At 73.2% G+C, this 230,686-nt stretch carries 187 protein-coding genes, 1 tRNA gene, 3 pseudogenes and 1 riboswitch (1 of these 192 running past the window's edge); of the genes and pseudogenes, 84 read left to right on the forward strand and 107 right to left on the reverse strand.

What is annotated here, in order from left to right; translation table 11 throughout:
- Positions 1-127: 127 nt before the first annotated feature.
- Genes ACFQBR_RS00250 through ACFQBR_RS00265 form a run of 4 tightly spaced genes read right to left on the reverse strand, consistent with a single transcriptional unit; the run spans position 128 to position 4,856 of the window.
- Positions 128-1,801, reverse strand: coding sequence for a glycoside hydrolase family 43 protein (locus tag ACFQBR_RS00250; RefSeq protein WP_344183533.1), 1,674 nt, complete (start codon positions 1,799-1,801; stop codon positions 128-130).
- A 46-nt stretch (positions 1,802-1,847) separates the two neighbouring features.
- Positions 1,848-2,672, reverse strand: a complete 825-nt coding sequence (locus ACFQBR_RS00255; protein ID WP_344183535.1) for a carbohydrate ABC transporter permease — start codon at positions 2,670-2,672, stop codon at positions 1,848-1,850.
- 1 nt (position 2,673) lies between these two features.
- Positions 2,674-3,564, reverse strand: a complete 891-nt coding sequence (locus ACFQBR_RS00260) for a carbohydrate ABC transporter permease (RefSeq protein WP_267946124.1) — start codon at positions 3,562-3,564, stop codon at positions 2,674-2,676.
- Positions 3,561-4,856, reverse strand: coding sequence for an ABC transporter substrate-binding protein (locus ACFQBR_RS00265; protein WP_267946123.1), 1,296 nt, complete (start codon positions 4,854-4,856; stop codon positions 3,561-3,563). The genes ACFQBR_RS00260 and ACFQBR_RS00265 overlap by 4 nt, the downstream gene beginning before the upstream one ends.
- A 213-nt stretch (positions 4,857-5,069) precedes the next feature.
- Between ACFQBR_RS00265 and ACFQBR_RS00270 the strand changes: the two genes are divergently transcribed.
- A complete protein-coding gene (locus ACFQBR_RS00270; RefSeq protein ID WP_344183537.1) occupies positions 5,070-6,086 on the forward strand; it encodes a LacI family DNA-binding transcriptional regulator in 1,017 nt (338 codons plus the stop codon).
- A 108-nt stretch (positions 6,087-6,194) separates the two neighbouring features.
- Here the strand turns inward: ACFQBR_RS00270 and ACFQBR_RS00275 are convergent, their stop codons facing one another.
- Positions 6,195-6,650 carry a hypothetical protein gene (locus ACFQBR_RS00275; protein ID WP_344183539.1) on the reverse strand — a complete coding sequence of 152 codons (456 nt, stop codon included), beginning with the start codon at positions 6,648-6,650 and terminating at the stop codon, positions 6,195-6,197.
- A 135-nt stretch (positions 6,651-6,785) separates the two neighbouring features.
- On the reverse strand, positions 6,786-7,415 hold the full coding sequence (locus tag ACFQBR_RS00280) for a TetR/AcrR family transcriptional regulator (protein WP_344183541.1): 630 nt from the start codon (positions 7,413-7,415) through the stop codon (positions 6,786-6,788).
- Between the two features lie 54 nt (positions 7,416-7,469).
- Between ACFQBR_RS00280 and ACFQBR_RS00285 the strand changes: the two genes are divergently transcribed.
- A complete protein-coding gene (locus tag ACFQBR_RS00285) occupies positions 7,470-7,892 on the forward strand; it encodes a VOC family protein (protein WP_267946119.1) in 423 nt (140 codons plus the stop codon).
- A gap of 56 nt (positions 7,893-7,948) precedes the next feature.
- On the opposite strand, the gene ACFQBR_RS00290 is transcribed toward ACFQBR_RS00285, so the two are convergent.
- The 8 genes from ACFQBR_RS00290 to ACFQBR_RS00325 form a co-directional block, all read right to left on the reverse strand.
- The gene (locus tag ACFQBR_RS00290; protein WP_344183545.1) at positions 7,949-8,245 is read right to left on the reverse strand and encodes a YciI family protein; all 297 of its coding nucleotides are present in this window, start codon (positions 8,243-8,245) and stop codon (positions 7,949-7,951) included.
- Positions 8,246-8,371: 126 nt separating this feature from the next.
- On the reverse strand, positions 8,372-8,533 hold the full coding sequence (locus ACFQBR_RS00295; protein WP_267946117.1) for a hypothetical protein: 162 nt from the start codon (positions 8,531-8,533) through the stop codon (positions 8,372-8,374).
- Entirely contained in the window at positions 8,530-10,305 is a 1,776-nt protein-coding gene (locus ACFQBR_RS00300; RefSeq protein WP_378551677.1) for a TRAFAC clade GTPase domain-containing protein, read from the reverse strand. Before ACFQBR_RS00300 ends, ACFQBR_RS00295 begins: the two co-directional genes overlap by 4 nt.
- On the reverse strand, positions 10,302-12,977 hold the full coding sequence (locus ACFQBR_RS00305; protein WP_378551678.1) for a GTPase-associated protein 1-related protein: 2,676 nt from the start codon (positions 12,975-12,977) through the stop codon (positions 10,302-10,304). The genes ACFQBR_RS00300 and ACFQBR_RS00305 overlap by 4 nt, the downstream gene beginning before the upstream one ends.
- 93 nt (positions 12,978-13,070) lie before the next feature.
- Positions 13,071-14,282, reverse strand: coding sequence for a TRAFAC clade GTPase domain-containing protein (locus ACFQBR_RS00310; RefSeq protein WP_344179498.1), 1,212 nt, complete (start codon positions 14,280-14,282; stop codon positions 13,071-13,073).
- Positions 14,279-15,934, reverse strand: coding sequence for a fibronectin type III domain-containing protein (locus ACFQBR_RS00315; protein WP_344179496.1), 1,656 nt, complete (start codon positions 15,932-15,934; stop codon positions 14,279-14,281). Before ACFQBR_RS00315 ends, ACFQBR_RS00310 begins: the two co-directional genes overlap by 4 nt.
- Before the next feature lie 79 nt (positions 15,935-16,013).
- Positions 16,014-16,340 (reverse strand): hypothetical protein, encoded by a 327-nt coding sequence (locus tag ACFQBR_RS00320; RefSeq protein ID WP_344179494.1) that lies wholly within the window; start codon positions 16,338-16,340, stop codon positions 16,014-16,016.
- Positions 16,341-16,705: 365 nt separating this feature from the next.
- Positions 16,706-18,739, reverse strand: coding sequence for an acyltransferase family protein (locus ACFQBR_RS00325; protein ID WP_344179492.1), 2,034 nt, complete (start codon positions 18,737-18,739; stop codon positions 16,706-16,708).
- Positions 18,740-19,149: 410 nt separating this feature from the next.
- On the opposite strand from ACFQBR_RS00325, the gene ACFQBR_RS00330 reads away from it, so the two are divergent.
- Entirely contained in the window at positions 19,150-20,157 is a 1,008-nt protein-coding gene (locus ACFQBR_RS00330; RefSeq protein WP_378551682.1) for a hypothetical protein, read from the forward strand.
- A gap of 1,286 nt (positions 20,158-21,443) precedes the next feature.
- Here the strand turns inward: ACFQBR_RS00330 and ACFQBR_RS00335 are convergent.
- Positions 21,444-21,662 (reverse strand): hypothetical protein, encoded by a 219-nt coding sequence (locus ACFQBR_RS00335; RefSeq protein ID WP_267950482.1) that lies wholly within the window; start codon positions 21,660-21,662, stop codon positions 21,444-21,446.
- 249 nt (positions 21,663-21,911) lie between these two features.
- On the opposite strand from ACFQBR_RS00335, the gene ACFQBR_RS00340 reads away from it, so the two are divergent.
- From ACFQBR_RS00340 to ACFQBR_RS00370, 7 genes are all read left to right on the forward strand, one after another.
- Positions 21,912-22,604, forward strand: coding sequence for a GntR family transcriptional regulator (locus ACFQBR_RS00340; protein ID WP_267946109.1), 693 nt, complete (start codon positions 21,912-21,914; stop codon positions 22,602-22,604).
- Between the two features lie 138 nt (positions 22,605-22,742).
- Entirely contained in the window at positions 22,743-24,077 is a 1,335-nt protein-coding gene (locus ACFQBR_RS00345) for an MFS transporter (protein ID WP_267946108.1), read from the forward strand.
- Positions 24,074-25,006: an ornithine cyclodeaminase family protein gene (locus ACFQBR_RS00350; RefSeq protein WP_267946107.1), complete on the forward strand. Its 933-nt coding sequence runs from the start codon at positions 24,074-24,076 to the stop codon at positions 25,004-25,006. Before ACFQBR_RS00345 ends, ACFQBR_RS00350 begins: the two co-directional genes overlap by 4 nt.
- 116 nt (positions 25,007-25,122) lie before the next feature.
- Complete coding sequence (locus ACFQBR_RS00355) at positions 25,123-25,449, forward strand: hypothetical protein (RefSeq protein ID WP_378551685.1); 327 nt, start codon at positions 25,123-25,125, stop codon at positions 25,447-25,449.
- Positions 25,450-25,700: 251 nt separating this feature from the next.
- Entirely contained in the window at positions 25,701-26,672 is a 972-nt protein-coding gene (locus tag ACFQBR_RS00360; protein WP_344179485.1) for a hypothetical protein, read from the forward strand.
- 62 nt (positions 26,673-26,734) lie between these two features.
- Positions 26,735-27,001, forward strand: coding sequence for a hypothetical protein (locus ACFQBR_RS00365; RefSeq protein ID WP_344179483.1), 267 nt, complete (start codon positions 26,735-26,737; stop codon positions 26,999-27,001).
- Positions 27,002-27,672: 671 nt separating this feature from the next.
- Positions 27,673-28,845: a DNRLRE domain-containing protein gene (locus tag ACFQBR_RS00370; RefSeq protein WP_344179481.1), complete on the forward strand. Its 1,173-nt coding sequence runs from the start codon at positions 27,673-27,675 to the stop codon at positions 28,843-28,845.
- 425 nt (positions 28,846-29,270) lie between these two features.
- Here the strand turns inward: ACFQBR_RS00370 and ACFQBR_RS00375 are convergent, their stop codons facing one another.
- The 15 genes from ACFQBR_RS00375 to ACFQBR_RS00445 form a co-directional block, all read right to left on the reverse strand.
- Complete coding sequence (locus ACFQBR_RS00375; protein ID WP_344179479.1) at positions 29,271-29,669, reverse strand: hypothetical protein; 399 nt, start codon at positions 29,667-29,669, stop codon at positions 29,271-29,273.
- Between the two features lie 347 nt (positions 29,670-30,016).
- Positions 30,017-32,101: a hypothetical protein gene (locus tag ACFQBR_RS00380; RefSeq protein ID WP_344179477.1), complete on the reverse strand. Its 2,085-nt coding sequence runs from the start codon at positions 32,099-32,101 to the stop codon at positions 30,017-30,019.
- Positions 32,098-33,246 carry a 5'-methylthioadenosine/S-adenosylhomocysteine nucleosidase family protein gene (locus ACFQBR_RS00385; RefSeq protein ID WP_344179475.1) on the reverse strand — a complete coding sequence of 383 codons (1,149 nt, stop codon included), beginning with the start codon at positions 33,244-33,246 and terminating at the stop codon, positions 32,098-32,100. Before ACFQBR_RS00385 ends, ACFQBR_RS00380 begins: the two co-directional genes overlap by 4 nt.
- A complete protein-coding gene (locus tag ACFQBR_RS00390) occupies positions 33,243-33,974 on the reverse strand; it encodes an NUDIX hydrolase (protein ID WP_344179473.1) in 732 nt (243 codons plus the stop codon). Before ACFQBR_RS00390 ends, ACFQBR_RS00385 begins: the two co-directional genes overlap by 4 nt.
- A 222-nt stretch (positions 33,975-34,196) precedes the next feature.
- Positions 34,197-34,337: a hypothetical protein gene (locus tag ACFQBR_RS00395; RefSeq protein ID WP_344179471.1), complete on the reverse strand. Its 141-nt coding sequence runs from the start codon at positions 34,335-34,337 to the stop codon at positions 34,197-34,199.
- A gap of 490 nt (positions 34,338-34,827) precedes the next feature.
- Complete coding sequence (locus ACFQBR_RS00400) at positions 34,828-36,252, reverse strand: DUF6119 family protein (protein ID WP_344179469.1); 1,425 nt, start codon at positions 36,250-36,252, stop codon at positions 34,828-34,830.
- 28 nt (positions 36,253-36,280) lie between these two features.
- On the reverse strand, positions 36,281-36,829 hold the full coding sequence (locus tag ACFQBR_RS00405; RefSeq protein WP_344179467.1) for a histidine phosphatase family protein: 549 nt from the start codon (positions 36,827-36,829) through the stop codon (positions 36,281-36,283).
- Positions 36,822-37,583: an SDR family NAD(P)-dependent oxidoreductase gene (locus ACFQBR_RS00410; RefSeq protein WP_344179465.1), complete on the reverse strand. Its 762-nt coding sequence runs from the start codon at positions 37,581-37,583 to the stop codon at positions 36,822-36,824. Before ACFQBR_RS00410 ends, ACFQBR_RS00405 begins: the two co-directional genes overlap by 8 nt.
- Positions 37,568-38,698, reverse strand: a complete 1,131-nt coding sequence (locus ACFQBR_RS00415; protein ID WP_344179463.1) for a hypothetical protein — start codon at positions 38,696-38,698, stop codon at positions 37,568-37,570. Before ACFQBR_RS00415 ends, ACFQBR_RS00410 begins: the two co-directional genes overlap by 16 nt.
- Positions 38,695-39,795 (reverse strand): glycosyltransferase family 9 protein, encoded by a 1,101-nt coding sequence (locus tag ACFQBR_RS00420; RefSeq protein ID WP_378551692.1) that lies wholly within the window; start codon positions 39,793-39,795, stop codon positions 38,695-38,697. Before ACFQBR_RS00420 ends, ACFQBR_RS00415 begins: the two co-directional genes overlap by 4 nt.
- Before the next feature lie 8 nt (positions 39,796-39,803).
- Positions 39,804-40,376: a phosphoribosyltransferase gene (locus ACFQBR_RS00425; RefSeq protein WP_344179458.1), complete on the reverse strand. Its 573-nt coding sequence runs from the start codon at positions 40,374-40,376 to the stop codon at positions 39,804-39,806.
- A 24-nt stretch (positions 40,377-40,400) separates the two neighbouring features.
- Complete coding sequence (locus tag ACFQBR_RS00430; RefSeq protein ID WP_344179455.1) at positions 40,401-42,206, reverse strand: DUF4254 domain-containing protein; 1,806 nt, start codon at positions 42,204-42,206, stop codon at positions 40,401-40,403.
- Positions 42,194-42,862, reverse strand: a complete 669-nt coding sequence (locus ACFQBR_RS00435) for a hypothetical protein (protein ID WP_344179453.1) — start codon at positions 42,860-42,862, stop codon at positions 42,194-42,196. Before ACFQBR_RS00435 ends, ACFQBR_RS00430 begins: the two co-directional genes overlap by 13 nt.
- Entirely contained in the window at positions 42,859-43,329 is a 471-nt protein-coding gene (locus tag ACFQBR_RS00440) for an NUDIX hydrolase (protein WP_344179451.1), read from the reverse strand. Before ACFQBR_RS00440 ends, ACFQBR_RS00435 begins: the two co-directional genes overlap by 4 nt.
- A 36-nt stretch (positions 43,330-43,365) precedes the next feature.
- A complete protein-coding gene (locus tag ACFQBR_RS00445) occupies positions 43,366-44,142 on the reverse strand; it encodes a TauD/TfdA family dioxygenase (RefSeq protein ID WP_344179449.1) in 777 nt (258 codons plus the stop codon).
- 132 nt (positions 44,143-44,274) lie between these two features.
- Between ACFQBR_RS00445 and ACFQBR_RS00450 the strand changes: the two genes are divergently transcribed.
- The 4 genes from ACFQBR_RS00450 (at position 44,275) to ACFQBR_RS00465 (ending at position 46,980) form a co-directional block, all read left to right on the forward strand.
- Complete coding sequence (locus ACFQBR_RS00450; protein ID WP_344179447.1) at positions 44,275-44,691, forward strand: NUDIX hydrolase; 417 nt, start codon at positions 44,275-44,277, stop codon at positions 44,689-44,691.
- The gene (locus ACFQBR_RS00455; protein WP_344179445.1) at positions 44,688-45,854 is read left to right on the forward strand and encodes a helix-turn-helix domain-containing protein; all 1,167 of its coding nucleotides are present in this window, start codon (positions 44,688-44,690) and stop codon (positions 45,852-45,854) included. The genes ACFQBR_RS00450 and ACFQBR_RS00455 overlap by 4 nt, the downstream gene beginning before the upstream one ends.
- Before the next feature lie 45 nt (positions 45,855-45,899).
- Entirely contained in the window at positions 45,900-46,439 is a 540-nt protein-coding gene (locus ACFQBR_RS00460) for a class IV adenylate cyclase (RefSeq protein ID WP_344179443.1), read from the forward strand.
- A 70-nt stretch (positions 46,440-46,509) separates the two neighbouring features.
- Positions 46,510-46,980, forward strand: a complete 471-nt coding sequence (locus ACFQBR_RS00465; protein ID WP_344179441.1) for an NUDIX hydrolase — start codon at positions 46,510-46,512, stop codon at positions 46,978-46,980.
- Positions 46,981-46,984: 4 nt separating this feature from the next.
- On the opposite strand, the gene ACFQBR_RS00470 is transcribed toward ACFQBR_RS00465, so the two are convergent.
- The 9 genes from ACFQBR_RS00470 to ACFQBR_RS00510 form a co-directional block, all read right to left on the reverse strand.
- On the reverse strand, positions 46,985-47,161 hold the full coding sequence (locus ACFQBR_RS00470) for a DUF397 domain-containing protein (RefSeq protein ID WP_344179439.1): 177 nt from the start codon (positions 47,159-47,161) through the stop codon (positions 46,985-46,987).
- An 86-nt stretch (positions 47,162-47,247) separates the two neighbouring features.
- Positions 47,248-47,562 (reverse strand): hypothetical protein, encoded by a 315-nt coding sequence (locus ACFQBR_RS00475; protein WP_344179437.1) that lies wholly within the window; start codon positions 47,560-47,562, stop codon positions 47,248-47,250.
- A gap of 61 nt (positions 47,563-47,623) precedes the next feature.
- On the reverse strand, positions 47,624-48,982 hold the full coding sequence (locus ACFQBR_RS00480; RefSeq protein WP_344179434.1) for a tyrosine-type recombinase/integrase: 1,359 nt from the start codon (positions 48,980-48,982) through the stop codon (positions 47,624-47,626).
- 310 nt (positions 48,983-49,292) lie between these two features.
- A tRNA-His gene (locus ACFQBR_RS00485) sits at positions 49,293-49,368 on the reverse strand.
- A gap of 67 nt (positions 49,369-49,435) precedes the next feature.
- On the reverse strand, positions 49,436-50,086 hold the full coding sequence (orn, locus tag ACFQBR_RS00490) for an oligoribonuclease (protein WP_344179432.1): 651 nt from the start codon (positions 50,084-50,086) through the stop codon (positions 49,436-49,438).
- A gap of 84 nt (positions 50,087-50,170) precedes the next feature.
- Positions 50,171-52,048 carry a DUF2510 domain-containing protein gene (locus ACFQBR_RS00495; RefSeq protein WP_344179429.1) on the reverse strand — a complete coding sequence of 626 codons (1,878 nt, stop codon included), beginning with the start codon at positions 52,046-52,048 and terminating at the stop codon, positions 50,171-50,173.
- 75 nt (positions 52,049-52,123) lie between these two features.
- Positions 52,124-52,771 (reverse strand): hypothetical protein, encoded by a 648-nt coding sequence (locus ACFQBR_RS00500; protein WP_267946099.1) that lies wholly within the window; start codon positions 52,769-52,771, stop codon positions 52,124-52,126.
- 281 nt (positions 52,772-53,052) lie between these two features.
- Complete coding sequence (locus tag ACFQBR_RS00505) at positions 53,053-54,813, reverse strand: substrate-binding and VWA domain-containing protein (protein WP_344179427.1); 1,761 nt, start codon at positions 54,811-54,813, stop codon at positions 53,053-53,055.
- Between the two features lie 394 nt (positions 54,814-55,207).
- A complete protein-coding gene (locus tag ACFQBR_RS00510) occupies positions 55,208-56,950 on the reverse strand; it encodes a substrate-binding and VWA domain-containing protein (RefSeq protein ID WP_344179424.1) in 1,743 nt (580 codons plus the stop codon).
- 408 nt (positions 56,951-57,358) lie between these two features.
- Here ACFQBR_RS00510 and ACFQBR_RS00515 point away from each other — a divergent pair, with 408 nt between their 5' ends.
- The 5 genes from ACFQBR_RS00515 (at position 57,359) to ACFQBR_RS00535 (ending at position 63,249) form a co-directional block, all read left to right on the forward strand.
- Positions 57,359-57,979, forward strand: a complete 621-nt coding sequence (locus ACFQBR_RS00515; RefSeq protein WP_267946096.1) for a hypothetical protein — start codon at positions 57,359-57,361, stop codon at positions 57,977-57,979.
- A 173-nt stretch (positions 57,980-58,152) separates the two neighbouring features.
- Complete coding sequence (locus ACFQBR_RS00520; protein ID WP_267946095.1) at positions 58,153-58,974, forward strand: TrmH family RNA methyltransferase; 822 nt, start codon at positions 58,153-58,155, stop codon at positions 58,972-58,974.
- Positions 58,975-59,141: 167 nt separating this feature from the next.
- On the forward strand, positions 59,142-60,071 hold the full coding sequence (locus ACFQBR_RS00525; RefSeq protein ID WP_344179420.1) for a 2-hydroxyacid dehydrogenase: 930 nt from the start codon (positions 59,142-59,144) through the stop codon (positions 60,069-60,071).
- Positions 60,072-60,229: 158 nt separating this feature from the next.
- Positions 60,230-61,900: a bifunctional 3'-5' exonuclease/DNA polymerase gene (locus ACFQBR_RS00530; RefSeq protein WP_344179418.1), complete on the forward strand. Its 1,671-nt coding sequence runs from the start codon at positions 60,230-60,232 to the stop codon at positions 61,898-61,900.
- A gap of 173 nt (positions 61,901-62,073) precedes the next feature.
- Complete coding sequence (locus ACFQBR_RS00535; RefSeq protein WP_344179417.1) at positions 62,074-63,249, forward strand: C40 family peptidase; 1,176 nt, start codon at positions 62,074-62,076, stop codon at positions 63,247-63,249.
- Positions 63,250-63,677: 428 nt separating this feature from the next.
- On the opposite strand, the gene ACFQBR_RS00540 is transcribed toward ACFQBR_RS00535, so the two are convergent.
- Positions 63,678-65,480, reverse strand: coding sequence for a gamma-glutamyltransferase family protein (locus ACFQBR_RS00540; RefSeq protein WP_344179415.1), 1,803 nt, complete (start codon positions 65,478-65,480; stop codon positions 63,678-63,680).
- A gap of 410 nt (positions 65,481-65,890) precedes the next feature.
- A complete protein-coding gene (locus tag ACFQBR_RS00545) occupies positions 65,891-67,333 on the reverse strand; it encodes a hypothetical protein (RefSeq protein ID WP_344179413.1) in 1,443 nt (480 codons plus the stop codon).
- A gap of 255 nt (positions 67,334-67,588) precedes the next feature.
- Between ACFQBR_RS00545 and ACFQBR_RS00550 the strand changes: the two genes are divergently transcribed.
- Positions 67,589-68,557, forward strand: a complete 969-nt coding sequence (locus tag ACFQBR_RS00550) for a glycerophosphodiester phosphodiesterase (protein WP_267946089.1) — start codon at positions 67,589-67,591, stop codon at positions 68,555-68,557.
- A gap of 115 nt (positions 68,558-68,672) precedes the next feature.
- Positions 68,673-69,914 carry an alanine racemase gene (locus tag ACFQBR_RS00555; RefSeq protein WP_344179411.1) on the forward strand — a complete coding sequence of 414 codons (1,242 nt, stop codon included), beginning with the start codon at positions 68,673-68,675 and terminating at the stop codon, positions 69,912-69,914.
- 96 nt (positions 69,915-70,010) lie between these two features.
- Here the strand turns inward: ACFQBR_RS00555 and ACFQBR_RS00560 are convergent, their stop codons facing one another.
- A complete protein-coding gene (locus ACFQBR_RS00560) occupies positions 70,011-71,573 on the reverse strand; it encodes a beta-N-acetylhexosaminidase (RefSeq protein WP_378551904.1) in 1,563 nt (520 codons plus the stop codon).
- Positions 71,574-72,036: 463 nt separating this feature from the next.
- Here ACFQBR_RS00560 and ACFQBR_RS00565 point away from each other — a divergent pair, with 463 nt between their 5' ends.
- From ACFQBR_RS00565 to ACFQBR_RS00575, 3 genes are all read left to right on the forward strand, one after another.
- Entirely contained in the window at positions 72,037-72,933 is an 897-nt protein-coding gene (locus ACFQBR_RS00565; protein ID WP_344179407.1) for a DMT family transporter, read from the forward strand.
- 16 nt (positions 72,934-72,949) lie between these two features.
- Positions 72,950-74,194 carry a glycosyltransferase gene (locus tag ACFQBR_RS00570; protein WP_344179405.1) on the forward strand — a complete coding sequence of 415 codons (1,245 nt, stop codon included), beginning with the start codon at positions 72,950-72,952 and terminating at the stop codon, positions 74,192-74,194.
- Between the two features lie 109 nt (positions 74,195-74,303).
- Complete coding sequence (locus ACFQBR_RS00575; protein WP_267946085.1) at positions 74,304-74,633, forward strand: hypothetical protein; 330 nt, start codon at positions 74,304-74,306, stop codon at positions 74,631-74,633.
- A gap of 638 nt (positions 74,634-75,271) precedes the next feature.
- Here ACFQBR_RS00575 and ACFQBR_RS00585 read toward each other — a convergent pair.
- Positions 75,272-76,210 (reverse strand): LysR family transcriptional regulator, encoded by a 939-nt coding sequence (locus ACFQBR_RS00585; RefSeq protein WP_267946083.1) that lies wholly within the window; start codon positions 76,208-76,210, stop codon positions 75,272-75,274.
- Positions 76,211-76,342: 132 nt separating this feature from the next.
- Here ACFQBR_RS00585 and ACFQBR_RS00590 point away from each other — a divergent pair, with 132 nt between their 5' ends.
- Positions 76,343-77,668 carry a pyridoxal phosphate-dependent aminotransferase gene (locus tag ACFQBR_RS00590; RefSeq protein WP_267946082.1) on the forward strand — a complete coding sequence of 442 codons (1,326 nt, stop codon included), beginning with the start codon at positions 76,343-76,345 and terminating at the stop codon, positions 77,666-77,668.
- Positions 77,669-77,819: 151 nt separating this feature from the next.
- Here ACFQBR_RS00590 and ACFQBR_RS00595 read toward each other — a convergent pair whose 3' ends face one another.
- Positions 77,820-78,989: a glycosyltransferase family 4 protein gene (locus ACFQBR_RS00595; RefSeq protein ID WP_344179402.1), complete on the reverse strand. Its 1,170-nt coding sequence runs from the start codon at positions 78,987-78,989 to the stop codon at positions 77,820-77,822.
- A gap of 212 nt (positions 78,990-79,201) precedes the next feature.
- Here ACFQBR_RS00595 and ACFQBR_RS00600 point away from each other — a divergent pair, with 212 nt between their 5' ends.
- Both ACFQBR_RS00600 and ACFQBR_RS00605 read left to right on the forward strand, forming a co-directional pair.
- The gene (locus tag ACFQBR_RS00600) at positions 79,202-79,447 is read left to right on the forward strand and encodes a DUF6457 domain-containing protein (RefSeq protein ID WP_267946080.1); all 246 of its coding nucleotides are present in this window, start codon (positions 79,202-79,204) and stop codon (positions 79,445-79,447) included.
- A gap of 220 nt (positions 79,448-79,667) precedes the next feature.
- Positions 79,668-81,107: an alanine/glycine:cation symporter family protein gene (locus tag ACFQBR_RS00605; RefSeq protein ID WP_344179399.1), complete on the forward strand. Its 1,440-nt coding sequence runs from the start codon at positions 79,668-79,670 to the stop codon at positions 81,105-81,107.
- Positions 81,108-81,239: 132 nt separating this feature from the next.
- Here ACFQBR_RS00605 and thiD read toward each other — a convergent pair whose 3' ends face one another.
- From thiD to ACFQBR_RS00625, 4 genes are all read right to left on the reverse strand, one after another.
- Positions 81,240-82,046 (reverse strand): bifunctional hydroxymethylpyrimidine kinase/phosphomethylpyrimidine kinase, encoded by an 807-nt coding sequence (thiD, locus tag ACFQBR_RS00610; protein ID WP_344179397.1) that lies wholly within the window; start codon positions 82,044-82,046, stop codon positions 81,240-81,242.
- A riboswitch (TPP riboswitch) is annotated at positions 82,035-82,132 on the reverse strand. Its footprint overlaps the gene before it by 12 nt.
- Before the next feature lie 105 nt (positions 82,133-82,237).
- On the reverse strand, positions 82,238-82,936 hold the full coding sequence (locus tag ACFQBR_RS00615; protein WP_344179394.1) for a DedA family protein: 699 nt from the start codon (positions 82,934-82,936) through the stop codon (positions 82,238-82,240).
- Positions 82,933-83,883: a DUF368 domain-containing protein gene (locus ACFQBR_RS00620; protein WP_344179392.1), complete on the reverse strand. Its 951-nt coding sequence runs from the start codon at positions 83,881-83,883 to the stop codon at positions 82,933-82,935. The genes ACFQBR_RS00615 and ACFQBR_RS00620 overlap by 4 nt, the downstream gene beginning before the upstream one ends.
- A 411-nt stretch (positions 83,884-84,294) precedes the next feature.
- A complete protein-coding gene (locus ACFQBR_RS00625; protein ID WP_267946075.1) occupies positions 84,295-85,983 on the reverse strand; it encodes an acyl-CoA synthetase in 1,689 nt (562 codons plus the stop codon).
- A 358-nt stretch (positions 85,984-86,341) separates the two neighbouring features.
- On the opposite strand from ACFQBR_RS00625, the gene rocD reads away from it, so the two are divergent.
- Together rocD and ACFQBR_RS00635 are read left to right on the forward strand one after the other, a co-directional pair.
- Positions 86,342-87,616 (forward strand): ornithine--oxo-acid transaminase, encoded by a 1,275-nt coding sequence (gene rocD, locus ACFQBR_RS00630; RefSeq protein ID WP_344179390.1) that lies wholly within the window; start codon positions 86,342-86,344, stop codon positions 87,614-87,616.
- Positions 87,617-87,658: 42 nt separating this feature from the next.
- Positions 87,659-87,802: pseudogene (locus tag ACFQBR_RS00635) on the forward strand (IS481 family transposase); the annotation flags it as partial.
- Here the strand turns inward: ACFQBR_RS00635 and ACFQBR_RS00640 are convergent.
- Positions 87,799-89,136 carry an SGNH/GDSL hydrolase family protein gene (locus ACFQBR_RS00640; RefSeq protein WP_344179387.1) on the reverse strand — a complete coding sequence of 446 codons (1,338 nt, stop codon included), beginning with the start codon at positions 89,134-89,136 and terminating at the stop codon, positions 87,799-87,801. The pseudogene ACFQBR_RS00635 and the gene ACFQBR_RS00640 sit on opposite strands and share 4 nt — an antisense overlap.
- A 19-nt stretch (positions 89,137-89,155) precedes the next feature.
- Positions 89,156-90,466 carry an aminotransferase class I/II-fold pyridoxal phosphate-dependent enzyme gene (locus tag ACFQBR_RS00645; RefSeq protein ID WP_344179503.1) on the reverse strand — a complete coding sequence of 437 codons (1,311 nt, stop codon included), beginning with the start codon at positions 90,464-90,466 and terminating at the stop codon, positions 89,156-89,158.
- A gap of 361 nt (positions 90,467-90,827) precedes the next feature.
- On the opposite strand from ACFQBR_RS00645, the gene ACFQBR_RS00650 reads away from it, so the two are divergent.
- On the forward strand, positions 90,828-92,183 hold the full coding sequence (locus tag ACFQBR_RS00650; protein WP_378551709.1) for an adenosylmethionine--8-amino-7-oxononanoate transaminase: 1,356 nt from the start codon (positions 90,828-90,830) through the stop codon (positions 92,181-92,183).
- A gap of 156 nt (positions 92,184-92,339) precedes the next feature.
- Positions 92,340-93,041 (forward strand): dethiobiotin synthase, encoded by a 702-nt coding sequence (bioD, locus tag ACFQBR_RS00655; RefSeq protein WP_267946071.1) that lies wholly within the window; start codon positions 92,340-92,342, stop codon positions 93,039-93,041.
- A gap of 53 nt (positions 93,042-93,094) precedes the next feature.
- Here the strand turns inward: bioD and ACFQBR_RS00660 are convergent, their stop codons facing one another.
- A complete protein-coding gene (locus ACFQBR_RS00660; protein WP_344179379.1) occupies positions 93,095-93,613 on the reverse strand; it encodes a DUF3291 domain-containing protein in 519 nt (172 codons plus the stop codon).
- A gap of 80 nt (positions 93,614-93,693) precedes the next feature.
- On the opposite strand from ACFQBR_RS00660, the gene ACFQBR_RS00665 reads away from it, so the two are divergent.
- Positions 93,694-95,169 (forward strand): aminotransferase-like domain-containing protein, encoded by a 1,476-nt coding sequence (locus ACFQBR_RS00665; RefSeq protein ID WP_344179377.1) that lies wholly within the window; start codon positions 93,694-93,696, stop codon positions 95,167-95,169.
- 170 nt (positions 95,170-95,339) lie between these two features.
- Here ACFQBR_RS00665 and ACFQBR_RS00670 read toward each other — a convergent pair whose 3' ends face one another.
- Complete coding sequence (locus ACFQBR_RS00670) at positions 95,340-95,954, reverse strand: superoxide dismutase (RefSeq protein ID WP_267946068.1); 615 nt, start codon at positions 95,952-95,954, stop codon at positions 95,340-95,342.
- Between the two features lie 478 nt (positions 95,955-96,432).
- Between ACFQBR_RS00670 and ACFQBR_RS00675 the strand changes: the two genes are divergently transcribed.
- The 6 genes from ACFQBR_RS00675 (at position 96,433) to ACFQBR_RS00700 (ending at position 107,405) form a co-directional block, all read left to right on the forward strand.
- Positions 96,433-98,490 carry an acyltransferase family protein gene (locus tag ACFQBR_RS00675; RefSeq protein WP_344179375.1) on the forward strand — a complete coding sequence of 686 codons (2,058 nt, stop codon included), beginning with the start codon at positions 96,433-96,435 and terminating at the stop codon, positions 98,488-98,490.
- A 290-nt stretch (positions 98,491-98,780) separates the two neighbouring features.
- Entirely contained in the window at positions 98,781-99,821 is a 1,041-nt protein-coding gene (locus ACFQBR_RS00680) for a class I SAM-dependent methyltransferase (protein ID WP_267946066.1), read from the forward strand.
- A gap of 47 nt (positions 99,822-99,868) precedes the next feature.
- Positions 99,869-101,881, forward strand: coding sequence for a glycosyl transferase family 2 (locus tag ACFQBR_RS00685; RefSeq protein ID WP_344179372.1), 2,013 nt, complete (start codon positions 99,869-99,871; stop codon positions 101,879-101,881).
- Positions 101,878-103,539 (forward strand): glycosyltransferase family 2 protein, encoded by a 1,662-nt coding sequence (locus ACFQBR_RS00690; RefSeq protein ID WP_378551713.1) that lies wholly within the window; start codon positions 101,878-101,880, stop codon positions 103,537-103,539. The genes ACFQBR_RS00685 and ACFQBR_RS00690 overlap by 4 nt, the downstream gene beginning before the upstream one ends.
- Positions 103,540-103,692: 153 nt before the next feature.
- Positions 103,693-105,723 carry a glycosyltransferase gene (locus ACFQBR_RS00695; protein WP_344186777.1) on the forward strand — a complete coding sequence of 677 codons (2,031 nt, stop codon included), beginning with the start codon at positions 103,693-103,695 and terminating at the stop codon, positions 105,721-105,723.
- Positions 105,720-107,405, forward strand: coding sequence for a glycosyltransferase family 2 protein (locus ACFQBR_RS00700; RefSeq protein ID WP_352982850.1), 1,686 nt, complete (start codon positions 105,720-105,722; stop codon positions 107,403-107,405). Before ACFQBR_RS00695 ends, ACFQBR_RS00700 begins: the two co-directional genes overlap by 4 nt.
- Positions 107,406-107,498: 93 nt before the next feature.
- On the opposite strand, the gene ACFQBR_RS00705 is transcribed toward ACFQBR_RS00700, so the two are convergent.
- The 4 genes from ACFQBR_RS00705 to ACFQBR_RS00720 form a co-directional block, all read right to left on the reverse strand.
- Positions 107,499-107,954 (reverse strand): MaoC family dehydratase, encoded by a 456-nt coding sequence (locus ACFQBR_RS00705; protein WP_267946062.1) that lies wholly within the window; start codon positions 107,952-107,954, stop codon positions 107,499-107,501.
- Positions 107,955-108,113: 159 nt separating this feature from the next.
- Entirely contained in the window at positions 108,114-109,262 is a 1,149-nt protein-coding gene (locus tag ACFQBR_RS00710; protein ID WP_344184400.1) for an enolase C-terminal domain-like protein, read from the reverse strand.
- Positions 109,263-109,745: 483 nt separating this feature from the next.
- The gene (gene ald, locus ACFQBR_RS00715; protein ID WP_344184399.1) at positions 109,746-110,867 is read right to left on the reverse strand and encodes an alanine dehydrogenase; all 1,122 of its coding nucleotides are present in this window, start codon (positions 110,865-110,867) and stop codon (positions 109,746-109,748) included.
- Positions 110,868-111,049: 182 nt separating this feature from the next.
- A complete protein-coding gene (locus ACFQBR_RS00720) occupies positions 111,050-112,273 on the reverse strand; it encodes an amidohydrolase family protein (RefSeq protein WP_344184398.1) in 1,224 nt (407 codons plus the stop codon).
- A gap of 405 nt (positions 112,274-112,678) precedes the next feature.
- On the opposite strand from ACFQBR_RS00720, the gene ACFQBR_RS00725 reads away from it, so the two are divergent.
- Positions 112,679-114,898 (forward strand): bifunctional copper resistance protein CopD/cytochrome c oxidase assembly protein, encoded by a 2,220-nt coding sequence (locus tag ACFQBR_RS00725; RefSeq protein ID WP_344184397.1) that lies wholly within the window; start codon positions 112,679-112,681, stop codon positions 114,896-114,898.
- 169 nt (positions 114,899-115,067) lie between these two features.
- On the opposite strand, the gene ACFQBR_RS00730 is transcribed toward ACFQBR_RS00725, so the two are convergent.
- The 6 genes from ACFQBR_RS00730 to ACFQBR_RS00755 all read right to left on the reverse strand — a co-directional run bounded on the left by ACFQBR_RS00730 (position 115,068) and on the right by ACFQBR_RS00755 (position 122,174).
- On the reverse strand, positions 115,068-115,496 hold the full coding sequence (locus ACFQBR_RS00730) for a hypothetical protein (protein WP_267946057.1): 429 nt from the start codon (positions 115,494-115,496) through the stop codon (positions 115,068-115,070).
- A 211-nt stretch (positions 115,497-115,707) separates the two neighbouring features.
- On the reverse strand, positions 115,708-118,743 hold the full coding sequence (locus ACFQBR_RS00735; protein WP_378551719.1) for an AAA family ATPase: 3,036 nt from the start codon (positions 118,741-118,743) through the stop codon (positions 115,708-115,710).
- Positions 118,743-119,900: an exonuclease SbcCD subunit D gene (locus ACFQBR_RS00740; protein WP_344184395.1), complete on the reverse strand. Its 1,158-nt coding sequence runs from the start codon at positions 119,898-119,900 to the stop codon at positions 118,743-118,745. Before ACFQBR_RS00740 ends, ACFQBR_RS00735 begins: the two co-directional genes overlap by 1 nt.
- Positions 119,901-119,960: 60 nt before the next feature.
- Entirely contained in the window at positions 119,961-120,620 is a 660-nt protein-coding gene (locus tag ACFQBR_RS00745) for an O-methyltransferase (protein ID WP_344184394.1), read from the reverse strand.
- A gap of 162 nt (positions 120,621-120,782) precedes the next feature.
- Positions 120,783-121,283, reverse strand: coding sequence for a beta-class carbonic anhydrase (locus ACFQBR_RS00750; RefSeq protein ID WP_344184393.1), 501 nt, complete (start codon positions 121,281-121,283; stop codon positions 120,783-120,785).
- Positions 121,284-121,460: 177 nt separating this feature from the next.
- Complete coding sequence (locus ACFQBR_RS00755; RefSeq protein WP_267946053.1) at positions 121,461-122,174, reverse strand: metal-dependent hydrolase; 714 nt, start codon at positions 122,172-122,174, stop codon at positions 121,461-121,463.
- A gap of 263 nt (positions 122,175-122,437) precedes the next feature.
- On the opposite strand from ACFQBR_RS00755, the gene ACFQBR_RS00760 reads away from it, so the two are divergent.
- From ACFQBR_RS00760 to dapB, 11 genes are all read left to right on the forward strand, one after another.
- Positions 122,438-124,285, forward strand: coding sequence for an ABC transporter substrate-binding protein (locus tag ACFQBR_RS00760; protein WP_344184392.1), 1,848 nt, complete (start codon positions 122,438-122,440; stop codon positions 124,283-124,285).
- Positions 124,282-125,352, forward strand: coding sequence for an ABC transporter permease (locus ACFQBR_RS00765; protein WP_267946051.1), 1,071 nt, complete (start codon positions 124,282-124,284; stop codon positions 125,350-125,352). Before ACFQBR_RS00760 ends, ACFQBR_RS00765 begins: the two co-directional genes overlap by 4 nt.
- Complete coding sequence (locus tag ACFQBR_RS00770; RefSeq protein WP_344184391.1) at positions 125,349-126,341, forward strand: ABC transporter permease; 993 nt, start codon at positions 125,349-125,351, stop codon at positions 126,339-126,341. Before ACFQBR_RS00765 ends, ACFQBR_RS00770 begins: the two co-directional genes overlap by 4 nt.
- Positions 126,338-127,357, forward strand: coding sequence for an ABC transporter ATP-binding protein (locus tag ACFQBR_RS00775; protein WP_267946049.1), 1,020 nt, complete (start codon positions 126,338-126,340; stop codon positions 127,355-127,357). Before ACFQBR_RS00770 ends, ACFQBR_RS00775 begins: the two co-directional genes overlap by 4 nt.
- Before the next feature lie 34 nt (positions 127,358-127,391).
- Positions 127,392-128,480 (forward strand): ABC transporter ATP-binding protein, encoded by a 1,089-nt coding sequence (locus ACFQBR_RS00780; RefSeq protein ID WP_267946048.1) that lies wholly within the window; start codon positions 127,392-127,394, stop codon positions 128,478-128,480.
- Positions 128,481-128,726: 246 nt separating this feature from the next.
- Positions 128,727-129,641 carry an arylamine N-acetyltransferase family protein gene (locus ACFQBR_RS00785; protein WP_344185377.1) on the forward strand — a complete coding sequence of 305 codons (915 nt, stop codon included), beginning with the start codon at positions 128,727-128,729 and terminating at the stop codon, positions 129,639-129,641.
- A 210-nt stretch (positions 129,642-129,851) separates the two neighbouring features.
- Positions 129,852-131,147, forward strand: a complete 1,296-nt coding sequence (egtA, locus tag ACFQBR_RS00790; RefSeq protein WP_267946046.1) for an ergothioneine biosynthesis glutamate--cysteine ligase EgtA — start codon at positions 129,852-129,854, stop codon at positions 131,145-131,147.
- Positions 131,144-132,490, forward strand: a complete 1,347-nt coding sequence (egtB, locus tag ACFQBR_RS00795) for an ergothioneine biosynthesis protein EgtB (RefSeq protein WP_344185375.1) — start codon at positions 131,144-131,146, stop codon at positions 132,488-132,490. Before egtA ends, egtB begins: the two co-directional genes overlap by 4 nt.
- Complete coding sequence (locus ACFQBR_RS00800) at positions 132,490-133,299, forward strand: class II glutamine amidotransferase domain-containing protein (RefSeq protein WP_378551725.1); 810 nt, start codon at positions 132,490-132,492, stop codon at positions 133,297-133,299. The genes egtB and ACFQBR_RS00800 overlap by 1 nt, the downstream gene beginning before the upstream one ends.
- 68 nt (positions 133,300-133,367) lie before the next feature.
- Positions 133,368-134,342 carry an L-histidine N(alpha)-methyltransferase gene (egtD, locus tag ACFQBR_RS00805; protein ID WP_344185371.1) on the forward strand — a complete coding sequence of 325 codons (975 nt, stop codon included), beginning with the start codon at positions 133,368-133,370 and terminating at the stop codon, positions 134,340-134,342.
- 123 nt (positions 134,343-134,465) lie between these two features.
- On the forward strand, positions 134,466-135,209 hold the full coding sequence (gene dapB / locus ACFQBR_RS00810; protein ID WP_267946042.1) for a 4-hydroxy-tetrahydrodipicolinate reductase: 744 nt from the start codon (positions 134,466-134,468) through the stop codon (positions 135,207-135,209).
- Between the two features lie 78 nt (positions 135,210-135,287).
- On the opposite strand, the gene ACFQBR_RS00815 is transcribed toward dapB, so the two are convergent.
- The 3 genes from ACFQBR_RS00815 to ACFQBR_RS00825 all read right to left on the reverse strand — a co-directional run bounded on the left by ACFQBR_RS00815 (position 135,288) and on the right by ACFQBR_RS00825 (position 137,816).
- Complete coding sequence (locus ACFQBR_RS00815; RefSeq protein WP_267946041.1) at positions 135,288-135,977, reverse strand: class I SAM-dependent DNA methyltransferase; 690 nt, start codon at positions 135,975-135,977, stop codon at positions 135,288-135,290.
- Between the two features lie 282 nt (positions 135,978-136,259).
- On the reverse strand, positions 136,260-137,132 hold the full coding sequence (locus tag ACFQBR_RS00820; RefSeq protein ID WP_267946040.1) for a 1,4-dihydroxy-2-naphthoate polyprenyltransferase: 873 nt from the start codon (positions 137,130-137,132) through the stop codon (positions 136,260-136,262).
- Positions 137,133-137,261: 129 nt separating this feature from the next.
- The gene (locus tag ACFQBR_RS00825; protein WP_344185368.1) at positions 137,262-137,816 is read right to left on the reverse strand and encodes a GNAT family N-acetyltransferase; all 555 of its coding nucleotides are present in this window, start codon (positions 137,814-137,816) and stop codon (positions 137,262-137,264) included.
- Positions 137,817-137,903: 87 nt separating this feature from the next.
- Between ACFQBR_RS00825 and ACFQBR_RS00830 the strand changes: the two genes are divergently transcribed.
- The 9 genes from ACFQBR_RS00830 (at position 137,904) to ACFQBR_RS00870 (ending at position 148,628) form a co-directional block, all read left to right on the forward strand.
- Complete coding sequence (locus tag ACFQBR_RS00830) at positions 137,904-138,284, forward strand: phage holin family protein (protein ID WP_267946038.1); 381 nt, start codon at positions 137,904-137,906, stop codon at positions 138,282-138,284.
- 367 nt (positions 138,285-138,651) lie between these two features.
- Positions 138,652-139,623 (forward strand): 4-hydroxy-tetrahydrodipicolinate synthase, encoded by a 972-nt coding sequence (gene dapA / locus ACFQBR_RS00835; RefSeq protein ID WP_267946037.1) that lies wholly within the window; start codon positions 138,652-138,654, stop codon positions 139,621-139,623.
- The gene (locus ACFQBR_RS00840; protein ID WP_352982869.1) at positions 139,620-141,305 is read left to right on the forward strand and encodes a ribonuclease J; all 1,686 of its coding nucleotides are present in this window, start codon (positions 139,620-139,622) and stop codon (positions 141,303-141,305) included. Before dapA ends, ACFQBR_RS00840 begins: the two co-directional genes overlap by 4 nt.
- Positions 141,306-141,547: 242 nt before the next feature.
- Complete coding sequence (locus tag ACFQBR_RS00845; RefSeq protein WP_344184298.1) at positions 141,548-144,034, forward strand: DNA translocase FtsK; 2,487 nt, start codon at positions 141,548-141,550, stop codon at positions 144,032-144,034.
- Between the two features lie 193 nt (positions 144,035-144,227).
- The gene (locus ACFQBR_RS00850) at positions 144,228-145,337 is read left to right on the forward strand and encodes a helix-turn-helix domain-containing protein (protein ID WP_378551731.1); all 1,110 of its coding nucleotides are present in this window, start codon (positions 144,228-144,230) and stop codon (positions 145,335-145,337) included.
- Between the two features lie 173 nt (positions 145,338-145,510).
- The gene (gene rimO, locus ACFQBR_RS00855; RefSeq protein WP_344184295.1) at positions 145,511-146,959 is read left to right on the forward strand and encodes a 30S ribosomal protein S12 methylthiotransferase RimO; all 1,449 of its coding nucleotides are present in this window, start codon (positions 145,511-145,513) and stop codon (positions 146,957-146,959) included.
- Entirely contained in the window at positions 146,956-147,558 is a 603-nt protein-coding gene (pgsA, locus tag ACFQBR_RS00860; protein WP_267946032.1) for a CDP-diacylglycerol--glycerol-3-phosphate 3-phosphatidyltransferase, read from the forward strand. Before rimO ends, pgsA begins: the two co-directional genes overlap by 4 nt.
- A complete protein-coding gene (locus ACFQBR_RS00865) occupies positions 147,555-148,112 on the forward strand; it encodes a CinA family protein (protein ID WP_267946031.1) in 558 nt (185 codons plus the stop codon). The genes pgsA and ACFQBR_RS00865 overlap by 4 nt, the downstream gene beginning before the upstream one ends.
- Before the next feature lie 159 nt (positions 148,113-148,271).
- A complete protein-coding gene (locus tag ACFQBR_RS00870; protein WP_330160277.1) occupies positions 148,272-148,628 on the forward strand; it encodes a helix-turn-helix domain-containing protein in 357 nt (118 codons plus the stop codon).
- A gap of 120 nt (positions 148,629-148,748) precedes the next feature.
- Here the strand turns inward: ACFQBR_RS00870 and ACFQBR_RS00875 are convergent, their stop codons facing one another.
- From ACFQBR_RS00875 to ACFQBR_RS00895, 5 genes are all read right to left on the reverse strand, one after another.
- Positions 148,749-149,213: an RrF2 family transcriptional regulator gene (locus ACFQBR_RS00875; RefSeq protein WP_267946029.1), complete on the reverse strand. Its 465-nt coding sequence runs from the start codon at positions 149,211-149,213 to the stop codon at positions 148,749-148,751.
- Between the two features lie 259 nt (positions 149,214-149,472).
- On the reverse strand, positions 149,473-150,945 hold the full coding sequence (locus ACFQBR_RS00880; RefSeq protein WP_344184294.1) for a glycoside hydrolase family 3 protein: 1,473 nt from the start codon (positions 150,943-150,945) through the stop codon (positions 149,473-149,475).
- A gap of 190 nt (positions 150,946-151,135) precedes the next feature.
- Complete coding sequence (locus tag ACFQBR_RS00885; RefSeq protein ID WP_344184293.1) at positions 151,136-152,110, reverse strand: carbohydrate ABC transporter permease; 975 nt, start codon at positions 152,108-152,110, stop codon at positions 151,136-151,138.
- Entirely contained in the window at positions 152,107-153,099 is a 993-nt protein-coding gene (locus ACFQBR_RS00890) for a carbohydrate ABC transporter permease (RefSeq protein WP_267946026.1), read from the reverse strand. Before ACFQBR_RS00890 ends, ACFQBR_RS00885 begins: the two co-directional genes overlap by 4 nt.
- Before the next feature lie 93 nt (positions 153,100-153,192).
- The gene (locus ACFQBR_RS00895) at positions 153,193-154,470 is read right to left on the reverse strand and encodes an extracellular solute-binding protein (RefSeq protein WP_352982873.1); all 1,278 of its coding nucleotides are present in this window, start codon (positions 154,468-154,470) and stop codon (positions 153,193-153,195) included.
- Between the two features lie 259 nt (positions 154,471-154,729).
- Between ACFQBR_RS00895 and ACFQBR_RS00900 the strand changes: the two genes are divergently transcribed.
- Positions 154,730-155,944, forward strand: coding sequence for an ROK family transcriptional regulator (locus ACFQBR_RS00900; protein WP_344184291.1), 1,215 nt, complete (start codon positions 154,730-154,732; stop codon positions 155,942-155,944).
- 105 nt (positions 155,945-156,049) lie between these two features.
- Here the strand turns inward: ACFQBR_RS00900 and ACFQBR_RS00905 are convergent, their stop codons facing one another.
- From ACFQBR_RS00905 to ACFQBR_RS00915, 3 genes are all read right to left on the reverse strand, one after another.
- Positions 156,050-156,787, reverse strand: coding sequence for a hypothetical protein (locus tag ACFQBR_RS00905; protein ID WP_344184290.1), 738 nt, complete (start codon positions 156,785-156,787; stop codon positions 156,050-156,052).
- A gap of 143 nt (positions 156,788-156,930) precedes the next feature.
- Complete coding sequence (locus ACFQBR_RS00910) at positions 156,931-157,419, reverse strand: GNAT family N-acetyltransferase (RefSeq protein ID WP_344184300.1); 489 nt, start codon at positions 157,417-157,419, stop codon at positions 156,931-156,933.
- Between the two features lie 111 nt (positions 157,420-157,530).
- Positions 157,531-162,264: a DEAD/DEAH box helicase gene (locus ACFQBR_RS00915; protein WP_344184289.1), complete on the reverse strand. Its 4,734-nt coding sequence runs from the start codon at positions 162,262-162,264 to the stop codon at positions 157,531-157,533.
- Between the two features lie 78 nt (positions 162,265-162,342).
- Between ACFQBR_RS00915 and ACFQBR_RS00920 the strand changes: the two genes are divergently transcribed.
- The 4 genes and pseudogenes from ACFQBR_RS00920 to ACFQBR_RS00935 all read left to right on the forward strand — a co-directional run.
- A complete protein-coding gene (locus tag ACFQBR_RS00920) occupies positions 162,343-162,537 on the forward strand; it encodes a DUF3046 domain-containing protein (protein ID WP_267946021.1) in 195 nt (64 codons plus the stop codon).
- A 184-nt stretch (positions 162,538-162,721) separates the two neighbouring features.
- On the forward strand, positions 162,722-163,852 hold the full coding sequence (gene recA, locus ACFQBR_RS00925) for a recombinase RecA (RefSeq protein WP_267946020.1): 1,131 nt from the start codon (positions 162,722-162,724) through the stop codon (positions 163,850-163,852).
- Positions 163,845-164,444 (forward strand): recombination regulator RecX, encoded by a 600-nt coding sequence (gene recX, locus ACFQBR_RS00930; RefSeq protein WP_344180890.1) that lies wholly within the window; start codon positions 163,845-163,847, stop codon positions 164,442-164,444. The genes recA and recX overlap by 8 nt, the downstream gene beginning before the upstream one ends.
- 47 nt (positions 164,445-164,491) lie before the next feature.
- Positions 164,492-164,686: pseudogene (locus tag ACFQBR_RS00935) on the forward strand (glyoxalase superfamily protein); the annotation flags it as partial.
- A 212-nt stretch (positions 164,687-164,898) separates the two neighbouring features.
- On the opposite strand, the gene ACFQBR_RS00940 reads toward ACFQBR_RS00935, so the two are convergent.
- The 5 genes from ACFQBR_RS00940 to ACFQBR_RS00960 all read right to left on the reverse strand — a co-directional run bounded on the left by ACFQBR_RS00940 (position 164,899) and on the right by ACFQBR_RS00960 (position 170,688).
- Positions 164,899-167,043, reverse strand: a complete 2,145-nt coding sequence (locus tag ACFQBR_RS00940; protein WP_344180888.1) for a S9 family peptidase — start codon at positions 167,041-167,043, stop codon at positions 164,899-164,901.
- A 166-nt stretch (positions 167,044-167,209) separates the two neighbouring features.
- Positions 167,210-168,292 (reverse strand): amino acid ABC transporter permease, encoded by a 1,083-nt coding sequence (locus ACFQBR_RS00945; RefSeq protein WP_267946016.1) that lies wholly within the window; start codon positions 168,290-168,292, stop codon positions 167,210-167,212.
- Complete coding sequence (locus ACFQBR_RS00950) at positions 168,289-168,963, reverse strand: amino acid ABC transporter permease (protein WP_267946015.1); 675 nt, start codon at positions 168,961-168,963, stop codon at positions 168,289-168,291. The genes ACFQBR_RS00945 and ACFQBR_RS00950 overlap by 4 nt, the downstream gene beginning before the upstream one ends.
- Before the next feature lie 79 nt (positions 168,964-169,042).
- Positions 169,043-169,894, reverse strand: coding sequence for a glutamate ABC transporter substrate-binding protein (locus ACFQBR_RS00955; RefSeq protein ID WP_267946014.1), 852 nt, complete (start codon positions 169,892-169,894; stop codon positions 169,043-169,045).
- A 50-nt stretch (positions 169,895-169,944) separates the two neighbouring features.
- Positions 169,945-170,688, reverse strand: coding sequence for an amino acid ABC transporter ATP-binding protein (locus ACFQBR_RS00960; protein WP_267946013.1), 744 nt, complete (start codon positions 170,686-170,688; stop codon positions 169,945-169,947).
- A 347-nt stretch (positions 170,689-171,035) separates the two neighbouring features.
- On the opposite strand from ACFQBR_RS00960, the gene miaB reads away from it, so the two are divergent.
- Positions 171,036-172,502 carry a tRNA (N6-isopentenyl adenosine(37)-C2)-methylthiotransferase MiaB gene (gene miaB / locus ACFQBR_RS00965; protein WP_344180893.1) on the forward strand — a complete coding sequence of 489 codons (1,467 nt, stop codon included), beginning with the start codon at positions 171,036-171,038 and terminating at the stop codon, positions 172,500-172,502.
- Between the two features lie 135 nt (positions 172,503-172,637).
- Here miaB and ACFQBR_RS00970 read toward each other — a convergent pair whose 3' ends face one another.
- The 3 genes from ACFQBR_RS00970 to miaA form a co-directional block, all read right to left on the reverse strand.
- The gene (locus ACFQBR_RS00970) at positions 172,638-173,906 is read right to left on the reverse strand and encodes a cytochrome P450 family protein (protein ID WP_344180884.1); all 1,269 of its coding nucleotides are present in this window, start codon (positions 173,904-173,906) and stop codon (positions 172,638-172,640) included.
- 19 nt (positions 173,907-173,925) lie between these two features.
- Positions 173,926-174,708 (reverse strand): TetR/AcrR family transcriptional regulator, encoded by a 783-nt coding sequence (locus ACFQBR_RS00975; protein WP_344180882.1) that lies wholly within the window; start codon positions 174,706-174,708, stop codon positions 173,926-173,928.
- A 223-nt stretch (positions 174,709-174,931) separates the two neighbouring features.
- Positions 174,932-175,933 carry a tRNA (adenosine(37)-N6)-dimethylallyltransferase MiaA gene (gene miaA, locus ACFQBR_RS00980; RefSeq protein ID WP_344180880.1) on the reverse strand — a complete coding sequence of 334 codons (1,002 nt, stop codon included), beginning with the start codon at positions 175,931-175,933 and terminating at the stop codon, positions 174,932-174,934.
- Positions 175,934-176,053: 120 nt separating this feature from the next.
- On the opposite strand from miaA, the gene dapF reads away from it, so the two are divergent.
- Positions 176,054-176,881, forward strand: coding sequence for a diaminopimelate epimerase (gene dapF, locus ACFQBR_RS00985; protein WP_267950476.1), 828 nt, complete (start codon positions 176,054-176,056; stop codon positions 176,879-176,881).
- Between the two features lie 103 nt (positions 176,882-176,984).
- On the opposite strand, the gene ACFQBR_RS00990 is transcribed toward dapF, so the two are convergent.
- The 6 genes from ACFQBR_RS00990 to aceB form a co-directional block, all read right to left on the reverse strand.
- A complete protein-coding gene (locus ACFQBR_RS00990; protein ID WP_267946009.1) occupies positions 176,985-178,076 on the reverse strand; it encodes a CU044_5270 family protein in 1,092 nt (363 codons plus the stop codon).
- Positions 178,043-178,621, reverse strand: coding sequence for an RNA polymerase sigma factor (locus ACFQBR_RS00995; protein WP_344180878.1), 579 nt, complete (start codon positions 178,619-178,621; stop codon positions 178,043-178,045). The genes ACFQBR_RS00990 and ACFQBR_RS00995 overlap by 34 nt, the downstream gene beginning before the upstream one ends.
- Positions 178,622-178,958: 337 nt before the next feature.
- Entirely contained in the window at positions 178,959-180,284 is a 1,326-nt protein-coding gene (locus ACFQBR_RS01000; RefSeq protein ID WP_344180876.1) for a (Fe-S)-binding protein, read from the reverse strand.
- Between the two features lie 39 nt (positions 180,285-180,323).
- Positions 180,324-181,751, reverse strand: a complete 1,428-nt coding sequence (locus ACFQBR_RS01005; RefSeq protein WP_378551742.1) for an FAD-binding oxidoreductase — start codon at positions 181,749-181,751, stop codon at positions 180,324-180,326.
- A 29-nt stretch (positions 181,752-181,780) separates the two neighbouring features.
- Positions 181,781-183,271, reverse strand: coding sequence for an FAD-linked oxidase C-terminal domain-containing protein (locus tag ACFQBR_RS01010; protein ID WP_267946005.1), 1,491 nt, complete (start codon positions 183,269-183,271; stop codon positions 181,781-181,783).
- Positions 183,272-183,415: 144 nt separating this feature from the next.
- Complete coding sequence (aceB, locus tag ACFQBR_RS01015) at positions 183,416-185,020, reverse strand: malate synthase A (protein WP_344180872.1); 1,605 nt, start codon at positions 185,018-185,020, stop codon at positions 183,416-183,418.
- A 339-nt stretch (positions 185,021-185,359) separates the two neighbouring features.
- On the opposite strand from aceB, the gene hflX reads away from it, so the two are divergent.
- A complete protein-coding gene (gene hflX / locus ACFQBR_RS01020; RefSeq protein WP_344180870.1) occupies positions 185,360-186,904 on the forward strand; it encodes a GTPase HflX in 1,545 nt (514 codons plus the stop codon).
- Between the two features lie 470 nt (positions 186,905-187,374).
- Positions 187,375-188,583: an amidohydrolase family protein gene (locus ACFQBR_RS01025; RefSeq protein ID WP_267946002.1), complete on the forward strand. Its 1,209-nt coding sequence runs from the start codon at positions 187,375-187,377 to the stop codon at positions 188,581-188,583.
- 34 nt (positions 188,584-188,617) lie between these two features.
- Here the strand turns inward: ACFQBR_RS01025 and holA are convergent, their stop codons facing one another.
- The gene (gene holA, locus ACFQBR_RS01030) at positions 188,618-189,580 is read right to left on the reverse strand and encodes a DNA polymerase III subunit delta (RefSeq protein ID WP_267946001.1); all 963 of its coding nucleotides are present in this window, start codon (positions 189,578-189,580) and stop codon (positions 188,618-188,620) included.
- A gap of 758 nt (positions 189,581-190,338) precedes the next feature.
- On the opposite strand from holA, the gene ACFQBR_RS01035 reads away from it, so the two are divergent.
- Positions 190,339-191,001: a globin domain-containing protein gene (locus ACFQBR_RS01035; RefSeq protein WP_344180868.1), complete on the forward strand. Its 663-nt coding sequence runs from the start codon at positions 190,339-190,341 to the stop codon at positions 190,999-191,001.
- A 72-nt stretch (positions 191,002-191,073) separates the two neighbouring features.
- A complete protein-coding gene (locus ACFQBR_RS01040) occupies positions 191,074-191,730 on the forward strand; it encodes a pyridoxamine 5'-phosphate oxidase family protein (RefSeq protein ID WP_267945999.1) in 657 nt (218 codons plus the stop codon).
- An 82-nt stretch (positions 191,731-191,812) separates the two neighbouring features.
- Here the strand turns inward: ACFQBR_RS01040 and ACFQBR_RS01045 are convergent.
- The 4 genes and pseudogenes from ACFQBR_RS01045 to ACFQBR_RS01060 form a co-directional block, all read right to left on the reverse strand.
- A pseudogene (locus ACFQBR_RS01045) lies at positions 191,813-194,152 on the reverse strand (ComEC/Rec2 family competence protein); the annotation flags it as partial.
- A 55-nt stretch (positions 194,153-194,207) separates the two neighbouring features.
- The gene (locus ACFQBR_RS01050; RefSeq protein WP_344180865.1) at positions 194,208-195,467 is read right to left on the reverse strand and encodes a helix-hairpin-helix domain-containing protein; all 1,260 of its coding nucleotides are present in this window, start codon (positions 195,465-195,467) and stop codon (positions 194,208-194,210) included.
- A 605-nt stretch (positions 195,468-196,072) separates the two neighbouring features.
- Positions 196,073-196,342 carry a 30S ribosomal protein S20 gene (gene rpsT, locus ACFQBR_RS01055; RefSeq protein ID WP_267945997.1) on the reverse strand — a complete coding sequence of 90 codons (270 nt, stop codon included), beginning with the start codon at positions 196,340-196,342 and terminating at the stop codon, positions 196,073-196,075.
- Positions 196,343-196,579: 237 nt separating this feature from the next.
- Positions 196,580-197,554, reverse strand: coding sequence for a hypothetical protein (locus ACFQBR_RS01060; RefSeq protein WP_267945996.1), 975 nt, complete (start codon positions 197,552-197,554; stop codon positions 196,580-196,582).
- Positions 197,555-197,807: 253 nt separating this feature from the next.
- Here ACFQBR_RS01060 and lepA point away from each other — a divergent pair, with 253 nt between their 5' ends.
- On the forward strand, positions 197,808-199,649 hold the full coding sequence (gene lepA, locus ACFQBR_RS01065; RefSeq protein ID WP_267945995.1) for a translation elongation factor 4: 1,842 nt from the start codon (positions 197,808-197,810) through the stop codon (positions 199,647-199,649).
- Positions 199,650-199,809: 160 nt separating this feature from the next.
- Here lepA and ACFQBR_RS01070 read toward each other — a convergent pair whose 3' ends face one another.
- The 4 genes from ACFQBR_RS01070 to ACFQBR_RS01085 all read right to left on the reverse strand — a co-directional run bounded on the left by ACFQBR_RS01070 (position 199,810) and on the right by ACFQBR_RS01085 (position 205,656).
- Positions 199,810-200,715 (reverse strand): sugar ABC transporter permease, encoded by a 906-nt coding sequence (locus tag ACFQBR_RS01070; RefSeq protein WP_267945994.1) that lies wholly within the window; start codon positions 200,713-200,715, stop codon positions 199,810-199,812.
- Positions 200,715-202,328 carry an ABC transporter permease subunit gene (locus tag ACFQBR_RS01075; protein ID WP_344180862.1) on the reverse strand — a complete coding sequence of 538 codons (1,614 nt, stop codon included), beginning with the start codon at positions 202,326-202,328 and terminating at the stop codon, positions 200,715-200,717. Before ACFQBR_RS01075 ends, ACFQBR_RS01070 begins: the two co-directional genes overlap by 1 nt.
- A 2-nt stretch (positions 202,329-202,330) precedes the next feature.
- Positions 202,331-203,578, reverse strand: coding sequence for a sugar ABC transporter substrate-binding protein (locus ACFQBR_RS01080; RefSeq protein ID WP_344180860.1), 1,248 nt, complete (start codon positions 203,576-203,578; stop codon positions 202,331-202,333).
- A gap of 476 nt (positions 203,579-204,054) precedes the next feature.
- A complete protein-coding gene (locus ACFQBR_RS01085; RefSeq protein ID WP_344180858.1) occupies positions 204,055-205,656 on the reverse strand; it encodes a glycoside hydrolase family 13 protein in 1,602 nt (533 codons plus the stop codon).
- 96 nt (positions 205,657-205,752) lie between these two features.
- Between ACFQBR_RS01085 and ACFQBR_RS01090 the strand changes: the two genes are divergently transcribed.
- Both ACFQBR_RS01090 and hemW read left to right on the forward strand, forming a co-directional pair.
- Positions 205,753-206,844, forward strand: coding sequence for a LacI family DNA-binding transcriptional regulator (locus ACFQBR_RS01090; protein ID WP_330160037.1), 1,092 nt, complete (start codon positions 205,753-205,755; stop codon positions 206,842-206,844).
- Positions 206,845-207,088: 244 nt separating this feature from the next.
- A complete protein-coding gene (hemW, locus tag ACFQBR_RS01095; RefSeq protein WP_344180856.1) occupies positions 207,089-208,321 on the forward strand; it encodes a radical SAM family heme chaperone HemW in 1,233 nt (410 codons plus the stop codon).
- A gap of 77 nt (positions 208,322-208,398) precedes the next feature.
- On the opposite strand, the gene ACFQBR_RS01100 is transcribed toward hemW, so the two are convergent.
- The 3 genes from ACFQBR_RS01100 to ACFQBR_RS01110 form a co-directional block, all read right to left on the reverse strand.
- A complete protein-coding gene (locus ACFQBR_RS01100; protein WP_344180854.1) occupies positions 208,399-209,079 on the reverse strand; it encodes a DUF4870 domain-containing protein in 681 nt (226 codons plus the stop codon).
- A gap of 47 nt (positions 209,080-209,126) precedes the next feature.
- Entirely contained in the window at positions 209,127-209,456 is a 330-nt protein-coding gene (locus ACFQBR_RS01105) for a DUF4870 domain-containing protein (RefSeq protein WP_267950475.1), read from the reverse strand.
- Positions 209,457-210,556: 1,100 nt separating this feature from the next.
- Positions 210,557-211,429: a DUF3097 domain-containing protein gene (locus ACFQBR_RS01110; RefSeq protein WP_344180852.1), complete on the reverse strand. Its 873-nt coding sequence runs from the start codon at positions 211,427-211,429 to the stop codon at positions 210,557-210,559.
- Positions 211,430-211,604: 175 nt separating this feature from the next.
- Between ACFQBR_RS01110 and hrcA the strand changes: the two genes are divergently transcribed.
- Genes hrcA through ACFQBR_RS01125 form a run of 3 tightly spaced genes read left to right on the forward strand, consistent with a single transcriptional unit; the run spans position 211,605 to position 214,496 of the window.
- On the forward strand, positions 211,605-212,618 hold the full coding sequence (hrcA, locus tag ACFQBR_RS01115; protein ID WP_267950474.1) for a heat-inducible transcriptional repressor HrcA: 1,014 nt from the start codon (positions 211,605-211,607) through the stop codon (positions 212,616-212,618).
- 4 nt (positions 212,619-212,622) lie between these two features.
- A complete protein-coding gene (dnaJ, locus tag ACFQBR_RS01120; RefSeq protein WP_267945986.1) occupies positions 212,623-213,762 on the forward strand; it encodes a molecular chaperone DnaJ in 1,140 nt (379 codons plus the stop codon).
- Positions 213,759-214,496 carry a 16S rRNA (uracil(1498)-N(3))-methyltransferase gene (locus tag ACFQBR_RS01125; protein WP_344180850.1) on the forward strand — a complete coding sequence of 246 codons (738 nt, stop codon included), beginning with the start codon at positions 213,759-213,761 and terminating at the stop codon, positions 214,494-214,496. The genes dnaJ and ACFQBR_RS01125 overlap by 4 nt, the downstream gene beginning before the upstream one ends.
- A gap of 113 nt (positions 214,497-214,609) precedes the next feature.
- On the opposite strand, the gene ACFQBR_RS01130 is transcribed toward ACFQBR_RS01125, so the two are convergent.
- Both ACFQBR_RS01130 and ACFQBR_RS01135 read right to left on the reverse strand, forming a co-directional pair.
- On the reverse strand, positions 214,610-215,347 hold the full coding sequence (locus ACFQBR_RS01130) for a hypothetical protein (protein ID WP_344180848.1): 738 nt from the start codon (positions 215,345-215,347) through the stop codon (positions 214,610-214,612).
- Positions 215,344-215,874 carry a SigE family RNA polymerase sigma factor gene (locus ACFQBR_RS01135; protein WP_267950473.1) on the reverse strand — a complete coding sequence of 177 codons (531 nt, stop codon included), beginning with the start codon at positions 215,872-215,874 and terminating at the stop codon, positions 215,344-215,346. Before ACFQBR_RS01135 ends, ACFQBR_RS01130 begins: the two co-directional genes overlap by 4 nt.
- Before the next feature lie 322 nt (positions 215,875-216,196).
- Here ACFQBR_RS01135 and ACFQBR_RS01140 point away from each other — a divergent pair, with 322 nt between their 5' ends.
- The 6 genes from ACFQBR_RS01140 (at position 216,197) to era (ending at position 221,352) form a co-directional block, all read left to right on the forward strand.
- Entirely contained in the window at positions 216,197-216,547 is a 351-nt protein-coding gene (locus tag ACFQBR_RS01140; protein ID WP_267945983.1) for a histidine triad nucleotide-binding protein, read from the forward strand.
- A 323-nt stretch (positions 216,548-216,870) separates the two neighbouring features.
- The gene (locus ACFQBR_RS01145; RefSeq protein WP_344180846.1) at positions 216,871-217,998 is read left to right on the forward strand and encodes a PhoH family protein; all 1,128 of its coding nucleotides are present in this window, start codon (positions 216,871-216,873) and stop codon (positions 217,996-217,998) included.
- 143 nt (positions 217,999-218,141) lie between these two features.
- Positions 218,142-218,627, forward strand: coding sequence for an rRNA maturation RNase YbeY (ybeY, locus tag ACFQBR_RS01150; RefSeq protein WP_267945981.1), 486 nt, complete (start codon positions 218,142-218,144; stop codon positions 218,625-218,627).
- Positions 218,627-220,033: a hemolysin family protein gene (locus ACFQBR_RS01155; protein WP_344180844.1), complete on the forward strand. Its 1,407-nt coding sequence runs from the start codon at positions 218,627-218,629 to the stop codon at positions 220,031-220,033. The genes ybeY and ACFQBR_RS01155 overlap by 1 nt, the downstream gene beginning before the upstream one ends.
- A complete protein-coding gene (locus ACFQBR_RS01160) occupies positions 220,030-220,374 on the forward strand; it encodes a cytidine deaminase (protein WP_267945979.1) in 345 nt (114 codons plus the stop codon). Before ACFQBR_RS01155 ends, ACFQBR_RS01160 begins: the two co-directional genes overlap by 4 nt.
- 9 nt (positions 220,375-220,383) lie before the next feature.
- Positions 220,384-221,352, forward strand: a complete 969-nt coding sequence (gene era, locus ACFQBR_RS01165) for a GTPase Era (RefSeq protein ID WP_267945978.1) — start codon at positions 220,384-220,386, stop codon at positions 221,350-221,352.
- A 59-nt stretch (positions 221,353-221,411) separates the two neighbouring features.
- Here the strand turns inward: era and ACFQBR_RS01170 are convergent, their stop codons facing one another.
- Positions 221,412-222,146 carry an IclR family transcriptional regulator gene (locus ACFQBR_RS01170; RefSeq protein ID WP_267945977.1) on the reverse strand — a complete coding sequence of 245 codons (735 nt, stop codon included), beginning with the start codon at positions 222,144-222,146 and terminating at the stop codon, positions 221,412-221,414.
- A 294-nt stretch (positions 222,147-222,440) separates the two neighbouring features.
- On the opposite strand from ACFQBR_RS01170, the gene ACFQBR_RS01175 reads away from it, so the two are divergent.
- Positions 222,441-223,742 carry a DUF6986 family protein gene (locus ACFQBR_RS01175; RefSeq protein WP_344180842.1) on the forward strand — a complete coding sequence of 434 codons (1,302 nt, stop codon included), beginning with the start codon at positions 222,441-222,443 and terminating at the stop codon, positions 223,740-223,742.
- Positions 223,743-223,748: 6 nt separating this feature from the next.
- Entirely contained in the window at positions 223,749-225,098 is a 1,350-nt protein-coding gene (gene allB, locus ACFQBR_RS01180) for an allantoinase AllB (protein WP_344180840.1), read from the forward strand.
- Positions 225,099-225,356: 258 nt separating this feature from the next.
- Here the strand turns inward: allB and alc are convergent, their stop codons facing one another.
- The 5 genes from alc to uraH all read right to left on the reverse strand — a co-directional run.
- Positions 225,357-226,484 carry an allantoicase gene (alc, locus tag ACFQBR_RS01185; protein WP_344185167.1) on the reverse strand — a complete coding sequence of 376 codons (1,128 nt, stop codon included), beginning with the start codon at positions 226,482-226,484 and terminating at the stop codon, positions 225,357-225,359.
- Positions 226,485-226,572: 88 nt separating this feature from the next.
- A complete protein-coding gene (locus tag ACFQBR_RS01190; RefSeq protein WP_344185166.1) occupies positions 226,573-227,499 on the reverse strand; it encodes a LysR family transcriptional regulator in 927 nt (308 codons plus the stop codon).
- 230 nt (positions 227,500-227,729) lie between these two features.
- Positions 227,730-229,235, reverse strand: coding sequence for a nucleobase:cation symporter-2 family protein (locus tag ACFQBR_RS01195; protein WP_344185165.1), 1,506 nt, complete (start codon positions 229,233-229,235; stop codon positions 227,730-227,732).
- A gap of 219 nt (positions 229,236-229,454) precedes the next feature.
- Positions 229,455-230,351, reverse strand: a complete 897-nt coding sequence (pucL, locus tag ACFQBR_RS01200; protein WP_344185164.1) for a factor-independent urate hydroxylase — start codon at positions 230,349-230,351, stop codon at positions 229,455-229,457.
- A gap of 230 nt (positions 230,352-230,581) precedes the next feature.
- Positions 230,582-230,686: the end of a hydroxyisourate hydrolase gene (gene uraH / locus ACFQBR_RS01205; protein WP_344185163.1), read on the reverse strand. It continues 240 nt past the right edge of the window; the window shows 105 of its 345 coding nt (coding positions 241-345); its start codon lies off the right edge, out of view; it ends in the stop codon at positions 230,582-230,584.

Here is a 230,686-nt window from a genome sequence, read left to right on the forward strand (position 1 = left end):
AGCACGTCGTGGGCCACGGCGTCCGGCCGGGTGCCGCCGACGGCCCGCCGGGGCCCGCGGGCCCGCCCGCCGCTCCCACGACCCGCGGGGCCGAGGAGCGGTCCCCGTCCGCCGCTCCGGCGCGGGATCACCGGTCGGGGCGCGCCGTCCCCCGGTACGACGCGTGGTCGAAGTCGGCGTGGCACCCGGTCCCGGCGAGGTCGTGCACCCACAGGCCGAGGAAAGCGCCCGTGAAACCCCAGGCCCTCACCAGGCCGGCGTTGCCCTCCCGGTCCGGGTGGCCGCCCTCGCCGCCCTCGCGCTCGGCCGCGTGGTCGTCGGAGAGGATGCCCGCGTCCAGCACCACGCCCATGTCGGTCCACGAGCGCCCGTCCCGGGAGAGGCCGAACCGCAGTTCGGCGCCGTCGATCACGGCCCTCATGTGGCAGCGCTCCCAGTCCTCGACCACGACACGGTGCCCGACCTCCCGGTACCGGCCCCGGTCGCAGGTGAGGACCCTCGCGAACATCCCCTCCTCCTCGTCGAAACCGATCCGCAGGTAGTGCCAGTGCCGGGTGTTGTAGTACGCCGTGAGGCCGGCCATCTGCTGGAAGGTGCGGGTGCGGAACTCCATCACCGTCTCCATGGCGCACCGCTCGTGCTGGACGCGCCGCGCCACCAGGCTCGGCGAGCCGGTGCCCGCGGGGGACTGCCCGCCCCGGATCCGCAGGTGCCCCGGGCGCTCCTCCAGCGACAGCCAGTCCGCGGAGGCGTGGCGCCGCAGGGTGCTCCACTCGGGGCGGAGCTCGGCGGCGTCGAAGCCGTCCGTCTCCGGCGGCTCCGGCCACGGGTGGGGCTCCAGCGCGGGGCCGGGCACCTCCTCGCGGGGCGCGGCCCCCTCCACCCGCGGCCACCCCTCGGGCGACCAGGCCACGCGCTGGAGCGCAGTCTCCCGGCCGCGCACGCACCTTCCGCGCTCGGTGAGGGGGCGCGAGGCCAGGTGCGCCAGGAACCACTCGCCGCCCCGGGTCTCCACCAGGCTCCCGTGGCCGGCCTTCTGGAGGACCAGCGAGGGGTCGGGGCGCGAGGTGAGGGTCGGGCCGGCCGGGTCGGGCTCGTAGGGGCCCTCGATCCGGCGCGACCTCGCCACCGTGACCTGGTGGTCCCAGGTGGTCCCGCCCTCGGCGGTCATCAGGTAGTACCAGCCGTCCTTGCGGTACAGGTGCGCCCCCTCCGTCACACCCGCCTCGGTCCCGGCGAAGATGAGCCGCGCCTCGCCGACCAGCCGCATCGCTTCGGTGTCCAGTTCCTGGAGCACGATCCCCTTGAACGCGTTCCTGCCGGGACGCCAGTCGTTCAGGTTGGACAGCACCCAGCTGCGGCCGTCCGCGTCGTGGAAGACCGACGGGTCGAACCCCATGGAGTGCAGGGGCACCGGGTCCGACCAGGGGCCGGTGACCGCCGGTGCGGTGGTCACGAGGTTGGGGGTGTCCCAGAAGCCGCCCGCGTAGTTCTCCACGTTCGTGAAGATCAGGTAGAACAGCCCCTCCTTGTGGGAGAGGCAGGGGGCCCACACGCCGGCGGAGTCCCGGCGCCCCGTCAGGTCCAGGAGCCGCGCCTCGGTCAGCGCGCCGCCCAGGGGACGCCAGCGGACCAGGTCCCTGGAGTGGTGCAGCACCACCCCCGGGCACCATTCGAAGGTCGACGTGGCCAGGTAGTAGTCGTCCCCGACCCGCAGGATCGAGGGGTCGGGGTGGAACCCGGGGAGCACCGGGTTGGCGATGGTCCCGGAGAGCGCGGCGGTGGCGGGGAGGGTCGTCATCGTGGCCTTTCGTCAGTGCGGTTCGTGTGTGGTCGGGAGGGGTTTCCTACTTGCCGAACCCCGCGGCCAGCCCGCCCAGGAGGTGCCTGCGCCCGAACAGGTAGAGGGCGAAGATCGGCAGGGTGGAGAGGACGACGGCGGCCATCAGGCCGGGCACGTCGGTGCCGTACTGGGTCTGGAAGGACCACAGGCCCAGCGGGAGGACGCGGTTCTCCTCGCTCTGGGTGAGCACCAGGGGGAAGAGGAAGTTGTTCCAGGCGTTGAGTCCCACGAAGATGGCCACGGTGACCACGCCGGGGCGCGCCAGGGGGAGCACCAGGCGCAGGAACGCCTGGAGGTTGGTGGCGCCGTCCAGCGCCATCGCCTCGTAGAGCTCGCCGGGCACGTCGCGCAGCGAGCTGGTCAGCACCACGATGGAGATCGGCAGTGTGAACGCGGCGGTGGGCAGGATGATCGCCGTGAGGCTGTCGTACAGGCTGAGACGGGTGATGATCAGGTAGATCGGGATGATCACCGCCTGGGCGGGGACCGCCAGCCCCAGCAGGAACAGCAGGAACGCCACACGGAGGGCGCGGCTGCGGCCGCGCACGATCGCGAACGCCGCAGGCAGGGCCACGGCGAGGACCAGCGCCACGGAGCCGCACGCCACGACCAGGCTGTTGGCGAGGAAGCGCAGGAACCCCACCTCGAGGACGTTGAGGTAGTTGTCCAGGGTCAGGTCGTCCGGCAGGGCGAGCGGGCCGTCGGCCATGTAGTCGCCCGGCCCGCGCAGGCTGGTGGCGAGCAGGTAGTAGATCGGCACCGCGACGACGACGAGCCACAGCGCGGCCCCGATCCCGCCGCCGACCAAGGGCCTGGTTCGGGTGGCCATGTCACATTCCCTCTCTCTGGCTGGTCATACGGGCGTAGCCGGTCACGCGCACCACCAGCAGCGACAGCCCGGTGCCGATGACGACCAGCAGCACCGCGACGGCGCTCGCGTAGCCCATCTCGAAGGCGATGAAGCCCTGGTTGTACATGTGCAGCGGCAGGATGCGGGTCGCGTTGCCCGGACCGCCGTCGGTGAGCAGCAGGACGGTCTCGAAGTAGGTCATCGACCCGACCAGGATCAGCACGGACGAGGCGATGATCGTGTGCCGCAGCTGGGGGACGGTGATGTGCCAGAACCTCCGGAGGGGGGAGGCCCCGTCGAGTTCCGCGGCCTCGTAGAGGGAGCTCGGGATCTGCCGTGCCGCCGCCTGGTAGAGCAGCATGTGGAACGGCAGGAACTGCCACAGCAGGATGAGGACGATCGCGTACAGGGCCAGCGAGCGGTTGCCGAGCACGTTGCCGTCGGGCAGCCCGATCCAGGGGCCGATCTGGGAGGGCAGGCCGAAGTTCGGGTCGAGCAGCGCCTTCCAGATCAGGGCGATGGCGGCGGTGGACAGCAGGAGCGGGAGGAAGAACACGGCGCTCGCCACGGCCCGTGCGCGCTGGTGTCCCGCCGCCCATGTGCCGAACGCCAGGGCCAGGGGGGTCTGCGTCGCCCAGCACAGCGCGGTCAGGGCCAGGGTGACGCCCAGTCCGCGGGTGACGTCGTCGTCGCCTGGGAGCGCCCGCCAGTTGTCCAGGCCCACCCACTGCGGGGAGCCGAGCCCGTTCCACGCGGTGAGGCTGAGGTAGACGACCACCGCGACGGGAGCCAGGCCGAACAGGCCGAAGAACAGCAGGGCCGGAGCGGCCCAGGCGAACCCGGGCCGCTCCGCGGGGGTCGCGGTCCTCACAGGTGCTGCTCCATGTCCTGGGAGAACTCCTCGGGGGTGATGTCGCCGAGGAAGAGCAGCTGGAGGTTGGTCAGCAGGGCCTGCGAGGCGGACGGGGACAGCGCCTGGTCCCACGACTGGGTGAAGCTCGGCGCCTCGGAGACCAGCTGGTGGGTGAAGACGGCGAAGTCGGCGTGCTCGCTCTCCTGGAGCCGGTCCTCCACGCCCTCGATGGGGGGCACCTGGCCCGCCTCGATGAGCCCGTCGACGTACTCGTCGGAGGCGAAGGTCTCCACCAGGAAGTCCACGGCCGCGTCCGTGTGCCCGCTGTCGGCGTTGACGGAGAAGTAGTTGCTGGGGTTGCCGACGATCGCCCCGGGCTCGCCCTCGCCGCCCTCCACGGTCGGGAAGGCCGTGTACCCGAGGTCGCCGCTCGCCATGAACTCGGGGCTGTCCTGCTGCTGGCGGGCGATGTCCCAGGTCCCCATGAGGAACATGGCGGACTCCCCGGTGGCGAGCAGTGCCGAGGCGCTGCCGTTGTCGTAGTCGATGGAGCTGAAGTTGGTGCCGAACGCGCCCCTGTCCACCAGCTCCTGGCACATCTCCATGGCCCTGACGATCGCCGGGTCGCTCCACGCGCCCGCCTCGCCGTCGACGACGGCCTGGAAACTGTCGGGGCCGCCGATCCGCTCGACCAGGTACGAGAACCACATCAGCTGGGTCCACCCCTGGGCCCCGGGGAGGGTGACGGGGGTGACGCCCCGCTCCTGGAAGGTGTCGACGGCGTCGAGCAGTTCGTCGTAGGTCTCGGGGGGCTCGATGCCGGCCTCCTCGAAGACCGCCCTGTTGTGGAACAGCACGACGGGCTGCACGCCGAGGATGGGGACGCCGTAGTAGGCGTCGTCGATCCGGGCGACGTCGAGCACGCTGGGGAGGAAGGCGTCCCGGAACTCCGGCGCGTCCTCCAGCGCCCCGGTCAGGTCGACGGCCTGGCCGGCGTCGACGTACTGCGCCAGGTTGCCGCCGCCCCAGTTGAAGAACACGTCGGGGGCGTTGGGCGAGCCGAGGGCCACCTGGAGCCGCTGCTTGTAGGAGTCGTTGACGTAGGTGACGAGTTCGGCGGGGACATCGCTGTCGGCGTTGTAGGCCTCTATGCCCGCTTCGACCAGCTCGTTCACCGCGGCGTCCTCCAGGGCCCACACCTGGAAGGCGTCGCCGCCGCCGGGCCCGGTCGTCCCGCAGCCCGTGGCCAGGAGCATGGCCAGGGCCAGGGAGGTACCGCCGATCACACGTATCCGGTAGGTGCTTCTCATGGGGACACCGCTCTTCCGTCGGGGGGAGACGTGGGTCGAAATTCTCGAAATATTTCGATATGTTTCGGTTGGCATGACGCTAAGTTGTCCGAGGGGGTGCGTCAAGGCCCCCTCTGATTTCGGGTAGGTTACGGCGAATGCCCTCGAAAACTTTCGAGATAGAATCCTGAAGGGCCGCGAACCGCTCCCGGCCCGGATCCGACGAGGAGGCGCATGCCACAGCGACGACCCACCCTGGCGGAGATCGCCCAGGAGGCGGGGGTCTCCGTCCCGACCGTGTCCAAGGTGCTCAACGGTCGCCTCGACGTCGCCGCGGAGACCCGCCGCCAGGTGGAACGGCTCCTGGAACAGCACCGCTACCAGCCGCGCAGGCACCGCGACGACCGGACGGTGGGCCTCATCGACCTGGTCTTCCTCGACCTGGGCAGCCCCTGGTCGATGGCGATCCTGGACGGGGTCGAGGAGGTCACCCACGAGGCGGGGTTCGGCATCGTGGTCTCCGCCGTGCACGACCGCAGCCGCACCCGGCCGGGGCGCAAATGGCTGGACAACCTCCAGGCGCGCAACTCCGACGGCGTGGTCCTGGTGCTGTCCGAACTGTCCGCCGCGCAGCACGCCCAGCTGGACGCGCTGGGCATACCCGTGGTGGTGGTCGACCCCGTCGGAGACCTCGCCAAGGACGTCCCGGCGGTCGGCGCCACCAACTGGGCCGGGGGCGTCGCCGCGACCGAGCACCTCATCGGCCTCGGCCACCGGCGCATCGCCACGCTGAGCGGCCCGCCGGACGTGATGTGCAGCCGGGCGCGGGTGGACGGCTACCGGAGCGCGATGCGCGACGCGGGCCTCGCCGTCCCCGACGACTACGTCCGCTACGGCGACTTCCTGCTGGACACGGGCCGGACCGAGACGGCCGCCCTCCTGGAGCTGCCCGAGCCCCCCACCGCGATCTTCGCGGGGTCGGACCAGATGGCCCGGGGGGCCTACGGGGCCCTGTTCGACCGCGGGCTGCGGGTCCCGGACGACGTCAGTGTGATCGGCTTCGACGACCTGCCCGAGGCGCTGTGGGCGACTCCGCCGCTGACCACCGTCCGCCAGCCCCTGCGGGACATGGCGCAGATGGCCGCGCGCATGCTGCTCGACCTGGTCGGCGGAGACCGGCCCGAGACCACCCGCGTGGAGATGGCCACACGGCTGGTGGAGCGCAGCAGCACGGCCCCGCCCAAGGGCTGACCGGCCCGGGGGGCCGCGCCCGGCGGGGGCGCACGGAGGGGAGCGCCCGGTGGCGGGCGCTCACGTGCGGTGCGGGCCGACGCCCGCGGGCGCGGTTGCGGGGAGCGGTCAGGGACCGTCCCGGTCCTCGTCCCACCCCTCGTCCGCGTCCTCGCTGCCGGGCCCGATGCGGACGACCTCCAGGTCCAGGCCCGCGGCCGGGCGGCCCAGCGCGGAGGCGAGCGCGCGCAGGGCCTGGCCCTCGGCCGCCTCCCGGCTCAGCGCCACCGGCAGGTCCAGGGCCGCGGGAAGGTCCTCCTGGGCCGGGAACCGCGTGTGCCACCCGGCGCCGTCGCACAGGACGGCCGCCGCGTAGCAGGGGTCGTCGCCGTCGTGCCCGAAGAGGGTCACGTCGACCTCGTCGGGGGAGACGCCCAGGCGCCCGGCGACGACCTCGGACATCTCGTCCGCCAGCCCGGCCTCGTCGTCGCCGGTCACGACCGCGTCGGGCCGTCCCGGCAGTTCGACGACGGCGCGCCGGGTGCGGCCGTCGCCGGTGACGATGCCGAAGTGGTGTGTGTGCACAGGGCCTCCTCGCGAGAGTCTGGAGTCTTGCACGCCGGAGCCGCCCCCGGACAGGGGTTTTCCGGGACGGAACGGACGTCGCGGACTCTCCCTGGCGCGTGCCGACCGGCCGTCGCGGACCCGTGCGGGGGCGGGCTATGCCTGGTCGGGGCCGGGGACGATCAGGTCCACCATGCGGTCCACCAGGGGGCCGGCGGCGTCGTCGGCGAGTACCGCGGGCAGGGTCAGGTGCTCGATGAACAGGCCCGTCATCGCCAGGTAGAGCGTCACCACGGTGGTCCGGTCGCCGGGGAAGCCGCCCTCCAGGTGTGTGCGCACGTTCTCCTCCAGCGTCTCCTTGATGGTGCGGGTCAGCTCCTCGCGGATGCCCGGGTGGCGGTTGGCCTCCAGTCGGAGCTCCAGCAGCGCCAGGTAGCCGTTGCGGTTGTGCTCGATGCGCCGCAGCAGGTCCTGCATGCCCAGCCGGGTCTGCTCCCGGGACGGCAGGGCGTTCGTGAACCGGTCCATGAACTCGTCGGTGGGGGTCAGGCGCACATGGACGTGCGCGCCCGCCTGGAGCAGGAGCTCGGCGCGGTTGGCGAAGTAGTTCGACGCGGTGCCCTTCGGCACCTCCGCGCGTGCGTCCACCGCCCGGAAGGTGAGCCCCCGCGCCCCCTCCTCGGCCAGGACGTCGATGGCCGCGTCCAGGAGGGCGCGCCTGCGTTCGGGGTTCTGCCGCATGGTCTCGGTCTCCAGTCGTCGGGAAGGGCTGCTTGCTGCAACCACTTTAAGTGTAGTACTTTAAGTGAAGTGGTCAAGAACGACTCAGGGGAGAACACCGTGAATATCGACCTCATCGGCATGGCGGTGCTCTGCGACGACCCGCGCGCGAGCGCCGAGTGGTTCGCCGAGCACATCGGCTTCGAGATCGGCGCCGACATCGGCTGGTACGTCAACACCCAGCACGCCCAGCACAAGAACCTGTCGCTGGACTTCGTCCGGCGCGACCACGCGTCCCTCGCCGAGGGGATGCTCGGCAGGACGGTGGCGGGGACACTCGTCGCCTTCCTGGTGCAGGACGCGGACGCGGAGGAGAAGCGGCTGAGGGAGGCCGGCCTGGAGATCGTCCTGCCCCTGGTCAGCGAGCCCTGGGGGCAGCGCCGCTTCCAGGTCGCCGGCCCCGAGGGGCTCTTCGTGGAGATCCTCCAGCTGGTCGCCCCCGACCCGCGGTGGATGAGGGACAACGGCTTCGCGCCGGAGTAGCGCACGCGGGACCGGCCGGGGCGACCTGTCCCGCGGCGTGCGCACCGGGCGCCGGATCAGAAGTGCTCGGCGAGCGGCCCCAGCACCGGGACCCACTCCTGGGCGGAGACCTCCGCCACCAGGCCCTGGATCCGGAAGGGGTCCTTCTCGGTGTGGGCCACCGCCTCCTCGCGGGAGCCGGCCCGGAACAGCAGCAGTGCGCCGGGGGCCTCCTCGGGGCCGAACGGGCCCGAGCACAGGTTGACGCCCCGCTCGGAGAGCTCGCCCAGGTACTCCCGGTGGGCCGGGCGGTGCTCGTCGCGTGCGGCGGCGCTCCCGTCGGCGTAGGTGTAGGTGACGGCGAAGACGGCCATCGGTTTCCTCCCGTAAGGCGTGGTCAGGCGGTGGGCACCGCTTTCGCCGCCACTGTGCCACAGGCGGTCCCCGGGGCGCCGACCGGGTTCCGGCCGCCACCCGGACCCCGGCACGACGGGGCGCCGTCACATCCGGGCGAGGGCGTGCTCCCACACGAACTGGACGGCGGCGACGCCGAACCAGACGGCGGCGGTGACCGCGGCCGCCGTCAGTACCCCGGTGACCAGGTAGACGGTGACGGCGATCGTCCGGCGCGCGCCCCGGTGCCCGGGGGTGCGGCAGCTCATCGGCCGCCTCCCACGCGCTCGGGCCGGGGCGGGACGGAGCCGAGGGGCACGGGCGCGCCGCGCGGTGCGGTCCCCGTCCCGGAACCGGGCGCGGACCCGGCCAGCATCCCCGCGAACGCTGCGGACTCCCCGGCCAGCACCCACCGCAGCAGTGCGGAGAGGCTGGGGTGCGCGGTCCCGGAGCCGTCGGCGACCGACGCCGTCAGGAACACCCGCACCTCCCCGAAGTCGGCCGCCGCGTCCCGCAGAAGGTTCCCGAGCCCCAGGGTCCGTGCCGCCCACTCCTCCGGCGGCATCCCGCCGGGCGCCGCCGAGGTGCCGCGGACCAGGTCTCCGCGGGTGACCACCACCGCCAGGCGGGTCCGCGCTCGCCGGGGCCGCAGTCTGCGGCCGGACATGCGGTACTGGCGCCGGATCTCGTCGCGCACCGCCCCGTACGCCAGTTCGGGGTCGCGGACGCGCGAGCGGTGCCCGGACAGGCGCGACCGCTCCCCGGCGGTCATGGACCGCCACACCGCCTCGACGCCCAGGGGGTCCACCACCAGCACGAACGTCGACGCCTGCCCCAGATAGGTGAGTTCCTCGGTGGTCGCCGACCGGTTGAACCGCTCCCCGGCCGCGTCGTACACCTGGAGGAGGAGGGTCCGCCCCTCGGCCCCCACGCGTACCGTCAGCCCGCGGACCTCGCGCCCCGGGGGAGTGGGGCCGGTCCGGTGGGCCGCGGTCAGGAGCCGCTCGCTGTCGCGCAGCCGCCGGACGGTCTCCTCGCCGACGGGCTCCACGTACGCCTCCCGTGTGCCCCGCGCGGCCTGGGCCAGCGCCAGGTTCATCCCCGCCACCAGGCGGGTCTTGCCCGCGCCCGCGCTGCCGAACAGCGGCAGCACGAACTCCCGGGCCTCACCGGGCCGGTGCTCCAGGCCCCGGTCGCAGTGCGGGCACAGCGCGTCCAGGTCGGCCGAGCCCAGCAGGAGCAGCGTGGGGAGCCGGGCCCCGCACAGGCACCGGCGCCGCAGCAGCCCCCGGAGCCCCGGGCGGATCGCACCGTGCCTGCGTCCGCACCGTGTGCACAGGTACGCCGGGTAGCCGAGCCGCAGGAAGCAGCCCGGGCACACCATCCGCACCCGGCGGACCACCAGCAGGCCGGCGTCCACGACCCGCAGCACCCCCACGAACGTCCATGCCGCCGCCAGGTACGCGGCCACCACCAGGGTGTGGACCGCGAAGTGCGCGCCCAGGAGCACCCCCCACAGGGCCGACGCGGCCCAGGTCCGGCCCACGATCGTCCGCAGGTCCCACCAGGCGGGGCCCCCGTGGTAGGCGCGGTGGGCTGGGTCGTCCCCCTCGCCCGGGGGCGGATCCTCGGGGCGGCCGCCACCGAACATCACCTCGTGCGTCCGGCGGAAGTACAGGCCCGTCAGCACGGACCCGCCGACCACGGCGGCGGCGACGCCCAGGGCGACGACGGCGCTCACCAGGAACGCCAGCAGCCACCAGCGCAGGACGTAGACGACCACCAGCCCGAGCACCGCCACCGACGCCGCGGCCGCGCAGCCCGTCCCCAGGTCCGCCCGGCCCCCGTCCCGGCGCGGCCACAGCTCCCCCGCGAACCCCGCGGTCCGCGGCCGGCCGGTGCGGCCCCGCCGAGAGGGCGGCGCCGCGTGCCCGCCCGCCCGCCGCCCTCCGGCGCCTCCGCGCGTCCGGGCCGCCGCACCGCCCGGGGGCGCGGAGCCCTCGGCGCCCGCGGTCGCGCCTTCGCCCGTGGGACCGCTCACGTGTGCCGCCCGCCTGCCCGGCGACCCAGCCCGAACCGTCTCCGCTCCCGTTCCCCGCGCCGCCGCCGGACCCACTCGTCGAACGCCGCCGCCCCCTCCCGGGGCAGCTGTCTGCGCACCCCGGCGAGGTGGCGGCGGCGCCACGCCGCCACGGCGGGGGAGAGCACCGCCGAGTCCAGGCGCCCCCCGCGCTCGTGCCCCGCCAGGTCCTCGTGCCCCGCGGCCAGGTACACCGCGGCCGCCGTCGCCGTGTCGGGCCGGTCGTCGGCCAGCCGGGCGGCGACCACCCCGCAGAAGGCCCCGAACACGTCCTCCGGGCACCCCCGCAGAGCCGCGGCCAGCGTCCCGGGACTCCGCCATCCGGACAGCACGTCCACGACCGTCCGCCGGGCGACGGCGTCCACCGCCGGGTGGACCTCCACGAGCGCCCGGTACACGGAGGCGAGCCGCTCCGGCCCGTGCTCCTCCCCGGCCCGGTGGAGCCCGGCCAGGAGGGGGCGGACCTCCGACCACTCCACCGCCACGCGCTGCCCCGCCACCGGCAGCCGGTCGCGCAGCCAGTGCCGGGACACCTCGTCCACCAGGTCCCGCCACGCCCGCTCCCCGTCCGGCGCGGGCGCGGCCACCATCGCCTCGGCCACCCAGCCGCCCACGCCCGGGGACACCAGGACACCGGGGCGCATCGCCCGCAGGGCCAGCAGGGCGGAGTGCGGCCCGTGCCCGGGTCCCCACACCTCCGTCAGCAGGGCGTCGTCCAGATCGTGCTCGGCCAGGCCCGGAGCGTTCGACGCCCGCCCCTCCCGGCGCACCGACACCACGTACGCCAGCAGCCCCACGGGGTCGGAGCGGTCGTCGGTACCCAGGCGGCGCAGCTCGCGAAGGCGCGCGCTGGCCCCGTCGCGGTCGCCGGCGAACAGGGCGCCGGCCGGGCCGACCGCCACGTCCGCGAGCCGGTCGGGGGGCAGGGCCGCCAGCCGCTCCGCCGCGCCGCGCCGCACCTCGTGGTGGTGGGACAGCAGGACCGCCACGGCGGGATCGGGCCACGCCGCCCGCGGCGCCCCGCCCCGCCGCCCGGGGGCGGGGGCGGCTCCCGCGACGCCGGGCGCGGAGGGACGGCCGAAGCAGGGGTCCGCCAGCAGAGGGGCGACAACCTCGCGCCCGTACCTCTCCAGGCTCACCGCCGACGGCGCCAGCCCTCCCGCGCGCGCCCATCGCAGCAGCTCCAAGGCCCGGTCGGGGGCGACCCCGCCGTCCCCAACCCCGCCGCGCCGGGCTGCCGCGTTCACGCCGGGCGCCCGCGCCGGGGCAGCCTCCGCCCCGGGCCGCCCGCCCCCCGGCGCCCCGGCCTCCGGACCGGTCCCGTCCGGTTCCGTCCCGACCCGTGCGGACCGACCGGGCGAGGACTCCTCGGAAGGCCCGCCGGCCAGGAGCGCGGAGATGCGCTCCCGCGCCGCCGCGCGCACCGCGTCCGACCGCATCGGCGCGACCCGGGGAGCGGCCCCGCCCCCGGCGATGCCGTCCAGGGAGCGGTGCACCAGGACGCGCTCGATCCGCTCGGTGACCTCGTCCGCGCCCACCCGGTGGGCCAGCCGCTGCAACCCGGCCAGCGCCCCGTCGTCCAGCTCCCCGGCGCCGGAGTCCAGGACCCGGGCGACCAGCGACCCCGTGTCCCCGGGGGCGAGCCACTCCACAGCCTCCGACAGCCACTCGCGGACGGCCCGCAGGTCCTCCGGGCCCAGCGGGTCGCCGGCCAGGGCCGCCGCCGCGGCCAGCACCGGGCGCCAGTCCGCCAGGCGCCGCTCCCTCCCCGACGCGTAGGGGGCGGCCCCGCGCCACAGATCCACCGCTCCGCGGGACCCCGCGCCGACCAGCCGGGCGGCCGCCGCCCGCGACCGCTCGTCGGGTTCGGGCAGCCGCCCGGGGGAGTCCGACCCCGGGGCGTGCACGGTGAACCGGTCCTCCCACGGCGAGGTGTCCGACCCCGGCGGCACCCCGATGACGTGGACCGGCGTCCCGTCCGGGTCGGCGCCGTACGTCGCGAACGACAGCAGTCGCGCCCGCTCCGGCGGCATCAGGTGGGTCAGCGCCGCCACCCAGTGGGCGACGGAGGCGCTGTCGGCCACGAGCACGAGGGGCCGGGCGCCGTCCACGGCCCCGTCCGCGCAGACCAGTAGCCGCACGACCGCCTCCGGGGGCAGGCCGCGCGCCCAGGCCTCGGTCCGGCGCCGGTCCAAGGGGCCGCGCCGCACCTCCAGCACCGGGAGCCCGGCGTCGCGGACCGGTGCGTCCGCCCAGAAGCGGGCGCCCCACAGCTCGGCCGGCAGCGGGCCCCCGTCCCGGACACCGCCGGCCCCGTCGCCGTCCGCCGCGCCTCCGGCGGGGACCAGGCTGTGCGCGAAGTAGTTGCCCGGCCGCCCCGAGGGGTCGTCGCCGCTGGACACGACCCGGCTCACCACGGGGACCCCGCCCAGGTCCGGCGCGTAACAGAGGTTGACGGGGTGTGCGGCGACCCCGGCGGGGGAGGACCGGCGCGGCGGCTCGTAGACGGTGAACCGCTCGACCTCCCTCAGCACCCGGGGGTCCACCCCGGGCGTGGCCGCGTTGAACTGGTATCCCGCGTACCCCGACAGGCCGTGTTCGCACGAGGTGTAGTAGAGCTGAGCGAAACCCATCGGCGCGCCCTTCCGGTCGTTCTGGTCTTTCGCGGGGGATCCTGCGGCCGGCGGACCGGCCCTGCGGGTACGCCTCCCCGGGGCGGCCGCGGCTCAGGGGCCCTCTCGGGAGGGGACCACCCCGAACTCGCCCAGCATCCACAGGAACGGGTCCGCGACCCGGTAGGGGCGCACCCCTCCCCGGACCCGGTTCCCGTCGTCGGGGGCGCAGCCCAGCGCGGACACCCCGAAGTAGCGGGCGTTGCGGTAGTGGTTGCGCACGTGCCCGTCGATCCCGCCGCCGTCCCACCGGTGCAGGAGCTGCTGGACCTGGGCGTGCACGTCCTGGCTGTCGGAGTCGTCGAAGAACGGCTCCCCCGGCTGGGGCCGGTGCAGGGGGGACCCCGCGTCCAGCTGGCCGTGCAGCGCGTCGATCTTGGTCAGGCACACCGCCATGGGAACCCGGATGAGCCGGCCGGCCGCTCCGGGCCGCTTCAGGAGCAGGTCGGTGACCCTGCCCAGCATGTCCAGCGGCCGTCCCGCGTTGCGGCCGGGCGCGGGCATCCTCGTCCCCGCCGGGGCGAGCCTGCGCGCGCCCTCCATCTGGAGCGGGTCCAGCAGCAGGATGACCCCGTCGGCGTTGTTGAGGTACCGGAGGTTCGCCTCGACGCTCTCCTCCGACGTCAGGTCCTCCCCGGCGGTGTCGAAGAACGACAGCAGGGTGTGCCGGGGCCGCCGTCCGGTCAGCCCCCGCCGGGGCGCCGTGAACCGGAACACCAGCGGCTCACGCGTGGTCCCCGTGCGCCGGGTGGCGCCCAGGAGCCGATCCTCCTCGTACAGCGGGGTCTCGTAGTCGGCCCGGAACCGGTGGCGCGTGTGGTCGTCGGAGCCGCCCACCGAGGCGCCGAACCTGGCGCCCACCCGGTTCATCAGCTCGTGGATGAGCACCGTCATGAACACGGTCTTGCCCGCGTCGCGGGCGCCGACCAGGGCGATCAGCCGGCTGCGGGTGCGGCCGAAGTTCACCGGCAGCTGCGCGTGGCAGGTGGCGCACACCTGTTTGCCGGTGGTCGACGAGCACTCCGGGCAGACCGCGAGGGCCCGCCGCCCGTCGGCCCCGAACACCGGGGGGAGCAGTTCGCGGCGTCCCAGGTGGGTCCGGACCGCCGTGTCCTCGACGGGGGCGCAGACCCTCCCGCCGGGGCCGGGCCGCCCGGTGCACCGGAACCGGATCAGGCGCTCGGTGAAACCCGAGTAGCAGTAGGGGCACACGAGGCGTCGGCCGTCCAGGGGGTTCAGGGCGTGCAACGCGGTCGGGGCTCTCACAGGCGCAGCTCCTTCACCGAGGGCTGGCGCAGGCGCGCAGCGCGGTCGTCGTCGGCGGCGGGGAAGCACATCAGCCAGCCGGGGCCGGACCCCCGGGGAGGCCTCACGCGCACCGACACCCGCTCGCCCGCGTCCAGGCGCCGGGAGGGCAGGGTCGCCAGGACACGCCCCTGGGCCCCCGAGTGCGGCTGCACCTCCCCCTCGGCGTAGACCACGGACACCTCGGGCATGGCGCAGGCCCGGTCCGCGACCAGGTGGACGACGCGTTCGCGCCGCAGCAGGCCGGCCGTCTCCACGCGGTAGGAGATCACCGCCCGGCCCGGCACGGTGACGGACACGGGAGCGCCCACCGCCTCCTCGCCGCCCGTCACCACGACGGTGCGGACGCTCACCCGCACCGGGTCGGATCCCATGGCGGCCTCGAAGCCGCCGTCCGCCCCGTACTGGCGCCGGGTGCACCGCGCGCTCCCGGACCCGTCCGGTCCCCGCGTGTGCTCCGGCCCCCCAGGGGTCTCGGGCGTCCAGGAGACCAGGGCCGCGGCGGCCTCGTCCGGCCAGGTCCACCCCAGCCGGACCGAGGTGTCGAAGCGCTCCGCGCGCAGCCCCCCGACCGGCGGCGCGGTCGCGATCCGCACCGAGCGGCCCACCACGGCCCGGTCGCCGGCGACCGTCACCGCCAGCACGTGGCTGATCCCCGCGCCCAGGAGCAGCTCCGCCCGCTCGCGTCCGGGCCCGGGGTCCCCCTCCCGGACCGGTTCCGGTCCCGGTACAGGTTCCGGTTCCGGTTCCCAGACCGCCTCGGGGCCGTGCGCGGCCGCCTCGTCGGGACCGACCACCGCTCCCGGCTCCCACCTGGACGGCTCCGGGCCCACCCTCAGGACGACCCGGCCGCGGGGCGGCCGGGTCCAGTGGACCCGCACCCCCGTGCCGTCGTCCGCCGACACGGTCAGGTCGAGCACCGGAGGGGGCGGAGGCCCGGGGGTCGCCCGGAGGACGAGCCCCTCCGACGCACGGGCGTGCCCGTTCGAGGTCAGGTAGACCGCCCGCACCCGGTAGAAGTACTCCGCGTCCGGGCGCACGTCGCGGTCCCGGAACCCGGCGCCGTCCGTCTCCACCCTGACCCCGTCGCCCGGCCCCCTCGGCGCTGCCCCCTCGCGCCGCCACGCGTCCACGCGCACCGCCTCCGCCGGGGCCTGCCACGAGGCGGTCACCGACGCCTCGCCCGCTCGTACGCGCAGGTCGCAGACCTCCGGCGTGATCGTCACCGGGGAGGTCTCCACCGGCTCCGACACTGCGCGGCCGCCGTGCACCGCCACCACCGCGTAACGGGCGTCCGTGCCGACCGGGGCCTCGGTGTCGGTGATCTCGGTCCCCGACAGCTCGCCCACGGCGACCTCGCGCGCGGTCCCGGCCCGGCCGGTCCGCCGCACCACCCGGTAGGTGACCGGACCAGCCGGGCCCGGAACGGGCTGCCACGACACGACCACGTCGCGGCCGTCCACGCGGGCGCGGGCTCCGCGCGGCGGCATCGGCTCCACGTCTTCGAGTCCGTCGGCCGGGGCCTCGTCGTCGGCCGCCTCCACCGCCGCGGTGAGGGTGCGCGCGGCCTCCTCGCCCTCGTGGCGTCTGCGGTCCTGTGCGTTCCAGGGCATCGTGCCGTGCCGCTCCCCTCGCGCTCGTGGTGGTCGTCGGCGTCGTCCGGGGGCTCCGCGGAGCGGAACCCCCGCCGGGTCAGCCGGAGGCGCGGATCATGGCGACGGCCTCCTCGGCCCGCTCCGCTCCCGCCCTGCCCGTCCCGCCGATCCGTCCGTCGAAACCGGTCGCCCGCCCGCTCGCCGGGTCCCGGCCGCGCACGTGGAGCAGGCCGGTCCCGGTGAGGTGGAACCCGATCCGGAAGGGGGTCCCCGCCGGTCCGTGGGGAAGCCCCGGGAGCAGTGCGTCACCGATGCGGACGCGGTGGTCCGGGGAGGGGGCGGTGTCGCCGCCCACGGCGTTCCCGGCGATGGCGGCGCTCCCGGCGGCGACCTCCGCCGACCCTCCGCCGTCGTGCGACCCCATCCGATTCGCCTTTCGCCTCCGGAACGACCACGGCGCAGCGCTGTCACGGCGCGGCCGGTGTATTCCGCGATCATACTCGCGGAGGCCTTCGCCGACGGGGAGAACGCACGCGACACATTCCCGGGGTCGCGCATGCCCTCGGAGGGATTGTTCCGGCCTTCCACCTGCGCTTTCGTGTGCCATCCGAAAACGTCCGATTATGCACTGAAGAGCTTTATATGGTGCTCATGAGGCTCTGGAAATGTGTTTTTCGGCGATCGTGACAACGGTTTGCGAAGGGACGTGCGACGGACGACGTTCACGCGGTTCTCCCCCGGACCGGCAGCGGCCGCCGCCGGGGGCGCCGGGCCCGTCGGGCGGCGTGCTCAGGACAGGGCGCGGTCCAGGCGGCTGCCCAGGTCGTGGGCGAGCAGCCGGATGTAGGTCTCCGTGATGTGCCCGGCGTCCCGGTAGATCATCACGTTGCCGATCACCGCGGGGCACGCGCCGTCGACGCAGAACCGGTCGCTGAGGTCGAGCATGTGCGCCTCGTCCCCCAGCGCGAGGACGGCCTCCTCCTGCGGGTCGGCGTGCTCGAAGGCCTCACCCTCGGACACCTCGCAGCGCTCCGGCTGGTCGAGGTTGGCCGACACGCACTCCACCACGTCCCTCTGGTGGCGGGGGGTGTCCCGGATCGCGACGATCGGGCCCGAGACCTCGGCCACGTCCTGCCACAGGCGGTGCATGCCCTCGGCGATCGCGGTCTTGCCCTCCTCGATCGTCTCGGCGCCGAAGGGGCGGCTGGTCGTGGAGGAGCTGGTGAAGACCAGGTCCGGGGCCAGCTCCGCGAACTCCTCCACCACCCCCCGGTTCCACTCCCGGCACTCCTCGTAGGCGCCGCCCTCGGCGTCCGCGGTCATCGTGTCCGTGAACGCGCAGGACGACTTCGTGTAGAGGAACAGCCGCCAGTCCCTCTCCTCGGCCATCTCGTGGAGGGCGGGGAACCACTGGGCGCTGTGGGAGTCCCCGACCACCGCCACCGTCGTCCCGGCGTCCTCCGCCCCGTACACGCACTGGGCCGACCCGGGGTCGCTGTCCTCCTTCGACGCCTGGCAGTCGTCGTCGTACAGCAGGGGCAGGTCGTCCTCGGCCCTGACCGGGGAGGGGTACGTCCACTCCCCCTCGGAGTCGGCGGACCGGCCGATCGCGGCCGGACCGGTGTGCACCGACGGGTCGAACGTCACCGACCCCGACCGGTCGACCTGCAGGTACGCGGCTCCGCCCACCGCCGCCACCGACACCATGCCCGCGGTGGCCACGGCCAGCGCGGACCGCCCGCTCCGGACCAGGCCCCGGTCGCGCACCGGGTCCTCCACCCACACCTTCGTCGCCCACGCCAGCAGCACGGACAGGACCGCCACCACGACCGTGTCCAAGGGGCCGAGCCCGTCCCGGCCGGTGAGGACGAGCGCGAAGACGATGAGCGGCCAGTGCCACAGGTACAGGGAGTAGGACACGTCCCCCACCCACCGGGCCGGCGCGGTGCCCAGGAGGGCCGACGCGGTCAGGCGTCCGGACCCCTGCTCGGCGGCGATCACCGCAGCGGCGCCCAGGACCGGCAGGGCCGCCGCCCAACCGGGGAAGGGGGTGGCGTCGTCGTAGGCGACGGCGGAGGCGACGACGGCGGCCAGGCCCAGCCAGCCCAGGGGGGCGCGCACCCTCTCCGGCAGGCTGCCGTGGGCCAGGCCCACGGCGAGCAGTCCGCCCGCCGCGAGCTCCCAGGCGCGGGTCGTCGGCAGGAAGTACGCGGACGCCGACTCCTGCGAGGTCAGCACCACCGAGCAGGCGAAGGACAGCACCAGCACCGACCCCAGGAGCACCGTGAGGGCGCGGGCGGTGGTCCGCCAGCGCCGCCGCGTGAGCGCCCACACCGCGAACAGCAGCGGCCACACCACGTAGAACTGCTCCTCCACCGACAGCGACCAGAAGTGCTGGACGGGGCTGGGCGGCGTGTCGGAGGCCAGGTAGTCCACCGCCTGCCGGGCCAGGTAGAGGTTCTCGACGTAGAGCGCCGAGGCCGCCAGCTGCCAGGCCGTGTCGGTGAGCCTGGTGATCGGCAGCACGAAGAACGAGAGGACGCCCGTGCCCAGGAGCACGACCGTCGCGGCGGGCAGGAGCCTCCGGACGCGGCGCACGTAGAAGCCGCGGATCGACACGCGTCCGTGCGCCGTCGCCTCGCGGTACAGCAGCGAGGTGATGAGGAAGCCGGAGATGACGAAGAAGACGTCGACGCCGACGTAGCCGCCCGGAAGCAGGGCGGGGTTCAGGTGGTAGACGAGGACCAGGAGGACGGCGACGGCACGCAGTCCCTGGACCTCGGGGCGGAACCGGCGTTCGGCCCCGGGAGGTGTGGCAGGCATTCGGTGTGCTCCGCGAGCGGGTTCGGGGACGGGCGACCGGAAGGGCCGCGGAACTGGTGATCGCATTCTGTTATGTTCCGGCGACCTGTGTGGTGTTCCAAGGCAACACGAGGGGAGGTGTTCGCCCAACCTGGGCAGAGCGGACACCTTCCCGTGACCGGATGTTCCCCACACGGCCCCCGGGCTGGTGTGTTCCCGGCACGCGCGCTCCGGATCTCGGGCACACTGTCCTGTACGGACGCCGCCCCGCCGACGGCGCCGCGACCCCCCGTCGCGGCGTTCCCGGCCGCCGGGCCGCGTCCGCCCACCAGAGGGCACCGGTCGGGCACCGTCCGCCGCGGCCTCGCCGCGAGAGGAGGCGCACCGTCACCCCCGTCACCCGAGCACGCCTGATCGCCGCCGCCGCGGCGGTGGCCCTCGTCCCCGGTCTGCTGTACCCGCTCGTCGGCCCCTGGGCCCTGCTGTGGGCCCCGGTCGTCCTGCTGTGCCTGACGGCCTACCTGTCGCGTTCCGGCGGAGCGGAGGGGCGGTCCGGGGCGTCGGACCCGCCCGAGCCGGAGGCGGGGCCCGGGGCCGAGGGGCCCGTTGGCGCGCGGGGCACGCGGATCCGCCCCGTGGCGCTTCCGAGCGCCGTCGCCGACCACGACCTGTACTTCTCCGCGACGGTCCACTGGCGCTGGTCCGGCCACGTGGACCTGGGCCTGCGCAACCCGGTCGCCCCGGCGGTCCTCGCCGTCGTCACGCGGGCGTCGGACCTGGTCAGCGGGACCGACCCCGCCCGTGAGGGGACGGCCGAGTGCGAACTCGCCGCCCTGCTCGCGGTGGAGAAGGCCGTCCTGGGCAGCGGGATCGTGGTGTGGGCGGAGGACGTGAGCCTGCGGCTGGCGGACGAGGACGCGGAGCGGCTGCGACGCCTCTCCGCGCTGCGCAAGGACGCTGCGCTGCGCGACGCGATACGCGACGCCGAGGAGGAGTTGGAGGAGGCCGCCGCGGTGGTTCCCCCGACGCGCCCGGGCGTGTACCCGTTCGGGGAGGCCGACCCCCTGGACGCGCCGTTCGGCGAGGGGGGCGGCGTCGCCGATCCGGTCGGGGCGCCGGACGAGCACGCGCTCGGCGACGGGCCGCCGCAGCCCGCCGGGCCGGGCAACGACGTCGACAGCGAGGGCTTCGAGAGCTACTGGTGGCCCGCCGAGACCGAGGGCCACGAGGCGGCCGAACGCGACGTCCAGGTCGCGATCATCCGGAGCCTGGTCGACGCGGTCGAGGACGAGGACGCCCGGGCCGAGTTCGCGCGCGAGCAGGTGCGGGTCCTGGGGCTCGGCGGCTTCGACGACGTGGCGGTCCGCGTCCGCGAGGCGTTTCCCGGGCTCGACGGCGGCACGGGGCAGCGCACCGGCTCCTTCGACGCGCCCCACTGAGCGGGGTTCCCGCCCCGGACCCGCCGGGGGACGGGCCCCGGGCGCCGGCGCGGCAGAAAATCTCGTGAGGGCGCGGGAGCCGGCCACGGGGGCTCCGAGCTGCGGTGATCCCGCCCGGCTCCCCTCCTCCGGCGGATCCGGGTACGCCGCCGTACGAGCTTTCCTCAAAGAAACTGCATCATTACCACACGTTGGGGTAGCAAGGCAGATGAGCATGAAAAAAGTATCTTTTTCGTGATTATTTCTCCCTTCCGTACCGCACGTTCCCTGTGAGGACGGCGAGGAGGCGCAGGGCACCGCTCACGGAGCGCGGCCCGGCGTCCTCCGACCGGCGAGGGCCCGCGGGCCCCGCCGACGGTGGGAGCGCGGTCGGCGCACCGCGGGGGCCGAGGACCGGGGAGGGCTCCGGTGGGGAGCCCCCGGGAGAACGACCACGGCGCCCTTCGGCGCCGCGATGAGGTGACCGCGCCCGGGAGATCTGCGGTGACGACGCCGCCACGAACCGACCGAGACAGCGCGGTTCCGCGCTGACGAGGAGGAGAACCGTGATGAGGAACCCCCTGAGGAAGGCCAGGAGCCTGACCGCCAAGTGGGCTCCGTCGGCGCGACGGCGACCCGCCGCCCGCACACCCCTGGCACGCGGACGCAATCCGCTGGCGCCGGGGCGCAACCCGCTGGCCCGTGGAGGCGGCCCCCTGGGGCGGCCCGGCCGCCCCGTGCGGACGTCCGGCCCCGGGAACCCGCTGCGGTTCCCGGCCGGCAGGACCCCTCCGCGCGGCCGCCGGCCCCGCAGGAGCCCCCTCAGCTGGCTCAGCGGCCTCGCCCGGAGCCGAAGGATTCGGTGACCCCGGGGGCGACGCCGCACCGGACTTCCCGCGTTCGGGTGCCCGCCCGGCACACTGAGGCCGAACACAGCGGGAAGGCACGGCCCCGCACGGTACCCACCGTGCGGGGCCGTCCCGCGTCTCCGTCCCCGTCCCCGGGACCTCCCGACCGGGCGCCGGCCCGGCCCGGACGCACACGGGAACCCCGCCCTCCCCACGGATCCCCGCGGGAGCACACCGGCGCAGGCCCCGGCGACGACCGCGCGCACCCTCGCGGAGAGCACGGCGCCGCGGGCGGCGTCCAGGGGGTGGTCGTCGATCTCGCGGGCGGCGCGGCGCAGCACCGACTCCGCGGAGCGCAGGTCCCGGACCGCCGCGCCGGACACGCCGAAGCCCGGCCGGGAGACCGGCCGGGCTTGCCGTCCGCGAAGCTCGCGACGGGGCCCGCTCTGCTGTGCGGCCCTACTTCTTGGCCTCTTCGAGCCTGAGCGCCACCCCGAGCGCGAAAAAGGTCGGCGCCCACTCACCGACGAACAGGCCCTTGCGCTCGGCCGCGTCCTTGCCGGCGTCCTCCTTCTTCTTGGACGCCAGCCACGTCAGAATGGTCAGGCCGATGGACGCTGCGCCCGCGCAGTAGGCCATTTCGGAGGTGACGCCCAGTTCGGACAGCTTGCGGATCATGTCGTCTCCCTTGTGGTCGCGGACCTTGCTCGTGCCGCACTCGTGCCGCTGCCCGGGTCCGAGCCGGGACAAACCCAAGGGAGTGCGAGGAATGCCGTGGGTGACCTGGGCCGACCGCGCGCGGCGCCGCCTCCGGAGCCGGACGGAGCACCGCAGGGAAGGGCCCGGAACCCCCGCTCCGGCGGGCCCCGGCGGGGAGCGTGGCATCCTGGGAGCGACAGGAGCCCGCCCGAGGAGGAAACGCACCGCATGAGCATCGACGCGCGCCGGGCCCGGACGACTCCCGTCCTCGGGTCGCTCGCCGAGCCCACGAGCCTCCGCTCCCGGGTGACCCAGGTTCTGCGCGAGGCCATGGTCGCCGGGGAGCTCGCACCCGACACCATCTACTCGGCCCCGGCGCTGGCCGAACGCCTCGGCGTCTCCGCCACCCCGGTCCGGGAGGCCATGATGGAGCTGACCCGGGAGGGCCTCGTCGAGACGATCCGGCACCGCGGGTACCGGGTGGTCGAACTCGGCGACGTCGCGCTCGACGAGATCATCGAGCTGCGAGCCCTCATCGAGGTCCCGACCGTCGGCCGTGTCGCCGGGACGGCCACCGCCGAGCAGGTCGCCCGGCTGCGCCCGCTCGCGGACCGGCTCACGGAGACCGCCGAGTCGGGGGAGCTCCGGGAGTTCGTCGCCGCGGACACGGCCTTCCACCTCCAGCTGCTCGCCATCGCGGGCAACGCCCGGATCGTCGAGGAGGTGCGGCGCCTGCGCGGCATGTCGCGCCTGTCGGCGCTGCGCCGCCTCCACCAGGAGGGGCGCCTCACCGCCACGGCCCGGGAGCACCACGCCCTGCTGGACCGTGTCGAGGCCCGCGACGCCCCGGGCGCGGAGGCGCTCATGAGGCACCACCTCGGGCACGTGCGCGGGGTCTGGGCGGGCCTCCCCGAGTCCTGACACGGCCTCCGCGACGGCGGCGGTCCGGGAACCGGCCAGGTCACGAGGGTTTGCCTAAGTGCAATGTGAAATTGTACGTTGCACTAGTCCCCTTCATGAGGCCCACGTCACGTCGGCCCCCACCCCCAGGAGTTGTGCGTGTCACCGCAACAGTCCACGGTCGGAAAACCGGCCACCAACCGCCGGGTGCTCATCGGCAGCCTCAGCGGCAGCACCATCGAGTGGTTCGACTTCTTCCTCTACGCGACAGCCGCCGCGCTGATCTTCGACAAGCAGTTCTTCCCCAACGACGACCCCCTGATCTCGTTGATGCTGTCGTACCTGTCGCTGTCGCTGACCTTCTTCATCCGGCCGTTCGGCGGCATCGTCTTCTCCCACATCGGCGACCGCATCGGCCGCAAGAAGACCCTCGTCATCACCCTGTCGCTCATGGGCGGCGCCACCGTGGCGATCGGCCTGCTGCCCAACTACGACCAGGTCGGCGTCCTCGCCCCGGTCCTGCTGATCCTCTGCCGCGTGGTCCAGGGCCTGGCGATCGGCGGCGAGTGGGGCGGCGCCCTCCTCCTCGCCTACGAGTACGCGCCCGAGAACCGCCGGGGCTTCTTCGGCTCCGTGCCCCAGACCGGCATCACCATCGGCATGCTGATGTCCACGGTCGCCTTCGCGCTCGTGAGCCTCATGCCCGCGGCCGCGTTCGAGTCCTGGGGCTGGCGCATCCCGTTCGTCGCCAGCGTCGTCCTCGTCTTCGTCGGCCTGTGGATCCGCAAGGGCCTCGCCGAGACCCCGGCGTTCCGCGAGGCCAAGGAGAGCGGCGACGTCGCCAAGCTGCCGATCATCGACACGCTCCGCGACCACTGGCGTTCCGTGCTCGTGGCCGTCGGCGCCAAGGTCGTCGAGACCGCGCCGTTCTACATCTTCGCGACGTTCGTCGTCAGCTACGCCACGGGCACGCTCGACATGGAGCAGTCCGTCGTCCTCAACGCCGTGAGCGCCGGGGCCCTCGTCAGCACCTTCGGCATCCTGCTCATGGGCAGGCTCTCCGACCGGCTCGGCCGCCCCGCCGTGTTCCTCGGGGGCGCGGTGCTCATCGCCGCCTTCGCGGCCCCCTTCTTCATGCTGCTCGACCTCCGGATGGACTGGGCCGTGTACGCGGCCGTCGTGATCAGCCTCGGCCTCGTGTGGCCCCCGGTCACCGCGACCCTCGGCACCCTGACCTCGGAGATCTTCACGACGCGCGTCCGCTACACCGGTGTGACCCTCGGCTACCAGGTCGGCGCGGCCCTCGCCGGCGGCACCGCGCCGCTCCTGGCGACCTGGCTGCTCGCCCGGTTCGACGGCGCCTGGTGGCCCATCGCCGCGTACCTGGTGGTCCTGGCGGCCATCTCGATCTGCGCGGTCTCGCTCTCCGGACGGATCGTGCGCAAGGAGTCCGCGGCGATCGCCGCCAGAGAGAACGACAAGGTGACCCCATGAACCCCGCACCCGCCGGCCTGCCCCTCGTCGACGCGGAGGAGGTCCGCGCCCGGATCAGCCCCTCGCGCGCACGGGAACTGGTCGAGAGCGCTCTGCTCGACGGCTTCGACCCGGCCGGGGACCCGGCCCGCGCCCACGCCCCGGCAGGGGAGGGCCACCTGCTGCTCATGCCCTCGACGCTGGGGGAGTGGGTCGGCGTCAAGATCGCGTCCGTGTCCCCGGACAACCCCGGGCGCGGACTCCCGCGGATCCAGGCCGTCTACATGCTCATGGACGCGCGGACGCTGACACCGCGCCTGCTCGTCGACGGCGTCGCCCTCACCTCGCTGCGCACGCCGGCCACCTCCGCCGTGGCCGCCGACCGGCTCGCCGCGCCCGACGCCTCACGGCTCGTCGTGTTCGGGACCGGTCCGCAGGCCGTCTCGCATACCGTGGCGATCGCGGGGATCCGGGACCTCGCCGACGTCCGGCTGATCGGCCGTACCCCCGGCAAGGTCGCGTCCGCCCTCGCCGAGATCGCCGCGCACGGCATCACGGCGGAGGCCGGCACCGCCGCCGACGTCGCGGACGCCGACATCGTCGTGTGCGCGACGTCCGCCGCCGAGCCCCTGTTCGACGGCTCCCTCGTCCGCGACGGCGCCTGCGTGGTCGCCATCGGTTCCCACGAACCGGACCGCCGCGAACTCGACGCGGCACTGATGGGACGCTCCCACGTCGTCGTCGAGGAGCGCGGCGCCGCGCTGCGCGAGTGCGGCGACGTCGTGCTCGCGATCGGCGAGGGGACGCTCACCGCAGAGGACCTCGTCGGCCTCGCACCCCTCGTGCGCGGGGAGGCGCACCGCAGCACCGACCGCCCCAACGTGTTCAAGGGGTCCGGCATGTCCTGGCAGGACCTCGCCGTGGCGGTGGGAGTGGCCCCCGCCCGCTGAGCCGGTGGCGCCGGGGGCGTGCACGGCGCCGCCCCCGGCCCGCGGGGACGGGCGGAGGGCGCCCGGCCGGTCAGCGGCCGGTGTGGCCTCCCGCGCCACGGGGCAGGGTTCCCGACATGCGGGAACCCGAACGCACCGCCGACGGCCGCCACGTCGTGATCGGCGGTCGGCGGTGGCGGGCGAGCGACCCCGACCTGCCGGACGGGGTGCGCGAGGACCTGGTCGGCCACCTGATGTCGGCCCGCAGGGACGTGGCGGCGGCGCTGCGCTCGCGGGATCCCGGGGCGGAGCGGCTGGCACGGTCCCGGGTGGCCCTGGCCAAGGAGGGCCTGGGCGAACGCGGGACCCCCTGGTGGGAGCTCACCGGTGACGAGCGCCGGAGCCGTTGGGAGGAGGCGCTGCGCCGCCTCGGCGGACCGGGACCGGAGGGGGCGCCGCCCTGAGCCGCCCCGGGCGTGGGACGCACCGCCGGGGAGCACCGGGACGGAGTCGCAGGAGACGCCCTGAGCAGGGGGAACGGTTTTTCCGGCGGCAGTCGCGGGTACAGGGGGCGGACACACCCGCGCTTCCCGAGCGGTGGCGAACAGGGCGTTCGGTGCGGGTGTTCGCGCCATGGACGACGGGCAGACCGCATCCCCGGGAGGGCGCAGGGGCCGCCGGGTGTGCCCGGACCACGCAGAAGGGTGCCGACACGGTGAACCAGAGTTCCCAGGAGACCGGCAAGGGCAAGGAGCGGACCACGCGCGCCGGCGGCAGGAGAACGGGGAAGGGCGACGCACCGGACGAGGGGACCGCGAAGCCGGGGACCGCGCGGGCGAGGCGGTCCGACGGTGCGGAGGAGGAGTCGGAGCCCCTCCGGGAGGACGTCCACCGGGACCCAGGCAGAGAGGAGACGGACGTGCTCCTCGACGTGCCGGTCCTGAAGGTCGACGAGATCGAGCTCGAGGTCGAGAACCTCCTGGCCTCCGTATCGCTCCAGGCCGAGGTGCTGGACCTGCTCAAACTGAAGGTGGGGGCGGACGTCGAACTCGGCCGCGTCCACCTGAACATCAAGGGCGTCGAGGCCCAGGCCCTGCTCAAGGTCCGGCTCGACAACGTCCGGGACATCATCACCCGGGTGCTGCAGACCATCGACACGAACCCGCAGATCCTCGAGCAGGTGACCCGGGGCGTGGGGACCTCGCTCGAACAGGTCGCGGGCGGTGCGGGACAGGCCGTGGGGGCCCTGGGCCGGGGTGCCGGAGGCGCCGTGGAGGGCGTGGGCCGGGGCGCGGGGAAGGCCGTGGAGGACGTCGGCGCCGGTGCGGGGACCGCCGTCGAGGAGGTCGGCGCGGGAGCCGGCAGCGCGGTGCAGGACGTCGGCACGGGGGCGGGGAAGGCGACGGAGGGCGTCGGCGCGGGAGCCGGAAGCGCTGCGGAGGACGTCGGCAGGGGCGTGGGGGGCGCGGCCGAGGATGCCGGGGCCGCTGCGAAGGACGTCGGCAAGGGTGCGGGCAGCGCGGCGAAGAGTACCGGCCAGGGTGCCGGGGCCGCGGCCAAGGGCGCCGGGACCGCGGCGAAGGGCGCGGCGAAGAGTACAGGGAAGGGCGCCGGGACCGCGGCGAAGAGTACAGGGAAGGGCGCCGGGGGCACGGCCAAGGGCACCGGCGGCAGGGCCCGGAAGTAGGGCCCGGGGCCGCCTGGCCCGGTGGACGCGGACCCGCCCGGCGGCAGACGGGGGTGGAGACCATGGGTGACCGGAAACGAACCGAGTACGACGTGGAGATCAGCGCCTCCGCGACCGCGGACGAGCTGGTCTTCCACGAGGCCCCGGAGGTCGTGTCCCGGCCCTGGGGGGAGCCGAACCAGGAGGGGACCGCCGGCAGCGACCGCTCGGGGCTTCCCCGGCCCGTCATGACCGGGGTCGTCTACGAGGACATCCGCGCCGACTACCGGCTCGCCAGCCGCATCCGCCCACCCGGGGAACGGTCCGAGGACGACGCCGAAGAGGGGTGAGCCCCGGGAGGCCGTCCCGGCGGGAGCCGGAGGCGACCGGGCCCGCCCCACGGCGTCCGGCCGGGACGGGGCGGCGGGAAGAGCGCCCGACCATCGATAGCGACGTATATGCGTTTTCCGGATTTCCGAAAAGAGTCTGTGGATAAGGGGTTTCTGTCAAAGGCGGATCCCCGCCGGGCGTGGAGTGCTGTCCGGCCGGCCAGGTCCGTGTTCTGGACGGCGCGCTTCCACGACCCGCCGCCGCGCTGCCCGGGAATGACGGCGGGGAGGCGGAACGGAACAAGCACCCCGGTTCGCGGGGCGACCGCCGTGTCATGGCGGACCCGCCGGAGCGGCCGGGGGCGCGGACGCCCCTCCCTCGCGAGGCGCTGTCGCGGAGGGCGTGTGTCCCTGAACCCCGGGAAGCGGCCGATTTTCGGACCGACGTGAAGCGCAGTTCGATGGTTGCCGATTAAAGGTCGATCATGTGTTCGATTTCTTCTGTGCGGAGGTCGTTGCGGATGGCACCGTGTTTCCGGTGGTAGTAATTCTGTTTTTGGTCTGTATTTATGCCGCTGGGATTTGTGGGCCGCTGCGGGAATTTGATAACTTCCTGGTTGTCGGAGCGGGGCCCGCATGTCCCGCCCGTATTCTTTTTCGGTCATAGTCGGAATGTGTAGGCACCCCCCGTCATGCGTCGTTCCCTGCCCCGTGCGACGACGGCCTGTGCGATTTTCGCCCTGGTCCTCTCGCTGCTGGCCGCCGCCCCGGTCGCGGCCGACGATGAGGCCCCGGCCGCCGGCGGGCCGGTCGCCTCCGGGGAGCGCGGCGCCCGGGAGGAGCTGAGCGGCGCGCGGGGGACCGCCGACCCGGCCGACGGGGCCCCCGGGCCGACCGGCTCCGACGCGGACGGCCCTCACGAACAGGTGCGCTCCGGCGGAGGCCGGACCGAAGCCGGGAGTTCCGCGTGGACCTACGTCGACCGGGCCTTCCCCGACCGGTCCTACGGCGGCGCCGAGACCGCCAGCGTGGGCACGGGGCGCCTCGCCTGGGACCGCGTCTACACCCGCAGGGCCCTGTTCCGGTTCCCGGTCGCGCCCGGCTCCGGCGCCGTCGTCGACTCCGCGGTGCTCCGTACCGAGGTGGTGTGGTCCTACGACTGCGACAGCACCTCCTACGCGCAGGTGCACCGGGTCGACCCCTTCCACGGAGGGACCACCTGGAACGACCAGCCCGAGGCCCGCGCCCTGCTCGACACCCGGAGCATCACGGGAGGGCAGGCCGCCTGCCCCGTGGACGGGGGTGTCGAGTTCGACGTCACCGAGGCCTACCGGTGGGCCGTGGACAACGGGGAGTCCCACCTCCACCTCCGGCTCGGTGAACGCGACGAGTCCGGAACCGCGGCCTGGCTCCGCTTCGACGTCGGGAGCGCGCCGCCGGTGCTGGTGGTCGACCACGGCGCGCCGCGGTACCCGGGCAAGGCCGTCGGCCCGGCCGGGCTCACGGGCAGCCTCCCGCGCGGGGCCGCTGATGCCGGGCCGGCCGGGGACCGCGCCGCCGTCCACGACGAGAACTCCCCCGTCCCCTCACCGGACCGGTCCGCGGGAGGGCCCGGCCTTCCCGGAGGCACCGTCCCCGGGGTCGTGGGAAGCCATGCCGCACGTGTTCCCGGCCCCGGCGCCGCGGACCGGCTCCGGAGCGGGGGTGGACAGGTCCGTCCCCGGCGGGGGGAACGGGCCGTGCGCCCGGCCGCTCCGCGCAGCCGCCGACCGCAGGGCGGGGGGACGTCCACCCCGGCCCGGGGACCTCCGGTCCGCCCGGTCGGAAACCGCTCCCCGGTTCACCGGCCACGGAGAACCGGTTGACGGACGACGGCACCCGTCCCTCCCGGTGTGGAATCCGGTTGGGCGGAGGCACGCACCGGCGGCAGCCCGAGGGGTCGGGCAGGCCGCTCTCCGAGCGCCGCGGCGGGCGGGGCACGGAAGCGGTCGGAGAACCGTCGTCGCCGCACCGGCCACAAGACGCGGTGGCCGCCTGCGGTGACGGCACGGTCGCGCCGAGAGGAGAGGTGCTCGTCCCGAAGCCGGACGCATCTACGGCAGAGCCCGGCAGGGGGCTCTGCCGCCGGAAGCCGCGGTGGTCCGGAACCGCCTGTGCGCGTGGGCACCGCACAGGGGGACTCCGGGCCGCCACCGGCATGCGCGGAGATCGGGCGGGTGCCCCGCCCGGAGCCCGGAAAGGTCGCTCCGGAGGGCGAGGAGTCGAGCGCGGTCGCCGTGCGCGCGGATGATCAGCCCACGCCGATGAACAGCACGATGTTCGCCGCCACGTAGATCACGGTCGCCACCCCCAGGCCGAGCAGCATCACCCAGGCGGCGGGCCTCCTCCTGCTCAGGTGCACGATCGACCAGACGGTGACGATCAGCCAGACCACCCACGGCGAGAAGATCATCAGTGGGACGGCCGTGTCGACGGCGCCGCCGCAGTCGCTTCCACAGCTCGCGGTCGCCATGACCGAGAAAAAGCCCCAGGCACTCGTCCCGAGGCACACCAGTGGCGCGAGGCAGATGAGGACGATCGTGATCGCCTTGTCCGCGGGGGACCCCTGTCGGCGCTGCGGCGAGGCGCCCGGCCGGGAACCGGGCCGGGGGGAGTTCGGGGGGACCCCGAAGGGGGGTGCTTGGGACATGGGCGTCATCCTGCCACGTGCGGGGATCGACGACCAGGGCGGCCGGCTCCGGTTCCCCCGCTGTTCCGCCGCCGGACAGGGTGGCCGTCGCTTCCCCACGGACACGGGAGAGGCCCTGGCCTCTGCGCTTCCGCGCTGGTCAGGGCCTCTCTCCTCTGGGGTGGGTGACGGGACTTGAACTGTGGTGGGGGAGTGCCCTGACCTGCGGCGACATGAGAAGCCGCAGGTAGGGGCGGAGGTGGGTGCTCGGTTGCGTCGGGTTGCCCCCGCGTTTCACTGGGCGGCGTGCACCCTCCGGGTGCACGCCCTGGGCCCGTCTGGTGCACCCTCGCGGGTGCACCGGATACTCACGGTACGGGGGCCACCCGATCCGGAAGCGGTTGGGTTGATCGTTCGCGTCGGGCTGTGCCGTTCCGTACCGGTGAGGCAGCACCCGCATCCGAAGCAGCATCGGGCTCGGAAGCCTCAGACGCGAAAGCGGGTGGAGGATCCGTCGCGCGCTCGAACCACGGTTTTCCCTCGGCGGCCATGCCTTCGAGAATGCGGAGCGTGTGGGAGAATCCGGCGGCGTCGAGGTTGATCATTGAGGCCTCGTCCCGCGACTCCTCGTCCACCGCATCATGGGTGGGAGCCTCGGGCACGATGATGCTCTTGGTGGGGCCGTTGGTCAGCGTGATGTTCAAGGTATAGCTGCGTGCGCTCACTATCTCGATCTGGACCGAGGAGACCGCGTCGAAACGGTAGTTGATCCGTGAGTTGGTCCGCCATTGTGCCTGCTCGAAGTCGAGAACGGCTATGGCCTCGCGAACCCCCTCGTCAGTGACCAGGAAGACCCGGATCTCGTATTTCGAATGGCGCCAGGGGCCGCGCGGTACGTGGGCCGACTTGCAGGGGCGCTTGGCTGTCGTGAGGAAGGCGTGCGTGGTGACCTCGTGCCACGCCAGACGGTAGTGCTTCAGGGTCTCGTCGAGGAGCAGAGTCTTGTCCGCATCCAGCCAGGCCTCCATCTCCGTCTCCGTGGGGCGCAGGTCATCGAGTTTGCCCTTCCACCTCGCGTACTCGTCCTGCCGAGTACCGAGGATCTCCTTCCTCTCCTGAAGCTCTTCGTCGTAGCGTCGGTGTTCGCTGTAGATCTTCATCCACAGGGGAATCGCGAACCAGCCGGCGATCACCGTGAGCAAGGCGCTGCCTACCGCGGCCACAGGTGCCTGTTGGAAGGCGGTGGTTACGGTGCTCACTGTCGCCGCCGCCAGAAGCAGGCACAGGATCACGCACCGGATCTTGGTCGCCGTGTCCACCTTGTGTAGTTCGTGTGGTTCCAAGGGCTGGTCTGTGAGCCAGCGCCGACGCACATCACGCACCATGAACCGGATTAGCCAGCGCACCCGATCGGTCTCGATGCCGGTTTCCCGGTAGGTCCGGGCAACCTCGTCGCACAGGGAGCGCCGTACGCCCTTCGTCTGCTCCAGCCATGTGCTCCTGCTCTTCGTTGCAGGGGCGTACTTGGCGAAGTAGTGGTCGAAATCGTGGGTCACCTGGTCGGTGAAACCTCCCTTAGGAGGGGGCGGGGAGGAGAACAGGTAACCGTACTCGCGTTCCTTGGCCATCCTTCGCCGGTGTTGGTGGTTCCAGAGGGTGACGTGCCATCCCGCGACCGGTCCGAAGACGAACACGGCCAGGCAGGAGACCAGTGCCAGCAGGCTGCCCTGTGCGAGGGCGGATTTCATCATGGTCGCAACGGCGAACAGGAACACACCTGCCAGGACCAGTCCTCTGAGGGCATCCCAGCCAGAAGTGGACTTCGGTGCAGGATACCTGGCCCGAGCCTCGGCGGGTTTCGGCGCGAAATAGGCCCAGACGCGGTTAATCCGTTCACCGGCACCCTGTGCCTCTGCGGCGTTCTCCCGGAGTTGATGCCACACACCTTGCCTCATGCTGCCGGTGAGCACCAGCTCGAGGTGGCGCAGGACCAGACCGTGCTGCGGCTCGGGCAGGGAACGCAGTTGGTCCATCGCCGCGTCGGAGTCCCCACCGGACCCGTCCACGCAGGACAGCAGAGCGAAGACGACGTTCAGCCCCTTCCGCCACCCGTTGCGCCCTCCTGGTCCCGTTCGTGCGGACAGATCGGCCAGGAGTGCGCGCTCCTCTTTCGCGAGATCCCGGTAGGAGCGTTTACTGAGGATCGCCAAGACCCAGTGAAAGCGAACTTCAGAGTCGTCGACCCCCTGTGCTCGTGCACGCTCGATGTGTTTACGCGCCTTCCTCGGAATCCCATCGTTGAGATACTGACGTCCCACCATGTATTCGCGCTCGGGCGGGTCGTCGGGGTTCAACACGTACACATTGGAGTTGTGCATCTGCCCGACCTGGGCTCCGACGAAGGAACCAGGCTCGGCGGTGTTGGTGGTGGTGAAGGTGTCGTGCTCGTTCACGAGAGCCCCTTCACCGCGGTGATCAGCGTCGCGACCTGCGCGGCCAGCGACGCCAGGTCGCCGAGTAGCCCCCGCAGGCGCTTCAGGGCCAGGACCGAGGTCTTCCTGCTCTCAGGTGTTCCCTCCTCGATCCCCTTGCCGGCGATGTCGATCTCGGCCGACGCCGCCTCGTGGGTGTCCTCGTCGATGCGTCCCGCCGAGCGCTCCCGCGCCAGCTTCTCCCTGAGCGCGGCGAGTTCGTCCGTGATCCCGCTCCCGCCGGACCCGGGTGCAGCGAAGGACACATGGAACGTGCTGTCGCGCACGTGGCCCGCCTGGACGCCGACACTCCCGTAGGCGGTGTTGGTGACGTTGCCTCCGTCACCGGAGTTGCTGTCCTTGCGCATGCCGGGGGACTCCTCTTGTTTGATGAGTTCTTCCGCGAGGTCCAGGGCGAAGGCCGCGGCGTTCGCGGCGGCGACCGGCTGCCACTCACGGTCCGCCTCGGTGGCCTTCGTGCCGTCGGCGCGGTCACTGATGCCGCGCACGATCGCCACCGGTGCGCCGCTCAGGTGACCGGCCTGGGCGACGCCCGCACCCTCCATCTCGATGGCCAGTGCGTCGTTGTAGGTCTGCCTGATCCACTCGGCCTCGCGGGAGATACGCGAGTTCTGCACGATCTCTCCGGCAGCGATGGGGCCCAGGTGGGCCTGGGGGCGCGGCCTCTCCGGCGGTGTGTGCCTGGCCCACTCGCCGATCCTGGCCAGGTGCGCGACCGTCTGGGCGATGCCGTGCGGTGACTCCCACGCGCGGGGCCGGGCCTTGAGCCCGTCGTCCTCGCTGGTTCCGCCGTGGTAGGCGTACACGTGCGTCGCCACGACCACGTCACCCAGGGGAGGCGTGTCCCACAGGGCTCCGGCCACGCCCACGAAGAGCACCGCGGCCGGTGAGAACTCCTGGACGGCCCGCTCGACCAGCACCGCCGACGACTGGTTGCCCTTACCGGTGAGCCCGAGGACGACGCGTCCACGGCCGCCGGGCAGTGTTCCGATCTCGAACCGGGTACCCCGGGCGTGCAGGTGCGGTTCGGGGAAGTGGAGCCGCTCCCGCACGGCCTTGTACTCCAGGTTCAGGGCGGTCAGCACCACCACGAGGTCGTCGCTCATTCTTCGTCCTCACTCTGGGTCGGGGGTAGGGGGCGCATCATCGGCGGACGCAGTATCTGCTGGGGGCCGGTACGGAAGAGGCGGGCGGGGCGTCCCTTGGTGATGCGACGGTCCGGGACGACCGGGGCGAGGAAGTTCGGTACCGCCTGGACCTTGCGGTAGAAGTTGCGCGGGTCCAGCTCGAACCCCCACACCGCCTCGTAGACCCGTTGCAGTTCGGCGATGGTGAAGCTCTCGTCGCAGAAGGCCGCGGCCAGCGAGGTGTGCTCGATCTTCGAGCGGGCTCTTTCCAGCCCGTCGTCGAGGATCTGCCGGTGGTCGAAGGCGAGTTGTCTGCGGCCTTGGGAGAACTCCTCGACGGGAAGCCAGGAGGCAGCCGAGGCGTCGGTACCGGCCTCGGGTTCGGGCAGGCCAGGGGCGATGGCGAGATAGGCGACGGAGACGATGCGTCCGCGCGGGTCCCGTCCAGGGGTTCCGTAGGCACCCAACTGCTCCAGATGGAGTTCGGTCGCGTCGAGGTTGGCTTCCTCACGTAGCTCTCGGCAGGCGGCGTCGAAGACGTCCTCACCGGCATCGGCGATGAAGCCGCCGGGCAGGGCCAGTTCACCTTTGTAGGGGTCGATGCCCCGTTCGATGAGGAGGACGTGGAGGGCTGAGGACCGCAGGGTCAGGATGACGAGGTCAACGGTCAACAGCACGGAGGGTGGTTGCCACGTTTCGTTCTGCATGCGCTGAGCCTAGCTTCCTGTCAGAACGACAGGAAGCATTTTTCAAAAATTGGTGCTCGTGGCCATTTGTTTTGTTGGTGTGTGTCGAGAAGCCTGTGGTTTTGGTGTTTCTGGTGGTCTGTAAGTGCTTTTTGGGGAGTTCTTGCGGTCGACCGGCCGGCTCCCGGTTCCGGCCAGCCGTGGAGGGCGTCCTCGGGTTCTGCCAACGGTGGACGCTTCGTGTCACCGGCTGACGGCGATGACCTCCGGCTTCGCGCCCAGGATCCTGAGGAAGCTGGCCGTGTGCAGCAGAGAGTTCTGGACGAAGAAGAGCGGGTCCACAGTCACCGGCTCTCCCTCCTTGAGGAGGGTGCCGAGAAGCACGGTCGGTTCCCTGAACCCGGTTGGCCGGGTGGTCGAGGGCGAGTCCGTTGAGCTTCTCGGTGAACTTCTGCAGGGCCTCGGTGTCGTGCCTGAGGTCTCGACGCACCTCTTCGCCCAGGCGAAGAGGTGCGTCGAGCGGGCCGGTGCCGGAGGGGGCCTTCTGGCACCAGGCATATTCCTGTCCCCGTGCACCCCCACACACGCAAAAGCCCCTGACCCTTGCGCGTCTGCGCTGGTCAGGGGCTTGTGCCTCTGGGGTGAGTGACGGGACTTGAATGCTGGTGGGGGAGGGGGTTGACCTGCGGTGATGTGAGAATTCGCAGGTCATGGGAGAGGTGTTCACCTAGTTGTGCCGGGTTGCCCCGCGTTGCGCTGGGTGGTGTGCACCCGGAGGGTGCACACCGTTGGCCTGCCTGGTGCACCCGGGCGGGTGCACTACAGGCCGAGATGGACGGCACCCATGTTGAGTGGAGACCGCATTGGCTTGGGATCACCTGCTGATGGAGACGACCTCAAGTCGTGCATTCAGGCCCTTCAGCACGTTGTCCGTGTGCAGTAGGGAGATCTGGGCGAAGGAGAAGAGGGAGTCCACGGTCACCGGTTCCCCCTCCTTGAGAAGGATGCCGAGGACCACGGTTGGTTCCTTGAAACCTCGGTCGGCCGGATGACCGGGGGCGAGTTCGTCGAGCTTCTCGGCGAACTTTTGCCTGGCCTCGGTGTCGTACCTGAGCGTCTCGACGCACATCTTCGCCTGTGCGAAGAGGTGGTTGAGTGGGGCAGTGCCGGAGGGGGCCTTCTTGACGTGGATGAGCTGGCCTTCGGGACCGAGCACGTCGCAGACCTCCCAGCCGCCGCCGTTGAGCCGTGCGGTGTGCACGTTCTTCTTGTCCAGGTGGACGTAGCCCTTCTGCTTCGCGGCATTCTGCTTGTTGTAGGACCCCTCGTCTTTGTCCTTGGGCCAGGGCGGCAGGGTGATACTGCTGGGCCGGGCGAGCAGTTCGGTGACCCGTCGCTTGACGGTCTCCAGGTACTTGGTTCCCACCTCGTACCATTGGCTCTGCCACAGAAAGTAGTGGACGTTGTTCTCGGTGACCTCCGCCGTGAGCCACCGCAAGGCGGATACCTCGCCACTGAGCGTCTCCTTGGCCTCGGTGTCCGAAAACATCTGGACTTTGCCTTTGCGCAGCGTGCTCAGGCGCTCTCCCACAGGGCGTTCGCGGAGAGGGAACGTGAGAACGTCAGCGTCGAGTTCGGACAGGTTCCGCGTACGGCCGACCAGTTTGACCCGAAAGGTCTCGGTCGCGTCGAATCCTTCCCTGCACTCGGACGGCACGGCTAGGGCGACTCGGCTGAGATCGCCAGTCCCCAGCATCGCGTCGAGTCGTTCGTCCAGGTGCTGGGCCAGGTCCGACTTGTCCCGCAACGGCAGTACGTGGGTGATGAACTCAAACTCCGGCAGAGGGTCGGGCCGATCGCACACCTCCTCGATGGCATGCAGGTCGCGGATGAGATCTTTCGGGGCCCGCCCCAGACGGAGCTTGACCGAACGGTCGTTGCCGGTGATGTGGGCGGAGCGCTCGCCGTCGCTGGTGAAAGTCAGGTTGACCCCGCTGATCTTCCCCGCGATATGGCTGACGATCTCCCCGAACTCCTCGATGCCGAAACCGCGGATGTGCTCACCGGAGGCGACCGAGTTCTCGTCGCTACGCCCGCGCGCGTCCATGACCTGTCGGCGAACCCGGGTGACGCCGTCCTTGTCCAGACAGCGCACGGCGAGCGACAGCGCATTGTCATACAGAGCATGCGCGCTGCTGAGGTCCCCGCCGCCGACAGTGCGTCGGCAGAGGTGACCGCCTCGATGGCTGCCCACAGAGGCGCTGGAGTGGCTCAACGCCTGACGGCCGAAGCCAGCCATGAGGCCACCAACCACACGGGCATGACTTTTAGCGGTGACGGATCTCAAGGAACGACCATGGGCTGCGTGTGGCGTTGCTGAACGCGGTGGCGGCTGGTTCGGTGCTGATGAACATGGAGAGGAAGAGCGTGTGCGAGACCACCAACAGGGAACCTTCCTGTTCCACGAAGATGGACAGCCGGGTGCGGGCACACGCGGCCCGTTCACTCAACTCCTGTAGGGATTCTCCGTCCCTGTATCTGTTGGTGGGGTCAAGGGTTCGTCGCACGCGCCAGCGGGTGTAGTCCTCGGGGAACTCGTCAGGGGGGAGCCCTTGGACTGCGGTGGGGCTGCGCCACTCCCGGAGGTCGGGGACGGGCTCCAGCAAGGGGATCCCGGAATGTTTAGTCAGGAGTTTGGCGGTCTGGAGCGCGCGTGGCAGAGGGCTGGAGACAATCGCGGCCACGGGTGGCAGAACCTGTGCGGCGACGATCGCCTCTCTGCGGCCCCGGGGCGAGAGCTCCGCGTCGTCGGGTGCGTGGTAGCCCGGACGGTGCCCGACGTAGTGTCCGTGCCGCATGAGGTAGAGGTCAGCCAAGGACCCACCCTCCATCCACACGCAGTGTCTGACCGGTGATGAATCCAGCCTCATCACTGGCGAGAAACGCGACGGCGGAGGCCACGTCCTCGGGGTGTCCGCGACGCTGTACGCACTGGCGGGCGAGCTGTCGCTTCTCCATGGCGACGGGATCAGGGACGACGTTGCCCTCGGCAGGCACCCGGATAGAGCCAGGAGCCACGCAGTTTACGGTGATGCCGTGTTCGCCGAGCTCGCGTGCGAGTGCGCGGGTGAGCCCTTCGAGGCCGGCCTTCGCCGCGATGTAGTCGGCCAGTTCGCGGCGGCCCGTGTGGGTTAGGACGCTGCCGACTGTCACGATACGGCCGTGGCAGCGGGAGATCATCTGCGGTACGGCGGCCTGCGCCAGCAGGTGGTGGGCGGTCAGATTGAGGGACAGGCACTCGTCCCAGCGGCCCGAGGTGAGGTCTGCATGGGGTGTTCGGGGGTAGTCTCCGGCGGCGGTGACGAGGATGTCCGGTGCCCCCATCCAGTCGTGAACACGCTCGTAGAGGTCAGAGGCAGCGGTGGCCGAGCGCAGGTCCGCTGCAAAGGCTTCGGCTTCTCCGCTCATGCTCCTGATCTCCTGGGCGAGTTCGTGGACGTCATCGGGTGCGTCGAAGTGGGCCAGCGCCACACAGGCACCGGAGTGCGCAAGCGTGCGGGCGATGGCCGAACCTATGCCCCCGGTGGCCCCCGTCACCAGCGCCAGACGGCCGTTCAGTGTGTAGGGCACGAGGACTCCGTGAGGTTGAAGAAGCTCCAGGGTGAGAAGTCGGGAGCCATGCACTGTGCGAGCTTGGCGAGTAGGTACAGCCGCTGGTCCGGTGCCAGTTCGGCCAGGTTGAACACGCCGATGATTCGCATCGCGAGGTAGGGGCGGAGAGCATCGGAGAGGGCGTGCCCAGGGAAGTAACGAGCGGTGAGTGGGCGGACGAGCCGTTCCCAGTAGTGGGACAGCACCCGCCATCGTGCGAGGGCGAGCCGGTCGGTGAAGTGGACGTGGACGGTGCCCGCCTGGAGGCGGGTACTGACGTGTGGCGTGTTCACGGGAACACGGTCGAACGTGGCGGGATGCTGGGTGAACGCCTCCGGGTTGAGAGTGGGGACCAGCCATCCCCCGAGGACGGTCATGTAGAAGCTGAAGTTGGCGATCTCTCCCGCGATGGCGTTGCGCCCGGCGGTGTCGTAGTCGAGCCAGGCAAGGGGAACGGCGAGGTTGACGTCGGTCGGGTCGCCCTGGCTGATCACGCTCCAGACGGGAGAGTCGAACGCGGTGCGGAGCCAGCGGAGCGCTCCGGACCAGTCGAGCTGGTAGTGGCTCCCGTTGACGTACATGCCCGTCTGCGCCAGGTCACTGAATTCCGGCCCGTCCACGGTTCCGGTCAGCGGGAGGTCATGGTCGGCGTAGTAGTGATCGAGTCGCCCTCCGGGTATTGCCCGGTCTCGGTAGAGCTTGCCGGCCACGGCGGAGGGCGGGCACAGCTCAGCGGTCTCAGTGAAGACGCGCAGATAGGTGCTGGTCAGTTCCCGCATGTAGCCGTCCAGGGGCGCGTGGTCGGCGGTGTCGGGGGTGTTGAGCAGGTCCAGGAGCAGCCCGCGGTCGGTGTCCACGGGCAGCCGCTCGTACACCAGGACGGTACGGCCGAGGAGACGGGCGCGGTAGTGGAGAGCGGGCACCGGGTACCAGTCGCTCAGCAGACGGTGGCCGCGTACCTCGGCGCGGGCCTCGTCGTGGTCGGGCATGCGCTTGGCGATGAGGCGCCGTCGCGGGGTGTCGATCGGGTAGAGCCGGTTGCGGGTGAACCTCAGCGGGGCCCCGATGCGTGGGAGCAGATTCAGTGCCCTCATGCGCCACTCCGTTCCAGAGCGAGTAGAGCGGTGTCCGCGAGGAGGTCCGGGGAGATCGCGGACAGCGGGGCGCGTCCGTTGTTATCGGTGTCGTCCAATCCATCGCGTACCGGGCACATGTCCCGGAGGTGCATGCGTTCGGAGAAGGGCGTGGCGAGCGCGTGGTGATGGCCGAGCCCGGTTCGCCATTTGCTGTGGGAGTGCCGCCCGTACAGCCCGATGACATCGGCCCTGGCCGAGACGAGCGCGGCCAGGTGGGTCAGCCCGGTGTCATTGCCCAAGACCACGTCGCAGCGGGCGAACAGGTCCATCAGGGTCGCCAGGCCGGCGCCCGGGACCGATTCGGTCTGGACGCCAGCCGCATCCGTGGGCGGTCGGGGAGCCGACTTGTCGTGGCCGGACACGACGAGGAGCCGTACATGACGGCCGGACCGTTCCCCGATGATCTGGGCGGCGTCGGTGAACCGTTCGGCTCCGTAGTCCTTGCGGCCGGGCCAACTGGTCGCGGTGACGGCCGCGATCGTCAACGCCTCCCCGGCGGGTTCAGCGGCACTGCGGGCCAGGGGCGGCAGGAATGGCGGCTCACCCGGCAGCCGGAGGCCGATCCGCTCCTCCAACCCCAGGTAGTAGCGCGCGGGCAGGTGGGTGTGGGCGCGTTGGCCGTCGTCGCGGCAATGGGCCTGCTCCGGATAGCAGAGGAGGACGTGGTCATCCTCGGTCGGCCGGGCCAGCCGCACACCGGCGTCGTCGCCGATGATGAGCCGTGGAGAGCAGCCGCGCGAACAGGCTGTGCTCGTTGTCGGGTACAGGCACCCGTACCGGGCCAACGAGCTGATCGGGACGGTGCGTCCGAGCAAGGTGAGCGCGTCGGTGACCGCGGCAACCGCACCGAAGGCGAGAAGGGAGTCACCCAGTTTGCCGTCAAAGCCCACCACCACCCGAGCGCATCGGTCCAGGGCGCTTCGGAGCTCGGGGTCGGGTGCCTTGGGAAGGACGGCACCGACGGGCGTCACGGGCCGGTCATAACCGAGCGGGATGCTGAGCACCTGCTTCGGTGTGTAGGCGGTGTTCCCCCAATGCCGGGTCACCAGGTGCACGACCGGGCTCATCCGTCCCGTCCGATCCGGGTGAGGGAGACGAGGGGCAGACCGGCCTCTTCGAGGATGGACCTTGCCTGGTACCGGGTGTCCTCAGCCAGGCACACCGCAGCGACCGGGTGCGCCCCGTGACGGCGTAGGGCCTGAGCGAGGTTCACCAGGGTGATGCCGGTCGTCACCTCGTCGTCGACCAGGACGTAGCCGTGCCCGGGAGCGATTCCGTAGGCGAACACGTTGGGGCGGTTGGCGTGGCCCTCGACGAAGTGAACGGCGCCAGGCAGGGGAACGCGCACCTTCCACGCGAGCTTGTACGGGAGCCCCGAGGCCATGCTCACCGCGAGCGCCGGCACGATGCCGCCCGCGTCCAGACCGAGGACCGCGTCGGCGCCCGAGACGGCAGGAATCGTGTGGCGCAGGGCTTCCCACAACAGACGCCCTGCGCCGGAGAGTTGCTCCGGGGAGACCGCTGACCGGGCGCCGTCGAGATCGTGCACCACCCGTTCGGGTCGACTGCTCGGCCCCGCGTCCAGCCGCGCCACGACCTCGGCGTGAAAGCCCGTGCCCTGGGTGACCGCTTCCATGGTTGTCCTCTCGTCGGGCCACTCTCAGGCGGCACATTGTCGTTCGTGCCAGGTGAGCAGCCGGTCCACGGCCGTCTCGATCGCGCCGAGCACCCGGGCTTGGTCCGTGCCCTCCCGATGGGCGGAGATGACTGCGGTCAGGGAAGGGAGATCGAGAGGGCCGAGCCCGGGCAGCAGTCGAACGGCCTCGGGAACGATCTCGTCGCCGCGCACCCACACCGACTGCTCCCGCAGGAGAAGACGGCAGAGCAGGACCAGGTGCTTGTAGAGCGGGCGGACACGGCCGCGCCCGGGGTCGTGGCGCAGCCGCCGCGTGGTCGCGACCGCGTCGGCCAGGGCGGCAGGAGTACCGCGCTCCACCTCCCCACGGGAGACCACCGGCAGCCGCAGGCCGGGACTGGCCAGAAGCGCGGGGCTTCCTTTCTGGAGCATGACCAGGGCGGCGAGCACCCGATTGGGGAGGCGGCGCACCTGGGCCTCGGAGACGGGCAGGACCGTTGCGCCCAGGTGGATACCACCACAGGCCAGGAGCGTCGACCGGTACTCGTCGATGGCTCGCACGACCCGTTCGCTGTGCCCGCTCTCGGTGATGGCGAGCAAGTCGACGTCGGACCACCCCTCCTCCCAACCGCCGTTGACCGCGCTCCCGGTCAACGCGACGAGGCACCGCTCGTCAGACAAGGCGGACAAAGACTCCACGAGTCGGGAGGTCGCCCCCCGCACCGCTGCGGGCAGCCGGAGCTCCTGGGGCGGGATGGTCTTGACCCGTGCCGTGGTCGGAGGGCTGGCCAGGCGCCTAAGTCCGCCGTGCAGCCGGATCACGCTGCCGGAGTTGTCCAGGACCTCATCAGCCGGGATCCGGTCCGCGCCCCGGCGGGTCTTGATCCGGTCCTTCCCCTCCAGGGCCTGCCGGGTACCTCCCGAGCGCGCCAGTCGCACCGCGAAGGGGACGTCGACGTAGACCACCCGTAGCCGCTCACCCATCAAGGACTTCAGAGCCGCGATCGACTCGGCCCTGTGCACGGACTCGATGGTGATCAGCTCGACGTCCACGTGAGCGTCAGCGAACCGGTTGAGCTCGTCCAGGAGCAGTTCCGCCTGACGCATGGGCGACAGGGCATAGGGATCGGCCAGGCCTTGACGGGCGGCGGCCTGGGATAGCAGGAAGCCGATCTTGAACCGGACGGCGCTCTCGTCCCGGCTCAGGAAGACCCCCGAAGTGCTCTTGCCGCACTCACTCAGGCCGCCCAAGGCGATGACCGGGGGCAGGTTGGGATTCGGGGCGGGGCGGGTGTCCGCGCCCACCGCCGTGCCGTAGAGCTTGAACCGCGCCCCGTCGGGCAGCCGCCTCCGACCGGTAACGACGTCTTCGGACAGGGAGCCGAGCGCCTCGTGCAGGTCGTGGATCTGGGCTTGAACTCGGGCCACACGGGGCTGGACACCGGGGTCCTCGTCGGCCGCCAGCCGCGTGTGGTGCAGCCGCAGCACCGTCACCGACAGCCGGTCGACCGCGGAACTGAACGGCTCGGTGTGCATCGGCGCGGTCACGGCGGGGGACACCGGGCATCCGGCGGCGATCACCTCGTCCAGGCGCTCGGCGTAGCGAACACGGGCCATGTTGAGCTGGTCGATCACGCGCTTGCCGTCGGCCACCCGCACAGGGTCGGCCGCCTCGACGCGTACGCCGTCCTCGGCTCGCCACAGTCGGTGGTTGGTGCGGTGGAGTCCGCTGACAGCTTCGTCGAACCGGGCGCGTTCCTTGGCCGGGAGCAGGGCCAGTAAGGCGGCAAGGGGTTCGTTGAGGGGAAGAGGAGGGTTCACGGCGAACATCCGTTCTTCGCGGGGTGGTTGATCGAGGGGACGCTGACGTCGTGCGCGGTGAGGACTCTGCTGAGGAAGGCGTGCGTCGCGTCGATGCCGTGAGTCTGTCCGGAGACAACCTCGGCGAACACGCCTTGATGCGCCATGTGTAGGAGAACGCGGTGCAGGCGCCGTTGGTAGTCGAGGTAGACGCCGGCCCACGGACGTCCCTCCCGTTGTTGGGCGATGCCGATGCTCTGCTCAAGGTCGAGCGCGGGGAGCAGCAGGATGGAGAGCTCTGGTGGGCGCGGTTCGTCCGTGTCCACCAAGGCGAGAACTCGGGTCCAGGCGGCTTCGACGGTGAGCGACTCCTTGACCGTGCAGGTCGCGACGGCCGTGGCGAGGAGCATGTACCAGCCGCGGTCCAGGAGCCCGATCTTTCCGGGAGGGCGGGCTCTGGCTCGGGCAGCGTGGCTGGAGAACAACATGCGGGTCAGCTCCGCCGTGGTGGAGGTGGTGAACCACCAGGTGCCGTATCCCGGGCCCGAGACACGAGCCCAGGTGGCCGGATCGTGGCGGTGAACCGGACCCAGGTCGTGGAACCCGTGCCAGCTGTCCGCCAGCATGCGCACCTGCGTCGACTTGCCGCTGTTGTCGGGGCCGTTGAGGCTGATGAAGTCGGTCATGGTGCCTCGTCCGCTTCGTTCACCAGCGCCAGCAGGCCGTGGAGGTTCGCCTGCGCGAATTCGGTCAGCCGGGGCGGTAGGAGACGGAGTCCCGCGAGGGCGTCTCGCGTGGCGGTGACACGGGCCACTTCGTAGGTGCCGCGTCCGGGCTCGGTGAACTCGGCTCCGGTGCGGTTGGTGAGGTCCATGGAGGTCAACCGTGCGATGAAGACGTGCTGGATTCCGATACCGCCGGGGAGGTCGTCGGTGATGACGAGGACCTGGCGGACCCGGTCGATTCGACCACCGAGCTCCTCCAGGACCTCACGGTGCAAGGCCGCCTCGACGCTGCTGTCCTTCGCCTCGACCCCGCCTCCCACGGCGACCCAGTAGGGCTCCTGTTCGGGTTTGGTACGCCTGATGAGCACCAGCCGCTGCTCGCTGTCGAAGAGGATGGCGCGAGCGCTCTGCTTGACGATCTCGGTCATGTTCACTCGTTCCACGTCGTGTTCTGGAATAGGAGGTCAGGACAGGCGGAATCCGCGTTCCAGTGGGAGGTGGGTATGCCGCTCGCCCAGAGCGCGCAGCATCACTCGAGGACCGGTAAAGGAACGACGGCCGTGCAGCCAACGTGTGTTGTCGAGGATGAATCCCTCGCCCTTGCCCAGGCGCAAGACCATGGTGTGCCGGTTCATGACCTCCCGGAGGATCTCGACGTGGCGAACCGTGCGGGGAGCGAAGCGGATGAGTTCGTCAAGCCTTAGCCGGATGGTCCACGTTTCTGGTGCGGCAGGTTCGAAGACCGCGCCGACGTATCCGGAGGAGCCTCCGAAGTAGGCGGTCCGGGGCGCGGACAGCGCACTCCACGTCTCCGGGGAGGCCAGGAACAGCTCCTCGGCCACGGCCCGCCCGTCGATGAGGACGCTCTCGCCTCCGTGGTGCGCCGGGGTCAGGCACATGAGCATGAGGAGGTGCGGTGGTCTCGGTAGGCACGACCGCTCTGTGTGCGGGAGGAGCTCGGAGTCGGTGAATCCGAGTTGGCCGGCCCCGGGGCTCCCGTCCCGCGCGTGCAGCAGGGTGAGGCCGTCAGGGCCGCTGTCCGGGTGCGGGTAGAGGACGGCCAGATCACGCACCATGTCGGCGAAGGCGGGGCGGCTGGGCATCTCGCTGAACGTTGCCAGACCCCGATCACGTAGGGCGGACGCCAGGTGCGGGTGGAGGTCGGTTCTGCGCGGGTCGACTCGGTGCCGCTCGAAGGGAGCGTCGGTGTCGACGGGCAGGTGAGGTGTCGTCTTGTACACACCGCCCAGCTTCACGAATGCCGGGCGATGAGGCCAGTGACAATCTGTCAAGGCGCGAGCTGCCCGAGACCGGGTGCGCGCCTGCTAGCTTCACTACCGTCGAACCCCTACGCCGTCGAAAGCGAGCCCCCTGTGTCCGACGTCCCCTACGCACCGCGCACGTTCCCCGTCTCAGTCAAAGGCGTCGTCGTCCGTGAGGGGCGGGTGTTGCTGTTGCGCAACGAGCGTGACGAGTGGGAGCTCCCCGGCGGAAAGATCGAACTGGGGGAGACCCCGGAGGAGTGCTTGGCCCGGGAGATCGAGGAGGAGACGGGCTGGCCGGTCACGGTGGCGGAGATCCTCGATTCGTGGATGTACCACATCACCCAGGTCGACAAGCACGTCTTCATCGTCACCTACGGCTGTCATGTGGACTCGGACGCCCCGGTCGTGGTCTCCAGCGAGCACAAGGAAGCCGGGCTGTTCACCAAGGACGAGGTACCCGGTCTGAAGATGCCGGAGGGGTACAAGAGGTCGGTTCTCTCCTGGTTCGCCCAGCCGGACACGTGACCGCTTCGACTTCCACCCGCTGGCTGTGGCTGCTACCCGAAGCACGTCGCGCCCTGGAGACCCGGGAGCTGGCGGTGATCCTGCGTTGCTACCGCAAGTTCGCGGGACTCTCACAGGTGGCGATGGGAGAGCTTCTCGGATACGACCCCTCTTATGTTTCCCTGCTGGAGCGGCGCCAGCGCACCATCAATGACCGTCAGGGGTTGTCGCACATCAGCCGGGTCCTGGGCGTTCCGCCGCACGCCCTGGGAATCACCAGCGACGAAGACGCGGACTTCCTCGCCGCACTGCAGTTCGGGGAGTCGACGGTACGGCTCGCCGAGATCGCCCGGCAGGCGGGACGCGCGGCAGAGGCGGTCGAGGAACTGTGGCCGTTGGTGGTCCGGCTTGAGGCACGGCTGAGGGAGGGACGGGTCGACTACGGGACGGCCTCCCTGCTGGCACGGGCGCGGGCAACGCTCGGCACGTCGCTGGGACACGTCCTGCCGGAGGAACAGTTGTACCTGGCCGCGCGATGGACGGGCGGCGCCATGCGGCTCGCTCGGCATCTGGACGAGGGTGACTTCCTCGGGCACGTGCTGCGTATGCACGGCAACGAACTGAGGAAGGCGGGTCGCTCGGGAGCCGCTATCGCGCGTCTGGCTGAGGCAGCCGAGCTCTCCCATGACGAGGGGGAGCGAGGTCAGACCTTCGTTCTTCTTGCCCGTGCGGCCGGAGAACAGGGGGACGCAGCCAGGCACGACGAGGCCGTAGCCACCGCTGACCTTGTCATGGATGCTGCGGGGCCGAGCGGAATCCTCTTCACCCCCTTCTCCCTGCGTGAAGTGCGCGTGCGAGGGCTGCTGGGAACCGGGCGCGCATCTGCGGCAGCGGAACTGGCCCGGGCACGCCCAGGATCGGGAGAGGCACCGGCGCCTCAATGGGCGGCTATCGAAGCCGTCACCTCCGCCGACGCGCTGTCCGCAGTCGGGGACCTCACCAGTGCGCACACTTTGTACAGCGAGGCGTTGTCCCTTGCCGCACGTCTTCAATTGCCGCATCAGATTCAGCGCGTGGTGCGGAGCACCGCCAAACCCGGGCTGGAGGAAGTTCGTGCCGATGCCTTGGCACGCTTGCACGACCTCACCCAGCATCGAACAACGGCCGGTTCGCTCTCTCGCTGATGCAGTGCCGCAGATGGAATCAGAGGAAGCAAGAGAGAAGGCTCCATGAGCGTGATCGAATATGAGGCCAAGGTCTTGGGCATCGAACCCGAAAAGGTGGCTCGGCTCATTCTCGACAAGGGCGGTGCTGACCTGGGTGAGGTCCTTCAGCGACGCTACGTGTACGACATCGAGCCCGGGGACATGTCGCGGTGGGTGCGTCTGCGCGACACCGGGAGCCGGGTCACGCTCACGGTGAAGGAGATCGACTCCGACGCCATCGGCGGCACTCGGGAGACCGAGACGCAGGTCGGTGACTTCGAGACCGCCAACGCGTTGTTGGCCAAGCTCGGTTACACGCCCAAGGCCTACCAGGAGAACCGACGGCGCAGCTTCACGTTGGACGGCGCCCAGTTGGAGATCGACTCCTGGCCGCGGATCCCCGCGTATCTGGAGATCGAAGCGGACAGCCGCGCCGAGGTGGTGCGGGTGGCCGCGCTGCTCGGATTTGACGAGTCGTCCCTGACGGGTGAGAACACCACCAAGGTCTACGACCGCTACGGCATCGACCTGTCCGGCATCGCGGATCTGCGCTTCGATGCCTGAGGAGGGTTGATCGCTGCCCCGGCCTCCGTGCCGATGCTTGTCGGGCCGGGGCGGTGGTTAGTGTCTGGGCATGGTCTCTAATCCCACTGAATCCTTCGCCCGCCCCCGGGTGGCTGCCGGTGTGCTGTTCTTCGATGAGCTGGGGCGGGTGATGATGGTGGTTCCGACCTACAAGGACTACCTGGAGATCCCCGGCGGGTACATGGAGCACGGGGAGACCCCGACCCAGGCCGTGGCGCGTGAGGTGAAGGAAGAGTTGGGGATTACCCCGCCGATCGGGCGGTTGCTGGTCGTGGACTGGGCACCCACGCCATCGGAGGGTGACAAGCAGTTGTTCGTCTTCGACGGGGGAGTGCTCGACCAGCACTGGCTGGACCGGATCGTCCTCGACCAGGACGAGTTGGCCGGGTACGGGTTCCATGAGGTGGCCGAGGTCGGGACGGTGACGATCCCCCGGCTCACTCGAAGGATCGCTCAAGGGGACCGTGCACGCCGTAAGGGGACCACGCTCTACCTGGAGAGCGGCGAGGTCGTCGCGTAGGGGATTACCGGTGGCTGTGGAGAGTGGTCTCGACGAAGGCGTTCCACTCCGAGCGGGTGAAGGACAGATGGCCCAGTTCCCTGTTCTGGGTGTCCCGCACGTCGGCTCCGGCCTGGTGCTCCCGGGCTTCGACGCACTCGTTGGTTCCACCGCTGTAGCTGCTCTTGTGCCAGTCACTCATCGTCAATCGCCTTCATCTCACGGTAGCCCGAAGAGTGGAGGAGGGCGGGCCCGCACGGGCCCGCCCCTGTCTGTTTCTACGTGCGACTACACATGCTCTCTGAAGTCACTCAGGATGTGAGCGCGTGAGGCCACCATCACCTTCTCTCGCTCCTTCTTCGTGGCGCTGTCGCATCGTTGCTTGGGCCCGCGCGGCCTCCGCGCTTGGGCCCGCGCGGCCTCCGCCTCCAGTCTCGCCTGCCTCTGCAACTTCTCGGTGGGGGCCGCGGATGCGATCGCTTCCAAGGCTTCGGCGATCCTTTCTCGCCATTGCGAGAACTTGATGGAGTCGGCTTCGGACGGCCGCTCGGACTTCACAGCGCGGAGGTGGCGCAGAGCGCGTTTGAACGCTGGGTCGATCATGGTGCTCTTTTCGAGCTGTGCGAGATGGTCCCCACATGATGTAGCACCCCCGTAATGACGTTCAAGAGATCAGGCGCAGGCGCTGCTCACCGCCGGGGTCGGTGCGCGGTGTCGGGGGAGTGGGCGGGCCGTCGATGGCCTCGATCATGGTGTCGTCGATGTCGGTGACCAGGTGCCCGTAGCGGTCCATGGTCGTGGTGATGGAGGTGTGCCCCAATCGGCGCTGGATCTTGAACACGTGCACGTCTTTCTCGATCAGCCACGCAACGTGGGTGTGGCGCAGGTCGTGGATGCGCGGCTTCTTGCCGAGCCCGCGCCGTTGGGCCTCCTTGACGCCGGGTGCCCAGCGGCGGCCGTAGAAGGAGGAGTGCCGCCACCAGGACCCCTGGTCGGTGGTGAAGACGAACTCCTCCGGCCTCTTTCCTTCCAACCTGGGGCGTAGCAGGTCGATGGTGCGCGGTGAGAGCGGCAGGCGCCGTCGGGAACTGCGGGTCTTGGGCGCCCCCAGGTGGAAGGTGTTGTTGGGTCCGCGCTTCCAGGCCCGGCGCACGTCCAGGTGCCCGCGCACCTGCTGCTGTCCCTCGTGGTCGATGGTCGGGGTGAAGCTGACGTCGCGGACCTGCAGGGCGACCAGTTCGCTGTAGCGCATGCCGGTGCGCACGAACACCTCGACCATGTCGCGCACGTCCGGGTGCATCGAGTCCCGGAACAGGGTGAACTCCTCACGGGTCAAGAAGCACATCTCGGTGTCGGCCTCGTTGTCGGCGCGGGGTAGCCGGCTACGGGCGGCGGGGTTGGAGGGCCGAATGGGCGGGTCCTCGCGCACGGCGGCCTCGCAGATGGAGAAGAGCAGCCCGTGCAGGTTGTGGATGAACTTGGCCGCCAGGGGTTTGCGCAGCCACCCGGGTTCCTTCTGGCGGCCCCGGCTGGGGTTGGGGGTGCGGTAGGAGGCCTTGGGATCGGGGGTGCCGGTGCGTAGCTGGTTGACCCAGGCGCGGACGTCCTTGGGCTTGAGCTGGATGACGTCGCGCAGGTCCACCTGTCCGAAGTGCGGGATCAGGTGGAGTTCGAGTTCGCGGTGGTAGTCGGCGCGGGTGCGTTCCTCGACGCCGGTCATGGAGTCGATGAGCTCGCGGGCGAAGTCGGCGAAGATGACGGGTTCGGCCTCGGGCTGGTCCTCTTGCTCGACCTTGGTCCAGCCGTGGCCGGGGACCCACCCCTCGGCCCAGCCCTGGCGGGGTATCCAGTTCTCGGGCCAGTGGTGTCCGGCGGCCTCGACGTGGAGTTTGAAGGTGTGGGCGTCGGCGCGGGTGTCGAAGGGTTCGGACTGGGGTGCTCCGCCACGGGTGCCGCCGAGCCGCCATTTGACCCAGTAGCGGGTGCGTCCGTCGGCCAGGGTGCGCTGGTTGATGGTTGCCATGGGTGGACCATCGCTTGGGTGCGGGCTAAAGCGAAGGGAATCCGCGAAGGTCCTCGAAGATCTTTGCGCAGGCCAGGACGGGTGCCCGACGGATGTACCAATGCCCGTATGCGGCGGGCCTGTGCGGTTTCGGGGCGGGTCCGGCTCGGGAGTGCACGGCCGTGCACCCCCGCGACATCGGTGAGTGACGGGATGGGCGGTGCGCACTCACTGACCCGTGTTCTGGGCCCCGTGCACCCGCTGGTGCACCCCCGCACACGCGAAAGCCCCTGACCACTGCGCATCCGCGCTGGTCAGGGGCTTTCGCCTCTGGGGTGAGTGACGGGACTTGAACCCGCGACTTCTTGGACCACAACCAAGTGCTCTACCGGCTGAGCTACACCCACCACGTTCGCCTGGCCTCGCGGCCCTGCGTACGTATGAAATCTTAGCGGACTCCGGGGAGTGCTTCGATCAGTTTTCCGCCCCGGCGTCCCCGGAGGCCCCGTCGCGGGGCTTGAGTCCGTTGCCCCCGGCGATCACCTCGGTCGCGACGGCGCGTGCCTCGGCCGAGCTGGGGCCGGGTTCGGGCACGAACGCGGTGGCGCGGAAGTAGCGCAGCTCACGGATGCTCTCGGTGATGTCGGCGAGCGCCCGGTGCCCGCCGTTCTTGTCGGGGCTCGCGTAGTACACGCGCGGGTACCAGCGGCGCAGCAGTTCCTTGATGGAGGACACGTCCACCATCCGGTAGTGGAGGAACTCGTCGATGCGCTTCATGTCGCGGGCGAGGAAGGTGCGGTCCGTGGCGATCGAGTTGCCGCACAGCGGGGCCTTGCGGGGCTCGGTCACGTACCGGCGGATGTGTTCCAGGACCATGTCCTCGGCCTCGTGCAGGGTGACGCCCTTGTCCAGCACCTCCAGCAGGCCGGACTTGGTGTGCATGTCGCGGACGAAGTCGCCCATGGCGTCCAGTGCGGCCTGCGGCGGTCTGATCACGACGTCGACGCCCTCGTCGAGGACGTTGAGCTCACCGTCGGTGATCAGACAGGCCACCTCGATCAGCGCGTCGTTCTCGAAGTCGAGGCCCGTCATCTCGCAGTCGATCCACACCAAACTGTCATTCATACCGGTCAGCTTAGAGGTTGTGGGAAGTGCCGGGGATGACGAAGGGGCGGCCGGGCCCGTGGCCCGACCGCCCCTGGGGCCGGGTCAGTCCCAGACCAGGCCGCTGACGCCGAAGACGGCGTCCATCCAGTCGTAGACGCCCCAGAACTGGACGTAGGCCAGGCCGAGGACGACCACCAGGATCAGGAGGAAGAAGAAGCAGCCGCAGCCGCAGCCGCGTCCGCAGCCGCCCTTCTTCTTCCTCTGCGGCTGCGGAGGGGCCTGTGGGGGCTGCTGCGGGTACAGGCCGCCGCCGGGCGGCCGGCCCGGCCCCCGCTGCGGCTGCTGGTGGCCCCCGCCCATCGGCGGCTGCCCGCCGGACACGCCGGCACGGGGGTATCCGGGCGGCGGGCCCTGGGGAGGGCGGTTCATGTGCTGAGGGGGCGGCATGGGGGGACCCTGGTGGGGGTGTCCGCCCATGTTCGGGTTGCCCATCTGCTGCGGCGGGTACCCGGGCGGCGGGTAACCGCCCTGGTGGTGCGCCGGGGGGAAGCCGGGCTGGGGGCCCGACGGCGGGATCTGCGGTCCGGACCGCTGGTGCGGCGGGAAGCCGCTCGGATACGGGCCGGAGGGGGCGCCCGGCGGAACGGCGTGCCCCGGCTGCGGACCGGAGAGGGGCGGGACGCCGGGATACTGCTGCGCGGGTGCCTGCTGCGCCCCGGAGGACTGGCTTCCCGGGACCTGCTGTCCCGGCGGCTGCTGTCCGGGGGCGTACCCCTGGGCCTGCTGGTCCGGAGCCGGTGAGGGCCAGGGCTGCCCGGGCTGCGGTTCGCCGGGCACGGCCGCGGCGGCGCCCGGCGCCTGGCCGGGGGGCTGCGCCTGGGGGTTGCGGGCCTGCTCCTCCGCGCGGCGCGCCGCCTCCTCCCGGAGTTCGGCCTCCTTGCGGACGCGCTCCTCCTCGCGCTGCTTGGCGGCCTCCTCCTCGGCCTGGCGGCGCTGCTCCTTGCGCTCCTCGGACAGGTCCGCCCAGCCCTCCTTGAGGCTTCCCAGGAACTTGTTGAACTTGCCGCCCTTGCCCTCGGAGTCCTCGTTGTTCCCGGCGCCCGAGAACATCGGGTCGGAGGGGTCGAACACCGCGGTTCCGGACGGCTCCGGGGCGGACGGCGTGAACACGGCGGTGCCGGGGGCGTCGGAGGAGGGGGTGAACACCGCCGTCTGCGGGGCGGGGCGGATGTCGTCGTCGGTGAGGTTGGCCGTGGGGATGTCGTCGTCGCCGAGGTCCGCGGTGGGCGTCTCGTCCTGGTCCCGGCCGGAGACGTCGCCGGGGCCCACGCGCATGGTCGCGCCGACGCCGCTCAGGTCGGCGGTCGGCTCCTCGTCCGCGCCGGGGCCGCGCACGTCGGCGGTGGGGGTCTCGTCATCGGAGGCGCCGTGGACCCAGGAGGGGTCGATGCGCACGGTGCCGGGGTCCTCGCCGACCGGGGCCGGGGCCGCGGGGGCGGAGGCGCTCCGGGCCCAGGACGGGTCGATGCGCACGGTGCCGGGGTCCTCGCCGATCGGCGCGGGGGTGGGGGACGCCGGGGTCGGGTCGGACGGGCTGGAGGCGTCCTGGGCCCAGGAGGGGTTGATGCGCATGGTGCTGGGCTCGTCGTCCACCGGGGCGGGGGGCCCGGAGGCGCCCTGGACCCACGACGGGTCGATCCGCATGGTGCTGGGCTCGTCCTCGACCGGAGCGGGCGCCGCCGCCGCGGAGCCCAGCCGGACGGTCCCGGCCTCCTCCTCGTCCGGGGCGGCGGAACCCCCCTGGTCGGGAGCACCCAGGAACGCGGTGGCGGCCCCCTCGTCGTCCTGGCCGTCGGCACCGCCCTGGAGTTCGCTCAGGGAACGGGTATGCCGCGTCCACTCGTCGCCGTTCCACCATCTGAGCGTCTGCGCGTCGCCTCGCGGGTCCGCGTACCAACCCGGCTCGATAGATCCACCCATGGGCGACAGACTAAGGGGTGGCGGAGCGGCGCTCGACCAGTGGTACCCGGTCCCACGTGCCCGGTGGTGTGCGGATCACGAGCTCGTCGCCCTTCGTGCTCGGGGCGTCGCCGAGAGTTGCCCCGCGGTGTCTGTTCCCGGTGCAGGGCGGTCGGGGCGGGCCCCCGCCGACAGCAGGCAGGCGGTGTCCAGCTTTCCCGGCCCCTTGGCGGAGGAGCCCGGGACCTGGTCGTGGCCGAAGTGGCCGCCCCGGGCCCAAGCGCGGGCCGCGACCTCGGCCTTGGGGCCCTCGGACCCGGGACGGCCGGCGGGCCACGCACGGCGCACCCCCCAGGAGTCCAGCCACAGCAGCAGCGGGGCCAGGCCGACCATCGGCCCGTCCGTGAACGGGGTCTCCCGGAAGGCCACCACCGACACCACCAGGCACACCCGGCCCTCGTGTCCGTGGTCGAGGTGCTGCTCGTACAGGTCGGTGCCGCCCAGCTGCACACCGACGCGCCTGGTCGCCGCCAGCGTCTGTACGGTCTCGCCGGTCAGCGGGTTCCAGACGAGGTGCGTCGCGCGGCCCTCGTCCACCAGCCGTCGCGCCTCCTCGTGCGCGGACCACGAACCGGGGTCGGAGCCGGTCACCGTCCACACGGCGCGCGGGGCCCCGGTGCCGGGGGGTGTTCGGGTGGCCCCGCCGTCGAGTCTCGCGGCACCGGGCATCCACGCCTTCGCCATGGCACTCCCAATCGGGTCGTCGTGTGGCCGGGCCCGACGCCGGACGGGCCGGACGGCCCGGGCACGCCGGCCGCGGGGCACGCGCCCCGGGGGAGGGGCCGGGCGCCGGGGGCGTTCCCCGGCCCCTCCCTGAGTACGCCAACCCGGGGGAGAAGTCCATATCCCCTTCGCCCTAGGACAGGGTCTTGTCACCCCCAGTCACGCCGGGGGCCGTGCGCGGTGCGGCCCGGACGCGGTCCGCACCGGGGCCCGGCCGCCCCGGCCCCGCCGGGGCGGGGCCGCTACTCGGCCCCGGGGTCGTCCTCGGTGAGCCGCAGGGAGAACGCCTGGAGGAAGATGTCGCCGATCTCGGTGGGGTCCTCCGTCATGTACGCGGCGCCGCCCGTGGCGGCGGCGATCTCCTGGAGCGGCTCCAGGTTCTGCACGTCCGGCCCGAACGCGATCGTGATGATCGGGATGGGGCGCGAGGGGCTCGCCATGCCGTCGATCTGCGTCATCAGCTCGTCGAGCTCCATGCCGCCGGGGTTGTCGTTGTCCCCGTCGGTGAGCATGAGGATGACGTTGGTCCGGTCGGGCCGGTAGGTACGGGACATCTCCTGGTAGGCGGCCAGGTAGGTCTCGTACAGCGCGGTGTCGCCCTGAGGGCGGGGCCGGAGCCCGGCCAGCGCGCCGGCGATGGCGTCGCGGTGCTCGGTCCCGCCGTCCCCCGTGGCCTGGAGTTCGCGGACGGGCGCCAGCTCCTGGTAGTGCAGGTTGTTGTTGACGTCGGTGGAGAACTCCCACAGGCCCAGTTCCGAGGTGGGCGTGAACATCTGGAGGCCCTCCGTCGCTGCCGCGCCCGTCACCTGCATACGGGTCATCCCCGTCCCGGGCACCTCGGCGAGCATCGACCCGGAGACGTCCACGATCGCGAGCACCCGGGAGTCCATCTTGAGCTGGTTCCACGACCGGGTCAGATCGGTGACGGCCCCGTCGGAGGGGACGGGCAGCTCCTCCGGGGCGTCCTCGGTGAAGCCGACGTCCTCGGTGAGCACGGCGGGGTCCATCTGGTCGTCGGGGCCGCGGAACCCCTGCGCGAGCAGGTGGGGGAGGGCCTCGTCCGAGCGCACCGCCTCCCGGAACACCTCGGCGGCACGGGTGATGTCGCTGTCCTCGCTGCGCACGACGTACGGGTAGTCGAGGTAGTAGGTGCCGCCCTCCAGGTAGTTGGCGCGGGCGGAGGCCTCCTCGTGCGCCGCGTTGTAGCGCCACACGGCCTGCTCGGACATCACCATCGCGGGCGGCGAGTCGGCCTGGCCGCCGCTGAGGGCCAGGAACGCGGCGTCCTCGTCGGAGGAGGCCCCCTGGTGGAGTGCCTGGAGGGCGGCCGTCATGTGGGCGTTGAAGGTGTCGGCGTCGGGGCTCGACCGCTCCAGCGCGGACTGCAGCAGGGAGAGGGTGCTCAGGCCGGTGGAGCTGCGGGCGGGGTCGACGACGCGCACGCTGCGCTCGGACGCCTCCCCGGGGGCGGAGGTGGGGATGACGTCGGCCCAGGCGAGGGTGGCCTCCCCGTCGGCGAACTCGGCGAGTTCGGCCAGGACCAGCGGGGACCGGGCCACGGAGGTGCCGGTCTCGGTGATGACGGCGTCCCCGGCCTGGCTCTGGACCAGACGGGGCCACATGGAGGAGTCGGGGATCCACACGTCGGACTCGGTGTCGCCCATGGTGGCTCCCGAACCGGTGATCTGGTAGGCGACGTTGGCGGAGTCGACCTGGCGCACCTCGGCCCGGACGCAGCGCCCGTCCACCCGGTTCTCCCCGGCGTTGAAGTCCGAGGCGACCTGGTCGACTGCGGGGGCGAGTTCGGGACTGACGGCCACGTCGAGCGCGATGTCGGAGCCGCCGCATCCGTCGGACTCGCCGAACATGTACACGCCCGCGGCGGTGAGGCCGAGCACGATCACCAGGGCGGCGGCCAGGGCCACGAAGGCCCCGCCCCGGCCGCGCCGGCGTCTGGCCCGGTTGGAGGGCTCTTCTGCGTATCTTCCGCGGTGACGTCCCACAGCTTTCCTCACGGGGTGGTGTACGGACGGGGGTGCCGTACAGGGGGAGACATGTCGGCTCGGGGGCGACCGGCCCGGGACGGGCCGCGCGTACCGGTCCGCCTCGGGAGCGAACCGGCCACCGGTGTGTTACTGGTGGGAACGGTACTCAACCGCCCGGACCGGGTGGAGGCCGGGCGGGCCGGTGGCGGCGGGTCGACGCGGGGGTGTACCGGGGGTGAACCTGAGCTCAGCGCCGGTCGCCCCGGGATATCGGGCGGCCGTTCCGGAAACCGGGTTTTCGGGAGCGCTCGGGCCGAAACCCGATTCCGATATCCAATCGAGACCATCGGGCGCTCTCGTTGCCGACGCGGTCCGGGGAGCGCCCCGGACCGGCGCCGACACGGGCACGGCCTCAGTTGTCGCAGTCGGGAACGCACAGCCGGCGTGAGATCGAGCTGAGGAAGATGTCGCCGATCTCGTCCGGGTCGTCGGTCACGAACGCCGAGCCGCTCGTCGCGTCGGCGACCTGCCTCAGCTCCGCCTCCTCCGCCTGGGAACCGAAGGCGATGATGAACATGCTGACCGGCCGCTCGGGGTCGAACCGGTCCTGCAGCGCCGCCACGAGCTCCGCGTGCGAGATGTCGCTGGATCCCTCGTCCTGCCCGGCGGTGAGCAGGATGACGCTGTTGATCTTGTCCTCGTGGTAGGCGTCCTGGACCTCGTCGTAGGCGGCCAGGATGTTGTCGTACAGGCGCGAGCCGCCGCCGCGCACCTCGACGCCCTCCGCGACGGAGGTGAGCTCCTGGCGGCGGGTGGAGTCCCCGTCGCCGTCCGAGGCGCCCAGCCGGTGCATGTCGGCGGACTCCTCGCGGCCCTCCTCCCCGTACGCGTCCGACATCAGCCACAGGCCCATGTCGGTCTCGTCGGGGAACATCGCCAGGCCCAGCAGGGCCGCCTGGAGGGCGGCCTCCATCCGGGTCGGTCCGCCGGCGCCGTCGAGGTCGTCCGCCATGTTGGCCGAGACGTCGGCCAGGACCAGCGTGCGGCTGGGCATCGACAGACGGTTCCAGTCGGTGACCGAGGCCAGCAGGGCGTCCCCGGTCAGGTCCTCGTGGGTGGCGGGTTCCTCGGGGATCAGCCCGGGCCGGCCGGCGAGGGCGGACGAGGCCCTTCCGTCGGGGTCGCGGAACCCCAGGTCGCGCAGGCGCGAGCGGTAGGCGTCGTCGCGCAGCACCTCGTACAGGTCCGCCGCCGCGGACCGCAGCGCCTCCTCGTCGGTGGTGGTGACGTAGGGGTAGTCGAGGCTGACCGTCCCCTCGGCCGGGTAGTGGGCGGCCAGCTGGGGCGCCGACTCCGCGCGGTCCTGGTTGTAGGACACCACCGCCTGCTCGGGGACGACGATCACCGGGTCCGGGCGCTCCGCGGAGGCCTCCGACCCCGTGTAGAAGGTGGCGAGGTCGATCTCGCCGAACGCGCTGTCCGTCTGCACGTCGCGCACGAAGTCGGTCATGGCGGTGTCCGCCCCGTCCCCGGAGCCCAGGTGGCGGCGGACGGCGTGCATGACCGTCATCCCGTCGGCCCCGCGGTTGGGGTCGACCATGACCAGCGGGCGGTCGGGCTCGCGGCCGTCGGGCAGGACCGCGGTCCAGCTGGTGTCGTCGGGGTCGGGCATGCCCTCGGTCCGCTCGGGGGCGGCGAGGACCACCGGGGAGGACGCCAGGGACGGCGGATCGGTCCCGATGCCGGGGGTCCCGCCCCCCGACACGCGGGCCAGCTCGACCCAGGCCGACGACTCGGGCACCCACACGTGCGGGGCGATGGTGGAGTCGGCCGCCCGCCCGCCGGTCAGCGCGGTCATGATGCGGTGCGGAGCGATCTCGTCCACCTGCGCGTACACGCACGCGCCGCCGTATCCGGGACGGTCGGCGTTGAACTCGGTGGCGGCCTCCCGCAGCACGGGGGCGATGCTCTGGGTCGCCGACACGCGCAGGTAGCGGGTTTCGCCGCAACCGAGCGAGTTCAGGGCGACCGGAACCGCGATCGCGGCGACGGCGACGATCGCGACGACGGCGGCGGTGATCCCCAGCGGCGACCTGAACGCACCGCGGGCGGTCCGGCCGGTCGGGGAGGGATGGCGGTGGCGTCCACTGGACACGGGCACTCCGGGGGTGTGGCGGTGTCCGGCTTCCGACCGGCGGCCGCCCGGAAGCCGGGTGGGTGCGAGGGGAGGCCGCGGGGGTGGCGTCCCGCACCCGCGGTAGGGGAAGGGGGCGAACCATCGCGCGTCGGCCGGCGTCCCACAGGGTGGAGACGAACGACCGCGCCCTGGGGTGCGAACGATTCTTCACCTGGACCCTACTCGTTGGTAACGGTGAAGCGGAAGGGGCGGACCGGAGGCGCGGGAGCCCCGGAGACGCCGGATCGGGGTGATCGCTTTGTTACGGTGCTCTCGGAGGAGTGCTCCGCACCGCCCGCTAAGCTTGGGCCCCGCCCCTGGCGTCCACCCCGACTCACACTCCCCGGTGGACGACTCGTGACCAACCGACCCCCGAGGGTTTTTGGTATGTCCCCATCGCACCGTGACCACCGGAGCCGAGGCACCATCGGCACCGCCATGCTCGCCGGCGCCTGCTGCGTCGGCGCGATCGCCTACGGAGTGGTCGTCGGCCCGTCGATGATGCCGCCGCAGGACGTGCAGGCCACCACCGCGATGACCCCCGACGCCGGCCCGGCCGTCCCCGAGCCCGAGCCCGAGGAGGTGGCGGAGCCCGGGCCGGTCGGCTACCTCCAGATCCAGCTGAGCGACCGCGACCGCGCCTGGGTGCAGACGCTGCGCTGCACCGGCGTCGTCGAGGAGGACCCGGCCACCTGCGCCGACCTGGCCCTGGCCGCCGTCGAGTTCCAGGGCAGGACCGAGGGCGCGGAGGGTTCCGAGGAGGAGCCGGAGGAGGCCCTGGCCGGGGTCGAGGCCGAGCCCACCACCGCCGCGGACCCGGGCGGGGAGCAGTTGTTCACCGAGGTCGGCGAGGGCACCGTCTGCACCGACAAGGTGTACGGCCAGGAGGAGGCCACCGTCGTGGGCACCTGGGAGGGCCAGGAGGTCGAGACGACGCTCACCCGCAAGGGCTCCTGCGAGGAGGCGCGCTGGCAGCGGCTGCGCGCCCTCACCGACCAGATCGGCTGACCCCTCCCGCACCGCCCGGACCCCGGCCCGCCCGGTACCTCTTGCGCGCCGGCGGACGGTCCGGCCCGTGGCGCCCGGCGCCTCCGCGCGGCCGGGGCCGCAGACCCCTCCGGGGCGGGCGGCCCGCCGCCCGGGTCGGACCCGCGTCCCGGAGCAGGGGATAATCCCGTCCCATGGACGTCATCAAGGTCAGTGACCCCGGGGACCCGCGCCTGGCCGACTACACCCGCCTGCGGGACGTGAACCTGCGCCGCCACCTGGAGGCCGAGCACGGCCTCTTCATGGCCGAGGGCGACAAGGTGATCCGCAGGGCCGCCGCGGCCGGGTTCCGGCCCCGCAGCTTCCTGCTCACCGAGCGCCGGGCCGAGGCCCTCGACGACGTGGTCGCCGGCTCCGGCGCCCCCCTGTACGTCGTCACCGAGGAGACCGCGGAGCGCCTCGTGGGGTTCGACCTGCACCGGGGCGCGCTGGCGGCCTTCCACCGCAGGGCGCTGCCCCCGCTCGACGAGGTCCTGCGGGACGCCCGCAGCATCGTCGTGCTCGAGGACCTGGTGGACCACACCAACGTCGGCGCGATCTTCCGCAGCGCCGCTGGCCTGGGGGTGGACGCCGTCGTCCTCGCGCCCCGCTGCGCCGACCCCCTGTACCGGCGGTCGGTCAAGGTGTCCATGGGCGCGGTCTTCACCCTCCCCCACACCCGCATGGACGACTGGCACGGCGGCCTGGACACCCTGCGCGGGGCCGGGTTCCACCTCATGGCCCTCACCCCGGGGGAGGGGTCCCTGCCGATCCGGGACGCCATGGCCGCCCTCGCCCCCGGCGACAGGGTCGGCCTGCTGCTGGGGACCGAGGGCGACGGGCTGTCCGCGCGCTGGCTGGAGCGCGCCACCGCACGGGTGCACATCCCGATGGCCGACCGCGACGTCGACTCCCTCAACGTCACCGCGGCCGCGGCCATCGCCTGCTACGAACTGGCGCGCGGCGCACGCCCGTGAGCCCGGAGGGTCCGGCGTCCCCTCCGCCCGTTCGGCCCGCGCGCCGCCCCCCGTGACGGCGGGGGAGAGGGGTCGGTGGACGTGTGATTCGTCCCACCATCGGACTTCGGCCGACCCGGGACACTAGGGTGGCCGGTGACACGGACCGAGGGAGAGGATGCGGCGACATGGGCGGCCGAGCACTGGTGCAGTGGGAACAGAACAGGGAGGGTGCCCCGGCCTCCCTGACGGTGGACGTCTACGCCGGAGGACGCGTCCCCGAGGCCGGGCTCGACGGGGTCGCCTTCTACCAGGTGCCCTACACCCCCTCCTCCCAGGGCGTCGACGAGCGGCTCGACGTGATCTCGCGGATGCCCTCGCTGGAGGTGGTCCAGCTCCTCTCGGCGGGCTACGAGCACGTCCTGCCCCTGGTCCCCGACCACGTGACCCTGTGCAACGGGCGCGGCCTGCACGACGCCAGCACCGCCGAGCACACCCTCGCCCTGATCCTGGCCGCCCAGCGCGACCTGCCCAGGTGGGCGGTCGCGCAGAGGGACCACCGGTGGGAGTCCGTCCCGCTGCGCTCCCTCGCCGACTCGCGCGTGATGATCGTCGGCTACGGCAGCATCGGCAGGGCCGTCGAGCAGAGGCTCCTCCCCTTCGAGACCGAGGTCGTGCGCGTGGCCGGCCGGGCGCGCCCCGACGAGGGCGTGCACGGGGCCGGAGAGCTGCACGCCCTGCTGCCGGACGTCGACGTCGTCGTGCTGGTCACCCCGCTCACCGAGGCCACCCGCGGCCTGTTCGGCGCGGCCGAGTTCGCCCTGCTGCGCGACGACGCGCTCGTGGTCAACGTGGGGAGGGGCCCCGTCCTGGACACCCGTGCCCTGCTGGCGGAGAACGGCCGGGTGCGCGCCGCCCTCGACGTCACCGACCCCGAGCCCCTGCCGGTGGAACACCCCCTGTGGGACGCGCCGGGGGTGTTCGTCACCCCGCACGTCGCGGGCGGCTCCGCCGCGTTCTACCCCCGCGCCCGGACCTTCATGGACGCCCAGCTCTCCCGCTGGGCCGCGGGGGAGCCCCTGGCCAACGTCGTCCGGGCCGGGCACGGAGGCCGCTAGCGGTACGGCCGGGGCCGTACCGGTGCGGCACGGGCGGCCCCGGACCCGGCGGTCCCGTGCCGGAGGCGCGGCGGTGGCCCCTCCCCTGGGAGGGGAGGCCGACACGGCGTCCGTGCCGGAGGCGGCCGAATGTCGGCGGTCGCGGCCAGAATGGGAGCATGCGGATCGCAGTGGTCGCCGACGGCGAGGGCGGCGGCTGGCTCCAGGAACTGGACGCCGTCCCCGGACCCGTCCGGCGTGTGGCCGACCTCGCCGCCGCCGTCCGCGCCGCCGAGCACGCGGGGCCCGAGCCGCCCCGGTGGGTGTGGTCGGCCGGGGAGGACGTCTACCCCGACCTGGTCAGGGCGGGCGTCCGGGTCTCCCGCTGCCACGACGCGGCCCTGACCGAGGCACTCCTCCTCGGCCACCAGGTGCGCCACCGTGAGGCGCACTCCCTCGGCGCGGCGTGGGCCAGGCTGCACGGGCTGCCCGTCCCCGCCGATCCGGTCCGGCCGCTCGGCGAGGGCGCCGCGGCCCAGCCCGCGCTCTTCGAGGCCGACCGCTCCACCCTGCCCCCCGGCACCGACCGCCTCGCCGCCCTGGTCGAGGTGCACGGCGACCAGCTGCGCCGTATCGCCGACCTCCCCGACCCCGGGCGGATGCGCCTGCTCACGGCCGTGGAGTCCGCGGGAGGGCTCGCCGCCACGGAGATGAGCCACGACGGCCTGCCCTGGCGGCCCGACGTCCACGACCGGATCCTCACCGACATCCTCGGGCCCCGCCCTCCGGCCGGGCGGCGCCCGCCCGTACTGGCCGACCTCGCCGCCCGCATCGGCGACGCCGTCGGCCGCGAGGTCAACCCCGACTCGCCGGCCCAGGTCCTCAAGGCCATGGCGTGGATCGGCCACCCCGTGGAGTCCACCCGGTCCTGGGTGCTGGAGCAGGTCGACCACCCCGTCGTGCCCCTGCTGCTGCGCTACAAGGAGCTCTCCCGGCTGCACTCGGCCAACGGCTGGGCCTGGCTGGAGACCTGGGTCGGCGAACGCCCCGGCCCCCGGGGCGAACGGCTCGGCCGCTTCCGCCCCGACTACGTGGTCGGCGGCGTCGTGTCCGGCCGCTGGGCCACCCGGGGCGGCGGCGCCCTGCAGATCCCCAAGTCGGTGCGGGGGGCCGTCCGGTCCGACCCCGGCTGGGTGCTCGTCCGCGCCGACGCCGGGCAGCTCGAACCGCGCGTGCTCGCCGCCGTCTCCGGGGACGACGCGCTCGCCGCGGCCGCCGCGGAGGAGGACCTCTACGCCCGCCTCGCCGTGCACGTGGGCGGAGACCGCGAACGGGCCAAGATCGGCATGCTCTCCGCCATGTACGGCCAGACCTCCGGCGACGCCGCGCCCCTGCTGGCCACCATGCGCCGCCTCTACCCGCGCGCCCTCGACCACGTCGACTCCGCCGCGCGCACGGGGGAGGGCGGCGGAGTGGTCCGCTCCTGGCTGGGCCGGACCTCGCCCGCCCCGGACGACTGGGCCGCCGCCGTCTCGGGCCCCGGCGGCGACCGCCGCAGACGGGCCCACGGCCGCTTCACCCGCAACTTCGTCGTCCAGGCCACCGCGGCGGAATGGGCGCTGGTGCTGCTCGCCGCGCTGCGCCGGCGCCTGCCGGACATGCCGGAGGGCGGCGGCATCGTCTTCTTCGTCCACGACGAGGTCGTCCTGCACGTGCCCGCCGAACTGGCGGACGAGGCGGTGCGCGCGGTCGCCGACGCGGAGGCGCAGACCCGGACGACGCTCTTCGGGGAGACCCCCGTACGCTTTCCCCTCGCGACGGTCGTCACGGACAACTACGCGCACCTCTAGGATGCCCGCGAGGCCGGGACCTGGGCGTCCACCACCGGACGGCGTGGGCTTCTTGCAAACTCGTCCTGGTGCGCCCATTCTTGGACGCGGTAACCATCGGCAAGGAAAGACAGCCCGTGCGCCTCAGGGGTCCCCCACACCCCGGGTGGCTCACAGAAAGGTGAGATCTCCCCGTGCGGAGCCGTTTCAGAACGTGTACGGGTACCACGGTCGCGTTCGCGGTCGCCTTCACCGCCCTCGGAGCCAGCCCTGCCTGGGCGGACCCGGTGGTCGAGGACCGTCCCCCCGTCAGCGAGCAACTCTCCCTCAACGCCCCCAGCGGCACCGACCCCCGACAGGACCGCGGGGCCGACCCCCGGCCCCCCGACGTCGCCGACGTCGCCGATCTCGAACGCGACGCCTACGTGGCCCCCTTCCGCGAGGCGCGCAGCGTCGAGTACTTCGCCGTCTCCCCGCGCGAGCTGCCACGCGAGGCCGTCGCCGCCGTCCGCGCCGTCGAGGGCGTGGAGGCCGCCCTGTCGGTCGACGCGGCCCGCGTCGAGATCGACGGCGAGCCCACCTCGGTCCTCGGCGTCTCCCCCTCCAGCTTCCGCAACCACGCGCCCGAGCCCTCCGCCGAGTCCGACGAGGTCTGGCAGGGCGTGGCCGAGGGCCGTATAGCCCTCTCCAGGGACGTCGGCACCGAACGCGGACTGGAGGTCGGCAGCGAGGTCACCGTCGCGGGCGGGCGGGGCGAGATCCCCGTGGAGGTGTGGACGCACGCCACCTCCGGCATCGCGGGCATCGACGCGCTCGTGTCGCGGGAGCGCGCCGCCGAACTCGGCATGCCCGAGGGCAACGCCCTGGTGGTCTCGGCGCCCGAAGCCGACCTGTGGGACCTGCACGAAGCCCTGGGGGAGGCCCTCGGGGAGGACGCCTCGCTCCAGCTCGTCGCGGACGCCCCCGAACCCCTCGTCGACGGCGACGCCGTGCCCTCGACGGTGATCGAGCAGGTCATCGCGAACGCCGAGACCCAGCTCGGCGTCCCCTACGTCTGGGGCGGCACCACCCCCGACGTCGGGTTCGACTGCTCGGGGCTGCTCCAGTGGGCGTTCCGCGAGGCGGGGGTGAGCATCCCCCGGGTGACCCACGACCAGTGGAACGCCGGCGAGCGCGTGGAGTACGAGGACCTCCAGCGCGGCGACCTGCTGTTCTGGCGGTCCGACCCCACGGCGCCGGACTACATCTCGCACGTCGCCATCTACCTCGGCGAGGGCATGATGCTGGAGGCCCCGCGGACCGGCCTCGACGTGCGCGTCACGCCGGTGCGGACCCAGAACTACGCCGGCGCGGTGCGCGTCAACGCGTGATTCCCGGGATTTCCCCGTCCGGTATCGGCCCGGGCGGGGAAATCCCTCGGGTGCGAGGGAAATGCGGCACGCCGGGAAAAGCAGGAGTGGGCCGTGGTGCCACCGCGCCGGCGGCACCACGGCCCACTCTTTTCTCCTTGTCCGAAAAACCCAGCCGGGAGGGGAAGGCAGGCCTCGGTCAGGAGGGGGAACAGGGCCGTCGCTGAGGGAGGGGGAGACAGCGCGCGAACCCCGTATTCAATGGTTCCGAGTTGCGGCGGAGGGCACTCCGGGAGTTCCCGGGGATCCGCTGCACAGGTCTACATAAGCAGTGACCGGACGATTTGGCAAGAGGCCAGATCAAGGCAGGCAAGCGCTCTCAATCCGCACCCGGACCACATCGCGGCCGGCGCCGTCCCGTGGGCCGCCGCCCGGTGTCCCCCTCCGTGTCAGCGGCCCGCCGCGTACCCCTGCGACGCGCGGGCGTCGGCGGCCGCGCGCAGCTCGCCGGTGTCGGGGTCGCGTGCCACGGCCGCCAGCCGCCCCAGTGACCACGGCTGCGCGACCTGCACCCGGTGCCCGCGTGCCACCAGGTCCGCGATCGTGTCCTCGCCGACGCCGGGCTCCACGACCAGGTCCCCCGGGACCGTCTCGCGCGGGTGGAACGAGCTCGGGAAGGCGTTGGTGTGGAACATGGGAGTGTCCAGCGCCTCCTGGAGGTCGTCCACCCCGTTGAGGATGCGCAGCAGCGCGGTGAACGTCCACTGGTCCTGCTGGTCGCCGCCCGGCGTGCCGATCGCCAGCACGGCCTGCCCGTCCTCCCTGGTGACCAGGGTCGGGGACAGGGTGGTGCGGGGGCGCTTGCGCGGGGCCAGGGCGTTGGGGGAGTCGGGGTCGAGCCAGAACATCTGGGCCCTGCTGCCGAGCGGGAAGCCGAGGTCGGGGATGACGGGGGAGCTGCTGAGCCAGCCGCCGCTGGGGGTGGCCGAGACCATGTTGCCGAAGGAGTCCACGACGTCCACGTGGCAGGTGTCGCCGCGCAGGTCCGCGGGGTTGGAGAGGGCCGCGTCGCGTACGGTCGGCTCCCCGGTCGTGCGGTCGCCGGGGGTCCGGCCGGGCACGTACAGGGGAGGCTCGAACGGGGAGCGGGCGCCGACGCGGCCGGGCCGCTGCTCCATGCTGGCGCGGGCGTCGTCGACCAGGGCGGCGCGCCCGGCGGTGTAGTCGGAGCCGAGCAGCTCCTTGAGGGGGACGTCGGTGAAGTCCGGGTCGCCGTACCAGGCCTCGCGGTCGGCGAAGGCGAGCTTGGCCGCCTCGGCCACCCGGTGGACGAAGTCGGCGCTGATCCCGTCGCGGACGTCGTGGCCGGTGCCCAGGGCCTCCGCCAGCCGGAACTGCTGGAGCATGGTGGGGCCCTGGCCCCACGGGCCGGTCTTGTGCACGGTGTGGGCCCCGTAGGCGACGCCGACCGGATCCTCGTAGGAGGCGCTCCAGTCGGCCATGTCCTGGGCGGTGAGCAGGGCGCGCTGGGGCTCGCCCGTGCCGCTGGGGACGGGAGAGGCCAGGAACTCGCCGACCGCCCCGGCGACGAAGCCCTGCGACCAGGCCCTGCGCGCCGCCTCGATCTGCTCCTCGCGGTCGCCGCCGACCCCCTCGGCCTCGGCGACGATCCGGCGGTAGGTGGCCGCCAGTGCGGGGTTGCGCAGCCGGGAGCCGGGCGCGGGCGCCGTTCCGTGGGGGAGGTAGACGGCGGCCGAACCCGCCCAGTGCCGGGAGAAGACGGGGCGCAGGGCGGTGACGGCCGCGGCGATCCGGTCCAGGACGGGGTAGCCGCGCTCGGCCAGCCCGATGGCGTGGTCGAGGACGTCGCGGACGGTCATCGTGCCGTGGTCGCGCAGGAGCAGCATCCAGGCGTCGAAGGCGCCGGGCACGGTGGCGGCGAGCACGCCGCTGCCCGGGATGCGGTCCATGCCCCCGTAGGCCTCGATGGTCGCCGCGGCCGGCGCCACGCCCTGTCCGCACAGCACGCGGGGTTGCGCGCCCGCCGCCTGGAAGACGACGGGGACCTCGCCGCCGGGGCCGTTGAGGTGGGGCTCGACGACCTGGAGGGTGAAACCCGCGGCGACGACGGCGTCGAAGGCGTTGCCCCCGCGTTCGAGCAGGGACATGCCGGTGGCGCTGGCCAGCCAGTGGGTGGAGGCGACCATGCCGAAATCGCCGCGGAGCTGGGGACGTGTGGTGAAACCGGGCATCTGAGCGGGCCCTTCCTCGGGGGTGGGGGATGGCGGTCGCCATCGGTGTCCTGGGCCGGGGAGCCCCGGACGGGGGCGGTGACGGGGCGGTCGGCCGTGGTCGCCCGGCCGCCGACATGGAGGTGACGGTACATCATGGGATGTTCCCGCCCGAGGGGGTCGGGGAGGGACCGTCCACCGGTCCGCGGTCCTCCTCCCCGCGTCGTCCACAGAAGGAACCCGGGGCTCGTGCATCGCACCGGCCCCGGGTTGACTTGACGTAGGGGGTCCCCAGGGGGCGTCCGCACCGTGCTGCCCGGCACCCGTCCGGCGCCGGGCGCCGACCGCTCCGCCCCGCCCTGGCCCCGCTCATCCCGGGGCGGTCCCGGTCGGCCCTCCGGCCGGTCCGGGCCGCCCCGGGACGGCCGTGGTCAGGCGCTGCCGGCCTCGAACTTCCAGGGCAGCGAGGCCCACATCTCCTCCCACTCCTGGGCGTCGACGGGGTCGACGGGCTCGGCGCCCGTGTCCGCGGCGGCGCCCTCCTGGGCGCCGCCCCCGTCCGACACCTGCTCCACGGCCGGGGCCGCCTCCTGGGCGGGCTCCTGGAGGAGGTCGCCGACCCTCTCCACGACCGCGCCGATCACGCCCTCCACCTGGACGGGATCCAGGCGGAGCTCCCCGGCGCAGTGGTCGACGGCACCGGTCTTGGCGTCCTCCTCGCCGTGGTTCCAGACGGTGGCGAGCAGCCGGTCGCGGTCCTCCGCGGTGAGCTGGTCCTTGGTCAGGGCCTGTTCCACGAACTCCCCTTCGGCCAGGGGCAGCCGGGCGCCGGCCGGTTCGGTCGCGCCGGACCCGAAGTCCACGAACCGGTCGAGGACGCACTCCTCGACCCGGCGGGCCTCGGCGCCCTCGGGCAGTTCGGCCGCCACGGGAGTGTCGGCGGGCGTCTGCGCCGGGGGCTCATCCGGGGTCTCGTCCGAGCTCCCGGCGGGCTCCTGGCCGACAGCCTCCTGGGCTCCCCCGACCGGGGCCTCCTCGGACCCGGGCGCCTGCGGAGCGCCGGGGTTCGCGACCGGGGCGGCCTCCACCGCGTCGTCCGCCGGAGCCTCCTCGGCGGGGGCCACCGCCTCCCCGGAGTTCCCGGCTTCCGTCGCGGGCGCCTGTTCGGCGGGATCCCCTACCGCGGGTTCGACCTGCTGTGCGGCCTCCTCGGCGGGAGCCTCCTCCGCGGGGGCCTCTTCGGCGGGAGCCTCCGCCGCCGGCGCCTCCTGCGGCTGCTCCTCGGCGGGAGCCTCGGGGACCCCCGCCGTCGGCGCCTCCGGCGAACCGGACTCCTCGGTCACGGATCCGGCCATCTCGAGCAGTTCACCGCGGTCCCACCGCTCCGGCTGGAGGTGGGTGGTGACGGCGACGCCCGGCCGCTCCAGCCAGAACAGGTCGCCCGTGGACTCCGACAGGTAGGCCTCGCGCCCGAAGCCCTCGCCAGCCGCGAGCCGCTCCAGGCCCTTGTCGGCCAGGTGGGTGTAGCGGCTCTCGCGGAGGTCGTCGAGTTCCTGCACCCGCTCCGAGCGGATCACCGAGACCCGGCCGTACAGCTGGTCGGGTCCCTGGACCCAGGAGATCTGCGACTGGCGGACGCCCTGCCGGTCGGTGGTGGAGGACGCGTGGATCCCGTACCGCTCCAGCCCCGGGGGCAGGTAGGCGATCTCGAAGCCGTCGAGGCTGTACGAGGACGTCCCCTGTCTGACCAGCGGCCAGCTCAGGCCTCCTCCGTCCCTCGCGTCCGCGGACGCGGCGGGGACACCGACCAGCCCCGACGTCGCGATGGCGGCGGCGCCGAACAGCGCGACCCACCCCGTGTGGTGCTTGCGCATGAGAGTTCCTTCCAATCGACTACTGAAGGTGATGATCTCAGGACTCTGGGTAGTTATGGGGGGACCCTGTGGTCAAAAATGACACATGAAGTAATCAAAGGGATGCACTGGGTGAGACGTGGTGTTGGGTGCCACTTCACCACCAGATGATGGGCCGCGGATCACCGAATGCTCTGCACACGGTCACCGCCCCGTCACCATGCGCGCTCACCCTGAGGAAGCAGTCGGCCTGTTCACGCTCACCTGGGAGGTCCGGTGCACCGCATCGGGATCGTCGTCGGAGCCGTTTCACTCTTCGTTGCAGTCAGTGCCAGCGCCTCGCCCGCAGCACCGGCCCTCGACCCCGCGGGGACGGGCAGCCGGAGCGTCGTCGAGGTCCAGCACGCATCCCCCACACGTCCTCTGATCGCCGTCTCCCACAGGGGAGCCGCCGGTCACGCCCCGGAGAACACGCTCGCCGCACTCGACGCGGCCGACGAGCTGGGGGCGGAGACGGTCGAGATCGACATCCAGCGCACGGCGGACAACCACATCGTGCTCCTGCACGACACCACGCTGGCCCGGACCACCAACGTCGAGTCGGTCTTCCCGGACCGGAGCCCGTACCTCGTCGGCGACTTCACCCTGAGGGAGATCAAGAGGCTCGACGCGGGGTCGTGGTTCGCGCCCTCCTTCACCGGGGAGCGGATCCCGACCTTCGACGAGGCGCTCGACCGGCTGGAGCGGCTGGACCTCAACCTCTTCCTGGAGGTCAAGGAACCGGCGCTCTACCCCGGCATCGAGCGGGCGGTCGCCGAGGAGCTGGCCGGGCGCCGGACCTGGCTGGAGCACAACCCGGCCTGGGAACCCCGCAAGCTCATCGTGCAGAGCTTCGACTGGGACTCGGTCCGCCGCTCCAAGTCCCTGCTGCCGTCCGTCCCGCACGCGCTCCTGGGACGGGTGCCCGAGGCGCGCATCGGCGAGTTCACCTGGGCCCACATGATCAACCCCAACCACACCACCATCGACGCCGCCTACGTCCGGCGGGTCCAGGACGCGGGCCTGGAGATCATGCCCTACACCATCAACGACAGACAGCGCATGGACCACGTCCTCGGCCTCGGCGTCGACGGCTTCATCACCGACTTCCCCGACACGGGGCAGCGGGCGATCGCCGACTTCAACGGAGGGCGCGACGCCATCGACAGGGCCGCCACACCGGCGCCGGCACTCGTCCGCTACTGACCCTGGTGGCCGCGCCGCCGCCGATGGCATGATCGGTCCGGACCACACCGAACCCGCGCGCCGGGGGCGACCCGACGGGTCGCCCCCGGCGCGCGGCACTGGCGCAGGAGGCGACGTGAGCGACCGGCTGACCATCCCCCAGGAACACGTCGACTGGCGGACCAAGGGGCTGTGGTGGCCGGGCGGGCCCCTCACCCTGGAGGAGTTCGCGGCCCGCCGCGACAACCTGTTCACGGGTCCCTTCACCTGGCCGCTGATGGTCCTGAGAGCCTCCGCGCTGGACCGCAACATCACCGCGCTCGCCGACTTCACCCGCGAGGGCGGGCTGCTGTTCGCACCGCACGGCAAGACCTCCATGGCACCCGCCCTCATCCAGCGCCAGCTGGACGCGGGCGCGTGGGGCGTCACCGCCGCCACCGCCAACCAGGTCCTGGACCTCAGGCGGTTCGGGGTCCGCCGCATCCTGCTCGCCAACCAGCTGTTCGACGGGAAGGTCCTGCGCTGGGCGGCGGACGAGGCCGCGGCCGATCCCGGCTTCGAGTTCCTGTTCTACGCCGACTCGGCCGAGGGGGTCGCGGCAGCCGCCCGCTCCGTCGCCGGCCGGGAGGGCGGGCGCCCCCTCCGGATCCTGGTGGAGCGCGGGGTGCCGGGCGGCCGGACCGGCTGCCGCACCCGCGAGGAGGTCCTCGCCGTCGCGCGCGCGGTCGAGGAGGCGCCGGGGCTGGCCCTGGCGGGCGTCGCCGGCTACGAGGGGCCGCTGGGCGACGCGGACGCGGTCCGGGGGTTCCTCCGGGACCTCTCCGGCGACGCCGCCGCCCTCACGGACGCGCTCGGGGTGGGCCAGCCGATCGTCTCGGTGGGCGGCAGCGCGTGGTTCGACCTGGTCGCGGAGGAGATGGGAGGCCGGACCGAGTACATCCCCGTCCTCCGCAGCGGGGCCTACGTCGCCCACGACGACGGCCTGTACAGGAGGACGACCCCCTACAACCGCCTCCCAGAGGGGCCCGGGGCCCTCGCGGGCGCCCTGGAGCTGTGGGCCCAGGTGACCTCGACGCCGGAGAGGGGGCTGGCGATCGCCGCACTGGGGCGCCGGGAGGCCAACTACGACCAGGGGTTCCCCGTCCCGCGCCTGCTGCGCCGCGCGGACGGGGGAGCGGAGGCGGCGGAGGGCGTCGAGATCACCGACCTCAACGACCACCACGCCTACCTGCGGGTCCCGCCGGAACTGGGCGTCCGTCCCGGGGACCTGCTCTCGTTCGGCATCTCGCACCCGTGCACCGCGTTCGACCGCTGGCACGTCATCCCGGTGGTGGACGACGCCGACACCGTCGTGGACGCGGTCGCCACCTACTTCTGACCGGCACCCGGCCTCCGTCCGCCGTGTGGCGGACGGAGGCCGGGGCCGACGACCGCAGGGACGCGCGCGGCGTCGGCGGCCGGGCCCGGCGGGGAGCTACTCCCCCCAGCCGCGAACCCCGGGGCGGGTGTGCCAGGGCCGCGGCCCGTCCAGCGGCCGGTACTCCACCCCGACGGCGTCCAGCCGCTCCAGGTGCCGCTCCAGCCGGGGCTCGAACTCGGCGTAGTCGCGCTCACCCGCCGACCACACCTTCTCGGCGAAGGCCGACAGCCGGGGGAACACCATGTAGTCGAGCCTGCGCGGCGTGTCGATGTGCTCCACCCACACGTTCACCTGCGCGCCGAGCACATGGGCGGCCTCCTCCTCGGTGAGGCCGGGGGGGACCGTCCCGGCGGTGTAGACGTCCTCGATCCGCAGCAGCGTCCCCACCCGGATCGGCTCGTCCTCGGACTCGGACTGCTTGTAGTCGAGGTAGGAGGTGGCGGTGGGACTCATGATCACGTCGTGCCCGGCGCGGGCGGCGGCGATGCCGCCCTCCTCGCCCCGCCACGACATCACGGTCGCGCCCGGGGCCAGCCCGCCCTCCAGGATCTCGTCCCAGCCGAGCAGCCGCCGTCCGCGCGCCGTCAGGTGGTCGTCCAACTGGCGGATGAACCAGCTCTGCAACTCGTCCTCGTCGGCCAGCCCCTCGTCCTTGATCCGCTTCTGCGCGGACGCGCTGTTCTTCCACTGGGTCTTGGGGCACTCGTCGCCGCCCACGTGGATGTAGGTGCTCGGGAACAGTTCGAGGAGTTCGTCGAAGACGTTCTTGTAGAACTCCAGCACGTTGTCGGTCACCGCGAGGACCTCGTCGAAGACGCCCCACTGGGTACCGACCGGGATCAGGCCGCTCTCCCCCAGCTCCGGGTAGGCGTGGATGGCCGCCTGGGAGTGGCCGGGCACGTCGATCTCGGGGACGACCGCGACGTGGCGGGCGTCCGCGTAGGCGACGATCTCGCGGATGTCGTCCTGGGTCAGGAAGCCGCCGTGGGGGCGGCCGTCGAACTCGGGCGGCTTGCCCGCGCCCAGCTGGCTCTCGGTCCGCCAGGAGCCGGCCTCGGTGAGCCGCGGGTAGCGGCGGATCTCGATCCGCCAGCCCTGGTCGTCGGTCAGGTGCAGGTGCAGGACGTTGAGCTTGTGCATCGCCAGGAGGTCGATGAACCGCAGGATCTCCCGCTTGGGGGAGAAGTGGCGGGCGATGTCCAGCATCGCGCCGCGCCACCGGAAGCGCGGGGCGTCGGTGACGCTCACGGCCGGCAGGGTCCACACGGCGCCGCCCAGGGGGGCGCTGCGGAAGGCGTCGGGCGGAAGGAGCTGGCGCAGGGTCTGCGCTCCGTAGAACACCCCGGCGGGGTCGTTGCCGACGATGATGGCGCCCTCGTCGTCCACGATCAGCCGGTAGCCCTCCCTTCCCAGACCGGCCCGGGCGTCGACGCTGAGGCGGATCTGCGCGCTGTCCTCGTCGCCGGTGGCGAGGGGGAGGCCGGTGGCCGCGCCGAGTTCACGTTGGAGCCACGTGAGCGTGCCCCGGGCTTCGGCGTCGGCGGAGACCCTGGTCGCGGCGGTGAGGGTGAGGCCCCCCGGCCCACCGGACTCCGTCCGGGAGGGGCGGGGGATCACGGGGAGGGGGGTCGGGGATGAGGCTGGGGTGTCGGGCACGGCGAACTGCTCCTATCCGGTCTAGACCAATCACGGACATAGTGCCACGGGGCCTCTCCCGAACACACCCCCGGCGTCAATCGGTCCTCCTGGGAGGGCTGTTCGCGCCTGCCCCATACCCAGTCTTGACCCTGCATGGCTCTTAACACTCCGTGTTTTGCGGGAGACGTAGAAACAGGCGAGGCGGTACGAAGGCGCCGAAAACCGTCGCAGAAGAGGCACAGCGCGTGCAAGGACCCGTCGCGCAGTGGGGTGGGCACTACCGACGGAGGGGGGTTGGCTTTATCGCCAGGACACCCCTCCCGTTCGTACTGTTCTGGTCATGCCCGGTGTTCCACGATCCGGGCCGGGACCGAGCGTCAGGGGATGCGGCGATGACGGAGAGGCGGGGGACACCCGTTGAGCGCGGCGGGTGGTCCAGGTGATGTTCTGGCCCGTCCTCATCGCCGTCACGGGGGCGTTCAGCCTCGCGCTCGGCTCCGCCCTCCAGGAGCGCGACGCCGTCCGGGCCCCCGGCCGGCAGGTCGCCCGCGCCGGGTTCCTGCTGCACCTGCTCCGCCAGCCCCGCTGGCTGATCGGCAGCGCCGCCGCGGTCCTCGGGTCGAGCCTCCACCTCATCGCCCTCAGCGGGGCGCCGCTGACCGTCATCCAGCCGCTGGGCGTGATCGGCCTGCTGTTCGCGATCGTCCTGTCGGCGGTGTTCAACCGCCAGAGGGTCGGGATGTCCCAGGTCGTCGCCGGGGTCGCGGTGATGGTGGGCCTCACCGGGGTCCTCCTCCTCTTCCCGCACGGTTCCGACGTCCCCGTCCTGCCGACCTCCACGGCCCTCGTGCTCGCCGGGACCGCGGTCGGCGCGGGCCTCCTCGTCTACCTGACCGCGCACTGGATGAAAAGCGGTGTCAGGGCCCTGCTCCTCGCCCTCGCGGGCGGCGCGGCCCTGGGGACCACCTCCGGCCTGGCCCGGGTGGTCACCGCGAACGCGGTCGACGACTGGACCCGGCTCGTCAGCTGGCTGACCCTGCTCGCCGTGGTCACGGCGGTCTTCGGCGCCCTGCTGATGCAGAACGCCTACCGCACGGGACACTTCTCCGCCGCCTACGCGACCCTCCTGATCACCGACCCGGTCGTCGGCGTGGCGATAGGCGCCGTCCTCCTGGGGGAGGGCGCGCCGGAGACCCCCGTGGCCCGGATCGGAGCGCTGGCCTTCAGCGTGCTGGCGATCGCGGGCACCATCGCGCTGGCGCAGGCGCGCCACCGCAACCCCGAGGCCCCGGACGGCCGGAGGCACTCGGGGACGACGGTCCGTACCCGTACACGTTGAACGAAGGAGACCCACCATGGCCGAGCCCAGCCGCCCGCTGCGTGTCCTGATCGCCACCGACACGTACCCGCCCGACGTCAACGGCGCCGGGTACTTCGCCCACCGCCTCGCCGAGGGGCTCGCGGGCCGCGGGCACCGGGTCCACGTGGTGTGCCCCTCCGAGGTGGGCGACCCCTACGTGACGGTCGACGGGGCGGTCACCGAGCACCGCCTGCGCTCCGCGCGCCTGCCCTTCCAGCCCAGTATGCGGGCCGCGGTCCCCCTGGGCATGGGCGGGCACATCACCAGGCTCCTGCGGCGCTTCGACCCGGACGTCGTGCACGCGCAGAGCCACTTCACCCTCAGCCGGTCGGCGATGCACCGCGGCCGGGCCGAGGGCATCCCGGTGGTCCTGACCAACCACTTCATGCCGGACAACCTGTACGCGCACGCCCGGGTGCCCCGGTCGATGCAGTCGGCGGTGGGGGCGCTGGCGTGGAAGAACATGGTCCGGGCGGCGGGGGAGGCCGACCACGTGACGACGCCGACGCCCCGCGCGGCCGGACTCCTCAGGGAGAAGGGGTTCGCCCGGGAGGTCGAGGCCGTCTCGTGCGGGATCGACCTGGAGCGCTTCCACCCCCGGCCGCGGGACCGGTCGGCGGCGAGGGCCAGGTTCGGCCTTCCGGACCGGGACACGGTCGTGTTCGTGGGGCGGCTCGACGCGGAGAAGAGGATCGACGACACGATCCGGGCGCTGGCGCGGATCCTTCCGGAGAGGGACGCCCAGCTGGCGCTGGCGGGGATCGGGGCGCGCGAGCAGGAGCTGCGGGCCCTGGCGGCGGAGCTGGGGGTGGCGGACCGGGTGTTCTTCCTGGGGTTCGTCCCCGACGAGGACCTTCCGCTGGTGTACGCGGCGGGTGACGCGTTCGCGATAGCGGGCGTGGCCGAGCTCCAGAGCATCGCCACGCTGGAGGCGATGTCCACCGGCCTGCCGGTGGTCGCCGCCGACGCGATGGCGCTGCCGCACCTGGTGGAGGTGGGGCGCAACGGGTTCCTCTTCCCGCCGGGCGACCCGGAGAGCCTGGCGGACCGGCTGCTCTCGGTCCTCGGGAGCGAGCGGACCCGCCGCTCCCTGGGCGAGGCCAGCCGCGAGATCGCCCTGCGGCACGACCACCACCGGTCGCTGGAGCGCTTCGAGTCGGTCTACGTGCGTCTCCAGGGGGCCACCCCCGTACCGCTGAGGGCGGAGAGGGAGTTCTCCGCGCGCCCGGTCGCGGTGTGAGTCAATTGGGCGGTATGTCCAAAAAGGGAAACTTGAACCTTTTGCCACTTTCCGTATTCTTTGCGTGGCGAACGGTGATGTTGGGGCCCTTCGGGAAACACCAGACACTGTGTGGTTCCAAGGCATCAGTGGACAGGCCGGCCGCAGCCGGACCGCCCGCGGCGGGAACGCCGCCGAGGCCCTCTCCGCTCGGCTCGCCGACGCCGAGAGGGAGGCGGGGTTCCATGAGCGCGACATGTCGTCGTTCGAGCGCGAGCGGATCGACCTGGAGCACAGGGTGACCCGGATGGAGGCCGAACTGGAGGCGCTGAGACAACGCAGACTGGAAGCCTACGCGCGATGGTGGAACGCCCGGGACGACCGCGACCGCGCGCTCCACGTCTGCCGCAGACTGCGGCGCAGGATCGACAGGAGCCGCGGCAGGGACGGCGGCGAGTGAACCGGTGCGAGGCGTCGCAGCCCCGGGGGGGGTGCCGAACGCGATCCGACCGACGTGTGGTCCGGCCCGGGAGGGCCGGGCCACACGCCGTTGTGGAGCGCCCCGGGCCCTGGGCCGGCGCGGCCCGTGTCCCGTCCCCGTCCCCGTCCTGTCCGCGCGACGGCCCCGCCGAGGGGCCCGGAGGTCGAGAGCCCGCGTCGTTCACCGAAGCCGGGACCGACCACATCCGCTCCCGACCGCTCGCGCGCCTGGCGACCGTCGGTCCCGGAGGGCAGCCCGACGTCGTCCCGGCGGCGTTCGAGTTCGACGGCGCGCACGTCTGGATCGGGGGCGCGGCGTCCGTCACCCGGACCCGGAGGTTCCGCGACCTCGGCGACGGGCCGGGCAGGGCGGCGCCGGTCGTGGACGACCTGGTGTCCCCGAACCGTTCGTCGCGCGGGGCATCCGGCTCTACGGCCGCGCGGAGCAGCCGTTCGAGCGGACGGGCATGATCGGTCCCGGCGTGTTCCCGCGCGTCACCCCGGCCGTCTCCTGGAGCTGGAACCCGGAGGGGGATCCCGTGGGCGACGAGCGGTACCCCTCGCGGAGGACGGTCCACGGGCGGCCCGGCGCCGGCTGACGCGGTCCCGGGGAGCGGACTACAGGTCCGCGACCTCCGCGAGCTCCCGCTCGACCTGCCGGGCGGCCTCGCGCAGCGCCGCCAGCGTCACCTGCACCGCGGGCCTGCGCAGCGAGGCGGGGCGCACCACCGCGTACACGTGCCGCTCCGGAGCCGACGCGGGGAGCCGCCGGCAGACCAGTCCCGCGGGGGAGCCCACCATCGCCAGGGCCGGGACGGCGGCGATCCCGATGCCCCGGGACACCAGGCTCAGGATGGTCCCCAGGCCCTCGAACTCCCAGGTGGTGGCGGGAAGTCCGCCCACCTCGGCCAGGAGCCGGTCCGTTCCGTAGCGCGATCGCTCGGTCTGCGGAGCCACGATCCACGACTCGCCGAGCAGGCGGTCCAGTGTCGCCGGCTCGGCCGGGTCCGCCAGCCTGTGGTCCTCCGGCACCGCCAGCACCAGGGGGTCGCGCAGCAGGTGGATGTGGCGCAGCCCGCCGTCGGGGCCCCGGCCGGGGTGCTGCCCCGACCAGTCGTCGACCAGGGCGATGTCCACCTCCCGCGACCGCACCTTCTGGGGCCCGGTCGACAGCAGGGTCTGCCGGAGGACGAGCTGCATCCCCTCGTGCCGCCGCAGCGGCGGGGCGAGCAGGGGGGCGAACGCTACAGCGGCGGTCGGGAACGCCGTGACGGTCACCATGCCGAGGGCGACGTCCGCCTGCTCCGCGAGCACCGACTCGGTCGCCTCCACCAGGGCCAGGATCTCCTCCGCCTGGGTCACGAGCAGCCGTCCGGCGTCGGTCAGCTCGGCGCCCTTGGGGGAGCGGTCCAGGAGCGCGACACCCGTCTCCTGCTCCAGTCTGGCCAGCTGCTGGGAGACCGCGGAAGGCGTGTAGCCGAGGGCGCTCGCGGTGGCCGCGATGGTGCCCCGGACGCTGAACTCGCGGAGGACGTGCAGGCGTCGGAGATCGAGCATAAGGACATCTTACGCTCAGCATCGAAAAGACTCGCTTGTACTGATGACCGGAGCGGGGCAGGGTGAGGCATGACAGACCGCCGCACCGAGGCGCGGTCGAGCGCCGAACGATGAGCCGGAGATGAGTCGTCCATGACCGTCACTGTGTCCGCCACCCTTGCCGTCAACGAAGCCCTCGCCGAGAAGCGGCGCCAGGGGGTGCGCGTTCTGCCGCTCGGCTTCGGCGAGGCCGGGCTCCCGGTCCACCCGGTCATGCGCGACCGGCTCTCCGCCGGCAACGGCGCCAACGCCTACGGTCCCGTCGCAGGGTCGGCGGCCCTGCGGGAGGCCGCGGCGGGCTACTGGGAACGCCGCGGACTGCCCACCGACCCCGGCCTGGTCATCGCCGGCCCCGGCAGCAAGCCGCTCCTGTACAGCCTCCTGCTGGAGATCGGCGGCGACACCGCGATCGCCGCGCCCAGCTGGGTCAGCTACGCCGCGCAGAGCCGCCTGGTCGGCCAGCGGCCGATCCTGGTCCCCACGGCCACCGGCCAGGGCGGCGTGCCGCAGCCCGACCTCCTGCACGCCGCGGTGACCGCCGCCCGCGAGGAGGGGCGGACGGTCAACGCCGTCGTCGTCACCCTGCCGGACAACCCCACCGGGACCGTGGCCGACGCCGACACCGTCCGCAGGCTCTCCGAGGTGGCGCGCGAGCTCGACCTGCTGATCATCTCCGACGAGATCTACCGGGACCTGGTGCATCCGGCGGGCCCGGGCGAGGACCCCGTCGAGATCCACAGCCCCGCCGAGTACGCGCCCGAGCGCACCGTCATCTCCACCGGCCTGAGCAAGAACCTCGCCCTGGGCGGATGGCGGATCGGCGTGCTGCGCCTTCCCGACTCCGAGGCCGGCCACCGGCTGCGCGGCGGGCTGCTGGGCGTGGCCAGCGAGATCTGGTCCAGCCCCGCCGCCCCCGTCCAGGAGGCCGCCTCCCACGCCTTCACCGAGCCCGCCGAACTCGTCGACCACATCGACCGCAGCAGCCGCCTGCACGGCATCGTGGCCCGCGCGGTCGCCGGGGCCTTCGAACGCGCCGGCGCGACCGTCGCCGCCCCGCGCGCCGCGTTCTACCTCTACCCCGACTTCGAGCCGGTCCGCGGGAGACTGGCCGCCCTGCACGGCGTGACCACCGGACCGGCGCTGACCGGGCTGCTCCTGGACCGCTTCGGCATGGGCGTCCTGCCCGCCCTCGAATTCGGCGAGGGGGCCGGGGCCCTGCGCATGAGGGTCGCCACCAGCCTCCTCTACGGGGAGTCCGAGGAGCGCCGCTACACCGCGCTCGCGGCCACGGACCCGCTGGCCCTGCCCTGGATCCGCGCCCACCTGGACAGGCTCGACGAGGTCCTCGCCATGCTGCTCGACGCCGCTCCCGGCGCCGTCGTCACGCGGGCCCGGGCCACCGCCCAGACCGTCGGCTAGACCATCCCGGCGTCCGCCCCGTGGAAGGGGGCGGGGCGGGCGCACACTCTTCCGGCCTCCCCCGGACGCTCCTTCCGGGGGAGGCCGGAGCCCTGTCCGGCGACGGGCCGCTCCGACCCCCGCCCGCGGCCGTCCCGCCGACCGGAAGCGCTCAGGCGGACCGCGCGGTGTCGGTCCCCCGCGCCGCCAGCTCGCGGCTGGGCGCGATCACCGCACGGTAGTGGCCGATGAGCTGGTCGCCGACCGCCTCCCAGCTGCGGTGCTCCACCGAGGCGCGGGCCCGCCCGGCCATCCTCTCCCGCACGGCCCTGTTGTGGGCCAGGCGCCCGACCGCCACGCGCAGCTCGCGGACCGAGTCCGGCGCGAACAGGAGCCCGTTGTGCTCGGGGACGACCAGGTCCAGCGGCCCGCCCGCGGCGGGGGCGACCACCGGCACCCCCGAGGCCAGCGCCTCCTGGACGGCCTGGCAGAACGTCTCGTCGGCCCCCGTGTGGACGAACACGTCCATCGACGCGTACAGCCGGGACAGCTCGGAGCCCGTGCGCTGCCCGGTGAAGACGGCGTCGGGCAGGCGGCGGCGCAGGCGGGAGCGCTCGGGGCCGTCCCCGACCACGACCAGCCTGATGTTGCGCAGGCGGGCCACGTGGGCGAGCAGGTCGACCCGCTTGTCCCGGGCCAGCCTTCCCACGTAGCCCACGACGGTCTCGCCGTTCGGCGCGAGCCTGCGGCGCAGGCCGTCGTCGCGGTGGGCGGGGGAGAACCGGTGGGCGTCGACACCGCGCCGCCACAGGTCCAGCCGGGGGAACCCGCGCCCGGACAGCGCCTCCATGGCGGCCGAGGAGGGGACGAGCGTGCGGTCGACGGCGGAGTGCGTGCGCTTGAGCAGGGACCAGACGCCGTCGCCGCCGGGCAGGCCGTAGCGCGCCGCGAAGCCGGAGAGGTCGGTCTGGAACACCGCCACCGTCGGGAGGGCCCAGCGGCGGGCGGTCTCCACCGCCGCGGACCCGAGCAGGGCGGGCGAGGCCAGGTGCAGCACGTCGGGGGCGAAGGCGCGGACGGCCGCGGTCATCGTGCGCCGGGCGGGAAGGCCCACGGGGAAGTCCCGGTAGAAGGGGAGGGGGAGCGAGGGCATGCGGACCACGGGGAAGCCCGCGTAGGAGGACGGTCCGGGGCCGGGAGCCAGGACGAGGGCCCGGTGCCCGCGCGAGGCGAGCAGGTCGGCGACCCGGCACACGGAGTTGGTCACCCCGTTGACCTGGGGGAGGAAGGACTCCGTCACGATCGCCACGCGAAGCGGCTGAGAGGGCTCGGTCGGTGGCATGCGGGGGCTCCCAACGCCGGGGGAAGGCTGGTGCCGACACTAGGACCGCCGGATGAACCGCGGTCCGGCACGGGGGGAACCCCTCCCGAAGAGCAGGCGTGGGTCGGGCGATCGGACGGTGACCCGCCCGCGCGCGCCTGTGGCCGCCCGGTGACACCCGGGTGGCTATGATCGCCTGACGTGACCGCCATCCCTCTCCTAGGAGTCGCCCGGTGACCCTCGTCGAATGGGCGGAAGCCGTCCGCCGTGAACTGGAACTGACCGGTACGGAGCCCCTGGGCAAGGAGGACGTCGACCGCGTCCTCGACCTCGCCAAGGACGCCGCCCACTCGGTGGCCCGCCCCGCCGCCCCGCTCACCACCTACCTGCTCGGCATCGCCGTGGGCCGGGGCGCCGACCCGGTCCGGGCCGCCGAGGTGTTGAGCAGGCTCGCCCTCTCCCACAAGGACGACTCCTGACCGCTGCCCGCCCACACGCGCCTGCGGAGGGCGGGCGTCCCCCGGCCCCCGGTGAGGAGGCCCCGGGGAGCGGGGGACACGGCTCCGCCGCGTGTTGCCGCGATTTCCCGGCGACACCGCGCGGTGTCCACTACCGTCGGCACGACCCCCCGGACCGCCGGACCCCGCCTCGCCGTGCCGGTGGCGCCGGGCCGACGCGCGCACCGAGACGGAGACCCCCGTGGACCTGCTGCTCGACATGGCCGGAGTACTGAGCGGCATCGTCTGGGGTCCGCTCGTCCTCCTCCCGCTGCTGCTGGTCACCGGGGTCTACCTGACGATCCGGCTGCGGGCGCTCCAGTTCACCCGGCTCGCCCACGCCCTGTGGCTCGCCCTCGTCCGGCGGGAGGAGGTCGGCGAGGACCTCAGGGGCGACATCTCGCACTTCCAGGCCCTCAACACCGCCCTGGCCGCGACGACCGGCGTCGGCAACATCGCCGGGGTGGGCCTGGCCATCGGACTCGGCGGACCGGGAGCCCTCTTCTGGATGTGGGTCACCGGCGTCCTGGGCATGGCCACCAAGTACAGCGAGGCCCTGCTCGGGGTGAAGTACAGGGTCACGGACGAGAGGGGCGAGCAGGCCGGCGGCCCGATGTACTACCTGCGCCGGGGCCTCCCCGGAGGGCTCGGCGTCCTCCTCGGCTGCTCGTTCGCTGTCTTCGGGGCGGTGGCCGCCTTCGGCATCGGCAACGGCACCCAGACCAACGCCGTGGCCGAGGCGGTCAACGACGCCACCGGCGCCGACCAGCGGGCCGTCGGCGTGGTCCTGATGCTGCTGACCGCCGTGGTCGTCCTCGGCGGCATCAAGGGGATCGGCCGGGTCGCCTCCGCCGTGGTCCCGTTCATGATCATCGGCTTCGTCCTCATGAACCTGCTGGTCCTGGCGGTGCACCACGACCGGATCGGCCCCGCCTTCGCACTGGTCCTCGGCGACGCCTTCACCGGCACCTCCGCGGCGGGCGGGTTCGCGGGCGCCACCCTGATGTACGTCATCCGCCAGGGCGTCTCCCGCGGCATCTTCTCGAACGAGTCCGGCATGGGCACCGGCGCCATCGCCGCCGCCGCGGCCAGGACCGACCAGCCGGTCCGCCAGGCCCTCGTCGCGATGACGCAGACCTTCGTCGACACCGTGATCATGCTGACCCTGACCGCGATGATGATCATCACGACCGGGGTGTGGCAGGACCCCGACGCCGCGGGGGTGGAGGGCAGCGACAAGGGGGTCCTGCTCACCACCTCCGCGATGGAGGCCGGCCTCGGCCGGATCAGCCCGGACCTGGCGGGCCTGGGGCCCGTGTTCGTCGCCTGCGCGGTGGTGGTCTTCGCCTACACGACCATCCTCGGCTGGGCCTACTACGGCGAGAGGTGCGTCGTGTACCTGGCGGGGCGCTCGCTCGTCGTGCCCTACCGGCTGCTGTTCATCGCGGTCGTCTACGTCGGCGCCACGGCGCAGATCGACGCGGTGTGGCTGTTCAGCGACATCGCCAACGGCCTCATGGCCCTGCCCAACCTGATCGGGCTGCTCCTGCTGTCCCCGGTGGTCGTCGCGGAGACGAGGAAGTTCTTCGCCCACCCGGACTGGCGGGACCCGGACGCGGTCATGGAGCCCGTACGGGGGTAGCGGCACGACCGGCGGCCCGCCGCGCCCCCGGCCGCCGCGAACGCGGCCGGGCCCGGCGGAGGCGGACGCGCCGCTCCGCCGGGCCCGGTCCCGCGGGGGAGGGCGTCGGTGCCGCCCCCCGGTCGGCGGGCCCTACTTCCACCAGGCGTGGAAGTGGTGCACGGGCCCCTGCCCGCCTCCGGCGTCGATCTCGTCCGCCCGCCGGAGCGCCTCGGTCAGGTAGGCCTTGGCGTCGCCCACGGCGGAGGCCGTGTCCGGCCGCTGCGGAAGCAGGGCCGCGATCGAGGAGGACAGGGTGCACCCCGTGCCGTGCGTGTTGCGGGTGCGGACCCTCGGCGAGCGGAACTCGACCGGGGCGGAGCCCTTGGCCACGAGGATGTCGACGCAGTCCTCTCCGGCCAGGTGGCCTCCCTTGAGCAGGACCGCGCGCGGGCCGAACTCCAGCAGCCGGAGGGCCTGCTCGTGCATCGTCGCCAGGTCGGCCGCCTCCGGCTCGTCCAGCAGGTCGGCCGCCTCGGGCAGGTTCGGCGTGACCAGGTCCGCCCGGGGCAGCAGCCGGGTGCGCAGCGCGTCGACGGCGGAGGGCTCCAGCAGGCGGTCGCCGCTCTTGGCCACCATCACCGGGTCCACCACCACGTGGGGCAGTCCGTGGCGCCCGATCGCCTCGGCGACGGCCTCGGTGACCTCGGCCGTGCCGAGCATGCCGACCTTGACCGCGTGCACCGTGGCGTCGGAGAAGAGGGTGTCCATCTGGTGGGCGACGAAATCGGCGGGGATCGGGTGGACCCCGGTGACGCCGCGCGTGGACTGGGCGGTGAGGGCCGCGACCACGGTCATGCCGAAGGCGCCGTGTGCGGAGAAGGCCTTGAGGTCCGCCTGGATCCCGGCGCCCCCGCTGGGGTCGCTGCCGGCGATGGACACGATGTTGTACGCGCTCATGGGCGTTCCTTCGCTAGTACGAACTAGGGCAGGTTCGACGGGTGTGCTCTCAGCCGGTGGACTCACCGGCACCCCGCGCCGTCGGGGCCGCCGCGTGGGCGGCCCCGCTCAGTGTGCGGCCGACCCGAGGGGGCCGGCGTATGTGTTCCGGACGCGCGGGCCCGAGGGGCCCGTACGGCTGCCGGCGCCGTTCAGAGGGTGGGGGCGTTGTCCGCGGACCGGGCCTTGAGCAGCTTGCGGACGCGGGCGATGACGAACCACAGGAACAGCAGGGCGATGACGACCAGCACGATGTTGCTGATAAGGCCGCTCCACTGCACCAGGATCGGCTTGATGGCCGGGCCGAAGGCGTAGCCGAGTCCGATCCAGATCGAGTTCCAGACGGCGGAGCCGATCACGGTGTACACGGAGAACTTGAGGATGGGCATCCGCTCGATGCCGGCGGGGACCGAGATGAAGCTGCGCACCAGCGGCACGCACCGGCCCAGGAGCACGGCGAGGCCGCCGAAGCGGGCGAAGAAGCGCTCGGCCTTGTAGAAGTCCTCGACCTCGAGCAGGGGGGTCTTCTCCACCAGCCACTTGGTGCGGTCCCGGCCCAGCAGGGCGCCGATCGCGTAGAAGCCCCAGGCGCCGACCAGGCAGCCGATCGTGGCCCACAGGATGGCGAGCCAGACGTTCATGTGTCCGTCGTAGGCGAGGAAGCCCGCACCGGGCAGGACCGCCTCGCTCGGCATCGGGGGGAAGAAGGTCTCGATGAACAGGGCCACGCCGACGCCGGGCTCGCCCAGGGTCGTCATCAGGCTCAGCACCCAGCCGATGAAGCCCTCGTACTCGTGGACGACCTCGCCTTCCATCGCCAGGTTCGACGCCGTCCACAGATTCGCTGTCATGAGAAGTGGCTTTCCGTTCTTTCCGGTCGGACGCCGGCCGCGACGCGGGCGGCCTCGGCCCGGGAGCGCTTGCGGCGCTCCCAGACGATGGCCGCGGTCACGATCACGAAACCGGCGACGATGAAGACGACTGTCACAGGGACGTCGGTGGGGGTGACGACCTCGCGGGACTCGGTCTGCCACGGCCACAGGGCGCGCAGCGAACCGGCCATGAGGCCGGTGAGTACAACGAGGGTCATGTGGTGGAAGTTCTCCAGGAGGTGCTGGAGCAGCTTCACGAACAGGGACAGGCCGGTGAGCATGCCCAGGGCGAAGACGGCCAGGTAGGCGATGTCCAGGTCGCCGACCGCGCTGATCGTCGGCTCGTAGAGCCCGAGTGTGAGCAGGATGAAGGAGCCGGACAGTCCCGGCAGGACGAGCGCGCAGACGGCCACCGCGGCGGCGAGGAAGACGACCGCCGGGTGGGTCGGCAGGTTGGCGCCCGGCAGCCCGGTGAGCACGAAGGCGGCCACGGCGAACACCAGTGCCACGGCGTAGTGCCCGGCCCTCCAGGGGCGGCCCGCCCCGGAGTAGGGGATCCACAGGCACGCCAGGACGAGGCCGAAGAACAGGGCGTAGGCGTACCGGGTGTAGGCGTCGACGAGCGGCGCCAGGAGGAGGGCGGCCAGGACCAGGAACACGGCCATGCCGACCAGCGCGGGAACCAGGACGCTCCAGTCCACCTGTCGGAACTGCTCCTGCGCGCGGGCCCTGCCGCGCCCGCGCGGGACGTCCGTGACGTACCGCTTGATCCCGCTGACCATGTGGCCCGCGCCACCGATGAGCTTGTCGTAGAGGCCGACGATGAGGGCGACGGTCCCGCCGCTGATGCCCGGAAGGGCTTCGGAGGCGCCCACGGCGCCGCCGCGTATCGCGTCGAGGAGGTAGGAGCCTGCGGAATTGGCCATCTGGGTGGTTGGACGCTACCCGGGGAGTCCGGGAGAGGTGCGCCTTCCTCCGTCCTAAGGGTCTCGCCCGCGCACGCGAATGTGCGACGGGTGGGGATGAGGCGAAAAGGAGACTGTCCGAATCGGCCGGAGATCGCGGCCGTCGGGATCTAAGGTACAAGGGGCAGAGGCCGCTGTGGGCAGGCGCTGAGGAGAGTTGTGGACGACCGCACCCCGTCTGGAGCCGCCAAAGCGAGGCCTGGCAGAACCCTTACGTGGCCTTTGTCCTGAAATGACGTAATTTTCGGCCCTGTGGCAGGGCAGCTGGACAGCATCCGAAAACTGTGCTTCGTCTCAGTGACAGGGTGTGGTCCTCCACAGGCCGGCCGCCGCCCCCGCCCCCGCGCCGGGCGGTTCCGCGGACCGCGGCCGTCAGTACCGCAGCGGGCTCGGACGCGGGACCCCGCCCTCGTCCCGGGCCACCGACGCCGCCCACCGGTAGTCCTGTTTGCCGACGGCCGTGCGCCGCACCCGGTCCACGAAGTGGACGGTCCTCGGGACCTTGAACCCCGCCAGGCGCACGCGGCAGTGGTCCAGCAGGGCGGCCTCCTCCAGGCGGGCCCCCGCGGCGAGGGAGACCAGGGCCGTCACCCTCTGGCCGAGCCGCTCGTCCGAGGCGGGCACCACGATGGCGTCCTCCACCGAGGGGTGTGCCTTCAGGGCGGCCTCCACCTCCTCCGGGTACACCTTCTCCCCGGCGGTGTTGATGACGGCGCTCCCGCGCCCCAGGAGGACGATCGACCCGTCCCCGGCCCGCGTCCCGAAGTCGCCGGACAGGGCCCAGCGGCGCCCGTCGGCGTCGGTGGGGAAGGTGCGGGCCGTCGTGATGGGGTCGTTGTAGTAGCCGAGCGGGATCCGGCCGGTGCGCGCGATCCGGCCGACCTCGGGCGAGCCCGGCGGGAGCGGGCGCAGCGCCTGGTCCAGCACCGCGATGCTGCCGCCCATCGTGAAGCTGCGGGCGTCGGCGGCCCCCTCCAGGGACACGGAGCCGTCCGGCCCGCCGCTCCCCTCCGCGGCGGTCGCCGAACCGCACACGCCCGTCTCCGACCCCCCGTAGGAGTCGGCCAGGGCGACGTCCTCGCGCCAGGCGCGCCACAGGCCGCGCACCTGCGGGGTGAGCGGTGTGCCGCCGGAGCGGACGGCGGTCAGGTCCGGGCACAGGCCGGGTTCGGTGAGCAGGTGCCGGGCCAGCGGGCGGGCCATGGCGTCGCCCACCAGCTGGACCGTGTGCACGCCCTCCCGGTGCGCCGTCTCCAGCACCCGGTCGGGCCGGAAGCTGCGGTCGGTGGACAGCACCACCTGCTTGCCGCACAGCAGCATGCTCAGGGCGTTCCACTGCCCGGCGGCGTGCATGAGCGGGCCGAGCACCAGCATGCGCTGGGGGAAGCACCGGGCGGCGCGCCCGGCCACGTCGTCCAGGGTCCGGGCCCGGGGGGCGCCGGGGGAGCGCCGCTCCAGGGCGGCGCGGAAGATGTCGGCCTGCCGCCACAGCACCCCCTTGGGGTAGCCGGTGGTGCCCCCGGTGTAGAGCAGGTAGTGGTCCTCGCCGCTGGTCGGAGGAAGGGCCGCGCCCTCCGGCGCGGCGGCCAGCGCCTCCTCGTAGCCGACCCCCTCGGCGCCGCGCACGGAGCCGTCGGAGACGAGCACCACGTGGCGGAGCCGGGGGAGGTCCGGGAGCACGGCCTCGACCGTGGACGCCAGGGAGTCCTCCGCGATCAGCGCGACCGCGTGCGAGTCGGCCAGGACGTGCCGCAGCTCGCCCGCGACGTAGCGGTAGTTGACGTTGACCGGGACCGCTCCCGCGCGCAGAACGCCGAGGAAGGACTCCATCCACTCGGCGCGGTTGAAGGCCAGGATCGCGACGTGCTCGCCGCGGCCCACGCCCGCGCCGACCAGGTGGCGGGCGAGGCGGACGGAGCGGTCGTGCAGGGCCCGGTACGTGAGGCGCCGGGGCCCGGCGACCAGGGCCGTCCGGTCGGGGACGGCGTCGGTGACCGCGGCGAGCAGCGCCGCGAGGGAGAACGGGGCGTCCGCGGACACCGGGGGCACTGAGGTGGGCACGCCCGACCTCCCATCGGTCGACGGGCCGTCCACGGCGGAGGGGCTCGCGGCGGCACTGTGGCTCGTTGGTGCGACGGTACCCCTCGGGGGAGGAGCCGATCGCCGTCGGGGCTGTGGAGCGCGTCACCCAGGGTGTCGTACCAGGTCACCACGGATGAGAGGGGGGCCGCTCAGGGGGTCGGGAGGGGGTCTCCCGCACGGGTTCCGGGCCCCGGCTGCGATCTGTGATACGCCTCACCCCTTGTGGGCCCGCCGGATCATCTGCTCAACTCGTGGGGACCTCCGCCGGAGGGCTCTACAGGGCCGTCCGGTGGGTATCTACTGTCTGACATCGGTCAATGGTGATCGGAGCGGCTAGATGGACAACACCCAGAATCTGGGCCAGCAGGACTCCGCCGGAAACCCCGGCGGACAGGGATTCTCCAGCGCCGAGCACATCGCGCTGGCACAGGCGCGATCCGCGCACAACTACTCACCCCTTCCCGTCGTGATCGCCGAGGGCCGCGGAGCCTGGGTCACGGACGTCGAGGGAAGGAAGTACCTGGACTGCCTGGCCGGATACTCGGCCATGAACTTCGGCCACCACAACCCCGACCTGCTGGCGGCGGCGCACCGGCAGCTGGACCGGGTCACGCTCACCAGCCGCGCCTTCTACAACGACCAGTTCGGCCCCTGGGTGAGCGCCCTCGCCGACATGGTCGGCAAGGAGAAGGTCCTGCCGATGAACACCGGCGCCGAGGCGGTGGAGACCGGCATCAAGGTGGCCCGCAAGTGGGGCTACGAGGTCAAGGGCATCCCGGAGAACCGGGCGACCATCGTCGTGGCGGGGGCCAACTTCCACGGCCGCACCACCACGGTCATCTCGTTCTCGTCCGACCCGGAGGCCAGGACGGGCTTCGGCCCCTACACCCCGGGCTTCCGGTCGGTGCCGTACGGCGACGCCGCGGCCGTGGAGGAGGCCGTCGACGACACCACGGCGGCGGTCCTCATCGAGCCGGTCCAGGGCGAGGCGGGCGTGATCGTGCCCCCTGCGGACTACCTGCCCCGGGTGCGGGAGATCTGCGACGCCAACCGGGTGCTGTTCATCGCTGACGAGGTGCAGTCCGGTCTCGGCCGCACCGGCACCGTCCGCGCCTGCGAGCACAGCGGGGTGGTCCCCGACGCCTACCTGTTCGGCAAGGCGCTGGGCGGAGGCATCCTGCCCGTGTCGGCGATGGTCGCCGACGAGGACGTGCTCGGCGTGATCCGGCCGGGCCAGCACGGGAGCACGTTCGGCGGCAACCCGATGGCCGGCGCGGTGGGGTCCACGGTCGTCCGGATGCTCACCGAGGGGCCCTACCTGGACAACACGCGCCGCCTCGGCGAGGTGCTCAAGCGCCGCCTGAAGGAGTTCGTCGGCAACGGGGTGGTGTCCACGCGCAGCATCGGCCTGTGGGCGGGCATCGACGTCGACCCGCGACTCGCCTCCGGCAAGGAGCTGTGCAGGCGCCTCGCCGAGCACGGCGTCCTGGTCAAGGACACCCACGGTTCCACGGTGCGCATGTCGCCGCCCCTCGTGATCAGCGAGGAGGACCTCAACTGGGGTCTGGACCGGTTCGGCGAGGTCCTGGAGGAACTCAGGGCTGAGCGGTAGCGGACCGGCCGGAGGGGGCTCCGCTGTGACGGGGCCCCTCCGGCCGCCGCGCGGGCCTACGCCACCTGCCGGTCCGGGGCCGAGGGGAGGGAGGCGTTCACCGGATGGCTGCACCACCGGTCCCACCCCGCCGTCGGCGGGCCTCCCGCCACCCGCGTACCTAACCTCTCAGGTCAGTACATCTAGGGCGCGTCGGCCTCGTTGGCCGGCGACCCGGAGGGCTCCGGGACGCGGACCGGGTCCAGGGGGCCGCCCAGCTCCGACATCAGCTGTTCCGGGTCGACGTCCTCCAGGGTCTCCCGGGACACGTACAGGGTGCGTTCGGGCCCTTCCAGGATCTGGAGGCGCACGCGTTCGGCGATGGACATCTGGCCCTGGGCGGTGGGGTGGAAGCTGGCCCGGTCCACGCGCAGGCCCTCGCCCAGCTGGCCGAGCACGATGCCGTTCAACCAGGACTCCTCCGCGCTCACCTCGTACCCGTTGAGGGCGGAGAAGGTGTTCACGTACTCGACGCTGCCGGTGCGGCGACCGCCGTACACCTCGCCGTCCACCTCGTAGACGCCGTCGCGGATGCGCTCGTTGAAGCGCTGGGCCAGGGAGTTCAACCAGACCTGGTCGCTCACGGTCAGCGTGTAGTACATGCCCGGCGGCTCCTCGGGGAACAGCCGGGGGTACCCCAGCACGAGCACGCGGGCGTCGGGCGCGCGGTCGCGGATCTCGCCGAGCACCTCGGCGAGGGTCTCCTCGAACGCGTCCATCCGGCGCTCCAGGTCCTCCTCCTGCTCGACGCAGACGCTGCTCTCCAGCAGCGGCATCCGCACGATGCAGGTGCGCAGGACGGGGGTGAACCCCAGGTCGTTGCCGCCGATGCCGAGGGTGACCAGGGACGTGTTCTCGGTGACCCGCTCGATCTGGGACTCGGGCGTGCCGATCTGGCCGAGCATGTCCTCGCCCTTGTGGGTGCTGCACGCGTAGAAGGCCAGCGAGCCCGAGAAGTCGAACTCCTCACCGATGACCTTGGGGTAGGCGTTCTCGGAGCGCCAGCAGCCGCCCGGCTCGGCGGTGGCCGGGTCGTAGTCGCCCGCGCCGTCCCCCGAGGAGTAGGAGTCGCCCAGGGCCACGTAGTTGCCCCAGAGCGCGGCTTCCTCCGGTTCCATCCGGACCCGCCAGTCGGACTCCTCGTCCTCGGTGATCGGGGGGAGCTCCTCCCCGGGGCACACGCCGCCGGTGGCGTCGCACCAGAGCCCCATCAGCCCCTCGCGCGTGGCGGGCACGGTGAGGGTGACGACCAGGGCGAGGACGAGCACGAGGGAGACGGCGACCGCGGCGCGGGCCCCGCGCCGCCGTGCGCGCGGCCCCGAGGGGCCCCCGCCGCCCGCGCCCTGGGAAGCGTCGCCGGGTCCGCCGGAGGGGCCGCCGTCCCGGGGGACCGGGCTCTTCGGGGAGCCGGTCCCCTCGACGGCGGAGGGGTCCTCGGGCACAGGTTCCGGCGTCTGCGGGTCTTCACCACGTGCTGCCACTGCCGATACCGCCTCCCGCCTACCGGACGGCTCCTGATTCCCTCCGCAAGGGTACCGGGGGGCGGGTCGATCCGACGACGGCCAGCACACGGTCGAGGTCGCCGTCACCGAGTGTCGCGCGGGCGGTCAGCCGCAGTCTGGACCTGCCGTCGGGGACCGACGGCGGGCGGAAGCACCCCACCCGCACCCCCTCGGCGAGGCACGCGGCCCGCCACGCCACCGCGGCCTCGGGCGAGGGCGCCCCGACCGAGACCACGGCGGCGTCGGGACGGCTCGCGTCCAGGCCGCGCTCGCGCAGCCCCTCGGACAGCCGCCGGGCCCGGTCCCGGACCGCGGCGGCACGCCCCGGCTCCGCGACCAGCACGCGCAGGGCCGCCAGCGCCGCTCCCGCCGAGGCCGGGGCGAGACCGGTGTCGAAGACGAAGGTGCGGGCGGTCTCGACCAGGTGCCGGACCACGCGCCGCGGCCCGAGGACCGCACCGCCCTGCGCGCCGAGGGACTTGGACAGGGTCACCGACACCACCACGTCGTCCGCGCCCCGCAGGCCGGCGGCGGTCGGCGTCCCCCGGCCGCCCGGCCCCACCACGCCCAGTCCGTGCGCGTCGTCCAGCAGGAGTGCCGCGCCGTGCCGGCGCGCCGTCCGGGCGAGCGCCGCCGCGTCGGCGAGGTCGCCGTCCACCGAGAACACGGCGTCGCTCAGCACCAGCGCACGGCCCCGCGCCGGGGCGAGAGCCTCCGCCGCACGGTCCGGGTCGGCGTGGTCGAAGACGGCGACCCGCGCTCCGGAGGCCTTCGCCAGCCGCGTCGCGTCGATGAGGGAGGCGTGGTTGTGCCGGTCGCACACCAGCAGGGGCGCGTCACCGCCGTCGCGGGAGGTCAGAGCGGTGACCATCGCCAGGTTCGCCGCGTACCCGGAGGAGAACACGAGGGCGGACTCCGTGCCGTAGAAGGCGGCGAGCTCGCGCTCCAGCTCCTGGTGGAGGTCGGTGTCGCCGGAGACCAGGCGCGAGCCCCCGGCGCCCGCGCCCCACGCACGGGCCGCGTCGGCCGCCGCGCCGACCACGTCGGGGTGGCGGAGCAGGCCCAGGTAGTCGTTGCCCGCCAGGTCCAGGAGGCCGTCGTCGGCGGCCCTGGGGGCGGTGCGCCGGGACAGCCCGGCGGCCGCGCGGATCCGGGCGGCGCCGTCCAGCCAGCCGAAGGGGTGGCGGGGGGACGCGGCGGTGGAGGGTCCGGGGTCCGCGCGCACCGGGGTCCCCGCCGGGGAGGGCGGGCGCCTGGCGCGCAGGGTCCACGGGCGGCGGGGCGGTGCGGTGGCGGCGGTGCTCGGCATGAGCGCGGACTCCTCGGTGCGGTGGTCGGTGCGGGTCACACTCCGGTGGGGGCGGGGGAGGCGGACGAGCGGTCCCGGGTCGGATCGCGCGCTCCGGGGCCGTCCTGCGGGGCGGGGCGGCGGGGAGGCCGGACGGGCTGTCCCGGTCGGCCGGGACGGCGCGAGGGCCTCCCGGGGAGGGACCGGCCCAGCGGCGGCCAATTCCGCTGGGGCGGTCCGGTCCTGCGTGCCAGGGAGGCGTCTACGACTCTGCCCGCCCGCAGGTCCGGCCGTCACCGGCGGAAGCCCACAAAGTTCCGCGCGGATTCCTGGCGGGACGGCCCGGGGGTCCACGCCCGGCCCGGGTGAACAATGGGGCACCATGACGCGCACAGACACAGGAGCGGTCCGCCCGCGGGCCGGGTCCGGCCCCCGCCGGGTCAGGGACACCGACATGGCGCGCCTGTGGCACCCCTACTCCACGGTGCCCCCGGCCGAGCCGCCGTACGTGGTCACCGAGGCGGAGGGGACCCGGCTGACCCTGTGGGCGGAGGGGAGGTCCCACCGGGTGGTCGACGGGATGGCGTCCTGGTGGTCGGCGATCCACGGGTACCGCCACCCCGTGCTCGACGCGGCGGTGCGGCGGCAGGTGGACGCGTTCAGCCACGTCATGTTCGGGGGGCTGACGCACGGCCCGGCCGCCGAGCTCGCCGAGGTGCTCGTGGGGATCGCGCCGGAGCCCCTGGAGCACGTCTTCCTCGCCGACTCCGGGTCGGTGTCGGTGGAGGTCGCCATGAAGATGTGCCTCCAGTACCACCGCTCCTCGGGGAGCCCGGAGAGGCGGCGGTTCCTCACCTGGAGGGGCGGGTACCACGGGGACACGTTCCACGCGATGAGCGTCTGCGACCCGGACGGGGGCATGCACGCCCTGTGGGGCGGCCTCCTGCCCGCCCAGGTGTACGCGCCTGCTCCGCCCGGCGGGTTCGACGCCCCTCCCGACCCCGGCTACGTGGAGGAGTTCGAGCGGGTGGCCGCCGAGCACGCCCGTGAGCTGGCCGCGATCATCGTGGAACCCGTGGTGCAGGGCGCCGGGGGGATGCGTTTCCACCACCCGGGATATCTGCGGGAGCTGCGCAGGATCGCGGACGGGCACGGGCTGCTGCTGGTGTTCGACGAGATCGCCACGGGCTTCGGCCGCACGGGCGAGCTGTTCGCCGCGGACCACGCGGGGGTGGCCCCCGACGTGATGTGCCTGGGCAAGGCGCTGACGGGCGGGTACATGTCCCTCGCCGCCACCCTGTGCACGGGGCGCGTGGCCCGGGGCATCGCCGAGGGGGAGGAGCCGGTCCTCGCCCACGGCCCCACCTTCATGGGCAACCCGCTGGCCTGCGCGACGGCCGCGGCCTCGGTGGACCTGCTCGCCGGGGGCGGTTGGAGGGGCGACGTGGCACGGATCGGGGCCGGTCTGCGCGCGGGCCTCGCCCCGCTCGAGGGGGCGCCCGGGGTGCGGGAGGTGCGGGTGCTCGGCGCGATCGGGGTGGTGGAGCTGGAGGCCCCGGTGCGGGTGCGCGAGGCCACGCGCGCCGCGGTGGAGGCGGGGGTGTGGCTCCGGCCCTTCCGCGAGCTCGTGTACGCCATGCCCCCCTACACCTGTACCGCCGGGGACGTGGCCGTGGTCGCCGCGGGGATGGTCGCCGCCGCGGAGGCCTCCGCGGCCGCCGCCGACGGCGGGGCGTGAGCGGGGGCCGGGCCCGGGGCGCCCCTCGCCGGTGCGCGGGGCAGGGGCCGTGCTTGGGCTCCCCCTCTCGGGGAAGAGTGCGGGTTCAGGATGATCGGTGACGGGAGGACGGGTGAGGAGCCGCGTGGGCCGTGACGGGGAGAGAGTGTGGTGCCGGTGACCGTCCTGATGGTGACAGGAACCGGAACCGAGGTCGGCAAGACCGTGGTCACGGCCGCCGTGGCCGCTCTGGCGCGGGCCGCCGGGCGGCGGGTGGCGGTGCTCAAGCCCGCCCAGACCGGGGTGGGACCGGCCGAGCGGGGTGACGTGGACGTGGTCGCCGGGCTCGTGCCCGGAGTGACCGCCGTCGAGCTGGCCCGCTACCCCGACCCCCTGGCGCCCGCCACGGCCGCCGCGCGCTGCGGGGCGCCCGCGGTCCGGGCCGAACACGTGGCGGACGCGGTGTGGGAGCTGCTCGGAGACCACGAACTGGTGCTGGTGGAGGGGGCCGGCGGGCTCCTGGTCCGGTTGAACGCCGAGGGCCAGACCCTCGCCGACGCGGCCGTGCTGCTGTCCGCGCCCGTGCTCGTGGTCGCCCGGCCGGACCTGGGAACGCTGAACGAGACCGCGCTGACCGGCGAGGCGCTGCGCACACGGGGGCTGCATCCGGCGGGCGTCGTGGTGGGGTCCTGGCCGGAGCGGCCGGACCTGGCGATGCGCTGCAACCTCACCGATCTGCCCGGGATGGGGGCGGGGCCGCTGGAGGGGGCGGTGCCGGAGAGCACCGGCGGCCTGGACCCGGCCGGGTTCGCCGAGGTGGCGAGCCGCTCCCTGGCGCCCGGGCTGGGCGGGACCTGGACGGTGGAGGGGTTGCGCTGACCGCACGGGGCCGTCCCGCCGCCGGCCCCCGGTGGTCCGTGCGACGCGGGCACTCAGGCCGGGGCGGGGACCGGGGAGGCGAGCGTGAACGCGTGCGGACGCGGACCGTGCTCGCGCAGGTGCTCCGCGCGGGCCGCGGCCTCCTCCGGGGTCACCGCGGCGCCGTCCGCCGCCCACCACAGCACGCGTCCGACCCGGGGGAAGGCGCCGGTCAGCGCCCGGAAGTCCAGGAGGTCGCCGTGGGACGCCTCCACGAACTCCCGCAGGTCCGTCGGTGAGCGCCACAGCGCGATGACGTGTATGCGGTCCCCTCCGTCGGAGAAGTGGACCTCCTCGGGGGCTCCGTCTCCCCCGGCGGCCCGCTTCCGCAGCGCGGCGGCGAGCGGGGCGAGGTACCGGCGGTCGCCCAGGACCGTGCGCGACTCGGCCAGGAGCGGCCGTCCCTCCCGGGCGCCCTGCGCCGTCCGGGTTCGGTGCGGTGTGCGCGGGTGGTCGACGACGGTGCGGGGGTGCTGGGCGAGGAGGTTCACGACGACTCCGATCGAGAAGTGGACCTCGATGAAGCGGTCCACCTTGGCTCTGGTGGTGCTCTGTTCTCCAATGCCATTATGGAAGCCCCGGGGGCTTCCCCACAGATCCAATGGAGCGGTAAATGGACTCTTTGCGGAAGCCCGCCGACCTCGCCGACGTCCTCGGCACCTGGTCCCGGGGGGAGGGCCCCCTCTACCGGCGCCTCGCGGACTCCCTGCGCGATCTCGTGGCCCAGGGCACCCTGGCGCCGAACGAGCGCCTTCCCTCGGAGCGGGTCCTCGCCGCCGCGCTCAGGGTCAGCCGCACGACGGTGGTCTCCGCCTACGACTCCCTGCGCTCGGAGGGGCTGCTCGAGAGCAGGCAGGGCAGCGGCACCCGGATCAGCGGCAGGGTCGCGCCCGTGCGACCGGACGGCTGGAGCCGCACCGGCAGCGTCAACGCCATGTACCGCAACCTCTTCCAGAGCGACGAGGGGCTCATCTCGGCCGCCTGCCTCCACACCCCCGCCCTGGGCGGGGTGGAGGCGGCCATCCGCCGGGTCGTCGCCGAGGACCTGCCGTCGCTCATGGCCGAGAGCACGTACCACCCGCGCGGGCTGCCCGCGCTGCGCCGGGCCATCGCCGACCACTACTGCCGACTGGACCTGCCGACGACCCCGGACCAGATCGTGGTCACCACCGGCGCCCACCAGGCCGTCAACCTGGTCTCGCAGCTCTACCTCCGCGAGGGGTCGCCCGTGGTGGTGGAGGACCCCGGCTTCGCGGGCTGTCTGGACCTGATGGCGGACCGGGGCGCCGAGTTCCTGCCGGTGCCCCTGGACGACCAGGGCATCGACGGGGTGGGCGTGCGCCGGGCCGTGGCCGAGCACGCGCCCCACCTGATCTACGTCATGCCCTCGTACCACAACCCCACGGGCACGATGATGTCAGCGGCGCGCCGCCGGGAGCTGGGCGAACTGTCCGCCCGCCACGGGGTGCCGATCCTGGAGGACGCCGCCTACACCGGACTGCGCTCCCCCGACGAACCCGCCCCCCTGGCCGCGTACGCCCCGCGGGGGGCCGAGATCATCAGCGTCGACTCCCTGTCCAAGGTCTCCTGGGCGGGGCTCCGGGTGGGGTGGCTGCGCGCCCCGGCCGAGATGGCGCTGCGGCTCAGCCGCCGCAAGGTCCTCGCCGACCTGGCCGGCCCCCTCCTGGACCAGGCGGTGGCCGTGCGCCTGCTGGAGGACTACGCCGGCCTCGCCCACGAGCGCTCGGAGATGATGCGCGGGGCCCTCGACCACATGGAGGGGCTGCTCCGCGAGGCCCTGCCCGACTGGGAGTGGAGGCGCCCGGACGGGGGCGCCGCCCTGTGGGTGCGCCTGCCCGGCGCGGACTCCCGCGCCTACGCCCAGGTCGCGCTCTGCCACGACGTGGAGCTGGTGCCGGGCCCCACCATGTCGGCGTCCCCCGACGGCCGGCACGCGGAGTACTTCCGGCTGCCCGTGGCCTTCGACGCCAGTACCCGGGAGGAGCTGGTCTGGCGGCTCTCCCGGGCCTGGCGGGAGTTCCGCCGGCACGGCCCGGTGGCGAAGGACCCCGTGCGGCTCGTGGTCTGACCGCGGCGCGGCCCGGACGCACGCGGGGGCGGCACCACCGGTGTGGTGCCGCCCCCCGCACTGCCCGGGCCGCGCCGCGGAGGGCGGTCCGGGGCGTCTTCCGCGGATGCCCCCGGCGGGACCCGGCGCTCGCGCCGGTCGCCGGCCCGGAACGGTCCGCGGAGGACGGTCTAGCCCAGCCGGACCTTGCGGGCGGCGTCGAAGCGCTCCTGGACGTCGGCCCAGTTGACCACGTTCCAGAACGCCTTGACGTACTCCGCCTTCACGTTCTTGTACTGGAGGTAGAAGGCGTGCTCCCACATGTCCAGCATCAGCAGCGGCTGGGTGGTGACCGGGCTGTTCGCCTGCTGGTCGTACAGCTGCTCGACGATCAGCCGCTGGCCCAGGGTGTCCCAGGCCAGGATCGCCCAGCCCGAGCCCTGGAGGCCGGAGGCCGCGGCGCCGAAGTGCGCGCGGAAGGCGTCGAACGAACCGAACTGGTCGGCGATGGCCGCGCCCAGCTCGCCCTCGGGCTTGTCGCCGCCGTCGGCGGACAGGTTCTTCCAGAAGATGCTGTGGTTGACGTGGCCGCCCAGGTGGAACGCCAGGTTCTTCTCGTGCAGGTTCACGGTGGCGTAGTCACCGGACTCGCGAACCTCCGCCAGCTTCTCCAGAGCGGTGTTGGCACCGGTGACGTAGGCAGCGTGGTGCTTGTCGTGGTGCAGCTCCATGATCTGGCCGGAGATCCACGGCTCCAGGGCCGCGTAGTCGTAGGGCAGTTCGGGAAGCGTGTATGGCGCAGACATCTCTGACGCACCTTTCCAGGAACGGGGCTCGTCGTGTTCAGCAGCGATGGGATCGCCTAGGCAGCAAGCTATCAGCCGGACGGCAGGACACCGGGTGTCAGGCTCTTTACACCCCGGCCGGGGAATAAACCGCGCTCCGCGCCCCCGGTGCGAAGCCGCCGCACCGCGGCCCGCCGGCGCTGCCCGCGGCGGACCCCCCATCGCCCTTCCCCGCGCGGCTCGCCCGCAATCATCGCCTTCATGGTGAAAACGCCGACCCGGCCCGGTGCGGCCGACGGAGAGGGGTTTCTCCTAGAGTTCCGGGCATACGGCCGGGAGCCGCCACGAGTGTCGGTGGACCGTTGGCCGCGCGTTCTCCGGCCATTCACCGGAGGGGTGCTGAAATCGGCGATGATTCAGCGCCGAATTCGAGGGACCGAACCCGCTCCGCGCCTCGTTCGGTGAAAACCTTCCTATTCTTCGAGGCCTTTCACCACTCATGTCCGTCTCAGCGGCTGGGGCCCCCGCGCCCGCCACCACGAACCCACTCTCCCGAGAGCCGTCGGGCACGCGAAAGGGCGGCGGATTCCGCCCCGAGATCGAGGGACTGCGCGCCGTCGCGGTACTCCTCGTGGCCTTCTACCACGTCTGGTTCGGCCGGGTCTCCGGCGGTGTGGACGTGTTCCTGCTCCTCACGGGCTTCCTCGTCACGGGGTCGCTGGTCAGGGCGCTGGAACGCGACGGCCGCATCGGGCTCGCCGCCTTCTGGGCCAAACTGGCCCGCAGACTCACCCCGGCGGCGGCCGTCGTGCTCGCCGCGACCCTCGCCGCCACCTGGCTGTGGCTGCCGAGCTCGCGGTGGACCGACGTGATCGCGCAGGTCAGAGCCGCCGCGCTCTACCACGAGAACTGGGCCCTGGCCCGGGCCGCTGTGGACTACCTCGCCCGGGAGGCCGCGGCCAGCCCGGTCCAGCACTTCTGGTCGCTGTCGATCCAGGGCCAGTTCTACCTGCTCTGGCCGCTCCTGCTGGGACTGACCGCCCTGGTCGCGGCCCGGCTCCGCGTACGGTCGGACCTGGCCTTCCCCGCGGTCGTGGGCCTGGTGTTCGCCGTGTCCCTGGCCTACTCGGTGCGGATCACCGGGACCGACCAGGCCTGGGCGTACTTCGACACCGGCGCCCGCCTGTGGGAGCCCGCACTGGGCGGGCTGCTCGCCCTCGTCGTCCACCGGATCGACCTGCCCGTGCGCCTGCGGGTCGTCCTGGGGTGGGCGGGCCTGCTCGCGCTCGTCTCCTGCGGGGTCCTCCTCCAGGTCTCCACGCTCTTCCCCGGCTACGTCGCCCTGTGGCCGACCGGCGCCGCGGTCATGGTGGTCCTGGCCGGTTCCGGGACCCGGTTCGGCGCCGACCGGCTGCTCACCTGGAAGCCGCTCATGGCCCTGGGCGCGCTCTCCTACCCCTTCTACCTCTGGCACTGGCCGGTCCTGGTCTGCTACCTGGCCGTGACGGACCGCTCCCTGGCCTCCCCCCTCGGCGGGGTGTTCGTGCTCGCGCTGTCCCTGCTCCTGGCCCTGGTCACCTCCAAGGCCGTCGAGGGCGGGGTCGAACGCCTGACCAGGGCGCCCGGGCGGCGCTCCCCGGCCTGGTCGCTGGGGGTGGCCGCCGCCCTGCTCGCCCCCGTGCTGGCCGCGACGGCACTGTGGTCGGGCCGGATCGAGGAGGAGCAGCAGGCCCGCGCGGAGGAGGTGCGCACACCCGCCTACTACCCCGGGGCCCGGCTGGCGGTCGACCCGTCCCTGCTGCTCCAGGAGATGCCGGTGCGCCCCGACCCCGCGGACGCGAGCCAGGACCTGTCCCCCCACCACGCCCGGGGCTGCCACGTGCCGCTCACGCAGAGCGAGGTCACGGTGTGCGAAGCCGGACCGGCCGACGCCGAGCACACCCTGGCCCTGGTGGGCGCGTCCCGGGTCGCGCACTGGTACCCGTCGGTCCTGGAGGCGGCCGAGGACAACGGGTGGCGGCTGCTGTCCTTCACCAAGAGCGGCTGCCAGTTCGGCACGGGCCCCCACACCCGGGGCGGGGAGCCCTTTCCCGAGTGCGAGGCGTGGAACGCCGAGGCCATGGAGATCCTGGAACGGGAGCGGCCCGACGCCGTGTTCACCTCCTCCACCCGGGCCAGCCCGGCCGGGGAGCGGGTCCACGAGGGTTTCGTGGAGCGCTGGCGGCAGCTGGACGCGCTGGGCATCGACGTCATCGGCATGCGCGACCTGCCCCGGCGCGACACCGCGGGGGCCGAGTGCGTGGAGAGCCGTCCCCTGGAGGAGTGCGTGTCCCCGGCCGGCTACAGCCAGGCCGCCGCCGACCCGGCCGCGGCCGCGGACCTGCCCGGCAACGTCACCACCGTGGACCTCACCGAGTACGTGTGCCCGGAAGGGCGGTGCGAAGCCGTCATCGGGAACGTCCTGGTGTTCTGGGACCACTCCCACATGACCGCCACCTACTCCGCGACCCTCGCCCCGGTGATGGACGAGGCCCTGCGCGGCGCCACCGGATGGTGACCGCCCTTCCGGCGATAAGGGTACAGATACGCAGAAATGAGTAAATGGTGATGGAAGGGTGAACAGAAGGAGAATTGAGCGTCCTGCGGGTTTCGATTCGACTCACGCGCATCTCGCCGTCGACGTGAAGGGCTAGTCTCGAAAACGCTTGATCCGTTTGTCGCTCCTCCTCCCGGAACAGCGTTCGGAACCGGCCGTTCCGCGTGGAGAAAGCCGATCGTCCCCCTCTGTGTCCCCCTCGGTTCACCCTTGCGGTGCCGGGCCGCCAACTCCCGTGGAGGTACCCGCCCATGCGGTCGCTTCGCAGACGTCTCCGTCCGATCCTGGCCGTCGGCGCGGTCGGCGGTGCCGCCGTCCTCGCCGTCCCCGTGGTCCTGGGGTTCCTCGGCCTGATCCGGTGGGTGGACGCGGCCGTCCTCGTGCTCCTCGGCGCGCTCGGCGGCGCGGTCGCGCTCATGGCCCTGGTCCTCCTCCTGCTGCGCCGCACCGTCAAGGGCCTGTCCGGTTCCGTGTCCACGGCGATGGACACCCACAGCCGCAGGGTCGCGGAGGCGCTGGGCCGCGACCGCCTGGAGGCCGCGCACTCGATGGACGGGGTCAAGGAGCGGCTCACGCACCTGCGGGACCACTCCCTCCCCAAGCTGGCCCGCGAGGTCACCCACGCGGTCACCGTGCAGGGGCGCAACGACTACGAGCAGCAGGTCGCCTGGACCGAGCTGCGCGAACACCTCGACACCCCGACGTTCATGCCGCCCCTGCGCGGCTGGGCGGCCTCGCCCGACGTCATGCGACTGCTCGTCCGCGACATCGACCGGCGCCGTCCCGGACTCGTGGTCGAGTGCGGCAGCGGATCGTCCAGCGTGTGGATCGGGTACGCGCTGCGGCGCGCGGGCGCGGGCCGCCTCGTGGCCATCGAGCACGACGCCCGCTACGCGGAGCTCAGCCGCGCCCTCGTGGCCTCGCACGGCCTGGAGGACGTGGTGGAGATCCGCACCGCCCCGCTCACCGGGTTCGAGCCCGGCGACGGGGAGGCCGGAGAGGGCCCGGACGGCGGCGCCCGCCGGTGGTACGACACCTCCGTCCTCGCCGACCTGGAGGACATCGGCCTGCTGTTCGTCGACGGACCGCCGGAGGCCACGGGCTCCCAGGCCCGCTACCCGGCCGTTCCCGTCCTGCTGCCGCGCTGCGCCGAGGACGCCGTGATCGTCCTGGACGACGCCTCCCGCCCCGACGAGCGGGCGCTGGGCGACCGCTGGCTCGCCGAGAACCCCGGTCTGCGCCGCACCGAGGAGGCGGCGGAGAAGGGCGCCCACGTGTTCACCCGCGCCTGAGCCCCGCCCCGGCACCAGACCCACGTCCCCCGAACCGAGGTCGCCAGATGATCACCACCGCCCTCCGCGAGGCCCTGCGTGCCCGCGGGGACGAAACCGCCGTGCTGTGCCACACGGGCGCCGGCGCCCGGGCCGGACTGGCCGGCCTGCCCACGCGCCCCTCCGACCTCGTCCTCGACCTGGACGCCCACCCCCTGGGCGCGCCGTTGGACCTTCCGGGCGGGGAGCGGCCGGAGGCCGGCCTGGTCGCGGTCGTCGCGGCCACCACCACCGACCTGCGCCGCGCGCTGACCACGGCCGTGCACCTGCCCCGGGCCGCCCACGTCCTCGTGGCGCTCGTCGCGGTCCCCGGACACCAGGACCCGCCGCTGCCCGCCTCCCCGGGCATGGGGCAGTGGCGGGACCTGGAGGAGGTCCGGGTGCGCAGGGCCGACCGGCAGGGCTGGCTGTGCGAGCTGTTCTTCCCCAACGGGGTGGACACCGCCGAGGTCCTCGACGCGGTCCTGCACGGGACCCGGGGACGCCGCCGCGGCCCCGCGGTCGCCCCCCTGGCCGCGCTCTCCGGACCGGAGGGGGCCCTGTGGAGGCCGGGTGACACCGGCGCCACCGGGGTCCCCGCGACCGGGCCGGTCCCGCTGCGCCGCGTCACCCCCGTCGCCGACCTCGCCCTGCGGGTGACCGCCCGAGGCGGGCGCGCCGCCTGGGAGGACGCGGCCGTGCCCGCCCTGGACCGCGCCACCACCGGCGCGGACGCCTGGGCGGACCTGGCGGGCGAGGACGGCCACGCCCGCCTGCGCGAGGCGCGCTCGGCGGCCGGTCCGGACCCCGTGTCCGCGATCGCCCCCGTGGACGAGCTGTCCGTCAACCCCGTCGGCTTCACCAAGGCCGAGAAGGGACCCCTCGGGGACCTCACCGCCCACGGCGACCGCGCGGTCGTCCGCGCCGGGGACAAGGTCCTGGTCGACGTCGCGCCGGACGGCACCGTCACCGACGTCGACCTGGCCCGCCTGCGCCACCTGCGCGGGGTCCGGGTGGACTGGTCCGGGCACACCGGCCCCTCGGCGGCCGTGCGCGCCGTCGCCTCGCTGGCGGCCGGAGGGGTCCCCCTGCTCAGTGGGCCCGTGCCCGCGTGGGCGGCCGGGCTGGGCCGACCGCTCGGCGACCTCCTGGAGGGAGCCGCCGACGCCGACCTCACCGACCGGCTCCGGCGGGAGGAGCACAGCGTCCGGCTGCGCCGCGCCGCACTGCGCACCCACGGCCTGCGCACCCGCTGGAGGTCGCTGGCGGCCGAGGCGGGCGTGCCCGTCCCGCCCGCCCCCCGGATCTCGGTCATCCTGTGCACCCGCCGGCCCGAGATGGTCGGCTTCGCCCTCGCCCAGATCGCCCGGCAGCGCGGTGTGGACCTGGAGGTGGTCCTGACCCTGCACGGCTTCCCCGCCGACCTGCCGGGGGTGGCCGCCGCCGTCGCCGAGGCCGCCGCGACCGGCCTGCGGATCGTGGTGCACGAGGCCGACGCCGACCAGGTGTTCGGCTCTGTGCTCAACGACTCCGCCGCCCGCGCCTCGGGCGACCTGCTCGCCAAGTGGGACGACGACGACTGGTACGGACCCGACCACCTGGCCGACCTGGCCCTGGCCCGCGCCTACTCCGGCGCGGAGCTGGTCGGGACCGGCCAGGACTTCGTCTACCTCCAGGAGGTGGACGTCACCGTGTGGCGCAGCCGCGAGTCGGAGACGGCGACCAGGTTCATCGCCGGGGGCACCATCCTCACCGACCGGGTGGTGCTGGAGGAGACGGGCGGCTTCCGGCCGCTGCCCCGGGCGATCGACACCCAGCTCCTCCTCGCCGTCACCCGGGGCGGCGGCCGCATCCACCGCACCCACGGGCTGGGCTACGTGCTGCGCCGCACAGGCGGCGGACACACCTGGTCCGAGGACATGGCCTACTTCCTGCACAACTACGCCCGGCAGTGGGCCGGATGGCGGCCCAGCTCCCTTCTGGAGGGCGAGCCCGCGGAGTTCGGCCGGTCCATCACCGAGAACACAGGGGGACAGCGTTGACCACCACAGAGACCGGACACGAACCCGCCACCGCGGCCGCGGCCACCCGCGTGCCACCGCGGTGGGAGGCCGACTTCACACGGCAGCCCCGAGTCCTGCGCAACGACCACGGCGTCCTCGTGCCGCCGGTTCTGGGGGGGTGGGAGCCGACGCTGTCGGTGTCGGTGGTGGTTCCGGCGCACGGTCATCCGGAGAAGTTGGCGATGGTGCTGGCGTCGTTGTCGGCGCAGAGTTATCCGTCGCGTCTGATGGAGGTGGTCGTGGTGGACGACGGTTCTCCGGAGCCGTTGGAGCTGCCGCGGGTGCGTCCGGAGAACACGCGGCTGCTGGTGTCGGCTCCGGGCGGGTGGGGGTCGGGGCACGCCTTCAACACCGGTGTGGCCGCCTCGTCCGGCCAGGTGATCCTCAGACTCGACGCCGACATGCTGGTGTACCGGGAGCACGTCGAGTCGCAGATGCGGTGGCACCACCTCCTCGACTACGGGGTCGCGATGGGCCACAAGCTGTTCGTGGACTTCGACCCGGAGGCGCTGAGCCCGGAGTACGTGGCCGAGCAGGTGCGGGCGGGGCGGGCGGCCGACCTGTTCGACCGGGAGACCGCCGACACGCACTGGGTCGAGCGCCTGATCAACAAGCACGACCGGCTGCGCACCGCCGACCGCCTCTCGTACAAGGTGTTCATCGGGGCCACGGGTTCGCTGCACCGCACCCTGTTCGAGGCGGCGGGCGGGATGGACGCCGACCTGATCCTGGGCGGCGACAGCGAGTTCGCCTACCGGGTGTCGCAGCAGGGAGCCGTGTTCGTCCCCGACCTGGACACCAGCAGCTGGCATCTGGGCCGCTCCCAGATGCAGACCCGCCGCGACGCGGGCACCCGCTACCGCATGCCCTTCGTGGCCAACCGGGTCCCGGACTTCCACCTGCGTCGCAAGCGGCCGGACCGGCAGTGGGAGGTGCCCTTCGCGGACGTCCTCCTGGACGTCGGGGCGCACACGCTGGAGGACGTCGACACCACCGTCTCGGCCCTGCTCGACGGCACGACGCCGGACGTGCGGCTGTGGCTGCGCGGTCCGTGGGGCGTGTTGGACGAGGGACGCCGGTCCCCGCTGGACGACGAGCGGCTGGACCTGCGCCTGGTGAGGGAGACCTTCCGGGGCGATCCCCGGGTGCGCTTCACCGAGGGAGACCCGGAGGAGGACCCGCGGGTGCCCTTCCGCCTCCACGTCCCCGTGGGCGCCGCCCCCACGCCCACGATGGTGGCGGACCTGGTGCGGACCGTGAACGACAAGAAGGCCGGCCTGCTCTGCGCGCCCCTGCCGGGCGCCACGCGGGCGGGGGACGGGGTGCTGCGCCTGGAGCGCACGTCCGCGTTCGCCCGCGCCCGCCACCTGGAGCCCGGAGCGACCGGCGGCGACCTCGACCGGGTGGTCGAGGAGGTCCACACCACCCACTGGATGCCGGGGGAGCCGTTCGTCGTACGGGAGGCGGCGGAGGAGGCCGGGGCGTCCGACGCCGAGGCCGACGCGCTGCGCCGCAAGCTCGCGGAGGCCCGCGCCGAGGTCGAGCGCCAGACTGCCCGGGCCAAGCGCGCGGAGCGCAAGCTCCGCTGGTCCAAGCCGGGGACGGTGGAGAGGGTGCTGCGCAGGTTCGCGCGCTGACGCCGGGGCGGCCCGCGGGGCCGGGAGCCAATCGATCACGACACGCGGTCATGTTTGCACCCAGAGTGATCATATTGGTTAGTCTGGGACGCAGTGACCGACACGCGTCCGACGGGCTCCCGCCCCGCGCACCCAACTCACCGAGGTCGCCCGATGATCACCTCCGCCATCAGCCAGGCCCTGCGCACACGCGGTGACGAGCGCGCCGTACTGTGCCGGATCGGAGCCGGGGGCGGTGTCCTCGACGAACTCGCCTCCCTGCGGTTGCGGCCCGACGACCTCCTCCTCGACCTGGGGACCCACCCGGTGGGGGAGCCGGTGCTCCCCGGAGGAGGGACCGGCGGGGACGGGGGCCGGCCCGCGGTCGGCCTGGTCGCCGTCGTCGCCGCCAGCCTCACCGACCTGCGCAGGGCCGTGACCCTCGCCGCACACCTGCCCCGGGCCGTCCACCTCCTCGTGGCCGTGGCGAACATCCCCGGCCACCACGGGGGCCTGGCCCCCTCACCGCCCGGCATCGAGGAGTGGAACGACCTTCACGAGCTGCGGGTGCGCAGGGCGGAGAAGGGCGGATGGGTGTGCGAGCTCTTCTTCCCCAGCGGGACCGACGTCGCGCCGGCGCTCGCAGCGGTCTTCCACGGCGGGCGAGGACGCCGGAGGGGCCCCGGGAGCGGGATCCGGGCCGGGCTCCACGGACCGCAGGCGCACCTGTGGAGCCCGGGCGACCCGGAGGCCACGCCGGTCGGTCCGGTGGGGCCGGTTCCGCTGATCCGGGTCACACCCGCCGCCGACCTGGTCCTGCGCACGGAGGAGGGCGCCTCCCTGCCGCTGTGGGAGGACGTGGCCGTCCCCGCGCTGGACCGCTCCACCACCGGGGCTGACTCGTGGGAGTCCCGGGTCGACACCGACGGCCCGGCCGCGGCGCTCAGGGTCCGGGGCCCCGACCCGGTGAGCGCCGTCGCCCCGATCGACGAGCGCCTCGTCAACCCCATGGGTTTCAACAAGAGGACCAAGGGCCCCGTCGCGGACCTGACCGTCGACGGATCGCGCGCCGTCATCCGCACCGACGGAGACGTCCTGGTGACCGTGCCCGCCGACGGCGGCCTCACCGACGTCGACCTGGACCGGATCCGCGACCTGCGCGTCGTCCGGGTGGACTGGTCCGGGCACGCCGGGCCGGCGGCGGCGGTGAGGGCGGTCGCCTCCCTCGCCGCGGGCGGGGTCCCGCTGGTGAGCGGCCCCGTGCCCGCGTGGGCCGCCGGACTCGGACAGCCCCTCACCGACCTCCTCACCTCCGCCGAGGAGGAGGACATGCTCGACGGCCTGGCGCGGGAGGAGCACAGCATCCGGCTGCGCCGCGCCGCGCTGCGCGCCCACGGGCGGCGGACCAGGTGGCGCGCACTGGCCGAGGAGGCGGGCATCCCCGTCGTCCCGGACCCGCTGGTCTCCGTGGTCCTGTGCACCCGGCGCCCCGACCTGGTGGGGTTCGCCCTCGCCCAGGTGGCCCGGCAGCGCCACGTCAGGTTCGAGGTGGTCCTCGCCCTGCACGGGTTCTCCGCCTCCCTGCCCCCGGTGGAGGAGGCCGTACGCGGGTTCTCCGCCCTCGGCCACGCCATCACCGTGCACGAGGCGGACGGGGACAAGGTCTTCGGCGCGGTGATGAACGAGGCGGTGGACCGGGCCTCCGGCACGGTCGTCGCCAAGTGGGACGACGACGACTGGTACGGCCCCGAACACCTCTCCGACCTGATGCTGTCCAGGGCCTACTCCGGGGCCGACGTCGTGGGCATCAGCCAGAACTTCACCTACCTCCAGGAGCTCGACCTGACCGTGTGGCGCAGCTACCGGTCGGAGTTCCCCAACGCCCAGGTGGTCGGCAGCACCATCCTCACCGACCGCGTGGTGCTGGAGGACGTCGGGGGCTTCCGGCCGCTGCCCCGGGCGATCGACAGCCAGTTCCTGCTCGCCGTACGGCAGGCCGGCGGCCGCATCTACCGCACCCACGGTCTCGGATACCTCCTGCGCAGGGCGGGAGCCGGACACACGTGGGAGGTGGACCTGGGCTACTTCCTGCGCAACCACACCAAGCAGTGGTCGGGCTGGCGGCCCAACTCCCTCATGGAGGGGGAAGCGGAGCCGCTCGGCCGGGCCGCCCCGCACACCGAGCACTCGGGGGGACACAGTTGACCACCTCAGACAGCGCCTCCAGCAAGGAGGTACCCGCCGGGCGCGGCGCCGGCGGGCCGGAGGGCCAGGGGACGGCGCCGACCGACCCGGCGCCCGCGGTGCAGCCCAGGCTGTACCGCAACGACTACTCACCGCTCGTGCCGCCGGTTCTGGGGGGGTGGGAGCCGACGCTGTCGGTGTCGGTGGTGGTTCCGGCGCACGGTCATCCGGAGAAGTTGGCGATGGTGCTGGCGTCGTTGTCGGCGCAGAGTTATCCGTCGCGTCTGATGGAGGTGGTCGTGGTGGACGACGGTTCTCCGGAGCCGTTGGAGCTGCCGCGGGTGCGTCCGGAGAACACGCGGCTGCTGGTGTCGGCTCCGGGCGGGTGGGGGTCGGGGCACGCCTTCAACACCGGCGCCGCGGCGTCCGAGGGCGCGGTCGTGCTGCGCCTGGACTCGGACATGCTGGTGTACCGGGAGCACGTCGAGTCGCAGATGCGGTGGCACCACCTCCTCGACTACGCCGTGGTCCTGGGGCACAAGCTGTTCGTGGACTTCGACCCGGAGGCGCTGGACCCGGAGTACGTGGCCGAGCAGGTGCGGGCGGGGCGGGCGGCCGACCTGTTCGACCGGGAGACCGCCGACACGCACTGGATCGAGGAGGTCGTCGAGCGCACCGACGGCCTGCGCACGGCGCACCACGGGGCCTTCAAGGTGTTCGTCGGGGCCACGGGTTCGCTGCACCGCACCCTGTTCGAGGCGGCGGGCGGGATGGACGCCGACCTGATCCTGGGCGGCGACAGCGAGCTGGGGCACCGCCTGGCCCAGCGGGGCGCCGTGTTCGTCCCCGACCCGGACACCAGCAGCTGGCACCTGGGCCGCTCCCAGATGCAGCAGGAGAAGGAGAGGGGCACGCGGTACCGGGGGCCCTACGTCTCCAACCGGGTCCCGGACTTCCACCTGCGCAACAAGCGCCCCGACCGGCAGTGGGAGGTGCCCCGGGTCGACATCGTCCTCGACGTGGCCGAGGCCACCCTGGAGGAGGCGGACACCACCGCCTCCGGCCTGTTGCGGGGCACGACGCCGGACGTGCGGCTGTGGCTGCGCGGTCCGTGGGGCGTGTTGGACGAGGGGCGGCGCTCCCCGCTGGACGACGAGCGGCTGGACCTGCGCCTGGTGAGGGAGACCTTCCGGGGCGATCCCCGGGTGCGCTTCACCGAGGGCGACCCGGAGGAGGACCCGCGGGTGCCCTTCCGCCTCCACGTCCCCGCCGGGGCGGAACCGCGCGACAACGCCGTCGCGAACCTGGTGGCGCTGCTGGACCGGCGGGGCGACGGCCTGTTCTGCGCGCCCCTGCCGGGCGCCACGCGGGCGGGGGACGGGGTGCTGCGCCTGGAGCGCACGTCCGCGTTCGCCCGCGCCCGCCACCTGGAGCCCGAGGCGGAGCCGAAGGAGCTGGACCAGCTGGTCGAGGAGCTGTTCGGCGTCCAGTGGGCGTCCGCGCAGGCCTTCGTGGTGGCGGACGGGGCCGGTCCCGCGGACGAGGAGCGGGCGGAGGACTCCGCCGAGGCGCTCCGCCACCAGCTGAACCAGGCGCGTGCCGAGGCGCAGAGGCTCCGCAGGCGCGCGGAGCGGGCCGAGCGCAAACTGCGCTGGTTCACCCCCGGCCTGGGGCGCCGCATCCTGCGCAGGATCGCCCGCTGAGGGCGGGCCGCCGCGCACCGCGACGGACGCGCCCCGGGCACCGTGCCCCGGGGCGCGTCCGGTCCGGACCCCGGGAGCCCGGGGCCCGCGCGGTCAGGGCACCCAGAGGCCGAGGGACTCGGCGACGAGCGCGGGGCGCTCGGAGCCCTCGATCTCCACGGTGTGCCGGGTGCAGACCAGGTAGCCCTTGGGCGTCTCTTTGACGGAGACGATCTCCACGCCGTCGCGGACGCGGGAGCCGGACGCGACGGGCTGGAGGAACCGCACCTTGTTCAGCCCGTAGTTGACGGACATGCTCGGCTTCTCGGTGACCGAGATGATCGACTGGGAGAAGTGGGCCAGCAACGACAGGGTCAGGAACCCGTGCGCGATGGTGGTGCCGAAGGGGCCGTCGGCCGCCCTCTCCTGGTCGACGTGGATCCACTGGTGGTCCTCGGTCGCGTCGGCGAAGAGGGAGATCCGGTCCTGGCCGATGGTCACCCAGTCGGTGTGGCCCAGGTGCTCGCCCTCGGCTGAGAGCACCTCGTTGATGTCGGCGAATACGCGCACCGCGCCTCCACTGTCACGTCGGGTCCGGGGGTCGGGGCCGGACGGTGCCGCAACTCTACCTAACGGCGTTCGGTTATAGGTGCGCGCCCTCCGCCGCAGCGCCCCGCCGCGTGCGGAGCGGCGCTGCGGGGACCGCGGGCACGCCCGCCCGGCGCGGGGTCAGCGGCGTCGGCCGCGGGCCTCGCGCGCGGCGCGGACCTCGCGCGGCCCGTCCGCGTCCACCACCAGGGACCGCGCGGTCCGGTCGGCCACCGCGGCCCGGTCCACCCCGTGTCCCAGCCCGCTCTCCGCCAAGGGGATCGGCACCACACCGTCATGGGCGCGCACCGGCGGCACCACCAGGTCGCGGCTGCGGTTCCCGGCGCCGGGCATCTCCACGGGGAGGGCCGCCCCGGTCAGGGACGCCAGCGCGACCACGGCCGCACGGCCGATCCCGGTCGCCGCCGACGAGCCGCACCACACCTGCCAGCCCGCGTCCACGGCGCGGTCCACCGCGCGCCGGGCGGACGTCAGCCCGCCCAACCGGGTCGGGTCCACGTTGACGGCCCCGCCCGCCTCGGCGCGGATCGCGTCGTCCAGGTCCTCCACCGACGACAGCCCCCGGCCCAGGGCGACAGGGGTGCGCAGCTCCGAGGCCAGGCGCGCGTGGGCGGCCAGGTCGCCCGGAGCGAAGGGGTCCTCGACGGCCAGGAGGCCCAGCCCGTCCATGGCGCGCAGCGAGTCCAGGTCGGCGGGCGACTCCGTGTAGCGGCCTCCGCAGTCCACCTGGAGGACCAGGAACGGGAAACTGGTCTGCACGGCCCGGACCACGTCGGCGTCCCACCCCGGCTCCACCTCCAGCCTGATGCGCCGGAAACCCGAACCGACCTGCCGGTTCACCTCCGTGACCACCGACTCCAGGGTGACCTGGCGGGCCAGGGTCACCCCCGCGGTGAGCGCGGTGCGCTCACCGCCGAGGGCGTGCGACAGCGGAGTCCCGCGCTGTCGGCTCCACAGGTCCCAGCAGGCGGTGTCCAGGGCGTTCGCCACAGCGGGATCCCGCGGGAGGTCGGCCCAGGCGTCGCCCGCCTCGGTGGGGCGCCTCCACGTGTGCCGGAGCAGGGCCGGGGCGAACCCGGCGGTCAGGGCCTCCCACTGGGCCCCGGTGGCGGCGGGGAGCTCTCCCCAGCCGCCGACCCCCTCGCCGTCGGCCACTCTGACGAGGACGGGGCCGTCGGTGTCGGCGCTCCGCCCGCCGGGCGCGGGCCGCAGTCGGATCAGCTCGAGTTCGACGATCCGTGTCGCGGTCGCCGAGCCGGTGTGTGCCACGCTGTCCCCACCTCGGTGTTCGTCCTCCCGCAGGTCGTCCGTCCCAGGCGGGCGGACGCGGGCCTTCCTCCCGACCGTACCCGCGCCCGACCTGCCCGACCACCCCGAACCGCGTGGTCCTTCCCATCGGCCGGGCCCGGTCGGGGACCCGCCCCGGTCCCCGGAACGCGGTGCGCGCCCGCGCCGTCCACAGGCGGACGGACGGCCTGGCGCCGCGGCGGGTTCCCGGGTTTCCTTGGATACAGGGGGTCCCCGGGGGCCGCCGACACCGGTGTGCGCTCCCCGCGGCGGCGCCCCGGGGACGGGCGCCTGCCGTCCCCGCCCCGCGTACGGGTCCGCTCCCGTCTCCGCGCTCGCCCGCCGTCCCACATACGGGTCCGCCCCCGCTCCCGTTCCCGTCCCCGCGCACGGGTCCGGGCCGCCCCCGGCCGGACGGGCTCGGACGGGGACGGCCCGGAAGGGCGCGGGGAGGGGCGAGAGCGCTCAGCCGGCGGCGAGGACCTCGTCCAGCCTCCGGTGCTTGAGGCCGTGCGCCTCCGCGACCGGCGCGTACACCACCTCGCCGCCGAAGGTGTTGAGCCCCCCGGCGAGCGCGTCGTCCTCGCGCAGGGCCCGGCGCCAGCCCTTGTCCGCCAGCGCCGCCGCGTACCGCAGGGTGTCCTTGGTCAGCGCGTGGGTGGAGGTGTTGGGCACCGCGCCCGGCATGTTCGCCACGCAGTAGAACACCGTGTCGTGCACCCGGAACGTCGGGTCGTCGTGCGTGGTCGGCCGGGAGTCCTCGAAGCAGCCGCCCTGGTCGATCGCGATGTCCACCAGCACCGCCCCGGGCCGCATCCGCGACACCAGCTCGTTGGACACCAGCTTGGGCGCCCGGGCGCCCGGCACCAGCACCGCGCCGATCACCATGTCGGACTCCAGGACGGAGTGCTCCAGCTCGAACGCGTTAGAGACCACGGTCCTGATCCGGCCCCGGTACAGCGCGTCCACGTGGCGCAGCCTGTTCACGTTCAGGTCCAGCACGGTGACGTCGGCGCCCATGCCCACCGCGATCTGCGCCGCGTTGAGGCCGGAGACGCCCCCGCCGATCACGGTCACCCGCGCCGGTCGCACGCCCGGGACGCCGCCCATCAGGACCCCGCGGCCGCCGTTGGGCCGCTGGAGCGTCACCGCCCCCATCTGGGGTGCCAGCCGCCCCGCCACCTCGGACATCGGGGCCAGCAGCGGCAGGGTTCCGTCCGGCAGCTGCACGGTCTCGTACGCGATGCCCGTCACCCCCCGCTCCAGCAGGGCCTCGGTGCATTCCCGGGACGCGGCCAGGTGGAGGTAGGTGAAGAGGACCTGCCCCTCGCGCATCCGGTGGTACTCCTCCCGGACCGGCTCCTTGACCTTCAGGACGAGGTCGCCCGCCGCCCACACCTCGTCGGCGGTGTCCAGGATGCGGGCCCCCGCCGCGGAGTACTCCTCGTCGGAGATGGAGGAGCCCAGGCCGGCGCCGCGTTCGACGACCACCTCGTGGCCCCGGCCGGCCAGCTCGTGGACTCCCGCGGGAGTGATGGCCACCCGGTACTCGTGGTTCTTGATCTCACGGGGCACGCCGATGCGCACGGTTCCTCCACTGGTATCTCCGTTGATAGCCCCACTGTGAACTGCGAAGGCGTTCCGGCGCTATCGCCAACATGCATGTCTCTCGGCGTTCTTGTTGACACCGTGTAAGGGCGGTGTGTGGGGTGTGACACGAGGGTGCGCCGGTGCCGTCCAGGACCCGCGGCGGCCTCCCCGGGGGAGGGCTACCGGTCGTCCCCGGTCGCCGCCTCGCGTCCCGACACCCACACCCGCCCTACCCGGCCGGTCAGCTCCCTACCCGCGTACGGGCTCGGGTCGGCCGGGGGGACCGCCACCCCGCGGGCGTGGTCGAAGGCGACCAGGTCCGCGTCGAACCCCGCCGCGATCCGACCCTTGCCGTCCAGCCCCAGCAGTTCCGCCGGGGCCCGCGACGTCCAGCGGGCCAGGTCCGCCAGGCCCAGCCCGCGCCGGTGCGCCGCCGTCCACAGCGCCGACAGGCTCCACTCCAGCGTGTACAGGCCGTGGGAGGGCAGGTGCCCCGAACCGATCGTGGAGATCGCCGAGCCCTGCGAGAGCAGGGCGCTCCACAGCGCCCTGCGGTTGGCGTCGGAGCGCAGCGGTGGACGGCAGCCGTGCGCGGGCGAGGACGGGGCCAGCCCCTCCGCGGGCAGGCAGAGGTAGTGCGGGCAGGTGTGCGCCGTCATCGCCACGCCGATCGACTCCGCCGCCGCCAGCAGGGCCGCGCAGTCCGCCGCCGTGAACGGGCACACGTGCGTGCGCGCCCCCACCACGCGCGCCGCCGCGATCACCCGCTCCATCCCCCGGCGCTCCGCCCGGGGCGGCCGCTGCTCCGCGGACACCGGCGGGGACCCCAGCTCGCGGGCGTCCTCGGTGTGCACGAGCAGCACCGCGTCCGACGCGGTGAGCTCGGCCATCGTCTTGCGCAGCAGGGCGTCGCTCATCGCCGCCATGTCCGGGGACCCCCCGTCCGACAGGGAGCAGTGGAACGCCACCGCGCCCGCCGCCTGGAGGTCGGCCAGGTCCAGCGGACTGGTGCCGCTCGTCACCCCTCCCAGGAAGCGCACGGACACCGCGGAGCCCGCGGCCGCCAGCTGGTGGGCGTGCAGCGCCTCGGCGCACGTGATCGCCGGGCGCGCGGGCGCCGGGGCGGCGACCACACAGGTCACACCGCCCCTCAGCGCCGCCTGTCCCACCAGGCGGTAGGACTCGGCCAGCCCCCGGCCCGGCACGTGTACGCCGGTGCCGATGTCCACGGCCCCGGGCAGCAGGGCCACGTCACCGAGATCGGTCACCTGCCGCGCGCGCAGGCGCGCACCGTGGTCCGCGACGGCCTCGATGCGGCCGTCGCGGACGGCGACGGAGGCGGGCACGACCCCCTCGGGGGTGACCACCCGCCTGGAGCGGACCACACTGTCGAACTCGGTCATCGCCGTCTCCTTCGTACGCTCGCGACGAGAGAGTGCTGCTGGGACACGGGATCCGCGGGGGGATCGTGGGAGCGGGGGACGAACGCGAGGAGGAGTGAGACCGTCGTCACGACTGGTTCACGAGCGTAGCGCGAAGAGCCCGGCCGGAAGGGGAGAACCCGACAACAGGGGCCCGCGCGCAGCGGGGGCCGGCCCGGGGGCGGCGCCCCGCGGCGCGGGAGGGCCGCACGGTCGCGGGGGCCGTCCGGGCGAACCCCAGTCCGACGCCGTGTAGTAGACCGTTTAACCTTGGGCGAGGTGCTCCTCCGTGCACAGCCCCTGCCGGAGCCGACCGTGCGGCGGCGAGGCGGCCACAACCGAGGGCTCCGACCAGCCAACCGAACGACATCGACGACGGAGTGCCGCGTGGCTCCACTCGCACACAATGCGACATCCTCCTCCCCGGAGCACCATGACGACGCTCCGGGCACAGGGCGGGTGCCCCTGTTCGCCGTGGCCGCCGCGGTCCTGGGACTCACGGGGCTGAGCCTCACCCTGGTCCTCGGCGGCGCAGCCTTCCCCGAGGTCATCCCGGGCCTCCCCGACGCGGGCGAGGCCGTGCGGTGGGGCATGCCGCTGGCCAAGGTCGCCATGGACGGCTCGGCCGTGGTCGCGATCGGGCTCCTCCTGCTCGCCGCGGTCCTGCTGCCCTCGCGCCAGGGCAGGCTCACCCCGCAGGCGGCCTCCTACGTGCGCGGAGCCACCTGGGCGGCCCTCGTCTGGGCCGTCGCGGCCGTGGCCACCCTCTACTTCCAGGCCTCCGAGTTCCTGGCCAGGACCATCGGCCAGGTCAGCGTCGACGAGGTCACCGCGTACGCCGGGGCGGTCTCGGGCGGCATCGCGCTCATGTTCGTCATCCTGCTGACGACCGGCATCGCCCTCTTCGGCCGCACGGCGACCACGGCGACCGGGGGCCTGTGGCTCCTGGTCCTCGCCCTGGTCGCCACCACGCCGCCCGCCCTGACCGGCCACTCCGCCTCCTCCGGCGCCCATGAACTCGCCGTGACCGGGCTCGCCATGCACGTCGTCTCCATCAGCGTGTGGGTGGGCGGGCTGGCGGCCGTCACCTACCACGCGGTGCGCCGGGACGCCCAGGAGCCGGCGGTCGCCGCCCACCGGTTCAGCCGCCTGGCCCTGTGGGCCTACATCGGTGTCGCCGTCAGCGGCGCGGCCAGCGCCCTGGCCCGGCTCTCCTCACCGGCCGAGCTCGTCACCACCGAGTACGGGCTGATCATCCTGGTGAAGATCATCCTGTTCGGCGTCCTGGGGGCGTTCGGGTACATGCACCGCGAGTTCGCCCTCAAGGGGGCCGGCGGCCCGGAGTTCCGGCGCGGCTCGTTCCTGCGCATCGCCCTGGTCGAGGTGCTCGTCATGGCCACCGTCATCGGTGTCTCCGTCGGCCTGGGGCGCACCGCCCCGCCCCCGCCGCTGGAGGGCACCGTCGACCCCGCCGCCGCCATCCTCGGCTTCCCCGTCCCGCCGCCCATGAGCGTGCAGACGCTGCTCACCCTGTGGCGTCCGGACCTGTTCTTCATCATGCTCGTGGTCGTCGCCGGAGGACTGTACGCGGCGGGGGTGACCCGGCTGCTGCGCCGCGGCGACACCTGGCCCGTCGGGCGCACGGTCGCGTTCGGGGCGGGTCTGCTGTCGATCGTCGTCATCCAGCTCAGCGGTTTCGCGACCTACGCGATGGTGCTGTTCTCGACGCACATGATCCAGCACATGACCCTGTCGATGCTCACCCCGATCCTGCTGGTGCTGGGAGCGCCCGTCACGCTCGCGCTGCGCGCGCTCAAGCCCGCCCGGCAGCGCGGGGACCGGGGGCCGCGCGAGTGGCTGAACCTGTTCCTGAACAGCCGCTTCTCCAAGGTGGTGACACACCCCGCGGTGGCGGCGCCGCTGTTCGTGTTCAGCCCCTACGCCCTGTACTTCACCCCGCTCTTCCCGACCCTGATGAACGACCACCTCGGTCACCTGTTCATGGGCGCGCACTTCCTCGTCACCGGTTTCCTCTTCTACTGGGTCATCGTGGGCGTCGACCCGGCGCCGAGGAAGATGCCCTACCTGCTGCGCATCCTGCTCCTGCTGCTCGCGATGGGTTTCCACGCCTTCTTCGGCATCTCGATCATGATGCAGTCGGCCCCGATGGCCATGGACTTCTACAGCCAGTTCGACGTGCCGTGGCTGGACGGCCTGGCCGAGGACCAGTACGCGGGCGGCGGGGTCGCCTGGGCGCTCGGGGAGATCCCCACGCTCCTGGTGATGCTCACGCTCGTGGTCCAGTGGTCCCGCGACGACGAGAAGCAGGAGCGCCGCAGGGAGCGCCACAGCCGCCGCGGGGGCTCGGACGACGCCGACATGGACGACTACAACGCCTACCTGGCCGAACTGGACCGCCGCTCGCGCGGCCCGGCCTCCCCGGGGACCGCGACGGCGCACGCCGACGAGCCGGACGCCGCCGGTTCCGACCACCCCGCCGACCGGACGGAGCGGGACGGGCGGGACGGGAAGGACGAACGGGGGGCACAGGAGTCCGCCGGAGAAGGCGCCGCGGACGACGACCCGGCCGCCGCGAACGGCCGCTGACCCGATCGGAGGCGGGGGCGCACCACCCGGTGCGCCCCCGCCGTCGTGTCCGGGGGCGTGACGGGCGGGTCCGCGGTCGGCCAGGGGAGCCCCGTCGCGGGGCCGGGCCCGGACGACGGGTGCCCCGCGCCGACGGGCGCGGGGCACGGGGTGCGGGGAGGGGCGGGGCTCAGACGACGAGGGCGGCCACGGCCGCGCCCAGCAGTCCCAGCGCCAGGCAGATCAGGAGGCCCGCGGCCAGGACCGGCGGTGACGGCCGCAGCGACGCGAGGGCGGTCTCGCCCGTGGCGGCGGCCCGGCGGCGCGCCACCACCGGCAGCATCGCCACGTTCACCGCGTACACGACGGCCACCACACAGGTGGCCGTGGCGAACGCCACCCAGAAACCGGAGCCCGAGGACAGCGTGTTGGCGGCGGTGAGCGTCGGCAGCGCCACCAGCAGCACCACGGAGGCGGCCCCGAACGCCACCCGTACCCGGGGCGAGGCCCCGCGAGCGCTCCCCGAGACCACGAGGAGCAGACCGATGAGGGCCGCCATCATGATGGCGCCCACGATTCCGAACACAGCGATGTCCACCAGCGAATTCACGCTGGTCATTGTCGCACCGCCGCGCGGGTGCGCCGACCCGGGGTGGGTGCGGGGCCCGTCCCGCCGAGGGGTGCGCGTGGACGGAGCGCCCCGGGCGCGGCCGGGCGGCGTGCGCGCGGGGCTCGGCCCCCGCCCCGCACCCGGCCGCCGGAACGGGCGTCCTCCGCCAGGGGACGGAACCGGGTCCGCCCCCGTCCGGGAAGCGGCCCCGGACGCCCGGTCAGCCGGTGTGCTCCACCCGCGAGCCGGAGGGCCCCTTGACCACCTTCAACCGGGTGGTGACCCGGTGCTTGAGGTCGGCGACGTGGCTGACCACGCCCACGGCCCGCCCGCCGTCCCTCAGGCGGTCCAGCACGTCCAACACCTCCTCCAGGGTGTCCTCGTCGAGGGTGCCGAAGCCCTCGTCCACGAACAGGGTGTCGATGTCGGCGCCGCCCGCCTCGGCGGCGGCCACGTCGCCCAGCCCCAGCGCCAGGGCCAGTGAGCTGAAGAACGTCTCGCCGCCCGACAGGGTGGCCGGGTCGCGCTCCACCCCCGTCCACGCGTCGACCACCCGCATGCCCAGGCCGCCCGCCGACCGCGCACGGCCGTCCCCCGCGGCCTTGTCCACCGTGTAGCGGAGTTCGTACCGGCCGTCCGACATCGTCAGCAGCCTGCCGTTGGCCGCCGCCACCACCTGCTCCAGGCGGGCGGCCAGCACGTACGCGGACAGGCGGACGTTGTCGGTGTTGTCCCCGGAGGTGCCCGCGGCCAGGCCGCGGAGGCCCTCGGCCACCGCGTAGCGGCGCAGGACCGGTTCGCTGCCCTCCATCCGGCTCCGCAGCTCCCGGCGGAGGGCGGACAGGCGCCGGGCCCGCTCCTCCAGCATGCTCCGCCAGGCGACCGCGCGGTCGGCCGCGGCGGAGGCCCGCTCGGCCCCGGCGGTCAGCGCGGCGATGTCGGGGGCCGGGCCGTCGGCGGCGAGGAGCTCCGGATCGGCCAGCGCGGCCCGGGCCGCGGCCAGCTCGTCGTCGAAGGCGCGGGCGCGCTCGCGCAGGGCGCGCCGCTGCGGCTCGTCCACGGCCGCCTCCCACACCCCGGCCTCGTCGGCGAAGCGGGCCTCGGCCCGGTACCGCTCGGCCTCGGCGACGGCGGACCGGTACTCCTCGGCTGCGCCGTCGCGGGTGTTCGCGGCCTCGGCGGCGGCGCGCAGCAGGTCGGCCTCCCCGGACAGCCTGGTGATCCGCTCCTCCAGCCCCGGATCGCCCCCGCGCGCCGCGTCGAGCAGGGCTGTCAGCCTCCCGTGCTCCCGGGCCGCGCTCTCCAGCTCGGTCCCGGCCTCCGCCTCCAGCCGGGTCAGCTCCCCCTCCCGGGCGCGGATCCGCTCCACCTCGGCCTCGAGCTGTTCGAGCGCCTCCTCCACCCGGCGGACCTCGCCGGCGGCGGCGCGGGCGTCGGCCAGCTCCCTCGCGCGTTCCCCGACCTCGTCCCGGGCGGACTCCGGGGTGAGGCCCTCGGCGCGTTCGAGCGCCGCGGCCCGGCGCTCGCCCAACGCCACCACGTCGCTCTCGGCCGCGGTGCGGCGGGAGGCGGCGTCGTCCGCCGCGGCCTGCGCCACACGCTCCTCCTCCGCGGTGACCAGGTCCCCGTCCGAGGGGAGGGCGGGACGCGGGTGCTCCGCCGACCCGCACACCGGGCACGGGGCCCCCTCGGCCAGGCCCGACGCCAGCTCGGCGGCCATGTGGGTGATCCGCCGCTCACGCAGCGCGAGGGCCCGCTCGCGTGCGGCCTGCGCGGCGTCCACGGCGCGGCGGCACCGGGCCTCGGCCTCCTCCAGCTCGCGGCCGAGCCGTTCGTACGCGGCGGCCGCCTCCCGGCGGCGCTCAGCGGCGGCCAGGGCGGTTCCGGCGGACTCCACCTGCCCGGCCAGGTCGCGGACCCGGCGCAGTTCGCCCGTCAGGGACTCGACCCGGGGAGGCAGGGAGAGGGCCCGCTCGCGCAGGCGCGCCGACTCCTCGCGGGTGCGGTCCAGGCGCGCGGTGAGCTCGTCGACGGAGCGGCCCAGGGCGCGGCGCCGCCCGGCGTCCCCGCGGAGGTGCTCGAGGCGGGCCAGTTCGGCGCGGCGCTCCTGCTCGGCGGCGCGCAGCGCCTCCTGGGGCCGGAGCGGTTCCGTGCCGGGGGCGTCCGGGCCGGCGGCCTCCGGCACGGACGGCGGTGAGGACACGGCCCGGCCGATCCCGGGGAGCCCGGCGACCAGGGACAGGTGGTCGGCGACGGCCAGTTCGGCCTTGTCCAGGTCGGTGCGTCGGCTGTCGCGGGCGCGCAGGAAGGGCAGCACCGACTCGGCGCGCTCGGCGGCGTCGAGCCGGGCGTCGAGCCCGGCCCGCCGGTCGGCGTGCCCGGCGAGCCGGGCAGCCCGGTCCCGGGCGGCGGCCAACCGCTCCTGACGGGCGCGGAGCTCCCGCCCGTCGGCCAGGGCGCGCAGGGCGGCGTCGCGCGCGGCGGTGAACTCGGCGGCCACGGGGACGGCGTCCAGCGCGGTGGCGCCGGTGACGGCGGCCAGTTCGGCGGCCCACGCCGTCAGCTCCTCGGGCAGTTCGGGCGCGGTGGACCGGCCGACCTCGGCGATCCGCCCCGCGACCGAGCGCACCTCGTCGCCGGCGGACTCCACCTCGTGGCGCAGCTTGTTGGCGTGCCCCTTGAACCACTCCTCGACGTCGCGGAACACGCGGGTGTTGAAGATCCGCTCCAGGGAGTCGCGCCGCTCGTCCGACTTGGCGCGCAGGAACCGTGCGAAGTCGCCCTGGGGGAGCATGGCGACCTGGCAGAACTGGTCGAGGGTGAGCCCGACCAGGTCGCCGACGAACTGGCCAGCCTCGTCGGGACGGGTGGTGACGTCCGTCCAGCGGCCGCCGGAGTGCTCCAGGACCACGACCTTGGCGTTCTCGACCCTGGTGCCGGTGCCGCGCTTCTTGGGCCGTTCCCAGCGGGGGCTGCGCTCGATGCGGACGCGGCGCCCCCCGACGGTGAACTCCAGGGTGACCAGGGGGCGCCGGTCCGGCGGGGCGTGGTCGCTCCGGGGGGAGCGGTCCCTGCCCCGGGCGCCGGGGACGCTGCCGTACAGGGCGAAGCACACCGCGTCCAGCACGGAGGTCTTGCCCGCGCCGGTGGGGCCGTGGACGAGGAAGAGGCCGCCCGCGCCGAGCCGGTCGAAGTCCACCTCCTCGGTGCCCGCGAACGGGCCGAACGCCTGGAGGGTGAGGGTGTGCAGGCGCATCAGCGCATCCCCTCCTGGAGACGGACCTGCTCGACGGCGGTGTTCACGAGGGCCTGCTCCTCGGGGGTGGCGGGGGTGCCCCGGGCCCACTCCACGAAGTCGGCGACCACCTCGCGCTCACTGCGGTCGGCGACGGAGGCGGCGACCGGGCGCGTGTCGGGGGTGCCGCCCTCGGGGGCGAACTCCAGGACCAGGGTGTGGGGGAAGCGCTCGCGCAGCCGGTCCATCGGGTGGGCCGGGCGGCGCGGGTCGGTGAGGGTGACCTGGAGCCAGTGGCCGGTGTACCCCTCCCATTCGGGCCGGGTGAGCAGATCCTCGATCCTGCCCCGGATCCGGGCCAGCGGCCGGGGGACGGGCGCCTCCGCGAACTCGGCGCCCGCCAGGCCGCCGGCGTCCAGGTCCACCACCCAGTAGCCCTTGACGTGGTGCTCCTCGGAGAAGGAGTAGGCGAGGGGGCTGCCCGGGTAGCGCACCGAGGGGGTGATGGTCTGCCTCCCGTGCAGGTGGCCGAGCGCGACGTAGTCCACCCCCGAGTAGACCGACGCCGGGACGTTGGAGGCGCCCCCGACGGAGATGTCGCGCTCGCTGTCGGAGGGCTCGCCGCCGGTGACGAAGGCGTGCGAGAGCACCACCGAGCGGGTCCCGGGGCGCTCCGCGAGGTCGGCCCGGACGAGGTCCATGGCGTGGCCCACGGCCGCCGCGTGCCCGCGCTCGGGCAGGTCCCAGTGGTGGCGTGCGACCTCCGGCTCCAGGTAGGGGATGCCGTAGAAGGCGACGGGGCCGTGCTCGTCCTCGATCAGGACGGGGGTCCCCACGCCGTCCAGGGAACTGCGCAGGTGGACGCCGGAGGCGTCGATGAGACCGGTGGCGAACGACATCCGCGCGAGGGAGTCGTGGTTGCCGCTGATGAGGACGGCGCGGGCGCCGGTGGCGCGGATGCGGCCGAGCGCCCGGTCGAAGAGGCGGACGGCGTCGACCGGCGGCAGCGCGCGGTCGTAGAGGTCGCCGGCCACGACCACCACGTCGATCCCGCGTTCGCGGATGGTGCCGACGAGGTGGTCGAGGAAGGCGGACTGGGCGTCGATGAGGTTCTCCCGGTGGAAGGAGCGGCCCAGGTGCCAGTCCGATGTGTGCAGCAGGCGCATGGGACTGGACATTACCGAAGGTGCGCGCGATCCGCCGGGGCCCTGCCGCCCGCAGGGGCGGCGGGGGGCGTGTCAGTTCCTGCGCGCGAGCGTGAGCCCGTCCCCGACGGGCAGCAGCACCTGGGTGACGCGGTCGTCGGCGACCAGGCGGTCGTTGAAGTCGCGGATGCCCTGGACGTGGGCGGACGTGTTGTCGTGGTCCACGACGCGTCCGTGGGAGAGCGTGTTGTCGGCCAGGACCAGGCCGCCCGGACGCAGCCGGGGGACCAGCTCCTCCCAGTAGGCGACGTAGCCCTCCTTGTCGGCGTCCAGGAAGGCCAGGTCGAAGAGGGGCTCGCGGGGGAGGGCGCGCAGGGAGTCCAGCGCGGGTCCGAGCGTGAGCGTGATCCTGTCGGCGACCCCGGCGCGCTCCCAGTAGCGGCGGGCCACGGACGTCCACTCGTCGCTGATGTCGAGGGCCAGCAGGGTGCCGTCGTCGGGGAGGCCGCGGGCGAGGCAGATCGAGGAGTAGCCGGTGAAGGTGCCGACCTCCACGACGTCCCGAGCCCCGCAGATCCGGGTGAGGAGTGTGGTGAACGCCCCCTGCTCGGGGCCGATCTGCATGCCCTTGTGCGAGGGGAAGAGCTCCGCCGTCTCCTCGGCGAGGTCGGCGAGGACGTCGTCGACGGGCTCGCTGTGGGCGACGACGTAGGCGTGGAGTTCCGGGCCGAGACCCTCTGTGGTTCGTGTCACGGAGGCCAGCCTAGGCCAGGGGAGCCGCGCGGCCCAGTACCCGCCCGCGCCTGTGGACGCCGCCCCGCGTCCGGCGGGCGGGGCCGGGGGAGGGACGCGACCGTCCGGCGCGCGGCCCCGGCGGGCGGGGCCGCGCGTACCGGCCCCGCCCGCCAGCGGAGGTCACCCCGGTCGGCGGACCTCACGGAGCTCGCCGGTCACGACGTCGTACACGAAGCCCCGCACCCGGTCGGTGCAGGGGATGAACGGATCGACCTCGATGCGCCGGATCGACTGGAGCACGTCGGTGTCCAGGTCGGTGAAGGCCTCGGCGGCCCAGTCCGGCCTGATGCCCACCTCGTCCTGGATCTGCTGCTTGAAGTCGTCGTCGGTGAAGCCCGCCATGCCGCAGTCCGTGTGGTGGACGAGCACGATCTCCCGCGTGCCGAGGAGCCGTTGGCTGATCGCCAGGCTCCGACGCACGTCGGAGGTCACGGCCCCGCCCCCGTTGCGGATCACGTGGGCGTCCCCCTCGGACAGGCCGAGGACCCTGTAGACGTCGAGCCGGGCGTCCATGCAGGCGACGACGGCGAGGCCCAGTGCGGGGGGCGAGGCGTGGTCGCCCTGGGGGAGGCCCCGGGCGCGGGCGCGGGCGTTGGCGAGCAGCTGGTCGGTGGCGCTCATGGCAGACCTTCCGGGTCCGGGCACCGGCGCGGTGCCGAGGAGGACACGCAGCGTGTCGGCCAGGAGCATAATCCGTGAGCGGTCGCCGGGGCCGGAGAACGGGAAAACCCGTCCCGGGGGCGATCGCCCCCGGGACGGGTCCGGGCCCGGGCGGCCGGGACGGGCCCGGCGCCCTGTCTAGTACTCGGGGAGGATGGCGGGCCAGTCGAAGAGGTAGACCGAGCCCACGATGACGCCCACCGTCAGCAGCGGGGTCACCACCTTCTGCTCGACGGGGCCGTCGGTGACGAACCCCTTGCCCTGGCCGATGCGCTTCTTCCACAGGGGCCAGAAGATCGGCACGCCCATCTTGGTGACCATGTCGCCGAAGAAGTGCAGGATCACGCCGAACGCCACGGCCAGGCCCAGCCAGGTGTAGTTGACGCCCGCGGTGAACAGGGCCAGGGTGATCCCCGCCGTCGCCAGGGCGTTGATGACCCCGGACGCGACCCGGTTCTTGTCCAGGCCGAAACCCAGTCCCTGGAGCGCGATGCCGATGAGCAGGAACACGAAGACCTGGACGGCCATCTCGGACCACAGCGCCAGCAGCTGGACGATCACGCCCATGAGGATCGCGAAGAAGAACGAGTGCGTCCCCATGCGGTGACCGCCGAAGAGGAACCCGAGCATGCCGCCCAGGACCTCGGTGACCTTGCCGTAGGTCTTGGTCACCGTGGCGCTCTTGTGGTCGAGGTCGGGCAGCAGGGCCGCCCCCGCGCACACGAGAGAACCGGCGATGATCTCTCCCGGGCCGAGTTCGAAACTGAGCCCGAGGAATTCTGCGCCTTGGACCAGCGGAACGACCGCCATCCAGCCGACCACGCCACTCAGTGCGTGCGAGTGCCCCATCATGGCGGGAACCGTAGCGGAGTATCACAAGCACCGCGAATCAGGAGTAATTGCGGTCCGGCCCATTCTTCACCCGGCGCACCTGAAACCCCGCTGCGCCGGAGTCCGGCCGCGAATGTATTTCGATGTCACGGCGCTCCTCGGAGGTCATTGACGTTAATCCACGTCCGTTGGTAGACAACCAACAACCCCCGGGTGGCGTGACACCGACCCGGCACCGTCGACCTCCCCGCGCCACCGACCCCACGAACCCGACAGGGGCAGACATGTACTCCCATCGCCCTCCCCCCACCCCCTCCCCGCGCCTCCCGTTGCGAGTGACGACCACGGGTGCGGCACTGCTCCTCGTCGGGGCCGCCGCGGTCGCCCCGGCCGCCGCGGAGCCGGCCGACGAGGCGAACACGCTCACCGTCGCCATCTCCCAGCAGGTCGACTCCTTCAACCCCTTCACCGCCCAGCTGGCCGTCACCACCAACATCCTCGACCACGTCTACGACTCCCTGGTCACGGTCGACGCCGTGACCAACGAGCCTGCGCCGGCCCTGGCCGAGGAGTGGGAGACCAGTGAGGACGGCCTCACCTGGACCTTCCACCTGCGCGACGGCGTCACCTTCAGCGACGGCGAACCCCTCACCGCCGACGACGTCGCGTGGACCTTCACCACCATCATGGAGAACGAGTCCGCGGCGATCGCCAACGGCAACTACGTGTCGGGCTTCGACACGGTCACGGCCGAGGACGACCACACGGTGGTGATCGAGCTGGAGGAGCCCCAGGCGACGATGACATCCCTCAACGTGCCGATCGTGCCGCGCCACGTCTGGGAACCCGTCCTGGAGGAGCAGGGCGACGACTTCGCCGACTACACCGGTGAGGACCTGCCCGCCGTCGGCAGCGGCCCCTTCGTCCTCACCGAGCACCACCGCGGCGAGCACATCGCCCTGGAGGCCAACCCCGACCACTGGCGCGGGGCCCCGGGCTTCTCCGACCTGGTCTTCCGGTACTACTCCGAGAAGGACGCCGCCGTCGAGGCCCTGCGCAGCGGCGAGGTCTCCCTCGTCTACGAGCTGACCGAGGCCCAGGCCAACTCCCTGGACGGCGCCGACGACATCGCCGTCAACTTCGCCGCCGGCAAGCGGTTCCAGGCCTTCACCGTCAACCCCGGCGCCCGCACCCAGGACGGGGAGGAGTTCGGCGACGGGCACCCCGCGCTGGCCGACGCCACCCTGCGCCGGGCCATCGTCAGAGCCATCGACAACGAGGAGATCGTCGAGAAGGCGCACGGCGGCCGCGCCACCGCCGCCGGGGGCTACATCCCGGCCCGCTACAGCGACTACCACTGGTCGCCCGAGGGCGACGAGGCCACGCTCTCCTTCGACCCGGAGGCCGCCAACGCGATGCTCGACGAGGCGGGCTACGAGAGGGGCGAGGACGGCGTGCGGGTCTCGCCCGACGGCGACCGCCTCGAACTGCGCATGCACGTCCACCAGGACCGGCCGGACAACGTCAACGCCGGACTGGTCATCGTCGAGCGCCTCGCCGACATCGGCATCGAGGTCGAGAACCTCACGGTCGACCCGGGCGTCCTCAGCGACGCCCTCTTCGCGGCCGAGTACGACCTCATCTTCACCGGGTGGACGGTCAACCCCGACCCCGACTACGTGTTCAGCATCCACACCTGCGACGCGCTCCCCGAGGAGCCGGGCAGCATGCAGGGCGACGCCTACTTCTGCGACGAGGAGTACGACGAGCTCTACCGGGCCCAGCTCGCCGAGTACGACCGCACCGCCCGCGCGGAGATCATCCACGACCTCCAGCGGGTGCTCTACGAGGAGGCCGTCGTGAACGTGCTGGCCTACCCGGACATCCGGGAGGCGTACCGCACCGACCAGATCACCGACATGCAGATCCAGCCGGACCCCGGGGGCAACATCTGGGGCCAGGACGGCTACTGGGCCTTCTGGTCCGCCCAGCCGGTCGCCTCGGACGAGGACGGCCCCTCCGGGCCCTCGACCGGGGTCTGGATCGGCATCGGGGCGGCCGTGCTGGTGCTCCTGGCCGCGGGCGGGTTCGTCCTGTTCCGCCGACGCGCCACCGTGGAGGACCGCGAGTGACCAGCGACCCCGTCACCCCGGGAGCCCCGGCCGGGGCGGAGGCGCCCGGCGCCCCCGCCCCGGCGGGCCCCGCCGGGCCAGGCCGCGCGGGCAGGATCGCGCGCTACGTCGCCGGACGCCTGGCGACCGCAGCGTTCTCGCTCCTGGCCGTGGTCGTGGCCGGGTTCTTCCTCTTCCGCATCCTGCCCGGCGACCCGGTCCGCGCCATGACCGAGGGCCGCGAGGTCACGGCGGAGCAGCGCGAGGAGCTCCGCCGCCAGTTCGGGCTCGACCAGCCCCTCTGGCAGCAGTTCCTCGACTACCTGACGGGCCTGCTACGCCTCGACCTCGGCACGTCCTTCCAGTTCCGCGAGCCGGTCACCGAGCTCATCCTCGAACGCCTCGGGCCCACGGTCCTGCTCGCGGGGACCGGCACGGTCATCGCCGCGCTCCTCGGCCTCCTCCTCGGCGTCCGGGCCGGGTGGAGGCCCGGCGGCCGGTCCGACCGGGCCAACAGCGCCGTCGCCCTGTTCTTCTGGTCGGTGCCCACGTTCTGGCTCGGACTGCTGCTCATCGTGGCGCTCGCCTCGGGGCGCGGGTTCATGCCCGGCCTGTTCCCCACCGGCGGCATGGTGGACCCCGCGGCGACGGGCCCCGTGGAGACCGCTCTGAGCACGGCCTGGCACATGGTGCTGCCCATCACCACCATGGTCGCCGTGATCTACGCCCAGTACCTCATGATCATGCGCTCCTCCCTCATGGACGAGAGGGGCGCCGACTACCTCACCACGGCGCGGGCCAAGGGACTGCGGGACGCCCTCGTGCGCCGCAGGCACGCGGTCCCCAACGCCCTCCTGCCCACGGTGACCCTGATCTTCCTCAACCTCGGCCAGGTCGTGTCCGGAGTGATCCTCGTGGAGACGGTGTTCTCCTGGCCCGGACTCGGCCAGCTCTTCTACTCCGGCCTGCGCGTCCCCGACCTCGGCCTCGTCCAGGGCCTGTTCGTGGTCTTCGCGGCCTCGGTGATCCTCATGAACCTCCTCGCCGACCTGGTCTACCCGCTGCTCGACCCCAGGGTGCGCCCATGAGCGCGGACACCGAGGAACACGGCGCCGACGCACCGGGCGGAGACGCCGGCGGGGCGAACGGCGCGGGCGGCGCACCCGTGTCGCCCCGGGCCCTGGCACGCCGCCGCCGCGCGGAGGCCCTGCGCCGGTTCGCCCGCGAGTACACCCGCAACCGTGCCGGGCTGGTGGGCCTCCTCGCCCTCTCGGCCATCGTCCTCCTGGCGCTGTCCGCACCCCTGCTGGTGGACCAGGCCGAGCTGACGGTTACCGGCGCCCCCGGAGCCGCCTACGAACCTCCCAGCGCCGAGTTCCCCCTGGGCACCGACAACTTCGGCCGGTCCGTCCTCGACCTCATCATCTGGGGTTCCCGTGTCTCCCTCACGGTGGGCTTCCTGGCCACGGTCGTCTCCGTGGTCCTGGGCACGCTGGTCGGGGTGACCGCCGGGCACTTCGGCGCGTCCGGGGGCCCGGCCGGACGGGTCGTGTCGTCCGTGCTCATGCGGGTCACCGACTGGTTCCTGGTGCTGCCCACCCTGGTCCTGGCCGTGGCGCTGGCCGCGGTGCTGCCGCGCGGCACCGGCACCATCATCGTCGCCATCGGCCTCACCGTCTGGCCCGCGACGGCCCGCCTGGTGCGGGCGCAGACCCTGGCGGTGGAGGCGCGACCCTTCGTGGAGCGCGCCCGCGCCCTGGGCGGGGGGCACACCCACGTCATGGCCTGGCACGTGCTGCCCAACGTGATGCCGGTGGTGCTCGCCCAGACCACCCTCCTCGTGGCCACGTCGATCATCGCCGAGTCCACGCTGGCGTTCCTGGGGGTGGGGGACCCCACCACCATCTCCTGGGGCGGCATCCTGGAGGCCGCCCGCACCGCGGGGGCCATCAGCTCCGGGATCTGGTGGTACATGATCCCGCCGGGCCTGGCCATCGCGGCCGTCGCCCTCTCCTTCACCCTGTGCGGACGCGCTCTGGAGTCCGTCATCAACCCCCGACTCCGGGAGCAGCGTTGACCTCCCTCCTCGACGTCCGAGAACTGCACGTCACCTACCGAGCCGGGCACGGCGAGGTCCCGGCCGTCCGGGGCGTCGACCTGTCCCTCGACCCCGGGGGCACCCTGGGGCTGGCGGGGGAGTCGGGGAGCGGCAAGTCGACCGTCGCCCTGGCGCTGCTGCGCCTGCTGCCCGAGAGCGCCCGCATCGGGGGTCAGGTCCTGCTGGAGGGGGAGAACGTCCTCGACATGCGGTGGGGCCGACTGCGCGCGGTCCGCTGGGTGGGCGCGGCGATCGTCTTCCAGGGCGCCATGCACTCCCTCAACCCGGTCAAGCGGATCGGTGACCAGATCGCGGAGCCCATGGCGATCCACGGCACCGTGCCGGCGAACCGGATCCCCGGGCGCGTGGCCGAGCTCCTGGGACAGGTGGGCCTCCCGGCCTCCCGCACCCGCGACTACCCCCACCAGCTGTCCGGCGGACAGCGCCAGCGGGTCATGATCGCGATGGCCCTGGCCTGCGAGCCCCGCCTGGTCATCGCGGACGAGGCCACCACCGCCCTGGACGTGATGATCCAGGCGCAGATCCTCGCCCTGCTCAAGCGCCTGGTCGCCGAACAGGGCATCGGCATGCTGATGATCAGCCACGACCTGTCCGTCCTGGCGGCCACCTGCGACCGGGTCGCGGTGATGTACGCGGGCCGCGTCGTGGAGCAGGGCCCCGCCCGCGAGGTCGTGCACGAACCCGCCCACCCCTACGCGAGCGCCCTCAGCGCGGCCTTCCCCCGCATCGGCGACCCGGCCTCGCGCCTGGCGCCCCGGGGCCTGCCGGGGGACCCGCCGGATCCGGCCGACCCCCCTCCGGGCTGCGTCTTCCGACCCCGCTGCGCGGTGGCCGAGACGGTCTGCGCCACGGTCGACCCGCCCCTGTGGCCGGTGGACCCCGACCCCGCCGGGAACTCCGCGCGCCATGCGGCGTGCGTGCACGTGGGCCCCGCGAGACCCCTGACGACCGCCCGGGACGGGGGCACCCCGTGATCCCGACCGCCGCCCCCACCGAGGAGACGCGCCCTTGAGCACCACCGAGACCGACCCCCGCGACGCCCCCCGCGCCTCCGGGGGCGGGGAGGCGCCCGAGCCGATCCTGAGCGCCAGGGGAGTGGAGGTCGCCTTCGCCGCCGGGTTCGCCCCCGGCGGGGGCAAGGGCACGGCGCGCGCCGTCGACGGCGTCAACCTCGACGTGTCGGCGGGCGAGATCGTGGCGCTGGTGGGGGAGTCGGGCTGCGGCAAGACCACCCTGGCCCGGGTGCTGCTGGGCCTGGAGCGGCCCACGGGGGGCGTCGTGGTGTTCGAGGGCAGGCCGATGCGGTACGGCTCCCGGGACCTGCGCGCCTACCGGCGCCGGGTCCAGCTCGTGCAGCAGGACCCCACCGGCTCGCTCAACCCGCGCCGCACCGTCTACGAGTCCGTGGCCGAGGGGCTGCGCATCCACGAGGGCACCACGGCGGACGAGGCCGAACGGGTCGCCGGAGCGCTCTCCGGGGCCGGCCTGCGCCCGCCGGAGCGCTTCCTCGCCCGCTATCCGCACGAGCTGTCCGGCGGGCAGCGCCAGCGCGTGGTGATCGCCGGGGCCCTGGTCCTGGACCCCGAGGTGCTGGTGGCCGACGAGCCGGTCGCGTCCCTGGACGCGTCAGTGCGCGGCGAGATCCTCCGCCTGCTCCTGGACCTGCGGGACGAACTGGGTCTGTCCGCCCTGGTGGCCACGCACGACCTGGGACTGGCGTGGAACATCGCGGACCGCGTCGCCGTGATGTACCTCGGGCGCGTGGTGGAGCTGGGCACCGTGGAGGAGGTCCTGGCCGCACCCGCCCACCCGTACACACGCGCGCTGCTGTCGGTGCTGCCCGATGCGGGCGAGGGCGAGCCGGTGGTCCTGGCGGGCGAGCCGCCGGACCCCAAGCAGGTGCCGCCGGGGTGCCGGTTCCACCCGCGCTGCCCGGTGCTCGCCTCAGGAGAGGCCGAACGGGCGGGCGTCGCCGACCTGTGCCGCACCGTGGACCCCGCGGTCCTGGGGGGCGGGGCCGAACGCCGGGTGGCCTGCCACTGGGCGGCCGCCGACGGGACCGGCCGGGTCCGCGCGGAGGCGGGAGGCGCGGGCTGAGGGCGCCGTGCGCGGTGGCGGCGCCTCTCCCGCGGCGCGCTCCGGACCCGGGGCGCCCCGGGTCCTTCCGGCGGCCGTCGCCGCACCCCTGCGGGGGTGCGGCGGTGTCCGGGACCGGGCCGGCGCGCGGGCGGCCGACTCCTGCCGGGCACTCCCCGGGGCGGGTGGGCGGCGCCCGGCGGCTCGGGGACGTGTGCCGGCGTCCCGCCGCGGAATGGCCGCACCCGTCCGACGGTTGGCCGGGGCATGGCAGACGACACCTCCCGCGACCGCGCCGGGGTGCCCCCGGCGCCCCGCCCCGCGCGCCTCTTCACCGACCGGGACCTCTGGCACGGGGGCGAGGTCGACCTGGACGCCTACCGGGCCCGGGTGGGCCTGGAGGGCGCCCTGCCGCCCACCCGTGACACGCTGCGGGCCGTGCAGCGGGCCCACCTGGCCGCCATCCCCTTCGAGAACCTCCGGCCGCTCACGGGGGAGCCGGTACGGCTGGACGTGCCCGCCCTCGTGGACAGGATGGTCCGCGCCCGGCGGGGCGGCTACTGCTACGAGCAGAACCTGCTCCTGGCCGCCGTGCTGGACCGGCTCGGGTTCGCCGTCACCGGGCTCTCGGCCCGGGTGGTGTCCGGCCGGCCGGGGCGCCCCCGCCCGTCCACGCACTGCCTGCTGCGTGTGGACCTGGAGGGGCGCCCGTGGCTGGTGGACGCCGGCTTCGGCGGTGGCGGGCCGCTGGAGCCCCTGCCGCTGGCCGACGGCCACCAGGAGGTCCAGGGCGGCTGGGGCCTGCGCCTGGACCGGGTCTCGGAGCTCGGCGGCGACGAGTGGCTGCTGCGCTCGTTCGACGGCCGTGCCTGGCGTCCGCTGTACGTCCTCACGACCGCCGCGATGGCGCCCCAGGACTACGAGATCTTCAGCCACCACCTCTCCAGCCATCCCCGTTCGCCCTTCCTGACGCGGTTGACGGTGCAGCGGATCGGGCCGGGCGTCCAGCACGTGCTCACGGACACCACTCTCACCACTCTGGCCCCGGACGGAACGCGTGAGGAGCAGCAGGTGACTGTGAGGGAGGTGGGGCGTGTGTTGCACGAGGTGTTCGGTATCGAACTGCACGCGAGGGAGCGGGAGGCGGTCGAGGCCCGGGTCGAGGAGTTCACCGGAGTGTGACGGTGGTCACTTTTCTCGGGGGCGGTCCTCCTCCGTCCGCCCCCACCGTCGAATCCACCTGGCGTGTCGTCGGGGCGAACCTGGGCGAAGGGTGCTTGTGGCGACACGTCCTGTGATTTCTGGTCACCGCAGACGTTCGGCGCGCCGGGCCCCTGGGCAGGACCCTGGGGTGTCACACCCCGGAGGGGTGTCGTTCCGAGGGAGCCTCGCATGGCGCACCACATGACCACGGAAGACGTTCACGAGTACATCAACGGGGTCTGTTTCAAGACCGGCCCTCCAGGCAAGGTCGGGACCGAGACCGAGTGGCTGGTCGCGGACTCCGCGCACCCGACCGCACCCGTCGCCGTCGACCGCCTCGCGGCGCTGCTGGAGGCCGGCGGGCCCCCGCCCGCGGGAAGCGCGGTCACCTTCGAGCCCGGCGGGCAGATCGAGCTCAGCTCTCCCGTGCTGCCGGGCCCGGCCCGGGCGCACGAGGCCCTGGCCGCCGACCTGGACCACGTCTCCAAGGTCCTCGCGGGCGGCGGGCTCCACCTGGTCGAGACCGCGCTCGACCCGCTCCGACCGCCCGTACGCCAGCTGCGGCTGCCCCGCTACACGGCCATGGAGCGGTTCTTCGCCGGCCGCCGCCAGCCCAGCGGCCACACCATGATGTGCAGCACCGCCTCCCTCCAGGTGTGCCTGGACACGGGGGTCGACCGCGCCGACGGACGTGCCCGCTGGGAGCTCGTCCACCGGCTCGGGCCGGTCCTCGTCGCCGCGTTCGCCAACTCCGCCGTCTGGCGGGGCCGCCCCACCGGATGGAAGTCCACCCGGTGGGCGATCTGGGCGGCCACCGACGCCGGCCGCACGCGCCCCGTCCTGGACACCGGCAGCCACCCCGACCCGGCCACCGCGTGGACGGACTACGCCCTCGCCGCCGACGTCATGGCGGTCCCCGAGATCCCCGGCGGCGGCGGGACCTGGACCCCGGATCCCGGCATCACCCTGGCCGAGTGGGTCGGGGGCCGGGGCCCCCGACCCCTCACCCCCGCCGATGTGGAGTTCCACCTCAGCACCCTCTTCCCGCCCGTACGCCCGCGCGGCTGGTGGGAACTGCGCATGATCGACGCGGTCCCCCGCCGCTGGTGGCCCGTCCCCATGGCGCTCTGCGCCGCCCTCGTCGACGACCCCCGCGCCCGCGCCGTGGCCGAGGAGGCCACGGAGAAGCTCTGCCGCGGCCCCTTCCCCGACCGCCGCCTGTGGATGCGCTCCGCCCGGCTCGGCCCCGGCGACCCCGCCGTCGCCGAGTGCGCCCGCTCCTGCTTCGACGCGGCCGTCGAAGCCCTGCCCCGCATGGGCGCCGCCGGACTCTCCTCCCTCGTCGACGACTACGCCGACCGCCACGTCCGGCGCGGGCTGTGCCCCGCCGACGCGCGGCCGAGCGTTCCCGCCCCGCGCCCGGGGCGCGTCGGTACCCGGGCGGGACGGACAGGGACCCACCGACACAGCGGAGGAGCACGGTGAACCACGAACAGGAACGCGCCAAGGAGCGCATCGCCACCGAACTCGAACGGAGCCGGCGGCGCAGCAACGGGCTCACGATCGACGCCCTCGACGACGAGGGCCTGCTCGCCCAGCACTCGCCCCTCATGTCGCCGCTCGTCTGGGACCTGGCCCACATCGGCAACTACGAGGAGCAGTGGCTGCTGCGGGCCGCCGGGGGACGCGAGGCGCTGCGTCCCGACATCGACGGCCTCTACGACGCCTTCGAGAACCCGCGCGCCGACCGCGTCACCCTGCCGCTCCTGCGGCCCGAGGAGGCACGCGAGTACAACGACCGGGTCCGCAAGGAGGTGCTCGACGCCCTCGACTCCGCCGACCTCGGGATCCCGGAGCAGCGCGGGGAGCCCGACGGGCGGCGGTCGCTGCTCGGCGCCGGGTTCGTCTTCCACATGGTGATCCAGCACGAGCACCAGCACGACGAGACCATGCTCGCCACCCACCAGCTCCGCGAGGGCGTCCCCGTCCTGCTGGAGGACACCGGCGCCGTCGCGGCCCTGCGCCCGCCCGTGGAGGAGGAGGTGTACGTCCCCGGCGGCCCGTTCACGATGGGCGCCGACGACGACCCCTGGGCCTACGACAACGAGCGCCCCTCCCGCGAGGTCGTCCTCGACCCCTACTGGATCGACACCAGGCCCGTCACCAACGCCGCCTACCAGCGGTTCATGGAGGACGGCGGCTACCGGGACCACCGCTGGTGGACCCTGGAGGGCTGGGAGTGGCGGGAGAGGACCGGCGCGGCCGCCCCCGCCTTCTGGAGCCCCGAGGGCGACGGGTGGTCCCGCCGCAGGTTCGGCCGCCAGGAGATGGTGCCGTCCGAGGAACCCGTGCAGCACGTCAACTTCCACGAGGCCTCCGCGTACGCCGCGTGGGCGGGCAAGCGCCTGCCCAGCGAGGCGGAGTGGGAGAAGGCCGCCAGGTTCGACCCCGCGACCGGCCTGTCCCGCCGGTACCCGTGGGGCGACGAGGAGCCCCGGCCCCGGCACGCCAACCTGGGCCAGCGCAAGCTGGGGCCCTCCCCGGCGGGGCGCCACCCCGACGGCGCGTCGCCGCTGGGGGTGCAGCAGCTGATCGGCGACGTGTGGGAGTGGACCTCCACCACCTTCACGGGCTACCCGGGGTTCCGCGCCTTCCCGTACCGCGAGTACTCGGAGGTGTTCTTCGACCAGGGCTACAAGGTGCTGCGGGGCGGCTCCTGGGCCACCCACCCCACGGCCGTCCGCTCCACCTTCCGCAACTGGGACCACGCGATCCGCCGGCAGATCTTCAGCGGCTTCCGCTGCGCACGGGACGGGGAACCCGCCTGATGTGCCGTCACCTCGCCTACCTGGGGCCGCCGCGTACGCTGCACGAGCTGCTGTACGCGGCGCCCCACTCGCTGCACGTCCAGTCGTGGGCGCCGCGCATGCAGCGGCACGGCACCGTCAACGCCGACGGCTTCGGTGTCGGCTGGTACCCGCCGCACGGGGCGCCGGGGACCGCCGCGCCCGCGGACCCGTCGGCGCCCCCGGACCCGTCGGCGTCCGGCCTGCCGCAGGCCGGCCCCCCGGGGCCGCTGCGCTACCGCCGGGCCATGCCCATCTGGAGCGACTCGTCCTTCGCCGACGCGGCGCGCGCCATCACCTCCGGGTGCGTGGTGGCCGCGGTCCGCGACGCCACCGTCGGGTTCGGCTCCGAGGAGTCGGGCGCGCAGCCCTTCCGGGCCGACCGGCTGCTGTTCAGCCACAACGGCGCGGTCAAGGACGACGAGGCGCTCGCGGCGGCCTTCGTCCCACCCCCGGGCGTGCTGGACGCGCGCTCCCCGGTGGACTCCGCTCCCCTGTTCGCCCACACCGTGCGGCTGTGGCGGGCCTCCGGCGACCTCGCCGGGGCGCTGGCGGGCGTGGTCCGCCACGCCCGCGAGCACTCCGACGGCCGCTACAACCTGCTGGCCGCCGACGGGGAGAGCATCGTCGCCACCGCCGCCGGGGACACCCTCTTCACCCTCAGGGAGCCCGGGGGAGGGGTCTTCCTGGCCTCGGAGCCCTTCGACGACGCGCGCGGCTGGCGCGAGGTGCCCGAGGGCTCCGTCGCCGTCGCGACGCGGGAGCGCACCGGGATCCACCCGATCGCCTGACGGCCGGGGCGCCGCCCCCGCGGCACCGGCACGCCCACGGGCACCCACCAAGGGACACAGGAGGCACCATGTTCCGGATCGACCGAAACCTGACCGCCGACGACCTCGACAAGGCCCTGCGCAGCGACGTCGCCGCCGGGCTCACCGCAGTGCCCAAGCAGCTCCCGCCCAAGTGGTTCTACGACGAACGCGGCAGCGCCCTGTTCGAGGAGATCACCGGGCTGCCCGAGTACTACCCCACCCGCGCGGAGCGGAGCATCCTGGAGGTCCGGTCCGAAGAGATCGCCGCCGCGGCCGACGCGGAGACGCTGATCGAGCTCGGCTCCGGATCGGGGGTCAAGACCCGGCTCCTCCTCGACGCCATGCTCCGCCACGGCCGCCTCACCGGCTTCGTCCCCGTGGACGTCAGCGGCGACTTCCTCGCCGCCTCCGCGCGCGGCGTCGTCGACGACTACCCCGGGCTCGACGTCCACGGCGTCGTCGGCGACTTCGAGGAGCACCTCGGGCTCCTCCCGGTCGGCGAGAACGGCGGACGCCGGCTCCTGGCCGTCCTGGGCTCCACCATCGGCAACCAGGAGCCGGGGCCGCGCGCCGTCTTCCTCCGCGACATCCGCGCCGTGCTCGACGCCGGGGACTCGCTCCTGCTCGGCGTGGACCTGGTCAAGGACCCGGCCCGCCTGGTCGCGGCCTACGACGACGCCCAGGGGGTCACCGCCGAGTTCAACCGCAACGTCCTCGGCGTCCTCAACCGCAGGCTCGGCGCCGACTTCGACCCCGCGGCCTTCGACCACATCGCCCGCTGGAACGCCGGGGAGGAGTGGATCGAGATGCGCCTGCGCGCCCGTTCCGCCCAGCACGTGCGGGTCGCCGACCTGGACCTGGAGGTCGGCTTCGCCCCGGGGGAGGAGATGCGCACCGAGGTCTCCGCCAAGTTCCGCCGCGAAGGGCTGGCCGCCGAACTCGGCGCCGCCGGGTTCGAGCCCTCCCACTGGTGGACCGACCCCGCCGGGGACTTCGCGCTCACCCTCGCCGCCGCGCGCTGACCGCGCCCGCCCGAGGAGGCCGACCGCGCGCCCGCTCCGCCGACGGCGGATCACCGCACGTCGGCCGCCTCCGGGCGGGCGGCGCCACACCGGGGCCGTCCGTGACTCCGGTACGCTCGTGGCGTGTTCAAGGTAGGAGTTTTCGGCGCCGATGGGCGTATGGGGTCAGAGGTCGTCCGCGCGGTTCAGGCCGCCGACGGCATGGAACTCGTGGCGGGCGTGGACAGCGCCGACGACCGGAGCGCGGTGCTGGGCGCCGACTGCGTCGTCGACTTCACCCACCCCGACGCGGTGATGGACAACCTGGAGTGGCTCATCGGCCACGGGATCCACGCCGTCGTCGGGACCAGCGGCTTCGACGAGGCCAGGCTGGAGCGGGTGCGCGCCATGCAGGCCGCCGCGCCCGGGGCGAAGGTGCTGATCGCCCCGAACTTCGGCATCGCCGCCGTGCTGATGATGCACTTCGCGCGCAAGGCCGCGCCGTACTTCGAGTCCACCGAGATCATCGAGCTGCACCACCCCAACAAGGCCGACGCCCCCAGCGGCACCGCCTACCGGACCGCGGAGCTCGTCGCCGAGGCGCGCCGGGAGGCCGGGGCCGCGCCGATGCCCGACGCCACGACGTCGGAGATCCCCGGCGCCCGCGGCGCCGACGTGGACGGGGTCCGCGTGCACGCCCTGCGCATCACCGGGCTCATCGCCCACCAGGAGGTCGTGTTCGGCACCGACGGGGAGACCCTGAAGATCCGGCACGACTCGATGAACCGCACCTCGTTCATGCCCGGGGTGCTCCTGGGGGTCCGCGGTGTCGCCGGTCTCGCCGACCCGCTCACGGTGGGCCTGGACGCCCTCCTGGACCTCGACTAGACGCGCTCCGGCGAGGGGGAGGCGACCGACCGGGCGCCTCCCCCTCGCCGTGCCCGGGGTCCGGGAGGCGCCCGCCGCTCAGGCGCCCCGGCGGCAGGTGAGGAAGACCTGGGTCTCGGGGTGCGCGCCGGAGTCCTCCGGCTCGTAGGAGACGACCCGCTCGTCCTCGACGAGCAGCCCCGCCTCCCGCACCACCCGGCGCAGCTCCTCGCGCGGATAGCCGGACACGCGGACGTCCGAGCCGAGGAAGGGGATCGGCGCGTCGTCCATGTCGGCCTCCACCATGGCCAGGCACAGCAGGCCCTCCGGGACCAGCGACGCCCGGATCCGGCTGAGCGCCTCGGGGATGCGCGCCTTGGGCAGGCACAGCAGGGAGAAGAACGCCACGATGGCGTCGTAGGAGGACTCGACCGGCTTCAGGTCGAGGATGTCGGCCTGGACGAAGGTCGCCTGGGGCACGTTGCGGCGCGCGATCTCGATCATCCGCCCGGAGATCTCGTAGCCGGTGACACGGACGCCCGCGGAGGCGAACTGGCGGGCGGTCGGCAGCCCGGTGCCCGAGCCCAGGTCGAGCACGTGTGCTCCGGGCGGCAGCAGGTCCAGCAACCGCCGGACCCGCTCCTCCTGCCCCTCTTTACGCGGAAAGGCCTCGTCGTAGCGTTCTCCGATCGTGTCGAACGCGGCGGCCTGCTGGGCCGAGCGCTCCGCCCACGCTTCCGGGTCCGGAGCGAGGTCGAGGGGGTCGGGGGCGGTGTTCTCGCTGGGCACGGTGTCGTCTTCTCCCTACCGTGGCTGAACGCGTGTCTGGGGGACCGGCCCGCATACTAGTCCCACGGGGGCGCGCACCGGGGCCCGGACCGTGTCCTCGCAGGCCGGACGGAGTGTCCCGGCCACAGCCGGGCCCGGACGCCGGGGCCCCGCGCGGGCCGGACGGGGCCCCGCGAGGACCGCGTCCGGCCGCGGAACGGGCCGGGGCGGGCCGTCGACGGCGGGCACCGTCCGGAACGGCTCCCCCACACACCTCTCGGACGGGGACCGCGGCGCCGTTCCCTAGCCCAGGGCGAGGGCGGCCGAGAACAGGACGCCGAACGCCATCTGCAGCCTGCCCGTCTCGCCCAGGCCCAGGACCAGGTCGCGCCCCGCCTGTCCGCCCAGCACACGCCTCAGCGGCGGCACCGCCAGCGGCGCCGTCAGCAGCACGAGCGGGGTCCACCAGAACACCGGGGTCAGCACCAGCGCGACCGCGTAGGAGGCGCCGACCGCGCCCGCGAACAGCCGCCGCGTACCCGCGTCGCCGAGCCGGACCGCGAGGGTGACCTTCCCGGTCTCCCGGTCCGTCGGGATGTCCCGCAGGTTGTTGATGACCAGCACGGAGCAGGACAGCAGGCCGACCGGGACGGAGGCCACCCAGGCCTGCCACGGCGCCGAGCCCAGCTGCACGAACACCGTGCCCACCACGGCCACCACGCCGAAGAAGACGAACACCGACACCTCGCCCAGGCCCCGGTAGCCGTACGGCGCGCGGCCGCCGGTGTAGTACCAGGCCGCGGCGATCGCCAGGGCGCCCACCAGGAGCAGCCACCACGACGACGTCGCCACCAGCACCAGGCCGACGGCGCCCGCGAACGCGAAGCTCCCCAGGGCGGCGGCGAGCACGTGCCCCGGCTCCGCCAGGCCCGACGCCGTCAGACGGGTCGGACCGGTGCGCTCCTCGGTGTCGGTGCCCTTCACGCCGTCGCTGTAGTCGTTGGCGAAGTTCACCCCGACCTGGAGGGACATGGACACCACCAGGGCCAGCAGGGCCTTCCACCAGACGAACCCGTCCAGGGCGAGGGCCAGCGCCGTGCCGACCGCCACCGGGACGACCGAATTCGGAAGCGTACGGGGACGCAGCCCCGAGACCCATTCACTGACCGTGGCCACGCGGCGGTCCTCCACCCTCGACGACACTGCGCCGCACCTGGTGCGCAACGCAGACAACCACCCAACGGTAGTCCCTGTCCGCGGCTGTCCCCAACCGGCCGCGGCCCCGGACCGGAGGCGGGGGCGCCCCTACGCGGAGATCGCCGCGTGCAGGCGCACCATCGGCAGCGGCGAACCCAGGTCGATCTCCCGGCGGGCGCCGTCGGCGCGCCACCCCGACGCCTCGAAGAACGCGCGCAGCGCGTTGCCGGCCTCCGGCACCCACACGTGCACCGTGCCGAAGCCGTCGTCCACCAGGTGGTCCACGCAGGCGTTGACGAGGCGGCTGCCGTGCCCCTCCCGGGCCCGTTCCGGGTCCACGTGCAGAGCGAACACCTCCGCGTCCGTGGCCGGCCACAGGTCCGGGTCGCCCGCGGGGCCGAACGCGGCGAACCCCGTCACGGTCCGCACCCCCCCGACCTCGTCGGTGGCCACCACCAGCCGGTGCCGGGAGGTCGGCGGGGACTCCAGTGCGGCCGTCCACTGCTCGTGGAACTGCCTCCGGGCGTCGGCGCCGCCGATCTCGGCGACCACCGCGTCGGGCAGCAGAGCCCCGTACACCGCCCGCCACGAGGCCACCTGGACGTCCACGACGGTGTCCACGTCGGTGGCGCGGGCGGAGCGGACGAACTGGGCGCTGGACACGATGGGGCCTCCTGGGGAGCGTGCCGCGGCAAGATCACCTACGCCGGAGTTTCCGGACCTTGCCTCGGCATGGGAACATCTACAGTTGTGAGCCTCATTATCAGAGTTATCGTGAACGCGCTCGCCCTTTGGGCGGCTGTCTTCCTGATCGACGGGATCGACGTCACAGCCCAGACCACCGCTGGTCAGATCGGCGTCTACCTCGCCGTCGGCGCCATCTTCGGTGTGGTCAACGCGATCATCAAACCGATCGTCAAGGCCGTCGGGTGCCTGTTCTACGCGCTGACCCTCGGGCTGATCGGCCTGGTGGTGAACGCGCTGCTGCTCATGCTCACGAACTGGATCGCGAGCCTGTTCACCCTCCCGTTCCACATCGAGGGGTTCTGGCCCGCGTTCTGGGGTGCGATCGTCGTCACCATCGTCAGCTGGCTTCTGAGCATGTTCCTTCCGGACGGACAGGACGACTGAGACCGGGGCGGACACCGCCCGACCAACCCCCTTCCGCGACCCTGACCTGCGCGCGGATCCCGGGCCCGGCCGGATGGCACGGGTCCGGGACGGGTAGGTTCACATGAGCCGGTCCGTCAACCTCGACCCACGAGGACGGCGGCCGAGCAGGGCACGACCCCGCGCCCGACCCAAGACGGGGCACCACAGGAACTTTCCCGCGACCGGATCGCGTACCGCCGGTCGCGGTGGCGGACACGCAGCGCCGCACATCCGTGCACGCGTCATGTGCACGGGACACATCCAGCTGTCGACGCACACCGAGAGGAGGAGGGGCACCTTCGGACCCACCGCCCAGCGGCGGCGGTCCGGAGGCCTTTCACACACGATGACGGACACCAAGAACCGCCCGTTCGGCAAGATGCTGACCGCGATGGTCACGCCCATGCTCGACGACGGCGAACTCGACTACGAGGGCGCGGCCAGACTGGCCACGTACCTCGTCGACGAGCAGAACAACGACGGCCTCATCATCAGCGGCACCACGGGTGAGTCGCCGACCACCAGCGACGACGAGAAGGACCGCCTGCTCAGGGCGGTCCTGGAGGCGGTCGGCGACCGCGCCAGGGTCATCGCCGGGGTCGGGACCAACGACACCCGCCACAGCGTGAGGCTCGCCAAGGCCGCGGAGAAGGCGGGCGCGCACGGTCTGCTGACCGTGACGCCCTACTACAACAAGCCGCCTCAGGAAGGCCTGATCAGGCACTTCACCGAGATCGCGGACACCACCGAGCTGCCGGTCATGCTCTACGACATCCCGCACCGCACCGGCACGCCGATCGCGTCGGAGACCCTCGTCCGCCTGGCCGAGCACCCCCGCATCGTCGCGAACAAGGACGCCAAGGACAACATCGGCGCCAGCTCCTGGGTGATGGAGCGGACCGACCTGGCCTTCTACTGCGGCACCGACATCCTCAACCTGCCGCTGCTGTCCGTCGGCGCGGCCGGTTTCGTCAGCGTGGTCGGCCACATCGTCGGCTCCGACCTGCGCGAGATGATCGACGCCTTCGAGAAGGGCGAGGTCGGGCAGGCGCTGGCCATCCACCGCCGCCTCACCCCGGTCTACACCGGTATGTTCCGCACCCAGGGCGTCATCACGACCAAGGCCATCCTGAACCAGTTCGGGCTGCCCTCCGGTCCCGTGCGCACCCCGCTCACCGACGCGTCGGTCGAGCTCCAGGCCCTGCTGCGCGAAGACCTTGCCGCCGCCGGCGTCAAGGGCCCCATCGGACTGGCCCCGCACCAGGCCGTCCCCGCCAGCGCCGTGCGCGTCGAGCGCCTCACGGAGGGATCTGTATGAGCCACCCGCACCCCGAACTGACCTCGCCCCCGCCCCTGGGCAAGGGCGCGCTGCGCGTCGTCGCCCTGGGCGGCCTCGGCGAGATCGGCCGCAACATGACGGTCTTCGAGTACGACGGCCGCCTGCTCGTCGTCGACTGCGGCGTGCTCTTCCCCGAGGAGGAGCAGCCCGGCGTCGACCTGATCCTGCCGGACTTCGACTACATCCGGGACCGGCTCGACGACATCGAGGCGGTCGTGCTCACCCACGGGCACGAGGACCACATCGGCGGTATCCCGTTCCTGCTGCGCGAGCGGGCCGACATCCCGATCGTCGGCTCCCGCCTGACCCTGGCGCTGATCACCGCCAAGCTCGGCGAGCACCGCATCAAGCCGGTGACCCTCCAGGTGGAGGAGGGCGAGCGGCACGAGTTCGGCGCCTTCGACCTGGAGTTCTTCGCGGTCAACCACTCCATCCCGGACGCGCTGGCCGTCGGCATCCGCACCCCCGGCGGGTCGGTGCTGCACACCGGTGACTTCAAGATGGACCAGCTGCCGCTGGACGGCCGCCTCACCGACCTGGCCGGGTTCGCCCGGTTCGGCGACGAGGGCGTGGACCTGCTGCTGTCGGACTCCACCAACGCCGAGCAGCCCGGGTTCATCGTCAACGAGCGCAACCTGTCCGAGGCCATCGACAAGGTGTTCCGGCAGGCCGAGAAGCGCATCGTGGTGGCCTGCTTCGCCTCGCACGTGCACCGCGTCCAGCAGGTCATCGACGCCGCGTCCAAGCACGGCCGCAAGATCGCGTTCGTGGGCCGCTCGATGGTCCGCAACATGAACATCGCGCGCGACCTGGGCTACCTGAGCATCCCCGGCGACACGATCATCGACGTCAAGCAGCTCGACCAGATGCGGCCGGACGAGGCCGTTCTGATCTGCACGGGCTCGCAGGGCGAGCCCATGTCGGCGCTGAGCCGGATGGCCAACCGCGACCACCAGATCCGGATCGAGCAGGACGACACCGTCCTGCTCGCCTCCTCGCTGATCCCCGGCAACGAGAACTCCGTCAACCGGGTGATCAACGGCCTGACCCGCTGGGGCGCCAAGGTCGTGCACAAGGGCAACGCCCTCGTGCACGTGTCCGGGCACGCGTCCGCCGGTGAGCTGCTGTACGTGCTCAACATGGTGCGTCCGCGCAACTTCATGCCGGTGCACGGCGAGTGGCGGCACATGCGCGCCCACGCCGACCTGGCCAAGCTCACGGGCGTTCCCTCGGACCGGATCATCATCGCCGAGGACGGCGTGGTGGTGGACCTGTACAAGAACCGGGCCAAGATCGTGGGCGCGGTCCAGGCCGGGTACGTGTACGTGGACGGAGCCTCGGTCGGCGACGTCACCGACGCCTCGCTCAAGGACCGCCGCATCCTCGGCGAGGAGGGGTTCATCTCCGTCGTCGTCGCGGTGGACTCCGGGACCGGCAAGATCCTCGGGGAGCCCGAGATCCACACCCGGGGCGCGGGCATCGGCGCCGCAGCCTTCGACGACGTCATCGACAAGATCCAGGACTCCCTGGACAAGGCGGCCCGGGACGGGGTCAACGACCCGCACCAGCTGCGGCAGCTCATCCGCCGCAACACGGGCCGCTGGGTCAACGACACGTACCGTCGTCGTCCCATGATCATCCCTGTCCTGGTCGAGGTCTGACCGACCGGTCCGGGGGCGCCCCCGGACCTGGGCACGGGAACGGCCCGAGGCGCACGCCTCGGGCCGTTCCCGTGGGCCGGGCGGCCCCCGGGAGCGCCGCGGGCGGGGCGCCGCCGGCCGATTCGGGCGACACGCCGTCCCGGTACGGGCCAAGGGGGTGGACGCTTCAGTAGGCTGCCCGCCGTGACGGGCCGTTCTGCCCGGCCGTCCGACCGACCCCGTCCCCCGTGGAGGTGACCCCGATGGCCACACGTGCCTCCTCCGGTGGTTCCGGACGCAAGAAGCCCGCCGCCCGCAAGCCCGCGCCGAAGAAGCGCATGCCGGACGGGCCCATCGCCTTCGCCTTCACCATGTTCGGCCAGTTCCTGCTCGTGCTGTGGAAACTGGTCGCGCACACCGTGGGCGGCGCCGCGCGCGCCGTCGGCCGCAGCGCGCGCGACCTCGACCCCGACCTGCGCCGCGACGGCATCGGCCTGGTCCTGCTGGCCGCGGGCGTCCTCGTCGCCGCCGCCGTGTGGTGGCGGAGCGAGGGGCCGCTGCTGGAGTACACCCGCATGATCGTGGTCGGCGGCTTCGGCACGTTCTCGCCGATCCTGCCGCTGCTGTTCCTGCCGGTCTCGGTCAAGCTCATGCGCACCCCCGGCTCGGGCCGGGAGGGGGACGGCGGGCGGCTGTTCATCGGCACCGTCTCGATCATGCTGGGGCTGCTCGGGCTGATCCATATCGCCAACGGCCTCCCGGAGCCCTCCGACGGCCTGGAGGCTCTCCAGGAGTCGGGGGGGCTCATCGGCTTCGTCGCGGCGGGCCCCCTCAGCGCCGTCGTCACCCCGTGGCTGACCGGCGTCCTGCTCGCCCTCGTGCTGGTCTTCGGAGTCCTGGTGGTCACCGCCACCCCCATCCGGCGCGTCCCCGAACGCCTCCAGACGCTGTTCAACGCCCTCATGGAGCGGGACACCGGTCCCGACTCGGGCATCGGCATCCTCGGCGCGGACCCCGCGCCCAAGGCCGCTCGGCCCCGCAAGCGCAAGCCGAAGAAGGAGGCGGAGGCCGGGACGGTGGCGGGCGATCACGAGCGCCCCTACGACAGCCCGGTGGTGCCGGTGGAGCCCGTCGCCCCCGCCCTCACCGACGAGGAGGAGGCCGCAGCGGCGGCCGCGACCGCGGCCGGGAAGAAGAGGCCGGGCCGCAAGAAGGTCGACGTCCCCGACCCCACGCCGCCCCCCGCCGTGACCGAGCAGCTGACCATCCCGTCCCGGGTGGTCGAGGGCGACTACGAGCTGCCGGCGCCGGGGATGCTCAAGCCGGGCAGCCCGGTCAAGCCCCGCACCAAGGCCAACGACGACGTGGTCGCCGCGCTGTCGGGGGTGCTGACCCAGTTCGGCATCGACGCCGAGGTCACCGGGTTCACGCGCGGCCCCACCGTCACCCGCTACGAGATCGAGCTGGGCCCGGCCGTCAAGGTCGAGAAGGTCACCGCGCTGGCCAAGAACATCTCCCTGGCGGTCAAGAGCGCCGACGTGCGGATCCAGTCGCCCATCCCCGGCAAGTCCGCGATCGGCATCGAGATCCCCAACACCGACAAGGACCTCGTCAGCCTCGGCGACGTCCTGGGCTCGACGGCCGCGACCTCCGACGACCACCCCATGCTGGTGGGCCTGGGCAAGGACGTCGAGGGCTCCAACGTGGTGGCCAACCTGGCCAAGATGCCGCACGTGCTGGTGGCCGGCGCGACCGGCGCCGGCAAGTCCACCTGCATCAACGGGCTGATCACCTCGCTGATGATGCGGGCGACCCCCGACGAGGTGCGGATGATCCTGGTCGACCCCAAGCGGGTCGAGCTGACCATGTACGAGGGCATCCCGCACCTGATCACGCCCATCATCACCAACCCCAAGCGGGCCGCGGAGGCCCTGCAGTGGGTGGTGGGGGAGATGGACCGCCGCTACGACGACCTGGCGGCCTCGGGCTACCGGCACGTGGACGACTTCAACGCCGCCGTGCGCGCCGGGCAGCTGACCGCCCCTCCGGGCAGCGAGCGCGTGTACGAGGCCTACCCGTACCTGCTGGTGATCGTGGACGAGCTGGCCGACCTGATGATGGTCGCCCCGCGCGACGTCGAGGACGCGGTCGTGCGCATCACGCAGCTGGCCCGTGCCGCCGGGATCCACCTGGTGCTCGCGACCCAGCGGCCCAGCGTCGACGTCGTCACCGGGCTGATCAAGGCCAACGTGCCCTCCCGGCTCGCCTTCGCCACCTCCAGCCTCGCCGACAGCCGCGTCATCCTCGACCAGCCCGGCGCCGAGAAGCTGGTGGGCAAGGGCGACTCCCTCTTCCTGCCGATGGGCGCGGGCAAGTCCATCCGCCTCCAGAACGCCTGGGTCAGCGAGAAGGAGATCCGGGCGATCGTCGAGCACTGCAAGAAGCAGTCCGAGCCCAGCTACCGCGAGGACGTCGCGGCCCCCGAGGGCAAGAAGAAGGAGATCGACGAGGACATCGGCGACGACCTCGACCTCCTCCTCCAGGCCGTCGAACTGGTGGTCACCACCCAGTTCGGGTCGACGTCCATGCTCCAGCGCAAACTGCGCGTCGGCTTCGCGAAGGCGGGCCGCCTGATGGACCTGATGGAGAGCCGCGACGTCGTGGGCCCCAGCGAGGGCTCCAAGGCGCGCGACGTCCTCGTCACGCCGGACGAGCTCCCGGGCGTTCTGACGGAGATCCGCGGGGGCTGAGCCGGCCCGCGGGCGGGGGCGCGGGCCTTCGCCGGAGCACGCTCCTGCCGCACGGAGGCGGTGACATTCTGTGCGCCGGTGCCCTCTTTGGCGTGTTCTTGAGAGCTTCATGGGGCGTGGTGAACTGCGTCGGCGACCCCCGGACGGCAGAGTGGAGACCATTCAGTCACACACAGTCGCGGAAGGAGTGCGCATGGCGACGATCGGTCAGACCCTGTCCGGCGCCCGAATCGCGGCGGGGTACACGGTCGCGGACCTCAGCGCCCGTACGCGCATACGGCAGTCGGTCCTCAAGGGCATCGAGGAGGAGGACTTCGTCCCCTGCGGCGGGGACTTCTACGCACGCGGTCACATCCGCGGCCTCAGCAGGGCGCTCGGCCTGGACCCGGCGCCGCTGCTGGCCGAGTACGACCGCGAGCACGCGTCGTCGGACGCCCCGGCCTTCGTCCCCCCGCCGCGCCACCCGGCGGCCTCGCCCGCCGCGGTCAGGGCGGCGGTGGCCGCCGAGCGGGGCGAGGCGTACGCGGCCGACGACGAGGAGCCGATGGCGGGGCCGCTCCCGAGCTTCGGCGAGGACGACCCCGGTGCCGCCGCCGAGCGTTGGGGCCACTTCGAACGGGACCAGCGCCTGCGCCCCGGCGTGCGCGGGGGCCGTTCCCGCGGGGAGGCGGAGGACGCCGGCCCCGAAGTGCAGGAGGCCGGCTCCCGGCGGGGCACCCGGGGCGTCCCGAGGCCGAGGGAGGACGCCGGCACCCGGCCCGGGGACACGAGGCCCGCGCCGCGCCCCGCGGTCACGGCCGCGCGCAGGCGGCGGGGCGAGGCGGTCCGCCGCCACTGGCCCTGGGCCGTGGTCGGCGTCATCATCCTCCTGGGAGTCGTCGTCGGCGTCCGCACCTGGCAGGACTGGGACGGGGGCAACCCGCTGCGCACCGCGTTCGAGTCCAACGGGGGCGGCGAGACCGTGGACTCCGCGGTCCTCCCGGGGGAGGGGCGGGCGGGCGCGGACGACGCGGCCGTCGTGCCCGCGGCGGAACAGGCCGAGGAGCCCGCCGAGTTCACCCTCGGGCTGGAGTCCGCCGGACGCAGCTGGATCAAGGTCACCGCCCCCGACGGCAGCGACCTGTTCACCGGCTTCCTCCTGAAGGGCGAGCCGCAGGAGTACGCGACGGAGGAGGGCGTCAGCCTGTGGGTCGGCGACGCCGGCTCGGTCGAGGTCTCCGTCGACGGCGAGGTCCTCGGGCCCGCCGGGGAGATCGGTGAGGTCAAGGAGGTCGCCATCGGCCCCGACGGCTTCGACCGGTGACGTCACGGCCCGCTGCCTGGGGGAAGACGGGCCGGGGTACGGGCGGGTGAGCCGACCAAGGTAATGTGGGGGGCTGCGGGCGGCGCCCACCGGCGCCGCGCCGTGCGCGCGGTCCGAGCGGTCCGCCCCGGCCCCCGCATCACACTCGAAGCTCTCCCACACGCTTGGAAGCCATGTCATCGCGCCGTACTGTCTCTCTCGTCACCCTGGGGTGTGCGCGTAACGAGGTCGACTCCGAAGAGCTGGCCGGGCGTCTGTCCGCGGGCGGCTGGGACCTCGTCGACGGCGACACCAAGGCCGACGTCACCGTGGTCAACACCTGCGGGTTCATCGACGCGGCCAAACAGGACTCCATCGAGACCCTCCTCGAAGCGGCCGAGAACGGCGGCAAGGTCGTCGCCGCGGGGTGCATGGCAGAACGGTACGGCTCCGAGCTGGCCGACGCCCTCCCCGAGGCCCAGGTCATCGGGTTCGACGACTACTCCGCCATCACCGACCGGCTCGACGACGTCGTGGCCGGCCGCAAGCTCGTCCCGCACGACCCCCGCGACCGGCGCACGCTCCTGCCCATCAGCCCCGCCGACCGCGACGCCTCCCAGGTGCACGTCCCCGGCCACGCGGGCTTCGCCGAGGCGCCCGGGGCCGACGGCACCGAGCTGCCCTACCGCGCGGCGGTCCCGCGCCGCCGCCTCACCGGCGGGCCGGTCGCCAACCTCAAGATCGCCTCGGGCTGCGACCGCCGCTGCACCTTCTGCGCCATCCCGACCTTCCGCGGGGCCTACCTCTCCCGGCACCCCGACGAGATCGTGCGCGAGGCCGAGTGGCTGGCGGGGGAGGGCGTCCGCGAGGTCTTCCTGGTCAGCGAGAACTCCACGTCCTACGGCAAGGACCTGGGCGACGTGCGCGCCCTGGAGAAGCTGCTGCCCCGCCTCGCCGCCGTGGAGGGCCTGGAGCGCGTCCGCGTCAGCTACCTCCAGCCCGCCGAGGTCCGTCCCGGCCTGGTGGACGTCCTCACCGGCACCCCCGGCGTCGTCCCCTACTTCGACCTGTCCTTCCAGCACGCCAGCGGCACCCTGCTGCGCCGCATGCGCCGCTTCGGCGACCGCGAGCGCTTCCTGGAGCTCCTGGACACCGTGCGCAAGCGGACCCCCGAGGCCGGGGCGCGCTCGAACTTCATCGTGGGCTTCCCCGGTGAGACCGAGGCCGAGTTCGAGGACCTGGTCTCCTTCCTCTCCGAGGCCCGCCTCGACGCCATCGGCATCTTCGGCTACTCGGACGAGGACGGGACCGAGGCCCTCTCCCACGAGGGCAAGCTCCCGGCCGAGGTGGTCCAGGAGCGCGTGGACCGGCTCAACCGGCTCTCCGAGGAGCTGATGGTCCAGCGGGCCGAGGAGCGGATCGGCACCGAGGTGACCGTCCTGGTGGAGAGCGTGCTGGAGGACGGCGCCTACGAGGGCCGGGCCGACCACCAGGCCCCCGAGGTGGACGGCAGCACCATCCTGTACGGCGAGGGCCTCGCCGTCGGCGACCTGGTGCCCGCCACGGTCGTCCAGTCGGCCGGCGCCGACCTCGTCGCCGAGCAGGACGAGACCCGGCCGGGCGGGGAAGCCGGGGACAGATGAGCACCCACGACGCGGCGACGCCCGCCCCCCACGTTCCGCTGTGGAACATCGCGAACATCCTCACCATGAGCCGCCTGGTCATGGTCCCGGTCTTCGTGTGGTTCATGTTCCTGGACGGCTCATGGTGGCGGTTCGCCGCCTTCGCCGTCTTCGTGATCGCCGCCATCACCGACCGCATCGACGGCGAGCTCGCCCGCCGCCACAACCTGGTCACCGACTTCGGCAAGATCGTCGATCCGATCGCGGACAAGGCGCTCACCGGGTCCGCGCTCGTCGTGCTGTCCCTCCAGGGCGACCTGTGGTGGTGGGTGACCATCGCGATCCTGGTCCGCGAGTGGGGCGTCACCGCCCTGCGCTTCGCGGTCCTGCGCTACGTCGTCATGCCGGCGAGCAGGGGCGGCAAGCTCAAGACGGTCCTCCAGATCGTGGCCATCAGCGTCTACCTGTTCCCGCTCCAGGTCCTGCCGTTCAGCGACCTCTTCGTGTGGTTCGCGCACATCGTGATGGGCGCGGCCCTGTTCGTGACCCTGTGGACCGGCGGGGCCTACGTGCTGGACGCCGTGCGCGCCGTGCGCGCGAGGAGGGACACCGGGGGATGAACCAGCAGGAGGACCGGGTGGGTCTGGGCTCCGAGGTCAGGGAGTTCCCCGTCGAGTCGCTGACGGCTGCCGGGGCCGTCCACCGCGCCCTGCTGGAGAGCGGTGGGACCTGCGCCACCGCCGAGTCCCTGACGGGCGGCCTGATCGGCGCCCACCTGACCGCCGTCCCCGGTTCCTCCCGCACCTACCGCGGCGGCGTGGTGACCTACGCCACCGATGCCAAGGCGGCCGTCCTGGGGGTCCCCGAGGACCTCCTGGCCGAGCACGGAGCCGTGCACCCCGACGTGGCCGCCCACATGGCCCGCGGTGCCAGGCGCCTGTTCGGCGCCGACCACGGGGTCGCGGTGACCGGCGTCGCCGGACCCCAACCCCAGGACGGGCAGCCCGTCGGCACCGTCTATGCGGCCGTCGCCACCTGGGACGACCGGACGTTCGTCCGCCGGTTCAGTTTCACCGGGGATCGTGCGGGTATCCGATACCGCACGGTCGAGGGCGCGCTGTCGCTCCTGGACTCGGTTGTTCGCGGGAGCACGGCGGGAAACACCCGGACCTGAACCATTGGGGCAGTTCTCCCTCTCCCGGCACTCGGGAACAAAACCACCCCCGAGTGAGGTTCCCCCTCCAGCGAACAGGACGGCAAGAGGTGCCCGAATCGGGCGTGGGGCAGGTACGGTGTTGTATATGAAGGTCGCTACCGGTGGGAGGGAGCGCGAATGATGGTCCTGCTTCGTCACCTACTGGGTGACGTGCTCAGGCGGCTGCGGCAGCGCCAGGGCCGCACCCTCCGCGAGGTGTCGGCCGATGCGCGTGTATCCCTCGGATACCTGTCCGAGGTCGAGCGCGGGCAGAAGGAAGCCTCTTCCGAACTGCTCTCGTCGATCTGCGGGGCCCTGGGGGTCCCGCTTTCGCAGGTTCTGAGGGAGGTTTCCGACCAGCTCGCCCTCGCCGAGCTGCAGGAGGCCGCTCTGCTGGGTGACGCGGTCACGACCGACCCCGTCCCCGCCCAGGACCTCGGCATCGAGCCGGTACCGGATCGTGTTCCCCAGGTCGCCGACATGGTCGGGGTCTGACCCCGGCCGGGAACTGTCCGTACAGCCGCACCCTGACCACGTGAAGGAGCCGGCCACCCGAGGGTGGCCGGCTCCTTCACGTGCGGGACGGCGCGAGGACGCCCGCCGGCGCAGCCGCGGTCAGCGGTGGGTGTGGTTCACCCAGGCCTCGGGGTCCTCCGCCAGCGTACGCACCGCCTCGGGCAGCTCGTTCGTCACCAGGTGCTGGAGGTTGACCCCCTCCAGGATGGCGCGCTCGCTGGCGCGCAGCGCGATCCACACCTGTTGCAGGCTGCGGGCCGCGCCGTCGTAGTCCACGTGCTCGGGGCGTTCCCCGCGCACGTTGGCGAGCGGCCCGTCGACCGCTCGGATGATGTCGGCGAGAGAGATCTCCGCCGCTGGTCGGGCCAGCCAGTAACCGCCGACGGGGCCGCGTTGGCTGCGCACCAGCCCGGCACGGCGTAGCTGGGTGAGGATGTTCTCTAGGAATTTTCCGGGGATGGCCTGAGCGCGTGCTAGCTGCTCGGCCGTCACCGGCCCGTCGCCGGCGACAGCGAGTTCCGCTGCCGCGCGAAGCGCGTAATCGACCCGGGCTGAAAGGCGCATGCTGTGATTATGCCGTGGTTAGAAGGGCGAATGGGGCACCGGGCGCCGGCAGGTGTGCCGACGGACCGGGATGCTACAGGCCAAGGGTACTTCTCCTACCGGGTTTCGGGGACACCGGCGGTGTCCCTCCCCGGCGACCGCGCTCCGGGTTCCCGTGCGTCCGGCGGCGGGACGCGGCGGACCGAGTGAACGGAGCCGGCCCGGCCCCGCCGTGCGGCGGGACCGGGCCGGGAGCGCCGGACCCCGGGGGAGCGGGGCCTCAGCTCACGCCGGGGGCGGGCGCGCCCACGGCGCCCCCCAGCAGTTCGGCCGCGCTCAGGCCGTTCACGTGCGCGGCCCCGTAGGTGCTCACGTAGGCGCCGCAGTCGGGTCGCCAGATGGGAAGGCCCATCTCCACCACCACGGCCCCGGGACGGGCGTCGAGCAGGCGGCTCACGAGCGCCCGGGCCTCCGGGTAGCGGTGCGCGTCCCTCACGACGACCACCAGGTCGCGCCCCCGGGCGCCGGCGATGAGCCGGTCCGCCTGGGCGGCGTCGGGGGCGACGCGCTCCGAGCCGGGGAACCAGGGGGCCAGCCCCCAGGGGACCTCGCCCACGGCCATGCCGGCGGGGGCGTCCACCTCGACCACGAACGGGTCGCTCAGGGGCGGCAGGTCGCCGTCCACGCGCACGGCGCGGCGGGCCCCGGCCAGCCCGACGGGCTCGTCGGCGGGGGCGGCCGCCCTGCGCGCGGACGTCTCGCGGATCCAGGTGCGCAGGCGCGCGTTCCGCTCGGCGGCCTCCTCCAGGCGCTGCCCGGGGAGGCGGCCCTCGCGCACCGCGGTGACCAGCGCGGCGCGGATCAGCTCGATCTGGTCCTCGTAGACCCGGCGCCCCAGGCACAGCAGGTCGACACCGGCGGCCACGGCGAGCACGCTCGCCTCCGGGATGCCGATCCGGCCGCTGACGCCGTCCATGTCCATGGCGTCGCTGACCACGGTGCCCCGGAAGCCCAGCTCGTCGCGGAGGAGGTCGTTGAGGATGTGCGGCGCGAGCGTGGCCGGGCCCTCGCCGCCCAGGCCGGGCAGCTCGATGTGCGCGGTCAGGATCGACTGCACGCCGGCCTCCACGGCCGCGCGGAAGGGGAGCAGCTCGCGGCGGTGCAGGAGGTCGGCGTCGGCCTCCACGCGGGGCAGCGTGTGGTGGGAGTCCTGGGAGGTGGCGCCGTGGCCGGGGAAGTGCTTGGCGCAGGCGGCCACGCCGGCGGCCTGGAGGCCGATCACGGCGGCCGCCGCGTGGCGGGCCACCAGTTCGGCGTCGGAGCCGAAGGACCGGGTGCCGATCACGGGGTTGTCGTCGGCGACGTTGACGTCCACCGAGGGCGCCAGGTCCAGGTTGAAGCCCAGGGCGGCGAGGCGGTCGCCCATCGAGCGGTGGGTGTCGCGGGTCAGGTCCGGGTCGTCCACCGCGCCCAGGGCCGCGTTGCCCGGGTAGTCGCTGCCGCGCGCCTGGCCGATGCGGGTGACGTCGCCGCCCTCCTCGTCCAGCGAGATCAGCGGGGTGTCCGTGGCCTCGGACAGGGCCGCGTTCAGCGCGGTCACCTGTTCGGGTGTGTCCAGGTTGTTGTGGAACAGGCAGACGCCGGAGATGCCGTCCGCCAGACCCTCCAGGACCCAGCGAGGGGCGTGGTAGGACTCGAAGGGCACCAGCAGCGTGGCGTTGGCCAGACGCGCCAGGGTCGGGTCGTACGGCATGACGAGCTCCGTTCGGTGAGCATAGGGGTGCCCGGGAGGTCACCACTGGAGCCGGCGGCTCCCCATCGGGGTGGTGAGGGCGACATTCGGGCAGACGGGTGGCGGGAACACGGGTAGGGAAGCGGTGCGGCGGGCGTGCCCGGGCGGGGCCCGCGGCGCCGGCCGCGGTCCCGCCCGGGGTGGGGCCCGGTCAGCCCTTGACGGCTCCCATGGTCAGACCGGAGACCATGCGCCGCTGGACGAACAGGAAGAAGACCATCACGGGGATGGTCAGCAGGGTGGAGGCCGCCATGATCGGTCCCCACTCGGTGCCGAACCGGCCGAAGTAGTACGACAGGGTCAGGGGCAGCGTGTAGTGGTCCGTGCTGCGGCCCAGGAACGTCAGCGCGACGATGAACTCGTTCCAGGCGGTGATGAACGCGAAGATGCTCGCGGCGACCAGGCCCGGCGCGACCAGCGGCATCAGGATGCGCCAGAAGATGGTCCAGGCGCTGGCGCCGTCGATGGCCGCGGCCTCCTCCAGCTCCTTGGGCACCGCCGCGACGAACCCGCGCAGCATCATGATCGTGATCGGCAGGGAGACGGCCGTGTAGACGATGAGCAGGCCGGACAGGTTGCCGAGCAGCTGCACGCCGCTGGCGTCGGACAGCTGGCGGAAGTTGAGGAAGATCGAGATGATCATCGCTTCCATCGGCACCATCTGGATGATCATCAGCAGGATGATGAACGCGGTGCGCAGCTTGAACCGGAAGCGGGCGACGGCCACCGCCGCGAGCAGCGACAGGAACGCTCCCATGCCCACGGCGAAGAGCGTCACGACGAGGCTGTTGCCCAGGAACTGCCAGAAGTTCACACCCGGGATGAGCTGGCCGTTGACGACCCGGTCGAAGTGCTCCAGGGTCGGCGCGCTCGGGAACAGGGTCTGGTTCCGGGTGAAGATCTCGCCCACCGGCTTGAAGGCCGTGACGACCATCCAGTACACCGGGAAGACCGAGAAGAGGAACACCGCGATCCCGGCCAGGTACAGCGGCAGGGAGCGCAGGCGGCGCAGCGGGCTGCGGCGGTAGACGCGCTCGGCGCCCCGGCGGCGCCCGGCTCCGGATCCGCCGGTCGCGGTGGTGGCGGCCCGGGCGGAGGGGCCGGCGGTGTTGTCGATCGCGGTCATCGGGTCTCCCCCTGGCGGATCATGATGCGCAGGTAGTACGCGGTGACTCCGAGGATCATCACGGTCATGACCACCGCGATCGCCGAGCCCATGCCGTAGTTGGCCGGGCTGGCGCTGAACCCCTGCTGGTAGATGTAGTACGAGAGCAGGTAGACGTCCTGGTTCTGGAAGCTGTTCGCCAGGATGTACAGCTGGGTGAACACCCTCAGGTCCCAGATGATCTGGAGGACGAGCAGCAGGGCGAACAGCGGGCGCAGCATCGGGAACGTGACGTTCCAGAAGGCCTTCCAGGCGCTCGCGCCGTCCATCCGCGCGGCCTCGTACAGCTCGTTCGGGATGCTCTTGAGCCCGGCGAGGACGGAGACGGCCACGAACGGGAAGGACTGCCAGACGATCACCATGATCAGGACCGAGAACAGCGAGCCCGGTTCGAGGAACCAGTTGTACTCCAGCCATCCGCTGCCCACCAGCCAGTCCGGCATCCGGTCGAGGACGACGTTGACCAGGCCGCGCTCGGGCAGGAACAGCCAGCGGAAGACCAGCGACGCGCTCAGCGCGGGGGTGGCCCAGGCGAGCATCATGCCGATGGACACGAACCCGGCGAACCACTTGGGCATCTTGTGGAGCAGCAGGCCCACGAGGGTGCCCAGCACCATCGTGATGCCGACCATCAGCACGCAGACCACGACCGTGTTGCGCAGGATCGTCCAGAACGTGGGGTCGGTCAGCAGCTGCTGGTAGTGGGCGAAGCCGTTCCATTCCGGGCCGGGCTGGTTCGGAAGGAGGTTGCGTGTGGTGAAACTCGTGAGCGAGTACCACACCATCTGCACGATCGGCCAGAGCAGCACGACCGCGAGGAGGATCAGTGCCGGGGTGATGAGCAGGTACGGAGCGGGAGTTCTGCGGCGGCGCGGCGCGGTCTCGTCGGAGGCCGGTGCGACGGCCTCCTCGTCCCCGCGCGGTTTCGCCGGTTCGACGGTGTGTGCCATGGTCTTCTCAATCGAGGCGTGGGCCGACCGCGGCGGGCGGGGTCCGGGAGGGACCCCGCCCGCGCACGGCTCTGCACAGTGGGGTGGAGAGGACTACTCGACCGGCTCGTTGAGGATCGAGGCCAGTTCCTCGTTGGCGGCGCCCAGGACCTCCTCGGCGTCACCGCCGCGGACGATGTCCAGGACGGCGCCGGGCAGGATCTTGCTGTCCTGGTCGGCCGCGGTCCAGCGCGGGGTGGTCGGGAAGAAGCGGGTGTTCTGCATCTGCGTGGCGGCCGCCGCGCGCTCCGGGTCCTCCTGGTACTCGGGGGTCTCCAGGAGAGCCGGGTAGGCGGGGAAGAAGCCGGCGACGTCGGCGTAGCCCTTGCCGCCCTCCTCGTCACCGAGGACGGTGAGGAGGTCGAAGGCCTCGTCGGGGTGCTCGGTGGTGGTGAAGACCGTCAGGGCGGAACCGCCCGCGAAGACGGGGGCGATGCCGTCGGCGCCGGGGATCGGGGCGGAGGCGATGTTCTCCAGGACCGCCGGGTCCTCGGCCTGCTCCTCCATGGAGCCCAGGGCCCAGCCGCCGTCGATGTACATGCCCAGCTCGCTGTTGGCCATGTCGGCCAGGGCGACGAGCTCGTTCTCGCCGACGTAGCCCTGCGGGGAGATGCCGTCGGTGGTCAGGCTCGCGTAGAACTCGACGGCCTCGACGGTGGCGGGGTCGGTCAGGTTGCCCTCCCACGTGTCGCCGTTCTGGGTCGCGATCTCACCGCCGTTGCTCCAGATGAAGCTGGCGATGCCGTTGGTGAAGTCGGTCGGAGCGGCGAAGCCGGGGACGTCGTACTCCTCCTGGATGGCCTCGGAGACCTCGACGAGCTCGTCCCAGGTGGCGGGGGGCTCGTGCCCGAGCTCCCGCAGCCAGTCGGCGCGGTAGTAGAGGGTGCGGACGCCGGAGAACCACGGGACGCCGTACTGCACGCCCTCGTAGGTGCCGTACTCCAGGGCGTTCTCGTCGATGCCCGCGGCGGCGTCCCAGCCGCCGACCTGCTCGCTGATGTCGAGGAGGGCGCCCTGCGCGGCCCAGCCGGCCACCTGGTCGTTGCCGACCTCCAGGACGTCGGGGGCGTCACCGCCGGCGAGGGCGTTGGTGATGGACTCCTGCGCGTCGGGCCAGGGGATGAACTCGACGTCGACCTCGACACCGGGGTGGGTCTCCTGGAAGCGGGCCTCGGCGTTGTCGAAGTACTCGACGAGGGGGTCCTGCGAGGTGCCCATGACCCAGACGGTCAGGCTCTCGGCCTCACCGCCGCTGGAGTCGTCGGAACCGCCGCCGCAGGCGGCGGCGAGCAGGACTACGGCCGTGGCCGCTGCGATCTTGGGGAACCTCATGTGTACCTATTCTCCCTTCGCACCACGCGCCGGGGATTCGACGCCTGTGCTCAAGCCGGGCTGGGATGATGGAACGATCACCCACCGACTCGACGTCTCTGTGGGGGTTGTGCTGGGATAGCACGTTGGCCGCCCCGCCGGCGCGGGTACCGGAGGGCCCGAAATTAACGCGGACCTGCCAGGACGTGACCTCTTGTGAGGTTGTGAGCTAAATTAACAGGAAACTTTCCTAATAAAAACAGGGTGAGGTGTCACGGTTATGTCTCAACGTCCGGGGACTCCCCGGCTGCTACGCCAGCTCAACGACCGCGCGGCACTGGAGCTACTCCTGTCCGCGGGGCCCTTGACCAGGACGCAGCTGGGAACGCGGACCGGCCTGTCCAAGGTGACCGCCTCCCAGCTGCTCGCGCGGCTGGAGGAACGGGACCTGGTACGCGTCGTCGGCAGTCAGGCGGGGGGCCGGGGCCCCAACGCCGCCCTCTACGCGGTGGTTCCGGAGAGCGCCTACGTGGCGGCCCTCGACGTGAGCGCCCACTCGGTGACCGCGACGATCGCCGACATCACGGGGCGGGTGATGAGCGAGGTGACCGTCGACCCGAGCGCCTCCGACGACCCGGTGTCCCTCGTCCACACCGCCGTCATGCGGTTGGCGGACACGGCCGGGGTCCCCCTCGACAGGGTGCGCGCGTGCGTCATCGGCACACCGGGCGTCGTCGACCCGCGCACCGGCGACATCCGCTTCTCCTTCGACCTGATCTCCTGGCACGAGGGCATTCTGGAGGCGCTGCGGGCCGACCTCAAGCGCTCGGTCATGATCGAGAACGACGTCAACCTGGCTGCCCTGGCCGAGCACGCCGAGGGGGCCGCCGTGGGGGTCGACGAGTTCGTCCTCATCTGGCTCAGCGCGGCGGGCGGCGTGGGCATGTCCACCATGATCGACGGCCGCATCCACCGGGGCCGCTCCGGCGGAGCGGGGGAGATCGGCTACCTGCCGGTCCCCGGCGCGCCGATGCCGGTCGACGTCGGGCTGTCCGGCGGCTACGAGTCCCTGCGGGACGGTGCGACCAGGGAACTGCCCCACGGGTTCCAGGCACTGGTCAAGGCGGGACAGGTGGTGCAGCTCGCGGCGGAGTACGGGATCGACGGCGCCGACGTCGTGGACGTGGTGGAGAAGGCCTCGGCGGCCGGATCGCCCGAGGGCGACGCGTTCCTGGACGCCTTCGCCGAGCGCCTGGCGCGGGGGGTGGCGGCGGTCAGCGTCATCCTCGACCCCGGGCTCGTGGTCCTGGGCGGCGACGTCGCCCGGGCCGGAGGCGCCAAACTGGCCGAGAGGGTCCAGGCGGCCGCCGCCCGCATCGCCCCCAACGCCACCGAGGTCGGCCTGGGCCTGGTCGAGGGCAGCCCCGTGGTGCGCGGCGCCCTCCTGCACGCGCTCGAACGCGCCCGCGACGACGTGTTCTCCTCGACCGTCTGACCCGCGCTCCGCCGGCCGCCGTGTCCCCGACCCTCCTCACCCGTCGGGGCACGGCGGCCGACGCGTGTCCGGGGCCGGGGAACGGCACCGGCACGGGGCCCGGGATCAGAGCACGGGCTCGAACGAGTCCAGCACCGCGTCCACGAGGTCCCCGTACACGGGCAGGTCCGCCGCGGGGATGTCGGCCTGGACGAGGTACCCGCGGCCCTCCTCCTCGATGACGGTGTACTGCCAGACCGTCCACCGGTCGGGTTCGTCCCAGCCGATGTGGGTGTAGGTCAGCTCCAGGCGGGTCGTGTCCCACCCGGGCGGGGCCGACGCGTCCTCCTCCAGGGAGATCCTGCGCACGGTACTTCCTCCCGAGGCGAGGAAGTCCGCCTCCCACTCCTCCACCTGCTCCCGTGAGGTGGGCACGTCGGCGCCGTACCTGTGGACGTCGAAGCAGAACGTGTGTGCACCGCCCGGCGCCGTGATGGTCCGGAAGACGAGGGTCGGCGACCTCTCGTCCGTGGACTCGACGCGCGGTCCCTCGACCTCCCACCCCTCGGGGTACCGGAGGGTCGCGTACTCCCCGGCGAGCTCGACGAGGGCGGGGGCCTCGGCCGCGGCGGAGGGGGAGCCGGTCGCCGCCGGGGCCGCCGCCTGCGCGAGGGGAGCCCCCGGACCGAACGCGAGCAGGGAGCCCGCGACCGCCGTGACGGCCACCAGGCTCAGGCCGATCATCACCGCGCCCTGCGCCCGGCTGCCGGGGGGATGGGGAGGGCGGTCCCCTTCCGTCGCGGTCGTCGCGGGCTCCTTGGCCGGGGGCCGGTGGGGGGAGGGAACGGCGTCGGGACTCGGCACGGGGGCCTCCGGTGCGAGGGGGGACACGGGATCGTGAGTCTACGGCGTGTCGCGCGGACGCTCCCGGCCGGTACGGCGCCCGCGCCGTCCGGCCCGGGGTCCGCTGCGGTCCGCCGCGCGCGGGCCCGGGCCGGACGGGGCGTTCAGGGGCCGGAGGAGAGGGGGCGCTCCATCACCACGCGCGGCAGGACGCCGATCCCGGCCCGCTCCTCCGCCTCCCACACCTGTTCCAGCGCCGGACCCCAGTCGGCGCGGGGCACGACGGAGAACCCCCGCGCCGCGTACCAGGGGCCGTTCCACGGCAGGTCGCGGAACGTGGTGAGGGTGAGGCGCGCGTGTCCGGCGGACGCGGCCCCGCCGCACACCGCCTCCAGCAGCGCCGAGCCCGCGCCGCGCCGTCCGTGGGCGGGGTGGACGGCGAGCTGTTCCAGGTGGGGGCCCTCGCCGACGGTCACGGTCGCGGCCAGGCCGACGACCGGCCCGCCCCCCGGTGCGCACGCCACCAGGACCTCCTCCACGTGCGCGAGCATCTCCCGCGGGTCGTCCGGCGGGAGCACCACGCCGGCGTCGGCGAAGACCGTGTCCGCCGCCAGGGACACCTCCACCACGCGCGGCTCGTCCTCCGGCCGCATCGGCCGGACCTCCAGGTCCACGAACGCCTCCCCTCCGTGCCGGCCGGGCACCTGCCGGCCGAGGGCCATTGTGGACCCGCCCCCGCCGTGCGGCAACGGGTTTGCGCGCGGTCAGGGCCGCAGGCGCAGCCCCTTGGGGGTGACGTGGAACCCGGCCGACACCAGGGCGGCGTCCACAGAGGTCCCGAAGACCTCGGTCCCGTCCGAGCGCTCCACGGTCAGCGCGCCCAGGGCGCCCTCCCGCACCACCCCGGCCAGCGCCCGTGCGGCCCGTTCCAGCAGGTCCGGGGGCGAGCCGAACGTGAGGACGGAGCGCCCTCCCCTTCCCACGTAGAGGGTCGGGCGGCCGCCGTCGACCACCACCACCGCACCCGGGTTCCGGCCCGGACGCGACGCCGAGTCCTCGGGGCCCCTCGGCCACGGCAGGTCCGTGCCGAACGGGTTGGCCGGGTCGGTCGCCGCCAGCACCACCGGCGCGAGCGCCCCGCCGGGGGCGTCCCCGGACAGCGCGCGCAAGCGGTCCACCGCCCCCGCCAGCGCGAACTGGGCCCCGCCCAGCCCCTCCACGAAGTAGCCGCGGCGCGCCCGCCCGGACTCCTCCATGGACCGCAGCACCCGGTACTCCTCCTGGGAGACGTTGCGTCCCTGCCACCCCCTCACCAGCAGGCCCGCGCGCTCCAGCCGGGCCTCCACCCGGGCCAGCGCGCGCCGGGTGGGGTCGGGCTCCCGCTCGGGCAGCACCCACCAGCGGCCCGCAGCCGAGGGAGGCCCCGACCGGGTCGGCAGCACCGGCCGCCGCACACGCCCCGCGCGCGAGGGGGCCCTGCGCGGCGCCGTTCCCGCGCCCAGCCGGGCGCGCAGCGGGGCGAGCGTGTCGTTGGTGACCAGCCCGTCCCACACCAGCGCCCACAGCGCGTCCACCAGGTCCCTGTCGGTGACCGCCGCGGCGCCCAGAGCGCGGGCGGCCCGGTCGGCCACGTCCCGGAAGAACAGGGCCCCGCCCTCCCGCAGCGCCTCCAGCACGGTGTGCGGCAGGGTCCCCTCGTCGGGGAGCAGGGGGTCGGGCAGCAGCACCGCCGCCTCGTCCGCCGGGACCAGCGTCAGCCACCCGTCCTCGCCGGGCAGGGTTCCGACCCCGGCCCAGACCACCTCTCCCGCCTGGGTCAGCTCGTCCAGGCGGTTCGGGGCGTACCCCTCGACCCGGGCGGGCAGCACCAGCGACTCCAGGGACGAGGCCGCGACCGGAGCGCCCCGCAACGACTCCACCGCCTCGAACACGGCGTCCGGCCCGCGCCACCGCTCGGAGGGGGTCGCACGCTGCCACATCGGCGCGAACCTGGCGAGGACGGCCGGGTCCACGGGCTCCACCTCCCGGCGCAGGCGCGCGATCGAACCGCGCCTCAGCCTCCGGAGCACGTCGGCGTCGCACCACTCGGTGACAGCCCCTCCCGTCCGCGGGGCCCCGCCGCCGGCGGACGGCGGGGGAGCGCTTCCCTCCGGCCGGAACCCGCCCTGGGCCACCCTGCCCTCGCGCGCCAGGACGCGCAGCACCCCCAGGACCCCGTCCTCGGGCAGGCCGAGCCGCTCCGCGGCCTCGGCGGCGGTGAACGGACCGTGCGTGCGGGCGTACCGGGACACGAGGTCGCGCCGGGCGTCCGCCACCGGTTCGAGCAGGGCGGCGGGCACCCCCGGCGGGGGCTCGGCGCCCAGGGCGTCGCGCAGCCGCGCCACGTCCTCCACCGCGCACCAGCGCCCGGCCGCGCCGGGCCGGTCCCCCGGGCAGCGCATCCGCACGATCCGGCCCTCGGCCGCCAACCCCTCCAGCCACGCCTCCTCCACACCCCGCACGGCCGCCTCCCCCGTCGTCAGCGGTCCCACCTCGCGCAGCAGGTCCGCCGCGCCCTCGGCGTCCCGCACCGGGGCGGCGGTCCGCTGGAGCAGGGCGCCGACGTGCTCCACCACGTCGGGGTCGAGCAGGTCCCGCAGGTCGGCGTGGCCCAGGAGGTCGGCCAGCAGGGACGGGTCCAGGGTGAGGGCCTGCGCGCGCACCTCGGCGGCCGGGGCGTCGCCCTCGTACAGGAACGCCGCCGTGTACTCCATCAGCAGCGACTGCGCGAACGGCGACGCGCGCTCCGTGCGCACCTCCACCACCCGGGTCCGCCTCGCACGGAGGTCGCGGAGCACCTCCACCAGCGCGGGCACGTCGAACACGTCGCGAAGGCACTCGCGCACCGTCTCCAGCACGATCGGGAACGACCCGTACCGCCCCGCCACCGACAGCAGGTGCGAGGCCCGCAGCCTCTGCTGCCACAGCGGCATCCGCCGGTCCGGGCGCTGGCGGGGGAGCAGCAGGGCCCGCGCCGCGCACTCCCGGAACCGGGAGGCGAACAGGGCCGAACCGGTCAGCTCGTCGGTGACGACCCCCTCCACCGTCTCGGGGTCCAGCGCCACCAGGTCGGCCAGCCCGCCCGCCCGGTCGAGCGCCTCGGAGTCGGGCAGCCGCAGCACGATCCCGTCGTCGCCGTGCACCACCTGGGCGTCCGCCCCGAACCGCTCCCGCACCCGGGCCGCGATCGCCAGCGCCCACGGCGCGTGGACCCGGGCCCCGAGCGGCGAGTGGACCACCGCGCGCCAGTCGCCGACCTGGTCGCGGAAGCGCTCGACCACGACCGTCCGCTCGTCCGGCACCTGGCCGGTGGCCCACCGCTGGTCGGCGACGTAGGACACCAGGTTCCGGGCGGCCCAGCGGTCCAGTCCGGCTCCCTCGGCCAGGGCCAGCGCCTCCTCCGGGCCGGAGTCGGCGAGCTGCCTGGTCATGGCGCCGATCGCGCGGCCCAGCTCCACCGGGCGGCCCTGGGCGTCGGCCTTCCAGAACGGCATCCGGCCCGGTCTGCCCGGCGCCGGGGAGACCAGGACCCGGTCGGCGGTGATCGCCTCGATCCGCCACGACGTGGAGCCCAGCACGAACACGTCGCCGACGCGCGACTCGTAGACCATCTCCTCGTCCAGCTCGCCGACCCTGGTGGGCGCCCTGCCCCCCTCCTGCCCCGCGAGGTGCACGCCGTACAGGCCGCGGTCGGGGATGGTGCCGCCGCTGATCACGGCCAGCCGCTGCGCCCCCGGCCGCGCGCGCAGGACGTCCGCCTCCCGGTCCCACACGACGCGCGGGCGCAGCTCGGCGAACTCGTCCGAGGGGTAGCGGCCCGAGAGCATGTCCAGGACCGACTCCAGCACGGAGTCGGCCAGGTCGGCGAACGGGGCCGCCCGCCGCACCAGGGCGGCCAGCTCGGCCACCGGCCAGTCGTCCATGGCCACCATCGCCACGATGTGCTGGGACAGCACGTCCAGCGGGTTGAGCGGCATCTCCAGCCGTTCGATGCCGCCCGCGCGCATGCGTTCGGCGACCACGGTCGTCGCCAGCAGGTCCCCCCGGAACTGGGGGAGGAACACGCCCTGCGAGGTCTCGCCGACCCGGTGCCCGGCCCGCCCGACCCTCTGCAGCCCGCTGGCGACCGACGGCGGCGCGGCCACCTGGACCACGAGGTCGACCGCGCCCATGTCCACGCCCAGCTCCAGGCTGGAGGTGGCCACCACGCAGCGCAGGCGCCCCGCCTTGAGGTCGTCCTCGATCAGCGCCCGCTCGGCCTTGGACATCGAGCCGTGGTGGGCGCGCGCCACCACCGCCTCCCCGCCCCTGCTCTGGCCGGACTGGCCCATGACCTGCGCGGCCGGCCCCTCCGGCGGGAGCTCGGATCCGTGCCGCTCCGCGTACAGGTCGTTGACGCGGGCGCACAGCTTCTCGGCCGTGCGCCTGCCGTTGGTGAAGACGATCGTGGACCGGTGGGACTCGACGAGGTCCAGGACCCGGCGCTCGACGTGCGGCCAGATGGACCCTCCCCGACGGGTTCCGGTGCCGCGCGGGTCCGGCTCCGGGAGCTTCCCGGCGTCGTCGGCGCGGGGCCGGGGGGCGAGCGGCCCGGGGCGTCCGGGGGGAGCGTCCCCGCCGAGCCCCTCCGCGTCCGGGTCCCCGGGGAGCGGCGCGGGCTCCGCGCCCGTCTCCTCCGGGGCGCCGGGCGGCAGGGCCGCCGCCTCCGGGGCGTCGGGCTCCTCCATGTCGGGGACGGGCACCACCACGCGCAGGTCCAGGCCGGGGGAGTCGGGCGGGCAGACGATCGCGGCTCCGCCGAGGAACCCGGCGACGAGCTCGGGCGGGCGCACGGTCGCCGACAGGCCGATCCGCTGCGCGGGCCGCTCCAGCAGGGCCTCCAGCCGTTCCAGGCTCAGCGCCAGGTGGGCCCCGCGCTTGGTGCCCGCCAGGGCGTGCACCTCGTCCACGATCACCGTCTCCACCCCCGAGAGCCCTTCGCGGGCGCGCGAGGTGAGCACGAGGAACAGCGACTCGGGCGTCGTGATGAGGACGTCCGGAGGACGGGTGGCGAGCCTGCGCCGCTCGTCGGCGGGGGTGTCCCCGGTGCGCACGCCCACGGTGACCGGGGACAGTTCCCGGCCCGCGGCGCCGGCCGCGGCCGCGATCCCCGCGAGGGGGACGCGCAGGTTGCGCTCCACGTCCGCGGCCAGCGCCTTGAGCGGGGAGACGTAGAGCACGCGGCACCGCCTGGAGCGGTCCTCGGGAGGGGGAGAGGTGAGCAGGCGGTCCAGGGACCACAGGAACGCGGAGAGGGTCTTGCCCGACCCCGTCGGGGCCACCACGAGCGTGTTGCTCCCCCCGGCGACGGACTCCCAGGCGCCCGCCTGCGCCGGGGTCGGGCCGGCGGGGAAGGCCTGGTCGAACCAGGTCCGCGTGGCCGGTCCGAAGCGTTCGAGGGGATGCGACACACGACTCATCCCGCCAGTGTGCCCGCCGCGGGGGACAGAACGGCGGAAGGGCCGCGGCGGGCGCGCCGATCCCCGATACTGGGGCCGATGAGACTCACTGCTTTCTGGAACAACATGCACCAGCAGTTCGGCGAGGCGTACGCGCAGAGCCTGGCCAAGGACTACGTCATCGAGGGTCTCGGCTCCAGGACGGTCCAGCAGGCGCTCGCCGACGGGGCGAGCCCGAAGGAGGTGTGGCGGGCGGTGTGTGACGCGTTCGACCTCCCGTTCTCCGTGCGCTGACGGAGCGGGCCGCCGACGCGCCGCGACGACGGTTCCTCCACGGGTCGCCCACGAAATCGAACAGAGGTTCGGGTAGTGTGGGTTGTCCACAGGCGAACGTCGGACGTCGCGATTGTCGTATCGACCGCGTAGCGTCGTGCGCATCATGAAGAAGAAGGCACCCACCCAACAACAGGGGTATCCCGTGGCATCTGGAGACCGAGACAAAGCTCTCGACACAGCGCTCGCGCAGATCGAGCGGCAGTTCGGCAAGGGCTCCATCATGCGCCTGGGCGACGATGATCGCCCGCCGATCGAGTCGATCCCCACCGGGGCGATCGCCCTCGACGTGGCGCTCGGCATCGGCGGTCTGCCCCGGGGGCGGATCATCGAGATCTACGGCCCCGAGTCGAGCGGCAAGACCACCGTCGCCCTGCACGCGGTGGCCAGCGCGCAGAAGCTGGGCGGCATCGCCGCCTTCGTCGACGCCGAGCACGCGCTCGACCCCGAGTACGCCAAGAAGATCGGCGTCGACACCGACAACCTCCTGCTCTCCCAGCCCGACACCGGTGAGCAGGCCCTGGAGATCGTCGACATGCTGGTGCGCTCCGGCGCGGTCTCCATCGTCGTGATCGACTCGGTGGCCGCACTGGTCCCCCGGGCCGAGATCGAGGGCGAGATGGGCGACAGCCACGTCGGCCTGCAGGCCCGCCTGATGTCGCAGGCGCTGCGCAAGATGGCCGGTGTGCTGCACCAGACGGGCACCACCGCGATCTTCATCAACCAGCTGCGCGAGAAGATCGGCGTCATGTTCGGCTCCCCGGAGACGACCACCGGCGGCAAGGCGCTCAAGTTCTACGCGTCGGTCCGCCTGGACGTCCGCCGTATCGAGACCCTCAAGGACGGCACGGACGCGGTCGGCAACCGCACCCGGGTCAAGGTGGTCAAGAACAAGATCGCGCCGCCGTTCAAGCAGGCGGAGTTCGACATCATCTACGGCGTCGGCGTCTCCCGCGAGGGCAGCCTCATCGACCTGGGCGTGGAGCACGGCATCGTGCGCAAGTCCGGCGCCTGGTACACGTACGAGGGCACCCAGCTGGGCCAGGGCAAGGAGAACGCGCGCACGTTCATGCGCGAGAACGTCGACCTGGCCAACGAGATCGAGAAGAAGATCAAGGAGAAGCTGGGCGTGCCCGTCAAGGGCGACGACAGCGCCTCCGGCTCCGCGGCCGAGAGCGGCAAGGAGCCCGCCAAGGACTCGGCGGACACCGCGGCCAAGGCGTCCGCCAAGCGCGCCCCGGCCAAGACCGCCAAGGCGCCCGCGCCGGATGCGTGACCGGGGCCGGCCCGGGGGGCGGCGCCCCTCCGACGGCGCACGCTCCGAGGACACCTCCGAGCACACCTCCCCGGGCGGGTCCGGACCGCCCGGGGACGATCCCGAGGCGCAGGCCCGCGCCCTGTGCCTGCGGATGCTCACCCACTCCCCGCGCACCCGCGCCCAGCTCGAACGGGCGCTGCACCGCAGGGAGTTCCCTGAGGAGGTCGTCGACGCCGTCCTGGGGGCGTTCGGCGACGCAGGGCTGATCGACGACGCGGCCTTCTCCCGCGCCTGGGTCTCCTCCCGCCACCACGGCAGGCGGCTGTCCCGACGCGCCCTCGCCCAGGAGCTGCGCACCCGGGGCGTGGAGGAGGACACCGTCAAGGAGGCGGTCGCGGAACTGAGCGACCAGGACGAGGAGGAGGCCGCCCGCGACCTGGCCCGCCGCCGCCTCGCCACGACCCGGGGCAAGGACCGGGAGGTCCGCATCCGGCGCGCCCTGGGCGTCCTCGCCCGCAAGGGCTACTCCTCGGGCCTGTCCTACCGGATCGTCCGCGAGGAACTCGAACGCGAGGGCGTCGAAGCCGACCTGTACGACCCCGACCTCTGACCGGGACGCGCCTCCCGGGCCGGCCGCCCGCGCGGTCCGCGAGACCGATGACCACGGGAGGTCCCGTGCAGGGGGAAGCCGTCCCGATCCTTCGCGTCGCCGACGCCGAAGCGGCCTCGGCCCGGTACCGGCGCCCGGGCTCCACCCGCGAGTGGGAGCACCGGTTCGAGCCGGGCCTTCCCGCCTTCGTCGGGGTCGCCCGCGGGCAGGTCCGGCCGTTCCTGTCCGAGCACGAGGGCGACGCCCGCCCCGACACCCTGGTCCACCTGCGGGTACGCGACGTCGACGCGGTCGCCGCCGAGTTCGGGGTCCCGGTGGAGAACGCCCCCCCCGGGCCCGCGGGACCGAGCTGCGCGACCCCGGCGGCAACCGCCTGCGGGTGGGCACCCCGAAGGACTGACCCGCCCCGCGCCCCGGAGCGGGGGCCGGCGCCGCCCCGCTCACGCCGACCGCGTCACTCGGAGGCGGACGCCCCGGCCGTTCCGGCGGGGTGCGGCGCCTGTTCGCCGGACCCCCGGTCACCGGCGGAGGCCTCCGCGGGGGGATCGGCGCCCTCGTCGCCGGTCGCGGCGGTCCCCGGATCCGCCGCCGCGTCTGCCCCGGGCGGTCCGGCGGGCTCCGGCGCGGGGCGCGGCTCCGGCGGGTCGGTCACCAGCTCGAGGGGGGCGACGTCCGCCGTGAACCCGAACACCCTCGCGTAGAAGGCCAGTTCGGCCTCCAGCGCCCGGACGCGGACGTCCTCCGCGGTGAACCCGTGCGCCTCGCCCTCGAACTCCAGCAGGGCGTACGGGGTCCCGCCGTGCCCCAGCGCGGTCGCCATCGAGAAGGCCTGGTCCGGTGTGACGACGGGATCGTCCAGCCCCTGCAGCAGCAGCACCGGTGCATCGATATCCCCGGCCCGGTTGACCGGCGAGCGCTCGCGGTACCGCTCCACGAACCCAGGCAGCGTGCCCACGAGGGAGTCCAGGAACCGCGACTCGAAGTCGTGCGTGCTCTCCGCGAACCCCAGCAGGTCGGTCACGCCGAACAGCGACACCCCGCAGGCGAAGGTGTCACCGGTCAGTGCCATCAGCGCCGTGTACCCGCCGGCGCTCGGGCCGCGGATCGCCAGCCGCTCGGGGTCGGCCACCCCCTGCTCCACGAGGGCCCGCGCGGCGGCGGAGCAGTCCTCCACGTCCACCACGCCCCACTCCTTGTGCAGGCGCTTGCGGTACGAGCGGCCGTACCCGGTGGAACCCCCGTAGTTGACATCCACCACGCCGATCCCGCGGCTCGTGAAGTACGCCTTGGCCAGGTCGAACTCCAGCGTGCTGACCGACACCGGGCCCCCGTGCGCCCACACCACGTACGGCGCGGGCCCCCGGGCCCCGGCGCCGGGGTTGGTCGGCGGGTACACGTTGGCGTACACGGGCGCCCCGTAGCGCCCGGGGAGCCGTTCCTGCCGGGGGACGGGGAGGTAGGCGGGGTCGGGCAGCTCCTCGGCGGCCCGGCGCAGCACCTCCACCCGTCCCGAGACCGGGTCCAGCCGCACCAGGCACGGGGGCTCGGTCGGGGACGAGGCCACCGCCACCACGGAGCGGCCGTCCGTGTCCAGCATCCCCCACGTGGTCAGGTCGGTCGCCACGGGTGTCAGGTCGAGGGTGTCGGGGTCGTACACGCCCGGCGTCAGGTCGGCGTGCCCGTGCAGCGCCACGACCTTCCCCGACTCCAGCACGCAGAAGGACCGGTTGCCCAGCCGGCCCGGCGAGGCGTGGAACTCCTCCTCCGCGGGGTACAGGGCGATCGGCTGCCCGGTCGTCCCCGCCTGGTACAGGTTCCACCAGCCGGGCCAGTCCGAGGCCACGTACAGGGTCGCGTCGTCCACCCAGGCGGGGGACACCACCGACTCGTCCACGCCCCCCTTGATCGTGTACTCGGCGGACAGGCCCGTCTCGCCCAGCGCGCCCACGCGCAGCTCACTGCCGTCCCAGGGCATGCGCGGGTGGTTCCAGCGCACGTAGGCCAGGTGGCCGCCACCGGGCGAGGGGGTGGGCGAGGCGTAGAAGTCCGCCCCCGACACCAGCTCGCGCACCGCCGACGGGTCCTCGGCCCCCCGCCCGGAGAGCGGCACCGCCACGATCGACCGGCGCACCGCGCCCCGCGCGTGCTGCTCGCGCACGCACAGCACACTGCGCCCGTCCGGGCTCAGCGCGGGGTCGGCGTAGCGCAGCGCCGCGGGCTCCTCGGGTTCGGGTGTGAGGGGGACCGGCTCTCTCGTCCCGCGTTCCAGCAGGTAGAGGCGCTGGTCGGAGGAACGGCAGAACACGACGCCGACACGGGCGATGGCCTTGTCGTCACGGCGGGGGACGGGCAGGAAGGCCCGTCCCCCGTACTCGTGCACCCGCGTGCCCGCGCTCCAGGGCGCGGACAGCAGGTCGGTCACCGTCCCGTCGGCGTCCCGCCGCATGAGGGTGGTCCGTCCCTCCTCCGGTCGGCTCTCCTCCCACCAGACCTCGTCGCCCACGACGGAGGGGAACGCCATCCGGCGCACTCCTCGGGCGACGTCGCCGGCGCTGATGGGCGATGGCCAGGAGCCGTAGGGGCTCGACAGTTCAGACATGTCCCGCTCAGGATGGGTCGTGGGTTCGATCAGATGACATGTCGACCTTAGTCCTCACACGCGTCCCTGTGCAGTCCCGCGGGGACCCTGTGTCCGGGTGCGAACGGCGACGGCCCCGCGCACGCCGTCGTGGCGTGCGCGGGGCCGTTCCGGCCGGGGCGGGGGGTCAGTCCCGCCGGTTCTCCGGGCCTTCGTCGTCCTTGTCGGAGCCCTCGTCCGGCGCGGTCGCGCCGGACGGTCCGGCGGCGGTCGCGCCGCCCTCGGCGGGCTCCTGGGCGGTGGCGTCCGGGGCCGCCGGGCCGGGCTGGGCCTGCACCGCCACGGGGGCGCCGCCGGCGGCCGTCGGCTTGGTGGAGGGCCTGCCGCGGCGGGAGTTGCGGCGCTCAAGCCAGATCGCGAACCGGCTCAGGGACAGGTTGATGACGATGTAGATGATCGCGCAGATGATCGCCGCGGGGATGACGTTGCTCTCGCGGGTCGCCACCAGGGTGAAGCTGCGCAGCAGCTCCGGGAAGGCGACGATGTAGCCCAGCGCGGAGTCCTTGAGCAGGACCACCAGCTGGGCGACGATCGCGGGCATCATCGAGGTGATCGCCTGCGGGATGAGGATCAGCCACATGTTCTGGGTCTTCGTCATACCGATGGCCTGCGCCGCCTCGGACTGCCCCTTGGGCACGGCGAGCACACCGGCGCGGAACACCTCCGCCAGCACCGACCCGTTGTACAGGGTCAGACCCGTGACGACGGCGACCAGCGCCGTCACCTGGAACGTGCCGGTGGGGATGTCGAACACCTGGTACGCCACGATGGGCAGCGCCATCGTGAAGAAGATCAGCATCAGCAGCGGGATGCCGCGGAAGAACTCCACGACGGCCCCGGCCGGGACGCGGATCCACCAGTGGTCCGACATGCGGCCGATACCGAACACGAGGCCGAACGCGATGGCGAGCACCGCGGCGGTCAGGGCGGCCGTCAGGGTGTTCTGGAGGCCCGGGATGACGTAGTCGGTCCAGGTGTCGGGCCGCAGGAACGGCTCCCACTTCTCTGCCGTCCACTGCCCGGTCGGGTTGACCGCCCAGGTGGCGGGGTCGAACAACCCCGTCTCCCGCTCGGTCAGGGTGCGGTTGAAGCCCAGGTACAGGATCGCCAGGCCGATCGCGAAGAGGATCAGCGTGCCGACGGTGTAGACCGCGTTGCGGGCACGGGCCTTGGGGCCCGGCGCGTCGAAGAGGACGCTCTGCGCACTCATCGGACCACCGCCATGCGCTTGGAGAGCCAGCCGAAGAAGTAGCCCGTCGGCAGGGTCAGGATCAGGAAGCCGATCGCGAAGCCGACGAAGGTCGGCAGGACCGGCGCGATGCCCTGGTCGAACATGAGCTTCATCTCCCTGGACGCCTCCTGAACGCCCAGCCCCGCTACGGAGGCGACGGTCGTGTTCTTGGTCAGCGCGATGAGCACGCTGCCCAGCGGGCCGACGACGGTTCGCAGAGCCTGCGGGATGACGATCAGCCGCAGGTTCTGGGTGAAGGTCAGACCCAGGGAACGGGCCGCCTCCACCTGGCCGAGGGGGATGGTGTTGATGCCCGAGCGCAGCGACTCGGAGACGAAGCAGGCGGTGTAGGCGGAGAGGCCGATGACCGCCCACCAGAACACGTCCCACGCGACGGTGCCGGACAGGCTCAGCCCGAGGGCGCTGTTGAGGCCCAGCCCGCAGAACAGCAGGACCAGGGTCAGGGGGGTGTTCCTGACGCCCTCCACGTAGGCCGTGGAGATGGCGCGCAGCAGCGGGACGGGGGAGACCCGCATCGCGGTGAGCAGGATGCCCAGAACGAAGGAGAAGAGAGCGCTGAGGAGGGTGAGCCGGACGGTCCATGAGAAACCGTCGACAACCCTGTCGATATTGCTGAGAAAGGCTTCCATGGGTCCCAGCTGGTCAAGGGCCGCGCGGCGGAACGGGAGTCCGGTTCCGCCGCGGGCGCGCGGTCAGTACGGGGTGGACTCAGGCGCAGTCCTCGAGCGCGGGGACCTCCTCCTCGAAGGCGAAGTCGGTGGCGCCGAAGGCGTTCTCGAGGGCCTCGGTCGCGGCGCCCTCCTCCCACATCTGGGTGATGGCGGCGTTGACCTCCTCGCAGCGCTCGGTGGAGCCGGCGGGCAGGCCCACGCCGTACTTCTCCTCGCCGAACGGGTTGTTGACCATCCGGTAGGTGTCCGGGTTCTGCGCGGCGAAGCCCGCGAGGATGGTGTTGTCCGTGGTCACCGCGTCGACGGTGCCGTTGCCGAGGAGCTCCAGGCACTCGGAGTAGTTGCCGGCCTCGCGCAGCTCGGCGTCGATGCCCATGTCGTCGACGATGTTGTTGGCCGACCGCGAACCGGAGGCGGAGCACAGCACCTGGCCGGACAGGTCCTCCGGCCCCTCGATGTCGGTGTTGTCGGCGGCCACCAGGATGTCCTGCTGGGCGACGTAGTACGGGCCCGCGAAGTCGACGACCTGGCGGCGCTCGTCGGTGATCGAGTAGGTGGCGATCACCATGTCGACGGTGCCCTGCTGGAGGAAGGACTCGCGGTTCGCGGAGGCCGCCTCCTCCCAGTTGATCTGCTCCGGGGAGTAGCCGAGCTCGCCGGCGATGTAGGTGGCCACGTCGACGTCGAAGCCCACGGGGGTGTCCCCCTCCAGGAGGCCCAGACCCGGCTGGTCGTACTTGACGCCGATGGTGATGGTGTCGCCACCGCCCTCGCCGCCGTCGCCACCGCCCTCGCCGCCACCGCCGACGTCGGCGGTGCCACAGGCGGTGAGAGCGAAGGCCAGAGCCGCGGTGCCGCCCAGGATGCTGCTGATGCGTCCGACTCGCATGTCGGATACCTCTTCCTTGAGTTCGGGAGAAGGGGAAGGAAAGGGGAGACCTAGTGGGTCAGGATCTTGGAGAGGAAGTCCTGGGCCCGCTCGGACCGGGGGTTCGTGAAGAACTCGTCCGGAGTGTTCTCCTCGACGATCTGGCCGTCGGCCATGAAGACGACGCGGTTGGCGGCGCGACGGGCGAAGCCCATCTCATGGGTGACGACGACCATGGTCATGCCTTCGGTCGCCAGGTCGGTCATGACGTCCAGGACCTCCTGGACCATCTCCGGGTCGAGCGCAGAGGTGGGCTCGTCGAAGAGGAGCACCTTGGGGTTCATCGCCAGGGCCCGGGCGATGGCCACACGCTGCTGCTGCCCGCCGGAGAGCTGGGCCGGGTACTTGTTCGCCTGGTTGCCGATCCGGACCCGGTCCAGGAGCTCCATGCCGCGCTTCTCGGCATCGGCCTTGGACTGGCGAAGGACCTTGACGGGCCCCAGGGTCACGTTCTGCAGCACGGTCTTGTGCGCGAACAGGTTGAAGGACTGGAACACCATGCCGACATCGCTGCGGAGCTTGGCGAGACCGCGTCCCTCCGCCGGCAGGGGCTGGCCGTCCAGGGTGATGACCCCGGAGTCGATGGTCTCCAAGCGGTTGATCGCTCGGCACAGAGTCGACTTTCCGGACCCGGACGGTCCGATGACGACTACCACCTCGCCGGAGTTAACCGTCAGATTGATGTCTTGGAGCACGTGCAGGTCGCCGAAGTGCTTGTTGACGTTCTCCAGCACGACGAGAGGAGTTGATGTCATGTGGGGAACTTAGTGGGTTCGACGAGCACTGTCACCCTGAAAACGCCGCCCGAATTCACGGTGGCGCACTTGTTACAGACTCACGACTGGAAACGTTACCAGTGAACGTTGTTCGGTTTGATATCGCCACGCTGGGTGTTTGTCCGGTGGCGTTTCAGATTCGGCGTCTCGACTATCGGCCGCCCGGAAAACGTCGCGGAACCGGGTCGATAACGCGACGCGCCGACGCGCCCCGGAGGACGGGCCGCGTTGCGCGCCCGGACGGGGCGGCCGGGGACCGCGGCCGTCCCCGGGCGGTGCGCCGCACCGGATAGCCTGGTCCCGTGAGCCAGAGTCGTACCTACCAAGTGCGGACCTACGGCTGCCAGATGAACGTCCACGACTCCGAGCGCCTCTCCGGTCTGCTGGAGGACGCTGGGTACGCGCGCGCAGCCGAGGACACCACCGCAGACATCGTCGTGTTCAACACCTGTGCGGTCAGGGAGAACGCCGACAACCGCCTCTACGGCAACCTCGGGCACCTGCGCCCGGTCAAGGATGCCAACCCGGGGATGCAGATCGCCGTCGGCGGCTGCCTCGCCCAGAAGGACCGCGGCGAGATCGTGCGCCGCGCGCCCTGGGTCGACGTCGTCTTCGGCACCCACAACATCGGCTCCCTGCCCACGCTGCTGGAGCGCGCCCGCGTCCAGCGCGAGGCGCAGGTGGAGATCGCCGAGTCCCTGGAGCACTTCCCGTCCACGCTTCCCAGCCGCCGTGAGTCCGCGTACGCGGCGTGGGTGTCGATCTCCGTCGGCTGCAACAACACCTGCACCTTCTGCATCGTGCCCGCGCTGCGGGGCAAGGAGCAGGACCGCCGCCCCGGCGACGTGCTCGCCGAGGTGCGCGCCCTGGTCGCCGAGGGCGTCAGCGAGATCACCCTGCTCGGCCAGAACGTCAACGCCTACGGCAGCGGCTTCGGCGACCGGCAGGCCTTCTCCAAGCTGCTGCGCGCCTGCGGCGGGATCGAGGGGCTGGAGCGCGTGCGCTTCACCTCCCCGCACCCGAAGGACTTCACCGACGACGTCATCGAGGCCATGGCCGAGACGCCCAACGTCATGCCGCAGCTCCACATGCCGCTGCAGTCCGGGTCCAGCAAGGTCCTCAAGGACATGCGCCGCTCCTACCGCCAGGAGCGCTTCCTCGGCATCGTGGAGAAGGTGCGCGCCGCCATGCCGCACGCCGCGATCACCACGGACATCATCGTGGGCTTCCCCGGGGAGACGGAGGAGGACTTCCAGGAGACCCTCCACGTGGTCCGCGAGGCCCGCTTCTCCATGGCGTACACCTTCCAGTACTCCAAGCGCCCGGGAACCCCGGCGGCCACCATGGACGGCCAGGTGCCGCCGGACGTGGTCAAGGACCGCTACCAGCGGCTGGTGGAGCTCCAGGACGGGATCTCCTGGGAGGAGAACAAGAAGCTCGTCGGCCGGGAGGTCGACCTGCTGGTCTCCGAGGGCGAGGGCAAGAAGGACGGCGAGCACCGCCGCCTGTCCGGTCGCGCCCCGGACAACCGCCTGGTCCACTTCGCGGTGGGCGACGGCGAGGAGCCGCGCCCCGGCGACGTGGTGACCGTCGAGGTCACCTACGCCGCACCGCACCACCTGGTGTCCGACTCGGGGATCCGCGGACTGCGCCGCACCCGTTCGGGCGACGCCTGGGCGGCCCGCAACGGCCGCCCGGCCGCGGACGCCAAGCCGGACGTCCTGCTGGGCATGCCCGGGATCGGGGCCCCGGCCCAGCAGCCCGCCGCCGTCGGCGGGTGCTGCGACGCCTGAGTCGTCCGACCGGAAGGGCCCCGGACGTGCGAGCCCGGGACGAACACGCACGCCCCCCTGCGCCGTGGCGCAGGGGGGCGTCGCCGTTCCCGGGCCCCGGTCCCGCCGTCCCGTGGCGCGGGGCCGGGACCGGCCTCAGAGCCGGACCGGGAGGCTGTCCAGGCGCAGGGCGCCGGGGACGGCCCCCGGCCGGGGGCCGCGCCCGGGAACCAGGGACAGGTCCGGATGGGCGGAGACCAGCGCACCGACGCCGATCTCCCCCTCCTGGCGGGCCAGGGCGGCGCCCAGGCAGTAGTGGACGCCGTGCCCGAACCCGACGTGCGCCTCCCCCGGCCTGCCGTGGTGGCGTGTGATGTCGAACCTCTGGGGCTCCGGGTGGACCCGCGGGTCGCGGTTGGCGCCGCCGATGACCGCGATCGCCCGCGCCCCGGCGGCCACGCGGCCGGAGCGCAGTTCGACGTCCTCGACGGCGTACCTCGCCTTGGCGATCACCGCGGTGCCGCCGTAGCGGAGCATCTCGTGCACGGCCGAGGGCAGCAGCCCCGGGTCCTCGCGGAGCATCCCCCACTGGTCCGGGTGCCCGAGCAGGGCGCGGACGCCGTTGCCGAGCAGGTGCGCGGTCGTCTCGTGGCCGGCGATGACCAGAGTGAACACCAGTGTGATCAGCTCGCTCTCGCTGAGGCGTCCGCCGTCCTCGTCGCGTGCCCGGACCAGGGCGCCGAGCAGGTCGTCGGTCGGCTCGGCGCGCCGGGCGGCCAGCATCCCCCTGATGTGCTCGACCATCTCCCCGAGGGCGCTGTTCATGAGTTCGGGCCGGCCCGGGTCGAAGGCGGACAGCCGCTCGCTCCAGGACCGCCAGGCGGGGCGCTCCTCCACGGGGACCCCGACCAGGTCGCAGATGACCGCGATGGGCAGCGGGTAGGCGAAGTGCGGCATGAGGTCCACGACCCCGTCGCCGTCGGCGAGCTCCGGGAGCCGCGCGATCAGCTCGTCGGCGATCTCCTGGACGGCGGGGCGCATCGCGTTGACGCGCCGCACGGTGAACGTGCGCGAGACGAGCTTGCGCAGCCGGGTGTGGTCCTCGGCGTCCTTGTCGAGGAGGGACTCGGTCAGATAGGTGACCAGGTCGGGGCTGATGCCCAGCCCGGTGAGGGCGTCGGAGCGCCTGGCGGTGACCTCCCCGGCGACGTTGGCGGGGTCGAGGACGAACCGCCGGTCGCCCAGGATGGTGCGCACGTCCTCGTCGTCCACGAAGAGCGTGGCCTCCATCGTGTCGACGAACAGGGCCGGCGCCGACCCGCCCGCCGCTCGGACCCGCTCGATCACCGGGAAGGGGTCGGTGGCGAACCCGGGTGCGCGCAGGTCGATGAGGTCGTCTCGGGCGGACGGGGGGTTGGCTGTCATGGGCCCTCCTCGGGAGGTGTCAGGTGGTGCCTGGTGTCTGCTTCAGCCGTGCGATCTCCGCGTGCATGCTCCTGTCCAGGGCGGAGAAGATCTCCAGGGCCCTGACCTGGGCCTTGCGCGTGTTCTCCGGTGGTGCGTCCTGCTCCAGGAGCAGTCGGACGCTCTGTGCCATGAGGTCGGCGCGCGTGCCGTGGTCGGGCACGTGCATCCCCTGCTCCTCCAGGACGGGCGGGGTGACCAGGTGGCCGAGGACGAGCGCGTTGTAGGCGTACAGCTGGTCGTCCACGGGCGGGTCCGGGCGCAGGAGCCCGAGGTCGCGCAGCGCGTCCCAGTAGGCCCTCATGGCCCTCTGGCGCTCGCGGACCGTCCCCCCGACGAGGGCGGCCGCGTCCCGTGAGAGGGCCCCCAGGGACTCGGTGCCCCCGGTGAGGACGGCCCGCATCAGCGGTGAGTCGAGGTGGTTCAGGTACAGGGAGCGGGCGACCTCGCTGGGCCGCACGTTGTCCGGCGACCTGCCCACGACCTCCAGGACCTGCCGCATCAGGCCGAGCTGGGCCCGCATGACCACCGCGAGCAGCAGCGTCTCCTTGGTGGCGAAGTGGAGGTAGACGGTGCCCTTGCCGACCTTCGCCCTCCTGGCGACGTCCTCGACGGTGATCTTGCGGCGCCCCCAGGCCACCAGCAGCTCCTCCGCGGCGTCCAGGATGCGGTCGGCCCTCAGTTCCCGTTCGGCCGCGGCCGCGTCTGCGGCCGGGGAGGGGAGGGTGGAGGCGCCCGGGGGCGTGTCGGTCGACGGGCTCACGATGTGCTCCTGCGAGTCGGGGACGGACGGGATGCGGTTTGACCACGCGTGTTGACGCGACGACCATATCCCCACCCCTCCTCTCTGACTCTGTGACCAGATTTGAAAACTGGTCACATGGTCAAGATAGGCGAAGGAGTCCCCGGGGACAAGGGGTGCACGACACCGGGGGCCGGGCCCGGCCGGGCCCGGCCCCCGGAACGGCCGAAGGGAGCGGGAGGCGCTACCCGGGGGAGCGCTGCCCGTGCGGGACCAGCGTCGCCACGTCCACCAGGGCCTCACCGGGCTCCTCCGGAGAACCGGACAGGGCCGTCTCCACCTGGGACAGCGCACGCTCGACCAGGTCGGGGGCGTCGTGGGGCAGCCAGCGGACCCGGGGGTCGCGGCGGAACCACGACTCCTGGCGGCGGGCGAAGCGCCGGGTCGCCTGGGCGGTGGCCGCCTTCGCCTCCTCCTCGGACATCTCGCCGTCGAGCTGGGCCAGGGCCTGGGCGTACCCGAGGGCGCGGGACGCCGTACGTCCCTCGCGCAGTCCCAGCCCGTCCAGGACACGGACCTCGTCCAGCAGGCCCTGGTCCCACATGCGCTCCACACGGGCGTCGATGCGCTCGTCCAGCGAGGGGCGGGGGGAGGACAGGCCGATCTGCGTGCACGGGTAGAAGGACGTGTGGTCCGGCAGGTTCGCGGTGAACGGCCGCCCGGTCAGCTCGATGACCTCCAGGGCCCGCACGATCCGCCGCCCGTTCCCGGGCAGGATGGTGCGCGCCGCCGCCGGATCGGCCTCCGCCAGCCGGGCGTGGAGCACCCCCGGGCCCACGTCGCCGAGCTCCGCCTCCAGGCGGGCCCGCACGCCGGGGTCCGTGCCGGGGAACTCCAGGTGGTCCAGGACGGCGCGGACGTAGAGCCCGGACCCGCCCACGAGGACGGGGATGACGTCCCTGTCGGCGCAGTCCTCCACGCGCTCACGGGCCATGTCCTGGTAACTGGCCACGTCCGCGGGCTCGCTGACCTCCCACACGTCCAGCAGGTGGTGGGGGACCCCGCGTCTGTCGGCCTCGCCGAGCTTGGCGGTACCGATGTCCATGCCGCGGTAGAGCTGCATGGAGTCGGCGTTGATGACCTCGCCCCGGCGTCCCGTGCGCTCTTCGAGTCGCAGGGCCACCTCGACGGCGAGATCGGACTTGCCCACAGCGGTCGGGCCGACAACCGCGATCACCTTGATCATCCTTCCAGCGTAGTCAGTTCGCGGCCTGCCCCGGCCGGTCCCGGGCGCCGGGGCTCCCGCCGCCGCCCGGGCGCAGGGGCCCGGGCGGGCGGTCGGGGACAGGCCGTGACCACGCCTAGGATGGTCGGCATGCGATTCGCCAAGGGCCACGGAACAGAGAACGACTTCGTGATCCTCCCCGACCCCGACGGGGAGCTCGAACTCACGGAGGAGGCCGTCCGCCTGCTGTGCGACCGCCGCGCGGGCATCGGCGGCGACGGCATCCTGCGCGTGGTGCGCACACGCGCCCTGGGCGAGGCGCTCGCGCCGTCCGCGCGCACCGCGGAACGCGCCGAGTGGTTCATGGACTACCGCAACTCCGACGGGAGCGTCGCGGAGATGTGCGGCAACGGCGTGCGGGTGTTCGCCCGCTACCTGGTGCACGCCGGCCTGGTCGACGGCGACGTCTTCGAGGTGGGCACCAGGGACGGCGCCAAGGAGGTCCGGGTCGGCTCCGAGGGCGACGTCACCGTCGACATGGGCCGGGTCGAGAGGCAGGGCACGTCCTCGGCGAAGCTCGCCCGGCAGGTGGTGCACGGCGCCCAGATCTCGGTGGGCAACCCCCACCTGGCCTGTGAGGTGCCCGGCCCCGTCGCGGACGTGGACCTGACCGAGCCGCCCCTGCTGGACCGCGAGGCCTTCCCCGAGGGCGCCAACGTGGAGGTGTACACCGAGGTCGAGCCCGGTGTCCTCGACATGCGCGTCTTCGAGCGCGGCTCGGGCGAGACCCGCTCCTGCGGCACCGGGATCGTCGCCGCGGCCGCCGCCGCCACCCCTGCCGGCGAGGGCGCCACCTGGCGTGTGAGGGTCCTCGGCGGGGAGTGCACCGTGTTCCTGGACTCCGACGGCGCGAGGATGAGCGGCCCGGCCGCCATCGTGGCGGAGGGCGAGACCTCCCTCCTCTCCTGAGGACCGCGCCGCCCCGCGGCACGGCGGTGCCCGGTCCGCGCGCCGGACCGGGCACCGCCTGGTTCGCGGGCGACCCCTCAGGGAGCCCGTACCCCGCCCCGGGTCAGGGACGGTCCCCGATTCCGTTGACCCAGCCGGACCACACGAAGGTCCGGTAGGAGACGGTCACGGGGAGTTCGAGGCCGTGCTGCGCGAGGGAGGACTCGCCGGGCTCCTCCTCGAGCAGGGTGACGTCCCGGTAGAGGAGCGCACCGCTCTCGGAGTCGAAGACGTACCGGTACTCGTTGGTCTGCGAGCCCTCGTCGATCCTGATCTGGAACAGCTCGCCGTCGCGTGCGAGGGGGTCCTGGGTGCTGCCCGCGTACTCGACGCCGTCGAACCCGGAGAGCACGCGCAGGGCGGCGGCCCGCTCGTCGGCGTCCAGCGGGCGGTTCTCGTAGAGGTGGTTCAGGGCGTTGACGAGGGCTCCGTCCGCCTCGGGACTGTCGGCCGGGACGTCGTCATTCCCCCACTCCAGGAGGGTTTGCGCCAGGATGTCCGCGTCGGTGGGCAGGTCCCTCGGGAGGACGAGGCTCTCGTCCATGGTGCTCTCGAAGTCGTCCGACCGGTCGTCGAGGAACTCCCGGTGCTCCTCGACGTCCCCCCGGGTGTCCTCGGCCTCTCCGGCGGTGCTGATCTCGCGCATGTCGCCGCCGGGGCCCTGCCAGTACTGCCAGTCGTAGGGGATGAAGCCGACGCTGTGCAGGTCGTCCTCGCTGGGCTCCTCCCCGGCGAAGCTGGTGACGGTCAGCAGCTCCTGTCCGGTCGAGGAGACATGGGCGACATCGCCGTCGCCGGGTGCGTCGTCGCCCTCCGCGGCCGTGTCGGCGAGGTCGAGGAGCCGCTCCGCGCCGGGTTCGGGCGCGCCCCCGGTGACCTCGATCGGGTCCGGTGGCGCAGCGTACGCGGAGGGGATGCCCGCGGGGCCCCCGCCCGCGGCGCCGACCACCAGGGCGGCGGCGGTGGTGGCGGCGACCAGGGTCGCGGCTCCGGCGAGGACGGGGATCCGGCGCCACAGGGGGCGTCGGGCGGGTGCGGCGTCGAGCATGGCGATGGCCTTCGTGCGTGCGCGTTGGCGGTCGGGGAAGGAAGCGGTCGCCCCGGCACGGGGGTCGCTGTCGTTCAGGAGCGCGCGAAGCGCGGTGACGTCGTCCACGACGCCTCCTCTCTGTCAGGGGTGTCGGAAGCGGGTCGGGCGGTGTCGTCCATGAGGGCCTGGAGCCGTCGGCGGGCGCGGTGGAGGCGGCCCCGCGCGGTCACGGGGGCGCAGCCCACCACCCGGGCCGCCTCGCGGCTGCTCAGCCCCTCCCAGGTCACGAGCATCACGAGCTCGCGGTCGGTGTCGGAGAGCCCGGCCAGCGCGGTGAGCGCCGACTGGCGCCGGATGACTCGCTCCGTGTCGTCCGGTGAGTCCCGCCAGAGCTGTTCCGGGGGAGTGGGGACCTCGCCGCGCCCGCGGACCTCCCGCAGCGTGGCGAGGGTGATGCGGCGGGCACAGGCGTACAGCCAGGGGAGCTCCCTGTCCGCGGGTACCCTGTCGCGCCGCCGCCAGGCGACGACGAACGCCTCGGAGGCGACGTCGTCGGCCAGGTCGGGGCCGACCCTGCGGCGTGCGTAGTTGTACACCGCGTCGTAGTGCCTCTCGAACACCGCGTTGAACTCCGCGTGCCCGGGCGGGTCGCCGTCGTGGCTCGTCACCATCGGCAACTCCTCTCTGTCACCCTCTTGTGTCGCCCGGGCGGTCGTTGTTCGAGGGGGAGGGGGAGAAATCGCGCGAACGGGTGTGATGTGGGGCACATGGGGTGGGATGGTCGCCGGGGTGCGGCGGGGCGGAGGCCGGGAGCGGGCGGGCTCGGTGGGGCCGGTGCGGAGGTGTCGGGGCGGAGGCGGTAGGGCCGGGAGGGGCGGCCCCGGGGGTGGGGTGGGGCGCGGGCACGCCGGAGCCGCCGGGGGTGGGGTCCCCCTGATTCAAGGAAAGCACCTGTTCACCGGTCGGGGACAGCCCCGTCCCGGACCTGTGGACGGGGCACGCCCCGGGTCAGCGCCCCAGCAGCTGGTCGACGGTGAGACCGCGCAGCGACGCGTCGAGGACGCGCGCGGTGTGGGTCACCGCGACCCGCCTCCCCGCGCGCTCCATCGCCGACGCGATCTGGAGCGCGCACCCGGGGTTGCCCGACACCAGCGCGTCGGCGCCGGTGGAGGCCACGTCCCGGCCCTTGCGGTCGCCGAGTTCCCGTGCGGCGTCGGGCTTGAGCAGGTTGTAGACGCCCGCCGAACCGCAGCAGACCTCCTTGTCCGGCAGGTCGGACACGCGCAGCCCCGGAATGCCGGCGAGGAGGGCACGGGGCGCCTGTGTGATCCCCTGGCCGTGGGAGAGGTGGCACGCGTCGTGGTACGCCGTGTGCAGCGGGAGGGGATGGCGCTCGGCCCGCGGGCCCAGGTCCACCAGGAACTCGGTGAGGTCCACGACCTTCGCCGACATGTCGCGCGCGCGACGCACCCACGCGTCGTCCGCGCCCGCCTCGGCCAGGGTGCGGTCGAAGTGCTTCATGCTGGAGCCGCATCCGGCGGAGTTGACCACGACCCGGTCGACGCGCGCCCGCTCGAACACCTCGACGAGGCGCCGGGCGAAGGCAGCGGACTCCTCCGACCGCCCGGAGTGCCCGGACAGGGCGCCGCAGCATCCCTGGGAGCGGGGGACGACCACGTCGCAGCCCTCCATCGCCAGCACGCGCGCGGTCGCGGTGTTGACCTCGGGGAAGAACGCGCCCTGGACGCACCCCACGAGCATCCCCACCCTGGCCCGGGCCCTCCCCACGGCGGGCACCAGGGGCGGGAGCGGGGGAGGGGGCGACGACAGCGGCGGTGCGATGCGCTCCATGGCGGCCAGGGCCGGGGAGATCCGCTCCAGGAGGCCCGAGCGCCGGACGAGGGAGGACGCCCCGGTGGCCCCGTAGGCGCGCAGCGGTCCGCGCATGAGGCGCAACCTGCGCCGGTACGGGAACAGGGAGAAGATCGCGCCCCGCAGCACCCGCTCCCCCCGCGGCCGTTCGTGCTCCCTCTCCACCCTGTTCCGCGTGTGCTCGATGAGGGCGTCGTAGGCCACCCCCGACGGGCACGAGGAGACGCAGGCCAGACACCCCAGGCAGTTGTCGAAGTGGCCGACCGCCGTCTCCGTGAGGACGTCCTCGGTGTGCATCTGGGTCATCAGGTGGATACGTCCGCGCGGTGAGTCCATCTCCTGTCCCCACAGCACGTTCGTGGGGCAGGTGGGGAGGCAGAACCCGCAGTGGACGCAGTCGTTCAACAGGTCGCCGAACACCTGGTCCCGTTCGCGTGGAGCCTCCGGCGGCTGGTCGGTCACGTGCACTCCCTCAGGTCCTGGAAGGTTCGGACGCCCGGTTCAGGCGCCGTCGGCGAAGCGCCCCGGGGCCAGGCGGCGGCCGGGGTCGAAGGAGTCCCTGACGGCCCGCATCAGCGGCAGGCCGGGGATCTCGCCCCACGGGTCCACCCCGGCGGCGTGGACGTGCGGTTCCGCGCGCAGCAGGGTGGCCGACCAGCCGGGGCGGGAGCGGGCCCCCGCCACCGTGTCCGCCACGGCCCCCGCGGGCGCGCCCGGGGCGAACGAGACGAAGAGCGCGCCGCGCGGCACCGAACCGGTGACCACCGCGTCCGTCCCGTGCGCGCGGCCGGCCAGGGCGCCCAGCGCCTCGGCGGCCTCCGCCGACTCGGCGGGAGGCACGGACACCCGGACGACCGTGCCCTCGGAGGGGAGCAGCCCCCACCCCGCCGGCAGCTCCCGGTCCACCCGTGGCCCGGGCGGCGCGGCGCCCTCCCGCGGCTCGGCCCCGCGCAGGACCGAGAGCACGGTGGCGGTCCTGGCCTCCAGCCCCTCCGGCGTCCCCTCCAGCACGACGCGCAGACAGGGGCCGTGGTGAGGGACGGCCGGGGACGGTGGGGCCGGGGCGGTGCGGTCGGCGTCGGTCGGGGGTGGTGGGGGGAGACGGGTGGGTTGGGCTGCGCCGGAGGCGTCGGTTGAGGGTGGTGGGGGGAGACGGGTGGGTTGGGCTGCGCCGGAGGCGTCGGTTGAGGGTGGTGGAGGGAGACGGGTGGGCCAGTGGAGCTCCACCGCCGCAGGCACGACCGTGGTCGCGCGCAGGGCGGCCGTGATCCGCTCCGCGTGACCGCGGGAGGCCAGGGGGATGGTCACCACCCGCAGGGCGGGCGGCAGCGGGTGCAGGCGGAAGGCCACCGAAGCGATCACGCCGAGGGTGCCGAGGCCTCCCGTGTGCAGTTTCGCCAGGTCGTACCCTGCCACGTTCTTGACCACCCGGCCGCCGCTGCGGGCCACCACCCCGTCGGCCCGCACGACGGTCATGCCGATGACCAGGTCGCGCAGGGCGCCGGTGAGCAGGCGGCGCGGGCCGGACACTCCTGTGGCGACCATGCCGCCGACGGTTCCGCCCTCGCGCACGGGGTCGACGGACAGGCGCTGTCCGGCGGCCTCCAGCACGGCGAAGAGGTCGGCGACGGGGGTGCCGGCCCCGACCTCGACGACGAGGTCGCCCGCGATGTGGTCGATCCACGACAGGCCGCCGGTGTCGACGACCAGGTCGGCGGAGCGCGGGACCCCGCCCCAGTCCATGGCGGTACCGTGGCCGCGCGCGACGACGGTGAGTCCCCGCCTCCCGGACACGGCCATGATCCGGGCGAGGGCGTCGGCGTCTGCGGGCCGTGCCACGTACCCGGGGACGAGGGTCCCCACGGCGTCGTCGGCGGTCCCCCTCCTCAGGGCGCAGCCCTCGACCTGCAGCTTCTCCGCGGGTGTCACGTGTCCTCCCTCGTCGTCGGAGCCGTCGCTCAGAACTGGTCGGCCCGCCCGGACTCCACGAGCGGGTGCACGCCCCTGCGCACGCCGGGCCGTTCGCCGCACAGGCGCGGCGTGGGGAGCAGCTTGTCCGGATTGGCGATGCCGTCCGGGTCGAAGGACCGGCGGAACAGGTCGAACGTCGCCAGGTCGTCGGGACCGTACATGCGCGGCATCTTGCACGCCTTGTCCACGCCCACGCCGTGTTCCCCGGTGATGGAGCCGCCGTGTTCGATACACAGGTCGAGGATGGCCCCGGAGACCTCCTCGGCCCTGTCCGCCGCGCCGGGCTCGGTGTCGTCGAACAGCACCAGGGGGTGGAGGTTGCCGTCGCCGGCGTGGAAGACGTTGGCGACGCGGATGCCGCTGGACTCCGACAGCTCGGTGATGCGGCGCAGCACCTCGGGCAGGGCGGTGCGGGGGACGACGCCGTCCTGGACGATGTAGGCGGGGCTGATCCTCCCCACCGCGGCGAACGCCGACTTGCGCCCCTTCCAGATGCGGGCGCGCTCCTCGGGGCCGCTGGCGGTCCGGGTCTCGAAGGAGCCCGCCTCGCCGCACAGCCGGACGACCTCGGCGAGCTGGGCGTCGACCTCCGCGGCGGGGCCGTCCAGCTCCACGACCAGCACGGCCGCCGCACCCTGCGGGTAGTCGCAGGCGACGGCCTTCTCGGCGGCCTCGATGGCGAGCGCGTCCATCATCTCCATGGCGGAGGGCAGCACTCCGGCGGCGATCACCGAGCTGACCGCCCGCCCGCCCGCGTCCATCGACGTGAACGCGGACAGCAGGGTCACGGTCTTCTGCGGGGCGCGGGTCAGGTTGACGGTGATGCGTGTGGCGATGCCGAGCGTGCCCTCGGAGCCGACGAACGCGCCGATGAGGTCGTAGCCGGGGGCGTCGGGGCTCCGGCCGCCGAGGCTGACGAGTTCGCCGGAGGGGGTGACGATGTCGAGGCCGCGCACGTGGTTGACGGTGAACCCGTACTTGAGGCAGTGGGCGCCGCCGGAGTTCTCGGCGACGTTGCCGCCCACCGAGCACACCTGCTGGCTGGAGGGGTCGGGCGCGTAGTAGTACCCGTGGGGGGCCGCGGCGCGGGTGACGTCGAGGTTGGCCACCCCCGGCTCGACGACCGCGCACTCGTTATCGACGTCGATCTCGATGATGCGGCGCATGCGCGAGGTGACGACCAGGACGCCCTCGGCGTGGGGGAGCGCCCCCGCGGAGAGGCCCGTGCCCGCGCCCCGCGGCACGAAGGGGACACCGCGGTCGGAGCAGAGCCGGACGACGGCGGCGACCTGCTCGGCGGTGGTGGGGAGCACGACGACGCCGGGGACGGACCTGTGGTGGGTGAGCCCGTCGCTCTCGTAGGTGCGTCGCCGGGAGGCGTCGGTCAGGACGCCGTCCTCACCGCAGATGTCGCGCAGCACGGGGACGAGGGCGGCCAGGGCCGCCGGGGTCCGTGTGGCGGGTGCGGTCTCGGTCATGGCGCCTCCCGGGCCGGTCCGGAGAAGTGGGTCCGGGAGCCCTTCCCCGGCTGCGACCTCGCAAGGGGAACGTACGACCGCACCCCCTGCCGTAGCAAGGGGTGCGATGGAAAGTCTCTTCCGTTTTATGGAATCAAGCCCGAACTACGGCATGCGCTCGTAGGCCGGCAGCGTCAGGAAGTCCACGTACTCATCGGCGAGGGCCACCTCGGAGAACAGCTCCTTGGCCTGCTGGTACAGGTTCTCGTCGTACGCCTCCCCCAGGGACCCCCGGATGGCCGCCAGCTCCTCGTCGATGAGCTGCCTGACGAGCTCGGCGGTGACCTTCTCGCCGCCGTCGAGGGTGACGTCGTTGTGCAGCCACTGCCAGATCTGGGACCGGGAGATCTCGGCGGTGGCGGCGTCCTCCATGAGGTTGTGGATGGCCACCGCGCCGTTGCCGCCCATCCAGGCCGCCAGGTACTGGAGGGCGACGTTGATGTTGCCGCTCAGGCCGGCGAGGGTGACGCCGCCCGGGGTCCGGTCGACGGAGAGCAGGTCCGCGGCGGTCGCCTCGACCTCGGGACGCTGCTTGTCGATCTGGTGGGGGCGCTCGCCGAGGACGCCGTCGAAGACCTCCATGGCGACCGGGACCAGGTCGGGGTGGGCCACCCACGAACCGTCGAACCCGTCGCCGGACTCGCGGGACTTGTCGTCGCGGACCTTGGCGAAGGCGACCTCGTTCACCTCGGCGTCGCGGCGGGACGGGATGAACGCGGCCATGCCGCCGATGGCGTGGGCGCCGCGCTTGTGGCAGGTCTTGACCAGCAGTTCGGTGTAGGCGCGCATGAACGGGGCAGTCATCGTCACGGCGTTGCGCTCGGGCAGCAGGAACCTGCGGCCGCGGGTGCGGTGCGTCTTGATGATGCTGAACAGGTAGTCCCAGCGCCCCGCGTTGAGCCCCGCGGAGTGCTCCCGCAGCTCGTAGAGGATCTCCTCCATCTCGAAGGCGGCCGGGATGGTCTCGATCAGGCAGGTGGCGCGGATGGTGCCGCGCGGGATCCCCAGGCGCTCCTGGGCCAGGACGAAGATGTCGTTCCAGAGGCGGGCCTCGAGGTGGCTCTGCATCTTGGGCAGGTAGAAGTACGGCCCCTTGCCCTTGGCGATCTGCCGCCGGGCGCTGTGGAAGAGGTAGAGCGCGAAGTCGACGATGCCGCCGCTCGTCCGGCGGCCGTCGACGAGGATGTGCTTCTCGTCCAGGTGCCAGCCGCGCGGCCGGACGACGACGGTGGCGAGCTCGCCGTCCTCCTTCAGGGCGTAGGTCTTGCCCTGCGGGGAGGTGAAGTCGATCTGCCGGTCGAGGGCGTCGCGCAGGTTGAGCTGCCCGCCGATCATGTTCTCCCACAGCGGGGTGTTCGCGTCCTCGAAGTCGGCGAGCCACACCTTCGCGCCGGAGTTGAGCGCGTTGACGGTCATCTTGCGGTCTGTGGGGCCGGTGATCTCGACCCGGCGGTCGGTGATGCCGGGCGCGGGCGGGGCGACCTGCCAGCTGTCGTCCTCGCGGATGTGCTTGGTCTCGGGGAGGAAGTCGAGGTCGGTGCCCGCGGCGATCTGCTCCTCGCGGGTCCTGCGGGCGGCGAGGAGCTCCTGGCGGCGCCCCTCGAAGGTGCGGTGGAGTTCGGCGACGAGGGCCAGGGCCTCATCCGTGAGGATCTCGTCGAACCGGTCGTGGAGGGGGCCGGTGATCTCGACCCCGTGCGTGGCGCCCATGGAAACCTTCCGCAATACGAAAATAGCTTTTGGTATGTGGAAAACGACGCTACCGTCAGTGCCTCCGCGCGGTCAACGCCGCGGTCCGCGCACATGATCGTGAAGTTTCCCGGCGCGTGAAGGTCCGGAAAACTTCCGCCCGGAAGATCGGGACTTCTTCGGCCAGTATCGACCGGGGGGCACCGGGCGACTCCGCACGGCGCAATGTCGCGTGTCGCACGGCCTGCGATAATTCAGATGCCCCGGCGGCGGCGACCTGCCACCATCGACAGGGCGCCCGTCGCGGCCCGCCCACGGGAAGAATCAGGACGGCGGCCGCGTTGACCCACCTGGAGGGATATGAATACAGCTGACACCCGCGGAATCTCCGAGCCCGGCCACGAGGCCGCAGGCGAGGACGTCTTCCGCGAGGCGATCACCGTCGGGGACGGGGTCGACGGGAACGATGCGACCCGTGGGGCCGAGGCCGACGGCGGAGACCGCCGGAACGAGCCGAGGAACGCTCCCGACCAGGGTGAGATGGAACTCGCCGAACGCCACGCGCTCCGCCGCGTGCAGGGGCTTTCCACCGAACTCACCGACATCACCGAGGTCGAGTACCGGTCGCTGCGGCTGGAGCGCGTCGTCCTCATCGGCGTGTGGACCAGCGGCACCCAGACCGACGCCGACAACTCGCTCACCGAACTCGCGGCCCTGTCCGAGACCGCCGGGGCACTCGTCCTCGAAGGCCTCACCCAGCGCCGCTCCAAGCCGGACCCGGCCACCTACGTCGGCAAGGGCAAGGCGGCCGAACTCCGCGACATCGTCGAGGCGACCGGCGCCGACACCGTCATCTGCGACGGTGAGCTCACCCCCGGCCAGCTGCGGCAGCTGGAGGACGTCGTCAAGGTCAAGGTGGTGGACCGCACCGCCCTGATCCTGGACATCTTCGCCCAGCACGCCAGCAGCAGCGAGGGCAAGGCCCAGGTCGAACTCGCACAGCTCAGCTACCTGCTGCCGCGACTGCGCGGCTGGGGCGACTCCCTGTCCCGGCAGGCGGGCGGCTCCGGCGGCGGAGGCGCGGGCGGAGGCGTGGGCCTGCGCGGTCCCGGTGAGACCAAGATCGAGACCGACCGCCGGCGCATCAACGACAAGATGGCCAAGCTGCGCCGTCAGCTCGCCCACATGCGCACCGCGCGCGACGTCAAGCGCGACGTCCGGCGCACCCGCGAGGTGCCGTCCGTGGCCATCGCCGGGTACACCAACGCCGGCAAGTCGAGCCTGCTCAACCGGTTGACGGGGGCCGGCGTCCTGGTGGAGAACGCCCTGTTCGCCACCCTGGACCCGACCGTCCGCCAGGCGCGCACGCCCGACGGCCGGGGCTTCACCCTCAGCGACACCGTCGGATTCGTCCGGCACCTGCCGCACCAGCTGGTGGAGGCGTTCCGCTCCACCCTGGAGGAGGTCGCCGACTCCGACCTGATCCTGCACGTGATCGACGGGTCGCACCCCGACCCCGAGAGCCAGATCCGCGCAGTCCACGAGGTGTTCGCCGACATCGAGGCCGCTGAGGTGCCCGAGCTCATCGTGGTCAACAAGGTGGACGCCGCCGACCCGGACGTGCTCAAGGTGCTGCGGACCCGCTACCCGAACATGGTCGAGGTCTCGGCCCGTACCGGCGAGGGCGTTCCCGAGCTGGTCGCGGCGCTCGCCGACGCGCTCCCCGAGCTCGCGCACGAGGTCAACGCGCTCGTCCCGTACTCGCGGGGCGACCTCATCGCCAAGGTGCACCAGGAGGGACGCATCATCAGCGAGGAGCACACCGGAGACGGAACGGCGATCCACGCCTTCGTCCCCGAGCTGCTCGCGGCGAAGCTCAACGAGTACGCGCCCAGCAGGGCCTGAGTACCGCGCGGTCCCCCCCCGGGGGCCGCACCCGCCACCGGCTGCGACCGGGGCGCCCCGACCGGGGCGCCCCGGTCCTCGCATGTCGGGGGCCGCCGCAGGCCCGCGGGGCCGGACGGGGCCGAGGCGCACGGTCCGGGACCGGACCGGCGGCGCGGGGCGCCGGTGTCCTTCGTCACGCCGTCCACTCGCGAGTTCTGCCCCGCGACGCTCGCATTCGTCCCCCGGGAGAGGTGTACACGGAGTCCGCGGATGGACTACGGTTTTGGAGCACTGGCCGCCAGCGGCCCGCTGTCCCCCGACAGCCGACGCTCCTTCCCGCTGTCACGGCACCGCGGCGGCCCCACGGCCGCCTCCTGCCGACCCTGTCGGATCGTTCCAGATACGAGGTCGTTATGTCCGCCCGTGCATCCCGCGACCGTGTACCGCACTCGCGCCGGCGGATCTGACCGACGAGGGCGGAAAACCCCATGACGGTAGTACTCCTCAGCAACATCGGTCGGCTGTGGACCGGGAACGAGATGCTCACCAAGGCCGCGCTCCTCATGGACGGGGACCGCGTGGCCTGGGTCGGACCCGCCGCCGAGCTGCCCCAGCGCATCCCCGGCGTGGTGGACGACCTCACCGACGTCGACGACGTCGTCAACATCGGCGGCGGACTCATCACGCCCGGGCTGGTCGACGCCCACTGCCACCCGGTCTACGCGGGGGACCGCTACGCCGAGGTCAACATGTGGGCGAAGGGCGCCTCCAAGGGCGACATCTTCGCGGCGGGCGGCGGCGTCTCCACCACCGTCACCATCACCCGCGGGACCGACCCCTGGACCCTGTGCAACGCGGTCCGCGAACGCCTGCGGCACTGGGTCCTGACGGGCAGCACCACCGTCGAGGCCAAGACCGGCTACCACCTCACCAGGGACGGCGAACTGGCCGACGTGCGCCTGCTGCGCTCCCTGGAGGAGGAACCGGGGATGCCGCGCCTGCACGTGACCTTCTTCCCCGCGCACGGGGTGCCGCCCGAGTTCTTCGGACGGCCCAAGGACTACGTGGCCACGGCCGCCTCGTGGCTCGGCGACGCCGCCCTGGCCGGTGCTGACGGGGTGGACGTGTACTGCGACAACGAGCAGTTCACCACCGAGGACGCCCGCCTGCTGCTGGGCGTCGGCCAGTCGGTGGGGCTGCGCACCACCCTGCACGCCTGCTCCCGCCCCCGGCACGGCGCCGTGCGGATGGCCACCGAGCTCGGCTGCTCGTCGGTGGACCTCCTGCACGAGACCGACGACCGGGACATCCTGGCACTCGCCACCACGCGGACCCCCGTGGTGGCCTGTCCGACCACGTCCCTGCACGAGCGCCGCACCCCGCCGGTACGGTCCCTGCTCGACCACGGGGTACCGATCGGCCTGGGCACCGACCACAACCCGGGCCTGGCCGGGACCACGTCGATGCCGTTGGTGATCTCCCTCGCCGTCTCCATGTTCGAGATGACCGTCCACGAGGCGCTGCACGCCGCCACCGTGGGAAGCGCCCACTCCCTGGGGCTCCGCGACCGGGGCATGCTGACGCCGGGAAACCTGGCGGACCTGGTCCAGTGGGACGCCGACCACGAGGGCGCGTTCGCCTGGTCGATGGGACTGAACACCCTGCGCGTCTGGCAGGGCGGCAAGACCATCCGCTGACGCCCGCGCCCGTGACCGCTCGGGGCGGAACCGGTCAGCGGACCCCTCTGGCACGGGCGATCTCGATCACGGCGCGCTCCAGCGCGTACTCGGGGTCGCGGCCGGCGCCCTTGATGAGCGCGTCGGTCTCGGCGACCACCGCCATCGCCCGTGTGACGCCCGCGGCGCTCCATCCCCGGGCCTGCTGGCGCAGCGTGCGCAGCTTCCACGGCGGCACCTTGGCGCGCTTGGCGAGATCCGCCTCGGACATCCCGCGCGGGGGCTGCGCGGCCACGGCGATGCCGCGCACCGCGCCTGCCAGGGCGCTGTTGATCAGCACCGGGGCGGTGCCCACCGCCAGCGACCAGCGCAACTGCTCCAACGCCTCGGGCAGCCGGCCCTCGACCGCGCGGTCCGCGACGCTGAACCCGGAGGCCTCCGCCTTGCCGGAGTGGTAGCGGGCCACCGCCGCGCCGTCCACCCGGCCCTCGGTGTCGGCCACCAGCTGCGTGCACGCCGCGGCGATCTCCCTCAGGTCGGTGCCCACCGCGTCCACCAGGGCCTGGGCGGCGTCCGGGGTGATCTGGCGACCGGCGGCGGTGAACTCGCCCCTGACGAACGCCACCCTCTCGGGGCCCTTCGTCGGCCCCTTGCAGTCCACCCGTTCGGCGCCCGCCTTGACCGCGGCCTGCAGCAGTGCCTTGCCCTTGTTGCCGCCCGCGTGCGTGAGCACCAGGTGGACGTCGTCGGCCGGGTCCTTCAGGTAGTCGGTGACGGTCGCGGCCAGATCCTTGACGAGGTCCTGGGAGGAGCGCAGCACCACCACCCGCCGGTCGCCGAACAGGGAGGGGGAGGTGACCTCCACGACCGTGTTCACGGTCACCTGGGAGGGCGCCAGGTCGTGGACGTCCACGCCGGGGTCGTTCTCGCGGACCGCCGCGACGACGGCGGCGACGGCCCGGTCGACGAGGAGCTCCTCGTCGCCGACGATGATCGTGAGCGGGGCGGGTGCAGGCATACAACGAGGATGCCACGAGCCGGGGACGGTTCCCGCCCGGTTCCCGCCCGGTTCCCGCCCGGTTCCCGCGGCCGGTCGGCGGGGCGCCGGTGCGTTCCTCCGTCCTTCCCGTCTCCTCGGGTCACCACGTGCGGTGGGCCCGGTTCGGGACGGCTCGGAGCGGATATGTGGTCGGATGGCGACGGAAGGTACGCTTCGGTAACTGTGTGACCTCTGGGCACGTCTGTTACAGTGCACGACACATACCAGCACAGAGGGTGAGGTATGCGAATATTCGCCTTTTTGCCCCCCTCGACATATGGTCTCCGGGACTGTCCCGGCTCCCAGGGGAGACCTGAGACCGGAAATGGCAAGGCAGCGTTGAGGGATCCCGCAATCTCGATACTGTCGGACGCCCGTCGCGTCGGTTCCCCCCGCACCGGGGGCCACGCGCACGGGCGGCCCCCGGCGCCGGCGACGGACCGTCGCGGTGAGACCGGGGGCGGCGCGCGCGTCGACCGCTCCGGAGCACCACCCCCGTTCCGACGCCGGCGCTGAGGCGCCCCCGGCACACAGAGGCCCCCGCACCGCCGGATCCGTCCGAGCCCGGGGGCGCGCAACCCGCACAAGTGAGCACCGACCGGTCCGCGTTCGCCCGGAACCGTGGTCGGGCCGCAGCGGGGCATCCCAGAGGCCCGTGGGCCGCGCCGACCGCGCGGACCCCCTTCGTGGGCCACCGCCCTGCCGCGCCCCCGCCACCCGAACACCTGGAACCGCCCTTGCAACCCCGCCGTATCACCGAAGTCCCTCTGCCCAACGCCTCGGTCATCGAGGCGGTACGGGAGTCGTGCGCGTCCCTGCCCGCCGGCTCGACGCGGCTCTCCGAGAGCTTCTACGCGAACCTCTTCGTCATGGCGCCCGAGGTCCGCGCCATGTTCCCCGACGACATCCGGCCGCAGCAGAGACGCATGGCCGACGCCCTGGTGGAGGTCGTCCGCTATCTCGACGCGCCGGACCACGTGGCGCAGTTCCTCCGGGAACTGGGCGGCCGGCACTACCGGGAGCTCGGGGTCAGGCCCGAGCACTACCCCTTCGTGGGCCGCGCCCTCGTCCGCGCCGTCAGCGAGGTGTCACCGACCTGGTCGTCCTCCATGAGCTCGGCGTGGGTGCTGGTCTACGAGTGGATCACCGCCACCATGCTCGCGGGCGCGGAGGACGCCATCTCCAGGGAGGAGGGCGCCCGCCGCTCCCCCGGGGACGCCGCGTCCCGGGGCGACGACCGTCGTCCGCCCGGGGACCGGGACCGGTCCGGCGCGCGGTCCTCCGCGGGGGACCAGCGCCCCTCGGACGCCCGGCACGCCTACGACACACCGCGCCCGTCCGGCGCCCGGCACGCCTACGACACACCTGGTCCGTACGGCGTCTCCCAGCCGACCCGCTGACCGCGTCCGGCCGCCCGGGAACCCCCCATCCCCACCCCTGTCCCGTCCCCGTCCCCTCGAAAGTCCATTGTGATGAGTGAGACCGACCAGAGCCGAACGCCGGGTACCGAGGGCGAGCGCTACGTCCAGACGGTCACGGGCACGACCGAGCGGGCCGACCGCTTCTACCAGGACCAGATGCTGGACCGGCTCAACCCCCGGATGCGCGAGTTCATCGCCCGGCAGGAGATGCTGTTCATCGCCACCTCGGACAGCAAGGGCGAGTGCGACTCCAGCTTCCGGGCAGGGCCGCCCGGTTTCGTCCACGTCGTCGACGAGCAGACCCTGGTCTACCCCGAGTACCGGGGGAACGGGGTGTTCGCCAGCGCCGGGAACATCATGGAGAACCCGCACATCGGACTGATGTTCCTCGACTTCCAGCGCGAGAGGATCGGCCTGCACGTCAACGGCCGGGCCCGTCTCCTGGAGGACGAGAAGCTGCGGGGCCACGTCCGCGGGCTCCCCCACCCGGAGGTGCCGGGGCAGAAGGCGATGCTGTGGACCATGGTCCACATCGAGGAGGCCTACATCCACTGCCGCAAGCACATCCCCCACCTGCGCACCGTCGGCAGGGACGAGGTCTGGGGCACGGACGACGTCCAGCGCAAGGGCGGCGACTACTTCGCCGCCAAGCAGACCCCCTCGCCGTGGAGCACGCCCCGGGCCCCGGTCGCCGGCCGACACGCCTGAGCGGCCCACCGCAGCGGCGGGACGGGCGGGCGGACCGCGTCCGTGGCCCGGCCCCGCTCCCGGGCCGGGACGGCGGGACCCGGCGCCCGGGGCCGGGGCCCCGGGTCACGGCGATGCCCGAGCCGGACGCGCCGTCGCCCAGGACCGCCACGTCGCCGTCGCGGTCCGTGCGCAGGTTGACCTCCGCGACCCGTTCCAGGATGCCCCACGTGAACGGCGCCGGGTGCCCGTACGGGTTGTCCGCGCCCACCGAGGTCACCGACACCACCGGATCGGCCGCCTCCAGGAACGCCGGTTCCTGGGTCCCCGCACCGTGGTGCGGTGTGGCCAGGACGGTCACCGCGAGCAGCTCCGCGTCCGGCCCCGCCAGCAGCCGGCGCTGGGCCGCCTCCTCGACGTCGCCGGTCAGCAGAACGGAGGGCCCCGTGCCGTCCGCGCGCACCACCATCGAGGTGTCGTTGAGCGAACCGGCGAACGCCGGGTCGGGCCACAGCACCCGGAACAGCCACGGCCCGACCCGCAGGGCCCGTCCCGGCACCGCCTCCGCCAGTTCGACGCCGGACCCCCTCAGCAGCCGTCCGACGGGGGTGTCCCCGAACCCCGGCGGCGCCATGGCCGAGTGCACACTGCGGTGCCGCAGCACTCCGGGGGTCCCGTCCACGTGGTCGGCGTGGTCGTGGCTGAGGAGCAGCAGCGGGACCTCGCGCACGCCGAGGCGCCGCAGGCAGTCGTCCACCAGGTCCGGGTGCTCGCCGGTGTCGGCCACCACCGCGGAGCCGGAAGCCACGGACAGCACCAGCGCGGTGCCCTGCCCCACGTCGCACGCGACCAGCGCCCACCCCGGGGGCGGCCACCCGCCGGGCAGGCACCGCGCCGCCAGGGCGAGGAGCAGCGCGGCGGCCAGCGCCGCCGCGACCGCCCTCCGCACACGCCCGCGGGTCAGCACGACGGCCGCCAGGACGGCCGCCAGGAACAGCCCGCCCGCCAGGTCGGCCCGCCACGGCAGCGCCCCGTACGGGACGCGGGCACCGGCCCCGGCGACCGCCGCGATCCACGACACCCCCAGCGCGGGCAGGTGCACCGCCACGGAGGCCGCGCCCGGCCACACCGCGGCCAGGGCCGCCACCGCGGAACCCGCCACGGTGACCGCGGCGACCAGCGGCGCGGCCAGCACGTTCGCCGGGATCGCGACCCACGACAGCTCCCCCGAGAGCACCACCAGCACGGGGGCGACGGCGACGTGGGCGGCCACGGCCACGGCGAACGCCTCCGCCACCGGGGGCGGCATGTGCGCCGACCACGCCCGCGTCCAGACGGGCACCAGCAGCAGGATGCCCGCGGTGGCCAGGACGGAGAGGGCGAAGCCGTAGGAGGCCGCCAACCCGGGGGAGAAGAACAGGACCCCGACCACGGTGGCGCTCAGGGCGCCGAGCCCGGCGTGCGCACGCCCGGTCGCCAGCGCCAGCAGCCCCAGAGAACCCATGAAGGCGGCCCGCACCACGCTCGGCTCCGGGCGGCACACCAGCACGAAGAGCCAGATCATCACCGCGCCGCCGGCGACCGCGCACCAGGGCGGGGCCCGGAGCAGCCCGGCCGCCGCCAGGACGAAGCCGGTCAGGATCGCCAGGTTGGCGCCGGAGACGGTGAGGAGGTGCGTCATGCCGGTGGCCCGGAAGTCCTCCTCGGTATCGGGCAGGAGCAGGGAGGCGTCGCCGACGATCAGTGCCGGGAGCAGGCCGCGCTCCGGCTGGGGCAGGTCTGCCGAGGCCTCGCGCAGGCCCTCCCTCACCCGGCCGGCGAAGGCCTGGGCCCGCCCCGGGGCGGCGACCTCCTCCGGCGGCCCGCGCACCAGGACCAGGGCCGCGGTCAGGGGGTCGTCCTCCGCCTCCAGGAAGACGCCCCTCGCCCGGAAGGACTGGCCGGGCAGGAGGCCGCGCCACTCCGGGCCGGAGGCGAGGACCACCACCGGGGCCCGGGAGGCGCGGGGACCGTCCCCGAGCCGGACCCAGGCGGTACGGGAGCGCACCACCCACTCGGCCCGCCCCGGGCGGTGCGTGCCCGCCCGGGACACGGGATCGCCCGCCACCACCGCCCCGAACTCCACCGCCCGGCCGTGCAGGGCCGCCTCCGCCGCGGCGCTCCCGGCCACACGGTGCACGTGGACCCCGGCCACCGACGCCACGGTGGCCGCGCAGACCAGGGCCGCCGCCACGGTGAGCACGACGGTCTCCGACGGGGGCCGCGAGACGGCGAACAGCGCCAGCGCCGCACAGCCGGCGACGCCGCCGAACACCCACGCCGCCCACGCGGGAGCCGCGAGGGCGCCCAGGGCCGCGGTCCACGCCGCCACGGCGGGTGCGAGCAGCCGGAGGTCGGAGGGCCGGCCCAGGCCGTACGCGTCGCTTCCCAGCCACGTCACCATGCTCCCGGCTCCCCCGCTCCGGGGCCGGGCGCGCAGCGGCTGTCCGGCACGGCCCTCACCCCGCCGTCGCGTGGGGGGCGAGGTCGGCGAGCACCTTCTCGCCGATCCTGTCCACGTCGAGCAGTTCGTCGACGCTGGAGAACGGCCCGTTGGCCTCCCGGTGCTCGATGATGTTCCGCGCGATCACCGGCCCCACCCCGGGCAGGGTCTCCAACAGCGCGCCGTCGGCCCGGTTGACGTCGACGAGGGCCTCCGTGCCCGCCGCAGCCCCACCGCCCGCCGTTCCCGCCCCGGCGGCGACCGGAGGCTGGGGAACGCCCACGAGGACCTGTTCGCCGTCGACCAGGGCACGGGCCAGGTTGAGCAGGTCGAGGTCGGCGTCCGGCAGGGCGCCGCCCGCCTCCTCGACGGCGTCGGCGACGCGCGACCCGGCCGGCAGGGTGTACAGGCCCGGATCGGCCACCTCGCCGCCCACGTGCACGACCAGGTCGGCGTCCGTGCCGGCCTGTGCCGGCCCGTCCGGGGGAACGGCTCCTGAGGGCTCGCCCCCGCCCGCGTCCCCGCCTGCGGGGTCGCCCGCGGGGCCGCTCTCGGCGGGCGCGGAGGCGGCCTGGGCGACCATCTCCGGCGCCCGCACGGTCGCGGGCCGGTCGTGCAGCACCAGGACCGCGGTGACGGCCAGGGCCCCGACCGCGACCAGGGCGAGCACCGAGCGGCGGGACAGGGTCGCGTGGGGCGGCCAGCGCCGCGCCAGGCGCTCCAGGAACGCGCCCGGGGGCTCCGGGACGAACTCGGTGTACCCGGACGGGGGCCGTGACCCCCGCCGGTGCCGTCCGCGCTCCTCGTCCGGCTCCGACCACGGTCCCGCCGGGTCCAGGAGGCAGTCCGCCGGATCCGGTCCGGGTGCCCCGGCTCCGCGTTCCTCATGGTCGGCGGGGACGTCCCGGAGCGCGTCGCGCGACCGGCGGTCCGCCGGGGCCCCCGCCGGGCCGTCCGGTGTGCGCCGGAGGGGCCCGTCCGACGCGCGGGGCGCCGGTCCCCGGGACGTCCGTCCGGGCCCCGGGCCGTGCGAAGCGCTCCCGCCCTCCCGGCGCGTGCCCGCCCCGGGGGCCGGCTCCTCCCGGTACCGCTCGCGCACCACGGCCCTGCGGTGGGCGCCCGCCTCTTGGTCCGCCCCCTCCCCGAAGGGGACGGCAGCCCGGGGCCCGGGCCGGTCCGCGCCGTCGCCGCCCGGAGCGGGCCTGCCGCAGGCGGGCGGGACCGGCGGCGCCGGGGGCACGGCCACCGTGTCCTCGTGGTGCCTCTCCGGCCACACACGGGGGGCCGTATCCCGGCCCGGGGGAACCCGGCGCCCGGGCGGCGCCTCCCTCCCGGGGACCTGCGGACGGTACGGCACCTCCGAGCCGTCCCCGTCCACCGCGTAGGGGGCGCTCGGGACGGGCGGGCCGTCGGGTCGCGCGTCCCCGGCCGCGGGGGCGGCGTGCCGGGGAGCCCCCGGCCGACCGGGGGACGCCGGGAACGGGGACGCGTTCCGTGCCGGGGCGGTGAGGGCGTCCGCGGTGGGCCCGCGGTCGGTGCGGGCCCCGGGCGGGGCCGCACCGCCTCCCGGCCGCGCGGCGGGCGCCGGGGCCGGGAACCCGGACGGCAGGGGGTCGAGGGGAGGCCGGGGGATACGGGCCCGCAGCCTCCGGGCCGCGGGGGAGGAGTCCAGGGTGAGCGCCCGGAGCCGGGCCTGCTGGTCCGGCACGGAAGGGTGACGCCGGGGACGGCGCGGAGCGGTCATACGTCAACGGTAGGAAGCCGCGGACCCTCTGTCACCGCCCGGTTCCGCCCTGTGGACAACTCGCCGGGAGCTGCCGCCGCCGGGAACGACAAAACCGGCCCGGTGCGGACACCGGGCCGGTCAGCGCAGGTCGGCCCTTAGGCGGACTGAAGCTCGTGCAGGCGCTTGGCGATCGCGCTCTTGCGGTTCGCGGCCTGGTTCTTGTGGATGACGCCCTTGCTCTGGGCCTTGTCCAGCGCGCGCGCGGCGTCGCGCTGCGCGACGGTGGCCTTCTCGACGTCCCCGGCCTCGGAAGCCTCACGGAACTTGCGGACGGCGGTCTTCAGCGAGGAGCGCACCGCCTGGTTGCGGACACGGGCCTTCTCGTTCTGCCGAATGCGCTTCTTCTGCGACTTGATGTTCGCCATGCGAAAACGTGCTCCAGTTACTCTGATGATCGCGTCGGTCGAACAAGCGGCTCAACTCGCGGGCAGCCGTTCCGCGAGAGGCCAGGGTGGGCGCCGACGCCGGGTGTGTGAGTCCACGGGGCTCATATTGAAACGTGGAAGTCCGAGACACGGACTTCCAGTATGCAGCACACGGCCACCACTCGTGCACACCGGTCCCCGTGCGGGCGCCCCCCGGGTCCCGCGCGGGACGTACGGCTAGGACAGCAGCCATCCGGCGGTGTACGCGGCCACGTCCGCCTCACCCGTCTCGTCCCCGAGGTAGAACGCCACACCGAGCGTCCTTCCCTCCGGGGGCTCCGCCTGCGTGAGACCGAGCCTGATCCCGGCGAGCGCGGTCGCGGCCGACTCGTTCCCCACCCTCGGCCCCCACTCCCCGCCGCTGTGGGTCGGCAGGCCGAAGCGCACCGCGACGTCCTCGCGGGTGCTCAGGGCGGACAGGGACTCGGTCACCTGCCGCACCATGAAGCCCCCGTACATCGCCTCGGCGGGCATGTCCGCGCCTACGCCCGGGAGCACGACCTCGTCGGCGTGCTCGGCCATCCGGTCCAGGTAGCCCTTGGACCAGTACTTCTCCCCGCCGTCCGCGACGAACGAGGGGACCCGGCCGCCGGGCATCAGCTCCACGTGGTGCGCCTGCAGCGAGAGCACGGGGTCCTCGCCCAGCTCCCCGCGCACCAGCTCCATCAGCGCGGGCATGGACGGGTCGTTCACGGTCACCGGCCGGATGTCCAGGTGGACGCCGGCGAACCCGTCCGAGGCCACCTCGGCGACGGCCGGGGCCAGGGCCTCACGCGCCTCCTCCCCGAACCGGTCGCGGATCAGCGACGAGCCGTCCGCCCCGTGCCGGAGCCACGCCAGCGGCCGCACGTCCGGGTACTCCGAGCCGAGCCACGACAGCAGGGCCGCGGTGTCCTCCACCCGTTCCACGGAGCCCTCGGCGTCGATGTCGCCCGCGTACACGTACACCGTGTCCACCCCGCCGGTGTCGAGCACCCGCGCCAGGTTCCCGGTGTCCTCCCACGAGCCCACCCACGCGGCGTCGGCCCCCTGGGACACCGCCCACGGGGCCGGCTCGCCCGAGTACTGGTAGGCCAGCAGCGCGCCCGCGCCGACCAGGACCACCGCGATCGCGGCCAGCCCGGCGAACACCCGTGTCAACAGCCACTTCACCCGATCGCTCCTCGCACGCTCCGGCCGGGCCCGGGACCCGTGCGTGAACGGCGCGTTCCCGGCGCCGGGTCACATAATCTGGACACGAACCCCGCACCCGAACCCCATACTGCCGCACGGACGGCGGTCGTCACCGGGGAGGGCGACCCCGTCGCCATGGGATGATTGACGATGCCGTGGACCCACGCCGCGGCGGGGCGGTGACGCCGCAGGCGCACACGCGACCCGGACCCCAACCTGTGAACGGAGCACGGTGGCACAGCCGAACTGGACCGATCCCGCGCTGATCCGCAACTTCTGCATCATCGCGCACATCGACCATGGCAAGTCGACGCTGGCCGACCGGATGCTCCAGATCACCGGGGTCGTCGAGGACCGCCAGATGCGAGCCCAGTACCTGGACCGCATGGACATCGAGCGCGAGCGCGGCATCACCATCAAGTCGCAGGCCGTGCGCATCCCGTTCACGGCGCTCGACGACAAGACGTACACGCTGGACCTCATCGACACCCCCGGGCACGTCGACTTCACCTACGAGGTCTCGCGCTCGCTCGCCGCCTGCGAGGGCGCGGTCCTGCTGGTGGACGCCGCCCAGGGCATCGAGGCGCAGACCCTCGCCAACCTGTACATGGCGCTGGAGAACGACCTCACCGTCATCCCCGTGCTCAACAAGATCGACCTCCCGGCCGCCCAGCCGGAGAAGTACGCGGAGGAGATCGCCGGCATCATCGGCTGCGACCCCTCCGACGTGCTCAGGGTCAGCGCCAAGACGGGGCAGGGCGTCGAGGAGCTCCTCAACGAGATCGTCAACCAGATCCCCGCGCCCGTCGGCGACGCCGACGCGCCCGCCCGCGCGATGATCTTCGACTCGGTCTACGACACCTACCGGGGCGTCGTCACCTACGTCCGCGTGATCGACGGCAAGCTCAGCCCGCGCGAGCGCATCCAGATGATGTCGACCCGGGCCTCGCACGAGATCCTGGAGATCGGCGTCAGCTCGCCCGAGCCCACCAAGGCCGGGGGACTGGGCGTGGGCGAGGTGGGATACATCATCACCGGTGTCAAGGACGTGCGCCAGTCCAAGGTCGGCGACACCATCACCGCCCTGAACAGGCCGGCGACCGAGATGCTCGGCGGGTACCAGGAACCCAAGCCCATGGTGTTCTCGGGCCTGTACCCGATCGAGGGCACCGACTACCCGGTGCTGCGCGACGCCCTGGAGAAGCTCCAGCTCAACGACGCCGCCCTGGTGTTCGAGCCGGAGACCTCCGCGGCCCTGGGCTTCGGCTTCCGCTGCGGTTTCCTCGGCCTGCTGCACCTGGAGATCACCCGGGCCCGCCTGGAGCGCGAGTTCAACCTCGACCTCATCTCCACGGCGCCCAACGTGATCTACCGGGTGGACATGGAGGACGGCACCGAGCACGTCGTGACCAACCCCAGCGAGTTCCCGTCCGGCAAGATCGCCGCGATCTACGAGCCGATGGTCAAGGCGACGGTGCTCAGCCCCTCCGACCACATCGGCCAGATCATGGAGCTGTGCCAGGAGCGGCGCGGCGACCTCCAGGGCATGGACTACCTGTCCGAGGACCGCGTGGAGATGCGCTACACGCTGCCCATGGCCGAGATCGTCTTCGACTTCTTCGACCACCTCAAGTCGCGGACCAAGGGCTACGCGTCCCTGGACTACGAGCCCACCGGCGAGCAGCAGGCCGACCTGGTCAAGGTCGACATCCTGCTCCAGGGCGAGGCCGTCGACGCGTTCTCCGCGATCGTGCACAAGGACAAGGCCTACACGTACGGCGTGGACATGACCAAGAAGCTGCGCGAGCTGATCCCGAGGCAGCAGTTCGAGGTCCCCATCCAGGCGGCCATCGGCGCCCGGGTCATCGCGCGCGAGAACATCCGCGCCATCCGCAAGGACGTGCTCGCCAAGTGCTACGGCGGCGACATCAGCCGTAAGCGCAAGCTGCTGGAGAAGCAGAAGGAGGGCAAGAAGCGGATGAAGATGGTCGGCCGGGTCGAGGTGCCCCAGGAGGCCTTCATCTCCGCCCTGTCCACCGACGGCGGCGGTGGCGAGGACAAGAAGAAGAAGTAGTCCCCCGGGCCGGAGGACGACGGAGGAGGGGCGCCCCCGCGGGGGCGCCCCTCCTCCGTCGTCCGCGTACGCCCGGTCCCGGGGCACGGGAGCGGGGGCGGGGCGCCCGCTCTTCGGACGCCCCGCCCCCGGGACGGGCGGCGGGCCGGGACGCAGGTCCTCAGCCCTTGACGGCCCCCGAGGTCAGCCCCTCGGTGATGTAGCGCTGGAGGAACCAGAACACCGCGAGGGTGGGCAGGGACAGCATGATGGCGCCGACCGCGAACATCCCGAAGTTCGCGTTCCGCTGGGAGGACACCAGCTGGTAGAGCCCGAGTCCCAGGGTCTTGGCGTCGGTGTCGCGCAGGAACACGCTCGCCATCAGGAACTCGTTGATGGTGGAGATGAACACCAGCAGGCCCACGATCGCCAGCACGGGCGTGACCAGCGGCAGCATGATCCGGAAGAACACCTGGGCGTGCGAGGCCCCGTCGATCTGCGCGGACTCGTCCAGCTCCTTCGGCACGGTGTCGAAGAAGCCCTTCATCAGCCACGTGTTGATGCTGAGCGCGCCGCCCAGGTACACCAGCAGCAGCCCCCACCGGGTGTCGAAACCGATCCCCGGGTAGTACTCGCCCAGCGTGGTGAACATCAGGTAGATCGCCACGATCGCCAGGAACTGCGGGAACATCTGGATGACCAGGAGGCCGACCAGCCCCACCCTGCGCCCCCTGAACCGCATGCGGCTGAAGGCGTACGCGGCGAGCGCGGACAGCATCACCGTCGCGGCCGCGTTGGTGACCGCGAAGAACAGCGAGTTCGCGTACCAGGTGGTGAACGGCGTGTTCGTGAAGAGGTCCCGGGCATTGGCCAGACTGGCCCCGGTCGGCCACAGCTGCGCACTGGACAGGGTGCCCAGCGGGTTGAGGGCGGCCGAGACGACGAACAGGACCGGGAAGACCGCGAAGGCCACGACCGCCAGCATCACCAGGTGGCGCCAGCCGAGCCGGACGGCCCACAGGGAGAACCGGGTTCCCGCGCTGCGCCGGTAGGGCGTGCGCGCGGTACCGGTGGCGTGCACCGCCATCAGTCCACCTCCTCGAGGGCCTTGCTCCGGCTGAGGCTGATCACGGACATCCCGGCCACGATCAGGAAGATCATCACCGACAGCGCGGCCGCGTACCCGTACTCCGCGGTGGCCTCGTTGAAGGCGAGGCGGTAGGTGTAGGTGATGAGCAGGTCCGTGGCGCCGGCCGTCGGGTTGTCCGGGGAGAACGGGCCGCCCCGGCTGATCAGCCACACGGCGTTGAAGTTGTTGAAGTTGAACGCGAACGTCGCGATCAGGATCGGTGTCATCGCGACCATCAGCAGGGGCAGGGTGACGTTGCGGAACGCCTGCCAGGGGCCCGCTCCGTCGATCTGCGCCGCCTGCCCGAGTTCGCGGGGGATGGCCTGGAGCGCTCCGGTGGCCACCAGGAACATGTACGGGTAGCCCAGCCACACGTTGGCGAGGATCACCGCGGCCCGGGCGCTCCACCGGTCTCCCAGCCAGTCGACCTGCAGCCCCAGCATCCTGTTGAACAGCCCGAAGTCGGTGTTGAACATGTCCCGCCACAGCAGGAACATCGCCAGGGAGCTCATCGCGTACGGCAGGACCACCAGGATCCGGTACACGACCTTGCCGCGCAGTTTGGGGACGTGCAGGGTGAGGGCGACCGCCAGGCCCACCACGAACACCAGGAAGGTGACCGAGACGGCGAAGGCGATGTTCCACACCAGGATGCCGAAGAACGAGGACGCGAAGGTGGGGTTGAACAGGAACCGGGCGAAGTTGTCGAAGCCGACGCCGACCTGCCAGCCCTGCGCCAGGCGCTGCCCCTCCTCGTCGTAGAACGCGCCGCGCTCGTCGTCGGCGTGGTAGACCGCGCCGGTCTCGGAGTCGGTGACGCAGTCGCACCCCTCGTCGTAGACGCGGGTGGCCGTGCCCTCGAACGCGCTCGACAGGCCGCTGGAGCGGATGCCGGAGCCGTTGCCGGAGGGCACCGCGAACTCCGACAGCTCCTCGCTGCGGGCGTTGACCTCGGCGGGGGTCAGGATCGAGTACCCGAAGGCCTCGGTGACCTTGCCCGACGGCTCGACGGTCGCCCCGGTGAGCTCCGTGAGCCCCTCCGCGTCGCCGGCGTAGGCGGAGCCCTCGCCGTCGACCAGGAGGAAGACCAGGTCACCGGTCTCGGGGGAGCCGGTGACCGCCACGGTGAGCGTGTACTCCTGAGCGCCGTCGGGGCTGCTCACGGAGTACGCCTCGATGGCGGCGATCGCCTGCTGCTTGTCGCCGCGGTGGCCGTCGCTGAGGTTCGTGACGGACGTGCTCATCGTGTAGAGCACGGGCAGGATCTGGAAGGCGAGCAGGAACAGCACGCCCGGGACCAGGTACTTGACCGGGACGGCGCGCTTGGACAGGTAGACCGCGTAGACGAGTGCGACGACGCCGGCGACCAGGGCGATGCCCAGCCAGTTGCCCGCCACGTAGAGGGGGAGGGCCGCCCACACGCCGAGGGCGGTGAACAGGCCGAGGAGGGAGATCTTGACGAGCTGCCCGCCGAGCGAGCCGTTGCCGGCGAACCGGCCTCCGGGCAGGCCCTTGCGGGCGGGCGCCCCCTTGCCGGGGGCGCCCGCGGTGTCGGTTTTCCTGGACGCCACCGCTACTCGCCGATCTGGCCGGCGATCGTCTCGTGGGCGGCCTCCATGGCCTCACGGACGTCGGCCCCGCCGATGATGGCGGCCTGGGCGATGCCCAGCGGTTCCCAGGTCTCGCCCATCTCGGGGATGGAGGGCATCGGCATGCCCTCGGCGCCCGCCTCGGCGATCGCCGCGATGTTGGGGTCGTCGGCGGAGACCGTCTCGAGGGCGTCCAGCTGGACCGGGGTGCGCGGGTCGGCCTCGTAGAGGCTGAGGATGAAGTCGGTGTCCGTGACGTAGTTGGTCACGAACTCCTGGGCGAGGGCGCTGTTGGAGCTGCCCTCGGTGACGAAGAACGCCTGGTAGCCGATGTAGGGGGTGGCGGGACCCTCGCCCTCGAAACCGGGGATGGGGCTGATCGCGTAGTCGACCCCGGCCGCTTCGGCGTCGGCGATGTTCCACGGGCCGGCGACGAAGAAGGGGGCGTCGCCCTCGTAGAACAGCACGGCGTCGTTCTCCAGGTCGATGGAGCGCCGCAGCACCCCCTCGCCCCCCTCGCCGTACTCGGCGATCCGCTCCATGGCGGCGATGGACTCGTCCGAGCCCACGCCGAGGTCGGTCGGGTCCCAGTTGCCCTCGTCGTCCTGGCCGAAGAGGTAGCCGCCCGCGGAGCCGAACAGGGCGTTCATCCGGAAGGGGTCGCCCTCCTGGGTGACGGCCATGGAGAGGACCTCGCTGGTGTCACCGGCGTCCTTGAGCCCGGTCCCGACCTCGACCATCTCCTCGAAGGTCTCGGGGGCGTCGGGAACGAGTTCGGTGTTGCGCATCAGGAAGATGTTCTCCTGCGAGTACGGCACACCGAAGAGCTGTCCGTCGTAGTTGAGCGCCCGGACCGAGGTCTCGTCCAGGCCCGCGGCGCTGTCGCCGGTCAGCTCGATGGGCTGGACGGCGCCGTTGCGCACCAGGTTGCCCGTCCAGTCATGGGCGCCGATGAAGACGTCGGGCGCGTTCCCGGCCTGGTGGGCGTTGAGCAGGTCGCCCTGGATGTCGCCGAAGGTCAGGCTCTGGACGTCGACCTCGATGCCGTTGGCCTCGGCGAACTCCGCGGCGGCCCCCTGGATGGCGTCGGCGCGCTCGGGGTCGGACCAGATGACGAGGGCGCCCTCGGCCGACGCGTCGTCGCCCCCGCCCTCACCGCCGCCACCGCACGCGGTCGCCATCAGGGCGATCGCGGCGATGCCTGTCACCACTGGTGCGCTGCGGAATCTCATGGTGTGTTCCTTCCGGGAGGCCGTGCTGAGGAGGTCGCGCATGCGGTTCGCCGGTGGCCCCGGGTCCGTCGCGGGCATGCGTGGTGATGTGACGTTAGCAATAACTTGCAAGCTTTGAAAGGCTTTGCAGACCTGCTGCATAAAGATGTGGAAACACCGCGGAAACGGACGTGTGATCGCCTGCCGGGGGTAGTCGCGCGGTGACCGCCTGATGATGATATCTGTGATGAACGCTCATTTAGTCACACCATTGGGTGCGATGCGGCCGTGAGCCGTGTCGGCGGGCGGTCGGCGGCCCCGGGGCGCGGGGAACGCTCCGCGGGCTCCGTCGGGGCGGAAGCCGCTTCAGGAGGGGCGCGGTCGGCGGGTGCGGGGCCGCCGACGGGGCGCCCGCGTGCGGGGGAGGGGTACGGGGGCGCGGCGGGGGCCGCGGGCGGGGAAGGGCGGCGCCGGTGCCCGGCGCCGCCCGCACGGCGTCAGCCGCGCAGCCAGACCGCCGTCTCGGCCGGCAGGGCCAGGGAGCCGTCGGCCGGTGCGGCCACCGGACCGCTGGACACGAGCACCTCGCCGGACGCCGCGATCTCCGCGGTCTCCCCGCCGAGGTTCACCGCGACGCGCACGCCCGGCTCGCGCTCGAAGTACAGCACGCCCTCGGGGGCATCCAGCCAGGTCATCGCGCCGTCGCCCAGGGCGTCCAGCTCACGGCGCAGCCCGAGCGCCCTGGTGTACAGCTCCAGGGTCGAGCCCTCCACACCCCGCTGGGACGCGCGCGACAGGGCGCCCCAGCCCTCGGGGACGGGCAGCCACGGGGTGCTCCCCTCCGGGCCGAACCCGAACGGCGCGCTCCCGTCCTCCCAGGGCAGCGGCACCCGGCAGCCGTCCCGGCCGCGCTCGGTACGGCCCGAACGCTCCCAGGTCGGGTCCTGGAGCGAGTCGTCCGGCAGGTCGGTGACCTCCGGCAGGCCCAGCTCCTCGCCCTGGTACAGGTAGACCGAGCCGGGCAGGGCCAGCATGAGCAGCGTCGCGGCGCGCGCCCGGCGCAGCCCCTGCTCTCCGCCGCCGAACCGCGTCACGTGGCGGGTCACGTCGTGGTTGGACAGCACCCAGGTGGTGGTCGCGCCCACCGCGCCGTTGGCGGCCAGCGAACCGTCGATGACCTCCCGCAGGCGGGACGGGTCCCAGGGGGCGGTCAGGTACTCGAAGTTGAACGCCTGGTGCAGCTCGTCCGGGCGCAGGTACCGGGCCACCCGGTTCGCGTCCTCGACCCAGGCCTCGGCCACCAGCGCGCGCTCGCCCGGGTAGGAGGCGGCGATCGCCGACCAGCGCCGGTAGATGTCGTGCACGCCGTCCTGGTCGAAGTACGGCAGCGTGGTGCTGCCGTCGAGCAGGTCGGCCTTGGCGCCCTCGGCGATGTCGGGCAGGCCCGGGTCCTTGACCATGCCGTGCGCGACGTCGATGCGGAACCCGTCCACACCCCGGTCGAGCCAGAAGCGGAGCACGTCGTCGAACTCGTCGTGCACCTCCTGGTGGGTCCAGTCGAAGTCGGGCTGCTCCGGGTCGAACAGGTGCAGGTACCACTGCTCGGGGGTGCCGTCGGGGCGCTTGAGGCGCGTCCAGGCGGGGCCGCCGAAGATCGACTTCCAGTTGTTCGGGGGCTGCTCCCCGTCGGGGCCCCTGCCGTCCCGGAAGACGTACCGGGACCGTGCCGGGTCTCCCGGCTCGGCGGCGACGGCCTCGCGGAACCACGCGTGGGCGGAGGAGGAGTGGTTGGGCACCACGTCGATGATCAGGCGGATGCCCAGGTCGTGGGCTGCGCCGAGGAGGGCGTCGAAGTCCTCCAGCGTGCCGAAGCGGGGGTCGACGTCGCGGTAGTCGGCGACGTCGTAGCCCCCGTCGGCGAGGGGGGAGACGTAGAACGGGGTCAGCCAGATCGCGTCCACGCCGAGCTCCGCCAGGTGGGGGAGGCGCTCCCGGATACCGGTGAGGTCGCCCTCCCCGTCACCGTTGGAGTCGGCGAAGCTGCGCACGTAGATCTGGTAGATGGCCGCTTCACGCCACCAGCGAGACTGAGGCTCCATCTTCGAGGGTCCTTCCCTGTGGCGACTGCAAGTTCTTGCGCAAGATTACCCCGAACTTTCGGCCATGTGACGGCGATCTCGACTAGAGTTACGCCCATGGGTCCACGACTTGCCGACATCGCGCGGCACGCAGGCGTCAGCGAGGCCACCGTCTCGCGGGTGCTCAATGACAAGCCGGGGGTCGGCGCCGAAACCCGCAAGGCCGTCCTGACCGCCCTCGACGTCCTCGGCTACGAGCGTCCCGCCCGGCTGCGGCAGCGCTCGGCCGGGCTGGTCGGCATGGTCATCCCCGAACTGGAGAACCCGGTCTTCCCGATGTTCGCCCAGGCGGCCGAGGGAGCTCTGGCCCAGCGCGGGTACACGCCGGTGCTGTGCACCCAGACCCCGGGCGGAATAACCGAGGACGAGTACGTGGAGCTGCTCCTGGAGCGCAACGTCTCCGGCATCCTCTTCGTCTCCGGCAAGCACGCCGACACCACCGCACCGCACGAGCGGTACCACGCCCTGGTCTCACGAAGACTTCCGATCGTCCTGGTCAACGGGTTCGCCGAGGCCATCCCCTCGGCGTTCGTCTCCGCGGACGACCGGGAGGCCGGAAGGCTCGCGGTCGACCACCTCGTGGCCCTGGGCCACACCCGCATCGGCTTCACCAGCGGCCCCGAGCGCTACGTCCCGGTCCGCCGCAAGCTGGAGGGCTACCACCAGGCCCTCGCCAGGCACGGCCTCGACGGGAACGACCTCGTGGAGCTGTCCCTGTTCGGCGTCGAGGGCGGCCACGCGGCCGCCGTGCGCCTGATCGAGCGCGGCGTCACCGCCATGGTCTGCGGATCCGACATGATGGCGCTCGGCGCCATCCGGGCCGCCCGCCAGCGGGGCCTGCGCGTCCCCCAGGACTTCTCCGTCGTCGGGTACGACGACTCCCAGCTCATCGCCTTCACCGACCCCCCGCTGACGACCGTCCGCCAGCCGGTCAACGCGATGGCGCTGGCCGCGGCGCGCGCCCTGTGCGACGAGATCGCCGGGCACCCCGTCTCCCACACGGAGTTCATGTTCGACCCGGAGCTGGTCGTGCGCGGCTCCACCGCCATCGCCCCCGACCGGCGGAGCGCGTCCGGGCGGGTGGACCCTCCCCGCGGCCCCCTCCCGCAGCGGGCCGCCTCCCCGGCCCCCGCCCACGCCAACCCCTGACCCGGCCGGGCCGGACCCTGCACCGCCCCCGCCGGGGACGACGGCGCCCGCGGTCCCCGGACGCGGCAGGACCCCTGCCGCGCTTGCGTTGCCCCCGCCCACGCCAACCCCTGACCCGGCCGGGCCGGAGGAGGCCCCGGCGCCGGTCCCTGTGTCCCATCTCTCCGTGCCCCGCGCCCCGGCCGGGGCGCGTCCCGGCGACGGTCCGGCCGGGGCACGCCGCAGTGTCGGTGACACTGGAGGCATGCCTTCCGTTGCCCTCGACGGCGACCCCGTACCGCGTACCGGGGAACTGCCCGAAGCCTCCCTCGCCGAACTCGGCGGGCAGCCGCTCGGGTTCTACGTCCACGTGCCCTTCTGCGTCACACGCTGCGGCTACTGCGACTTCAACACCTACACCGCAGAGGAGCTCGTCTCCCGGGACGGGACCGCCACGGCCTCGCGCGCCACGTACGCCGACCAGGCCGTCGCCGAGGTCGCGCTGGCCGACCGGGTCCTGTCCGGCGCGAGGCCCCCGGTCAGCACCGTGTTCGTCGGCGGCGGCACGCCGACCCTGCTGTCCGCCGAGGACCTGGGCCGGATCGTCGCCGCGGTCCGCGACCGGTTCGGGTTCACCCCCGGGACCGAGGTCACCACCGAGGCCAACCCCGAGACCGTCACGCCCGAGTACCTGGTCCGGCTGCGCGAGGCCGGGTTCACCCGGATCTCCTTCGGCATGCAGAGCGCCCGCCCGCACGTGCTGAAGGTCCTGGAGCGCGGCCACACCCCCGGACGCCCCGAGCAGTGCGTGGGATGGGCCCGCGAGGCCGGGTTCGACCACGTCAACCTCGACCTGATCTACGGCACGCCGGGCGAGACGGACGACGACTGGCGGGCCTCCCTCGACGCCGCGGTCTCCGCCGGCCCCGACCACGTCTCCGCCTACTCGCTGATCGTCGAGGAGGGCACCCGGCTCGCCGCCCGGGTGCGCAGGGGCGAGCTCACCGAGCCCGACGACGACACGATGGCCGACCGCTACCTGATGGCCGACGACGTCCTCGCCGGGGCCGGGTTCACGGCCTACGAGGTGTCCAACTGGGCGCGCACGCCCGAGGGGCGCAGCGCCCACAACCTCCTCTACTGGACCGGCGGTCACTGGTGGGGCGTGGGGCCCGGCGCGCACAGCCACGTCGGCGGCACCCGCTGGTGGAACGTCAAGCACCCCGCCGCCTACGCCGCCCGCCTGAACTCGGGCGACAGCCCGGGCCAGGCCCGCGAGGTGCTCACACGGGAGGAGCGGCGCTTCGAGCGGATCCTGCTCGAACTGCGCGTGGAGCAGGGGTGTCCGCTGGACCTGCTGGAGCCGCACGGGCGCGCCGCGGCCGAGCGCGCCGTCGCCGAGGGCCTGCTGGAGGCCGGCGCCCACGGCGCGGGCCGCGCCGTCCTGACCCGCCGGGGGCGCCTGCTCGCGGACGCCGTGGTGCGCGACCTCACCTGAGGGCCCGGGCGCACGCCGAGGGGGCCGGGCAAGGTTGCCCGGCCCCCTCAAGCGTTCCCGCGGCGTGCGCCGCGCCGCTACTTGACCCAGTCGACGTTGACCGGGTAGCGGTACCACTCGCCGCGGTTGGCCGCGGTGCCCGCCAGGATGCCGAACACCACGGCCAGCACCCACAGGACCAGGCTCAGGAGCCCGCCGATGAGGATGAACGACAGCGGGATCGAGATGACGTAGCCGATGGTCAGCAGGATCTGGAAGTTCAGCGCCTGCGCCGACTGGTGGCGGAGGAAGGGCGACTCGTCCTTCTTCACCAAATACATGATCAGCGGGACGAGGAAGCCCAGCACGATCCCGCTGAGGTGGGTCAGGAGCGCCATCGTGCGCTCCTCGGAGTTGGGCTGGCCGGTCGTCGCCGACGACTGGCCGTAGCCCCCGTGGGGCGGGTAGCCGGGGGGCGGATAGCCGCCCTGCTGGTAGCCGCCGGTCTGCTCCTGGTACCCGGGCTGCCCGGGATAGCCGGGCGGACCCTGGTAGCTGCCCGGGTCCTGGTGTCCGGGGTAGCCGGGCGGCGGATATCCGCCGGGCTGTCCGGGGTGGCCGCCGCCCGGGTACCCCGAGGGGTCCTGAGGGGGCGGCGGGTATCCGCCGGAACCGCCGGGGGGCGGATAGCCGCCCGACCGGCCCCCGGAGCCGTCGTCGCGGCCGGTCGGGTCCCCCTGGCCGTAGGGGTCCTCTGGCGGGTTGTTCGGGTACGACATGGTGGTTCCTTCGGGTGGACTCGCTCGGACCGTGCTTCGGGACGGCCTCACTTCAGCAGGCGGATGCTGACCGGGTAGCGGTACCAGGTCCCCTTGTTGGCGCCGTTGGCGCCCATGACCCCGAACACGATCGACACGATCCAGACGACCGCGATGAGGAGGGATCCGATCCAGGACAGTCCTGGGAAGAAGATACCCAGACCGATGAAGACGACCCAGGCGAAGACGTACGGGATCAGCAGCGTGATCTGGAAGTTCGCCGCCTCCGAGGCGTGGTGCCGGACGAACGGCGACTGGTTGCGCTTGGCGAGGTAGACCGCGAGGGGCGGGATCCAGCCGAAGCAGGCGATCACGAAGCCCGAGAGGTGGGCGAGCATGGCCACCAGCGTGCTGTTGTCACCCCCCTGGGCGGGCGGCTGCGGCTGGCCGTAGGCTGCCTGCGCCCCGGGGTACTGCGGCTGCTGGGGATGTCCGTAGGCCTGCGGGTGCTGCGCGTGGTCGGGCTGGGGGGCGTACCCCTGCGGGCCGCCGGCCGGTCGGCCGTAGGGCTGCTGGGGCTGTGCCTGGTGGGGGTGCCCGTAGGGCTGCTGCGCCTGCTGACCGTAGTCCTGGTGGCCCTGGTCGGGCTGCGGGGCGTAGGGGGACTGGCCGCCGGAGGGCTGTCCGTGGCCGGGGTGGGGCTGCTGTCCGTACGCGGGCTGGGCCCCCGAGGGCTGCCCGTACGCGGACTGTTCGCCCGAGGGCTGTCCGTACGGGGGCTGTGCCTGGTCGGGCTGCGGGGCGTAGGGGGACTGGCCGCCGGTCGGCTGTCCGTGGCCGGGGTGGGGCTGCTGTCCGTACGCGGGCTGGGCCCCCGAGGGCTGCCCGTACGCGGGCCCGCCGTAGGGCTGCGGGGGCTGGTGCCCTTGGGCCTGCTGCTCTCCGCCGGGAGGGGCGAAACCGGGCTGTGCCTGGGGCCCGCCGTAGGGCTGCTGGGGCGGTTGTCCGTAGCCGGGCTGTCCGTACGGGGGCTGTGCCTGGTCGGGCTGCGGGGCGTAGGGGGACTGGCCGCCGGAGGGCTGTCCGTGGCCGGGGTGGGGCTGCTGTCCGTACGCGGGCTGTTCGCCCGAGGGCTGCCCGTACCCGGGCTGTGCCTGGTCGGGCTGCGGAGCGTACGGGGACAGGCCGCCCGACGGCTGCCCGTACCCGGGCTGCTGCGGTCGGCCCTCACCCCGGGGGCCGTACTCCTGCTGCCCGCCGTCCGGCTGCCCGGGCTGCCGGTCCTGGTCGGGGTCCTCCGGGGACGGGGGGTTCGTCGGGGTCTCGCTCATGCTCTTCCTTGGCTCCGCTCATGAGTGGCGGTTCTTGTACTTTCGCTCGTACCGACGACCGCGCGGGGCCGGAGGCGGGCGACCGCGGCGCCGGACACCGGGTGTCCGGACCGCGCCCTGGGCAGAATCCTAGGTCCTGGGGCCGTACCGGCGCGAAAACGGCCCGGTCACGGGTGGGCGCCCCGACCCGACGACGGGCCCCGGGGCTCGTCCGGATGGGGCCCCGTGACGAAGTCGATGAGCTCCTCCACGCGTCCGAGCAGCGAGGGCTCCAGATCAGCATAGGTACGGACCGATCCGAGGATCCTGCGCCACGCCTCACCGGTCTCCAGCCGCCACCCGAGGGCCTCGACGACGCCCTCCTTCCAGGGGCGCCCGCGCGGAACCTCCGGCCAGGCCCCGATCCCCACGGCGCCCGGCCGCACCGCCTGCCAGACGTCGACGTAGGGGTGGCCGGCGACCAGCACGTGCTCCCCGCGCACCCGCTCGGCGATCCGGCTCTCCTTGGACCCGGGGACCAGGTGGTCGACGAGGACCCCCAGGCGGCGGCCCGGGCCGGGGGAGAAGTCCGCCACGATCGAGGGCAGGTCGTCGACGCCCTCCAGGAACTCGACGGCGATTCCCTCGACGCGGAGGTCGTGGCCCCAGACCTTCTCCACGAGCTCGGCGTCGTGCGCGCCCTCCACGTAGATCCTGCTCTCACGCGCCGTGCGCGCGGCGGCCCCGGGCACCGCCACCGAGCCGGACGCGCTCCGCAGGGGTCCCCGCGGCGCGGGCGCGGGGCGCACCAGGGTCACGGGTCTCCCGTCGAGCAGGAAGGCGGCCGGGCCGAGGTCGAACACCCTGCGGCGCCCCGCGCGGTCCTCCAGGGTCACGCTGGACCTGTCCCACGTCACGACCGCTCCGCAGAAGGCCTCGTCGGCGTCCTCCACGACCAGGTCCCGACTCAGGGCGACCTCGCGCACGGCCCCCTTGCGGGGCAGCCGCCAGTCGCCTGCGAGCACGTCGCGGCCGTAGCGGCCGGTTCCCTTGGTAGCCACGGTCGTGCAGTCTACTGGGGGAGGGTGTCGGTTCATCCGCGCCGTGGCGCACGTCGCGGCTCCGGAGGGAAGATCCGGCGCCTCCTCCGGTGTTACCGCCGAGGGGTAGCCGTCCGGGTTTGCGGCCGGGCATAGAATTAGCACTGAGGACCCCGGAGTGCCAGGAGGTGGCGAGTTGCTGGACGAGCGCAAGCTCGCTGTCCTGCGAGCGGTCGTGGAGGACTTCGTCAACACGAACGAGCCCGTCGGCTCCAGGGCGCTGGCCGACCGGCACAGGCTCGGGGTCTCTCCCGCGACCATCCGCAACGACATGGTCGCGCTGGAGGAGGACGGGTACATCGCCCAGCCCCACACCAGCGCGGGACGCGTGCCCACGGACAAGGGGTACCGGCTCTTCGTCGACCGGCTCTCCTCCGTCAAGCCCCTGTCGGCGCCGGAGCGCCGCGCCATCGAGTCCTTCCTCGCCGGAGCGGTGGACCTGGACGAGATCGTCGCGCGGACCGTGCGGCTCCTCGCGCAGCTCACCCGCCAGGTCGCGATCGTGCAGTACCCGTCGCTGACCCGTTCCTCGGTCCAGCACGTCGAGCTGGTCCCCCTGGGGGGCCAGCGGGTCATGATGGTCGTGATCACCGACACGGGCAGGGTCGAGCAGCGCGTCATCGACGGCCTCGGCGAGGTCAACGGAACCGCGGTCAACGACCTGCGCTCCATGCTCAACCGCGCCATCTCCGGTCTCCACCTCGGAGAGGTGCCCGACGCGGTTGAGGACCTGCCCGCGCAGGTTCCGCCCGAACACCGCCAGATGGCGGTGGCCGTCCTCTCCGTCCTGCTGGAGAGCCTCGTCGAGCGGCACGAGGAGAAGATCGTCCTCGCGGGGACGGCCAACCTCGCCGCCGTGGACTTCGCCGCCAGCCTGCGGGACGTCCTGGAGGCGCTGGAAGAGAACATGGTCCTCATCCGTTTGCTGGGTGAGGCGAAGGACCCGTCAATGCTCACGGTGCGCATCGGCGCGGAGAACTTCCACGAGGGTCTCCGGTCCACCTCCATCGTCTCGGCCGACTACGGTGTGGGAAACCAGTCGCTCGCCAAGATCGGTGTCGTGGGGCCCACCCGGATGGACTATCCGGGAACAATGGGAGCGGTACGCGCCGTGGCTCGGTATGTCGGACAGATTTTGGCAGGACAGTAACTCAGTGGCCAGAGACTATTACCAGGTTCTCGGGGTGCGTCGCGACGCGTCCAAGGACGAGATCAAGAAGGCGTACCGGAGGCTCGCGCGCGAGCTCCATCCGGACATCAACCCCGACCCCGCGACCCAGGAGCGCTTCAAGGAGGTGACCCAGGCCTACGAGGTCCTCTCCGACGAGAACAAGCGCCGGATGTTCGACATGGGCCAGGACCCCTACGCTCCCGGCGGTGGCGGCGCGGGAGGCTTCGGCGGCGGGGGCGGGTTCGCCTTCGACGACATCATGAACGCCTTCTTCGGCGGCGGCCAGCCCGGCGGGCGCGGCCCCCGGGAACGGGTCCGGCGCGGGCGCAGCATCAAGATCCGGGTCGAACTGGACCTGGTGGAGACCGCGTTCGGGGTCAGCAAGGAGATCACCTTCCCCACCGCGATCCTGTGCGAGACGTGCCAGGGTGAGGGGACCGCGGCCGGTTCGCACCGCACCACGTGCGAGATGTGCCACGGCCAGGGCGAGGTCTCCCAGGTGACGAGGTCCTTCCTGGGCCAGGTCATGACCTCCCGCCCCTGCCCGCAGTGCTCGGGCCAGGGCTCGGTCATCACCAACCCCTGCGGCGACTGCGCGGGGGAGGGCCGGGTGCGCGAGAAGGTCACCCGTACCGTCAAGATCCCGGCCGGCGTCGACGACGGCACCCGGATCCAGCTCGCCGGAGAGGGTGAGGTCGGCCCCAACGGCGGCCCGCGCGGCGACATCATCCTGGAGATCATCCAGCGTCCCCACCCGACCTTCGAGCGGCGCGGCGACGACCTGCACTGCACGGTGACGGTCCCCATGACGGCCGCCGCGCTGGGCGCGTCCTTCGCCTTCGACACCCTGGACGGGACCGAGAACATCGATCTGCGGCCGGGCACCAACTCCGGCCACGTCATCACCCTGTCCAACAAGGGCGTCACGCACCTGGACGGGGGAGGCCGGGGCGACCTGCGCATCCGCGTCGACGTGGAGACCCCGGGCAAGCTCGACGAGGAGCAGGAGAACCTCCTCCGCAAGTTCGCCGAGCTGCGCGGCGAGGACCAGTCCCCGGGGCGGTTCAGCCCCGGGCACGGCGGCCTCTTCGCCAAGCTCCGCGACGCCTTCGGCGCGAAGTGACACCCCCCGTCTTCCTGGTCGGGACCGCCGCACTGGCGGCCGACCGGGTGACGGTGGACGGCCCCGAGGGGCACCACGCCGCGGTCGTGCGGCGCATCAGGGAGGGCGAGACCGTCGACCTGTCCGACGGTCTCGGCCTGCGTGCCCGGTGCACGGTGTCCGCCGTGGGCAGGGACCACGTCGTCTGCACGGTGGTGGAGCGCCGGGAGGAACCCGCGCCGCGTCCCCGCCTGACCGTGGTCCAGGCGCTGCCCAAGGGCGACCGCGGCGAACTGGCCGTGGAGATGATGACCGAGGCCGGGGTGGACACGATCGTGCCCTGGGCCGCCGAGCGCTCCGTCACCCGCTGGAAGGGCGACCGGGCGGCCAAGGCGCTGGCCAAGTGGCGCGCCACCGCGAGGGAGTCGGCCAAGCAGGCGCGGCGGGGGCGGCTGCCCCTGGTCGAGGACCTCGCGGACCGGTCCGCCGTGGCCGGGCTGCTGGCCGGAGCCGACCTGGGCGTGGTCCTGCACGAGGACGGTGCCGGACGCCTGGCCGAACTGGACCTGCCCTCGGGCGACGGTCCGGGGATCGTCGTGGTGGTCGGCCCCGAGGGAGGGTTCTCCGACGCCGAGCTCGACGCGTTCACCGCGGCGGGCGCCGTGCGGGCCCTGCTGGGACCGAGCGTGCTGCGCACCTCCACCGCTGGGGTCGCCGCCCTGGCGGTGCTCCAGGCGCGCACCGGGCGCTGGTAGCGGCGAGGGGCACGGGGCCGGGAGCGGGCACACCGCCGACGGAACGACGGAGGCGGCCGGGGGGATCCCCCCGGCCGCCTCCGTCGTCGGTCCCGGCGCACCGGGCCCGCGTGTCACTCCCCGGGCACGGCCCGGTTGCTGGTGGCGTCGCCGCCGGTGCTGCCGGAACCGCCGCTGGAGGTCTCCTCACCGCCGCCGCCGGCCCCCTCGTCCCCGCCGCCGGTGCCGGGGGCCTCCCCGCCACCGCCGCTGCCGCTCTCGTCACCGCCGCCGGCCTCGCCGTCGGTCGGCTCCTCGCTCGGGTCGCACTCCTCCTCGGAGGCGGAGGCGCCGCCGTCCTTCTCCTCCGCGGAGGCGCTGGGGGAGGGCGCCGGCCCGTCCGCGGGGGGAGAACAGGTGGACGCGGTCTCGACGCCCTCCTCGGCCGGGTCCTCGTCCTCGCCGGAGCTGGGTGAGCTCTCGGGGTCCCGAGGCGGCTCCGCCGGCTGCTGCGTGCTCCCCTCGGTGGAGTCGGAGGACGGGTCGGGGGCGGCCACGCCGCCGCCGTCCGCGTCGTGCTCGGGAGGGGCGCCGTGGCGATCGGCCCCCGCCGGGACGAACTCCAGCACCTGGTCGCGGACCTGGGGGCTGGACACGACCACGGAGGCGGCGATCATCACGGCCCCCGCCACCGCCGCCACCGGTCGTAGCCAGGGCAGGCCGAACCAGGCGAAGCCGCGGTTGCGCTCGGTGCGCTCGCGGATCAGGTTCAGGGCCTCCGGAGAGGGCTCCACCGTGCTCGCCTCGGCCATGAGGACCTGGCGCAGCCGGTCCTCGAAGGCGTCGTCGGTCGGATCTGTCGGACCGGTCATGTCGTCTGCTCCAGAACAGAGCGGAGCGAGGAGATGCCACGGGACGTGTGGCTCTTCACCGCGCCCCGGCTGATCCCCATGGCGTCCGCGATCTGAGCCTCTGACAGGTCGCCGTAGTACCGGAGCACGATGGCCTCTCGCTGACGGGTGGGTAGTTTGCGCAGGGCACGGATGACCGCCTCCCGCTCCAACAGGTTCAGGGCGCCGTGTTCGGCACTGGGGGCGTCGGGGAGGGCCTTGGGGGCGTGCTTCTCCACCACCGCCCGGTGGCGGAGCACGGACCGGGCCTTGTTCACCACCGCCTGGCGGAGGTAGGACAGGGCCTTGTTCGGATCGCGCAGCCGGCGCCAGGCGCCGTGCATCGCGACGAACGAGTCCTGAACGACTTCCTCCGCGGTCGCGTGGTCGCGGACGAGAAGGGATGCGAGCCGAACGAGCGGACGGTAGTGCTCCCTGTAGAGCTCCGTCACGGCGTGGTCGGCGTCCCACTCCACCGAGAGCGGGGCCGTGGGGGCTCCGGCCACCATGGTTTCTGTCGTCACGTCAGTTCGACGCACACCCTTGTCGCGGGGTTTACGAAAGGGCATACCTCTTCTTTTCCAGGTAGACGCGCGTTTCATTCCGAACACGTGGGTACCGGGCCGGGGCGGACGTTTCCGACGACCCGACGCGCACGGGTGGAAAGCCTATCGCGCCTGGGACGGAGGCCGTTGCCGAACGGGCTCCCGGACCGCGGCCGGCGGCCTTCCCGGGATGGGCCGCCCGGCGCCGACCTGCGGCATCATGGTCCGGGACAACCCCCAGACGGCGGCCGTTCCGGCGGCCGCGAACACACCACGGAGGTTCGCGATGGCCCATGAGGACTGCCTCTTCTGCAAGATCGTGAAGGGGGAGGTGCCCGCCGAGATCGTCCGGGAGGGCGAGCGGACCCTCGCCTTCCGCGACATCAACCCCCAGGCGCCCACGCACGTGCTGATCGTCCCGCGCGACCACCACCCCGACGCCGCCGCCGCTGCCGCCGCCGGCGCCGGGCTGCTGGACGAGATCGTCCGGGACGCACACGAGGTCGCCGTGGCCGAGGGCGTCGCCGACACCGGGTACCGCCTGGTGTTCAACACCGGCAGCGGGGCCGGGCAGACGGTCTTCCACCTCCACGGCCACCTCCTGGGCGGCCGCGGCCTCAACTGGCCCCCCGGGTAGGGGCCGGTCCCGGGCCCCGGACCGTTCCGGACAGGGCGCGGGCCCGGACCGCCCGGGACCCGCGCCCGGCCGCTGCCGGAACCGGCCCCGTCAGGCCCCGCGCGGCCCCGTCCACAGGCGCCGAATAACCCATCGAGCGGGGCGGGGACGCCTTGGTAGACTCGGGGTGTGGGCTTCCAGAGCCCGGTGGGACTCCTGTGGAACACCGGCGCGGAGCCCCGCCCGGCGCCCCGCACGGTGCCGGGGTCGTCCAGGAGACGCCGCGCCCGTCCAGGCGGGCGGCGCCCGAGCGAAGGGTAGGACAGCGGCCGCAAGGCCACACCATGGCCGAGACAACGCACACGCACCCGCGACGGGACACTCAGGTCAAGGTCGTGGTGCCCGACGAGCACACGATGATCAGCCTGCTGGGCTCGGGGGACGAACTCCTCAGGGCGTTGGAGCGGGCCTTCGAGAGCGACATCCACGTCCGAGGCAACGAGTTCACCATCAGCGGGACCCCCGAGGAGACCGCCGTGGTGGTCCGTCTCGTCGAGGAGCTGATCGAACTCGCCAAGAGCGGCACGCACGTCACCCCCGACACCATCGAGCGCATGGTCCACATGCTGGCGGCGCCCGGTTCGGAGCGGCCCGCGGACGTGCTCACGACCAACATCCTGTCCAACCGCGGCAAGACCATCCGGCCCAAGACGCTCAACCAGAAGCGCTACGTCGACACCATCGACCGCAGCACCGTGGTGTTCGGCATCGGCCCGGCGGGCACCGGCAAGACCTACCTGGCCATGGCCAAGGCGGTCAAGGCGCTCCAGGACAAAGAGGTCAACCGGATCATCCTCACCCGTCCCGCGGTGGAGGCCGGTGAGCGGCTGGGCTTCCTGCCGGGCACGCTCTACGACAAGATCGACCCCTACCTGCGTCCCCTCTACGACGCCCTGCACGACATGCTCGACCCCGATTCCATCCCCAAGCTGATGGCCGCCGGGACGATCGAGGTCGCGCCCCTGGCGTACATGCGGGGCCGGACCCTGAACGACTCCTTCATCATCCTGGACGAGGCGCAGAACACCTCGCCCGAGCAGATGAAGATGTTCCTGACGCGCCTGGGCTTCGGCTCCAGGATCGTGGTCACCGGTGACGTCACCCAGGTGGACCTGCCCGGCGGGCAGGCCAGCGGGCTGCGGACCATCGAGACGATCCTGAGTGACATCGACGACATCGCCTTCTGCCGGCTCACCAGCGAGGACGTCGTCAGGCACAAGCTCGTCGGCAAGATCGTCGACGCCTACGGGCGTTACGACGCCGTCCAGAACGACCGTCAGGGCGACCGCAGGGGGGACCGCCGTCGCGCCGGGGGCGGCCGCGACCGGGGCCCGTCCCCGCGCGACGAGCCCTCCGACACCCCGAAGGACCCGGGGACGGGGAGCACCCGCCCCGGGGAGCGGGCAGACTGAGGTAGTACGGCGTTCGCACCGGTGGGTCCGTGAGCATGCGGGCCCACCGGTTCGGGTGTCCCGGGTGAGGGCCGCAGACGGCGCACCCACCGGCCGGGCGCGCCGCCCGGCCGCGACGATTCCAAGTGAGGCAGCCGCAACCGATGAGTATCGACGTCGCCAACGAGTCCGGCGTCACCGCAGTGGACGAGGAGCGACTCTCCCGCCTGGCCCGGCACGTGCTCGACGCCATGCGCGTCCACCCCCTGGCCGAGCTGTCCGTCGTGCTGGTGGACGAGGGGCCGATGACCGACCTGCACGTGCGGTGGATGGACGAACCGGGCCCCACCGACGTGCTCTCCTTCCCGATGGACGAGCTGCGCCCCGGCGGCCCGGGGCGCACCAGCGAGCCCGGCGTCCTCGGTGACGTGATCATCTGTCCGCAGGTGGCCGAGCGCCAGGCCGAGAAGGCCGGGCACAGTACACAGGCGGAGATCGACCTGCTCTGCACCCACGGCATCCTCCACCTGCTGGGCTACGACCACGCCGAACCGGAGGAGCACAAGGAGATGTTCGGCCTCCAGGGCGAGATCCTCGCAGCCTGGCGTGAGCGGGAGTCCGCCGGGTCCGCGAAGGACGAGAGCTCCTGATGAGACCCCTGATGTGGCCCGACGTCGCCCCCATGACCACGGGGGAGCCCGCCGAGTGGATCACCGCCTTCGTGATCGCGCTGGTGCTGACCGCGGTGGCCGGGTTCCTGGTGGCGGCGGAGGTCGCCATCACGCGAGTCATGTCGGTGGGCCTTCCCGAGGCGACCGGTCCGGAGCGGGCGGCCAGGGCCGACCGCCGCTGGGGCAGGGTCGCCGCCGACCCGACGCGCCACCTCAACGCGCTGCTGTTCCTGCGCGTGGTGTGCGAGGTGTGCGCGGTCATCGCGGCGGCCATGGGGATGGTGTTCCTCCTGGGGCTGGGGTGGCCCGCCCTGCTGCTGACCGCGGTGGCGATGGTCGTCGTGGAGTCCGTGCTGATCGCCATAGCACCGCGCATCCTCGGCCGCCAGTTCGCCGGGCAGTTCGCCCGCGCGAGCGCGGCGGTGGTCTACCCGGTCCAGGTCGTGGTGGGTCCGCTCGCCCAGCTCCTGGTGGGCGCGGGGCGCGCGATCACGCCGCGGGGCAAGGGCGACCGCGAGGGGCCGTTCAGCACCGAGGTGGAGCTGCGCCAGCTGGTCGACCTGGCGGAGCAGGGGGAGGTGATCGACGCCGAGGAGCGGCAGATGATCCACTCCGTCTTCAAACTCGACGACACCTCCGTGCGCGAGGTCATGGTGCCCCGCCCCGACATCGTGTTCACGAGCCGCGACGCCGACGCCGACGCGGTCCTCACCCTGGCGCTGGGGAGCGGGTACTCGCGCATCCCCGTGACCGGCGAGGACGAGGACGACGTCGTCGGCATCGTCTACCTCAAGGACCTGGTGGACCAGCTCCGCGACCGCTGGGCGGCGTCCGCGGGCAGTGCCGGGGCGGAGGTGCCGCTCACCGCCGGCGACGTGATGCGCACGGCGTCCTACGTGCCCGACACCAAGCCCATCGACGAGCTGCTCCGCGAGATGCAGCAGCAGCGCAACCACGTCGCGGTGGCCATCGACGAGTACGGCGGAACGGCCGGGCTCGTCACGCTGGAGGACATCGTGGAGGAGATCGTCGGGGAGATCACCGACGAGTACGACCACGAGATCCCGCCGGTGGTCTGGCTGGACGACGGCAGTGTGCGGGTGACGGCCCGCCTGCCCCTGGGCGAGCTCGACGAGCTCTTTCCCGACCAGGACCTCGACGTGCCCGACGTGGAGACCGTCGGCGGACTCGTGGCGTTCGTGCTGGGCCGGGTGCCGGTCGGCGGGGCCCGGGCCGAATACGCTGGACTGAGGCTCACCCTGGAGGGCAAGAGCAGCCGCCGCAACCGGATGACCACGGTCCTGGTGGAGCGACTGCCCGAAGAGGGGGCCGGGGCGCCGGACGACCGGGGCCGCAACGAGGACGTAAGGAGCACGGACCAGTGACGGAGACGACGGGGCTCGGCCCCGAGGACGGCAAGCTCATCACCCTCGCGCGGGCCTCCCGGGCCCGCAACGCGGCGGCGGAGGGCGCTGCGGTGCGCGACGAGACGGGACGCACGTACGTGGCCACGACGGTGTCGCTGCCCTCCCTCCGGCTGACGGCGCTCCAGGCGGCCGTGGCCGCGGCCGCCTCCAGCGAGGCCTCCGCGCTGGAGGCCGCGGTGGTCGTCACCGAGGCCAAGGAACTGACCGAGGACGACCGCGCGGTGGCGGACGACCTGAAGACCCAGGTGGTGGTGATCGCCGCCCCTGACGGGGTGCCCGCGAGCATCACCCGGCGCTGAGAAGGACCCATGAACGACCTCGACCTCGAGAAGCTGCGCGTCCCGCTGCCGGCCCCCTCCCACCCGGAGGGTTTCCGCAGCGGCTTCGCCTGCTTCGTGGGCCGCCCGAACGTGGGCAAGTCCACGCTGATGAACGCGCTGGTCGGGCAGAAGGTGGCGATCACCAGCAACCGGCCGCAGACCACGCGGCGCACGGTGCGCGGTATCGTCCACAGGCCCGGTTCCCAGCTGATCATCGTGGACACCCCGGGCCTGCACAAGCCCCGCACCCTGCTGGGCGAGAGGCTGGACTCGCTGGTGCGGTCCACCCTGGTCGAGGTGGACGTGATCGCCTTCTGCCTGCCCGCGAACGAGCCGATCGGCCGGGGCGACACCTACATCGCCAAGGAGCTGGCGGAACAGCGCAACACCCCGGTGGTCGCCCTGGTCACCAAGACCGACCTGGTCGACAAGGAGGCCGTGGGCAAGCACCTGATGGCGGTGGACGAGCTGGGCGACTGGGCCGACATCGTCCCGGTGTCCGCGCAGGGCGCGTTCCAGCTCGACACCGTCACCGACGTGCTGTCCTCGCACCTGCCGGAGGGGCCGCCGCTGTACCCGGACGGCGACCTGACCGACGAGCCTGACGAGATGCTCGTGGCGGAGCTGGTCCGCGAGGCCGCACTGGAGGGCGTGCGCGACGAGCTGCCGCACTCCATCGCCGTGGTCGTGGACGAGATGTTCCAGCGGGAGAACACCCGGCCGGGCAAGGAGCTGGTGGACATCTACGCGTCGCTGTACGTGGAGCGCCCCAGCCAGAAGGCCATCGTCATCGGCTCGAAGGGCTCGCGCCTGCGCGACGTGGGCTCACGGGCCCGCAAGCAGATCGAGGGCCTGCTGGGCCAGCGGGTGTTCCTCGACCTGCGGGTGCGCGTGGCCAAGGACTGGCAGCGCGACCCCAAGCAGCTGCGCAAGCTGGGCTTCGACCAGCAGACGTAGCGACCCGTGCGGAAGGGGCGGACCGGCCGGTCCGCCCCTTCCGCCGTTCCCGGGCCGGGTCAGGACTGGTTGTTGAGGTCCGTGGCGAGCATGGTCGCGCAGTGCTGCACGATGGGCGCGGCGCGCTCCACGAACTCCCAGCTGACGCGGGCCTCCGGACCGGAGACGGACACGGCCATGCCCGACGGGGCGCCCGCGACCGGGACCGCGACGCACCGCACCCCGATCTCCTGTTCGCCGTCGTCGATGGCGAACCCCTGGTCGCGGACCCTGTGCAGCTCGGTGACGAACCGCTCGGGCTCGGTGATGGTGCGGTCGGTGGCCGCGGGCATCCCGGTGCGGCGCACCGTGGCCAGGGCCTCCTCGTCGCTCAGCTGGGAGAGCAGGGCCTTGCCCACCCCGGCGGAGTGCGGCAGCACGCGGCGGCCGACCTCCGTGAACATGCGCATGGCGTGCGGCGAGGGGACCTGCGCCACGTAGATGACCTTGTCGCCGTCCAGCATGGCCAGGTTCGCGGTCTCCCCGAGGTCCTCCACGAGCTGGGCCAGGTGCGGCCTGGCCCAGGTCCCGAGCATCTGGGAGGCCTTGTCGCCCAGGCCGATGAGCCGGGGGCCGAGTGCGTAGCGGCGGGAGGGGAGCTGGCGCACGTACCCGTTGCCCACCAGGGTGCGGATGATGCGGTGGATGGTCGGGAGCGGGAGGCCGGAGGACTCGGCCAGCTGGCTCAGCGAGGTCTCGCCGCCCGCCTCCGCCATGATCTCCAGCAGGGAGAAGGCGCGGTCGAGCGACTGCACACCACCGGAGCGTTCGCGTTTGCCCGCTTCGTCGGTGACTAGAGAGGTCTGTGGGACTGACAACGGACGCGCTCCCGTGGGCTGTGGCGTGGGTTCAGGCTCTTGCTTCTGCGATACGAAAAAGGGTTCTCGGCATCAGTGTCTTCTATAGCACGGGCGAAACCGGCTGTCCGGGTGTTCTGGGGCCGCTGTGATCCGGGCGGTCCGGACTTCCCCATGGTCTCTCTTGTTCTTCCGGATTGCAAAAGTTAGCATCCACGATAGGAAAAACATCGCTTCGGAGAGGACACACACGTGGAAGAGGACCGGTCCGAAAGCCGTCGCCCGGCGCCCGATCTCGCCCTGGACGTGCTCACCGCGGGGCTGAACGCGCGCCTCGCCGACGCGGACGCCAGGCTCGCCCTCGCCTACCCCGGCTCCTCCGGGGCCCGGCAGCCGGTGCACACCGTGTACGTCCCGGCGGACCGGGTGCGGCCCGGCCTCGCGGCCGAGTGGGGGAAGGACGCCGCGGCCTCGCTGGCCGAGTACGCGCCGACGGCCGCGGACCTGGCGGAGGCGACGGGGACCGACGTGGCCGCCGTGGCCGAGATCCTCCCCCGGCTGGGGGACAAGCTGGCCGCCGAGCCCGTCGAGGACCTGCGCGCCGACCTGGAGGACGGCTACGGGGACCGGGGCGACGAGGCCGAGGACGCCGACGTCGTGTCCGCGGCCCGTGCCCTCTCGGCCGACCTCGCCGCGGGGCAGGCCCCGCCCCACTTCGGCATCCGCATGAAGGGGATGGAGGCCGCCGGGCGGGCCCGAGGCGCCCGCAGTCTCGCCCTCTTCCTGGTCACGCTCATGGAGGAGAACGGGGGGCTTCCCGCCAACCTGGTCCTCACCCTGCCCAAGATCACCTCGGTGGAGCAGGTCGAGGCCATGGTGTGGCTCACCGACGAGCTGGAGGAGCGCCTCGGCCTGGAGGCCGGGAGGCTGCGCTTCGAGCTCCAGATCGAGACCCCCCAGTCGATCCTGCTCCCCGACGGGACCGCCGCGGTCGCCCGCATGATCCACGCCGGGCAGGGCCGGGTCAGCGCCCTCCACTACGGGACCTACGACTACAGCGCCGCGTGCGGGGTCACCGCCGCGTACCAGAGCATGGCCCATCCGGTCGCCGACCACGCCAAGGCCGTCATGCAGGTGGCGGCGGCCGGCACGGGCGTGTGGCTGTCGGACGGGTCCACCAACGTGCTGCCCGTCGGCTCCCCGGAGGAGGTGCGCTCCGCGTGGGGACTGCACGCCTCCCTGGTCCGCCGATCCCTGGAACGCGGGTTCTACCAGGGGTGGGACCTGCACCCGCACCAGCTCGTCACCCGCTACCTGGCCACCTACGCCTTCTACCGGGAGGCCTTCGCCCCCGCCGCCACCCGCCTGCGCGCCTACCTCGGCGCCGTCGCGGGAGGGGTGCTGGACGAGCCGGCCACCGCCCAGGCCCTCGCCGCGGCCCTGGTCAGCGGGGTGCGCTGCGGGGCACTGGACGAGGCCGAGGTGGCCGAGGCGTCCGGGGCCGACACCGCGACCCTGGTCGGACTGGCCACACGACGCGTCGGACAGGAGTAGGGACACATGACGCGACACGATCTCGCCGTACGCGCCCGCAGAGCCGTCACCCCCGAGGGGGAGCGGCCCGTCACCGTCGGGGTGCGCGACGGCCGCGTGGTGGACGTCCTCGTCGGGGACCGGGCGCCGCTGATCGCCCGCAGGGAGATCACCCTCGCCGAGGACGAGGTGCTCCTGCCCGGGCTGGTCGACACCCATGTGCACGTCAACGAACCGGGGCGCACCGAGTGGGAGGGGTTCGCCTCGGCCACCGGGGCCGCCGCCCTGGGCGGCGTCACGACCCTGCTCGACATGCCGCTGAACAGCGTGCCCCCCACCACCACCGTCGCGGGCCTGGACGCCAAGCGGGCCGCGGCCGAGGGCAAGCTCGCCGTGGACGTGGGCTTCTGGGGCGGGGCCGTTCCCGAGAACAGCCGCCCCGGGGACACGAAGGAGCTGACCGCGCTCTGGGAGAGGGGCGTCTTCGGCTTCAAGGCCTTCCTGTCCCCGTCCGGGGTGGACGAGTTCGGCCACCTCTCCCCGGAGGAGCTGCTGACGGCGGCGGAGGCCGTCGGGGAGTTCGGCGGCAGGATCATCGTGCACGCCGAGGACCCGGCCGTGCTGGAGACCGCCCCGCCGGCCTCCGGGCGCGACTACGCGGACTTCCTGGCGTCGCGCCCCGACACCGCCGAGCACGCGGCGATCGCCAGGGTGATCGAGGTGGCGCGGCGCACGGGCACCGGGGCGCACATCCTGCACCTGTCCAGCGCCTCGGCGCTCCCGCTGATCGCGCAGGCCCGGGCGGACGGTGTTCCGCTCACGGTGGAGACCTGCCCGCACTACCTCACCCTGGAGGCCGAGGCGGTGCCCGCCGGGGCCACCCAGTTCAAGTGCTGCCCGCCCATCCGGGACTCCGCCAACAGGGACCTCCTGTGGAGGGCGCTCCGGGACGGGCTGATCGACTGCGTGGTCAGCGACCACTCACCGAGCACCCCCGACCTGAAGGACCTGGACACCGGCGACTTCGGGACCGCCTGGGGAGGGGTCTCGGGGCTCCAGGTGGGCTTCGCCGCCGTGTGGACGGAGGCGCGCCGCCGCGGCGTGGACCTGGCGGACGTGGTGCGCTGGATGTCCTCGGCGCCCGCGCGGGTCGCCGGGGTGCGCAACAAGGGCGCGATCAGGGTGGGCCACGACGCCGACTTCGCGGTCGTCGCCCCCGAGGAGTCCTTCCGGGTGGACGTGCGCGCGCTCCGGCACCGCAACCCGGTGAGCCCCTACGACGGCGCCGACCTCGTGGGGCGCGTGCGGCGCACCGTCCTGCGCGGCGAGGACGTCGGCCCGTCCGGCGCGGCCGGGCGGATGCTGCTCCGGGACTGAGCCGGCCCCCGGGGCCGGCGGTCCGAGGGGGCCGCCCCCGTCCCTCCCCGTTCCGGGGCCGGGGCGGGGCGGCCCCCTCGGACCCGTGCCCGCCCGGCCGGACACCGGGGCGTGCGCCGCCCCGGGAAGGGCCCGGGTTCGTCCGACGGCCCGGCCGGGGCCGTGCGCGGCGGATGAGGAGGGCACGGGCCGGGCGGGCACGCCGAGGGGCGGGCACACGGTGGTGTGCCCGCCCCGGCGCGGCGGCCGTCCCGGCGGTCAGCCCAGGAGGGAGTCCCAGCGGCTGCCGAGGTCGGCGGCGCCGGCCTCGGTCAGCGAGCCGTAGACGTTCAGGCGGGCGATGCCGCCGTCGGGGAACACGTCGGTGCGCACGTGGGTGACCGTGACGGGGGAGTCCAGGACGAAGCGGTGGGCGCTGTCGGGCTGGAGCCGGGTCCGGCCCACGATCTCGAACCAGGCGTCGGGGTCGTCCGATCCGGCGTCCCGCCCCATGACCGTCACCCAGCCCGCGGAGTTGCCCTTGAGGTAGGCGGTGTCGATCTCCAGGGCGCGGACCGTGGCCTGGGCGGTGAGGCGGAAGCGCACCCAGTCGTGCCCGGTGTCGCGGCGGCGGCGGTTCTCCCAGCCGTCGTCCATCTTCTGGGAGCGCCCGGGGAGGATGATGTTGTTGGGCGAGGAGTAGAAGCGGTCCGAGGCGTCCTCGACCGTGCCGCCGTTGACCAGGGCCGCCAGGTCGAAGCCGCCCAGGGAGGCGAGCCAGGCGGGGTCGGCGACGGGTTCGCCGTACACGCGCAGGCGGGCGACCCCGCCGTCGGGGAACTGCTTGAGGCGCAGGTGGGTCCATCTGCGCTCCAGGGCCACCGCGAAGTCGTTGGCGGCGTGCCCGTGGACGGGCACGCGGGGCACGATCTCGGTCCACTCGGCGGCCAGGAGCTCGTCCGTGGTGGGGGTGCCGGTCAGGTGGGCGGCCTCGACGGAGACCTCGGTCGGGTGGTTGCCGCGGAAGTGCGCGGTGTCGACGACCAGCCCCCGGACGACCCCGGGGAGGCCGAGGCGGACCAGGGCCCAGTCGTGGTCGTCGGCGGCGGGGTGGGGCTGCTCGGCGCCGGTCCCGCGGCGGCGCCTGGTCTCCCAGCCGTCCATGACCTTGCCCTTGTGCCCGAACGCGTGCGGGTCGAACTGCGCCCGGTCGGGCTTGAGGAGGTTCTCGCGCTGGGCGAAGAACTCGTCGTTGGCGGCGACCACGCCGCCCCCCAGCCGGCGGTCGGCGAGGTCGACGAGGCCGGAGAAGTCGTGTTCGCCGTCCCGGTAGTCGGCGTAGGGGTCGCCGCCCGCGTAGGGCTGGGCGTTGTAGTCGCGCGGGTCGAAGGGGCGGCCTTGGCTCATGTCTCTCCCGGGTTGCGAGGTCGTCGGACGCTTCCCAGCGTCCCAGGAGGAACCGGTAACTTCCAGCGAAAGTTTATGACCACACTGTTCAGTTGTGCTGAACGGTGGAGCTGCCGAGCCCTCCGGCGGTGTCCGCCAGGGCGCGCAGCACCACGGCGATCCGCGGGTGCTCCCCGGCCCCTGAGCGCACCGCGGTCACCACGTGGCGGCGCGGCTGGTCGGAGTGCGGGACCCGCAGGCTGACCCCGGGGGTGTCGCCCGTCGCGGCGAGGCGGGGGATCAGCGCGACGCCCAGCCCCGCGGCGACCATGTCGAGGATGGCCCGCCAGTCGGAGGCGACGTGGGCCTGCTCCGGGACGAACCCCGCCTGGGCGCAGGCGGAGACGGTGATGTCCCGCCAGGGCCCGGACGCCCCGTAGATCCAGGGCTCCCCGGAGAGGTCGCCCAGGCGGAGGGCGCGGGCGGAGGCGAGGCGGTGGTGCGCCGGCAGGGCCACGTCCAGGGGGTCGGTGAGGAGTTCCCTCCGGTCGTAGCGGCCGTCGTGGGCGGTCGGCGCCTGCGCGGCCAGGGACAGGCCGACGTCGATCTCCCCCGCCGAGAGGAGGTCGTAGACCTCGGCGGCGTCGGCCTGGTGCACCTTCGTGGTGAGACCGGGGTACTCGCGGCGCAGGGCGTGGAGCGCCGGGACCACGAGGCTGGGGATGGCGGTCGCGAACGCGCCGACGCGGACGTGCCCGATCTCGCCGCGGACGAAGCCGTCCAGCTCGGCCTCGGCCCGTTCCAGCTGGGCCATCACGATGTCGGTGTGCCGGAGCAGCACGTGGGCCGCGTCGGTGAGGCGGACCCGCCTCCCGTGCGCCTCCAGCAGCGCCACCCCCACCTGGTGCGAGAGGGAGGAGAGCTGCTGGGAGACGGCGGACGGCGTCATGCGCAGCGCCTCCGCGGTCGCCCGGACTGTCCCGAACTCCTCCAGGGCGCGGAGGACGCGGAGTTTGCGGAGGTCCCAGTCGGTCACCCCACAGGAATACCATTCAGCGCTCCTGAACGGAACGCGCGGTTCTGTGCGCGACGTGGGCCGGACACGGCCCCGTGGCGGAGCCGGCGTCCCGCGGGCCGGGACGCCCGTGCCCCGGGCGCCCCGTCGCGGGCGCGGCCCTCCCCGGGCCAGGCCGGGGCGGGGGCCGGGCCCGGGGAGGGGCGCCCGCCGCCCCCGCCGGAGGGCGGGGGCGGTCCGGGAGGCGGGTACTACGCCCCCGCCGGGGCCTCGGGTTCGCCGTCGCGGTAGACCGCTCCGGCCTGGTCGGTGTACTTGGCCTCGCCGGGGCCGGCGCTGCCGATCTCCTCCTGGTCGATCCGGGTCGGGGCCTTCGCCCCCGAGTCGCGGCCGAGCACGTTGAAGCAGATGTTCAGCAGGATGGCGGCGACGGCCGCGCCGATGATCCCCGAGTGGGCGACCAGCTCCACGGACTCGGGGAGGAACGCGTAGAAGGTCGGATAGGCCAGGGGGATGATCGCCACGCCGACGGAGGTGGCCACCAGGACCAGGTTGAGGTTGTTGGTGAAGTCCACCTTGGCCAGGGTCTTGACCCCGCTGGCGGCCACGCTGCCGAAGAGCACGAGCCCGGCCCCGCCCAGGACGGGGGCGGGGATCGCGGCCATGACACCGCCGAGCACGGGGAACAGCCCGAGCGCGACGAGGATGAGCGCGCCGGTGGCGACCACGTACCGGCTGCGCACCTTGGTCAGGGCCAGGAGGCCGATGTTCTGCGCGAACGAGCTGGTGGGGGTCGCGCTGAAGATCGGGCCGATGAGGGAGCCGCTGACGTCGGCCCGCAGGCCCGCGGAGATGCGCTTGGCGTCCACCTCGGAGCCGGTGATCTCGCCGACCGCGATGATGTGGGAGGCGCCCTCGGTGAGCACCACGAGCATGATGACGCACATGGTGACGATCGCGGCGACCTCGAACCGGGGGGCGCCGAAGTAGAACACCGAGGTGGGGTCGAAGACGATGTCGGCCTCGCCGACGCGGCTGAAGTCGGCCATCCCGAGGGGCAGGGAGACGAGGGTGCCGACGACCAGGCCGATGAGGATGGACAGCCGCCCCCAGATGCCGGGCAGCACCCGGGAGCCGACCAGGATGACCGCCAGCGTGAACCCGGCCAGGGCCAGGTGGGACAGCGGCGCCGCGGGGGCCGCGGTGCCGTCCTCCGCGGTCCGTGCGGCGCCGTCGACGATCCATCCGGCGGCCACCGGCATCAGGCTGACGCCGATGACGGTGATGATGGTGCCGGTCACGATCGGGGGGAAGAAGCGGATCAGCTGCCCGAAGAACGGCGTCAGGACCAGGGCGAAGACCCCGGCGGCGAGGGAGGCGCCGAAGGCGACGGGCAGGTTCTCCCCGTCCTGTCCGGCGGCCAGGGCGGTGACGGCGCTGACGGGGACGAAGGAGCTGGCCACCACGATCGGCATCTGGGCGCCGAAGCGGCGGTGGCCCACGGACTGGATGAGGGTGGCGATGCCCGCCACCAGGAGTGCGCCGCTGACGAGGATCCCCATGGAGGCGGGGTCGTTCGCGAGCCCAGCGGCGCTGCCGATGACCAGGGCCGGGGCCACCGCGCCGGCGTACATGGTCAGGATGTGCTGGAGCCCGTAGACGAACAGCAGCCGCGCGGGCAGCTTCTCGTCCTCGGGGCGGGTGGGGGGTGTGGCGTTCGTTCTGGCCGAGTCCTTCGCGGACGGACTGTTCGACATGGCCGGTTCCAGCCTTTGCGCTTGGCGGCCGCCTCAGAGGGGGCCTGGTTCTCGGGCGCGTGGCCCGGTGGTGTCGCCCCGGTCGGGCGACCCGCCGCCGTGCACGCCGGGGTGCGGCGTGCGGCCCGTCGCGGAGAGCGGGCCAGGGGGGACGGCGGAGCCCCGAGCGGGGCGGGGGCCGGGGCCCGGCCGCACAGACGGGCCCCGGCGCGGGGGTGGCTACAGGAAGCCGGGCACGGTCTTCCAGGCGTTGCCGGGGGCGGGGGCGTCGTCGCGTTCGACGGTCGCCTCGATCTTGCCGTAGGGGCGGTCCGCGGCGAAGAACACCTCGTTGGGGTTGTCCAGGCCGAAGGGCGAGAGGTCCACGAGGAAGTGGTGCTTGTTGGGCATGGAGAAGCGGACCTCCGCGATCTCCGGGTGGCTCTTCAGCACCGAGCGGCCCATCTCGTACAGCGACTGCTGGAGCGCCAGGCTGTGGGTGTTCGCGAACGCCTCCAGCATCAGGGCGCGCACCGACGCGTACACGGCGTCGTAGTCGTGGTCCACGCCGACGTACCGCCAGCGGGCGCTGACGTCGGTCGCGAGGATCCGGTCGGTGGTCTCCTGGAGGGTCGTGTACCTGGTCTTGGGGTAGCCGTGGAACTCCGACCCCGTGGACTTGAGGACGGTGAGCCCCTCCAGGCCCGAGACCACCCACTCGCCCTCGGCGTCCTTGGTGACGACGGTGGTGCGGGTCTCGCCGCCGCGCCGGGAGAAGGCGTGGTCGTGGGGGCCGTCGGGGGTGGTGATGCGGTCCCAGGCGTACTCGTGGATCTCCTGCCGGGCGCCGTCCACGTAGTCGTGCTCGCCGACGAAGTGGCGGGCCAGGCGCAGTGCGAAGTCCTCGATGGCGCCGACGCCGCCCCACTCGCGGGCCTTGGCGTAGACGGTGTTCTTCTGGGTGTCGGTCGGCAGGCAGGTGGTGTTGTCGCCGAGCGTGTGGACCGTTTCCAGGTCGCCCCGCAGCTGCGAGGTGACGTTGACGTCCTTGATCCGGTGGACGTCGGTGTCGCGGTTGACGTGGACGAGGCGTACCTCGGCCTTTCCGTACTGGTTCTCTCCGAGTCGGATGCCCATCAGGGTTGAACTCCAGGGTTGTGGATATTCGTCATCGTCGCGCCTGTGCGCAGTACGTACGAGGGAGGACCGCTGTGGTCATGCGGAAGGACCTGTCACGCACTCGAAGAAGCAGGTGTCACACCTTGGCCGGCTGAGGTTCCGTGTCGGTCGCTCCTTTCCGTTGCGGGGCCGCGCCCGGACGGGCGGTGCCGGGAGGCCGGGGCGTCCGAGGGCGGACGCCCCCGGGGCTAGGAGCCCCGGTAGGTGGAGTAGGAGTAGGGGCTCAGGAGCAGGGGCACGTGGTAGTGGGCCTGCTCCTCGGCGAGGTCGAAGGTGACGGTGACCTCGGGGAA

It is taken from the genome of Nocardiopsis tropica, assembly GCF_042660575.1.
Classification (GTDB): domain Bacteria; phylum Actinomycetota; class Actinomycetes; order Streptosporangiales; family Streptosporangiaceae; genus Nocardiopsis; species Nocardiopsis tropica.

What these genes read in the sequence shown, in the direction of transcription:
- ACFQBR_RS00250 (WP_344183533.1), bottom strand. Translation starts at nt 1,801, where the DNA reads ATGACGACCCTCCCCGCCACCGCCGCGCTCTCCGGGACCATCGCCAAC.
- ACFQBR_RS00255 (WP_344183535.1), bottom strand. Translation starts at nt 2,672, where the DNA reads ATGGCCACCCGAACCAGGCCCTTGGTCGGCGGCGGGATCGGGGCCGCG.
- ACFQBR_RS00265 (WP_267946123.1), bottom strand. Translation starts at nt 4,856, where the DNA reads ATGAGAAGCACCTACCGGATACGTGTGATCGGCGGTACCTCCCTGGCC.
- ACFQBR_RS00270 (WP_344183537.1), top strand. Translation starts at nt 5,070, where the DNA reads ATGCCACAGCGACGACCCACCCTGGCGGAGATCGCCCAGGAGGCGGGG.
- ACFQBR_RS00290 (WP_344183545.1), bottom strand. Translation starts at nt 8,245, where the DNA reads ATGGCCGTCTTCGCCGTCACCTACACCTACGCCGACGGGAGCGCCGCC.
- ACFQBR_RS00295 (WP_267946117.1), bottom strand. Translation starts at nt 8,533, where the DNA reads ATGAGCTGCCGCACCCCCGGGCACCGGGGCGCGCGCCGGACGATCGCC.
- ACFQBR_RS00305 (WP_378551678.1), bottom strand. Translation starts at nt 12,977, where the DNA reads ATGGGTTTCGCTCAGCTCTACTACACCTCGTGCGAACACGGCCTGTCG.
- ACFQBR_RS00315 (WP_344179496.1), bottom strand. Translation starts at nt 15,934, where the DNA reads ATGCCCTGGAACGCACAGGACCGCAGACGCCACGAGGGCGAGGAGGCC.
- ACFQBR_RS00320 (WP_344179494.1), bottom strand. Translation starts at nt 16,340, where the DNA reads ATGGGGTCGCACGACGGCGGAGGGTCGGCGGAGGTCGCCGCCGGGAGC.
- ACFQBR_RS00325 (WP_344179492.1), bottom strand. Translation starts at nt 18,739, where the DNA reads ATGCCTGCCACACCTCCCGGGGCCGAACGCCGGTTCCGCCCCGAGGTC.
- ACFQBR_RS00335 (WP_267950482.1), bottom strand. Translation starts at nt 21,662, where the DNA reads ATGATCCGCAAGCTGTCCGAACTGGGCGTCACCTCCGAAATGGCCTAC.
- ACFQBR_RS00340 (WP_267946109.1), top strand. Translation starts at nt 21,912, where the DNA reads ATGAGCATCGACGCGCGCCGGGCCCGGACGACTCCCGTCCTCGGGTCG.
- ACFQBR_RS00350 (WP_267946107.1), top strand. Translation starts at nt 24,074, where the DNA reads ATGAACCCCGCACCCGCCGGCCTGCCCCTCGTCGACGCGGAGGAGGTC.
- ACFQBR_RS00355 (WP_378551685.1), top strand. Translation starts at nt 25,123, where the DNA reads ATGCGGGAACCCGAACGCACCGCCGACGGCCGCCACGTCGTGATCGGC.
- ACFQBR_RS00365 (WP_344179483.1), top strand. Translation starts at nt 26,735, where the DNA reads ATGGGTGACCGGAAACGAACCGAGTACGACGTGGAGATCAGCGCCTCC.
- ACFQBR_RS00370 (WP_344179481.1), top strand. Translation starts at nt 27,673, where the DNA reads ATGCGTCGTTCCCTGCCCCGTGCGACGACGGCCTGTGCGATTTTCGCC.
- ACFQBR_RS00375 (WP_344179479.1), bottom strand. Translation starts at nt 29,669, where the DNA reads ATGTCCCAAGCACCCCCCTTCGGGGTCCCCCCGAACTCCCCCCGGCCC.
- ACFQBR_RS00385 (WP_344179475.1), bottom strand. Translation starts at nt 33,246, where the DNA reads ATGAGCGACGACCTCGTGGTGGTGCTGACCGCCCTGAACCTGGAGTAC.
- ACFQBR_RS00390 (WP_344179473.1), bottom strand. Translation starts at nt 33,974, where the DNA reads ATGCAGAACGAAACGTGGCAACCACCCTCCGTGCTGTTGACCGTTGAC.
- ACFQBR_RS00400 (WP_344179469.1), bottom strand. Translation starts at nt 36,252, where the DNA reads ATGGCTGGCTTCGGCCGTCAGGCGTTGAGCCACTCCAGCGCCTCTGTG.
- ACFQBR_RS00415 (WP_344179463.1), bottom strand. Translation starts at nt 38,698, where the DNA reads ATGAGGGCACTGAATCTGCTCCCACGCATCGGGGCCCCGCTGAGGTTC.
- ACFQBR_RS00425 (WP_344179458.1), bottom strand. Translation starts at nt 40,376, where the DNA reads ATGGAAGCGGTCACCCAGGGCACGGGCTTTCACGCCGAGGTCGTGGCG.
- ACFQBR_RS00430 (WP_344179455.1), bottom strand. Translation starts at nt 42,206, where the DNA reads ATGTTCGCCGTGAACCCTCCTCTTCCCCTCAACGAACCCCTTGCCGCC.
- ACFQBR_RS00435 (WP_344179453.1), bottom strand. Translation starts at nt 42,862, where the DNA reads ATGACCGACTTCATCAGCCTCAACGGCCCCGACAACAGCGGCAAGTCG.
- ACFQBR_RS00440 (WP_344179451.1), bottom strand. Translation starts at nt 43,329, where the DNA reads ATGACCGAGATCGTCAAGCAGAGCGCTCGCGCCATCCTCTTCGACAGC.
- ACFQBR_RS00460 (WP_344179443.1), top strand. Translation starts at nt 45,900, where the DNA reads ATGAGCGTGATCGAATATGAGGCCAAGGTCTTGGGCATCGAACCCGAA.
- ACFQBR_RS00465 (WP_344179441.1), top strand. Translation starts at nt 46,510, where the DNA reads ATGGTCTCTAATCCCACTGAATCCTTCGCCCGCCCCCGGGTGGCTGCC.
- ACFQBR_RS00470 (WP_344179439.1), bottom strand. Translation starts at nt 47,161, where the DNA reads ATGAGTGACTGGCACAAGAGCAGCTACAGCGGTGGAACCAACGAGTGC.
- ACFQBR_RS00475 (WP_344179437.1), bottom strand. Translation starts at nt 47,562, where the DNA reads ATGATCGACCCAGCGTTCAAACGCGCTCTGCGCCACCTCCGCGCTGTG.
- ACFQBR_RS00480 (WP_344179434.1), bottom strand. Translation starts at nt 48,982, where the DNA reads ATGGCAACCATCAACCAGCGCACCCTGGCCGACGGACGCACCCGCTAC.
- orn (WP_344179432.1), bottom strand. Translation starts at nt 50,086, where the DNA reads ATGAATGACAGTTTGGTGTGGATCGACTGCGAGATGACGGGCCTCGAC.
- ACFQBR_RS00495 (WP_344179429.1), bottom strand. Translation starts at nt 52,048, where the DNA reads ATGGGTGGATCTATCGAGCCGGGTTGGTACGCGGACCCGCGAGGCGAC.
- ACFQBR_RS00500 (WP_267946099.1), bottom strand. Translation starts at nt 52,771, where the DNA reads ATGGCGAAGGCGTGGATGCCCGGTGCCGCGAGACTCGACGGCGGGGCC.
- ACFQBR_RS00515 (WP_267946096.1), top strand. Translation starts at nt 57,359, where the DNA reads ATGTCCCCATCGCACCGTGACCACCGGAGCCGAGGCACCATCGGCACC.
- ACFQBR_RS00520 (WP_267946095.1), top strand. Translation starts at nt 58,153, where the DNA reads ATGGACGTCATCAAGGTCAGTGACCCCGGGGACCCGCGCCTGGCCGAC.
- ACFQBR_RS00525 (WP_344179420.1), top strand. Translation starts at nt 59,142, where the DNA reads ATGGGCGGCCGAGCACTGGTGCAGTGGGAACAGAACAGGGAGGGTGCC.
- ACFQBR_RS00530 (WP_344179418.1), top strand. Translation starts at nt 60,230, where the DNA reads ATGCGGATCGCAGTGGTCGCCGACGGCGAGGGCGGCGGCTGGCTCCAG.
- ACFQBR_RS00540 (WP_344179415.1), bottom strand. Translation starts at nt 65,480, where the DNA reads ATGCCCGGTTTCACCACACGTCCCCAGCTCCGCGGCGATTTCGGCATG.
- ACFQBR_RS00545 (WP_344179413.1), bottom strand. Translation starts at nt 67,333, where the DNA reads ATGCGCAAGCACCACACGGGGTGGGTCGCGCTGTTCGGCGCCGCCGCC.
- ACFQBR_RS00565 (WP_344179407.1), top strand. Translation starts at nt 72,037, where the DNA reads ATGTTCTGGCCCGTCCTCATCGCCGTCACGGGGGCGTTCAGCCTCGCG.
- ACFQBR_RS00570 (WP_344179405.1), top strand. Translation starts at nt 72,950, where the DNA reads ATGGCCGAGCCCAGCCGCCCGCTGCGTGTCCTGATCGCCACCGACACG.
- ACFQBR_RS00585 (WP_267946083.1), bottom strand. Translation starts at nt 76,210, where the DNA reads ATGCTCGATCTCCGACGCCTGCACGTCCTCCGCGAGTTCAGCGTCCGG.
- ACFQBR_RS00590 (WP_267946082.1), top strand. Translation starts at nt 76,343, where the DNA reads ATGACCGTCACTGTGTCCGCCACCCTTGCCGTCAACGAAGCCCTCGCC.
- ACFQBR_RS00595 (WP_344179402.1), bottom strand. Translation starts at nt 78,989, where the DNA reads ATGCCACCGACCGAGCCCTCTCAGCCGCTTCGCGTGGCGATCGTGACG.
- thiD (WP_344179397.1), bottom strand. Translation starts at nt 82,046, where the DNA reads ATGAGCGCGTACAACATCGTGTCCATCGCCGGCAGCGACCCCAGCGGG.
- ACFQBR_RS00615 (WP_344179394.1), bottom strand. Translation starts at nt 82,936, where the DNA reads ATGACAGCGAATCTGTGGACGGCGTCGAACCTGGCGATGGAAGGCGAG.
- ACFQBR_RS00620 (WP_344179392.1), bottom strand. Translation starts at nt 83,883, where the DNA reads ATGGCCAATTCCGCAGGCTCCTACCTCCTCGACGCGATACGCGGCGGC.
- rocD (WP_344179390.1), top strand. Translation starts at nt 86,342, where the DNA reads ATGGACAACACCCAGAATCTGGGCCAGCAGGACTCCGCCGGAAACCCC.
- ACFQBR_RS00645 (WP_344179503.1), bottom strand. Translation starts at nt 90,466, where the DNA reads ATGCCGAGCACCGCCGCCACCGCACCGCCCCGCCGCCCGTGGACCCTG.
- ACFQBR_RS00650 (WP_378551709.1), top strand. Translation starts at nt 90,828, where the DNA reads ATGACGCGCACAGACACAGGAGCGGTCCGCCCGCGGGCCGGGTCCGGC.
- ACFQBR_RS00665 (WP_344179377.1), top strand. Translation starts at nt 93,694, where the DNA reads ATGGACTCTTTGCGGAAGCCCGCCGACCTCGCCGACGTCCTCGGCACC.
- ACFQBR_RS00670 (WP_267946068.1), bottom strand. Translation starts at nt 95,954, where the DNA reads ATGTCTGCGCCATACACGCTTCCCGAACTGCCCTACGACTACGCGGCC.
- ACFQBR_RS00675 (WP_344179375.1), top strand. Translation starts at nt 96,433, where the DNA reads ATGTCCGTCTCAGCGGCTGGGGCCCCCGCGCCCGCCACCACGAACCCA.
- ACFQBR_RS00680 (WP_267946066.1), top strand. Translation starts at nt 98,781, where the DNA reads ATGCGGTCGCTTCGCAGACGTCTCCGTCCGATCCTGGCCGTCGGCGCG.
- ACFQBR_RS00685 (WP_344179372.1), top strand. Translation starts at nt 99,869, where the DNA reads ATGATCACCACCGCCCTCCGCGAGGCCCTGCGTGCCCGCGGGGACGAA.
- ACFQBR_RS00695 (WP_344186777.1), top strand. Translation starts at nt 103,693, where the DNA reads ATGATCACCTCCGCCATCAGCCAGGCCCTGCGCACACGCGGTGACGAG.
- ACFQBR_RS00720 (WP_344184398.1), bottom strand. Translation starts at nt 112,273, where the DNA reads ATGACCGAGTTCGACAGTGTGGTCCGCTCCAGGCGGGTGGTCACCCCC.
- ACFQBR_RS00730 (WP_267946057.1), bottom strand. Translation starts at nt 115,496, where the DNA reads ATGACCAGCGTGAATTCGCTGGTGGACATCGCTGTGTTCGGAATCGTG.
- ACFQBR_RS00735 (WP_378551719.1), bottom strand. Translation starts at nt 118,743, where the DNA reads ATGCGCCTGCACACCCTCACCCTCCAGGCGTTCGGCCCGTTCGCGGGC.
- ACFQBR_RS00740 (WP_344184395.1), bottom strand. Translation starts at nt 119,900, where the DNA reads ATGTCCAGTCCCATGCGCCTGCTGCACACATCGGACTGGCACCTGGGC.
- ACFQBR_RS00750 (WP_344184393.1), bottom strand. Translation starts at nt 121,283, where the DNA reads ATGAGCGCCACCGACCAGCTGCTCGCCAACGCCCGCGCCCGCGCCCGG.
- ACFQBR_RS00755 (WP_267946053.1), bottom strand. Translation starts at nt 122,174, where the DNA reads ATGATGGGGCACTCGCACGCACTGAGTGGCGTGGTCGGCTGGATGGCG.
- ACFQBR_RS00760 (WP_344184392.1), top strand. Translation starts at nt 122,438, where the DNA reads ATGTACTCCCATCGCCCTCCCCCCACCCCCTCCCCGCGCCTCCCGTTG.
- ACFQBR_RS00770 (WP_344184391.1), top strand. Translation starts at nt 125,349, where the DNA reads ATGAGCGCGGACACCGAGGAACACGGCGCCGACGCACCGGGCGGAGAC.
- ACFQBR_RS00785 (WP_344185377.1), top strand. Translation starts at nt 128,727, where the DNA reads ATGGCAGACGACACCTCCCGCGACCGCGCCGGGGTGCCCCCGGCGCCC.
- egtA (WP_267946046.1), top strand. Translation starts at nt 129,852, where the DNA reads ATGGCGCACCACATGACCACGGAAGACGTTCACGAGTACATCAACGGG.
- ACFQBR_RS00800 (WP_378551725.1), top strand. Translation starts at nt 132,490, where the DNA reads ATGTGCCGTCACCTCGCCTACCTGGGGCCGCCGCGTACGCTGCACGAG.
- egtD (WP_344185371.1), top strand. Translation starts at nt 133,368, where the DNA reads ATGTTCCGGATCGACCGAAACCTGACCGCCGACGACCTCGACAAGGCC.
- dapA (WP_267946037.1), top strand. Translation starts at nt 138,652, where the DNA reads ATGACGGACACCAAGAACCGCCCGTTCGGCAAGATGCTGACCGCGATG.
- ACFQBR_RS00840 (WP_352982869.1), top strand. Translation starts at nt 139,620, where the DNA reads ATGAGCCACCCGCACCCCGAACTGACCTCGCCCCCGCCCCTGGGCAAG.
- ACFQBR_RS00845 (WP_344184298.1), top strand. Translation starts at nt 141,548, where the DNA reads ATGGCCACACGTGCCTCCTCCGGTGGTTCCGGACGCAAGAAGCCCGCC.
- ACFQBR_RS00850 (WP_378551731.1), top strand. Translation starts at nt 144,228, where the DNA reads ATGGCGACGATCGGTCAGACCCTGTCCGGCGCCCGAATCGCGGCGGGG.
- rimO (WP_344184295.1), top strand. Translation starts at nt 145,511, where the DNA reads ATGTCATCGCGCCGTACTGTCTCTCTCGTCACCCTGGGGTGTGCGCGT.
- pgsA (WP_267946032.1), top strand. Translation starts at nt 146,956, where the DNA reads ATGAGCACCCACGACGCGGCGACGCCCGCCCCCCACGTTCCGCTGTGG.
- ACFQBR_RS00865 (WP_267946031.1), top strand. Translation starts at nt 147,555, where the DNA reads ATGAACCAGCAGGAGGACCGGGTGGGTCTGGGCTCCGAGGTCAGGGAG.
- ACFQBR_RS00870 (WP_330160277.1), top strand. Translation starts at nt 148,272, where the DNA reads ATGATGGTCCTGCTTCGTCACCTACTGGGTGACGTGCTCAGGCGGCTG.
- ACFQBR_RS00875 (WP_267946029.1), bottom strand. Translation starts at nt 149,213, where the DNA reads ATGCGCCTTTCAGCCCGGGTCGATTACGCGCTTCGCGCGGCAGCGGAA.
- ACFQBR_RS00880 (WP_344184294.1), bottom strand. Translation starts at nt 150,945, where the DNA reads ATGCCGTACGACCCGACCCTGGCGCGTCTGGCCAACGCCACGCTGCTG.
- ACFQBR_RS00885 (WP_344184293.1), bottom strand. Translation starts at nt 152,110, where the DNA reads ATGACCGCGATCGACAACACCGCCGGCCCCTCCGCCCGGGCCGCCACC.
- ACFQBR_RS00890 (WP_267946026.1), bottom strand. Translation starts at nt 153,099, where the DNA reads ATGGCACACACCGTCGAACCGGCGAAACCGCGCGGGGACGAGGAGGCC.
- ACFQBR_RS00895 (WP_352982873.1), bottom strand. Translation starts at nt 154,470, where the DNA reads ATGAGGTTCCCCAAGATCGCAGCGGCCACGGCCGTAGTCCTGCTCGCC.
- ACFQBR_RS00900 (WP_344184291.1), top strand. Translation starts at nt 154,730, where the DNA reads ATGTCTCAACGTCCGGGGACTCCCCGGCTGCTACGCCAGCTCAACGAC.
- ACFQBR_RS00910 (WP_344184300.1), bottom strand. Translation starts at nt 157,419, where the DNA reads ATGCGGCCGGAGGACGAGCCGCGCGTGGTGGAGGTGTCCCTGGCGGCG.
- ACFQBR_RS00915 (WP_344184289.1), bottom strand. Translation starts at nt 162,264, where the DNA reads ATGAGTCGTGTGTCGCATCCCCTCGAACGCTTCGGACCGGCCACGCGG.
- ACFQBR_RS00920 (WP_267946021.1), top strand. Translation starts at nt 162,343, where the DNA reads ATGAGACTCACTGCTTTCTGGAACAACATGCACCAGCAGTTCGGCGAG.
- recX (WP_344180890.1), top strand. Translation starts at nt 163,845, where the DNA reads ATGCGTGACCGGGGCCGGCCCGGGGGGCGGCGCCCCTCCGACGGCGCA.
- ACFQBR_RS00940 (WP_344180888.1), bottom strand. Translation starts at nt 167,043, where the DNA reads ATGTCTGAACTGTCGAGCCCCTACGGCTCCTGGCCATCGCCCATCAGC.
- ACFQBR_RS00945 (WP_267946016.1), bottom strand. Translation starts at nt 168,292, where the DNA reads ATGAGTGCGCAGAGCGTCCTCTTCGACGCGCCGGGCCCCAAGGCCCGT.
- ACFQBR_RS00950 (WP_267946015.1), bottom strand. Translation starts at nt 168,963, where the DNA reads ATGGAAGCCTTTCTCAGCAATATCGACAGGGTTGTCGACGGTTTCTCA.
- ACFQBR_RS00955 (WP_267946014.1), bottom strand. Translation starts at nt 169,894, where the DNA reads ATGCGAGTCGGACGCATCAGCAGCATCCTGGGCGGCACCGCGGCTCTG.
- ACFQBR_RS00960 (WP_267946013.1), bottom strand. Translation starts at nt 170,688, where the DNA reads ATGACATCAACTCCTCTCGTCGTGCTGGAGAACGTCAACAAGCACTTC.
- ACFQBR_RS00970 (WP_344180884.1), bottom strand. Translation starts at nt 173,906, where the DNA reads ATGACAGCCAACCCCCCGTCCGCCCGAGACGACCTCATCGACCTGCGC.
- miaA (WP_344180880.1), bottom strand. Translation starts at nt 175,933, where the DNA reads ATGATCAAGGTGATCGCGGTTGTCGGCCCGACCGCTGTGGGCAAGTCC.
- dapF (WP_267950476.1), top strand. Translation starts at nt 176,054, where the DNA reads ATGGTCGGCATGCGATTCGCCAAGGGCCACGGAACAGAGAACGACTTC.
- ACFQBR_RS00995 (WP_344180878.1), bottom strand. Translation starts at nt 178,621, where the DNA reads ATGGTGACGAGCCACGACGGCGACCCGCCCGGGCACGCGGAGTTCAAC.
- ACFQBR_RS01010 (WP_267946005.1), bottom strand. Translation starts at nt 183,271, where the DNA reads ATGACCGAGACCGCACCCGCCACACGGACCCCGGCGGCCCTGGCCGCC.
- aceB (WP_344180872.1), bottom strand. Translation starts at nt 185,020, where the DNA reads ATGGGCGCCACGCACGGGGTCGAGATCACCGGCCCCCTCCACGACCGG.
- hflX (WP_344180870.1), top strand. Translation starts at nt 185,360, where the DNA reads ATGAATACAGCTGACACCCGCGGAATCTCCGAGCCCGGCCACGAGGCC.
- ACFQBR_RS01025 (WP_267946002.1), top strand. Translation starts at nt 187,375, where the DNA reads ATGACGGTAGTACTCCTCAGCAACATCGGTCGGCTGTGGACCGGGAAC.
- holA (WP_267946001.1), bottom strand. Translation starts at nt 189,580, where the DNA reads ATGCCTGCACCCGCCCCGCTCACGATCATCGTCGGCGACGAGGAGCTC.
- ACFQBR_RS01040 (WP_267945999.1), top strand. Translation starts at nt 191,074, where the DNA reads ATGAGTGAGACCGACCAGAGCCGAACGCCGGGTACCGAGGGCGAGCGC.
- rpsT (WP_267945997.1), bottom strand. Translation starts at nt 196,342, where the DNA reads ATGGCGAACATCAAGTCGCAGAAGAAGCGCATTCGGCAGAACGAGAAG.
- ACFQBR_RS01070 (WP_267945994.1), bottom strand. Translation starts at nt 200,715, where the DNA reads ATGGCGGTGCACGCCACCGGTACCGCGCGCACGCCCTACCGGCGCAGC.
- ACFQBR_RS01080 (WP_344180860.1), bottom strand. Translation starts at nt 203,578, where the DNA reads ATGAGATTCCGCAGCGCACCAGTGGTGACAGGCATCGCCGCGATCGCC.
- ACFQBR_RS01085 (WP_344180858.1), bottom strand. Translation starts at nt 205,656, where the DNA reads ATGGAGCCTCAGTCTCGCTGGTGGCGTGAAGCGGCCATCTACCAGATC.
- ACFQBR_RS01090 (WP_330160037.1), top strand. Translation starts at nt 205,753, where the DNA reads ATGGGTCCACGACTTGCCGACATCGCGCGGCACGCAGGCGTCAGCGAG.
- hemW (WP_344180856.1), top strand. Translation starts at nt 207,089, where the DNA reads ATGCCTTCCGTTGCCCTCGACGGCGACCCCGTACCGCGTACCGGGGAA.
- ACFQBR_RS01100 (WP_344180854.1), bottom strand. Translation starts at nt 209,079, where the DNA reads ATGTCGTACCCGAACAACCCGCCAGAGGACCCCTACGGCCAGGGGGAC.
- ACFQBR_RS01105 (WP_267950475.1), bottom strand. Translation starts at nt 209,456, where the DNA reads ATGCTCGCCCACCTCTCGGGCTTCGTGATCGCCTGCTTCGGCTGGATC.
- ACFQBR_RS01130 (WP_344180848.1), bottom strand. Translation starts at nt 215,347, where the DNA reads ATGACCGGTCCGACAGATCCGACCGACGACGCCTTCGAGGACCGGCTG.
- ACFQBR_RS01135 (WP_267950473.1), bottom strand. Translation starts at nt 215,874, where the DNA reads ATGGTGGCCGGAGCCCCCACGGCCCCGCTCTCGGTGGAGTGGGACGCC.
- ACFQBR_RS01140 (WP_267945983.1), top strand. Translation starts at nt 216,197, where the DNA reads ATGGCCCATGAGGACTGCCTCTTCTGCAAGATCGTGAAGGGGGAGGTG.
- ACFQBR_RS01145 (WP_344180846.1), top strand. Translation starts at nt 216,871, where the DNA reads ATGGCCGAGACAACGCACACGCACCCGCGACGGGACACTCAGGTCAAG.
- ybeY (WP_267945981.1), top strand. Translation starts at nt 218,142, where the DNA reads ATGAGTATCGACGTCGCCAACGAGTCCGGCGTCACCGCAGTGGACGAG.
- ACFQBR_RS01155 (WP_344180844.1), top strand. Translation starts at nt 218,627, where the DNA reads ATGAGACCCCTGATGTGGCCCGACGTCGCCCCCATGACCACGGGGGAG.
- era (WP_267945978.1), top strand. Translation starts at nt 220,384, where the DNA reads ATGAACGACCTCGACCTCGAGAAGCTGCGCGTCCCGCTGCCGGCCCCC.
- allB (WP_344180840.1), top strand. Translation starts at nt 223,749, where the DNA reads ATGACGCGACACGATCTCGCCGTACGCGCCCGCAGAGCCGTCACCCCC.
- alc (WP_344185167.1), bottom strand. Translation starts at nt 226,484, where the DNA reads ATGAGCCAAGGCCGCCCCTTCGACCCGCGCGACTACAACGCCCAGCCC.
- ACFQBR_RS01195 (WP_344185165.1), bottom strand. Translation starts at nt 229,235, where the DNA reads ATGTCGAACAGTCCGTCCGCGAAGGACTCGGCCAGAACGAACGCCACA.
- pucL (WP_344185164.1), bottom strand. Translation starts at nt 230,351, where the DNA reads ATGGGCATCCGACTCGGAGAGAACCAGTACGGAAAGGCCGAGGTACGC.